Annotated in this window: 194 protein-coding genes, 1 tRNA gene and 2 pseudogenes (1 of these 197 running past the window's edge); 69 read left to right on the top strand and 128 right to left on the bottom strand. The window is 71.2% G+C overall.

Translation table 11 applies throughout. The annotated features are described in order from the left end of the window. Positions 1-647 carry the 5' portion of a hypothetical protein gene (locus tag M2283_RS21430; protein WP_280877929.1) on the bottom strand. It extends 70 nt beyond the left edge of the window, so only the first 647 of its 717 coding nucleotides appear in the window; its start codon is at positions 645-647; the stop codon falls past the left edge of the window. Between the two features lie 1348 nt (positions 648-1995). Here M2283_RS21430 and M2283_RS21425 point away from each other — a divergent pair. Both M2283_RS21425 and M2283_RS21420 read left to right on the top strand, forming a co-directional pair. After that, complete coding sequence (locus tag M2283_RS21425) at positions 1996-2295, top strand: hypothetical protein (protein WP_280877928.1); 300 nt, start codon at positions 1996-1998, stop codon at positions 2293-2295. A gap of 1243 nt (positions 2296-3538) precedes the next feature. Then, positions 3539-4741 carry an amino acid deaminase/aldolase gene (locus M2283_RS21420; protein WP_280877927.1) on the top strand — a complete coding sequence of 401 codons (1203 nt, stop codon included), beginning with the start codon at positions 3539-3541 and terminating at the stop codon, positions 4739-4741. A 1-nt stretch (position 4742) separates the two neighbouring features. On the opposite strand, the gene M2283_RS21415 is transcribed toward M2283_RS21420, so the two are convergent. The 4 genes from M2283_RS21415 to M2283_RS21400 are packed head-to-tail and all read right to left on the bottom strand — an operon-like array spanning position 4743 to position 9225. After that, complete coding sequence (locus M2283_RS21415; protein WP_432423108.1) at positions 4743-5645, bottom strand: DUF2510 domain-containing protein; 903 nt, start codon at positions 5643-5645, stop codon at positions 4743-4745. Positions 5646-5702: 57 nt separating this feature from the next. After that, complete coding sequence (locus M2283_RS21410) at positions 5703-6485, bottom strand: 3-oxoacyl-ACP reductase (protein ID WP_280877926.1); 783 nt, start codon at positions 6483-6485, stop codon at positions 5703-5705. Then, a complete protein-coding gene (locus tag M2283_RS21405; RefSeq protein ID WP_280877925.1) occupies positions 6482-7855 on the bottom strand; it encodes an aldehyde dehydrogenase family protein in 1374 nt (457 codons plus the stop codon). The genes M2283_RS21410 and M2283_RS21405 overlap by 4 nt, the downstream gene beginning before the upstream one ends. An 11-nt stretch (positions 7856-7866) precedes the next feature. After that, complete coding sequence (locus M2283_RS21400; protein WP_280877924.1) at positions 7867-9225, bottom strand: glutamine synthetase family protein; 1359 nt, start codon at positions 9223-9225, stop codon at positions 7867-7869. 94 nt (positions 9226-9319) lie between these two features. Between M2283_RS21400 and M2283_RS21395 the strand changes: the two genes are divergently transcribed. Next, positions 9320-10054, top strand: coding sequence for a FadR/GntR family transcriptional regulator (locus tag M2283_RS21395; protein ID WP_280877923.1), 735 nt, complete (start codon positions 9320-9322; stop codon positions 10052-10054). Between the two features lie 63 nt (positions 10055-10117). Further along, a complete protein-coding gene (locus M2283_RS21390; RefSeq protein ID WP_280877922.1) occupies positions 10118-10807 on the top strand; it encodes a gamma-glutamyl-gamma-aminobutyrate hydrolase family protein in 690 nt (229 codons plus the stop codon). A gap of 142 nt (positions 10808-10949) precedes the next feature. Here the strand turns inward: M2283_RS21390 and M2283_RS21385 are convergent, their stop codons facing one another. Further along, positions 10950-11891 carry a LysR family transcriptional regulator gene (locus M2283_RS21385; RefSeq protein WP_280877921.1) on the bottom strand — a complete coding sequence of 314 codons (942 nt, stop codon included), beginning with the start codon at positions 11889-11891 and terminating at the stop codon, positions 10950-10952. Positions 11892-11973: 82 nt separating this feature from the next. Here M2283_RS21385 and M2283_RS21380 point away from each other — a divergent pair, with 82 nt between their 5' ends. Continuing rightward, positions 11974-13131, top strand: coding sequence for a TDT family transporter (locus tag M2283_RS21380; RefSeq protein ID WP_280877920.1), 1158 nt, complete (start codon positions 11974-11976; stop codon positions 13129-13131). Here the strand turns inward: M2283_RS21380 and M2283_RS21375 are convergent. The 5 genes from M2283_RS21375 to M2283_RS21355 all read right to left on the bottom strand — a co-directional run bounded on the left by M2283_RS21375 (position 13058) and on the right by M2283_RS21355 (position 19359). Then, positions 13058-13783 carry a helical backbone metal receptor gene (locus M2283_RS21375; RefSeq protein WP_280877919.1) on the bottom strand — a complete coding sequence of 242 codons (726 nt, stop codon included), beginning with the start codon at positions 13781-13783 and terminating at the stop codon, positions 13058-13060. The two genes, M2283_RS21380 and M2283_RS21375, sit on opposite strands and share 74 nt — an antisense overlap. Further along, on the bottom strand, positions 13780-14361 hold the full coding sequence (locus M2283_RS21370) for a helix-turn-helix domain-containing protein (protein ID WP_280877918.1): 582 nt from the start codon (positions 14359-14361) through the stop codon (positions 13780-13782). The genes M2283_RS21375 and M2283_RS21370 overlap by 4 nt, the downstream gene beginning before the upstream one ends. A gap of 167 nt (positions 14362-14528) precedes the next feature. Beyond that, the gene (locus M2283_RS21365; protein WP_280877917.1) at positions 14529-15518 is read right to left on the bottom strand and encodes a hypothetical protein; all 990 of its coding nucleotides are present in this window, start codon (positions 15516-15518) and stop codon (positions 14529-14531) included. 144 nt (positions 15519-15662) lie between these two features. Continuing rightward, the gene (locus M2283_RS21360) at positions 15663-18284 is read right to left on the bottom strand and encodes an ABC transporter permease/substrate binding protein (protein ID WP_280877916.1); all 2622 of its coding nucleotides are present in this window, start codon (positions 18282-18284) and stop codon (positions 15663-15665) included. Then, positions 18277-19359 carry a quaternary amine ABC transporter ATP-binding protein gene (locus M2283_RS21355; protein WP_280877915.1) on the bottom strand — a complete coding sequence of 361 codons (1083 nt, stop codon included), beginning with the start codon at positions 19357-19359 and terminating at the stop codon, positions 18277-18279. Before M2283_RS21355 ends, M2283_RS21360 begins: the two co-directional genes overlap by 8 nt. A gap of 204 nt (positions 19360-19563) precedes the next feature. On the opposite strand from M2283_RS21355, the gene M2283_RS21350 reads away from it, so the two are divergent. Together M2283_RS21350 and M2283_RS21345 are read left to right on the top strand one after the other, a co-directional pair. Beyond that, on the top strand, positions 19564-20484 hold the full coding sequence (locus tag M2283_RS21350) for a 5'-3' exonuclease (RefSeq protein WP_432423107.1): 921 nt from the start codon (positions 19564-19566) through the stop codon (positions 20482-20484). Between the two features lie 169 nt (positions 20485-20653). After that, the gene (locus M2283_RS21345; protein WP_280877914.1) at positions 20654-21499 is read left to right on the top strand and encodes a siderophore-interacting protein; all 846 of its coding nucleotides are present in this window, start codon (positions 20654-20656) and stop codon (positions 21497-21499) included. Between the two features lie 90 nt (positions 21500-21589). On the opposite strand, the gene M2283_RS21340 is transcribed toward M2283_RS21345, so the two are convergent. The 3 genes from M2283_RS21340 to M2283_RS21330 all read right to left on the bottom strand — a co-directional run bounded on the left by M2283_RS21340 (position 21590) and on the right by M2283_RS21330 (position 24226). Continuing rightward, complete coding sequence (locus M2283_RS21340) at positions 21590-22366, bottom strand: ABC transporter permease (RefSeq protein WP_280877913.1); 777 nt, start codon at positions 22364-22366, stop codon at positions 21590-21592. Continuing rightward, complete coding sequence (locus M2283_RS21335; protein WP_280877912.1) at positions 22363-23409, bottom strand: ATP-binding cassette domain-containing protein; 1047 nt, start codon at positions 23407-23409, stop codon at positions 22363-22365. Before M2283_RS21335 ends, M2283_RS21340 begins: the two co-directional genes overlap by 4 nt. 196 nt (positions 23410-23605) lie before the next feature. After that, positions 23606-24226 (bottom strand): PadR family transcriptional regulator, encoded by a 621-nt coding sequence (locus M2283_RS21330; RefSeq protein ID WP_280877911.1) that lies wholly within the window; start codon positions 24224-24226, stop codon positions 23606-23608. Between the two features lie 263 nt (positions 24227-24489). Here M2283_RS21330 and M2283_RS21325 point away from each other — a divergent pair, with 263 nt between their 5' ends. After that, positions 24490-26052: an amino acid permease gene (locus M2283_RS21325; RefSeq protein WP_280877910.1), complete on the top strand. Its 1563-nt coding sequence runs from the start codon at positions 24490-24492 to the stop codon at positions 26050-26052. Positions 26053-26119: 67 nt separating this feature from the next. Here M2283_RS21325 and M2283_RS21320 read toward each other — a convergent pair whose 3' ends face one another. From M2283_RS21320 to M2283_RS21310, 3 genes are all read right to left on the bottom strand, one after another. Beyond that, positions 26120-26809 (bottom strand): PASTA domain-containing protein, encoded by a 690-nt coding sequence (locus M2283_RS21320; protein WP_280877909.1) that lies wholly within the window; start codon positions 26807-26809, stop codon positions 26120-26122. A gap of 120 nt (positions 26810-26929) precedes the next feature. Then, positions 26930-27496, bottom strand: a complete 567-nt coding sequence (locus M2283_RS21315; RefSeq protein ID WP_280877908.1) for a hypothetical protein — start codon at positions 27494-27496, stop codon at positions 26930-26932. Between the two features lie 176 nt (positions 27497-27672). Then, the gene (locus tag M2283_RS21310; protein ID WP_280877907.1) at positions 27673-28197 is read right to left on the bottom strand and encodes a hypothetical protein; all 525 of its coding nucleotides are present in this window, start codon (positions 28195-28197) and stop codon (positions 27673-27675) included. Positions 28198-28552: 355 nt separating this feature from the next. Between M2283_RS21310 and M2283_RS21305 the strand changes: the two genes are divergently transcribed. After that, complete coding sequence (locus M2283_RS21305) at positions 28553-29506, top strand: RluA family pseudouridine synthase (protein WP_280877906.1); 954 nt, start codon at positions 28553-28555, stop codon at positions 29504-29506. On the opposite strand, the gene M2283_RS21300 is transcribed toward M2283_RS21305, so the two are convergent. The 6 genes from M2283_RS21300 to M2283_RS21275 form a co-directional block, all read right to left on the bottom strand. Continuing rightward, positions 29500-31002, bottom strand: coding sequence for a cytochrome P450 (locus tag M2283_RS21300; RefSeq protein ID WP_280877905.1), 1503 nt, complete (start codon positions 31000-31002; stop codon positions 29500-29502). The genes M2283_RS21305 and M2283_RS21300 overlap by 7 nt on opposite strands. A gap of 53 nt (positions 31003-31055) precedes the next feature. Beyond that, positions 31056-31676 (bottom strand): GTP-binding protein, encoded by a 621-nt coding sequence (locus M2283_RS21295; protein ID WP_280877904.1) that lies wholly within the window; start codon positions 31674-31676, stop codon positions 31056-31058. Next, positions 31657-32085, bottom strand: a complete 429-nt coding sequence (locus M2283_RS21290) for a DUF742 domain-containing protein (protein WP_280877903.1) — start codon at positions 32083-32085, stop codon at positions 31657-31659. Before M2283_RS21290 ends, M2283_RS21295 begins: the two co-directional genes overlap by 20 nt. Further along, positions 32082-32489 carry a roadblock/LC7 domain-containing protein gene (locus M2283_RS21285; RefSeq protein WP_280877902.1) on the bottom strand — a complete coding sequence of 136 codons (408 nt, stop codon included), beginning with the start codon at positions 32487-32489 and terminating at the stop codon, positions 32082-32084. The genes M2283_RS21290 and M2283_RS21285 overlap by 4 nt, the downstream gene beginning before the upstream one ends. Beyond that, positions 32486-34075, bottom strand: coding sequence for an ATP-binding protein (locus tag M2283_RS21280; RefSeq protein ID WP_280877901.1), 1590 nt, complete (start codon positions 34073-34075; stop codon positions 32486-32488). Before M2283_RS21280 ends, M2283_RS21285 begins: the two co-directional genes overlap by 4 nt. A 252-nt stretch (positions 34076-34327) precedes the next feature. Continuing rightward, a complete protein-coding gene (locus tag M2283_RS21275) occupies positions 34328-34954 on the bottom strand; it encodes a TetR/AcrR family transcriptional regulator (RefSeq protein WP_280877900.1) in 627 nt (208 codons plus the stop codon). 187 nt (positions 34955-35141) lie between these two features. Between M2283_RS21275 and M2283_RS21270 the strand changes: the two genes are divergently transcribed. The 4 genes from M2283_RS21270 to atzF are packed head-to-tail and all read left to right on the top strand — an operon-like array spanning position 35142 to position 41758. Next, positions 35142-35966 carry an urea amidolyase associated protein UAAP1 gene (locus M2283_RS21270; RefSeq protein ID WP_280877899.1) on the top strand — a complete coding sequence of 275 codons (825 nt, stop codon included), beginning with the start codon at positions 35142-35144 and terminating at the stop codon, positions 35964-35966. Further along, entirely contained in the window at positions 35963-36562 is a 600-nt protein-coding gene (locus tag M2283_RS21265; protein ID WP_280877898.1) for an urea amidolyase associated protein UAAP2, read from the top strand. The genes M2283_RS21270 and M2283_RS21265 overlap by 4 nt, the downstream gene beginning before the upstream one ends. After that, entirely contained in the window at positions 36559-40089 is a 3531-nt protein-coding gene (locus M2283_RS21260) for a 5-oxoprolinase/urea amidolyase family protein (protein ID WP_280877897.1), read from the top strand. Before M2283_RS21265 ends, M2283_RS21260 begins: the two co-directional genes overlap by 4 nt. 13 nt (positions 40090-40102) lie before the next feature. After that, positions 40103-41758, top strand: coding sequence for an allophanate hydrolase (atzF, locus tag M2283_RS21255; RefSeq protein ID WP_280877896.1), 1656 nt, complete (start codon positions 40103-40105; stop codon positions 41756-41758). A gap of 95 nt (positions 41759-41853) precedes the next feature. Here the strand turns inward: atzF and M2283_RS21250 are convergent, their stop codons facing one another. From M2283_RS21250 to M2283_RS21200, 11 genes are all read right to left on the bottom strand, one after another. Continuing rightward, positions 41854-44706, bottom strand: a complete 2853-nt coding sequence (locus tag M2283_RS21250) for a DEAD/DEAH box helicase (RefSeq protein ID WP_280877895.1) — start codon at positions 44704-44706, stop codon at positions 41854-41856. A gap of 161 nt (positions 44707-44867) precedes the next feature. Beyond that, on the bottom strand, positions 44868-45818 hold the full coding sequence (gene tatC / locus M2283_RS21245; RefSeq protein WP_280877894.1) for a twin-arginine translocase subunit TatC: 951 nt from the start codon (positions 45816-45818) through the stop codon (positions 44868-44870). A 47-nt stretch (positions 45819-45865) separates the two neighbouring features. Next, complete coding sequence (tatA, locus tag M2283_RS21240) at positions 45866-46153, bottom strand: Sec-independent protein translocase subunit TatA (protein WP_280877893.1); 288 nt, start codon at positions 46151-46153, stop codon at positions 45866-45868. A 261-nt stretch (positions 46154-46414) separates the two neighbouring features. Beyond that, complete coding sequence (locus M2283_RS21235; protein WP_280877892.1) at positions 46415-46609, bottom strand: hypothetical protein; 195 nt, start codon at positions 46607-46609, stop codon at positions 46415-46417. A 19-nt stretch (positions 46610-46628) separates the two neighbouring features. Further along, on the bottom strand, positions 46629-46922 hold the full coding sequence (locus tag M2283_RS21230; protein ID WP_280877891.1) for a hypothetical protein: 294 nt from the start codon (positions 46920-46922) through the stop codon (positions 46629-46631). Then, the gene (locus M2283_RS21225) at positions 46919-47983 is read right to left on the bottom strand and encodes a helix-turn-helix transcriptional regulator (protein WP_280877890.1); all 1065 of its coding nucleotides are present in this window, start codon (positions 47981-47983) and stop codon (positions 46919-46921) included. The genes M2283_RS21230 and M2283_RS21225 overlap by 4 nt, the downstream gene beginning before the upstream one ends. Before the next feature lie 18 nt (positions 47984-48001). Beyond that, complete coding sequence (locus tag M2283_RS21220) at positions 48002-48955, bottom strand: helix-turn-helix transcriptional regulator (protein ID WP_280877889.1); 954 nt, start codon at positions 48953-48955, stop codon at positions 48002-48004. 130 nt (positions 48956-49085) lie between these two features. Then, positions 49086-49457: an FKBP-type peptidyl-prolyl cis-trans isomerase gene (locus M2283_RS21215; protein ID WP_124002700.1), complete on the bottom strand. Its 372-nt coding sequence runs from the start codon at positions 49455-49457 to the stop codon at positions 49086-49088. Positions 49458-49517: 60 nt separating this feature from the next. Further along, complete coding sequence (locus M2283_RS21210; protein WP_280877888.1) at positions 49518-50528, bottom strand: FKBP-type peptidyl-prolyl cis-trans isomerase; 1011 nt, start codon at positions 50526-50528, stop codon at positions 49518-49520. A gap of 135 nt (positions 50529-50663) precedes the next feature. After that, positions 50664-52025 carry a Pup--protein ligase gene (pafA, locus tag M2283_RS21205; protein WP_124002698.1) on the bottom strand — a complete coding sequence of 454 codons (1362 nt, stop codon included), beginning with the start codon at positions 52023-52025 and terminating at the stop codon, positions 50664-50666. Between the two features lie 9 nt (positions 52026-52034). Continuing rightward, positions 52035-53294 (bottom strand): MFS transporter, encoded by a 1260-nt coding sequence (locus tag M2283_RS21200; RefSeq protein ID WP_280877887.1) that lies wholly within the window; start codon positions 53292-53294, stop codon positions 52035-52037. Between the two features lie 105 nt (positions 53295-53399). Here M2283_RS21200 and M2283_RS21195 point away from each other — a divergent pair, with 105 nt between their 5' ends. Then, a complete protein-coding gene (locus tag M2283_RS21195) occupies positions 53400-54416 on the top strand; it encodes a LacI family DNA-binding transcriptional regulator (protein ID WP_280877886.1) in 1017 nt (338 codons plus the stop codon). 61 nt (positions 54417-54477) lie between these two features. On the opposite strand, the gene prcA is transcribed toward M2283_RS21195, so the two are convergent. The 6 genes from prcA to arc all read right to left on the bottom strand — a co-directional run bounded on the left by prcA (position 54478) and on the right by arc (position 60690). After that, positions 54478-55236 carry a proteasome subunit alpha gene (gene prcA / locus M2283_RS21190; RefSeq protein WP_280877885.1) on the bottom strand — a complete coding sequence of 253 codons (759 nt, stop codon included), beginning with the start codon at positions 55234-55236 and terminating at the stop codon, positions 54478-54480. A 71-nt stretch (positions 55237-55307) separates the two neighbouring features. Then, on the bottom strand, positions 55308-56153 hold the full coding sequence (gene prcB / locus M2283_RS21185) for a proteasome subunit beta (RefSeq protein WP_280877884.1): 846 nt from the start codon (positions 56151-56153) through the stop codon (positions 55308-55310). Beyond that, a complete protein-coding gene (locus M2283_RS21180; RefSeq protein ID WP_280877883.1) occupies positions 56105-56710 on the bottom strand; it encodes an endonuclease VII domain-containing protein in 606 nt (201 codons plus the stop codon). Before M2283_RS21180 ends, prcB begins: the two co-directional genes overlap by 49 nt. Before the next feature lie 49 nt (positions 56711-56759). Next, positions 56760-56978 (bottom strand): ubiquitin-like protein Pup, encoded by a 219-nt coding sequence (locus M2283_RS21175; protein ID WP_011027899.1) that lies wholly within the window; start codon positions 56976-56978, stop codon positions 56760-56762. Positions 56979-57167: 189 nt separating this feature from the next. Further along, positions 57168-58679, bottom strand: coding sequence for a depupylase/deamidase Dop (dop, locus tag M2283_RS21170; protein WP_280877882.1), 1512 nt, complete (start codon positions 58677-58679; stop codon positions 57168-57170). Between the two features lie 244 nt (positions 58680-58923). Continuing rightward, positions 58924-60690, bottom strand: a complete 1767-nt coding sequence (gene arc, locus M2283_RS21165) for a proteasome ATPase (RefSeq protein ID WP_280877881.1) — start codon at positions 60688-60690, stop codon at positions 58924-58926. 243 nt (positions 60691-60933) lie between these two features. Here arc and M2283_RS21160 point away from each other — a divergent pair, with 243 nt between their 5' ends. Further along, positions 60934-61239, top strand: a complete 306-nt coding sequence (locus tag M2283_RS21160) for a ferredoxin (protein ID WP_280877880.1) — start codon at positions 60934-60936, stop codon at positions 61237-61239. A 58-nt stretch (positions 61240-61297) separates the two neighbouring features. Here the strand turns inward: M2283_RS21160 and M2283_RS21155 are convergent, their stop codons facing one another. The 3 genes from M2283_RS21155 to M2283_RS21145 all read right to left on the bottom strand — a co-directional run bounded on the left by M2283_RS21155 (position 61298) and on the right by M2283_RS21145 (position 64776). Further along, positions 61298-61870, bottom strand: a complete 573-nt coding sequence (locus M2283_RS21155; RefSeq protein ID WP_280877879.1) for a hypothetical protein — start codon at positions 61868-61870, stop codon at positions 61298-61300. 235 nt (positions 61871-62105) lie between these two features. Continuing rightward, positions 62106-63008 carry a tRNA (adenine-N1)-methyltransferase gene (locus tag M2283_RS21150; protein ID WP_280877878.1) on the bottom strand — a complete coding sequence of 301 codons (903 nt, stop codon included), beginning with the start codon at positions 63006-63008 and terminating at the stop codon, positions 62106-62108. Positions 63009-63078: 70 nt separating this feature from the next. After that, positions 63079-64776, bottom strand: a complete 1698-nt coding sequence (locus M2283_RS21145; RefSeq protein ID WP_280877877.1) for a site-2 protease family protein — start codon at positions 64774-64776, stop codon at positions 63079-63081. A 175-nt stretch (positions 64777-64951) separates the two neighbouring features. Here M2283_RS21145 and M2283_RS21140 point away from each other — a divergent pair, with 175 nt between their 5' ends. Then, positions 64952-65983 carry a RecB family exonuclease gene (locus M2283_RS21140; protein WP_280877876.1) on the top strand — a complete coding sequence of 344 codons (1032 nt, stop codon included), beginning with the start codon at positions 64952-64954 and terminating at the stop codon, positions 65981-65983. Positions 65984-65997: 14 nt separating this feature from the next. Continuing rightward, positions 65998-66669, top strand: coding sequence for a response regulator (locus M2283_RS21135; protein ID WP_058926326.1), 672 nt, complete (start codon positions 65998-66000; stop codon positions 66667-66669). An 83-nt stretch (positions 66670-66752) separates the two neighbouring features. Here the strand turns inward: M2283_RS21135 and M2283_RS21130 are convergent, their stop codons facing one another. The 3 genes from M2283_RS21130 to metH form a co-directional block, all read right to left on the bottom strand. Next, a complete protein-coding gene (locus M2283_RS21130; RefSeq protein ID WP_280877875.1) occupies positions 66753-68357 on the bottom strand; it encodes an ABC transporter substrate-binding protein in 1605 nt (534 codons plus the stop codon). 435 nt (positions 68358-68792) lie between these two features. Further along, positions 68793-69491, bottom strand: coding sequence for an HAD family hydrolase (locus M2283_RS21125; protein WP_280877874.1), 699 nt, complete (start codon positions 69489-69491; stop codon positions 68793-68795). Between the two features lie 147 nt (positions 69492-69638). Beyond that, positions 69639-73154, bottom strand: a complete 3516-nt coding sequence (gene metH / locus M2283_RS21120) for a methionine synthase (RefSeq protein WP_280877873.1) — start codon at positions 73152-73154, stop codon at positions 69639-69641. Positions 73155-73459: 305 nt separating this feature from the next. On the opposite strand from metH, the gene M2283_RS21115 reads away from it, so the two are divergent. The 8 genes from M2283_RS21115 to M2283_RS21080 all read left to right on the top strand — a co-directional run bounded on the left by M2283_RS21115 (position 73460) and on the right by M2283_RS21080 (position 83336). Then, positions 73460-74224: an IclR family transcriptional regulator gene (locus M2283_RS21115; protein ID WP_280877872.1), complete on the top strand. Its 765-nt coding sequence runs from the start codon at positions 73460-73462 to the stop codon at positions 74222-74224. 338 nt (positions 74225-74562) lie between these two features. Further along, entirely contained in the window at positions 74563-75357 is a 795-nt protein-coding gene (locus M2283_RS21110; RefSeq protein WP_280877871.1) for an MIP/aquaporin family protein, read from the top strand. 78 nt (positions 75358-75435) lie between these two features. Next, positions 75436-76974 (top strand): glycerol kinase GlpK, encoded by a 1539-nt coding sequence (gene glpK, locus M2283_RS21105; RefSeq protein ID WP_280877870.1) that lies wholly within the window; start codon positions 75436-75438, stop codon positions 76972-76974. A 54-nt stretch (positions 76975-77028) separates the two neighbouring features. Further along, positions 77029-78645, top strand: a complete 1617-nt coding sequence (locus tag M2283_RS21100) for a glycerol-3-phosphate dehydrogenase/oxidase (RefSeq protein WP_280877869.1) — start codon at positions 77029-77031, stop codon at positions 78643-78645. A 180-nt stretch (positions 78646-78825) separates the two neighbouring features. Then, the gene (locus tag M2283_RS21095) at positions 78826-79578 is read left to right on the top strand and encodes a nucleoside phosphorylase (RefSeq protein WP_280877868.1); all 753 of its coding nucleotides are present in this window, start codon (positions 78826-78828) and stop codon (positions 79576-79578) included. Between the two features lie 121 nt (positions 79579-79699). Beyond that, positions 79700-80371, top strand: a complete 672-nt coding sequence (locus tag M2283_RS21090) for a FadR/GntR family transcriptional regulator (RefSeq protein ID WP_280877867.1) — start codon at positions 79700-79702, stop codon at positions 80369-80371. Between the two features lie 172 nt (positions 80372-80543). Continuing rightward, positions 80544-81533: a PAC2 family protein gene (locus M2283_RS21085; RefSeq protein ID WP_280877866.1), complete on the top strand. Its 990-nt coding sequence runs from the start codon at positions 80544-80546 to the stop codon at positions 81531-81533. 87 nt (positions 81534-81620) lie between these two features. Next, the gene (locus M2283_RS21080) at positions 81621-83336 is read left to right on the top strand and encodes a S8 family peptidase (protein ID WP_280877865.1); all 1716 of its coding nucleotides are present in this window, start codon (positions 81621-81623) and stop codon (positions 83334-83336) included. 69 nt (positions 83337-83405) lie between these two features. On the opposite strand, the gene mshC is transcribed toward M2283_RS21080, so the two are convergent. The 4 genes from mshC to M2283_RS21060 form a co-directional block, all read right to left on the bottom strand. Beyond that, positions 83406-84635 (bottom strand): cysteine--1-D-myo-inosityl 2-amino-2-deoxy-alpha-D-glucopyranoside ligase, encoded by a 1230-nt coding sequence (mshC, locus tag M2283_RS21075; protein WP_280877864.1) that lies wholly within the window; start codon positions 84633-84635, stop codon positions 83406-83408. A 119-nt stretch (positions 84636-84754) separates the two neighbouring features. Further along, positions 84755-85573 (bottom strand): SCO1664 family protein, encoded by an 819-nt coding sequence (locus tag M2283_RS21070; protein WP_280877863.1) that lies wholly within the window; start codon positions 85571-85573, stop codon positions 84755-84757. After that, positions 85537-86127, bottom strand: coding sequence for a DUF3090 domain-containing protein (locus tag M2283_RS21065; protein WP_280877862.1), 591 nt, complete (start codon positions 86125-86127; stop codon positions 85537-85539). The genes M2283_RS21070 and M2283_RS21065 overlap by 37 nt, the downstream gene beginning before the upstream one ends. A gap of 76 nt (positions 86128-86203) precedes the next feature. Then, entirely contained in the window at positions 86204-86890 is a 687-nt protein-coding gene (locus M2283_RS21060) for a histidine phosphatase family protein (protein WP_280877861.1), read from the bottom strand. A gap of 62 nt (positions 86891-86952) precedes the next feature. Here M2283_RS21060 and corA point away from each other — a divergent pair, with 62 nt between their 5' ends. Next, a complete protein-coding gene (gene corA / locus M2283_RS21055; protein ID WP_280877860.1) occupies positions 86953-87948 on the top strand; it encodes a magnesium/cobalt transporter CorA in 996 nt (331 codons plus the stop codon). Positions 87949-87978: 30 nt separating this feature from the next. Here corA and M2283_RS21050 read toward each other — a convergent pair whose 3' ends face one another. Beyond that, positions 87979-88767, bottom strand: coding sequence for a ferritin-like domain-containing protein (locus M2283_RS21050; RefSeq protein WP_280877859.1), 789 nt, complete (start codon positions 88765-88767; stop codon positions 87979-87981). Between the two features lie 254 nt (positions 88768-89021). Next, a complete protein-coding gene (locus M2283_RS21045; RefSeq protein WP_280877858.1) occupies positions 89022-90077 on the bottom strand; it encodes an LLM class F420-dependent oxidoreductase in 1056 nt (351 codons plus the stop codon). Positions 90078-90473: 396 nt separating this feature from the next. On the opposite strand from M2283_RS21045, the gene M2283_RS21040 reads away from it, so the two are divergent. After that, entirely contained in the window at positions 90474-91460 is a 987-nt protein-coding gene (locus tag M2283_RS21040) for an aldo/keto reductase (RefSeq protein ID WP_280877857.1), read from the top strand. After that, positions 91457-93829, top strand: coding sequence for a helix-hairpin-helix domain-containing protein (locus tag M2283_RS21035; RefSeq protein WP_280877856.1), 2373 nt, complete (start codon positions 91457-91459; stop codon positions 93827-93829). The genes M2283_RS21040 and M2283_RS21035 overlap by 4 nt, the downstream gene beginning before the upstream one ends. 81 nt (positions 93830-93910) lie before the next feature. On the opposite strand, the gene M2283_RS21030 is transcribed toward M2283_RS21035, so the two are convergent. Continuing rightward, a complete protein-coding gene (locus M2283_RS21030) occupies positions 93911-94630 on the bottom strand; it encodes a hypothetical protein (protein ID WP_280877855.1) in 720 nt (239 codons plus the stop codon). Between the two features lie 47 nt (positions 94631-94677). On the opposite strand from M2283_RS21030, the gene M2283_RS21025 reads away from it, so the two are divergent. Next, on the top strand, positions 94678-94866 hold the full coding sequence (locus M2283_RS21025; RefSeq protein ID WP_005485166.1) for a DUF5703 family protein: 189 nt from the start codon (positions 94678-94680) through the stop codon (positions 94864-94866). A gap of 74 nt (positions 94867-94940) precedes the next feature. Here M2283_RS21025 and M2283_RS21020 read toward each other — a convergent pair whose 3' ends face one another. The 3 genes from M2283_RS21020 to M2283_RS21010 all read right to left on the bottom strand — a co-directional run bounded on the left by M2283_RS21020 (position 94941) and on the right by M2283_RS21010 (position 97763). Beyond that, positions 94941-95888: a chaplin gene (locus tag M2283_RS21020; RefSeq protein WP_280877854.1), complete on the bottom strand. Its 948-nt coding sequence runs from the start codon at positions 95886-95888 to the stop codon at positions 94941-94943. A gap of 167 nt (positions 95889-96055) precedes the next feature. After that, positions 96056-96289 carry a chaplin ChpH gene (gene chpH / locus M2283_RS21015; RefSeq protein ID WP_046256631.1) on the bottom strand — a complete coding sequence of 78 codons (234 nt, stop codon included), beginning with the start codon at positions 96287-96289 and terminating at the stop codon, positions 96056-96058. Between the two features lie 148 nt (positions 96290-96437). After that, on the bottom strand, positions 96438-97763 hold the full coding sequence (locus M2283_RS21010; RefSeq protein ID WP_280877853.1) for a M20/M25/M40 family metallo-hydrolase: 1326 nt from the start codon (positions 97761-97763) through the stop codon (positions 96438-96440). 218 nt (positions 97764-97981) lie between these two features. Here M2283_RS21010 and M2283_RS21005 point away from each other — a divergent pair. The 4 genes from M2283_RS21005 (at position 97982) to M2283_RS20990 (ending at position 103870) form a co-directional block, all read left to right on the top strand. Further along, a tRNA-Leu gene (locus tag M2283_RS21005) sits at positions 97982-98069 on the top strand. A gap of 291 nt (positions 98070-98360) precedes the next feature. Further along, positions 98361-100472 carry a glycogen debranching protein GlgX gene (gene glgX / locus M2283_RS21000; protein ID WP_280877852.1) on the top strand — a complete coding sequence of 704 codons (2112 nt, stop codon included), beginning with the start codon at positions 98361-98363 and terminating at the stop codon, positions 100470-100472. A 2-nt stretch (positions 100473-100474) separates the two neighbouring features. Further along, positions 100475-102622: an AGE family epimerase/isomerase gene (locus tag M2283_RS20995; protein WP_280877851.1), complete on the top strand. Its 2148-nt coding sequence runs from the start codon at positions 100475-100477 to the stop codon at positions 102620-102622. Between the two features lie 39 nt (positions 102623-102661). Then, positions 102662-103870 carry an IS701 family transposase gene (locus M2283_RS20990; RefSeq protein ID WP_432423111.1) on the top strand — a complete coding sequence of 403 codons (1209 nt, stop codon included), beginning with the start codon at positions 102662-102664 and terminating at the stop codon, positions 103868-103870. Between the two features lie 85 nt (positions 103871-103955). Here the strand turns inward: M2283_RS20990 and M2283_RS20985 are convergent, their stop codons facing one another. After that, a complete protein-coding gene (locus M2283_RS20985; protein WP_280877849.1) occupies positions 103956-105674 on the bottom strand; it encodes an ABC transporter family substrate-binding protein in 1719 nt (572 codons plus the stop codon). 88 nt (positions 105675-105762) lie between these two features. Between M2283_RS20985 and M2283_RS20980 the strand changes: the two genes are divergently transcribed. Genes M2283_RS20980 through M2283_RS20970 form a run of 3 tightly spaced genes read left to right on the top strand, consistent with a single transcriptional unit; the run spans position 105763 to position 109744 of the window. Beyond that, positions 105763-106737: an ABC transporter permease gene (locus M2283_RS20980; protein WP_432423106.1), complete on the top strand. Its 975-nt coding sequence runs from the start codon at positions 105763-105765 to the stop codon at positions 106735-106737. Next, entirely contained in the window at positions 106734-107633 is a 900-nt protein-coding gene (locus tag M2283_RS20975) for an ABC transporter permease (protein ID WP_280877847.1), read from the top strand. The genes M2283_RS20980 and M2283_RS20975 overlap by 4 nt, the downstream gene beginning before the upstream one ends. Beyond that, positions 107630-109744, top strand: a complete 2115-nt coding sequence (locus M2283_RS20970) for an ABC transporter ATP-binding protein (RefSeq protein WP_280877846.1) — start codon at positions 107630-107632, stop codon at positions 109742-109744. The genes M2283_RS20975 and M2283_RS20970 overlap by 4 nt, the downstream gene beginning before the upstream one ends. Positions 109745-109804: 60 nt before the next feature. On the opposite strand, the gene M2283_RS20965 is transcribed toward M2283_RS20970, so the two are convergent. Then, a complete protein-coding gene (locus tag M2283_RS20965) occupies positions 109805-109948 on the bottom strand; it encodes a hypothetical protein (protein ID WP_280877845.1) in 144 nt (47 codons plus the stop codon). A 294-nt stretch (positions 109949-110242) separates the two neighbouring features. On the opposite strand from M2283_RS20965, the gene M2283_RS20960 reads away from it, so the two are divergent. Then, on the top strand, positions 110243-111565 hold the full coding sequence (locus M2283_RS20960) for a helix-turn-helix domain-containing protein (RefSeq protein ID WP_280877844.1): 1323 nt from the start codon (positions 110243-110245) through the stop codon (positions 111563-111565). Between the two features lie 406 nt (positions 111566-111971). Here the strand turns inward: M2283_RS20960 and M2283_RS20955 are convergent, their stop codons facing one another. The 16 genes and pseudogenes from M2283_RS20955 to M2283_RS20880 all read right to left on the bottom strand — a co-directional run bounded on the left by M2283_RS20955 (position 111972) and on the right by M2283_RS20880 (position 126039). Next, entirely contained in the window at positions 111972-112613 is a 642-nt protein-coding gene (locus M2283_RS20955) for a DJ-1/PfpI family protein (protein WP_280877843.1), read from the bottom strand. A 2-nt stretch (positions 112614-112615) separates the two neighbouring features. Then, positions 112616-114295, bottom strand: a complete 1680-nt coding sequence (locus tag M2283_RS20950; protein ID WP_280877842.1) for a thiamine pyrophosphate-binding protein — start codon at positions 114293-114295, stop codon at positions 112616-112618. 58 nt (positions 114296-114353) lie between these two features. Next, positions 114354-115190 (bottom strand): type 1 glutamine amidotransferase domain-containing protein, encoded by an 837-nt coding sequence (locus M2283_RS20945; RefSeq protein WP_280878196.1) that lies wholly within the window; start codon positions 115188-115190, stop codon positions 114354-114356. Between the two features lie 288 nt (positions 115191-115478). After that, positions 115479-116612, bottom strand: a pseudogene (locus tag M2283_RS20940) (MFS transporter); the annotation flags it as partial. 125 nt (positions 116613-116737) lie between these two features. After that, a complete protein-coding gene (gene mdlC / locus M2283_RS20935) occupies positions 116738-118390 on the bottom strand; it encodes a benzoylformate decarboxylase (RefSeq protein WP_280877841.1) in 1653 nt (550 codons plus the stop codon). Positions 118391-118395: 5 nt separating this feature from the next. Then, complete coding sequence (locus M2283_RS20930; protein WP_280877840.1) at positions 118396-119778, bottom strand: FAD-binding oxidoreductase; 1383 nt, start codon at positions 119776-119778, stop codon at positions 118396-118398. 46 nt (positions 119779-119824) lie between these two features. After that, positions 119825-120121 (bottom strand): antibiotic biosynthesis monooxygenase family protein, encoded by a 297-nt coding sequence (locus M2283_RS20925; RefSeq protein ID WP_280877839.1) that lies wholly within the window; start codon positions 120119-120121, stop codon positions 119825-119827. Positions 120122-120152: 31 nt separating this feature from the next. Then, complete coding sequence (locus M2283_RS20920) at positions 120153-120779, bottom strand: NADPH-dependent F420 reductase (RefSeq protein WP_432423105.1); 627 nt, start codon at positions 120777-120779, stop codon at positions 120153-120155. Between the two features lie 60 nt (positions 120780-120839). Beyond that, positions 120840-121625 (bottom strand): SDR family oxidoreductase, encoded by a 786-nt coding sequence (locus M2283_RS20915; protein ID WP_280877838.1) that lies wholly within the window; start codon positions 121623-121625, stop codon positions 120840-120842. A gap of 45 nt (positions 121626-121670) precedes the next feature. Next, the gene (locus tag M2283_RS20910; RefSeq protein WP_280877837.1) at positions 121671-122072 is read right to left on the bottom strand and encodes a cupin domain-containing protein; all 402 of its coding nucleotides are present in this window, start codon (positions 122070-122072) and stop codon (positions 121671-121673) included. Between the two features lie 20 nt (positions 122073-122092). Next, complete coding sequence (locus M2283_RS20905) at positions 122093-122785, bottom strand: EthD domain-containing protein (RefSeq protein ID WP_280877836.1); 693 nt, start codon at positions 122783-122785, stop codon at positions 122093-122095. Positions 122786-122810: 25 nt separating this feature from the next. After that, positions 122811-123119, bottom strand: coding sequence for a muconolactone Delta-isomerase family protein (locus M2283_RS20900; protein ID WP_124002651.1), 309 nt, complete (start codon positions 123117-123119; stop codon positions 122811-122813). A gap of 26 nt (positions 123120-123145) precedes the next feature. After that, a complete protein-coding gene (locus M2283_RS20895) occupies positions 123146-124180 on the bottom strand; it encodes an ankyrin repeat domain-containing protein (protein ID WP_280877835.1) in 1035 nt (344 codons plus the stop codon). Continuing rightward, positions 124177-124632, bottom strand: a complete 456-nt coding sequence (locus M2283_RS20890; RefSeq protein ID WP_280877834.1) for a nuclear transport factor 2 family protein — start codon at positions 124630-124632, stop codon at positions 124177-124179. The genes M2283_RS20895 and M2283_RS20890 overlap by 4 nt, the downstream gene beginning before the upstream one ends. Then, positions 124629-125114, bottom strand: coding sequence for a nuclear transport factor 2 family protein (locus M2283_RS20885; protein ID WP_280877833.1), 486 nt, complete (start codon positions 125112-125114; stop codon positions 124629-124631). Before M2283_RS20885 ends, M2283_RS20890 begins: the two co-directional genes overlap by 4 nt. Before the next feature lie 145 nt (positions 125115-125259). Continuing rightward, complete coding sequence (locus M2283_RS20880; protein ID WP_280877832.1) at positions 125260-126039, bottom strand: SDR family NAD(P)-dependent oxidoreductase; 780 nt, start codon at positions 126037-126039, stop codon at positions 125260-125262. A gap of 393 nt (positions 126040-126432) precedes the next feature. On the opposite strand from M2283_RS20880, the gene M2283_RS20875 reads away from it, so the two are divergent. Next, positions 126433-127326, top strand: a complete 894-nt coding sequence (locus tag M2283_RS20875; RefSeq protein WP_280877831.1) for an LLM class F420-dependent oxidoreductase — start codon at positions 126433-126435, stop codon at positions 127324-127326. A gap of 47 nt (positions 127327-127373) precedes the next feature. Here M2283_RS20875 and M2283_RS20870 read toward each other — a convergent pair whose 3' ends face one another. From M2283_RS20870 to M2283_RS20755, 24 genes are all read right to left on the bottom strand, one after another. Further along, positions 127374-128270 carry a LysR family transcriptional regulator gene (locus tag M2283_RS20870; protein ID WP_124002647.1) on the bottom strand — a complete coding sequence of 299 codons (897 nt, stop codon included), beginning with the start codon at positions 128268-128270 and terminating at the stop codon, positions 127374-127376. Between the two features lie 148 nt (positions 128271-128418). Beyond that, positions 128419-129459, bottom strand: coding sequence for a LuxR C-terminal-related transcriptional regulator (locus M2283_RS20865; protein WP_280877830.1), 1041 nt, complete (start codon positions 129457-129459; stop codon positions 128419-128421). A gap of 131 nt (positions 129460-129590) precedes the next feature. Beyond that, positions 129591-130580, bottom strand: coding sequence for a TauD/TfdA family dioxygenase (locus M2283_RS20860; protein ID WP_280877829.1), 990 nt, complete (start codon positions 130578-130580; stop codon positions 129591-129593). A gap of 4 nt (positions 130581-130584) precedes the next feature. Beyond that, a complete protein-coding gene (locus M2283_RS20855) occupies positions 130585-131691 on the bottom strand; it encodes an aspartate kinase (RefSeq protein ID WP_280877828.1) in 1107 nt (368 codons plus the stop codon). Continuing rightward, positions 131688-132734, bottom strand: a complete 1047-nt coding sequence (locus M2283_RS20850) for an aspartate-semialdehyde dehydrogenase (protein WP_280877827.1) — start codon at positions 132732-132734, stop codon at positions 131688-131690. The genes M2283_RS20855 and M2283_RS20850 overlap by 4 nt, the downstream gene beginning before the upstream one ends. Beyond that, the gene (locus tag M2283_RS20845) at positions 132731-133687 is read right to left on the bottom strand and encodes a DMT family transporter (RefSeq protein WP_280877826.1); all 957 of its coding nucleotides are present in this window, start codon (positions 133685-133687) and stop codon (positions 132731-132733) included. Before M2283_RS20845 ends, M2283_RS20850 begins: the two co-directional genes overlap by 4 nt. Positions 133688-133720: 33 nt before the next feature. Next, the gene (locus M2283_RS20840) at positions 133721-134713 is read right to left on the bottom strand and encodes a transporter substrate-binding domain-containing protein (protein ID WP_280877825.1); all 993 of its coding nucleotides are present in this window, start codon (positions 134711-134713) and stop codon (positions 133721-133723) included. Then, on the bottom strand, positions 134710-135987 hold the full coding sequence (locus tag M2283_RS20835; RefSeq protein ID WP_280877824.1) for a methylaspartate mutase: 1278 nt from the start codon (positions 135985-135987) through the stop codon (positions 134710-134712). The genes M2283_RS20840 and M2283_RS20835 overlap by 4 nt, the downstream gene beginning before the upstream one ends. Then, complete coding sequence (locus tag M2283_RS20830; protein ID WP_280877823.1) at positions 135987-136460, bottom strand: cobalamin B12-binding domain-containing protein; 474 nt, start codon at positions 136458-136460, stop codon at positions 135987-135989. The genes M2283_RS20835 and M2283_RS20830 overlap by 1 nt, the downstream gene beginning before the upstream one ends. Positions 136461-136592: 132 nt before the next feature. After that, entirely contained in the window at positions 136593-137954 is a 1362-nt protein-coding gene (gene accC / locus M2283_RS20825; RefSeq protein ID WP_280877822.1) for an acetyl-CoA carboxylase biotin carboxylase subunit, read from the bottom strand. 11 nt (positions 137955-137965) lie between these two features. Continuing rightward, positions 137966-138472, bottom strand: coding sequence for an acetyl-CoA carboxylase biotin carboxyl carrier protein (gene accB, locus M2283_RS20820; RefSeq protein ID WP_280877821.1), 507 nt, complete (start codon positions 138470-138472; stop codon positions 137966-137968). Next, on the bottom strand, positions 138462-140234 hold the full coding sequence (locus M2283_RS20815) for an acetyl-CoA carboxylase carboxyltransferase subunit alpha (RefSeq protein ID WP_280877820.1): 1773 nt from the start codon (positions 140232-140234) through the stop codon (positions 138462-138464). Before M2283_RS20815 ends, accB begins: the two co-directional genes overlap by 11 nt. Before the next feature lie 16 nt (positions 140235-140250). Then, on the bottom strand, positions 140251-140718 hold the full coding sequence (locus M2283_RS20810) for a DUF4188 domain-containing protein (protein WP_280877819.1): 468 nt from the start codon (positions 140716-140718) through the stop codon (positions 140251-140253). Between the two features lie 9 nt (positions 140719-140727). Further along, the gene (locus M2283_RS20805) at positions 140728-142143 is read right to left on the bottom strand and encodes an aldehyde dehydrogenase family protein (RefSeq protein ID WP_280877818.1); all 1416 of its coding nucleotides are present in this window, start codon (positions 142141-142143) and stop codon (positions 140728-140730) included. Continuing rightward, positions 142140-142799 (bottom strand): RNA polymerase sigma factor, encoded by a 660-nt coding sequence (locus M2283_RS20800; protein ID WP_280877817.1) that lies wholly within the window; start codon positions 142797-142799, stop codon positions 142140-142142. Before M2283_RS20800 ends, M2283_RS20805 begins: the two co-directional genes overlap by 4 nt. A gap of 131 nt (positions 142800-142930) precedes the next feature. Continuing rightward, entirely contained in the window at positions 142931-143734 is an 804-nt protein-coding gene (locus M2283_RS20795; protein WP_280877816.1) for a 4'-phosphopantetheinyl transferase family protein, read from the bottom strand. 7 nt (positions 143735-143741) lie between these two features. Continuing rightward, a complete protein-coding gene (locus M2283_RS20790) occupies positions 143742-145499 on the bottom strand; it encodes an acyl-CoA dehydrogenase family protein (RefSeq protein WP_280877815.1) in 1758 nt (585 codons plus the stop codon). Further along, positions 145496-147271 (bottom strand): acyl-CoA dehydrogenase family protein, encoded by a 1776-nt coding sequence (locus M2283_RS20785; protein ID WP_280877814.1) that lies wholly within the window; start codon positions 147269-147271, stop codon positions 145496-145498. The genes M2283_RS20790 and M2283_RS20785 overlap by 4 nt, the downstream gene beginning before the upstream one ends. Positions 147272-147315: 44 nt before the next feature. Further along, a complete protein-coding gene (locus tag M2283_RS20780; protein ID WP_280877813.1) occupies positions 147316-148926 on the bottom strand; it encodes a PfaD family polyunsaturated fatty acid/polyketide biosynthesis protein in 1611 nt (536 codons plus the stop codon). Positions 148927-148950: 24 nt separating this feature from the next. After that, positions 148951-156447: a beta-ketoacyl synthase N-terminal-like domain-containing protein gene (locus tag M2283_RS20775; RefSeq protein WP_280877812.1), complete on the bottom strand. Its 7497-nt coding sequence runs from the start codon at positions 156445-156447 to the stop codon at positions 148951-148953. Positions 156448-156470: 23 nt separating this feature from the next. After that, on the bottom strand, positions 156471-163193 hold the full coding sequence (locus tag M2283_RS20770) for a type I polyketide synthase (protein WP_280877811.1): 6723 nt from the start codon (positions 163191-163193) through the stop codon (positions 156471-156473). 52 nt (positions 163194-163245) lie between these two features. After that, positions 163246-164154 (bottom strand): thioesterase domain-containing protein, encoded by a 909-nt coding sequence (locus tag M2283_RS20765; protein ID WP_280877810.1) that lies wholly within the window; start codon positions 164152-164154, stop codon positions 163246-163248. Further along, positions 164138-164404, bottom strand: a complete 267-nt coding sequence (locus tag M2283_RS20760; protein ID WP_280877809.1) for an acyl carrier protein — start codon at positions 164402-164404, stop codon at positions 164138-164140. The genes M2283_RS20765 and M2283_RS20760 overlap by 17 nt, the downstream gene beginning before the upstream one ends. A gap of 11 nt (positions 164405-164415) precedes the next feature. Further along, positions 164416-165723, bottom strand: a complete 1308-nt coding sequence (locus M2283_RS20755) for an NAD(P)/FAD-dependent oxidoreductase (RefSeq protein WP_280877808.1) — start codon at positions 165721-165723, stop codon at positions 164416-164418. A 418-nt stretch (positions 165724-166141) separates the two neighbouring features. Between M2283_RS20755 and M2283_RS20750 the strand changes: the two genes are divergently transcribed. The 4 genes from M2283_RS20750 to M2283_RS20735 all read left to right on the top strand — a co-directional run bounded on the left by M2283_RS20750 (position 166142) and on the right by M2283_RS20735 (position 173750). Next, positions 166142-166570, top strand: coding sequence for a DUF3291 domain-containing protein (locus M2283_RS20750; protein WP_280877807.1), 429 nt, complete (start codon positions 166142-166144; stop codon positions 166568-166570). Further along, on the top strand, positions 166567-168177 hold the full coding sequence (locus tag M2283_RS20745) for an MFS transporter (RefSeq protein ID WP_280877806.1): 1611 nt from the start codon (positions 166567-166569) through the stop codon (positions 168175-168177). The genes M2283_RS20750 and M2283_RS20745 overlap by 4 nt, the downstream gene beginning before the upstream one ends. A 261-nt stretch (positions 168178-168438) precedes the next feature. After that, positions 168439-172293 carry a Pls/PosA family non-ribosomal peptide synthetase gene (locus tag M2283_RS20740; RefSeq protein WP_280877805.1) on the top strand — a complete coding sequence of 1285 codons (3855 nt, stop codon included), beginning with the start codon at positions 168439-168441 and terminating at the stop codon, positions 172291-172293. 77 nt (positions 172294-172370) lie between these two features. Then, on the top strand, positions 172371-173750 hold the full coding sequence (locus tag M2283_RS20735; RefSeq protein ID WP_280877804.1) for a M1 family metallopeptidase: 1380 nt from the start codon (positions 172371-172373) through the stop codon (positions 173748-173750). Positions 173751-173769: 19 nt separating this feature from the next. Here the strand turns inward: M2283_RS20735 and M2283_RS20730 are convergent. Next, positions 173770-174030 (bottom strand): annotated as a pseudogene (locus M2283_RS20730) (peptidoglycan-binding protein); the annotation flags it as partial. A gap of 130 nt (positions 174031-174160) precedes the next feature. On the opposite strand from M2283_RS20730, the gene M2283_RS20725 reads away from it, so the two are divergent. After that, entirely contained in the window at positions 174161-174583 is a 423-nt protein-coding gene (locus M2283_RS20725) for a YchJ family protein (RefSeq protein ID WP_280877803.1), read from the top strand. A gap of 27 nt (positions 174584-174610) precedes the next feature. Here M2283_RS20725 and M2283_RS20720 read toward each other — a convergent pair whose 3' ends face one another. Then, complete coding sequence (locus M2283_RS20720; protein WP_280877802.1) at positions 174611-175312, bottom strand: FadR/GntR family transcriptional regulator; 702 nt, start codon at positions 175310-175312, stop codon at positions 174611-174613. A 141-nt stretch (positions 175313-175453) separates the two neighbouring features. Here M2283_RS20720 and M2283_RS20715 point away from each other — a divergent pair, with 141 nt between their 5' ends. The 5 genes from M2283_RS20715 to M2283_RS20695 all read left to right on the top strand — a co-directional run bounded on the left by M2283_RS20715 (position 175454) and on the right by M2283_RS20695 (position 180436). Continuing rightward, a complete protein-coding gene (locus tag M2283_RS20715; protein WP_280877801.1) occupies positions 175454-175972 on the top strand; it encodes a gluconokinase in 519 nt (172 codons plus the stop codon). 69 nt (positions 175973-176041) lie between these two features. Then, positions 176042-177439, top strand: a complete 1398-nt coding sequence (locus tag M2283_RS20710; RefSeq protein ID WP_280877800.1) for a GntP family permease — start codon at positions 176042-176044, stop codon at positions 177437-177439. Between the two features lie 24 nt (positions 177440-177463). Further along, complete coding sequence (locus M2283_RS20705; RefSeq protein ID WP_280877799.1) at positions 177464-178222, top strand: SDR family oxidoreductase; 759 nt, start codon at positions 177464-177466, stop codon at positions 178220-178222. Positions 178223-178236: 14 nt separating this feature from the next. Next, positions 178237-179265: an L-idonate 5-dehydrogenase gene (locus M2283_RS20700; protein ID WP_280877798.1), complete on the top strand. Its 1029-nt coding sequence runs from the start codon at positions 178237-178239 to the stop codon at positions 179263-179265. Positions 179266-179347: 82 nt separating this feature from the next. Further along, the gene (locus M2283_RS20695) at positions 179348-180436 is read left to right on the top strand and encodes a hypothetical protein (RefSeq protein ID WP_280877797.1); all 1089 of its coding nucleotides are present in this window, start codon (positions 179348-179350) and stop codon (positions 180434-180436) included. Here M2283_RS20695 and M2283_RS20690 read toward each other — a convergent pair. The 4 genes from M2283_RS20690 to M2283_RS20675 all read right to left on the bottom strand — a co-directional run bounded on the left by M2283_RS20690 (position 180374) and on the right by M2283_RS20675 (position 184378). Then, positions 180374-181000, bottom strand: coding sequence for a cytochrome b/b6 domain-containing protein (locus M2283_RS20690; RefSeq protein WP_280877796.1), 627 nt, complete (start codon positions 180998-181000; stop codon positions 180374-180376). The two genes, M2283_RS20695 and M2283_RS20690, sit on opposite strands and share 63 nt — an antisense overlap. Next, on the bottom strand, positions 180984-181736 hold the full coding sequence (locus M2283_RS20685; RefSeq protein WP_280877795.1) for a molybdopterin-dependent oxidoreductase: 753 nt from the start codon (positions 181734-181736) through the stop codon (positions 180984-180986). Before M2283_RS20685 ends, M2283_RS20690 begins: the two co-directional genes overlap by 17 nt. A 116-nt stretch (positions 181737-181852) precedes the next feature. After that, positions 181853-183394, bottom strand: coding sequence for an APC family permease (locus M2283_RS20680; RefSeq protein ID WP_280877794.1), 1542 nt, complete (start codon positions 183392-183394; stop codon positions 181853-181855). 33 nt (positions 183395-183427) lie between these two features. Then, the gene (locus M2283_RS20675) at positions 183428-184378 is read right to left on the bottom strand and encodes a hypothetical protein (protein ID WP_280877793.1); all 951 of its coding nucleotides are present in this window, start codon (positions 184376-184378) and stop codon (positions 183428-183430) included. A 401-nt stretch (positions 184379-184779) separates the two neighbouring features. Here M2283_RS20675 and M2283_RS20670 point away from each other — a divergent pair, with 401 nt between their 5' ends. The 4 genes from M2283_RS20670 to M2283_RS20655 are packed head-to-tail and all read left to right on the top strand — an operon-like array spanning position 184780 to position 186999. After that, the gene (locus tag M2283_RS20670; protein WP_280877792.1) at positions 184780-185673 is read left to right on the top strand and encodes a DMT family transporter; all 894 of its coding nucleotides are present in this window, start codon (positions 184780-184782) and stop codon (positions 185671-185673) included. A gap of 48 nt (positions 185674-185721) precedes the next feature. Next, positions 185722-186237: an NUDIX hydrolase gene (locus M2283_RS20665; RefSeq protein WP_280877791.1), complete on the top strand. Its 516-nt coding sequence runs from the start codon at positions 185722-185724 to the stop codon at positions 186235-186237. Positions 186238-186280: 43 nt separating this feature from the next. Beyond that, complete coding sequence (locus tag M2283_RS20660; protein ID WP_280877790.1) at positions 186281-186673, top strand: YidH family protein; 393 nt, start codon at positions 186281-186283, stop codon at positions 186671-186673. After that, the gene (locus tag M2283_RS20655) at positions 186670-186999 is read left to right on the top strand and encodes a DUF202 domain-containing protein (protein WP_280877789.1); all 330 of its coding nucleotides are present in this window, start codon (positions 186670-186672) and stop codon (positions 186997-186999) included. The genes M2283_RS20660 and M2283_RS20655 overlap by 4 nt, the downstream gene beginning before the upstream one ends. On the opposite strand, the gene M2283_RS20650 is transcribed toward M2283_RS20655, so the two are convergent. Continuing rightward, a complete protein-coding gene (locus tag M2283_RS20650) occupies positions 186996-187973 on the bottom strand; it encodes an NADP-dependent oxidoreductase (RefSeq protein ID WP_280877788.1) in 978 nt (325 codons plus the stop codon). The two genes, M2283_RS20655 and M2283_RS20650, sit on opposite strands and share 4 nt — an antisense overlap. Before the next feature lie 139 nt (positions 187974-188112). On the opposite strand from M2283_RS20650, the gene M2283_RS20645 reads away from it, so the two are divergent. From M2283_RS20645 to M2283_RS20635, 3 genes are all read left to right on the top strand, one after another. Then, on the top strand, positions 188113-188409 hold the full coding sequence (locus tag M2283_RS20645; RefSeq protein ID WP_280877787.1) for a hypothetical protein: 297 nt from the start codon (positions 188113-188115) through the stop codon (positions 188407-188409). Between the two features lie 196 nt (positions 188410-188605). Further along, positions 188606-189637 carry a phosphotransferase family protein gene (locus M2283_RS20640; protein WP_280877786.1) on the top strand — a complete coding sequence of 344 codons (1032 nt, stop codon included), beginning with the start codon at positions 188606-188608 and terminating at the stop codon, positions 189635-189637. 6 nt (positions 189638-189643) lie between these two features. Continuing rightward, complete coding sequence (locus M2283_RS20635) at positions 189644-190858, top strand: acyl-CoA dehydrogenase family protein (protein ID WP_280877785.1); 1215 nt, start codon at positions 189644-189646, stop codon at positions 190856-190858. 87 nt (positions 190859-190945) lie between these two features. Here the strand turns inward: M2283_RS20635 and M2283_RS20630 are convergent, their stop codons facing one another. Genes M2283_RS20630 through M2283_RS20620 form a run of 3 tightly spaced genes read right to left on the bottom strand, consistent with a single transcriptional unit; the run spans position 190946 to position 194024 of the window. Then, positions 190946-191539 carry a TetR/AcrR family transcriptional regulator gene (locus tag M2283_RS20630; protein ID WP_124002608.1) on the bottom strand — a complete coding sequence of 198 codons (594 nt, stop codon included), beginning with the start codon at positions 191537-191539 and terminating at the stop codon, positions 190946-190948. 38 nt (positions 191540-191577) lie between these two features. Beyond that, on the bottom strand, positions 191578-193254 hold the full coding sequence (locus M2283_RS20625) for a class I adenylate-forming enzyme family protein (RefSeq protein ID WP_280877784.1): 1677 nt from the start codon (positions 193252-193254) through the stop codon (positions 191578-191580). Next, positions 193251-194024, bottom strand: a complete 774-nt coding sequence (locus M2283_RS20620) for an SDR family oxidoreductase (protein ID WP_280877783.1) — start codon at positions 194022-194024, stop codon at positions 193251-193253. The genes M2283_RS20625 and M2283_RS20620 overlap by 4 nt, the downstream gene beginning before the upstream one ends. A 275-nt stretch (positions 194025-194299) precedes the next feature. Between M2283_RS20620 and M2283_RS20615 the strand changes: the two genes are divergently transcribed. The 3 genes from M2283_RS20615 to M2283_RS20605 all read left to right on the top strand — a co-directional run bounded on the left by M2283_RS20615 (position 194300) and on the right by M2283_RS20605 (position 199125). Next, on the top strand, positions 194300-196372 hold the full coding sequence (locus M2283_RS20615) for an eCIS core domain-containing protein (protein WP_280877782.1): 2073 nt from the start codon (positions 194300-194302) through the stop codon (positions 196370-196372). A gap of 86 nt (positions 196373-196458) precedes the next feature. Next, entirely contained in the window at positions 196459-197709 is a 1251-nt protein-coding gene (locus M2283_RS20610; RefSeq protein ID WP_280877781.1) for an exo-beta-N-acetylmuramidase NamZ family protein, read from the top strand. A gap of 81 nt (positions 197710-197790) precedes the next feature. Continuing rightward, positions 197791-199125, top strand: coding sequence for a serine-threonine protein kinase (locus tag M2283_RS20605; protein ID WP_280877780.1), 1335 nt, complete (start codon positions 197791-197793; stop codon positions 199123-199125). An 18-nt stretch (positions 199126-199143) separates the two neighbouring features. On the opposite strand, the gene M2283_RS20600 is transcribed toward M2283_RS20605, so the two are convergent. Next, positions 199144-201942, bottom strand: coding sequence for a penicillin acylase family protein (locus tag M2283_RS20600; RefSeq protein ID WP_280877779.1), 2799 nt, complete (start codon positions 201940-201942; stop codon positions 199144-199146). 221 nt (positions 201943-202163) lie between these two features. On the opposite strand from M2283_RS20600, the gene M2283_RS20595 reads away from it, so the two are divergent. Continuing rightward, on the top strand, positions 202164-202769 hold the full coding sequence (locus M2283_RS20595) for a hypothetical protein (RefSeq protein WP_280877778.1): 606 nt from the start codon (positions 202164-202166) through the stop codon (positions 202767-202769). A 125-nt stretch (positions 202770-202894) separates the two neighbouring features. Further along, positions 202895-203626, top strand: a complete 732-nt coding sequence (locus M2283_RS20590; RefSeq protein WP_280877777.1) for a 3-keto-5-aminohexanoate cleavage protein — start codon at positions 202895-202897, stop codon at positions 203624-203626. A 102-nt stretch (positions 203627-203728) separates the two neighbouring features. Here M2283_RS20590 and soxR read toward each other — a convergent pair whose 3' ends face one another. Continuing rightward, positions 203729-204277: a redox-sensitive transcriptional activator SoxR gene (gene soxR, locus M2283_RS20585; protein WP_280877776.1), complete on the bottom strand. Its 549-nt coding sequence runs from the start codon at positions 204275-204277 to the stop codon at positions 203729-203731. 120 nt (positions 204278-204397) lie between these two features. On the opposite strand from soxR, the gene M2283_RS20580 reads away from it, so the two are divergent. Next, positions 204398-204859: a MaoC family dehydratase gene (locus M2283_RS20580; RefSeq protein WP_280877775.1), complete on the top strand. Its 462-nt coding sequence runs from the start codon at positions 204398-204400 to the stop codon at positions 204857-204859. Between the two features lie 27 nt (positions 204860-204886). Here the strand turns inward: M2283_RS20580 and M2283_RS20575 are convergent, their stop codons facing one another. The 3 genes from M2283_RS20575 to M2283_RS20565 all read right to left on the bottom strand — a co-directional run bounded on the left by M2283_RS20575 (position 204887) and on the right by M2283_RS20565 (position 207045). Beyond that, complete coding sequence (locus M2283_RS20575) at positions 204887-205513, bottom strand: TetR/AcrR family transcriptional regulator (RefSeq protein ID WP_280877774.1); 627 nt, start codon at positions 205511-205513, stop codon at positions 204887-204889. Between the two features lie 73 nt (positions 205514-205586). Next, entirely contained in the window at positions 205587-205832 is a 246-nt protein-coding gene (locus M2283_RS20570) for a YiaA/YiaB family inner membrane protein (RefSeq protein WP_124002598.1), read from the bottom strand. Between the two features lie 61 nt (positions 205833-205893). Then, positions 205894-207045: an acyl-CoA dehydrogenase family protein gene (locus M2283_RS20565; protein WP_280877773.1), complete on the bottom strand. Its 1152-nt coding sequence runs from the start codon at positions 207043-207045 to the stop codon at positions 205894-205896. Positions 207046-207141: 96 nt separating this feature from the next. On the opposite strand from M2283_RS20565, the gene M2283_RS20560 reads away from it, so the two are divergent. Both M2283_RS20560 and M2283_RS20555 read left to right on the top strand, forming a co-directional pair. Beyond that, positions 207142-207783: a TetR/AcrR family transcriptional regulator gene (locus tag M2283_RS20560; RefSeq protein ID WP_280877772.1), complete on the top strand. Its 642-nt coding sequence runs from the start codon at positions 207142-207144 to the stop codon at positions 207781-207783. A gap of 61 nt (positions 207784-207844) precedes the next feature. Next, positions 207845-208636, top strand: coding sequence for a transglutaminase domain-containing protein (locus M2283_RS20555; RefSeq protein ID WP_280877771.1), 792 nt, complete (start codon positions 207845-207847; stop codon positions 208634-208636). Between the two features lie 16 nt (positions 208637-208652). On the opposite strand, the gene M2283_RS20550 is transcribed toward M2283_RS20555, so the two are convergent. Further along, positions 208653-209585 (bottom strand): acetamidase/formamidase family protein, encoded by a 933-nt coding sequence (locus M2283_RS20550; protein WP_280877770.1) that lies wholly within the window; start codon positions 209583-209585, stop codon positions 208653-208655. 169 nt (positions 209586-209754) lie between these two features. Between M2283_RS20550 and M2283_RS20545 the strand changes: the two genes are divergently transcribed. Then, positions 209755-210756, top strand: coding sequence for a DMT family transporter (locus M2283_RS20545; protein ID WP_280877769.1), 1002 nt, complete (start codon positions 209755-209757; stop codon positions 210754-210756). Between the two features lie 46 nt (positions 210757-210802). Here M2283_RS20545 and M2283_RS20540 read toward each other — a convergent pair whose 3' ends face one another. The 10 genes from M2283_RS20540 to M2283_RS20495 all read right to left on the bottom strand — a co-directional run bounded on the left by M2283_RS20540 (position 210803) and on the right by M2283_RS20495 (position 222788). Further along, complete coding sequence (locus M2283_RS20540) at positions 210803-211885, bottom strand: Zn-dependent alcohol dehydrogenase (RefSeq protein ID WP_280877768.1); 1083 nt, start codon at positions 211883-211885, stop codon at positions 210803-210805. 11 nt (positions 211886-211896) lie between these two features. Beyond that, entirely contained in the window at positions 211897-213285 is a 1389-nt protein-coding gene (locus M2283_RS20535) for an aldehyde dehydrogenase family protein (protein ID WP_280877767.1), read from the bottom strand. A 113-nt stretch (positions 213286-213398) separates the two neighbouring features. Continuing rightward, entirely contained in the window at positions 213399-214736 is a 1338-nt protein-coding gene (locus M2283_RS20530; RefSeq protein ID WP_280877766.1) for an ABC transporter ATP-binding protein, read from the bottom strand. Between the two features lie 163 nt (positions 214737-214899). Further along, positions 214900-215670 (bottom strand): class F sortase, encoded by a 771-nt coding sequence (locus M2283_RS20525; protein ID WP_280877765.1) that lies wholly within the window; start codon positions 215668-215670, stop codon positions 214900-214902. Beyond that, positions 215657-216301, bottom strand: a complete 645-nt coding sequence (locus tag M2283_RS20520; RefSeq protein WP_280877764.1) for a hypothetical protein — start codon at positions 216299-216301, stop codon at positions 215657-215659. The genes M2283_RS20525 and M2283_RS20520 overlap by 14 nt, the downstream gene beginning before the upstream one ends. 56 nt (positions 216302-216357) lie before the next feature. Further along, positions 216358-217593 (bottom strand): MFS transporter, encoded by a 1236-nt coding sequence (locus tag M2283_RS20515; RefSeq protein ID WP_280878195.1) that lies wholly within the window; start codon positions 217591-217593, stop codon positions 216358-216360. Positions 217594-217616: 23 nt separating this feature from the next. Beyond that, positions 217617-219062 (bottom strand): CitMHS family transporter, encoded by a 1446-nt coding sequence (locus tag M2283_RS20510; protein WP_280877763.1) that lies wholly within the window; start codon positions 219060-219062, stop codon positions 217617-217619. Positions 219063-219200: 138 nt separating this feature from the next. After that, a complete protein-coding gene (locus tag M2283_RS20505; RefSeq protein WP_280877762.1) occupies positions 219201-221438 on the bottom strand; it encodes a molybdopterin oxidoreductase family protein in 2238 nt (745 codons plus the stop codon). A gap of 118 nt (positions 221439-221556) precedes the next feature. After that, positions 221557-222174 carry a TetR/AcrR family transcriptional regulator gene (locus M2283_RS20500; RefSeq protein ID WP_280878194.1) on the bottom strand — a complete coding sequence of 206 codons (618 nt, stop codon included), beginning with the start codon at positions 222172-222174 and terminating at the stop codon, positions 221557-221559. Next, positions 222174-222788: a hypothetical protein gene (locus M2283_RS20495; protein ID WP_280877761.1), complete on the bottom strand. Its 615-nt coding sequence runs from the start codon at positions 222786-222788 to the stop codon at positions 222174-222176. The genes M2283_RS20500 and M2283_RS20495 overlap by 1 nt, the downstream gene beginning before the upstream one ends. A gap of 171 nt (positions 222789-222959) precedes the next feature. Between M2283_RS20495 and hmgA the strand changes: the two genes are divergently transcribed. Genes hmgA through M2283_RS20480 form a run of 3 tightly spaced genes read left to right on the top strand, consistent with a single transcriptional unit; the run spans position 222960 to position 226235 of the window. Continuing rightward, positions 222960-224276: a homogentisate 1,2-dioxygenase gene (hmgA, locus tag M2283_RS20490; protein WP_280877760.1), complete on the top strand. Its 1317-nt coding sequence runs from the start codon at positions 222960-222962 to the stop codon at positions 224274-224276. 26 nt (positions 224277-224302) lie between these two features. Next, positions 224303-225052, top strand: a complete 750-nt coding sequence (locus M2283_RS20485) for a GntR family transcriptional regulator (protein WP_280877759.1) — start codon at positions 224303-224305, stop codon at positions 225050-225052. Positions 225053-225092: 40 nt separating this feature from the next. Continuing rightward, the gene (locus tag M2283_RS20480) at positions 225093-226235 is read left to right on the top strand and encodes a type ISP restriction/modification enzyme (protein ID WP_280877758.1); all 1143 of its coding nucleotides are present in this window, start codon (positions 225093-225095) and stop codon (positions 226233-226235) included. Between the two features lie 17 nt (positions 226236-226252). Here the strand turns inward: M2283_RS20480 and M2283_RS20475 are convergent, their stop codons facing one another. Further along, positions 226253-226969 (bottom strand): TetR/AcrR family transcriptional regulator, encoded by a 717-nt coding sequence (locus M2283_RS20475; protein ID WP_280877757.1) that lies wholly within the window; start codon positions 226967-226969, stop codon positions 226253-226255. A 63-nt stretch (positions 226970-227032) separates the two neighbouring features. On the opposite strand from M2283_RS20475, the gene M2283_RS20470 reads away from it, so the two are divergent. Together M2283_RS20470 and M2283_RS20465 are read left to right on the top strand one after the other, a co-directional pair. Next, positions 227033-227980, top strand: coding sequence for an ATP-binding cassette domain-containing protein (locus M2283_RS20470; protein WP_280877756.1), 948 nt, complete (start codon positions 227033-227035; stop codon positions 227978-227980). Beyond that, positions 227977-228759, top strand: coding sequence for an ABC transporter permease (locus M2283_RS20465; RefSeq protein ID WP_280877755.1), 783 nt, complete (start codon positions 227977-227979; stop codon positions 228757-228759). The genes M2283_RS20470 and M2283_RS20465 overlap by 4 nt, the downstream gene beginning before the upstream one ends. A gap of 131 nt (positions 228760-228890) precedes the next feature. Here M2283_RS20465 and M2283_RS20460 read toward each other — a convergent pair whose 3' ends face one another. The 3 genes from M2283_RS20460 to M2283_RS20450 all read right to left on the bottom strand — a co-directional run bounded on the left by M2283_RS20460 (position 228891) and on the right by M2283_RS20450 (position 230641). Further along, entirely contained in the window at positions 228891-229160 is a 270-nt protein-coding gene (locus tag M2283_RS20460) for a hypothetical protein (protein ID WP_280877754.1), read from the bottom strand. A gap of 126 nt (positions 229161-229286) precedes the next feature. Further along, positions 229287-230102, bottom strand: a complete 816-nt coding sequence (locus M2283_RS20455) for an anti-sigma factor (RefSeq protein ID WP_280877753.1) — start codon at positions 230100-230102, stop codon at positions 229287-229289. Further along, a complete protein-coding gene (locus M2283_RS20450; RefSeq protein ID WP_280877752.1) occupies positions 230099-230641 on the bottom strand; it encodes a sigma-70 family RNA polymerase sigma factor in 543 nt (180 codons plus the stop codon). The genes M2283_RS20455 and M2283_RS20450 overlap by 4 nt, the downstream gene beginning before the upstream one ends. Between the last annotated feature and the right edge of the window lie 45 nt (positions 230642-230686).

Genomic DNA, 230686 nt, shown 5'->3' with positions numbered 1-230686 from the left:
CCCTGGGCCTCGTTGCCGAGCCCGGCCTGGGCGGGGGGTGCGGTGGCGCCGGACTTCATGGCTTCCTCGGCGGGCTGTGGGGTGTCGACGGTACGGCCGTCGGACCAGCCGGACACTGCGTAGGCGACGACGGGGGCGTCGGTGAGGACGGACACGGTCCAGGAGGCACGCTGCTTGCTGCCGAACTCCGCGGCGACGGTGCCCTTCGCGGCGTACGGGAGGGGCATCAGGTCGGTACGACGCCCCAGGCCCTCGCGCTGGAATCGGGAGGCGAGGGACTTCATGCCGACGGCATCGGCCTTGGTGAACAGAAGTCCCACGGTGGTGACGAAGCTCTGGGTGGCGTCGGTGTAGGTGGCGCGCAGCAGCCGCTGACACCCCACGGGCGCGAGCACCTTCTTCAGCAACGGGTCGAAGGCACTCTGACAACCGCTGTCCGGCGCGACGGCGATCCGCGTCCAGGTCCGGTCGGCACCGCCGGGACCGGCCCCCTGCCCCTGCACGGTGGTCGGGAACAGCCGGTCGACGGGCACGCTGTGCCACAACCCGGCCGCCGCGCTGAAGGTATCCCGCGTACCCCCGTCCCCCGAGTCCCCGACCAGCCAACTCCCGGTCACAGCCCCACCGATGAGCCCGAGTCCCAGCACGATACAAACGGCGACGGCAGCGACCCGCGGAGGTATCCGCACCCCCAGCCGCCGACCCCGTACCCGCTCGTCATACCCCTCGGGCTCCCCGAACGACACGACGGGCCTACCGGCCCCGGGCACGACCGGCGCACTCCAGTTCAGTGCGGGGTCGGGCGCAACTCCAACGGGGCTGTCGGATCGCGGGGGGTCCATTGGGGCGGGGGGCATGGGTGAGGGAGGGATGCTGTGGGTGTCGGTGATCGGCGTCCGACGCGGGGCGTGTGCGGGGTCGTCGGAGACGGGGGCGGGTGCTGGGCGGGCGCCCGGACCTGAACGCGGCGCCTGGACGGCGTTGGCGGACCCGGAAACCGGGTGGGCGATCGGCGCCGAAGGCGTGGGCGAGTCGGGGGTACGGGAAGGGGCGGAGCCTGGGCGGGGAGGCGCGGGCGGGTACGGGGCGTCGCTGGACGCGGAACCCGGGCGGCCGTCCGGTCGCGGAGGCACGGCCGGGCCTGGGGTGCGGGTGGAGTCAACGGGGGCTGAGCCTTGGCGGGAAGGCGGAGCCGAATACGGGGCACGGGTGGGATCCACCGGCGCGGAACCCGAACGGCCACCCGAACCCGAGGGACGGCCGGTGTCAGCGGGCGCGGAACCCTGACGAGAAGTGGGGGGCGAGTGCGGGGCACGGGCGGTGTCACCAGACGCCGAACCCGGACGCCCCTCCGGCCGCGGAGGCGCAGTCGAGCCCGACGCGCGGTCGGCGTCAGCCGGGGCAGAACCCTGCCGGGGAGCCGAGGCCGAATACGGGCCACGAGCGGGGTCCACTGGCGCCGAGCCGGAACGGCCACCCGGCCCCGAGGGCACCGCCGAGCCCGGGGCGCGGGCAGTGTCAACGGGCGCGGAGCCGGAACGGCCACCCGGCCCCGAGGGCACCGCCGAGCCCGGGGCGCGGGCAGTGTCAACGGGCGCGGAGCCCGGACGCCCCTCCGGCCGCGGAGGCGCAGTCGAGCCCGACGCGCGGTCGGCGTCAGCGGGGGCTGAACCCTGCCGGGGAGCCGGGGACGAATACGGGGCACGAGCAGGATCCACCGGCGCAGAACCCGAGCGGCCGCCGGAGCCCGGAGCACGGCCGGAGTCAACGGGGGCGGAACCCTGGCGGGAAGCCGGGGGCGAGTACGGGGCGCCGGCCTCGTCGGCGGACGCGGAGCTCGGGCGGGCGGTACGTGCCGGAGGCGCCGTCGGACCAGGAGTACGGGTTGGATCAGCCGACGGGGAAGCCGAACGGGCACCCGGGCCCGAGGGCACGGGCCAGCCTGGGGGGCGAGCGGGCGGCGGGGAATCCGGACGGGTGTCCGGAGCCGGTGGCGTGGCCGACGGTCTGGGGCCGGACGTGGGGCGGGAGCCCGGCGCGGGCGGCTCGGACGGGCCGGGGCGGCGGGGCTGGTCGGAGGCGGCGGCGTCCCAACGGGTGGCCGATTCGTCCGACGACTCCCCGGGGACCGGGCGCTGGCGCCTCGTGGTCTCCTGGCCTGTTTCGGCCGGCGTGGGGTGCATCAGGCGGAAGGGTGCCGTGGGGCGGTGGCTCGGACGCGGCGGCACGGCGGGGGCCGGCGGCGGCGTGCCCGGCACCGGCGGCGCCGTCCTGCCCTGGGCGCCCCCGCCCTGAGCCGTGCTGCCCGGCATCGACGTACCCGGCACGGTCGTACCCCTGGCGTCGGCACCGCGCGGAGACGTACCTGGGAACGACGTACCTCTCGCGTCACCCCGTGACGGCACACCCGCGTCCCTCACGCCCCGCGCGTCGACGCCCTGGGCGGTGCCATCCGGCACAGCGGATCCCCTGCCATCGACAGCCCGCGGCGGCGTGCCCGGGGTCGACCCACCTCGACCGTCACCCCGCGACGGTGTGGCGGTCTCGTCCCGGTGCGTCTCGCCGGCGGGCGGTGGTGGGATGTCCGGGAAGCGGGCGGAAGCCTGGGGTGGGGGTAGGGGCGCGGAGCCCACGTCTTGAGGGGAGCGCAGATTCGGGAAGTGAGGGTGGGCAGGTGAAGGACCAGACGTAGGTCGGTCCGCGTCGGACTGCTCGGTGCCGTTGACCCGCCGAGGCACCGACGTACGGCCGGCGTCGGGCTCGTCCGGCGATTCGCCCCCGGTCCCGTTCCCCGTTCCCGTCCGCGCACGCGCGTCCCGAGGACCCGGACGTTCCGCGAAGGCGTCGAACGGCTGGCTTCCACGCCAGGGCGACCAGACGCCACCAGAGCCACCCGCAGCCGCGCCCGCCGACGCACCCGGAACATGTCCCCGTGATCCCCGCGATCCACCGGCGTCCGTGGCCGAGGAGGTCCCGTCCATCGCTCCCCACTCGTTCCCCGAAGCCCCGCCCGCAGCGCTCCACGCACTCCCGACTACCGGCCCCGAGTCACTCCACGAGCCCCCCGCTCCCGGCATGGAAGCCCTGTCCGGCGCGCCAGTCCCTGTCACCGCCGTACCGTTCGCGTGATCCGGAGACGGCGTGGTGCCGTTCTCGTGGGGCGGCGGCGCCGAGGGATCCTCGCAGGCGCCGGGCGTCGGCGGTTGGGGCGAGGGCGTGCGGCGCGGAGGGTTGGAGGCGTGTCGCGCTTCCGTGCTCATGCACCCCCCGTTTCCTCGCGCCCGGGCCGACTACTCTTACGCACCCCGTCGCCGTCGTGCTCAACGCCCGGTCATGGCGTCGGCAAGTCCGTCTCGGACACACATACCCGCACGGAAGGACCGACATCCCGGCGCAGCTGTGGCCCGGTGCGTTCCGCCATGCGTGCGCGTCACTCTACGGGTTGACCCGCGCGGAACGGGAACCAGTCGCCGACCACGGGGCATCTGCCCGGAACGTCCCTCTACCCTGCGGTAATCCTGTCTGGCAGGCTTCGTTCATGACTGCGCGCGCCGCCGACAGGGCCCGTTACGACCGGGCCACCGCCCATCTCGACGCCCCTCTCGCCATCGTGGACCTGGACGCCTTCGACGCCAACGCGGACGACCTCGTCCGCCGCGCCGGCGGCAAGCCGGTCCGCGTCGCCAGCAAGTCCGTCCGCTGCCGGACCCTGTTGGAACGCGTCCTGGCGAAGGACGGCTTCGCGGGCATCATGTCCTTCACCCTGGCCGAGTCCCTGTGGCTGGCGCGCTCCGGATTCGACGACATCCTGCTCGCCTATCCCTCCGCCGACCGCGCCGGTTTCGCCGAACTGGCCTCCGACCCCAAGCTCGCCGCCGCCGTGACCGTCATGATCGATGACCCGGCCCAGCTCCGGCTCATCGACGAGGCACGCGGCGGCGGACACGAAGTCATCCGGGTCTGCCTGGAGTTGGACACCTCGCTGAAGCTGCTCGGCGGCCGGGTGCGGGTCGGCGCCCGCCGCTCCCCGCTGCACTCCCCCGCCCAAGTCGCCGACGTGGCGCGGGCGGTGACGCGGCGGCCGGGGTTCAAGGTCGTCGGGATCATGGCGTACGAGGGTCATATCGCGGGCGTCGGGGACGCCGTCGCGGGACGGCCGATGCGCTCGCGTGCCGTCCGGCTGATGCAGGCCACGGCCCGCCGGGAGCTGGTCGAGCGGCGCGCGGAGGTCGTGCGCGCGGTCCGGGCCGTCGTGCCCGACCTGGAGTTCGTCAACGGCGGCGGCACCGGCAGCGTGCAGCACACCGCCGCCGAGGACGCCGTGACCGAGATCGCGGCCGGCTCTGGGCTCTACGTCCCCCGGCTGTTCGACAACTACACGTCCTTCACCGGCCGTCCGGCCGCCCTGTTCGCCATGCCCGTCGTCCGCCGGCCCGGCGTCGGCGTCGTGACGGTGCTCGGCGGCGGCTACCCGGCCTCCGGCGCGGCCGGCGCCGACCGGCTCCCGGTGCCGTACCTGCCGGAGGGGCTGCGCTACGACCCCCAGGAAGGGCCCGGCGAGGTCCAGACCCCGCTGCTCGGCTCGCCCGCCGACGACCTGCTGCTCGGCGACAAGGTGTGGTTCCGGCACGCCAAGGCCGGCGAGTTGTGCGAGCGGTTCGACGTGCTGCGGCTCATCGAGGGGGACGCCGTGACGGCGACCGTCCCGACGTATCGCGGCGAGGGCCACACCTTCCTGTAGGTCAGTCCGTCGGGCCGATGCTGCTGCCCACCCCGCCGCCCGTGGCCGCGTCGTCGATGGACCGGATGCCTTTGGTGATCCGGTCCATGTCGGCGAGCGGCGGCCCGTCCGCGCCCGCGTCGAAGACGAAGCGGACGAGGACGGGTGACTCGGTGCCGACGCTGGCGGGGAAGGCGAGGGACTCGACGTAGCCGCCGGGGCCCTTGGCCGTCTTCACGCGCCAGCGCACGAAGTAACCGGCGCGTCCGGCCACCGCGACCTGGCCCGACTTCACCAACTGGTGGGATTCCAGGCCGCCGTAGGGGCGCCGGCCGATCTCGTCACGGTCGTACGCGTCGTCGGCCGCCTTCGAGATGTCCTGCTCGGCAAGGGTCTTGGGGGACGTCTCGGCGTTGGCGGTCACCGTGCGGGAGATGACCTCGCCGTGCCGGCACAGGCCCGCGTCGCCCGGGCAGTCGTAGGTGCCGGGTGTGGTCATGACGACGTCGTCCTGGGAGACGTACTGCGGCCTGACCCAGCCGTCGGGCAACGGCAGGGTGATGCCGTTGAGTTGGTCCTCCACTACGGACGGGTCTGCGGCGGACGGCGACGGGGACTGCGGTTGGGACGGGCCCTCGCTCGTCGGCGCCGAGGGGACGGTGGTCGGCGCGGTCTGGGCCTCCGTGCCGCCTCCGTCGTCGTCCTGCCCCAGGAAGAACGCGCCTGTGACGATCGCCGCGACGAGCACGGCCCCGGCCGTGGTGATCGCGACGACCTTCGCCCGGCCGGTGCCCGCGACGGGTCCCGGCACGGGGGCCTCGGGCGCGTGCCAGTGTTCGGTCCAGGCCGTGCCGTCCCACCAGCGTTGCAGGTGGGGGGCCGACGGGTCGGGGTACCAGCCGGGCGGGGGCGGCGTCATGCTCATTCCAGCACTCTAGGACGGGCCCCCGCGGGCCGGTACACGGTGTCCGGCCTGCCGGGGCTACAGGGGCGTGACGTACGCGCCCGAGATGCCGCCGTCCACCAGGAAGTCGGTGGCGTTCACGAAGGACGAGTCGTCGCTGGCCAGGAAGGCGACCGCGGCGGCGATCTCGTCGGCCTCGGCGAACCGGCCGACCGGGATGTGGACGAGGCGGCGGGCGGCCCGCTCGGGGTCCTTGGCGAACAGCTCCTGGAGGAGAGGGGTGTTCACCGGTCCCGGGCAGAGGGCGTTCACGCGGATGCCCTCCCGCGCGAACTGCACGCCCAGTTCACGGGACATGGCCAGGACGCCGCCCTTGGAGGCGGTGTAGGAGATCTGGGAGGTCGCCGCGCCCATCCGCGCCACGAAGGACGCCGTGTTGATGATGGAACCCCTGCCCTGCTGCCGCATGTACGGAATGGCGGCCTTGCAACACAGGTACACGGAGGTGAGGTTGACCTCCTGGACGCGCTTCCAGGCCTCCAGGCCTGTCTCCAGGATGGAGTCGTCGTCGGGCGGCGAGATGCCGGCGTTGTTGAAGGCGATGTCGATGCTGCCGTAGGTGTCGAAGGCCGTCTTGAAGAGGGCCTCGACCTGCTCCGGGTCGGTCACGTCGACCTTCACGAAGAGGCCGCCGACCGCATCGGCGGCCGCCTTGCCGCTGACCTCGTCGACGTCTCCGCAGACGACGTTCGCGCCCTCGGAGGAGAGCCTGCGGGCGGTGGCGAGGCCGATGCCACTGCCGGCTCCGGTGATGACGGCGGTACGGCCGACGAGTCGACGGCAGACAGTCTGTTCGGTCACTGTGCGGGACCCTCCGTGCTGATGAAGACGTTCTTGGTCTCGGTGAAGGCGGTCAGGGCGTCCGGACCCAGCTCGCGGCCGATGCCGGACTGCTTGTAGCCGCCGAAGGGGGTCCAATAGCGGACGCTGGAGTGGGAGTTGACGGACAGGTTGCCGGCCCGCACGGACTGCGAGACGCGCAGGGCGCGGCCGATGTCGCGGGTCCAGATGGAGCCGGCGAGGCCGTAGGGGGTGTCGTTGGCGAGGCGGACCGCGTCGGCCTCGTCGGTGAAGGGCAGCAGGACGGCGACCGGGCCGAAGATCTCCTCGCGGGCCGCCGCGGAGTCGGGCGCCTCGCCGGTGAGGACGGTCGGCGCGAACCAGAAGCCGGGTCCGTCGGGCGCGCCGCCGCGCAGGGCCTGGGCGTCGTCCGGCACGAACGACCGCACGCGGTCCAGTTGTTGACGGGAGATCAGCGGGCCCATCTGGGTCTTCTCGTCGGCCGGGTCGCCCACCACCACGCCGGCCAGCGCGTCGGCGAGCAGTTCGCGGACCTCGTCGTACACGGACTCCTGGACCAGGATCCGGGTGCGGGCGCAGCAGTCCTGGCCGGAGTTGTCCAGGAAGGAGAAGGGGTCGACGGCGGCAGACAGATCGGCGTCGGCGAAGACGACGTTGGGGCTCTTGCCGCCGAGTTCGAGGGTGACCGGCTTGACCAGGCGGGCGCAGCGCTCCATGACCTCGCGGCCGGTGCGGGTGGAGCCGGTGAACACGATCTTCGCCACGTCGGGGTGGTCGACGAGGGCGCGTCCGGCGGTGTGGCCGTGCCCGGGCAGGACCTGGAACAGGCCCTCCGGCAGCCCCGCTTCCAAGGCGAGTTCGGCCAGCCGCAGGGCGGTGAGCGGGGTCGTCTCGGCGGGCTTCAGGATGACCGCGTTGCCGGCGGCGAGCGCGGGGGCCGTGCCCCAGGCCGCGATCGGCAGGGGGAAGTTCCAGGGCGCGATGACACCGACGACACCGAGCGGTTCGAGGACGGTGACGTCGAGGCCTCCGGGCACCGGGATCTGACGCCCGGTCAGCCGCTCCACTCCCCCGGCCGCGTAGGCGAGCAGATCGCGGACGTTGCCGGCCTCCCAACGGGCGTTGCCCAGCAGGTGGCCCGCCTCGCGCACCTCCAACCGGGCCAGTTCCTCGACATGTTGGTCCACGACGTCGGCGAACCGGCGCAGTTGGCGGGCCCGGTCGGCGGGCGGGAGCGCGGCCCACTTCGCCTGTGCCCGTGTGGCCCGGACGACGGCCGTGTCCACGTCGGCCGCGGTGGCGGCGGGGACGGTCGCGACGACCTCTTCCGTCGCCGGGTTGAGGACCGTCAGCTCATGCTCGTAGGACAACTCGGGACCTCTCACAGACGTTCGAAGGAGCGGCGCAGCTCCCAGTCGGTGACCGCGGCGTCGAAGGCGTCCAGCTCGACGCGGGCCATGTTGCGGTAGTGGGCGACGACCTCGTCGCCGAAGGCGGTCCGGGCGATCGGGCTGTTCTCCCAGAGCTCGGCCGCCTCGCGGAGGTTGGTGGGGACGTGTGCGTAGTCGGCGCTGTAGGCGTTGCCCGCACAGGGCTCCGGCAGTTCCAGTTTCTGCTCGATGCCGTACAGGCCGGCCGCCACCAGCCCGGCCACCGCGAGATACGGATTGACGTCTCCGCCGGGCAGCCGGTTCTCGAACCGCATGGAGCGGCCGTGGCCGACGACCCGCAGCGCGCAGGTGCGGTTGTCGTGGCCCCAGGCGACGGCGGTCGGGGCGAAGGAGCCCGGCTGGAACCGCTTGTAGGAGTTGATGTTGGGGGCGTAGAGCAGCGAGAAGTCGCGCAGCGCGGCCAACTGCCCGGCGAGGAAGTACCGCATGACCTCGGACATCCCGTCGGGTCCGGCCATGGCGTTGTTGCCGGCCGCGTCCGCGAGCGAGAGGTGGATGTGGCAGGAGTTGCCCTCGCGCTCGTTGTACTTGGCCATGAAGGTGATCGACACTCCCTCCTGGGAGGCGATCTCCTTGGTGCCGGTCTTGTAGATCGCGTGCTGGTCGCAGGTGACCACGGCCTCGTCGTAGCGGAAGGCGATCTCGTGCTGCCCGGGATTGCACTCGCCCTTGGCGGACTCGACGGTCAGCCCGGCGGAGGCCATCTCATTGCGGATCCGACGCAGCAGCGGCTCGATCCGCCCGGTCCCAAGCACCGAATAATCGATGTTGTACTGATTGGCGGGCGTCAGCCCCCGGTAATTCGCGTCCCACGCCTGCTCGTAGGTGTCCTTGAAGACGATGAACTCCAGCTCCGTGCCGACCTGCGCGGTGAAGCCGTGTTCGGCGAGGCGCTCCAGCTGGCGGCGGAGGATCTGGCGCGGGGCGGCGACCACCGGGGAGCCGTCGTTCCAGGCGAGGTCGGCGATGAGCATGGCCGTGCCGTCGTTCCAGGGCACCCGGCGCAGGGTGGACAGGTCGGGGTGCATGGCGAAGTCGCCGTAGCCGCGGTCCCAGGAGGACATGGCGTAGCCCTCGACGGTGTTCATCTCGGTGTCGACGGCGAGGAGGTAGTTGCAGCCCTCGGTGCCGTGGTGGAGGACCTCGTCGAGGAAGAAGCGGGCGGCGAACCGCTTGCCCTGGAGCCGCCCTTGCATGTCGGGGAAGGCCAGGACGACAGTGTCGATCTCACCGTCGGCGACGAGGGCGTGCAGCTCCTCGACGCCGAGCGGGGGTGTGCGGTCTGCCACGGAAAGCTCCTTCGGCTTCTTCGCGCTTCTTCGGCCGGGCCGGAAGCCATAAGGTATTGCCGAGAACCATTGCTTGGGAAGGGGGTGCGGTGGGATGTCGGTGGATCCGGAGGGCGACCTGGAGGACCGGTTGACGCCGGTGCTGCGACCGGTGCGGGCGGGGAACGGTTTCGAGGAGGCGCTGGAACAGATCCTGCAGGTCGTACGGCTGGGCCTGGTGCCCGGGGGCGAGCGGCTGCCGGCCGAGCGGGAACTGGCGGAGCGGCTGGGGATCAGCCGGGTGACCCTGCGCGAGGTGCTGAAGGTGCTCCAGGACCAGGGTCTTGTGGAGTCGCGGCGGGGGCGGTACGGCGGGACGTTCGTACTGCCGAAGTCGGACGCGGGGGGCGAGGACGAACTGCGCCGGCGGATCACCGAGGTCGACATAGAGGACGTGCTGCGCTTCCGGGAGGTGCTGGAGGTGGGGGCGGCGGGCCTGTGCGCGTCGCACGGTCTGACGACGGACCAGTCGGACCGCCTCCGCGACGCACTGGCCCGCACGCACGACGCTCCGCTGGCCGACTACCGCCGCCTGGACACGATGCTGCATCTCACCCTCGCCGAGCTGTGCGGCTCGCCGACGCTGACCGCGCAGTACGCGGCCGTACGGGCCACGGTGAACGACCTCCTCGACTGCATCCCCCTGCTCGTCCGCAACCTCGAACACTCCCAGCGGCAGCACAGCGCGTTGGTCGAGGCGGTGCTGGACGGGGACGCGGACGGGGCACGGGAGATGATGCGGGAGCACTGCGGGGGCACTGCGGCGCTGCTCAGGGGGTTCTTGGCGTAGCCACTTGCGGCGATCGCCTGACACCCGTTAAAGGTACTGTCGTACACCTTTGAGGGAGGGTTCGTGACCGGACGACCGCTGATCGGCGTGAGTACGTATCTGGAGTCCGGCGCGCGCTGGGGCCTGTGGGAGCTGGAGGCGGCGCTGCTGCCGGCCGGGTACCCGCGACTGGTGCAGCAGGCGGGCGGCCTGGCGGCCATGCTCCCGCCCGACGCACCCGAGCACGCGGCGGCGGCCGTGGCTCGCCTCGACGGGCTGGTGATCGCCGGGGGCCCGGATGTCGAGCCGACGCGCTACGGCGCGGAGCGGGACGCCCGTACGGGGCCGGCGGCGCAGGCGCGGGATACGTGGGAGCTGGCGCTGGTGGAGGCGGCGCTCGCCTCGCGGGTGCCGCTGCTGGGTATCTGCCGGGGGATGCAGGTGCTGAACGTCGCGCTCGGCGGGACCCTGATCCAGCACATCGACGGACACGCGGAGACCCCCGGGGTCTTCGGTCGGCACCCTGTAAAACCGGTACCGGGCACGCTGTACGCGGATGCCGTCCCGGAGGAGACGTCCGTACCGACCTTCCATCACCAGGCGGTGGATCGGCTGGGCGAAGGGCTTGTGCCGTCGGCTTACGCGGCTGACGGGACGGTGGAGGCGGTTGAGCTGCCGCCGGCCTCCGGGTGGGTTCTGGGGGTTCAGTGGCATCCGGAGATGGGGGAGGACTTGCGGGTGATGCGGGCGCTGGTGACAGCGGCGAAGTCCTAGCCTTCTTTCGCCCCCGCCGCCCCTACCCGTCCCATCACTGGGGGCTGCCGCCCCCAGACCCCCGCTTCGGCCTGGACGGCCTCGTCCTCAAACGCCGGACGGGCTGAAAGATCAAGCGCTGGCCGGCGGGGGCGAGGAAAAGCTACGTCCGCGTCAGTGACAGAAGTTCCCTCGCCGGCCCCACCGGCAGGTGACCCGTCGGCCACACCGCCCGCAGAGACCTGGCCAGAGCGACGCCGTCGACAGGTACACGCACCAACCTCCGCACAGCCAGCTCCTCCCCCACCGCCAGTTCACTCAACACCGCCGGCCCCGCCCCACTGACCGCCGCCGCCTTCACCGCAGTCGTCGAGGACAACTCGATCAACGGACGCGCCAGACCACCCAACGCCGCGTCCAGGACCTGACGGGTCCCCGACCCCTCCTCCCGCAGGATCAACGGCGTGGCCGCCAACTCCCCCGCCTCCAAAGGCCGTCGGCGCCGAGCCCACGGATGCCCCGGCGCCGTCACCACGATCAGATGGTCGTGAGCGATGACCGTCGAGTCCAGGCCCGCAGGGACGCTCACCCCCTCCACAAAACCCAGGTCGGCTTCCCCGGACAGCAACCGCTCCGCCACCACCGTCGAGTTCCCCGCAAGCAACGACACCGCGGTGTCCGGCCGCTGCGCACGCAACGCGAGCAACCAGCCCGGCAGCAAGTACTCCGCGATCGTCATGCTCGCCGCCACCCGCAACCGCGAATCCCGCCGCACCCGCAACGCCTGCGCCCCCGCGTCAAAGGCCGCCGCCGCCTCCACCACCCGCCGAGCCCAGTCCGTGACCAACGCCCCCGCGTCCGTCAGCCGAGACCCCCGTGGCGAACGGTCCACCAGCGCAACCCCCAACTGCCGCTCCATGGACCGGATCCGACTGCTGGCCGCCGGCTGCGTGATCCCCATCTCGCGCGCCGCCCCGCCCAGACTCCCGAGCCGAGCCACCGCCAGCAACAACTCCAGCGCACCGAGATCCGGCACCCGATGCGCGAGCGGCCCGGCGGACGCCGGCCCTTCGTCCCTGCTGCCTGCGCCTGCACTCTCACCCATGCCCTTGCTCATAAACCCAGCTTATGCCCCCATAGACACATCCTCCCTGGTTCCGCCCGCCGCCCGGCGAGACCGTGGAGGCATGGTCACCGCAGCCCACCCCCTCACGCGTGCCACCGCACGCCCGCCGCGCGCCACGGCCGTCCGTCACCTCGGACCCAACTGGTACGCATCCGTCATGGGCACCGCCATCGTCGCCACCGCGGGATCGGCCCTGCCGCTCGACGTCCCCGGCCTGCGCACCGCCTGCGCGGCCGTCTGGGCCCTCTCGCTCGCCCTCCTGCTGGCCCTGCTCGCGGCCCGCGCCCTGCACTGGACCCACCATCCCGACCAGGCCCGCGCCCATCTCCTCGACCCGGCCATGGCGCCTTTCTACGGCTGCCTGGCGATGGCCCTGCTCGCCGTCGGCGGCGGTGCCGTCACCGTCGGGCGGGACTGGATCGGGCCGCACAACGCGGTCGTGCTCGACGCCGTGCTGTTCAGCGCAGGGACGGCCATCGGGCTCGCGTCCGCCGTCGCCGTCCCGTACCTCATGGCCGTACGACAGAAAGTCGATGCGGCCGACGCCTCGCCCGTGTGGCTGCTGCCGCTCGTCGCGCCCATGGTGTCCGCCGCGCTCGGGCCGCTGCTCGTGCCGCACCTGCCGGCCGGGCAGGCTCGGGAGACGTTGCTGCTGGCTTGTTTCGCCATGTTCGGGGTCAGTCTTCTGGCCACCCTGATGATGCTGCCGGTGGTCTTCGGCCGGCTGATCACCGGCGGGCCGCTGCCGCTCGCCCTCACCCCGACCCTGTTCCTCGTGCTGGGGCCGCTCGGGCAGTCCACCACCGCCGTGGGGAAGTTCGCGGACGTGGCGCCCGGGGTCGTACCGGCGCCGTACAGCGAGGGGTTCGAGGTGTTCGCCGTGTTGTACGGCGTGCCCGTGATGGGGTTCGCGCTGCTCTGGTTCGGGCTCGCGACCGCGCATGTGGTGCGGGCGCGCCGGCACGGGATGCGGTTCGCGATGACCTGGTGGGCCTTCACCTTTCCGGTGGGCACCTGCGTCACGGGAGCCGAAGCACTGGCCCGGCACACGGGGTTGCTCGTATACGACTGGCTGGCGGTCGGTCTCTACGTCGTTCTCGTCGCCGCCTGGGGCACCGCCGCCGTGCACACGGCACGAGGTCTGGTCAGCGGCGAACTGCTCGCAGGGCCGCGCCCAGCACCTCTGGCGCCTCGGTCAACGACGGCCCGTACCAGGTGAGATGGCGTCCGCTGACGAGAGCGCAGGGCAGGCCGGGGAACGCCTCCGGGCCGTCGTCGCGCGTGAAGCGGTAGGGCTCGTCGGGGAGTACGACGACATCCGGGACGGCCGCCCGCAACTCCCCTATGGGGATGCTCGGGTAGCGCTCGGGGTGGGCCGCGTAGAGGGAGTCCACGCCCAGGCGGGTCAGGACGTCGCCGGCGAAGGTGTCCCGGCCCAGCACCATCCAGGGGCGGCGCCAGATCGGTACGACGGCCCTGGTGCGGCTCTGCGGCGCGGGGAGGGCGGCCCAGGTGGCCTGCGCCTCGTCCAGCCAGCGGGGGCGGGCCGTGGCGCCGCACGCCGCCAGCACGCGGGTCAGTTCGCGGAAGGCCTGCGGCACGTCCCGCACCTCGGTCACCAGGACCTCGACGCCCGCCGCGCGCAGGGCCGCGAGGTCGGGCGCGCGGTTCTCCTCCTCGTTGGCGACCACCAGGTCGGGGCGCAGGGCGAGGATCGCGTCGACCTTCGGGTTCTTGGTGCCGCCGATGCGGGTGACGGCGAGGCCTGCGGGGTGTGTGCACCAGTCCGTCGCGCCGACCAGGGCGCCCGGCACGGAGTGTGCCACCGCCTCGGTGAGCGACGGGACCAGGGAGACGACGCGGGGTGTCACTGACGCGACCGGTCCTGGACCGCCTCGATGTGCTCGGCCACCGCGACGACGACCACGCGCGTGTCCGACACGGTCGCCCGCCAGCGGTGGCGCACCCCGCCGGTCAGGTACAGCGTGTCGCCGCGGCCGAGCCGGTAGGCGCGGCCCTCCGCCTCGATCTCCACGGCGCCGTCGGCGACGTACATCAACTGGTCGTTGCGGTACTGGAATTCACGGCCCGCGTCGTGGTCGCCGGTGAACTCCGAGGCGTGCATCTGGTGGTGACCCCGCACCAGGGAACGCATCCGCGGTTCGCCCGCCGAGCCGGCCGGTTCGACGCGGACGACGTCGACGCTGCACGCCGGGTCGGCAGCGGCGAGGAGTTCGACGGCGGTGGTGCGCAGGGCGTCGGCGACCTTCTCCAGGGACGTGGTGCTGGGCCGCGCGCGCTCGTTCTCGATCTGGCTCAGGAAGGGGACGGACAGGCCGCTGCGTTCGGCCACGACGGCGAGGGTGAGTTCCAGCGCACGGCGCCGCCGCCGCACGGCCGCGCCCACTCGCAGGGGCTGGCCCTTGTGGTCGTCTTTGTGGTCGCCCATCGCTCCGGCTCCCTCCTTCACTCGTCGGTCCGCATGTCCGGTCGCGGTGAACCGCATTCCGTGCACCGGCGTCCGGGTGCGGTACTCCTGATGAGTTCTCTGCACCTTACGCAGGTTCGGCAAACTGTTTCATGTGCCCGTCACATACCCGTAAACACTTCGTGCGGTCAACGCGCCAACTCTCGCCAGTAGATGAGTTCCCCGGACTCGCCGGGCGCGGCTCCCTCCTTCGGGACGAAGAGGCTGACCAGCAGGGCCGGACGGCCGTTCGGAGCGGTGATGAGCGCTGCGGAGGGGTTGGCGAAGGCGCGGCTGCCTCCGGGGGTGCGGATCGCCAGCCGATCGGCCCGTCCGGTGACGGGGTCGTAGGCGTACGTCCGCCAGCTCCCGAAGTCCCCGCGCCACCGCTGTCCCTCGATGAGCACGAGACTTCCGCCGTTCAGTTCAATGCCCGAACGGTCCCCTATGTTCCCACCCGTGCCCCACGTCAGCAGGGCCCGGTCGAGCCTGTGATCAGGGCGTGCCCGCCAGTGGGTGAAGTCGGTGAGGACGGCGCGGAGTTGGCGGTCGGTGTCGCAGCCGGCCCGGTAGTGGCCGGTCAGTTCCACGGTGTCGCCGTGCACCGAAGTGAGGTCCGGGGTGCCCTCCGCGCAGCGCGAAAGAGTGCGGGGCGCGTCGAAGGCGCGGTCGGCGTTTCCGGCCAGCAGGGCGGCGAGGTCTGGGTAGTGATGTAGCGCTATGTGGTTGGCTGGATCCTTTTCGTAGCCGAGCACATATCCGCCGCTGCCGTCGGAGGCGAGCGAGGGTTGACTGGAGCCCACGCCGAAGTCGTGCCGGCCGGTCCAGGTGCGCAGGTCGGCGGAGGTCGCGACGGCCGCGTGGAAGCGGCCGTCGGGCAGCGTGGTGTGGTAGACGGCGAGGTAGCCGCCGCCCGGGCCCTGCACGATCTGCGCGGTGTCCATCGTGCGCCCGGTGTCGTCCCGCGCGTCGAGGACCGAGCCGTCCGCCGCGCGCACGTCGCCCGCCAGCTCGGCCAGCCGTGCGGTGGCCGCGGAGGCGTGCTCGGGGGCCGCCCACGACAGCTGCGGCACCACCAGCGCGGCCGCCGTGAGGAGCGCGGCGGACAGGGGCGCGGCGAGCGGGAGCGGACGTATCACGGCGTTCTCACGGGGACGGGTTGCAGGGGGGAATCGAGCGTACGGAGCCGGGGGGTTCCCCGGACATGGCCCGAGGGGTGGGCTTCACCACACGCTGTCAGGACGCGCGGGGAGGCCCACCCCTCGGGGGTGTCGGTGCAGCGGCTACTGCGGGGTCATCCGGTCGACCATGTCCGGGTGATCCTTGAGCCAGGCGGTGACCGCCTCCTGCTCGTGGCCCTGGCCGTGCTCGTTTATCTCGCTCTCCAGGCTGCCCAGTTCGGCCTCACTCATGTGGAAGTTCTTGATCCACTTGGTGAGCTGGGGGTATTCGTCCGGGAACTTCTCGTTGGAGATGGTCCGGATCGTGTTCCCCTCGCCGAAGAGCTTCTTGTCGTCCTTCAGCTTGGTGAGGTCGTACTGGCTGTACGCCCAGTGCGGGGACCACAGGACGACGGCGACGGGCTGCTTCTTGGCGTAGGCGCGCTTGAGCTCGGCCAGCATCGCCGGCGTGGAGCCGTCGACGACCTCGTACTCCTTGTCCAGGCCGTAGCCCGGCAGCACCTTCGTCTTGAGCAGGTTCATCTCGCCGGTGCCCGGTTCGATGCCGATGATCTTCCCGTCGAAGAGGTCGGCCTTGCCCTTGAGGTCCTCGTAGGACTTGATGCCCTTGACGTACGAGGGCACCGCGACCTCCAGGGAGGTCGGCTGGTACCAGGTGCCGAGATCCTTGAGTCTGTCCTTGCTCTTGTCCCAGTAGTTCTGCTGCGCGTACGGCAGCCAGGCGTCGAAGTTGAGGTCGAGGTCACCGGAGGCGAGCCCTGTGTAGACCGGGCCGACGTCCATCTGCTTGAGGTTGAGCTTGTAGCCGCGCTTCTCCAGGACGTTCTTCCAGAGGTAGGTGACGGCGATGTCCTCGTCCCAGGGGAACCAGGCCACGTCGATCGCGCGCTTGGTCTCGGCGGCGGCCTTGGTCTTCTGGACCGGGGCCAGCTTGTCGACGAGCCCGGGGTAGTCCTTCAGCCAGGTGCGCACCGCGTCCTGCTGCTTGCCCTTGCCCGCCTTGTTGATCTCGGCTTCGAGGCTGGTGAGCTGCTTCTCGGTGAGCTTGAAGTCCTTCAGCCACTTGCCGACGGTCGGGTTCTCGTCCGCGAACCCCTTGCGGGAGAGGGTGTGCACACCGTCGCCCTTGCCCCAGGCGTCCTTGGGGTCCTTGGGGTCCTTGAGCTTCTTCAGCTTGTAGTCGTTGTACGCCCAGTGCGGCGACCAGAGCGTGACGACGATCGGCTCCTGCTTGCTGTACGCCCGCTTGAGCTCGGCCAGCATGGCGGGCGTGGAGCTGTCGACGACCTTGTACTCCTTGTCGAGGCCGTACTCCTTGAGGACCTTGCTCTTCAGCAGGGCCATCTCACCGGCGCTGGACTCGATGCCGGTGATCTTCCCGCCGAAGGTCGAGGCCTTGCCCTTGAGGTCGTCGAGGGAGTTGATGTCCTTCATGTACGCCGGAACGCTCAGCTCCAGAGAGGTCTGGTCGTACCAGGCCCCCAGGTCGTCGAGCTTGCTGCCGTACTTCTTCCAGTACTGCGCGTGGGTCGTCGGCAGCCAGGAGTCGGTCTCGAAGTCGACGCTGCCCTGCGCGAGGGAGGTGTAGAGCGGGCCGGCGTCGAACTGCTTGGCGTCGACCTGGTAGCCGCGCTGCTCCAGGATCTCCTTCCACAGGAAGGTGGAGGCGACGCCCTCGTCCCAGGGGATGTAGCCGATGCTGAGCTTCTTGCCCTGACCGACATCGTTGCCGTCGGCGACCGTGGCGCCGTCCGACTTGCCGCCGAAGACGCCCATGCCGCCCGCCACCAGGGCGAGGACGACGACACCGACCACGGCGATCTGGGGGGTGGGCCGGTAGGACCAGATCTTGAGGCCGCTCTGCGCGGCACGTGCCTTGGCGGCGGCGCGCCGGCCCAGTGGGGAGACCTGGGTGCCCAGGGCGCTGGTCATGCGGTCCAGGTAGATCGCGAGGATCACGATGGCCACGCCCGCCTCGGAGCCGAGGCCGACGTTGAGCTGACCGATGGCCTCGTTGACGTCGCCGCCGAGGCCGCCGGTGCCGACCATGCCGGCGATCGCGGCCATGGACAGGCCGAGCATGATGACCTGGTTGACGCCGGCCATGACGGTCGGCAGCGCGAGGGGCAGTTGGACGCGCAGGAGGATGTCGCGGGGTGTGGTGCCGAACGCGTCGGCCGCCTCGACCAGTTCCTTGTCGACCTGCCGGATGCCCAGCTCCGTCATGCGCACACCGGGGGCGAGCGCGAAGATCAGGGTCGCGACGATGCCCGCGGAGGCGCCGGTGCCGAAGAACAGGATCGCCGGAATGAGGTAGATCATCGCCGGCAGCGTCTGCATGAAGTCCAGGACGGGCCGGACGATTCCGCTGACCCGGTTGGAGCGCGCCGCCCAGATGCCCACGGGCACCGAGACGACCAGCGCGATGATCGTGGCGACGAGGACGAGCGACAGGGTCACCATCGCGTCGTCCCACAGTTCGAGGGAGTCGATGAAGGCGAATCCCACGAAGGTGAGCAGACCGGCGGTCGTGCCCCGCAGCCAGAACGCGAGCACGGCGAAGATGCCTGCCAGCAACAGGGGTTCGGGGGCCTGGAGGACGGCGTTGATGCCGTCGTAGGTGCCCGTGAAGACGGTCTTGAGGAAGTCGAAGAGCCAGGAGACGTGGTTGAGCAGCCAGTCGACCGCGTCGTTGACCCAGTCGCCGAGGGGGATCCTAGGCACGGGCCACCGCCTTGTCGCCGCCCGCGTCACGCGGGGAGTCGCAGGAGACGGGGGTGCCCTGCTCGTCGCCGAGGAAGCCGACCAGGCGCTGCCTGGGGACCACGCCGACGAGTTTGTGTTTCGCGTCGAGGACGGCGACCGGGTGCGTCAACCGGGCGCTGATCGCGCAGAGTTCACCGAACGACGTGTCCGGCGTCGCGGTCTCGCAGGCGCAGTCGGCCTCGTCGCCGCGCAGGTCCGTGTCCATCACGGCCGAGGCGGTGAGCACGCGGGAGCGGTCGACGTCCTTGGTGAAGGAGGCGACGTAGTCGTCGGCGGGCCGCACGAGGATGTCCTCCGCGGTGCCGGTCTGGACTATGCGTCCGTCGCGCATGACGGCGATGCGGTCGCCCAGGCGCATGGCCTCGTTGAGGTCGTGCGTGATGAAGACGATCGTCTTCTTCAAGGACTGCTGGAGCTGGAGGAGTTGGTCCTGCATGTCACGGCGGATGAGCGGGTCCAGTGCGCTGAACGACTCGTCCATCAGCAGCAGGTCGGTGGCGAGCGCGCGGGCCAGGCCCACGCGCTGCTGCATGCCGCCGGACAGCTCGTCGGGCCACGACTTCTCCCAGCCGGCCAGTCCGCACAGGGCCAGCGCCTCGCCGGCGCGACGCTCGCGCTCGGCGCGGGGCACGCCCTGCACGGCCAGACCGTAGGCGGCGTTCTCGATGACGCTGCGGTGCGGGAAGAGCGCGAAGTGCTGGAAGACCATGCTGATCTTCCGGGCCCGGACGGCGCGCAGGTCGCGGTCGGAGAGTCCGGTGAGGTCCTGTCCGTCGAAGCGGACGTGGCCCGCGGTCGGCTCCAGGAGACCGTTGAGCATCCTGAGCAGGGTGGACTTGCCGGATCCGGACAGACCCATCACTACGAAGATCTGGCCGGGTGCCACCGTGAAGGAGGCGTCGATGACGGCGGCGGTGGTGCCGTCCGCGCGCAGTTCCTCCCGGTCGACTCCGTCCTCCAGCCTCCGTACCGCCTCGTCCGGTCGTCTGCCGAACACCTTGTAGAGATGCTCTGCCTCAAGCGTGGCTTCCACGCGTACCTCTCGTCTCTCGGGGCAAGGGAACAGGAGACGACGGGCCGCAAACAGCCGTATGTGCACTTGGCATCGCTCCGAGGCGGCGCCTGCCCTGGTGAGGTCGGGTCAAACTCCCTGGTGGGCCAGTTCACAAGTCGTTTACAACTGCCATGCGGGTCCCGGTGACGGGTGAGTGTCGGTCCGGTGCGGCATGATGCGAGCGTGACCGGACGACTGATGCTCCTCGACACCGCCTCGCTCTACTTCCGCGCCTACTTCGGCGTCCCGGAGTCCGTGAAGGCCCCGGACGGCACGCCGGTGAACGCCGTGCGCGGGCTCCTCGAATTCATCGACCGCCTGGTCAAGGACCATCGCCCCGATCAGCTGGTGGCGTGCATGGACGCGGACTGGCGCCCCCAGTGGCGGGTCGACCTCATCCCCTCCTACAAGGCGCACCGCGTCGCCGAGGAGCACGAGGCGGGACCGGACGCGGAGGAGATCCCGGACACGCTCTCGCCGCAGGTCCCGGTCATCGAGGACGTCCTGGACGCGCTCGGCATCGCGCGCGTGGGCGTCGCCCGGTACGAGGCGGACGACGTGATCGGCACGTTCACCGCGCTGGCGAAGGGCCCGGTCGACATCGTCACCGGCGACCGCGACCTCTACCAACTGGTCGACGACGAGCGGGGGGTGCGCGTGCTCTACCCCCTCAAGGGCGTCGGCATGCTCCAGCTCACCGACGAGGCGGTGCTGCGCGAGAAGTACGGGGTGGACGGCCGCGGTTACGCGGATCTGGCGACGCTGCGCGGTGACCCGAGCGACGGTCTGCCGGGCGTGCCGGGCATCGGCGAGAAGACGGCCGCGAAGCTGCTCGCCGAGTTCGGGGACCTGGCCGGGATCATGGCCGCGGTGGACGACCCGAAGGCGAAGCTCACGCCGTCGCAGCGCAAGCGCCTGGACGAGTCCCGCCCGTACATGGCGGTGGCTCCGACGGTGGTCAAGGTCGCCGACGACGTGCCGCTTCCCGAGGTCGACACGGCCCTGCCGCACACGCCGCGCGATCCGGCGGCGCTGGACGCGCTGGCGGCGCGCTGGGGGCTGGGCGGCTCGCTGCACCGGCTGCTCGTCACCCTCGGAGCATGATCAGGACACCAAGCGACGTAAACCCAGTTCCCATATCAGCAACTCACCCTCTCATGACGGGAGAGCAAAGCTCTGCGTGTCGGTCTCAGTAACCTCTCATGCGGGGGGTGTTAAGTAGGAGAGAGATGCTAACTTAGGTATGCCTTAGCAAGGGAACAGGGAGGCCGCCATGGCAGAACGCCCGGCTCGGAAGCCGCGGAAGCCCCACACCGCGCAGGTCGTCCGCACCGAACGGCTCACCCCGCACATGCAGCGTGTGGTGCTCGGCGGTGAGGAACTGGCCGTGTTCTCGGCCGACACCTGCACCGACCATTACGTGAAGCTCCTGTTCCCCACCGGTGGCGCCACTTATCCCGAGCCCTTCGACCTTGAGCGGATCCGCGCGGAGTTCCCCCGCGAGCAGTGGCCGGTGACCCGGACCTACACCGTCCGCGCCTGGGACCCCGAACTGCTCGAACTGACACTGGACTTCGTGGTGCACGGCGACGAGGGCCTGGCCGGCCCGTGGGCGGCGAACGTCCAGCCGGGCGAGACCGTGCGCTTCATGGGCCCCGGCGGCGCCTACGCGCCCGACCCGAACGCGGACTGGCATCTGCTCGTCGGCGACGAGAGCGCGTTGCCCGCGATCGCCCGCGCCCTGGAGGCGCTGCCCGCGGGCACGGTCGCCCACGCCTTCGTGGAGATCTCAGGCCCCGAGGAGGAGCAGAAGATCGACTCCGACGTGGAGGTCGTCTGGCTGCACCGCGGCGACCGGCCGGTCGGCGAGCCCCTCCTCGACGCGGTACAGGCGCTGACGTTCCCGGAGGGCCGGGTGCATGCCTTCGTCCACGGCGAGGCCCACTTCGTCAAAGAGCTGCGTCAGCTGCTCCGTGTCGACCTCAGCATCCCCCGCGAGGACCTGTCGATCTCCGGCTACTGGCGGCTCGGCCACAACGAGGACGGCTGGCAGGCCTCCAAGCGGGAGTGGAACGCGCGCATCGAGGCGGAGCAGGAGGGCACGACGTCCGCGGCGTGACGCGCCCCTTGCCCGGCATCTTCGAAGCGGCGGCACCTCTCGGGGTGCCGCCGCTTCGTCATGCGTCCATGTCGACCGCCGTCAACTCGCCTACACCGACCGCTGGTACGACCTGAACGTCCGGATCGACAGCCACACCGCCACCACCGCGAGCGCCAGCAGCGCACCCCCGCGGCTGAGCACGTCACCCCAGTCGGGATCCTCGGACAGCGCCGAACGGCCCGCGACCATCGCCCAGTTGAGCGGATTGAAATCGGCGACGTGCCGCATCCAGCCCGGCATCTGGGACGGCGCCATGAAAGCGCTCGACAGGAACGTCAGCGGCAGCAGCAGGAAGGTGTTGATCCCGATGATCGACTCCCGCTCCCGCACCAGCATGCCCAGCGCGTTGGACAGCGCCCCGAACACCGTGCCGAGCAGCACCGAGGCGACCACCAGGATCGCTACGCCGCCGACGCCGCCCGGGTAGTCGGCGCCGCCGAGCAGACCGAGCAGCACGATGACGACCGACTGGAACGCGGTCACCAGGCCGTTGTTGACGACGTTGCCGTTCATCAGGGCGGCCCGGCTGACGGGTGTGGTCAGGAAGCGGTTGAGGGTGCCCCGCTGGATCTCCTCCAACGTGCCCATGCCGGCCCACATGTTGGAGCTGAGCGCGCTCATCACCACCACGCCCGGGACCAGGTAGTCGAGGTAGGAGGTGGTGCCGAAGCCGCCCAGCTCGACGACCTTCTTGAAGAGGCCGCCGAACAGGAACAGCCAGATCACCGGCTGGATCAGGGTGATGATCGCGTACGCGGGCTGCCTCGCGAACACCATGAGTTGACGCTGCGTCATGTACCAGGTCTGGGAGACGGCCGTGCTCATCGCGCACCTCCGGCCAGGACGAGGGGCTCGCCGGCTCCGGCGTCGGCCTCGGAGTAACGGCGGCCGGCGTAACGGAGGTAGACGTCGTCGAGGGAGGGGCGGGCGACGGTCGCGGCGGCGACGCCGACCCCGGCCCGCTCCAGGGCCGCGAGCAGGGCGGGTACGGCGGCCGCTCCGTCGTCGGCGCGGACGCTGATACGGCGCCCGTCGACCAACACCTCGTGCACGCCGGGCAGTTGACGCAGGGCGCCGGTGAGGAGCGTACGACCGGCTTCGCCGACCGCCTCTCGCACCTCCAAGTGGACGGCGTCGCCGCGGAGTTCGCCCTTGAGGGAGTCCGGGGTGCCCTCGACGACGACCCGGCCGCGGTCGACGATGGCGACGCGCTCGGCGAGCCGGTCGGCCTCCTCCAGATAGTGCGTGGTGAGCAGGATGGTCAGCCCCTCCTCGCCGGCGAGGCGGTCGATCTCGTCCCACATCGCGGTGCGGGCCTCGGGATCCAGACCGGTGGTGGGCTCGTCGAGGAACAGCACCTCGGGCCGGTGCACCAGGCCGAGGGCCACGTCGAGCCGGCGCCGCATGCCGCCGGAGTAGCCCTTGACGGGACGCCGGGCGGCGTCGACGAGGCTGAACCGGTCGAGCAGCTCGTCGACTCGCCTGCCGAGATCGGCCCCCCTCAACCCGTAGAGCCTGCCCTGCAGTTGGAGGTTCTCGCGGCCCGTGGCGACCGGGTCGGCGCCGGAGCTCTGGGCGACCACCCCGATCGCGCGACGCACCCGGTCCGGGTGGCGCAGCACGTCGTGGCCGGCGACGGTGGCGGTGCCCGAGTCGGGGCGGGCCAGGGTGGTGAGGATCTTGACGGTGGTGGACTTGCCGGCGCCGTTCGGGCCGAGCAGCCCGAGGACGGTGCCGGGTTCGACGGTGACGTCCATGCCGTTGAGGGCGGTGACGTCACCGGGATAGGTCTTGATCAGCTGACGCGCCTCGACCGCGGGCGCACGGGTGGGACTCAAACCGGTGGGACTCATACGGGTGGAACTCATGACGACAGCTCTCCTGAGTGAGCGGATGAGGACCGATCCGTCCGTCCACGCGTGCGAAGAGCGCCGGGCTATCCTGGGTGTGCCGCACCTCGATCAGCCTGGCCCGCCGCACGGTGGAGTCGGTTCGGGGTTCGAGACCCCGGCTGAGCTGCTCCAACAGCTCGGTCGGGGTTCTTCTGCGTGACGTGAAATCCGGTTACGTGAACTCCGGTGGCGTATCCCCCGTTTCGTGGAAGTGGCGCCACCCGTCGACGCCCGACAGGGAGCCCTTCTCGATCTCCTCCAGGAGACCGCGGACCCACTCCGCCTGCGCCTCGACCATGTGCAGTTGATATTCGACCTCGACCAGAAAGAGCCGCGGCAGCGTCTCGCAGAGCTTCGCCAGCGCCGCCCGCCCGCTCGCCACCTCCACGTCGAGGCCGCGCAGCCGCTCTTCGAGCAGCCGGATCGCCTCGTCGGGCGGCAGCGCCCCGATCAGCGACAGCGCCGTCTCGAAGATCGGGTACTCCTTGACCGGTACGGCCACCAGGTCGGAGAGCCACTCGGTCATCTCCGCGCGCCCGGCCTCGGTGAGCCCGTAGACCGTGCGCTCGGGCCGGTTGCCCTGCCGCTCCACGTCGGTGACCTCGACGAAGCCGTGCTTCTCCAGACTCTGCACGACCGTGTAGAGCGAGCCGTAGTTGATCTTCGTGCTGGTGTCCTTGCCCTGGCGGCGCAGGGTCTGGGCGATCTCGTACGGATGCATCGGCTTCTGCCAGAGGGTCACCAACACGGCGAGCGCGAGCGGGTTGTTGAGCTTGCGACGCTTCACCGCCATGACGGTCCCCTCGATCCACTCTCCGGCCTCAAATATCCGTAGCCGAACATATCGCGAGTCACCCAGACCGTCAATACACGATGTATCGCGATTCGGGCGGCAGCGCAAGGGCGTGAGGACTTGGGCCCGCCCCGGACACGGCGGCGTGACGCGCATGAAACAGCCCCTCCCTAATTTCTGTCGCCTGACAGGAACTCCGCACGCCCTGTCGCCGACAGGAACTCCGCGCACTCTCCGCTCCCGCGCCGAAGGCAGGTGCCGCCGTGACGACAACCGCCCCCTCCGACGTACGCCCCGACCCGCCGCACTCCCCCGACGACCACTCCCTCGCCGAGTTCGGCTACCGCCAGGAGCTGCACCGCAGCCTCGGCCGGTATGCCTCCTTCGCGGCCGGCTTCTCCTTCATCTCGGTCCTGACGACCGTCTTCCAGTTCTTCGCCTTCGGGTACGCGTTCGGCGGCCCCGCCTTCTTCTGGGCCTGGCCGGTGGTCCTGGTCGGCCAACTCCTGGTGGCCGCCTGCTTCGCCGAACTGGCCGCGCGCTACCCCATCTCCGGCGCCATTTACCAGTGGTCGTCGCGCCTGTCGAACCTCACCTTCGGCTGGTTCGCCGGCTGGATCATGGTGATCGGGCAGATCGTGGTGGTCGCCGCGGCCGCGCTGGCGCTGCAGATGGTGCTGCCGGCGATCTGGTCGGGCTTCCAGCTGATCGGCACCGACCCCGCCCCGACCTCGGCGGACGGCGCGGCCAACGCGGCCGTGCTCGGCGTGATCCTGCTGGTCCTCACCACGCTGGTGAACATCCTCGACAACCGTGTGATGTCCCTGATCAACCGGGTCGGGGTGACCGCCGAGATCATCGGCGCGATCCTCATCGTCGTCCTGCTGCTCACCCACTCCGAGCGCACCCCGAGCATCACCTTCCACACCACCGGCGCGGCCCAGTCCGGCCTGTTCGGGGCGCTGGCGGTGGGCTCGTTCACCGCGGCGTACGTGATGATCGGCTTCGACAGCGCGGGCGAGATGAGCGAGGAGACGCGCGACCCCCGCCGCACGGCACCCCGCACGATCCTCACCGCACTCGGCGCCGCGGGCCTCCTGGGTGGCCTGATCGTCCTCGGCGGCCTGCTCGCCGCCCCCAGCCTCACGGACGGCCACCTGTCGGTGGACGGCCTGAGCTACGTCCTCACCAGCAGCCTCGGCGACGGCTTCGGCAAGGTCCTCCTCGCCGACGTGGTCGTGGCGATCGCCGTGGCCACCCTCGCCATCCAGACGGCGGCCTGCCGCATGCTGTTCTCCATGGCCCGCGACGGCCAACTCCCCTTCGCCGCCCGCCTGTCCCGAGTCAACCCACGCACGGGCATGCCCAGCGCGCCGGCCTTGGTGGTAGGCGTCCTGGCAGCAGCGCTGCTCCTGCTCAACTTCTCCTCCCCGGAGGCCTTCCTGGCCATCGGCACCACCTGCATCGTGATGCTGTACCTGGCCTACGCGATGGTCACGGGCCCGCTCCTGCTCCGCCGCCTACGCGGCGAGTTCACCACCGACGGCACCGACGAAACGGGCGCGAAGCTCTTCTCCCTGGGCCGCTGGGGCATCCCGGTCAACGCCCTCGCCCTCGTCTACGGCCTCCTGATGACGATCAACCTGGCGTGGCCTCGGGCGGCGGTGTACGACCCGGCGGGCGGGCATTGGTACTTCCAGTGGTTCACGGCCATATTCCTGCTGGTCACGCTGGTACTTGGGTTCCTGTATCAGGGCGTGAGGGCACGGCGAGGGGCCTCTGTTGCGGAGGGGGCGCCATCGGGGGCGCCCGCCGAATCCGCCTAACCACCCTCCCCTGCCGTGACGATGCCCCGCCCATTGCGCTGTCCATCGGGCGGGGCATCCCACGCTGCTACGGACAGGCCTCGCCGAACTTCACCGCGCCGAACACGACCGGCTGCCCGCTCAACTTCGCCCCGGCGGCCGGCTTCTGGGTGCACACCTGCCAGTTCGAGCCGATGAGCACGATCCTGCCGTCGCCGGACGCGTCGTTGACGGTGATCGACGTGCTGGAGTCGAGCGCGTCGCGGGCGGCCTGGACCGACTTCCCCTTGAAGTCCGGCATCGCCCCGCCGGCCGCCGAAGGCGCGGCCTGGTCCTTGCCGGGGCAGGTCTCGTCGAGCTTGACGGCACCGAAGTCGAGTTGGGTGTCGGTCGGCGCGCTGCTGCCTGCCTTCACGTTCTGGGAGCAGACCTTCCAGTCCCGGTCGAGAATCTGGTGGCGGTCGCGGCCCAGGGAGTCGTGGCTCTTCAGGTCGTAGAACCCGGCTTCCTGCGCGGTGTCTTGAGCGGATTGCAGACCCATGCCGACGAAGTCGGGGACGGTCTTGGTCTCGTCGGCGGTCTCGGCGCTGCTGCCGGCGGTTGTGGTGGTCGGGCTGCCACTTCCGCCGGTCTTGTTGCCGCAAGCAGAACCGATGCCGCCGATGACGAGGATGCCCGCGGTGACACCGCCGATGAGCTTCCAGTTCCGCCGCTTCCCCGGTGGTGGACCGGCGGCCCATGTCGGCTGACCGGGCGGCGGAAATGCGGAGTTGGACACGATGCGACCCCTGATGCGTAGTTGAGGGGACACCGTGTCAGATCCGCCTCCCCGCTCGTACGGTGCGTGACGAACCCGTGACAGATACGGAATGCTGCGGGCCCGGCCCGCGACGTCTCATTACCCCTGGGTCGCGATGGCGGTGATCTCCACGGATACGTTCGTACCCGCCGAGGCTGTGCTGATCAGAGACGGCGTGTAGTTCAGGCTTGTCCGGTCCGACAGTTCGGCCGTCTCGATGACCGGGCCCGACTCGTCGCCGTGGATCTCGTAGGTGATCCTGTACGCGGCGTCCGGGTCGATGTCCTGACTGTCGCCCAGGTACGTCAGGTCCGGCTCGACCGTCACATTGCAGCCTGCCGACCCGAAGCACTGCCGCGCGGTGGTGCGCAGTTCGATCGTGAAGTCGTCGGCGTCGACCTCGTCGTACACCGGCGAGGGGTCCGGCTCCTCCGCGGCGGCGGTCACGGTGTCGTCGTCCGGGGCGCTCGACGTTGATCCGGCCGCGGCCGACTTGCTGTCGTCGTCTCCGGACTGCACGACCACGATCCCTGTGCCGATGACAGCGGCGATCACCGCGGCGGCCGAGGCGATGACGATCAGGTGGGTGCGCGACTTCTTCGGAGCCGGCGGCTCGGGCGCGGGCGGTGGGAAGTCGGGCATGGGTGGCGGCACAGTGTCAGTCATGGTCCCCCCAAGGACGTGATGAGCAGGGGGGCATCATGCGTCCTCATGTGTGACGCATGGAGGTGGTGTGCCCATGTTGACCACAGATGAGTGAGAACTCCGGATCCTGCTGGACGAGCGCGGCAGACCGTCCCAATCGCACAGGGAGATGCCGTCGGCCGGCCGTGCCCTGCGGGTCACGGGGTATCCGGGTCGCCCTCCCAAGCGGGGCGCTGCGTCTTGAACTGCGAAAAGATCTTTTCAAACACCTCTTCGTCCCGGCCCCTCGTCTCCGCCTCGGCCTGCTCCGGGCTGGTGTGAATCTCGGGCACCCCGTCCTCGGTCCACCGAATCACAGGATTGGGCGGCCGCTCGGATCCTGTCCGACCCACCCGCCACCCCCATACCGCTGCGTCGCGCATGATCCCCTCAATCGCTCCTCGCCTGAGCCGGGTGACCTCCGAAGTGGTCGCCAACGTGCGCACCCCTGACTCCTCCTCCAGCCTCATCAGGTGCTCATCCGGCTGAGCGGCGAGAGCCACGGCAGCCTCTGCGTGTGTGAACTCGAGTTCCTGTCCGCCGACCACCGCGCGGACGTTCCGCGTGGCCAGGAACTGTTTCAGCTCGACCTTCAAACCCTGATTCCGTTTGACCGTCCAGTAGGCACCCACGGCAAGGATCAGGACCGTGATGGGCCACTTCAGAGAGGAGATGAACTCCAATGAGCCCACGGGCACCTCCAGTTGACGGAGTCGGCTCGAAGGCCTGGATTGTCCCAGCGCGGGTGACTGGTCGTCGCAGCTTTTCGTGCAGGAGCGAGTCAGGCCGGGAGCGGCTCGATCCACGCGCGGCGAACGCGGCGGAGTCATACAGCTCCACGGCGACAGCCTTGCGGCCGAACCCGCAGCCCCCAGTGGGCGAGCGGACTCCTCGTGGCGCTCGCCCTGCCGATCGCGTACCGCGCGCCGGCTCCCCGCGTCCCGACCGGTCTCCGGCCGCTTGATTCCGATGCGCCCCGACCGGCCCCCGTACGCCTGATCCCGCCTCCGCCCACCTCGCCCGTACGCTGACCCCCTGATGAAACGCAAACCCCGCATCCCACCCTCCCCCCTCCCCCAACGCCAGGGCATCGACCCCGTGCGCGTGAAGCTGCCCCCCGAAGGACCCTGGACAACCGTTCGGGAGCACCTCGTGGAGCGGCTCAGTGGGGCGGGCGTCGGGATCGTGGACGGGATGTTCGACGCGGGGGAGGTCGTCGGGGTCGACGGGCGGGCCGTGGCGCCGGACGCGGCGTACGTGCCGGGCATGTTCGTGTGGTTCCACCGGGAGTTGGCCGCCGAGGTGCCCGTGCCGTTCGCGCTGGACGTCGTGTACCGGGACGAGCACCTCGTCGTCGCCGACAAGCCGCACTTCCTGGCCACCACCCCGCGCGGCAGCCACGTCACCGAGACCGCGCTGGCGCGGCTGCGCCGGGAGTTGGGCATTCCCGCGCTCGGCGCCGCGCACCGGCTGGACCGGCTCACCGCCGGGCTGGTGCTGTTCACGGTGCGGCCCGAGGACCGGGGCGCGTACCAGTCGCTGTTCCGCGACAAGCGAGTGCGCAAGGAGTACGAGGCGGTGGCGCCGTATGCCTCCGGGCTCGAACTGCCCCAAACGGTACGCAGTCGGATCGTGAAGGAGCGGGGCGTGCTGGCCGCCTACGAGGTCGAGGGCGAGCCGAACGCCGTGAGCCGTGTCGAGTTGGTGGAGCGGCGGGCTGAGCGCGGGATCGCGCGGTACCGGCTGTTGCCCGCCACGGGGCAGACGCATCAGCTGCGCGTGCACATGAACCGGCTCGGCGTACCCATCCTCGGTGACCCGCTCTACCCCGAGGTGGCCGACCCCGTGCCGGCCGGCGACTTCCGGCGCCCGCTCCAACTGCTGGCGCGGGCACTGGAGTTCACCGATCCGGTCACGGGGGTCGAGCACCGGCTACGGAGCACGCGCACCCTCGAAGCCTGGTCCTCCTACGGTGACTGGGACGGTCAGTAGCCGCGCCACCAGCGCAGGAAGCGCTGCCAGGCGCTCAACCCGCGGACGGGTTCCGGCGCCGGCACGTACGGCTGCTGCGGCGGCGGGGCGACCGGCTGCGGTTCCACGACGGGCGCCACGGCCACCGGGGGCGACGACTCGGTCTGTACGGAGCCGACCTGCCAGGTGGCCCGCTGCGGCGGGACGGGGGCGTGGCCCGGCTTCTGCATGATGTCCTGCGGAGGCTTCGGTTCGAAGTAGACCGGCAGCTCCACCAGGTGCCGTGAGGCGATCGAGTGCGTCCAGGTCAAGTCCTCCTCGTCGCAGTCGAGTTGGACGTCCGGCAGTCGCATCAGCAGCGCGTCCACACCGGTGTCGGCGATGCCACGGGCGATGTCCTGGCCTGGGCACTCGTGCGGGCCGCCGCCGAAGGCGAGGTGGGACCGGTTGCCCTGCATGTTGGCGGCGAGGTCGGGACGGACGCGCGGGTCGACGTTGCCCGGCGCGATACCGAACAGCAGTCCGTCGCCCTTGCGGATGCGCTGGCCGCCCAACTCCGTGTCGTGCTTGGCGTAGTAGGCGAAGACGGTGCTGAACGGCGGCTCGTCCCACAGGGACTGCTCGACCGCCTCGGGCACCGTCATCTGGCCGCCGCTGAGTTGGGCCCGGAAGCGCGGGTCGGTCAGGACCATGCGCAGCACGTTGGCGATGAGGTTGACGGTGGCCTCGTACGCGGCCATGAGGACGACCCAGAGGTGCTTGGTGACCTCGTCGTCGGTGAGCCGGGCGGGGTGGCCGATGAGCTGGCTGGCGAAGTCCTCCTCGGGCTGCTGGCGCCGGCGCGCGGTCAGCCGTTGCAGCGCGCCGAGGACGTAGCCGTGGCTGGCGATCGCGGTCTCGGTGCCCCTGAGCATGTCGCGGGTGGCCTGCACCATCCGGTCGTTGTACTCCTCGGGCATGCCGAGGATCTCGCACATCACGGCCATCGGCAGGTGCTCGGCGAAGTCGCTGACGAGGTCGGCGCGGCCGCTCTCGCAGAACTGGTTGACCAGCCGCTGGGTGGCGCGGTTGATGTGCCGGCGGGTGCCGCGGTGGTCGATGGTCGAGATCGCGCCGGTGACCGCGCCGCGCAGCCGCAGGTGTTCGTCGCCCTCCGCGTAGGAGCAGATGGGCTCCCAGGCGATGTGCGGCATCAGCGGGTGGTCGGGCTTGACCATGCCCTCCTGGAGCGGGGACCAGATGCGGCTGTCCCGGCAGTACTGCGAGGGCGTACGCACCACATGCAGGTTCTCGGTGTGCCCGAGCACCACCCACATCGGTACGTCGTCGTGGAGCAGTACGGGCGCCACCGGGCCGTGTTCCTCGCGCAGCGTCTCGTACAGGGAGGCCAGGTCCTCCGCCTCGGGACCGTAGAGCCGGTGCAGTCCCCCGGGGCCGCGGTTGTGGGCGGGACAGCCGGGCGGCGGGCCGAGCGCGGGGTCGTCCGTACCGGTGAGGGAGTGGGGTTCAGGCGTCACGGTGGTCGCTCCGAAAGGGATCCGTTGTCTGGGGGTGGGACGGAATCGGGGGGTCAGGTGAGCGCGCCCGTCATGGCGAGCGAGTGCAGGAAGCGCATGAGGGTCATCAGGACGTCCCGGCTGGAGGCCCGACGGCGCACGTCGCACTCGATGATCGGGATGTCCTCCGCCAGGTCGAGCGCGGTGCGCAGATCCTCGACGGGGTAACGGGGGCCGTCCGGAAAGGAGTTGACGGCGACGACGAACGGCACACCACGTTCCTCCAGGCGCCCTATCACGTCGAAGCTGACCTCCAGCCGACGGGTGTCGATCAGCACGACCGCGCCCAACGCGCCCTCGAACAGGCCGTTCCACAGAAACCAGAAGCGTTCCTGGCCCGGGGTGCCGAAGAGGTACAGCACCAGTTGGTCGGTGATGCTGATGCGGCCGAAGTCCATGGCGACGGTGGTGGCCGTCTTGGACTCGGAGCCGTAGTTGTCGTCGACCCCGACGCCGGCCTGCGTCATGGTCTCCTCGGTGGTCAGCGGCCTGATCTCGCTGACCGAGCCGACCATGGTCGTCTTGCCGACTCCGAAGCCGCCCACGATCACGATCTTCGCCGCGGCCTGGGCCGTGTGCGGCAGGTGGTCCTCGGTGCGTGGGCCGGGGACGGTGTCAGAGCCTTTGAAGTCCATGCATCACCGCTTCGAGAAGGGAACGGTCGGGGAGCGCCTGCCGGACGATCGAGGCGCGCGCCACCACCAGCTCGGCCGTCAGCATCTCGGTGAGCAGCACGGTCACCACGCTGAACGGCAGGCTGAGATACGCCGAGAGCTCGGCCACCGAGAGCGGGGCGGAACAGAGCCGGAGCATCGTCGTCTGCTCGGGCGTGGAGGAGGGAGACGGATCGGAGTGCGCCACGATGAGGGTGACCAGGTCGAGGTCGGCGCGCTCGCCGTCCCGTCCGGCGACCACGTACAGGCGTTCCGGCGCCTTCTCGTCGCCCTGCTTGCCCTCTTTGCGCTCGTTGCCCTCATTGCCCTCTTTGGGTTTGAGGGGCGGTTCTTCCTTGGGGTATCGCCGTTGGCGTTTCGGAGGAGTCATACGGTCTGCCCGTTGCGCCTCGGCGGACTGGTGAGGTGGGCTCCGATGCGCACGACGAGGTCGCGCATGCGGTTGCTCATCAGTCCGGGTTCGGCGACCACGTCGGAGAGGACCGCGAGGTAGGCGTTGGCGCCCGCGGCCATCAGGTAGAAGTAGCCGCCGTTGATCTCGATGATGACCAGCTTCATCCGGCCGTCGCTGTCCGGGATCTCGTGGGCCACCGCACCCGCCAGGCTCTGCAGCCCCGCACAGGCCGCGGCGACGCGGTCGGCCGCGTCGGGATCACCTCCGTAGCGAGCGATGCGCAGGCCGTCGGCGGAGAGCACCACGATCATCTCGATGCCCGGTACTCCGTCGGCGAGATCCTTGAGCATCCAGTCGAAGTTGGCTCGCTGCTGGATCACTTGTGGTCCCTCTCGTCGTCGGCCTCAACACGGGCCGGCTCGTTGGTCGGCTGGGGGATGTCGAACGGGTCCGGCGTGCCCTTGAGTCCGTCCCAGAACGCCTCGACCCACAGGCCGGGTTCGGGTTCGTCCTTCTTCTCCGGCTCGGGCTCCGCCTTGGGCGTGGACCAGACGGTCGGGGTGCCGTCCCGCTCGGCCCGTTCGATGGCGGCCTGTTCGGCGAGCCGGACGTGCAGCGGGGTCTTGACCCGACTGCGCCGCTGCGGCAGGCCGTTGGCGGTCCATTCGGTGACCTCGGGGACCTCGTCCTCCATGGACACGCCTGCCGGGATGCGCGGACTGGTGGGGCGCCGCTTCTTCGGCGCGCGCTTGGGACCTTCGAGCGCGCCGAGTTCGGGCTTGGGTGAGGCGCTGGCGCCCACGCCGTGGGCGAGGCCGGGCGCGGGGTCGGTGGTCATCATCACGCGCGGCACCACGAGGACGGCGCGGACACCGCCGTACGCCGAGGAGCGCAGCGAGATCTGCATGTCGTACGCCTTGCACAGGCGGCCCACGACGGCGAGGCCCAGGCGCGGGGACTCGCCGAGGTCCTGGAGGTCGACGCCGGCCTTGGCGCGCTCCAGCATGGACTCGGTCTTGGCGCGGGCCTCCTCGCTGAGGCTGACACCGGCGTCCTCGATCTCGATGGCGATGCCGGTCTGCACCTCGGTGGCGGTGACGTGCACCTTGGTCTGCGGCGGCGAGTAGCGCGTGGCGTTGTCGAGGAGTTCGGCGCAGGCGTGGATGACCGGCTCTACGGAGACGCCGCGGATGTTGACGTGGGCGATGGAGTCCAGCGAGATGCGCCGGTACTCCAGGATGCGGGACATGGCACCGCGCAGCGTGCTGTAGAGGGTCACCGGCGCCGGCCACTGACGGCCCGGGCGGCCGCCGCCGAGCACGGCGACGGAGTCGGCGAGACGGCCGATCAGCGCGGTGCCGTGGTCGATGCGCAGGAGGTCGTCGAAGACCTCCGGGTTGCGGCCGTGGTCCTCCTCCATCTCCCGGAGTTCCTTTGCCTGTTGGTGGACGATCGCCTGGACGCGGCGGGCGACGTCGACGAAGGAGCGCTGCGAGGAGTCCCGCATGGCCTCCTCGTGGTCGATGATGTCGAGCACCGTCTTCAGCAGCCGCACCTGCGCTTCGGGGAGTTCGCCGAAGGAGGGGTCGATCTCGCCGAGTTGGCGAATCACCTCTCCGGGGGAATTCCCGGCCCGCATCCGGTGGAGCGCGGCGGGCGCGATCTCGTAAGCGAAGCGGAGCATCTCCTGTTCGTGCAGGGAGATCCGCCGTTCCAGATACGCAGTGTGACGGCCGCTCTCGACCCGCAGGTTCCGCAGGGCTCGGCCGCGTCGTACCGCTTCGGCCGCCGTCGCGATCACCAGGAGTGTGGCGACGGCGCCGCACCAGCCGACGGCCGTGCGGGCCGGCTCGGTCACCACGGCGACGGCTGCTCCGGTCGCCGCGGCCATCACTATGGCAGGCAGCAACAGCACGCGCGCGTATGGAAGTTCACGGCGCCCGGGAGGGGATTGAACACTCACCATGTAGGCCCTCTGAAACGAATCGACGGGGGGAGTCGCACATATGGGGAACAAGCGCACGAATACATCTCAACTCGGTGCGCTGCGGGCGAGCTTAGTCCGACCGGATCATCGCCGTGTCATATTCAGCAAGCACCTGAAATCGCCCACGCAACAGGAGTACTCTCGGCCACATTTACACGCAGAGCCGCGATTCGCACACGTTCGGTTACGCGGTACAGGCGTACGAGAACCACTCACCGTGACGAGTGAAGGTCAGATTCCGGCGATGCGCAGGGCCGCGTCGGCGGTCGCTTCGGCAAAGGCCGACACCGGCCGCTCCGGGTCCGAGCGGTGCACGAGGATGACGCCCTCGATCAACCCGAACAACAGGTCCGTACGCAGATCCAGCTCGCTCTTGGCGAGCGCGCCGCCGGCCTCGGTCGCGGCGAGCAACTGCCGGTAGGCGTCCTTGAGTTCGGCGCGCACGGCGTGGAAGCCGGCGAACCGCTCGGCGCGCACCTCGGGCAGCAGATAGAGGCCGCCGAGGTTGTGCGGGCCGCCGCACAGCAGCTCCACGTCGGTCCGGCACAGCTCCCACAGCCGGCCCCCCGCCGGGGCCACGTCGTCGGCCAGCAGCTCGCGGGCGTAGGTCAGCGAGGGCGTGACCGTGGACTCCAGGAGCTCGGCGAGCAGCTCCTCCTTGCCGGAGACGTAGTGGTACATGGACGCCTGCCGCATCCCGGCGCGCTCGGCGACCGCGCGGGTGGTGGTGGCGGCGTAACCGCGGGTGGTGAACAACTCGGCGGCGGCGGTGAGCAGTTCGTCGCGCGGCTGGAGGCCGCTGTCCGGCCGCTGCGCGGCGCGCGGCCGACCGACCCGGCGTCCACCTGTCGCTCCCATGGTTTCGATCCTCGCACACGGCACCCCGCGGCGACCTCGGGGCGATCTTGGTGAGGGCTCGGTAACCGAGCGGCAACGCGCGGGCAATCCCGGCGACCCGCCCGCCTCCTAATTTCTGTCGAGCGACAGAAATAGCCCGGAACAGCGACACCCCCAAAGAGCCAACCCCGGAGTCGGAGGTCCCGCGATGGCGACAGCGACCACTTACGGAGCCCGCGCGCACGCCCGCGCCCAGGAGGGCACCCGCGCCGAGACCATGCCCGTCGTGCCGGCCGCCGACTGGCCCAACCCGCCCTGCGCGGCCGGTCACCTGGTGTGGGCCGAGACGGTCGCGGGCGGCAACTACACCCACCGCGTGCTGGCCCGCGGCACCGAGCTGCGCCTGACCGACCTGCACGGGGACGCCTGCGCGCACCTGCTCCTGTACGCGGCCGACCGGCCCTGGGAGCGGCTCAACGTCGCCGACACGGTGAAGGTCCAGTGGAACGCCTACCTGGGCGAGGGGCAGTTGCTCCTGTCCGACCAGGGCCGCGTCCTCGCGAGCGTCGTCACCGACACCTCCGGCCGCCACGACGCGCTGTGCGGCACCTCCACCCTGGTCCGCAACAGCGAGCGGTACGGCGACGGCACCCCGCAGTCCGACTCCCCCGCAGGACGCGAGCTGTTCAAGCTGGCCGCCGCGAAGAACGGCCTCGAACCCCGCGATCTGCCACCCTCGCTCTCCTTCTTCCAGGGCGTGCGGATCGGCGAGGACGGCTCCCTCGACTTCACCGGCTCCACCGGCCCCGGCGGCAGCGTCACCCTGCGCGCCGAGCAGGACGTCACCGTGCTGATCGCCAACGTGCCGCACCCGGCCGACCCGCGCCCCGACTACGTCAGCACCCCGCTGGAGGCCCTCGCCTGGCGCGCCGCGCCGACCACGCCGGGCGACCCGCTGTGGGACGCCTCCCCCGAGGGCCGCCGCGCCTTCCTCAACACCGCCGAATTCCTCGCCGCGAGGGGGCTCGCATGAAGACCGCTGAAGTACCGGCCCGGGCCGCCTGGTCCTCGATCGTCCGCGCGGGCGAGACACTCACCGTCACCGACCTGCACGGCAACCAGGCCGTCGACTTCCTCGTCTACGACGCCCACGACCCGGCGGTCCGCTACAGCGCCCCCGACACCATCCAGGCGCAGGGCAACCTCTTCCTGACCACCGGCAGCGTGCTGATGTCCAACGAGCACACGCCGTTGATGACCGTGACCGACGACGAGGTGGGCCGACACGACACGGTCGGCGGCGCCTGCTCCAAGGAGTCCAACAGCCTGCGCTACGGCCACCACACCTGGTCGCAGCACGCGTGCGTGGACAACTTCCTGGCCGAGGGCGCCAAGTACGGCCTGGGCAAACGGGACTTGGTCTCCAACATCAACTGGTACATGAACGTGCCGGTCGAACAGGACGGCACCCTCGGCATCGTCGATGGCCTCTCCGCACCGGGCCTGAAACTGACCCTGCGCGCCGAACGCGACGTCCTGGTCCTGGTCTCCAACTGCCCCCAGATCAACAACCCTTGCAACGGCTTCGACCCGACGGCGGTAGAGATGACGATCGGGGTTGCTGAATGACCTTCGACACCCTCCTGGTCGCCAACCGGGGCGAGATAGCGGTGCGCATCATCCGCACCGCCCGCGAGCTCGGCCTGCGCACGGTCGCCGTGTACTCCGACCCCGACCGCTCCGCCCCGCACGTCCGGCTCGCCGACGAGGCGGTCCGGCTCGGCCCGGCACCCGCGAAGGAGTCGTACCTCGACGCCGACCTGGTACTGAAGGCCGCCAAGGACACGGGCGCCGGCGCCATCCACCCGGGCTACGGCTTCCTGTCCGAGGACGCGGCCTTCGCCCGGCGCTGCGAGGACGCCGGGATCGTGTTCGTGGGACCGACGCCGGAGCAGCTGGAGCTGTTCGGCGCCAAGCACACGGCACGGGCGGCGGCCGAGGCGGCGGGGGTGCAACTGGCTCCGGGAACAGGACTGTTGGCGGACCTGGACGAGGCACTCGCCCAAGCCGCGCTGATCGGCTACCCCGTCATGCTGAAGGCGACCGGCGGCGGTGGCGGTATCGGCATGTCGGCATGTCGCTCGGCCGATGAACTGGCCGACGCCTGGGAGCGGGTGCAGCGCGTCGCCGCCGCCTCCTTCTCCTCCGCCGGTGTCTTCCTGGAGCGCCTGGTGGAGCACGCCCGCCATGTCGAGGTGCAGGTCTTCGGCGACGGCACGGGCGAGGTCGTCACCTTCGGCGACCGCGACTGCTCCCTGCAGCGCCGCAACCAGAAGGTCGTGGAGGAAGCCCCTGCCCCGGGCCTCCCCGACCACGTCCGCACCCGACTCGCCGCTTCTGCCCGCGACTTGTGCGCCTCCGTCGACTACCGCTCGGCCGGCACCGTCGAGTTCGTCTACGACGCCGCCCGCGAGGCGGCCTACTTCCTGGAGGTCAACACCCGTCTCCAGGTGGAACATCCGGTCACCGAGGAGATCTACGGCGTCGACCTGGTCGCCTGGATGCTGCGCCTGGCCCGCGGCGAGAGCGACGTCGTACGCGAACCGGGCCCACCCCACGGCCACGCCGTCGAGGCCCGCCTCTACGCCGAGGACCCCTCCCGCGAACACCGGCCCAGCGCGGGCCTGTTGACGCGGGTGGAGTTCCCGACCGGCGTCCGCGTGGACGGCTGGGCGGAGACCGGCACCGAGGTGACGACGTCGTACGACCCGATGCTCGCGAAGGTCATCGCATACGGCCCCGACCGCGCCCACGCCCTGCGCCGTCTGGACGAGGCGCTGGCCCGCACCCGTGTCGACGGCATCGAGACCAACCTGGGCCTGGTCCGGGCGGCGCTGGCCGACCGGGACTTCGGCGCGGCCACGCACTCCACGGCCACGCTGGCCGCGGTGACCGATCCGACTCCGCGCGTCGAGGTGGTGACCGGCGGCACGCTCACCACGGTCCAGGACTGGCCGGGCCGCACCGGCTACTGGCAGGTCGGCGTGCCCCCGTGCGGCCCGATGGACGACCGCTCCTTCCGGCTCGGCAACCGGGCCCTGGGCAACCCCGAGGGCGCCCCCGGCCTCGAATGCACGCTCCAGGGACCGTCGTTGAGGTTCACGCACCCGACGACCGTGTGTGTGACGGGCGCCCCGGCACCGGTGACGGTCGACGGCACGCCGGTCGCGCAGTGGGAGCCGGTGACGGTCCCGGCCGGAGCCGTCCTGGAGATCGGCACTCCCTCCGAGCACGGTCTGCGCACGTACGTCCTGTTCGCGGGCGGCGGCCTGGACGTCCCCGCCTTCCTCGGCAGCGCGAGCACCTTCACGCTGGGCCGGTTCGGCGGCCACGGCGGCCGGGCGCTGCGCACGGGTGACGTCCTGCACGGCGGAACCGTCATCGAGGGCGACCCGGTGACCGAGGGCGACCAAGTGGCCGAACGCCCGGACTTCACCGCCGTCTGGCACGTCGGTGCCGTCGAAGGCCCGCACGCGGCACCGGAGTTCTTCACCGAGGACGACATCCGGGACTTCTACGCCGCCGACTGGAAGGTCCACTTCAACTCGGCCCGCACGGGCGTCCGGCTGGTCGGCCCCAAGCCGCGCTGGGCGCGCACCGACGGCGGTGAGGCGGGCCTGCACCCCTCCAACATCCACGACACCCCCTACTCCGTCGGCGCGGTCGACTACACCGGCGACATGCCGGTCCTGCTCGGCCCGGACGGCCCCTCGCTCGGCGGGTTCGTGTGCCCGGCGACGGTGGCGAGTTGGGAGCGCTGGAAGCTGGGCCAGCTGCGCCCGGGCGACACGGTGCGCTTCGTGCCGGTGGACGTGGACGGTTCGACGCGCGCGGCGATCGTGGACGGCGGGGTGCTGGCCCGCGACGGCGATGTGACCTACCGCCGCAGCGGCGACGACAACCTGCTGGTCGAGTTCGGGCCCATGCAACTGGACCTGGCCCTGCGGATGCGCGTGCACGCCCTGATGGAGGCGGTGACCGAGGCGGACCTGGCCGGCGTCACGGACCTCACCCCGGGCATCCGCTCCCTCCAGATCCACACGGACCCGAGCCACCTCCCCCAGCCCCAACTCCTGGCCGCGATACGGGAGATCGTCACCTCCCTCCCGCCCACCGACCAACTCGTCGTCCCCTCCCGCACGGTCCACCTCCCCCTCTCCTGGGACGACCCGGCCACCCGCGAGGCCATCGCCCGCTACATGGCGGGCGTCCGCGACGACGCCCCCTGGTGCCCCTGGAACATCGAGTTCATCCGCCGCGTCAACGGCCTGGATTCGGTCGACGACGTCTACCGCACGGTCTTCGACGCCGAATACCTCGTACTGGGCCTGGGAGACGTCTACTTGGGCGCCCCGGTCGCCACCCCCCTCGACCCGCGCCACCGCCTGGTGACCACCAAGTACAACCCGGCCCGCACCTGGACGGCCGAGAACTCGGTCGGCATCGGCGGCGCCTACCTGTGCATCTACGGCATGGAGGGCCCCGGCGGCTACCAGTTCGTGGGCCGTACGACCCAGGTGTGGTCGGGCTGGCAGCAACGCGGCGCCTTCGAACCGGGCTCACCCTGGCTGCTGCGGTTCTTCGACCGCATCCAGTGGTATCCGGTGGACGCGGACGAACTCCTCGACCTACGGGCCGACATCACCTCCGGCCGCTTCGTACCGCGCATCGAGCAGGGCACCTTCTCCCTCGCCGAGTACGAGGACTTCCTCGCCGAACACGCCGATTCCATAGCGGAGTTCAGGTCACGACAACAGGCGGCCTTCTCCACGGAACGGGACGCCTGGGAGGCGGCAGGCGAGTTCGCCCGCGCCGAGGCGGCCTCCGCACCGGCCGCACCCCAGGCCGAGGTGACCGTCCCGCCGGGCGGCCGGCTGATCGAGGCCGAATTCGCAGCCTCCGTATGGCAGTTGAACGTAGAACCCGGCGACGAGGTGACGGCGGGCCAGCCGCTGCTCGCGCTGGAGGCGATGAAGATGGAGTCCAGGGTGCACGCGCCGGTCGACGGCGTGGTGGCGGAGATCCTGGCCAGGCCGGGCGACCAGGTGGAGGCGGGGACGGCACTGGTCGTCCTCGCGCCGGCCACGAACCGATAGTCGAGGAGCACCTATGTCCAGCACAGTGTCCCGGGTCGGCGCCGCGTACGACCACATCGAGTCCGTGGACCGCCCGGAGATCTGGATCGACCTGCGCCCCCGCGCGGAGGTCGAGGCCGAAGCCCGGACGATCGACGAACGCGTGGCGGCCGGCGAACAACTCCCCCTCGCCGGCCACCTGTTCGCAGCCAAGGGAAACATCGACGTACACGGCCTCCCGACGACCGCAGGCTGCCCGGCATACGCGTACACCCCAGAGGCGGACGCACCGGTCGTAGCCCGCCTCCGAGCGGCAGGCGCCCTCGTCCTCGGCACCACCAACCTCGACCAGTTCGCGACCGGCCTGGTCGGCACCCGCTCACCGCACGGCGCCGTCCGCAACGCCGTCGACCCGACCCGGATCAGCGGCGGCTCCAGTTCCGGCTCGGCGGTCGCCGTGGCCCTGGGCATCGTCGACTTCGCCCTCGGCACGGACACGGCGGGCTCGGGCCGCGTCCCGGCCGCCTTCAACGGCATCGTCGGCATCAAGCCGACCCGAGGCCTGGTCCCGACGACAGGCGTCGTCCCGGCCTGCGCCTCCCTCGACTGCGTGACGGTGTTCGCCCGCACACTCCCGGAGGCCGAACAGGCCCTGTCGTTCATGGCGTCCCCACCGGCCCGAGACCTCCCCGCGCTCCCCCAGCGCGCCCCGGGCCCGTGGCGCGTGGCGATCCCCTCCCCCGGCCAGCTGGGCGAACTGGACGAGGGCTGGTCGGAGGCCTACGAGACGGCCGTGACCCAACTGAGGGCGGCGGGCGCGGACATACGCACCCTCGACCTGAGCGCCTTCACGGAGGCGGCCGCGATGCTGTACGAGGGCGCGTTCGTGGCCGAGCGCTATACGGCGGTGGGCGCCTTTATCGACAAAGCAATGGCAGACGGCACACCGGGCCTGGACCCCACGGTCGCCGGCATCATCACCCGAGCCCGAGACCTCCCCGCCCACCGCCTCTTCGCGGACTACGACCACCTGGCCACGCTCCGGACCCGCGCCCTGACCGAACTGGCCGACGCGGACGCCCTGTTGCTCCCCACCACCCCGGGCCACCCGACCCTGGCGGAAGTCGCCGCCGACCCCCTGGCCACCAACGCCCGCCTGGGCCGCTTCACCAACTCCACCAACCTCTTCGACCTGGCGGCGATCTCCGTCCCGTCCGGCAAGGTCAACGGCCTCCCCTTCGGCGTCATGCTGATCGGCCCGGCGTTCACGGAGGACCGACTGGGAAGAATCGCCCGGGAGTTGGAGCCGGATACGCACATCGCGGTGGTGGGCGCACACCTGACGGGCCAGCCCCTGAACCCCCAACTCCTGTCCCTGGGCGCCCGCTTCGAGCGCGCAACGACAACAGCCCCGGTCTACCGCCTGCACGCCCTCTCGACGACTCCGCCAAAGCCGGGCCTGGTGCACGTCGGAGAGGGCGGAGCGGAGATCGAGGCCGAGGTCTGGCGCCTCCCGGCAGAGGGCCTGGGCCGCCTCTTGGCCGCCCTCCCCCGCCCGATGACGCTGGGCAGCGTGGAACTGGCAGACGGCACAAGCACCCCCGGCTTTCTCTGCGAACCGACGGCACTGACGAACGCCGAGGACATCACGCAGTACAGAGGCTGGCGCTCATATCTGAACAGGGGTTAGGCCAACGCCCCTGGGGGCGCGGGGCTGTATCGATTTGCGGCTCCGCCGCGTGGGCGCGACCAGCCACAACTCACCCGCACCCGCCCCACAACCCGTCACCCCACAGACGAGTAGGCCACCACCCCCCGCAGCAACTGATCAACCGCCTTGCGCGCAGCCTTCGCCACAGTCGACCCCTCCGCCGCGGAAGCCGCAGAAACCTGCCCGAGCACGTCAATCACCTGCTTGCACCACCGCACAAAGTCCCCCGCCGGCATCTCCGCCTCCCGCAGAACCTCGTCCAGCCCCTTCCCGGAAGCCCACATATACGCAGGCCAGGCAAACCCGAGATCCGGCTCCCGCTGCCCGACCCCCTCGGTCTGACTGATCCGGAAGTCCTCCTCAAGGGCATCGAGCCGCCCCCAGATCCGCACCATCTCCCCCAGTGCGGCCTTGGCCTTGCCGGAAGGCAGCTTCGGAGCCATCGCATCGTCCCCGGTCCGCGCCTCGTACACCAACGCCGAGACGCACGCGGCAAGTTCGGCGGGTCCGAGCCCTTCCCACACACCGGCCCGCAGACACTCACTGGCCAGCAGATCCAACTCGCCGTACAGCCGGGCGAGCCGCTTGCCGTGCTCGGTGACCTCGTCACCGCGCAGATAGTCCAGCTCGGTCAACAGCGCCACGATCCGGTCAAAGGTCCGCGCGATCGTGTTCGTCCGACCCTCGATCCGGCGCTCCAGCTGCGAGGTGTCCCGCATCAGCCGGTGATACCGCTCGGCCCAACGCGCGTGATCCTCACGGTCGTTGCACCCATGGCACGGATGCGCCCGGATCGCCGTACGCAGCCGAGCGATCTCCCGGTCGTCCGCCGCCTGGGCCCGCTTCTTGCGTGCCCGCTCCGGCGGGATGTGCCCGGCCTTGGTGCGCAGCGCGGACGCGAGGTCCCGACGGGACTGCGGTGAGCGCGGGTTGAACGACTTCGGGATCCGCATCCGCTCCAGCGCCTCGACCGGCACCGGGAAGTCGATCGACGCGAGCCGCTTGACCTGCCGCTCGGCGGTCAGGACCAGCGGGCGCGGCCCGTCGTGGTGCTCGAAGCCGCGGTGGCCGTTGGACCGGCCGGCCGGCAGCCCCGGGTCGAGGACCAGCGCCAGGCCCGCGTACTTGCCGGTCGGGACATGGATGACGTCGCCCGGCTTCAGCTTCTCCAGCGCCACCGCCGCCTCGGCCCGCCGCTCGACGGCGCCCTGCTTGGCCAACTCGTTCTCGCGGTCCTTGAGCTCGCGGCGCAGGCGCATGTACTCGTCGAAGTCGCCGAGGTGGCAGGTCATGGAGTCCTTGTAGCCCTCCAGTCCCTCCTCGTTGCGCTGCACCTGCCGCGAGATCCCGACGACGGACTTGTCGGCCTGGAACTGCGCGAAGGACGTCTCCAGGAGTTCGCGCGAGCGGTGCCGCCCGAACTGCTCGACCAGGTTGACCGCCATGTTGTACGACGGCTTGAAGCTGGAGCGCAGCGGGTACGTGCGCGTGCCGGCCAGGCCCGCGAGGTGGTCGGGGCTGATGCCGCGCTGCCACAGCACGACCGCGTGGCCCTCGATGTCGATGCCGCGCCGGCCCGCACGCCCCGTCAACTGCGTGTACTCGCCGGGGGTGATGTCGGCGTGCTCCTGCCCGTTCCACTTGACGAGCTTCTCCAACACCACCGAGCGCGCGGGCATGTTGATGCCGAGCGCGAGGGTCTCGGTGGCGAAGACCGCCTTGACCAGGCCGCGTACGAAGAGTTCCTCGACGACCTCCTTGAACGTCGGCAGCATGCCCGCGTGGTGGGCCGCGATGCCACGCTCAAGGCCTTCCAACCACTCGTAGTACCCGAGGACATGCAGGTCCTCGTTCGGGATGGACGCCGTGCGCTCCTCGACGAGGGCACGGACCCTCTCCCGCGCCTCGTCGTCGTTGAGCCGCAGACCGGCGTACAGGCACTGCTGTACGGCCGCCTCGCAGGCGGCGCGGCTGAAGATGAACGTGATGGCGGGCAGCAGGCCCTCGTTGTCCAGCCGCTCGATGACCTCGGGGCGTCCCGGGGTCCACACCCGCGAGCGCTGTCTGCGCTCCCGCTCACGATCGGCCTCGCGCATGGCACGGCCGCGTCTGCGGTCCTGGTAGGAGGGGCGCTGGGCCTCCATGCGGGCGAGCCGCGTGAGGTCGGGGTTGACGGCCTTCTTGCTGCCCTCGCCCTCCTCGAAGAGGTCGTACATGCGCCGTCCGGCGAGCACGTGCTGGAACAGCGGCACGGGCCGGTGCTCGGAGACGATCACCTCGGTGTGACCGCGGACGGTGTCGAGCCAGTCGCCGAACTCCTCGGCGTTGGACACGGTCGCCGACAGGGACACCAGGGTCACGGACTCCGGCAGGTGGATGATCACCTCTTCCCATACGGCGCCGCGGAAGCGGTCGGAGAGGTAGTGCACCTCGTCCATGACCACGTAGCCGAGGCCCAGGAGGGTCTGCGAGCCGGCGTACAGCATGTTCCGCAGCACCTCGGTGGTCATCACGACCACCGGCGCCTCGGAGTTGACGCTGTTGTCGCCGGTGAGCAGGCCCACCTTGTCCGCGCCGTAGCGGCGGCACAGGTCGGCGTACTTCTGGTTCGACAGCGCCTTGATGGGTGTCGTGTAGAAGCATTTCTTGCCCAGTTGGAGGGCGAGGTGGACGGCGAACTCGCCCACGATCGTCTTGCCCGATCCGGTGGGAGCCGCGACCAGCACGCCCTTGCCCGCTTCGAGCGCCTTGCAGGCCTCGATCTGGAAGGGGTCGAGGCCGAAGTCGTACATCTCGCGGAAGTCGGCGAGCGCGGTGGCCTGCTCGGCAGCGCGACTGCGGGCAGCCGCGTACCGCTCGGCCGGTGAGAGGTCCTCTGTCATCGTGCTTTCGAGCGTACCGGGCCCCACTGACAACAGGACGATCATTATCCGTATCCACCCCTGCCAAACCCCGGATCCCCGCAGCTCAGCGCCCGGAACGGGAACAGCTCAGAGCGACCGGCGTGCCCGTCCGCAACGCAGCAGCGGCCGGGTGCGCCCGGTGGGCGCCCCGGCCGCTGTGCGCGGTGAGGGTGGCTGAGAGGCCGTCAGGTCACGTCGTCATAGCCGTTGACCCGGTCCGTGGTCGCCTGCTCGGGCAACGCGCGGGTGGCCGAGACGGTCTCGATCTCGCCGACGTCCTCAGGGGTGAGGTCCAGCTCGGAGGCCTCGTCGTCGTCCGGGCCCTCGGCCTCGCGACGGCGCTTGCGCCGGTCGTTCACCAGCGAGAAGACGACCGCGGCGAAGTACAGGACCCAGATCGGCCCGGCCAGCGCCAGCATGGTCAGCGGGTCCGTGCTCGGTGTCGCGACGGCCGCGAACACGGTGATGCCCATGATCATCGCGCGCCACCAGCCGAGCATCCGCCGGCCGGTCAGCACCCCGGTGAGGTTGAGCATGATCAGCAGCAGCGGCAGCTCGAAGGAGAGGCCGAAGACGAGCACCATGCGGGTGACCAGGTCGAGCAGGTCGTCCAGCGGCAGCAGGTTGTTGACGTCCTTCGGCGTGAAGCCGATCAGCACCTTCGCCGTGGTGGGCAGCACCCGGTAGGCGAAGTAGGCGCCGCCGAGGAACAGCGGTACGCCGGTGCCGACGAACGCGTAGGCGTACTTGCGCTCGTGGCGGTGCAGGCCGGGGGCGACGAAGGCCCACAGCTGGTAGAGCCACACCGGGGAGGCCAGCACGACGCCGGCCATCAGCGACACCTTGAGCGCCAGTGTGAACGGCGTCAGCAGACCGTTGATCGTGATCTGCGCACACTGGTGGGACTTGTCGCTGGTTTTCGCCAACTGTTCGAAGGTCTGGCCGCAGCCGACCGAGTCGAGCACCGGTTTGGTGATGATGTTGACGATGTCGTTGTAGAAGAAGGCAGCCACGGCCGTGACGACAACGATGGCCAGCATCGCCTTCGCGAGCCGGTTGCGGAGCTCACGAAGGTGTTCCGCGAGGGGCATCCGCCCCTCGGGATCCCTCTCCTTATTGCGGGCAGGCTTCAGCAACCCACGTTCCCATCTCGTGCGGCGGGCCGGAGGTCACCGGCCCGGCATCAGGCCTTGGTGGTGTCCGTCGGCTCGGTGACCGGGCGCGAGCTGGTCACGTCTCCGGGGGAGGCCTGGATGGTGCGCGGCGCCTGCGTCTGCTCGCCGGTGGTGGGCGCCTGGGCGGCGGAGGAGCTGTTGTTGCCCTCGTCCTTCATCGCCTTGGCCTCGCTCTTGAGGATGCGCGCGGACTTGCCGAGCGAGCGGGCCATGTCCGGAAGCTTCTTCGCGCCGAACAGCAGGATGATGACGACGAGGATGAGAATGATCTCGGGGGCTCCGAGCCTTCCGAACATAAGTCTTTACCTTCTCACCGAGGCGGCTGGGTTGGGGTGCTGTCCGATCGGTCGGACATCTGTCCGATCGACCGTGCTGGCAGCGATCGTAACGCTCAGGGGTAAACGTCAGGCAATCCCCGTGCGTACTCCCGGTCCGCGGTCCGCGCCTCGTTCGCCGGGCCGCGACCAGCAGCGTACCTGCCACAGTGGCAAGGGTGACAGGCCGAAGTGACCCAAAACGCCTCCGGCGCAGGACTCACACGCCCCGCACAGCGGGACTCACAGAGAGTCGACAGTACGCGCGGTGCTCACCGCAGCCTTCTCGAGGTCCTCGGCGGCCCGGTTGATCCGGCGTGCGGCGTCCGTCACCTGCAGTCCGAGGCGCCGCGCCTCCAGGAAGACCCGTACGGCCAGCACCCCGAGGACCGCCAAGCCCAAAAAACCCACAGCTACCGCGAACATCGGCCAGAACATGGAGGCGAGCCTAGAGGGTCTAGAGGGCGGAGTGCAGACGCAGGGTCTTGACCCCGCCGCCCGTCAGCAGCTCGACGATCCGCTCCCCCGCCGGCTTGCGCACCAGACTGTCGCAGTCGGGGCAGGTGAAGGAGTAGAAGGTGGTGCGGCTCGTGGCGCCGATGGCCAGGCGCAGGGCGCTCGCGGTGAGCTCGAAACTGCCCCGGCACTCCGGGCAGCCGGCCCGGAACGTCACCGGGGAGATGCTTCTCATCCCGGCGAAGGCCGACGCCACCGACATGTCCTGCACACCGGACATCGACGACTCGCTCAAAGCCCCTGCTCCTGCCTGTCATGGTGCTTGTCGAAGGTCCCGTCGTGAACCGTGCCGACGCCCTGCGGGCCCTGCGCCTCGACGCCGTCGTACGCCGCCAGCGCCTCGCGGGCCGCCTGGCGGGCGCTGTCGGCGAGGTCGTGCGGCGAGACGATGCGGCCATCGCGCCCGAGCCGCAGCGCCAGGCGCCGCAGCGAGGTCGGGTCGGGGGTGCGCAGGGTAATACGCAACCCGCCGTCGGGAAGCTCATCCGCACTGTCGTGCGGGTAGTACTCGGCGACCCAGCGACCGCCCGGGCCCACCTCCACGACGACCTCCGGGTCCTCGGCGGCGGGCTGCACCAGCGCCTCCGACAGGTCACGGAGCTCCATCTCGGGCGGCGCGGACGCCTCGTCCAGGATGCGGATCTCGGCGACCCGGTCGAGCCGGAAGGTGCGGCGCGCCTCGGAGCGGCGGCACCAGGCCTCGACGTACGTGTGCCCGACGCTGACCAGGCGGATGGGGTCGATCTCGCGCTCGGTGAGTTCGTCGCGGGCCGGCGAGTAGTAGCGGATCCACAGCCGGCGGCGCTCGGAGATGGCCCGGTCGACGTCCGCGAAGACGCCGCCCTCGGCCTCGAAGGTCACCGAGAGGCGGGAGCTGGCGCCCGCGGCCTCGCCTGCCGCGGTCTCCACCTTGGCGGTGGCCCGCAGCAGCGCCTGCCGGTCGCTCTCGCGCAGCCCCGGCAGGGTGGACACGGCCCGGCCCGCCACCAGCAGCGCGGTCGCCTCGTCGGCGGCCAGCCGCAGCGGCTCGGCCGCCTCCTCGCCGAGGGCGGCGGGGTTGTGCCACCAGATGCGGTCGCCGTCGGTGTCGATGTCCAGGAGGTCGCCGCCCCGGAAGCTGGTGCCGCACATGGGCAGCACGTCGAGGTCGGAGACGAGCTCGTCCTCGGTGATCCCGAACGCCCGGGCGACGTCCTCCACGCGCGCGCCCGGCCGCTCCCTCAGATACGTCACCAGCGAAAGCATCCGCCGGGTCTGGTCGATGGCGCTCGTTGGCCTGACCGGTTTGCCTGCCACTGTGTTGTCCGCTCCCCCTCAGCCCTTGGCCACGGCTCGCAGCCGGTCCACCACGTCCGCGCGCAGCTCGGCCGGCTCCAGGACCACCACGTCCGGCCCGAACTCCACCAGCCAGGCGTCCAGCCCGTGCCCGTACGGAATCTCCAACTCGTCCCAGCCGTCGCCGAGTTCCCGCACCGCGGAGGCCTTCGCCCGAAGGGGGTAACCGGCGCCCGCCCGCAGCCTGATCAGCGCGGACCGGTCGGCGTTCTCCCCTGCCCAACTCGCCACGGTCTCCCGGACGGTGACGACATCGGGGATCTCGGCGGTGAACTTCCCGGTGCGGCTGCGCACTCGGCCGGTGATCCGGGAGAGCCGGAAGACCCGCTCGGCACTGCGGTCGCGGTCCCAGCCGGCCAGGTACCAGTGTCCGCGCCAGCACTCCAGCGCCCACGGCTCCACATGGCGGGGCTCGGGGTGGGCGGCGGTGGCCTTGCGGTAGTCGAAGACGACCGGGCGACGGTCGCGGCAGGCCAGCATCAGCGGCTCGAACGCCACCTCGTGCACCGGGATTCGGGGCTCCAGGGCGCCGTGCGCCTCGTACGGGTCGACGTCTTCGGGCAGTCCGGCCGCGCGCAGTTTCTGCAGGGCGCCGCTGGCCGCGCCGGCGAGCCGGGCCTGTTGCCAGACCTTGGCGGCGAGGCCGAGGGCGGCGGCCTCCTCGGCGTCCAGGGTGATGGGCGGGAGGCGGTTGCTGTCGCGGCGGGCCAGGTAGCCCATCTCGCCGTCCAGGTTCTCCACCGTCTCGATGACCAGGCCGAGTTCGCGCAGATCGTCCTTGTCCCGCTCGAACATCCGGTTGAAGGAGTCGTCACTGCCCGCTTCGAGATAGGCCTCGATGGACTCGCGCAGCTCACGCTTGCTGAGCGGCCGCCGCGTCCCGAGCAGACACAGCGCCAGGTTCATCAGCCGCTCGGCCTTGGCAATGGCCATCGACGCCCTTCGCCTCCCTATGGTGCTTACGGACGTTGACCGTACCGCCCCGCGGTGGCGCGGCAAAAGCCGAGGCCCATGCCCGGACAGGCATGGGCCCCGGCTGATCGGGTCCGGTCGGATCCGTGGATCAGACGCCGACCAGGTCGACCACGAAGATCAGGGTCTCGCCGGGCTTGATCGCCGGGGTCGGGCTCTGGTTGCCGTAGGCGAGGTGGGCCGGGATGGTCAGCTGGCGACGGCCGCCGACCTTCATGCCCTGGACGCCCTGGTCCCAGCCCTTGATGACACGGCCGCCGCCGAGCGGGAAGCGGAACGGGGTGCCGCGGTTCCAGCTGGCGTCGAACTCCTCGCCGGTGCTGAAGGCCACGCCGACGTAGTGGACGGTGACGGTCTGGCCCGCCTGGGCCACCGCGCCGTCGCCCTCCCAGATGTCCTTGATCTCCAGGTCCGCCGGGGGCTCGCCGCCCGGGAAGTCGATCTCGGGCTTCTCGATGCTCACGTCTCTAGCTCCTGCTTGTCTGCGGAAAGGCAACACACACAGTCTTACACCTCGCCGGTGCTACATCTTCGCCAGGATGTCGACCGAGAAGACCAGCACGGAGTCCTTCTTGATGCCGCTGCCGGCCGGCGGGCTGTCGCCGTAGCCCAGGCTCGGCGGGATGACGATGAGGACGCGGCTGCCGACCTTCTTGCCGGTCAGGCCCTGCGCCCAGCCCTTGACGACCTGCTCCAGGGAGAACGACGTGAGCGCGCTGCGGCTGTACGTCGAGTCGAACTCCTTGCCCGTGTCCCACAGGACGCCCTTGTACTGGACGAGCACGCTGGAGTCGGCGGCGACCTCGTCGCCGTCGCCCTCGATGACGTACTCCGCCACGAGTTTGGTGGGCGCCTTCCCCTTGGGGATGTCGATGGAGGGCGCCTTGCCGTCGGTGTTGGTGCCGACCTTCGGCAGCGCCGCGTCACTCTGGGCGGCGTCGGTGCCCTTGGCGGAGCTCTTGGAGTTGAACGTGTCCTGGATGTCGACCACGAACACCAGGGTGTCGGTGCCCTTGATGCCCGCCTGTGCGTTGCCCTTCGTGCCGTAGCCCCAGGTGGGCGGTACGGAGAACTCGACGCGGCTGCCGGACTTCTTGCCCGTCAGGGCGTAGCGCCAGCCGTCGATGATGCCGCCCTCGGCGAGCTGGATGACCAACGGGGTCTTGCGGTCGTAGGAGTTGTCGAAGACCTTCGCCGTGGACCAGACCTGGCCGAGGTAGTGGGCCTGGATGAAGTCGTTCTCCGCGACGGTCTTGCCGCCTCCCGCGATGACCGTCTTGACCGCGAGCTGCTTCGACGGGTCGCCGGTGCCCTTGGCGACGGTCGGCTTCGTACCGAGCTTCGTACCCGCCGTGATGGCCGGCAGCGGGCCGTCGACGATCTTCGGTGGCGGCGGGGCCGACGTGGCCGAGCCCGAGGGGGTCGGCGACGGGCTGTCGCTGGCCTTGCTCGAGTCGGACTTGTCGTCGTCACCGCATCCGGCGAGCGTGACCAGTCCTGCGGGTACGGCAATCAGTAGGGAGCGTCGGCGCACGGTTAAGGCCTCGTATCGGTCGATCTTGATGATGGCGTGCGCGCAACTCTACGGCGTGAGAAGGGCGCCGCACTGGAAACGTGCGGCGCCCGTGTTGCGTTCCGGTCCGTCACCGGAACGCGTTGTTCACATCACTCACATTCCCGCGATCAGCTTCTCCACCCGGTCGTCGACGGAACGGAACGGGTCCTTGCACAACACGGTGCGCTGCGCCTGGTCGTTGAGCTTGAGGTGGACCCAGTCGACGGTGAAGTCCCGGCGCTGCTCCTGGGCGCGGCGGATGAAGTCGCCGCGCAGTCGGGCCCGAGTGGTCTGCGGGGGCACGGACTTGCCCTCGAAGATCTTCAAGTCGTTGCAGATCCTGGCCGCTTGGCCCTTGCGCTCCAGGAGGTAGTACAGGCCGCGCCGACGGTGGATGTCGTGGTAGGCGAGGTCGATCTGCGCGACGCGCGGGTGGGACATGGTCATGTTGTGCTTGGCCCGGTACCGCTCGATGAGCTTGTACTTCATGACCCAGTCGATCTCGGTGCCGATCCGGTCGAGGTCCTCGGCCTCGATCGAGTCCAGCGTGCGGCCCCACAGCTCCAGGACCTGGTCCACGACGCCGGTGCGGATGCCACGCCGCTCGACGAAGTCCACGGCCTTCTCGTAGTACTCGCGCTGCACCTCGAGGGCGGAGGCCTCGCGGCCGCTGGCCAGGCGCACCTTGCGCCGGCCGGTGATGTCGTGGCTGACCTCGCGGATCGCCCGGATCGGGTTCTCCAGGGTCAGGTCGCGCATCACGGTGCCCGCCTCGATCATGCGCAGCACCAGGTCGGTGGCGCCGACCTTGAGCAGCATGGTCGTCTCGGACATGTTCGAGTCGCCGACGATGACGTGCAGACGGCGGTAGCGCTCGGCGTCCGCGTGCGGTTCGTCGCGCGTGTTGATGATGGGCCGGGAGCGGGTCGTCGCCGAGGAGACGCCCTCCCAGATGTGCTCGGCCCGCTGGCTCACGCAGTACACCGCACCGCGCGGGGTCTGCAGCACCTTGCCCGCCCCGCACAGAAGCTGACGCGTGACCAGGAACGGAATGAGGATGTCCGCGAGCCGGGAGAACTCCCCGTGCCGGGCGACGAGATAGTTCTCGTGGCACCCGTAGGAGTTGCCCGCCGAGTCGGTGTTGTTCTTGAAGAGGTAGACGTCGCCCGCGATTCCTTCCTCGTGCAGGCGTCGTTCCGCGTCCACCAGGAGTCCTTCGAGAATGCGCTCGCCGGCCTTGTCGTGGGTGACCAGTTCGGTCACGTTGTCACATTCCGGTGTCGCGTATTCCGGATGTGATCCCACGTCGAGATAGAGGCGGGCGCCGTTCCGCAGAAAGACATTGCTGCTTCGGCCCCATGACACGACACGGCGGAAGAGGTACCGCGCCACCTCGTCGGGAGACAGGCGTCGCTGTCCCCTGAACGTACATGTGACGCCGTACTCGTTCTCCAGCCCGAAAATGCGGCGGTCCATGACTGAACATTACGCCCGATCCCCTGAGCTGAAACGGGGTTCGACCACACGGTTTGGATCATTTTCCGATGAAGCCGCAACGACCGCGCCCCCTGCGGGAGCTGCGAGGACCCGTCCGGTGGCCAGCAGAACCAGCAGCGATACGGCCCCCGCGGCACCCGGCACGGCGAAGCCCCACACCGCCCCGCCCCACTCGACGACCGGGCCCGCGAGGCCCGTTCCGACCGAGGAACCCACCGTGAACGTGGTCACGATCCAGGAGAACGCCTCGGTGACCGTGCCGCGCGGCGCGTGCCGGTCGACGAGGACGAACGCGCAGGCGAGACAGGGCGCGAGGAAGAGCCCGGCGACGGCCGTGAGCGCCGTCATGGCGACCGGGCCCGGCGTCAGCGCGAGCGGCAGGTAACACACCGCCAGAAGGGCGACCAGCACCCGCAGTCGACGCTCCGGCGGCCCGCTCCACTGCCGCGCGCCGTACGCCGTGCCGCCGACGAGCGCGCCGAGGCCGATGCCGGCCATCAGCCAGCCGTACACCGCGTCCCCGCCGTGGTCGTCGGCGTAGGACATGGCGGCGACCGTGATCGAGCCGAGCGCGATGCCCACGGCGAGGAACGCGCCGAGCAGGACGAGCAGTCCGGGCGAGCGCAGCGCGCCGAGCCAGTGCGCCTCGCGCGGCGCCGAGCGCCACGCGCGCGAGGGCGGCGAGACGACCACCGAGAGGGCGCCCAGTAAGCCGACGACGTTGATGAGCACGAGCGCCGCCTGCGCCGACCACAGCGACACGCACAGGGTCACCAGCAACGGGCCGGCGGTGAACATGACTTCCTGGGCGACGGCGTCCATCGCGTACGCCGTCTGCACCTGACCCTCGCCGGGCAGGACCGACGACCACAGCGCCCGCAGACCGCCCTCCAGAGGAGGCGTGAAGAGTCCGGAGAGCGCCACGCACACGTAGGCGAGCGCCAGCGGGTCGGTACCGGTGAAGGCGAAGGCGGACATGGCGAGCGCGGAGAGCAGCGCGGCGGGCAGCTGGACGCGCGGCTGCCCGTACAGGTCCACGAACCGGCCGAGGAGCGGCTGCCCCACGGCGTTGGCGACGCCGTACGCGGCGGCGAGCCCGCCCGCGAGGCTGTAGGTGCCGCCCTCGGAGCGGACGAACAGCACGATGGCGATCGCGGCGACCGCGCACGGCAGCCGGCCCACGAGCGTGCCGGCGAGCAGGCGTGCGGCGTGCCGAGCCCTGAGGATCTCCACGTATCCCGCAGCCATGTCCGCTTCCTCTCACCCGCAACGCCGGAAGTTTTACGTATAACGTCCGCTCTCATACGTACCATGTGCGCTGTTCACGAGTCCAGACGAAGGAGCAGGCCGACGGTGGCACGAGGCAGCACCCGCCCCACGAGCCGTGACGTCGCCCAGGCCGCCGGGGTATCCCAGGCGGCGGTCTCCCTCGTGCTCGGCGACAAGTGGCGGGGCCGGGTCTCGGAGACGACCGCCGAGCGGGTCCGGGAGGCCGCGCGCGACCTGGGCTACCGGCCCAACCTCGCCGCGCGCAACCTGCGCCTGGGCCGCACCCGGACCGTGCTCCTGGTCGTGCCCGCGCTGACCACCGAGTTCTTCGCCGGCGTCTACACGGGCGCGGCCCGGGTGGCCGCGGACCACGGCTTCGGCGTGGTGCTCTACCCCTCCCCCGAGGGCATCGGCCCGGCAAGAGACCCCTTCGCGTCCGCCCAGGCGGCCCTGGACGGCGTCATCGCCTCCTCCATGGCCGCCGACGCCCTCACGGCGATCCGGGGCGACCAACTGCCCCTGGTGATGCTCGACAGCGACCCCGAGGGCAGCCTGGGCGCGGCCACGGTGAACCTGGACATCACCGACGGCGTCCGCCAGGTCGCCGAGCACCTGTTGGACCTCGGCCACCGGCGCTTCCTGCATCTCGCGGCCGACGTGCCGTCCTGGACCTTCGAGGTACGCGCGCGTGAACTGGCCGCCCGGGTCGGCGCGGTGCCCGGCACGTCCGTGCGCACCGTCCGCGCGCCGATCTCCATCGACGACGCCCTGGCCGCCGCCTCGGCCGCCCTCTCGGCGCCCGGGCCCCGGCCCACGGCGCTGGTGTGCGACGACGACAAGCTGGCGGCCGGCGCCTACAAGGCGGCCAGGCGCCTGGGCCTGCGCGTCCCCGACGACCTCTCCGTCACCGGCCTGGACGACCTCGCCCTGGCCACGGCCCTCGACCCCGAGCTGACGACCGTACGGCTGGACGCCGAGCTGTTCGGCGAACACGGCATGCGGGCGCTGCTGGCCGTCCTGGAGGGCCGCACGCCCGAGGCGGGCGACATCCCGGTCGAACTCGTCGTACGGGGCTCCACAGCACCCCCCAGCGCCTCCTGAACGCCCTGTGCCCCGGCCGTGTCGACGGCCGGGGCACACAGTGGGCGGGGTGAAGCGGGTGTCACTCCTCCTCGGAGGGCTCCTCGTCGGAGGCGTCGTCCGTGGTGGCGGTCGCCGAGCCGTCCGCGTCCAGCAGACGCGAGAGCTGACGGCCGACGATGCGCTTGAACTTGCGCTGCTGCGGGCGCGTACGGTCCAGGACCGCGACCTCCAGGCGCTCGGCGGGGATGTCCCGCTGCGTGCCGTTGGACTCGCGGGACAGGGCCTGCACGGCCAGCTTCAGAGCCTCCGCGAGGGTCATGCCCTCCTGGTGACGCTGGTCCAGGTAGTTGCTGATCAACTCGGCGTTGCCACCGACCGCGACCGAGCCGTGCTCGTCCACGATCGAACCGTCGTGCGGCAGCCGGTAGATCTGGTCGCCCTCAGGCGTGTCGCCGACCTCGGCGACCACCAGCTCCACCTCGTACGGCTTCTCGGCCGCGCTGGAGAAGATCGTGCCCAGCGTCTGGGCGTAGACGTTGGCGAGACCGCGGGCGGTCACATCGTCCCGGTCATAGGTGTAACCCCGCAGGTCGGCATAGCGCACGCCGCCGATGCGGAGGTTCTCGTACTCGTTGTACTTGCCCGCGGCCGCGAAGCCGATCCGGTCGTAGATCTCGCTGAACTTGTGCAGCGCACGGGAGGGGTTCTCGCCGACGAAGACGATGCCGTCGGCGTACTGGATCACGACCAGGCTGCGGCCGCGCGCGATGCCCTTGCGGGCGTACTCGGCCCGGTCGGCCATGGCCTGCTGGGGTGAGACATAGAACGGCGTCGACACCGGCTATCCGTCCCTTTCTTCGGAGGGTTCCGTCGAGTTCACTGGATCACCTTGCTAGCACCGGGTGCCGACTACAGCAGCGCGGCCCGGGGGCCGTCCGGCTGCTCCAGGCGCCGCGCCAGGATCGAGCGGGCGATCTCGGAGGACTCCTCGTCGGTGAGCCGGCGGAAGCCGTCGTCGGTGATCACGGTGACGATCGGATAGATCCGGCGGGCGACATCGGGACCGCCGGTCGCCGAGTCGTCGTCTGCCGCGTCGTAGAGGGCCTGGACCACGAGAGTCGTGGCCTCCGCCTCGTTCAGGTCGTCACGGTAGAGCTTCTTCATGGCGCCGCGCGCGAAGATCGAGCCGGAGCCCGTGGCCGCGAAGCCGTGCTCCTCGGAGCGGCCGCCCGTCACGTCGTAGGAGAAGATGCGGCCCCGGTCGCGGTCCACGTCGAAGCCCGCGAAGAGGGGGACCACGGCCAGGCCCTGCATGGCCATGCCGAGGTTGGAACGGATCATGGTCGACAGGCGGTTCGCCTTGCCCTCCAGGGAGAGCTGGGCCCCCTCGACCTTCTCGAAGTGCTCCAGCTCCAGCTGGAACAGCTTGACCATCTCGACGGCCAGGCCCGCCGTACCAGCGATGCCGACGGCCGAGTACTCGTCCGCCGGGAACACCTTCTCGATGTCGCGCTGGGCGATCACGTTCCCCATCGTGGCCCGTCGGTCACCGGCGAGCACGACACCGCCCGGGAAGGTCACGGCCACGATGGTCGTGCCGTGGGGCGCCTCGATCACACCCTGGACGGCGGGCAGTTGACGCTTGCCCGGCAGCATGTCGGGCTGATGGTCGGACAGGAAGTCCATGAAGGACGAGGATCCCGGCGTCAGGAAGGCAGCTGGTAGACGCCCGGTGCTACGAGTGTTGGCTTCCACGCGATTCCTTCCACGTAAGCAGCAGCCCGCCTTATGGGATCGGGCCGATCCTTGAACTGCCCCAGTGCGGCATTGCAGCTGAAGCACAGTACGCCTCGGACCCTACCCGTCTGATGGCAGTGATCCACATGCTCGGGCACAGCCGCCAAACATATGCAGCAGACGCCCCCTTGAGAGACGATCAGCTCGTCCCGTACAGCTTCGGTGATGCCGTACTGGCGCTTCAGATGGTCCCGCCTGCTCTGGACCGCCCGGCACGCCTTGCAGCGCGTCGACAGGCCGTCGGACGCAGTTGCATTGCGATGCCACTCGCCGTGCGGCTTGACCTCGCCGCACGTCCGGCACAGCTTGTGTCCGGCCGGGACATCCGTCTTCTCCCGGACAGTCCTACCCGCGGCCTCCTGGCGCCTCCGGTAGTGCGCGGCGCTGTACTCCGCCACGCACTCCCGGCAGTGCACCTGGAGGCCGTCACGCCGGTTCTTGTCCCTCGCGAATACAGCAAGAGGCAGGCCTCGGCCACACTTCCTGCATTGCTTCGCGTTTGCGTCGTCAGCCATCTCCACCCCCCGCTCTCTTCAATTCGAAGGCGAGGTGGCCAAGCAGCCTTTACTCTCCGCCTTTTTGCACGAATGACCGCACGAAATCCTCTGCGTTTTCCTCGAGTACATCGTCGATCTCGTCCAGCACAGAGTCGACGTCGTCGCTCAGCTTCTCCTGGCGCTCCTTGAGGTCCTCCGAAGCCTGCGCGTCCTGCGCCTGCTCCTCGACCTCTTCCGTGGAGCGTGTCGCCTTCTGCTGGCCGCCGCCGGTGTCCTTGGTTGCCATAACCCTCACCCCGCTCAGTTCGCCCGACATGGTCGACAGGTCGGCATTCCTGCCGATCGGTGATGATCAGACCCTACAAGCCGGGTCCGACATCGGCCCCGCTGTTTCCTCAACGTACGGGGGCCACCTCGATGATTCCCGGACGGCGGACTTTCCACCCTGTCCGGCGGACACCGTCCGGGTACCCGCTCAGCCGCCCGAAAGCACCCTGACCAGGTCTTCCGCGGTGCGACAGCGGTCCAGGAGCTCCTTGACGTGATTTCGCGTTCCGCGTAGCGGTTCCAGGGTTGGCACCCGCTGCAGGGAGTCACGGCCCGGCAGGTCGAAGATCACCGAGTCCCAGGAGGCCGCCGCCACGTCGTCCGCGTACTGCTCCAGACAGCGCCCGCGGAAGTACGCGCGCGTGTCCTCCGGAGGCTTCGTACGGGCCCGCTCGACGTCCTCCTCGCCCAGCAGCCGCTTGATCCGGCCGCGGGCGGCCAGACGGTTGTAAAGGCCCTTCTCGGCCCGTACGTCGGCGTACTGCAGGTCGACCAGTTGCAGCCGGGCGGCGTCCCAGTCGAGGCCGTCGCGGCGCCGGTAGCCCTCCATGAGCTCCCGCTTGGCGACCCAGTCCAGCTCGCCGGCCAGGCTCATCGGGTCGTTCTCCAGGCGGTTGAGGGTGTCCTCCCAGCGGGCCAGGACGTCCTTCGTCTGATCGTCCGCGTCCGCGCCGTAACGCTCCTCCACGTATTTGCGCGACAGCTCGAAGTACTCCATCTGGAGCTGGACCGCGGTCAGCGTGCGGCCGCTGCGGAGCGTGACCAGGCGCTTGAGCGTCGGGTCGTGGGAGACCTGGTGGAGCGTGCGGACCGGCTGGTCCACGGCCAGGTCCACCGCGATGAAGCCGTCCTCGATCATGGAGAGCACGAGGGCGGTGGTGCCGAGCTTCAGGTACGTCGAGATCTCGGAGAGGTTCGCGTCGCCGATGATCACGTGCAGGCGGCGGTACTTCTCGGCGTCCGCGTGCGGCTCGTCGCGCGTGTTGATGATCGGTCGCTTGAGGGTGGTCTCCAGGCCGACCTCGACCTCGAAGTAGTCGGCGCGCTGGCTGAGCTGGAAGCCGTGCTCGTGCCCGTCCTGGCCGATGCCGACGCGGCCCGCTCCGGTGACGACCTGACGGGAGACGAAGAAGGGCGTGAGGTGGCGCACGATGTCCGAGAAGGGGGTTTCCCGCTTCATCAGATAGTTCTCGTGCGTGCCGTAGGAGGCGCCCTTGTTGTCGGTGTTGTTCTTGTAGAGGTGGATCGGCTGCGCGCCCGGGAGTTGGGCCGCGCGCTCGGCGGCCTCCGCCATGATGCGCTCGCCGGCCTTGTCCCACAGGACGGCGTCCATGGGGTTGGTGACTTCGGGAGAGCTGTACTCCGGGTGTGCGTGGTCGACGTAGAGCCGTGCGCCGTTGGTGAGGATGACATTGGCCAGGCCGATGTCCTCGTCGGTGAGCTGGCTCGAGTCGGCGGCCTCCCGGGCGAGGTCGAAGCCTCGCGCGTCGCGCAGCGGGTTCTCCTCCTCGAAGTCCCAGCGGGCCCGTCGGGCCCGGTGCATCGCCGCCGCGTAGGCGTTGACGATCTGGGACGAGGTGAGCATGGCATTGGCGTTGGGGTGACCGGGAACGGAGATGCCGTACTCCGTCTCGATGCCCATTACTCGCCGTACGGTCATGCGGCCCTCCTTGCCCGGCGGCGTCCTCGGTCGGGGACGTCGCTCAAGTACCGCTGGCGCTCCGGTGCGTGTGCGGTGCCCGTCCCCGCACTGCGCGACTCGGCGGTACCGAAGAGCCTAGAACGGCTTTGCACTGGTGGGGAGATCATTTGCGTCATTGCCTTGCTCGCCTTTGTTCCGGTCGTGGCCTGAAAAACAGTCGGCTGCGGGTACCCACTGAGGGCACCCGCAGCCGCCCTGTCTTCTACAGGTACTGACCGGTGTTCGCCACCGTGTCGATGGAGCGTCCGGTGTCCGCCCCCTGCTTTCCGGTGATGAGGGTACGGATGTAGACGATCCGCTCGCCCTTCTTTCCGGAGATCCGGGCCCAGTCGTCCGGGTTGGTGGTGTTGGGCAGGTCCTCGTTCTCCTTGAACTCGTCCACGCAGGCCTGGAGGAGGTGCGAGACGCGGATGCCCTTCTGCTTGTTGTCGAGGAAGTCCTTGATGGCCATCTTCTTGGCGCGGCCCACGATGTTCTCGATCATGGCGCCGGAGTTGAAGTCCTTGAAGTAGAGGACTTCCTTGTCACCGTTGGCGTAGGTGACCTCCAGGAAGCGGTTCTCCTCGGATTCCGTGTACATGTGCTCGACGGCCGTCTGGATCATGCTCTCGACGGTGGTCGTCTTGCTGCCGCCGTGCTCGCCGAGGTCCTCGGGGTGCAACGGGAGGCGCTCGGTGAGGTACTTGCCGAAGATGTCCTTCGCGGCCTCGGCGTCCGGACGCTCGATCTTGATCTTCACGTCCAGGCGGCCGGGGCGCAGGATGGCGGGGTCGATCATGTCCTCACGGTTGGAGGCACCGATCACGACCACGTTCTGCAGGCCCTCGACACCGTCGATCTCGGCGAGCAGCTGCGGGACGATGGTGTTCTCCACGTCCGAGCTGACACCGGAACCACGGGTGCGGAACAGGGACTCCATCTCGTCGAAGAAGACGATGACGGGCGTGCCCTCGCTGGCCTTCTCACGTGCACGCTGGAAGACGAGGCGGATCTGACGCTCGGTCTCACCGACGTACTTGTTGAGGAGTTCGGGACCCTTGATGTTGAGGAAGAAGCTCTTGCCGGCGGCCTGGCCGGTCACCTCGGCGACCTTCTTGGCCAGCGAGTTGGCGACGGCCTTGGCGATGAGCGTCTTGCCGCATCCGGGGGGCCCGTACAGCAGAACGCCCTTGGGCGGCCGCAGTTCGTGCTCCTTGAAGAGGTCCGGGTAGAGGTACGGGAGCTCGACCGCGTCGCGGATCATCTCGATCTGGCCGCCCAGACCGCCGATCTGCTCGTAGCCGATGTCGGGCACCTCTTCGAGGACGAGTTCCTCGACCTCGCTCTTGGGGACGACCTCGTAGACGTAGCCGGAGCGGGGTTCGAGCAGAAGGGCGTCGCCGGGGCGGATGACGACGTCGAGGAGCGGCTCGGCGAGCCGGACCACCCTCTCCTCGTCGGTGTGTCCCTGCACCAGGGCACGTACGCCGTCCTCGAGGATCTCCTTGAGGGTGACGATGTCTCCGACGCTCTCGTACTCCATGGCCTCGACCACGTTGAGCGCTTCGTTGAGCATCACTTCCTGGCCGCGCCTGAGCTCGTCGAGCTCGACACTGGGGCTGACGTTCACCCGCAGCTTGCGCCCGCCGGTGAAGATGTCGGCCGTACCGTCCTCGTTGGCCTCGAGGAAGACACCGAAGCCGGCCGGGGGCTGTGCGAGCCGGTCGACCTCCTCCTTGAGGGCCACGATCTGGTCGCGGGCCTCACGGAGGGTGTTGGCGAGTCGCTCGTTCTGGGCGGACACGCCGGCCAAGTTGGTCTGCAGCTCGACGATCCGCTCTTCGAGAATCCTCGTGTGTCGCGGAGAGTCGGCGAGCTTGCGTCGCAGGACGGCGATCTCCTGCTCAAGGTAGGCAATCTGCCCGGCCGGGTCGTCGGACCCTCGTCCCGGGCGGATGCCGCGGTTCATGTCGTCGTCGTGGGCTGCCACGGTCCTCACCTCCTCCAAGGGGAGCTGGACGCTTCCAGACCCTACCTGGGTGGGTGTCGATTGAAACCCCTAGATCACAAAGACTGTCGAGGTGTGTCCGATCTTCACCCTTGCGCTCTCCCTCACGCCAGGGGAATACCCACCGAACATGATTGGGAAGCCGCCGGAGGTAGGGTCGAAGTGTTCAACACCCGTCAGAGCTGGCCTGATTCCCGTCCGCTCGACATCTAAACGGCAGGAGACATGAGCGTGCAGCAGGAGGCCGGAAGCGGCGGTGAGGCTCTGGAAGTCTGGATCGACCAGGACCTGTGTACCGGCGACGGCATCTGCGTCCAGTACGCGCCCGAGGTCTTCGAGCTGGACATCGACGGCCTGGCTTATGTGCGGGGCACCGGCGAGGAACTGCTGCAGGCCCCGGGTGCCACAACGCCCGTTCCGCTGCCGCTTCTCACGGATGTGGTGGACTCCGCCAAGGAGTGTCCGGGCGAGTGCATCCACGTACGGCGAGTTTCGGACAGGGTCGAGGTCTTCGGTCCGGACGCGGAGTGATCGTTCGCGCGCACCGCGTCACGCCTGTCTGATTTCTCACAGGCCTTAGTGACGTGGGTCACACGCTCTGGGCACCGGCGGGTGTCGAGCGGACGAACGCGCCGTTCTTCCACTGCCACTTCACGCTGTCCTTGACGTCCGGGCAGCAGCGGGGCGTGTCCTTCGACGAGTAGCCGAACAGGGTGGCGAGGACGGCTCCGTCCTTCACCGAGAAGTCACTCACCGTGTTGCCGTCCTTGGGGTCCACCAGGGTGGCCACCAGACGGGGCTTGCCGCCGGCCGCGGCGTGCGTGAGGACGTAGACACCGTCGGGCGGGGTGCCCATCGCGGAGTCGCAGTGGACCACGGCCACCGTCTCCGGACTGCCGTCGCCGTCGAGATCTCCGGTGGCCTTCTCCCGCACCACGGCCTTCACCGGACCGCAGGTTATCGGGAAGTGCACGCCCGCTGGATCCGGCGCGGTGGCGTGCGTGGACTTCGTCTCCGGACCGGCCGTCTGGGCCGCCGTCGCGGAGTTGGGCTGCAGGACCGAGGACAGGGCTATCACGCCGGCGACTGCCGTGGCGGTGGCGACCCAGTGGATCGGACGGGTGTGCGTGTGTGCCAGTTCCGGGACGGCGGATTGCTGCACTAGGAGTGTCTCCTGTGAGGGCTGTGCCGGTGGGGGTGGCCTGCATCGTGCCACACGTCACAGTGCGGGGGAACGGCGGGGTCAGGGGTTGTGCGCCGGGGTCCGCCGGGGGCGTGCGAAGGGTGGCGCCGCATCAGTACGGAGGCGCCAATACGAAGGCGCCGCGCCCCAGTTCCCGGGTCGGTCCGGGAACTGGGGCGCGGCGCCCGTTCGTTGACTGCGGCACGGGGCCGCCTCAGCGGCCGGCGCCGCCGTCGGCATTGGGTCCCGAGTAGTCCTCGCCGTAGGCGCCCTTGGCGGGGCGGCGGCGGCGCATGGGCGGCTCGACGCCGTCCGCGAGACGGCGGGCGGTGAGCAGGAAGCCGGTGTGGCCGATCATCCGGTGGTCCGGGCGGACGGCCAGGCCCTCGACGTGCCAGTTGCGGATCATCGACTCCCACGCGCTCGGCTCGTTGAAGCTGCCGATCTCGCGGATGGACTCGACGGTCCGGGCGAGCTGGGTGGTGGTGGCGACGTAGCAGCAGAGGATGCCGCCGGGGACCAGCGCCTTGGAAACGGCCTCCAGGCACTCCCAGGGGGCGAGCATGTCGAGGATGACGCGGTCGACCTCGGTGTCGGACAGGTTGTCCTGGAGGTCGCCGACGGTGAGCTGCCAGGCGGGGTGCGGGCCGCCGAAGTAGCGCTCCACGTTCTGCTGGGCGATCTCGGCGAAGTCCTCGCGGCGCTCGTAGCTGTGCAGCATGCCCTGATCGCCGATGGCGCGCAGCAGGAAGCTGCTGAGCGAGCCGGAGCCGACGCCGGCCTCCACGACGCGCGCGCCGGGGAAGATGTCGGCGAAGGCGAGGATCTGCCCCGCGTCCTTCGGGTAGACGACGGCTGCCCCGCGGGGCATGGACAGGACGTAGTCGGGGAGCAGGGGGCGCAGCGCGAGGTAGGCGACGTTACCGGTGGTGCGGACAACGCTGCCCTCGGGAGCGCCGATCAGCTCGTCGTGCGGGAAAGAACCCTTGTGGGTATGGAAGTTCTTTCCGGCCTCGAGCGTGAACGTGTAGTGGCGGCCCTTGGGGTCGGTCAGCTGAACCTGGTCCCCGACCTTGAAGGGCCCGCGCCTGCGGGCGGCACCGGTCGGTTCGGACATGTGAACAGCCTACCGGCGTTTGTGACAGCGGCCGACCACCGGATGGAGCACCGCTTCAGGAGAGCGGTGCTCAACTGGGCCGGGCCATCGCCTTCACGAACGCGCGCTCCACGTCCGCCGCCGACAGGACTCCGTAGATCTCGCCGGTCTCCTCGACCACCAGGTACTCGGTGGCCGGGGTGGCGCGCAGGGCGTCCAGGAGGTCCTCCCCCGCCAGTTCCACCGAGACGCGCATGCCGTCGGTGAGGTCCTGGGCCAGGCCACTGACGGCGACCCAGGGGCGGCGGTGTTCCGGTACGCCGACGATGGCGGCCTCGCGGACGAGGGAGAGGGGCGTGCCCTCGGGGTCGACGATGACCAGGGCGCGGGCGCCGGCGGAGTTGGCGCGGCGCAGGGCCTCGGAGAGCGGGGTGTTCGTCTCGACCGGGACGGCGCGGCGGGTGAGGTTGCGGGCGCGCAGTTCCGGCAGGTGTTCGCGCAGTCGGGCCATCCGGAGGCTGTTGCCTGCGCCGGTCCAGATGATCGCGGCGAGGATCGCGGCGAGCAGGGCGTCGGTGACGGTGTCCATGCCGACGTTGTCCTCGGCGGTGGAGCCGAGCGCGCCGGACTGGGTGAGCAGCGGGAGGCCGATCAGGACGGAGACGGCGAGGGCGCGGCCGACCCAGGCGGCGGCGATGGTGCCGCTCATCGGGCGGCCGGTGATCTTCCAGACGACCGCGCGGAGCATGCGTCCGCCGTCGAGGGGCAGGCCGGGCAGGAGGTTGAAGGCGGCCACGATGAGGTTGGAGACCATCAGGCCGGCCAGCAGGACGCCGGGGACGGTGCCGGGCTCCACGGGCTGCATCGCGAGGTAGAAGATGCCGGACAGGACGAGGGAGAGCAGCGGGCCGACGAAGGCCAGCACGAACTCCCTGCCGGGGGTCTCGGCCTCCTTCTCGATCTCGGAGACGCCGCCGAAGAACTGGAGCTGGATGCGGCGGACGGGGAGCTTGAAGCGCAGTGCGGCGACCGTGTGGGCCAGTTCGTGGATGAGGACCGAGGCGTAGAAGGCGACCGCGAAGAAGAGGGAGACCAGGTAGCGGGCGGCGCCGAGTTCGGGCAGCACGCGGTCGAGCTGGCCGCCGAACACCCAGGTGATCAGGGCGGCGACGAGGAACCAGCTGGGCGCCACGTAGACCGGCACACCGAAGGGCCTTCCCATCAACAGACCGCCACGGGGCTCGGGGCGCTGCGGCGGGGGCTGCTTGGCGGCACCGGAGCGAGCGAGCCTGCGGTTGCCGTCGGCGAGGGGCGTGGGGGTGGTGGGGTGGTCGTCGTCCTGGGGGTAGGCGGGGATGGCCCTCGGGATGTCGGCGGGGGCCTCGGGGTGATCGCCGGAGGCGGGGGCGCCGCCGGGCGCGGGCACACGGTCGTCGGGCGCCGCGGCCGACTCGTCGGGCACGGGCGCGTGGCCGTCGGACGCGGAGGGGCTGCCGTCGGACGCCGGCACAGGCTCGTCCGACGACCCTGCGGGCTCGGCGGAGACAGGGGCACGGTCGTCGGCAGCGCTGCCGTCCGAACTGTCGCCCGACGCGGGGACACCAGCGGCGGACGCCGATTCGCTCGGGGTGTCCGCGTCCGTCTCGGCTTCGTCGTGGGACGGGGCGGGGCGGCGTACGCCCGTGGGGCGGTCGTCGACCGGGCCGGCCGGGACCTCAGGGCTCGCGTGGTGGTCGGCCGACTCGTCGGTGCCGGACCTCGGCTGCCCGCTCCCGCCGCTCTCGTCCACGATGTCCCCTCGTTCGAAGCATCTCCCGTGCCTGCCGGCCGGAAGGGTCTCGGGTCGATGGTATGCGGCCGTCGCGACGCGTTCCGCCCCGGCACCCCCTGAGTTTCCCCACCTGTCGCAGCCGTTGCGGCCTTGGCCGGGTCACTGTCAGTGGCGGGCCGTAAGGTCTGGGGGCATGGAGACGAGCACGGAGGACGCGGCGCAGGCCGCCGGCGGCGGTGCCCCGCAGGGGGATTCACCGGTCGCGGCCGAGTCGGCGGGCACGGTACCGGGCCAGAGCGAGACCGGGAGCGGGAGCGGGGCGACCGTCGAGGTGATCGGCGCCGCCGGCCCGGACGTCGTCGTGGCCCCCGTCGCCATAGCGCCCGCCAGCCTCTCCCCCTCGCGTGCCGGCGACTTCATGCAGTGCCCTCTGCTCTACCGGTTCCGTGTCATCGACCGGCTGCCCGAGAAGCCGAGCGAGGCGGCGACCAGGGGCACCTTGGTGCACGCGGTTCTGGAGCGGCTCTTCGACGCCCCGGCGACGGAGCGGACCGCGCCGCGGGCCAAGTCCCTCGTCCCCGGGCAGTGGGACCGGCTGCGCGAGAGCAGGCCGGAGGTGGTGGAGCTGTTCGAGGACGACCCGGACGGGGAGCGGCTCGCGCGCTGGCTGGGCGAGGCGGAGCGGCTGGTCGAGCGCTGGTTCACGCTGGAGGACCCGACCCGCCTGGAGCCCGCCGAGCGGGAGCTGTTCGTCGAGGCGGAGCTGGACTCGGGGCTGAAGCTGCGCGGGATCATCGACCGGGTCGACGTGGCACCCACGGGCGAGGTGCGGATCGTCGACTACAAGACGGGCAAGGCGCCCCGCCCCGAGTACGCGGAGGGCGCGCTGTTCCAGATGAAGTTCTACGCCCTGGTGGTGTGGCGGCTGAAGCAGGTCGTCCCGCGCCGGCTCCAGCTGGTGTACCTCGGCAGCGGGGACGTCCTTACCTACGACCCCGTCCCGGCCGATCTGGAGCGTGTGGAGCGCAAGCTGCTCGCGCTGTGGGAGGCGATCCGGCTGGCGACGGAGACGGGCGAGTGGCGACCGCGTCCGACGAAGCTGTGCGGCTGGTGCGATCATCAGGCGCACTGTCCGGAATTCGGCGGGACTCCCCCGCCCTATCCGCTGCCGGTGAGGGCGCCCGAGTCCGGTGCCGTCCAACAGGGCAGAATGGGGCCGGACTAGCGAAGGAGACTTACGTGGCCATCCGCGTCCTACTCGTCGACGACCAGCCGCTGCTGCGTACCGGCTTCCGGATGATTCTGGAAGCGGAGCAGGACCTCGCGGTCGTCGGCGAGGCCGGAGACGGCCTCCAGGCCCTCGACCAGGTCCGGGCCCTGCAGCCCGACGTGGTCCTGATGGACATCCGGATGCCCCGGATGGACGGCGTGGAGGCGACCCGGCAGATCACCGGACCGGGGCGGGACGGCCCGGCGAAGGTCCTGGTCCTGACCACCTTCGACCTCGACGAGTACGTGGTGGAGGCCCTCCGGGCAGGCGCCAGCGGCTTCCTGCTCAAGGACGCCCCGGCCAACGAACTGGTGCAGGCGATCCGGGTGGTGGCCGCGGGCGAGGCCATGCTCGCGCCGAGCATCACCCGACGGTTGCTCGACAAGTACGCCACCCACCTGCCCTCCGGCGACGAGCCCGTGCCGGACACCCTGCACACGCTCACCGAGCGCGAGGTGGAGGTGCTGAAGCTGGTGGCGCGCGGCCTGTCCAACGCGGAGATCGCCGCCGACCTGTTCGTCAGCGAGACCACCGTCAAGACACACGTCGGGCATGTGCTGACCAAGCTGGGGCTGCGCGACCGGGTGCAGGCCGCGGTGTACGCGTACGAGAGCGGGCTGGTGCGTCCCGGCGCGCAGTAGGGCGCCGTACCCGTCGTCGTAGGAAACAGAGGGGCCGCTTCCTTTCGGAAGCGGCCCCTCTTGTCGTCGGTCGAGCGGAGGCGTCAGCCGCTCACGCCGCGGCTGAGCTCCCAGAGCTGCAGGGTCGCGGAGGAGTTGAGCACGTACGCCGTGCCCGTGACGTCGTCGCGGGCGGCGACGTACTGCTTGCCCTGCCACAGCGGGAGGATCGGGACGTCGTCGGCGACGATGTCCTGGATCTCCGTCAGGCTGGTGCCGGCGGCGAGCCGGTCGGCCTCGCGGCGGGACTCCGGGATCAGGTTGTCGATGATCTTGGGGTTCGCGTACGGCGAGTTGAGGAAGTTGTCCTTGTCGAGGAACGGCGCGATGAAGCTGTCCGCGTCCGGGAAGTCCGGGAACCAGCCCATACCCCAGACGTCGTAGGAGCCCTTGCGCTCGGCCGGGACGAAGGTGTCCCAGGCCGCGCCCTTGATGGTGACGTCGAACAGGCCGCTGGTGTTGAGCTGGGTCTGGAGCTGCTCGAACTCCTTCTTGGTGGCCGAGCCGTAGTGGTCGGTCGTGTAGTGCAGGGTCAGCTTGACCGGGGTGGTGATGTTGGCGTCGGTCAGCAAGGTCTTGGCCTTGGAGACGCTCGGGTCGCCGTACTTGTTGAGGAACGAGTTGGAGTGGCCGGTGACGCTGGCCGGGACCAGCGAGTACAGCGGCTCGGCCTGGGAGCCGTAGACCTTGGAGACCAGCTCGGCGCGGTTGATGAGCTGGGCCATCGCCTCGCGGACGGCCTTGGTCTTCACCGTCGGGGCGTTGGTGTTGAAGGCGAGGTAGCGGATCTCCAGGCCGGCCATCTCGACCAGGTCGACGTCGCCGTCGGTCTTCTCGGACAGCTTGTCGATCTGCTCCGGCGTCATGGTGCGGGTCATGACCTGGATGTCGCCCTTGTCGAGGGCGGTGCCCATGGTGGCGGCGTCCTTGAAGGACACCATGTCGACCTTGGAGTTGTTGACCTTCAACGACCCCTTGTAGTTGGGGTTCTTGGTGAAGGTGGCCTTGACGACCTCGTCGTTCTTCACCTCGGTCGACAGGGTGTACGGGCCGGAGCCGTCCACCTCGAAGCCCTCGCGCAGCTTGTTCTTCTCGTAGTCGTCGGGGTTGACGATGCCCGCGACCGGGGTCGACAGCTTGTACGGGAAGGTGGCGTCGGCGGTCTTGAGGTGGAAGATGACTTCGTTGTCGCCCTGCGTCTCGACGGTGTCGATGGTGGACAGCAGGGCGAAGACGCCGGAGTCGGCCTTGATGGCGCGGGCGCGGTCGATGGAGTACTTCACATCGGCCGCGGTGACCTTGTCGCCGTTGGCGAACTTCAGTCCGTCGCGCAGGGTGCAGGCGTAGCGCTCGTTGCCGCTGTCGGTGAAGTCGCAGCTCTGGGCAGCCTCGGGGACCGGGTCGCCGTCGCCCTTCGGCTGCATCATCAGCGTCTGCACGGTCTGGCGCAGCACGTTCCAGCTGCCGACGTCGTAGGCGTAGGCGGGGTCGAACGGTGCCGGCGCGTCCTTCGTGGCGATGAACCGGTCCGTAGTGCCCACGGCGATCGCGTCGCCGCCACCGCTCCCGCTGTCGGACCCACCACAGGCGGCGAGCACGGGCGCGAGCAGACCGACCACGGCCGGCAGCACCAAAGTCTTGCGGTTCATGCTCGAGTTTCTCCAGGCTGTCGAGTCCGTGTACCCGGCATGCAGGGGTGTTGCGGGCGGATCACGGGGTAAGGGCGATGTTCTCGCGATGAGATTAGTCCGCACCAGTATGCGGGTTCACTGTCACCGGAGTTGAGCCCCCATCACGCAGCGAAACCGGTTGTGGACAGACCGAAAACCCGACGAGGGAAGGATTCGTGCAGCGTTCCATCAATCGGGACACAAGGGCACGCCGACGACGCCCGAAACGGGGTGAACAGCACACGGCACCCCTACTGTCGACCCTCGGGAAAGTGGGGAACCTCACATTCCAAATGACCTTGGTCAGTACCGGAATTCGGCCATCCGCCGCGATTCAAATTCCCCCGCACTCCGGCTCGGGAAATTACCGCCGTATCGATGTTGCACGCTGGGTGAACGTCCGTCGCATTTCCGTCATCGAGCGGTGATCAGTCCGCGCAGAAATGTCAGGTCGACGTCTTCCAGGGACGACACCACGGTGCGCCCCGCGGCCGGGCCGATGGGGGCCACCGAGGGCACCACGACCACGTGACAGCCCGCCGCCTCGGCCGCGGCGACGCCGGTCGCCGTGTCCTCGACGACGGCGCATCTGGCCGGGTCCACGCCCAGTCCGGCCGCGGCGGCCAGATACGGGTCGGGGTAGGGCTTGGTGCGCGGCACCTCGTCGCCGGCCACCGTCAGCGCGAAGTGGTGGGAGCCGAGCGAGGCGATCACGCGGTCGATGATGCGCCGGTGCGAGGCCGAGACGAGCGCCGTGGGGATCTCGTACTCGGAGAGCTCGGCGAGCAGTCGGGCGGCGCCCGGCATCAGCGGCAGGCTGCGTCCGATGCGGTCCTCGAACCCGTCGTTGAGCAGGACGGACAGCTCGGCGAGGGTGATGTCGGCGCCGGTGGCCTCGATCAGGAAGCCCGCGCTGCGGGTCATCGGACCGCCGACCACTACATGGCGCCAGGAGTCGTCGAGCGGGTGGCCGAGGCGGGCGAAGATCTCCACCTCGACGTCCCACCAGAAGCCCTCGGTGTCCACCAGAGTGCCGTCCATGTCGAGGAGCACGGCCTGCAGGGCAGAGCCTTCGGCCGTACGGGTTCCGAGCGCGGGGACCGTACTGGTCATCCTGGCGCACCTCCTTGAGGGACGACCAGGCCGGCTCCCGCTGGGGGAACCGGCCTGCAATGGACCGACCAGTGTATGACTTATCCGATCAGTGTGCTCGGTGGAGCCGACTCACGTGGCGCACTGTTCACCGTGCGTCGATGTACTTCACCGTGCGTTGAAGTACTTCGCCTCCGGGTGGTGGATCACGATCGCGTCCGTGGACTGCTCGGGGTGGAGCTGGAACTCCTCGGAGAGCTGCACGCCGATGCGCTCCGGCTGGAGCAGGTCGGCGATCTTGGCCCGGTCCTCCAGGTTCGGACAGGCGCCGTAGCCGAGCGAGAAGCGGGCGCCCCGGTACTTGAGGGCGAACATGTCCTCGACTTCGGTGGGGTCCTCGCCGGCGAAGCCCAGCTCCGAACGCACGCGCGCGTGCCAGTACTCGGCAAGCGCCTCGGCCAACTGGACGGACAGGCCGTGCAGTTCGAGGTAGTCGCGGTAGGCGTTGGCCTCGAACATCCGGGCCGTCTCCTCGCCGATGCGGGAGCCGACGGTGACGACCTGGAGTCCGACGACGTCGGGCTCCCCCGCCTCCTCGGGCCGGAAGAAGTCGGCCAGGCAGAGCCGGCGGCCGCGGCGCTGGCGCGGGAAGGTGAAGCGGGTGCGCTCGTTGCCGCGCTCGTCCAGGAGGATCAGGTCGTCGTCCTTGGAGACGCACGGGAAGTAGCCGTAGACGACGGCCGCTTCGAGGAGGTTGTCCGTCTGGAGCCGGTCCAGCAGACCGCGCAGCCGGGGCCGCCCCTCGGTCTCGACGAGTTCCTCGTACGTCGGCCCGTCGCCGGTCCGCGCCTCCTTGAGGCCCCACTGGCCCTTGAACAGCGCGCCCTCGTCCAGCCAGCTCGCGTACTCCTTGAGCTGGATGCCCTTGATGACGCGGGTGCCCCAGAAGGGCGGCTCGGGGATCGGGTTGTCGACGGCGACGTCGGAGCGGACGTGGCCCTCCTGCGGCCGCTCCTCGACCTGCGCGGTCGCGGCCGGGCGCACCCGGCGCTGCTTCAGCTCGGGCAGCTTCACCCCGGGCACACCGCGCTTGACGCCGATCAGCGCGTCCATGAGGCGCAGGCCCTCGAACGCGTCGCGGGCGTACCGGACTTCGCCCTCGTAGATCTCGTGCAGGTCCTGCTCGACGTAGGCCCGGGTGAGAGCGGCGCCGCCGAGGATGACGGGGAAGTCGGCCGCCATGCCCCGCTGGTTGAGCTCCTCCAGGTTCTCCTTCATGATCACCGTGGACTTGACCAGGAGCCCGGACATCCCGATGACGTCGGCCCGGTGCTCCGCGGCCGCCTCCAGGATCGCGGAGACCGGCTGCTTGATGCCGAGGTTGACGACGTTGTAGCCGTTGTTGGACAGGATGATGTCGACGAGGTTCTTGCCGATGTCGTGCACGTCTCCGCGCACGGTGGCGAGCACGATGGTGCCCTTGCCCTCGGTGTCCGACTTCTCCATGTGCGGCTCCAGATAGGCCACCGCGGTCTTCATGACCTCGGCGGACTGGAGCACGAACGGCAGCTGCATCTGGCCGGAACCGAACAGTTCGCCGACGACCTTCATGCCGTCCAGGAGCGTCGCGTTGACGATGTCCAGGGCGGGGCGGGTCTCCAACGCCTCGGCGAGGTCGGCCTCCAGGCCGTTCTTCTCGCCGTCGATGATCCGGCGCTTGAGCCGCTCGTCCAGCGGGAGGGCGGCCAACTCCTCGGCGCGGCCCGCCTTCAGGGACTTGGTGGTGGCGCCCTCGAAGAGGGCCATCAGCTTCTGGAGCGGGTCGTAGCCCTCGGCCCGGCGGTCGTGGATGAGGTCGAGGGCGGTCTGCACCTCCTCCTCGGTGAACCGGGCGATCGGCAGGATCTTCGACGCGTGCACGATCGCGGAGTCCAGGCCCGCCTTGACGCACTCGTCGAGGAAGACCGAGTTGAGCAGGATGCGGGCGGCCGGGTTGAGGCCGAAGGAGATGTTCGACAGGCCCAGCGTGGTCTGCACGTCCGGGTGGCGGCGCTTGAGTTCGCGAATCGCCCCGATGGTGGCGATGCCGTCCTTGCGGGACTCCTCCTGACCGGTGCAGATGGTGAAGGTCAGGGTGTCGATGAGGATGTCCGACTCGTGGATGCCCCAGTTGGTCGTCAGGTCCTCGATGAGGCGCTCGGCGATGGCGACCTTGTGCTCGACGGTCCGCGCCTGGCCCTCCTCGTCGATGGTCAGCGCGATGAGCGCGGCGCCGTGCTCCTGGGCGAGCTTGGTGACCTTCGCGAAGCGGGACTCCGGGCCGTCGCCGTCCTCGTAGTTGACGGAGTTGATGACCGCGCGGCCGCCCAGCTTCTCCAGGCCGGCCCGGATGACCGGGACCTCGGTGGAGTCCAGGACGATCGGCAGCGTGGAGGCGGTGGCGAAGCGGCCGGCCAGCTCCTCCATGTCGGCGACGCCGTCCCGGCCGACGTAGTCCACGCAGAGGTCCAGCATGTGGGCGCCCTCGCGGATCTGGTCGCGGGCCATCTCCACACAGTCGTCCCAGCGGCCCTCCAGCATGGCCTCGCGGAACTTCTTCGAGCCGTTGGCGTTGGTGCGCTCGCCGATCGCCATGTAGGCGGTGTCCTGGCGGAACGGGACCGTCTGGTAGAGGGAGGCGGCGCCGGGCTCGGGGCGGGGGTGGCGCTCGGCCGGCGCGAGACCCCGGACGCGCTCGACGACCTGGCGCAGGTGCTCCGGGGTCGTACCGCAGCAGCCGCCGATCAGGGAGAGGCCGTACTCGCGTACGAAGGTCTCCTGGGCGTCGGCGAGTTCCGGGGGCGTCAGCGGGTAGTGGGCGCCGTCCTTGCCGAGGACCGGGAGGCCCGCGTTCGGCATGCAGGACAGCGGGATGCGGGAGTGGCGGGCGAGATAGCGCAGGTGCTCGCTCATCTCGGCCGGGCCCGTCGCGCAGTTCAGGCCGATCATGTCGATGCCGAGCGGCTCCAGCGCGGTGAGCGCGGCGCCGATCTCGGAGCCCAGCAGCATGGTGCCGGTGGTCTCGACGGTCACCGAGACGACGAGCGGGACACTGATGCCGAGCGCGTCCAGGGCCCGACGGGCGCCCAGGACCGAGGCCTTGGTCTGCAGCAGGTCCTGGGTGGTCTCGACGAGCAGCGCGTCGGCGCCGCCGGCGATCATGCCCTCGGCGTTCCGCTGGTAGGCGTCGCGCAGCAGGGTGTAGGGGGCGTGGCCCAGTGTGGGCAGCTTGGTGCCGGGGCCCATGGAGCCGAGGACCCAGCGCTGCTGTCCGGTGTCGGCGGTGAACTCGTCGGCGACCTCGCGGGCGATGCGGGCACCGGCCTCGGACAGCTCGTACACGCGCTCGGGGATGTCGTACTCGCCGAGCGCGGAGTGGTTGGCGCCGAAGGTGTTCGTCTCGACGCAGTCCACGCCCGCGGCGAAGTACTCCTGGTGGACCGAGCGGACGATGTCGGGCCGGGTGATGTTCAGAATCTCGTTGCAGCCCTCGAGGTTCTCGAAGTCCTCGAGTGTGGGGTCCTGGGCCTGCAGCATGGTGCCCATCGCTCCGTCGGCGACCACCACTCGGGTGGCCAGCGCCTCACGGAGCGCGGACACACGGGTCCGGCTGTCGGCGGAAGGGGTCAGTGGCGACGAGGCCATGAAGGGGCTCCCTCTAGTGCGACGGCTGTCGGCTTTGCGCGGTCCGTGGAACTCTCCGCGGTGGGCGCACCTCGCCAGGGTAACCGGGTCCGCGGGCCGGTGGTCGGCAAGTCCAGGGGACGGACGAGGATGACGGGCGGCGCGCTCGCGGGATACGAGTGACGCGCGAGTGACATACGAGTGACACGACCGGAACCGACCGACCGTTGGCGGGAGGTCGGCATGGACCGGTAGTGTTCGGCATTGCCGAACGGCGGCAGTGAGGAAGCACGCCCGACGGTCGAGGGGACGGAGGCAGGACGGCGATGGCACGGAACATCCAGTCGCTCGAACGGGCGGCCGCCATGCTGCGCCTGCTCGCGGGCGGCGAGCGACGGCTCGGCCTCTCGGACATCGCCTCGTCGCTGGGCCTCGCCAAGGGGACCGCGCACGGGATTCTGCGCACCCTCCAGCAGGAGGGCTTCGTCGAGCAGGACGACGCCTCGGGGCGGTACCAGCTCGGCGCCGAACTGCTGCGCCTGGGGACGACCTATCTCGACGTGCACGAACTGCGGGCGCGGGCGCTGGTGTGGACGGACGACCTGGCCCGCTCCAGCGGCGAGAGCGTCTACCTCGGCGTCCTGCACCAGCACGGCGTGCTGATCGTGCACCACGTCTTCCGGCCCGACGACAGCCGGCAGGTGCTGGAGATCGGCGCCATGCAGCCGCTGCACTCCACGGCCCTGGGCAAGGTGCTGTCGGCGTACGACCCGGTGGCGCACAGCGAGGCCCTGGAGGCCGACCGCAAACCCTTCACGGACCGCACGGTGTCGGAGGCGGCGGACTTCGAGCACGTCCTCGACCTCACCCGCGCGCGCGGGTACGCGGCCGACGTCGAGGAGACCTGGGAGGGCGTGGCCTCGGTCGCCGCCCCCATCCACGACCGGCGGCGCATGCCGGTGGGCGCCGTCGGTATCGCCGGCGCGGTGGAGCGGGTGTGCAGGGACGGCGAGTTGCGGCCCGAGCTGATCGCCGCGGTGCGGGACTGTGCCCGCTCGGTGTCACGGGACCTCGGCGGCGGCCGGTTCTGAGAAGTCGGTGTGAGCTGCCGGAACGCCATTTCGGTGTTCCGGTCCTAGCCATACCCTGAAGTGGACATATGGGGCGACACTTGACGGACGCCCCAGGCCAAGATCGACGACTCACAGCAATCAGTAACGATCGTGGTTTGGACAACACAACCCTTGACGCACGCGTAACGCCGGGGCGAGACTCCCGTCCATCGGTCGACATTGTCGAACACCTACCGGCAATACGCGTTAGAGTGTGACAACGCCAAGGGCCGGTAACGCTCTCATCCCGAGGGCAGCTCGAACTCCCGGAGGGACCCGGGGTTCGGTCCCCTGGACGAAGGACAAAGGAGTCGCGGGTGTCCAGCTCCGACATCTTCATCGGCGAGACCATAGGTACCGCCGTACTCATCCTGCTGGGCGGTGGCGTCTGCGCCGCCGTCACGCTGAAGGCCTCCAAGGCACGTAACGCCGGCTGGCTCGCCATCGCCTTCGGGTGGGGTTTCGCCGTCATGACGGCCGTATACATCTCGGCACCGCTCTCCGGTGCCCACCTCAACCCGGCCGTGACGCTCGCACTCGCCATCAAGGACGGCGGCTGGGACAACGTGCCGATCTACTGGGGCGGACAGATGCTCGGCGCCCTGATCGGCGCGACCCTGGTCTGGGTGGCCTACTACGGCCAGTTCCAGGCGCACCTCACCGACAGGGAGATCGTCGGCGGTCCGGGTGCGCAGGCCACCTCCGCCAAGGCCGTCGAGGCCCAGGAGAAGGGCGCGGGACCGGTCCTGGGCATCTTCTCCACCGGCCCCGAGGTCCGCCACGTGGTGCAGAACCTCGCCACGGAGATCATCGGTACGGTCGTCCTGATCCTCGCCATCCTCACGCAGGGCCTGAACGCCAACGGCGACGGCCTGGGCAACCTGGGCGCCCTCATCACCGCGTTCGTGGTGGTCTCCATCGGTCTGTCGCTCGGTGGCCCGACCGGCTACGCGATCAACCCGGCCCGTGACCTGGGTCCGCGCATCGTGCACGCTCTCCTGCCGCTGCCCAACAAGGGCGGCTCCGACTGGAGCTACGCCTGGATCCCGGTGGTCGGTCCGCTGATCGGCGGCGCGATCGCTGCAGGCATCTACAACGTCGCCTTTGCTTAAGAGCATCGAGTTCCACACGCTCACCAGCACCGCGCCGTACAGACAGCCCTCCGCCCACGGAACCCCCAGGAGCACACAGTGACCGACGCGCACACCGCCGGACCGTTCATCGCCGCCATCGACCAGGGCACCACCTCCAGCCGCTGCATCGTCTTCGACCGGGACGGCCGTATCGTCTCCGTCGACCAGAAGGAGCACGAGCAGATCTTCCCGAAGCCGGGCTGGGTCGAGCACAACGCCACCGAGATCTGGACCAACGTCGAGGAGGTCGTCGCCGGAGCCATCCAGAAGGCCGGCATCACCCGCGACGACATCAAGGCCATCGGCATCACCAACCAGCGTGAGACCACGCTGCTGTGGGACAGGAACACCGGTGAGCCCGTCCACAACGCCATCGTCTGGCAGGACACCCGCACCGACGCGCTCTGCAAGGAGCTGGGCCGCAACGTCGGCCAGGACCGCTTCCGCCGCGAGACGGGCCTCCCGCTCGCGTCGTACTTCGCCGGCCCCAAGGCCCGCTGGCTGCTCGACAACGTCGAGGGCCTGCGCGAGCGCGCCGAGGCGGGCGACATCCTCTTCGGCACCATGGACAGCTGGGTCATCTGGAACCTGACGGGCGGGGTGAACGGCGGCCGGCACGTCACCGACGTCACCAACGCCTCCCGCACCATGCTGATGAACCTGCACTCCATGGAGTGGGACGAGAAGATCGCCGAGTCCATCGGCGTCCCGATGAACATGCTTCCGGAGATCCGCTCCTCCGCCGAGGTCTACGGCGAGGTCACCGGCGGCAAGCTGGGCGACCTGCTCGGCGGCATCCCGGTCGCCTCCGCGCTCGGCGACCAGCAGGCGGCCCTGTTCGGCCAGACCTGTTTCGCCGAGGGCGAGGCCAAGTCGACGTACGGCACCGGCACCTTCCTGCTGATGAACACCGGTGAGAAGCCGGTCAACTCGTACAACGGCCTGCTCACCACGGTCGGTTACCGCATCGGCGACCAGAAGGCGGTCTACGCCCTGGAGGGCTCCATCGCCGTCACCGGTTCGCTGGTGCAGTGGATGCGCGACCAGATGGGCCTGATCTCCACCGCCGCCGAGATCGAGACCCTCGCGCTCTCGGTCGAGGACAACGGCGGCGCGTACTTCGTGCCGGCCTTCTCCGGCCTGTTCGCCCCGTACTGGCGCTCCGACGCCCGCGGTGTGATCGCCGGTCTGACCCGGTACGTCACCAAGGCGCACCTCGCGCGCGCCGTCCTGGAGGCCACCGCCTGGCAGACCCGTGAGATCACCGACGCCATGACCAAGGACTCCGGCGTCGAGCTCGCGGCGATCAAGGTCGACGGCGGCATGACCTCCAACAACCTGCTGATGCAGACCCTCTCGAACTTCGTGGACGCCCCCGTGGTGCGCCCGATGGTCGCCGAGACCACCTGCCTCGGTGCCGCCTACGCCGCCGGTCTCGCCGTCGGCTTCTGGACCAGCACCGACGACCTGCGCGCCAACTGGCGCCGGGCCGCCGAGTGGACCCCCAACATGGACGCGGCCGCCCGCGACCGTGAGTACAAGAGCTGGCTCAAGGCCGTCGAGCGGACCATGGGCTGGCTCGACGACGAGAGCTGAACCGGCTCTGAAACGAGCTCCGATCAGAGCTCTGACGAGGAGTAAGAACCCGAAATGACCAGTCAGTCCACCCTGCAGTCCGTGCCTGCCCTGGGCACGCGCCCGGCCTCCGGCTCGAACCCGAGCCGCGCCGAGACCCGGGAGCAGCTCGCCAAGGCGTCGTACGACCTTCTCGTCATCGGCGGCGGCATCCTGGGCATCTCCACCGCCTGGCACGCCGCGCAGTCCGGCCTGCGGGTGGCACTGGTCGACGCCGGCGACTTCGCCGGCGCCACCTCGTCCGCCTCCTCCAAGCTGCTCCACGGCGGTCTGCGCTATCTGCAGACCGGCGCGGTGAAGCTGGTGGCGGAGAACCACTTCGAGCGCCGTGCGGTCTCCCGCCAGGTGGCCCCCCACCTGGCGAACCCGCTCACCTTCTACCTCCCCGTGTACAAGGGCGGGCCGCACGGCGCCGCGAAGCTCGGGGCGGGCGTCTTCGCCTACTCCGCGCTCTCCGCGTTCGGTGACGGCGTGGGCCACCTCCTGTCCCCCGCCAAGGCGGCGCAGGACGTGCCCGAGCTGCGTACCGACAACCTCAAGGCCGTGGCCGTGTACGGCGACGACCAGATGAACGACGCGCGCATGGCGCTGATGACGGTCCGCGCGGCCGTCGAGGCGGGCGCCGTCGTCCTCAACCACGCCGAGGTCACCGGCCTGCGCTTCACCCGGGGCCGGGTCACCGGCGCCGAGCTGCGCGACCGCACCTCCGGCGACGAGTTCGGCGTGAACGCCCGCCTGGTGCTCAACGCCACCGGCCCGTGGGTCGACCACCTGCGCAGGCTGGAGGACCCGAACGCGGCCCCCTCCATCCGTCTCTCCAAGGGCGCGCACCTGGTCCTGAAGCGGACGGCGCCCTGGAAGGCCGCGCTGGCGACCCCGATCGACAAGTACCGCATCACCTTCGCGCTGCCCTGGGAGGACATGCTCCTGCTCGGCACCACCGACGAGGAGTTCGAGGGCGACCCCGCGGACGTCTCGGTCAACGAGAAGGACATATCCCAGATCCTGGACGAGGCCGCGTTCTCGGTCCGGGACCAGCAGCTCTCCCGCGACCTGATCACGTACTCGTTCGCGGGTCTGCGCGTGCTCCCGGGCGGCCCGGGCAGCACGGCGAAGGCCAAGCGGGAGACCGTCGTCACGGAGGGCCGGGGCGGGATGCTGTCCGTCGCGGGCGGCAAGTGGACGACCTTCCGGCACATCGGCCGTACGGTCATGAAGAAGCTGGAGGCGCTGCCGGGCCACCCGCTGGGCGACGACTTCGAGCCGATCGCCTCGCTGCCCAAGAAGCTGCCGCTGCCCGGCGTCGCCAACCCGCGCGCGGTCGCCCACCGCCTGCTGGTCGACAACCCGGCACCCGGCCCGCGCATGGCCGCCGACACGGCCAGGCATCTCGCCACGCACTACGGCTCGCTGGCCTTCGACATCGCCCGGCTGGCGAACGAGAGCCCCGAACTGGCCGAGCGCGTCCACCCGGACGCCCCCGAGATCTGGGCGCAGGTCGTCTACGCCCGGGACAACGAGTGGGCCGAGACCCAGGACGACGTGCTGCGCCGCCGCACGACCCTGACGATCCGCGGCCTGGCCACGGACGAGGTCCGCGCCAAGGTGCAGGACCTGCTCGACAAGAAGTGAAGTAGCGAGAAGCGGGTCATACGACGAAGGGGCGGCTCCACGCCGATGGAGCCGCCCCTTTCGCGTACCGGGCCGTCGGTGCGGGGTGCCTGCGCGCGCGTGCCGGTGCCTTGTCCAAGTACGGTCTTCGTCTCGACGGTCCGCCGCCGTCGCCGCACCCCCTTCTCCCGGAGTCGCCGCATGCCGCAGGACCTGTCGCCCATCGCCCGCATCCCGCGCACCGGCCTGCCGCCGTACGCGCTCGTGGTCGGCGACCCGGCGCGGGCCGCGGTCGTCGCCGGGCTGCTGGACGGGGCCGAGGAGGTGTCGTACCACCGCGAGTACCGCGTGTTCAGCGGGAGTTGGAAGGGGCTGCCGGTGACCGTGGCCTCGCACGGGGTGGGGGCGCCGGGGGCGATCCTGCTGTTCCAGGAGCTGGCCGACGCGGGGGTGCGGACCTTTCTGCGGTTCGGTACGGCGGGTGCGATGAAGCCCGGGATCGGCGACGGCGACCTGGTGATCGCCGAGGCGGCCGTGCGGGACGACGGGGTTACGCAGCAGCTGCTGCCGCCCGAGTATCCGGCGTACGCCTCCCCCGAGGCCGTGTTGGCCCTCCAGCGGGCCGCGCGCGAGGCGGGCGCCCCGCACCACCGGGGGATCGTGTGGACGCGGGCGGCCTTCCAGCCGGGGCTGCTTCCGCTGTTCTCCTACCAGGGCGCCGGGCTGGCGGCGATCGAGATGGAGCTGTCCGCGCTGCTGGTGACGGCGTCGCTGCGTGGTCTTGTGGCCGGCGGGGTCGTCGTCATCGACGGAGCCAACGCCGACGAGTTGGTCGACGAGGACGCCACCGGTGGGTACGACCCGCACCGGGGCGTCGTCGCGGCGGGCGTCGAGCGCGGTGCGGTGGTGTCCCTGGAGGCGCTGCGGCTGCTGGCGGAGTCGAACGAGGCCTGAACGTCGACCCGATCGTGGGCGACCTGCGCATTCGGCGCCCCGTTCAGCCCACTGAACCGCCATAATGGCGTGAGACATCGGATGTCTTCACGGGCATGCGGGAACGACTTGGAGGCCGGGCATGGCAGTCACCGACGAGGCGATCGAAAAGATCAAGGGCATGATCGTCTCCGGCGCGCTGCGCCCCGGGGACCGGCTGCCCAAGGAGAGCGAACTCGCCGCCGAACTGGGCCTGTCCCGCAACTCACTTCGGGAGGCCGTGCGCGCCCTGTCGCTGATCCGGATCCTGGACGTGCGTCAGGGCGACGGCACGTACGTGACCAGCCTGGATCCGCAACTCCTGCTGGAGGCGCTGAGCTTCGTCGTCGACTTCCACCGCGACGACACCGTCCTGGAGTTCCTGGCCGTGCGCCGGATCCTGGAGCCGGCCGCCACCGCGATGGCCGCCTCCCGGATCAGCGAGCAGCAACTGGACGCGCTCTCCGCCCAGTTGGACAAGCTGGGCGAGGCGCCGTCGGTGGAGGAGCTGGTCGCCTGCGACCTCGACTTCCACCGGGGCATCGTGCAGAGCTCCGGCAACTCCGTGCTCTGCTCCCTGCTCGACGGACTGTCGGGGCCCACCACCCGGGCCCGCATCTGGCGCGGCCTCACCCAGGAGGACGCGGTCAGCCGCACCCTGCGCGAGCACCGGGCGATCCTGGCCGCCCTGCACGACCGGGACGCGGAGGCGGCGCGGTCCTGGGCGACGGTGCACATCGCGAGCGTGGAGCAGTGGCTGCGCGCCTCGCTCTGAGCGCCCGCCGGGCGACGGCGCCGGGGCGGCCCCGGGTGGCGATCTTGGGTGTTCGAGCGGCTCGGACGGGGCAGTGATCCGTTCACTCCCCCGTGCAAGGGGGCTGCGGGCGCCCCCGCCGCACGCCGTAAGGTTGGGTGGTCAAGCGAGGGCACGTCGGAAGGAGGCCTGGGTGATCGAGCTCGAGGGGGTACCCGAGCTGATCGACCCGGTCATGGTGGCCGCGTTCGAGGGCTGGAACGATGCCGGCGACGCCGCCTCCACCGCGGTCGCGCATCTGGACAGGGAGTGGAAGGGCGAGGTGTTCGCGGCGCTGGACGCCGAGGACTACTACGACTTCCAGGTGAACCGCCCCACGGTGTGGATGGACGCCGGCGTCCGCAAGATCACATGGCCGACGACCCGCCTCTCGGTGGTCCGGATCGGCGGCGAGAAGCCGCGCGATCTGGTGCTCGTGCGCGGGATCGAACCGTCGATGCGGTGGCGTTCGTTCTGCAACGAGCTGCTCGGCTTCGCTCACGAGCTGGGCGTGGAGCTGGTGGTCATCCTCGGCGCGCTGCTCGGTGACACCCCGCACACACGTCCGGTCCCGATCAGCGGCACCACGTCCGACGCGGACCTGGCGCAGCGGATGGACCTGGAGGAGACCAAGTACGAGGGACCCACGGGCATCGTCGGTGTCCTCCAGGAGGCCTGCACGCACGCGGGCGTACCGGCGGTGAGCCTGTGGGCCGCCGTACCGCACTACGTGTCGCAGCCGCCGAACCCGAAGGCGACGCTGGCGCTGCTCAACCGCCTGGAGGACCTCATCGACGTGCGCATCCCGCTGGGCGAGCTGCCCGAGGACGCGCGCGCCTGGCAGGTCGGTGTGGACCAGCTGGCCGCCGAGGACAGCGAGGTCGCCGAGTACGTCCAGACGCTGGAGGAGGCCCGGGACACCGCGGAGCTGCCGGAGGCGTCGGGCGAGGCGATCGCCCGTGAGTTCGAGCGGTATCTGCGGCGCCGGGACGGCTCGGGTCCGGGCGGTGTCGGCGGTCACGCCACGGAGGGTGGGGACGGCCCGGGGCCGGGCACGTACCGGCGGGACAACCCTGGCGGGCGCACCCGGCCACCGAAACCACCCAAACCGGATACCGAGGACGACGATTCCTCGGAGGAATGAACGAGAGGGCGGTGCGCGATGCGCACCGCCCTTCTTCATGTGTCCGCGGCGACGGCGCGTCCCCACGGGGGAAGGGAGCGGTATCCGATGAGCGAGCAGGTACAGCGGGCGGAGGATCCGGGTGGCTCGGGGCCGGGACCCGACGGAGCGGGGTTCGCGTATCGGGGCGCCGAGCCGGAACTGATCGTCGTCGCCCGACCGGAGGCCGCTCTGCGGGCCGGTGCCGAGGGCGTCCGCTCGGCCGTCGACGTCGACGTGTCGGCCCTCGACCTGTTCCTCGCCGACGAACGGCTCGTGCTGGAGCCGCTGTTCGGCAGCGAGATACGCCTCAGGATGACGGACGCGGCGGACGACGGGCCCGATCTCGCGCTGTTCTACCGGCTGCGCGGCGGCGAGGGGCGCGCGCAGGAGCTGCGCTCGCGGATCGCCGCGCTGCCGGGGATAGCGACGGCCTACGTGAAGCCCGGTGCCGTGCCCGCCACGGTGGCCGACGACGACCGCAGGCTGGCGGAAAGCGCCCCGGTTTCGCCCGACTTCAGCGGCCGGCAGGGCTATCTGCGCGCCGCGCCGGAGGGGACGGATGCCCACTGGGCCTGGCAGCGGCCCGGTGGGTCCGGTCAGGGGGTGACGGTCATCGACGTCGAGGGCGCCTGGCAGTTGGGGCACGAGGACCTGGCCGGGCGGCTGGCCGGTGTCGTGGTGGGCACCCCGGTGAGCGACCTCGCGTGGCGCAACCACGGCACCGCCGTGATCGGTATGATCGGCGGCGACCGGGGCGAGTCCGGTGTCACCGGGATCGTGCCGGAGGCGGTCACCGCCACCGCGTCGTTCCAGGGCATCGGCACGGCGGCCGCGATCCACGCGGCGGCCGACCGGCTCGGCCCGGGAGACCTCGTACTCCTCGAACTCCACCGCCCCGGACCACGCTTCGAGTACGCCGAACGCGAGGACCAGCGCGGCTACTTGGCGATCGAGTGGTGGCCGGACGACTACGCGGCCGTCCGGTACGCGACCGCCAGGGGCGTCCTGGTGGTGGCAGCGGCGGGCAACGGCGCCGAGTCGCTCGACGACGCGCTGTACGAGCGCCGGCCCGACGAGTTCCCCGCGTGGTGGCGCAACCCGTTCGACCCCGCCAACCCGTCCTCCGGCGCCGTCCTGGTCGGCGCGGGCGCACCGCCGCCCGGCACGCACGGCCGCGACCACGGCCCGGACCGTTCACGGCTGGCGTTCTCCAACTACGGCGCCCGCGTGGACGCGCAGGGCTGGGGACGCGAGGTCACGACCACCGGAGGCAGCTGGGACCGGCCCGGCGATCTGCAGGGCGGGCCCGAGGAGATCGCCTGGTACACGGACACGTTCTCCGGGACCTCCGCCGCCTCCCCGGTGGTGGCCGGCGCGCTGGCCGCCCTTCAGGGCATGCTCAAGGCGGCCGCCCGGCCGCCGATCACCCCGGAACGGGCCCGCGCGGTCCTACGGGCCTCGGGTTCCCCGCAGCAGGACGCGCCGGGCCGGCCCGCCTCGCAGCGGATCGGCAACCGACCCGACATCAGGGCGGCGGTCACCCAACTGCTGCCGCACGCGGTCGGCTCGGGCCGGGCCGAGCGGTACTGGGACGAGTTGCTCCCGTATCCACCCGAACTCCCGCCCCGGCTGCGGCTGTTCGTGGCCGGCGCCTGGCGCGACCTGAACCACCCGTCCCCCGAGATCCGCCAGGCGGTGCACTCCGCCTTCGCGACCGGACGGCCCGACGTCCGGGTGTGGTTCTCGGACGACGAGATCGTCGGCCTGGTCGTCACGGGCTGACGAGCACGGGTGCTTGAGACAGGGGCGGTTCCCCGTCGGGAGGAACCGCCCCCACCTGCCGACCTGTTGCTAGAGCGCCACGCCCAACAGGGCGTCCACCGCACGCGATACGACGCCGGGGGCGCCCTCGTCGCTGCCGCCGCGGTCCCTCTGCAGGGCCGCCCAGCGGTCGACCGCGGCGAGCGCGGCCGGGGCGTCCAGGTCGTTCGCCAGGGCCTCGCGGAGCTCCTGGACGAGCGTCTCGGCGGACGGGCCGTCGGGGCGGGAGACGGCGGCACGCCAGCGGGCGAGCCGGGCCTCGGCGTCCGGGAGGACCTGGTCGGTCCACTCCCAGTCGGAGCGGTAGTGGTGGGCGAGCAGCGCGAGCCGGATGGCTGCGGGGTCGACGCCTGCGCGGCGCAGCGCGGAGACGAAGACCAGGTTGCCCTTGGACTTGGACATCTTCTCGCCGTCGAGGCCGACCATGCCGGCGTGCACGTAGGCCTTGGCCATCGGGAACTCGCCGGTCAGCACCTGGGCGTGCGAGGCGCCCATCTCGTGGTGCGGGAAGGCGAGGTCGGAGCCGCCGCCCTGCACGTCGAAGCCCATGCCCAGGTGGTCGAGGGCGATGGCGACGCACTCGATGTGCCAGCCGGGCCGGCCGCGGCCGAGCGAACCGCCGTCCCAGCTGGGCTCGCCCTCGCGGGCGGCCATCCACAGCATCGGGTCGAGCGGGTTCTTCTTGCCGGGGCGCTCGGGGTCGCCACCGCGCTCTGCGGACAGCAGCCGCATGGCGGCGGCGTCGAGGCCGGAGACCTTGCCGAAGTTGGGGTCGGACTCGACGGAGAAGTAGACGTCCCCTTCGAGTTCGTAGGCCGCGCCGGCGTCCCTCAGCCGCTCGACGAGCGGGACGATGCCGGGTATCGCCTCGACCGCGCCGATGTAGTGCTTCGGGGGCAGCATCCGCAGGGCGGTCATGTCCTCGCGGAAGAGGGCCGTCTCCTGCTCGGCGAGGTCGACCCAGTCGACGTCGTCCCGCTGGGCCCGCTCCAGGAGCGGGTCGTCGACGTCGGTCACGTTCTGGACGTAGTGAACCTGGCGCTTGGTGTCGAGCCACACGCGCTGCACGAGGTCGAACGCGTTGTAGGTCGCCGCGTGCCCCATGTGGGTGGCGTCGTAGGGCGTGATGCCGCAGACGTAGATACGGGCGACGGGACCGGGGTCGAGGGTGACCAGACCGCCGGTCGCGGTGTCGTGGATCCTCAGGTCGCGGCCCTGACCAGGCAGGGCGGGGACCTCGGAAGCGGGCCAGGCATGCATGTCATGAGCCTAACCGGACGGATGTTCCGTATACGAACCGGACCGGGCCCGGATGGCCGGTAGGGCCTTCTTGCGCGGTACGGCCCGGTGTGCGGCTCGCCCCTGTGTGCAGGGCGCCGCTAGACCGGCGGCCAGGGAATGGCCGGCCACTCGCCGCTGGGCTCGGGATGCTTCCCGGAGGTCAGCAGAGCGTCCACACGCGCGCGTGTGGCGTCGAGTTCGGCGGCGGTGATCAGTCCGGTCAGCCGCTCGGTGAGCGCCCCCGACGCCCCCAGCGCCTCCTGGAGGCCCTTGAGGACGTCGACCGCCTCGGCGGTCAGCGGCTCTCCGGCCCAGCCCCACAGCAGGGTGCGCAGCTTGTTCTCGGTGTTGAAGGTCACGCCGTGATCGATGCCGTAGAGCCGGCCGCCGGCCGTGGGCAGCAGGTGTCCGCCCTTGCGGTCGGCGTTGTTGATGACCGCGTCGAGGACCGCGAGCCGGCGCAGCCGCTCGTCGTCGGCGTGCACGAGCAGCGCGGTCTCGCCCTCCCCGACCTCCGCGAGGCCGATCGCCTTCCAGCCCGGCGCCGGCTCCTCGGTGTCCACCAGGCCCAGCAGCTCGGAGCCCGCCTCGCCCTCGATCCACAGCTGGCACATGCCCTCGCCGAAGGGCCCGTCGCGCAGCACGGTGAGGGGCACCAGACCCCAGCCGGTGGCCTCGGAGACCTCGTACGCGGCGACCTCGCGCTCGGCGAGGGTGCCGTCGGGGAAGTCCCACAGGGGACGCTCACCGCGGACCGGCTTGTAGACGCAGAAGGCCTCCTCCCCCGCGTGGGAGACGGAGCAGTACAGCACCGCGTTGGACGCTTCCCTGATCTGCCCGCGGACCGTCAACTCGCCCCGGGTCAGCAGCTCTGCCGTGCTCACGCTCCGCGGCGGTATCCGTTCTGGCGCGGACATACGTGTCCTTCCGGATCGAGCGGGAGACTGCACAGCGGACACGGCGGCCGCCCGGCGTTGACGACGTCGAGGGCGCGCTTGGTGAAGGCCCTGGCCTGCGCGCCGGTCAGCCGGACCCGCAGCATCGGGGGGCCGTTCTCCTCGTCCTGGAGCAGGCGCTCCTCGGCCTCGGCGAGGTCCTCGTCGGAGTCGGCGTCCAACTCCACCAGTGCCTGCGCCTCGACGATCATGCGCTCCCCGTCGCCGTCCCAGGCCAGCGCCATGGTGCCGACCCGGAACTCCTCCTCGATGGGGGTGTCCAGGGGGGCGGAGTCGGAGATCTCGGTGGGTACCACGGCCGGAACCGGGGCGTTGCCGCCAGTACGCCGTACGACCTCGTCGAGCAGCTCTTCCATGCGCTCGGCGAGGGCGGCGACCTGGGTCTTCTCCAGGGCCACGCTGGTCACCCGGGGGCCCGCGGTGGCCTGGAGGAAGAACGTACGGCGTCCGGGCAGTCCGACCGTACCGGCCACGAAGCGGTCCGGGGGGTCGTAGAGGAACACCTGACGGGACACGTCCTGTCTCCTGGAATCGGGGATCGACAAAGGGACCGGCGCTACTGCGACCGCTTCACCCTACTGCGCCCGACGATCACGGTGCGCCCGCACCACCCCCGACCGGGGCGTCGTCGGCCGGCGGCTCCTCGCGCGGCACCAGGGAGGTGAAATCACCGGTGTCACCGAGGCGGACGAGAAACGGCCTCAGGCGTGTGTAACGGATCGCGGTGATGGAACACGGTTCAACAGAGATCCTCTGGAAGAGGTCGAGATGAAGTCCGAGTGCGTCTGCCACAAGAGACTTGATGATGTCGCCGTGCGAGCACATCAGGTACACGGCGTCGGGGCCGTGATCGCGCTCCACGCGCGCGTTCCATTCACGTACGGCCTCGGCGGCGCGGGTCTGCATCGCCCGCATCGACTCACCGCCGGGGAACGCGGCGGCCGTCGGGTGCGCCTGCACCACCTGCATCAGGGGCTCGTCCATGAGCTCGGCGAGCTTGCGGCCGGACCAGTCGCCGTAGTGGCACTCGCCGATCCGCTCCTCGGTGTGCGCGGTGAGTTCCGGGCGGGCCGCCAGCAGCGGGGCGAGCGTCTCCTGGCAGCGCTGCAGCGGGCTGGTGACGACCTCGGAGAGCGGCAGCTCGGCGAGGCGTCCAGGCAGTTCGGCGGCCTGCGCGGCCCCGCGCTCGTCGAGCGCGACGCCGGGCGTCCAGCCGGCGAGCACGCCTTCGGTGTTGGCGGTGGAACGTCCGTGCCGGACCAGGATCAACGTGGGCATGCGGCCCAGGGTAGGCACACCATCGGATGCGGTGGAGTGCGGGCGGCGGGAGAATACGCTCCGTGATCGTCGACTGTGGCATCTACCGCGACGGACAGCGTACGGACGGCCCCGCGGACTTCTCCGACGCCCTGGCCGAGGCTCGGGCCAGGGGCGGCTTCGTGTGGATCGGGCTGCATGAGCCCTCGGAGCAGGAATTCGAGCTCGTCACCCAGGAGTTCGGCCTGCACCCCCTCGCCGTCGAGGACGCCCTGACGGCACATCAGCGACCCAAGCTGGAGGTCTACGACGACTCACTGTTCCTCGTGCTCAAGCCGGTCGTCTACGAGCAGGAGAGCGACCGGGTCTCCAGCGGCGAGGTCATGGTCTTCCTCGGCGACTCGTTCGTGGTGACCGTCCGGCACGGCGAGGGCTCCCCTCTCAAGGCCGTACGGCAGCGCCTCGAACGCGAGCCCGAGATGCTCCACAAGGGACCCACCGCGGTGCTGTACGCGATCGCCGACGACGTCGTCGACCACTACCTGGACGTCGCGACCGAGCTGCAGACCGACCTGGAGGAGCTGGAGGCGGAGGTGTTCTCGCCGGACCGCGGGGGCTCGCGCAACACGGCGTCCCGGATCTACACGTTCAAGCGGCAGGTGCTGGAGTTCCGCCGGGCGACCGGGCCGCTGGCGCTGCCGCTGACCCGGCTGGCGGGCTTCGGGCAGTCCGGTCTTTCGGTGCCCTTCGTCAACGAGAAGGCGCGGCCGTTCTTCCGTGACGTCAACGACCACCTCACGCGCGTGAACGAGTCCGTGGAGGGCCTGGACCGGCTGGTCTCGGACGTCCTGTCGGCGCATCTCGCGCAGATGAGCGTCCGGCAGAACGACGACATGCGGAAGATCTCCTCGTGGGCGGCCATGGCCGCGGTCCCCACGATGATCGCGGGGATCTACGGCATGAACTTCGACCACATGCCGGAGCTGCACTGGATGTGGGGGTATCCGGGCGTCATCGCGCTCATGGCCGCCCTGGAGGTGGTCCTGTACCGGCAGTTCAAGAAACAGGGCTGGTTGTAGGGCGGGAGTGGCCGCAGGGTGGGTCCGGGGTCAGGCGAACTCGGGGGCCGCGGTGGCGGGGCCGCCGAGCGCGTCGCGCCGTTGGGGCATCCGCAGGCTCACCATCCGGCGCCAGCCCGCGGTCCGCTCGTAGGCGTACACGGCGTGGATGCCGGCCGCGAGCACCGCCGACCTGGGCCGGGGCCAGCCGAGGACGCGTCCCATGTGGGCCATCACGGCGAGGCTGACGTCCCGGTAGACGCGGATCTCGGCCAGCGCGCACTCCCGCAGCGTGCGCTGGATCGCCCGGCCGTGTCCGGCGTGCGCGAAGCGCAGGAGTTCCTCGTGGCAGTAGGCGAGGTGGTTGTCCTCGTCGTTCGAGATCATCCTGACGGCGCGGCCGAGTTCGGGGTGGTCGGCGAAGTGCCTGCGCAGCAGCTCCATCTGCTCGGCGGCGCGCTGCTCAGTGACCCGGCTGTGGGCGAGGTAGGTGACGATGTCCTGGACGGTGAGCGGCTCGTCGCTCTTGAGCTTGTCGTGGGCGAGACCGATGCCGTGCCTCTCCAGGAGCATCGTGTAGTCGGTGTCGGGCGGCACGGGAACCGGCTTGAGGCCGCGCTTCTTCATGAGGGCGTTGAAGATCCGCCCGTGCTTGTCCTCGTCCGCGCCGTGCCGGGCGATCTTGGGGGCGAGCGCGCGCTCGTCGGGCGGTACCAGCGCGGCGATGCGCGCGTTCTCCCAGCCGCCCTGCGACTCACCGCTGGCCGCGATGGAGCAGAACAGGGCGAAGGACTCGTCGTCGTCGAGGATCTCCTGGAACAGACTCTTGGCCGAAAGCATCGTGGGCACCTCTCTGCGGGCTCGCGTGCCGCCGCGGAAATCGCGGGAATCCGCAAAGAACGAGTCAAATGCGGCGTCAGAGGTGCTGCAACAGCTGTGTCGGACAACTCCGCCAAAAGGAGGACTCCCGGGGTCACCTCCGGGGCGTAACCGCACGGGCCCCCGCGCGTTGTTCCCCGTGACGGCCGTGGCGGGGAGACCCCCGAGCCCCCACCACGGCCGCAGAACTTCCTCGTGGTGCCGGTGCGCGTGTGCTACGCCAGCCCGGCGAGCTCCAGGGCCTCGGTACCGGCCCGGAGCGCGGCGATCCGCTCGTCGAGCGTGAAGCCCGCAGGCGACAGCGTCAGGGTGGTCACGCCGGCCGCCGCGTACTCCTTCATCCGGTCCGCGATGCGCTCCACGGACCCGAGCAGCGTGATCTTGTCGATCAGATCGAGCGGGAGGGCCGCCTCGGCGCCCCGCTTGTCCCCGGACAGGTACTTGTCCTGGATCTCGGCGGCGGCCTCCTCGTAACCCATGCGCTGCGCGAGCTGGTTGTAGAAGTTCTGCTTGCGGCTGCCCATGCCGCCGACGTACAGCGCGGTGTAGGGGCGGAAGAAGTCGGCGAGCGCGGCGACGTCCTTGTCCTCGCCCAGGGCGAGCGGCAGCGTCGGACACACGTCGAACCCCTCCAGGGTCAGACCGGCCTTCTCACGGCCCGCGCGCAGGTGCCGGATCGCGGTCTCCTCCAGGTGCTCGGCGGAGGGGAGGATCAGCAGGGCGCCGTCGGCGATCTCGCCGGTCTGCTCAAGGTTCTTGGGGCCGATCGCGGCGATGTACAGCGGGATGTGCTCGCGCTCCGGATGCACGGTCAGCTTGAGCGGCTTGCCCGGGCCGTCGGGCAGCGGCAGCGTCCAGTGCTCACCGTCGTACGACAGCCGCTCGCGGGTCATCGCCTTGCGTACGATCTCGACGTACTCACGCGTGCGTGCCAGCGGCTTGTCGAACTTGACGCCGTACCAGCCCTCGGAGACCTGCGGGCCCGAGACACCGAGGCCGAGCCGGAAGCGGCCGCCGGAGAGCGAGTCCAGGGTCGCGGCGGTCATCGCGGTCATCGCCGGCTGGCGGGCCGGGATCTGGAAGATGGCCGAGCCGATGTCGATCCGCTCGGTCTGCGCGGCGACCCAGGTGAGCACGGTGGCCGCGTCCGACCCGTAGGCCTCGGCGGCCCAGCACACGGCGTACCCGAGCCGGTCGGCCTCCTGCGCGACCGCGAGGTTGTCCCCGTCCATTCCGGCACCCCAGTAGCCGAGGTTGATCCCGAGCTGCATGGCCGATTCCCCTTACCGATCAGTAACGTCCCTTGCCGGCTGACCTTAGCGCGCGGGTGCGGATCGGGGCAGGTGGCGGTCGTGTCGGTCGGCCCACACCGGTGCCGGTGCCCAGGGGCTGCCGTTTGGATCAGGTCGGCTGTGAGGCTCGGTGCGCCTTGGCCGAGTCGAGCGGGGTCTGGTGCGTGCAGCCGCAAGGCGGAGGAGGGCGGCGACGCGATGGGGGTCCCCCGCGCGAGCGCAGCCGAGCGTGGGGGAGCCGGCGACCGACGACAACGCGGCAGATGAGCGTGCCGGACCCCGCGACACCGGGATGATCCAAACGACAGCCCCTAGCGCCAATCCGTTGTCCACAGGCACCCACAGCTCGATCCATGGCCAGTAATGTCGGCGTTCATGGAGCAGAGGCATCTCGGCCGTACCGGCCTTCGCGTGTCCCGCATCGGACTCGGCACACTCACCTGGGGCAGGGACACCGACGAGCACGACGCCGCGGACGTCCTGAAGACCTTCTGGGAAGCGGGCGGGACACTCGTCGACACGGCGGATGTGTACGGCGACGGGGAGGCCGAGTACCTGCTCGGACGCCTCATAGAAGGGCTGGTCCCCCGGCGGGACCTGGTCATCTCCACCAAGGCGGGCAGCGTGCCGGACCCGGACCGGCGCTTCGACGGCTCGCGCGGACATCTGCTGGCCGCGCTGGACGCCTCTTTGGCCCGGCTGGGCACGGACTATGTCGACGTCTGGCACATCCACGCCTTCGACCCGTACACGCCGTTGGAGGAGACCCTCCACGCGCTCGACCTGGCCGTGAGCAGCGGCCGTGCCCGTTACGCCGGGGTCTCCAACTTCTGTGGCTGGCAGCTGGCGAAGGCGGCCACCTGGCAGTTGGCCGCGCCGGGCAACCGCACCCGGCTGTCGAGCACGCAGATGGAGTACTCGCTGCTGCAGCGCGGTGTCGAGCGCGAGGTGCTGCCGGCCGCGCTGGACCTGGGCATCGGCCTGCTGCCGTCCTCGCCGCTGGGGCGCGGGGTGCTCACCGGCAAGTACCGAGGCGACGCCGTTCCGCCGGACTCGCGCGGCGCCTCCGAGCATCTGGGCCTGTTCGTCGAGCCGTACCTCGACGACACGGCGAGCCGCATCGTGGACGCCGTGCAGACCGCGGCGGACGGGCTCGCGGTGACGCCCCTTCAGGTCGCCCTGGCCTGGATCCGCGACCGGCCCGGAGTGACCGCGCCCGTCGTCGGCGCGCGCAACGCGCAGCAGCTCACGGCGGCATTGTCAGTGGAGGCCCTTAGTCTTCCTGACGAGATCTGCCGGGCGCTCGACGATGTGTCGGCGCCCGTGCACCGCTATCCCGATCACGACTGGAGCACGCTGTGAGCACGGAACCGGAGACCACGGAGGAAACGGAGCCGGGGACACCGGGGGGCGTCGAGCCGGGGGGCGCGGTGGAGGAGGCCTCGGAGGAAGAGGCGTCCGTCGAGGAGGCCGAATCCGCGGGCGCTGACGGCGAGGCCGCCGGTGAGGACGAGGCCGCCGGTGAAGGTGACGCTGAGGCCAAGAGCGAAGCCGACGCCGAAGGTGAAGCCGCCCGTCAGAAGTCCGAGGCCGAGGCCGAGTTGACGGCGCAGCGGATCGAGCGGGAGCGGATCGAGCGGCGGAAGGCCAAGAAGCAGGGGCCCATCGCGGCCGGCACCAAGCTGAGCGGGACGGCCGCCGATCTGCTGGCCGCCGTGCGGGCCGTGGAGAGCGGCGAGAAGCCGGTCGCCGTGACCGTCGCCGAACCGCCGGCCCCGCGCCGCCCCGACTCCGAGCCGGTACGGCGTCCGCAGCCCACGCCGGCCGCCGTCGCGCCCGCGCCCGCGTCCCCGTCCCCGGGCGCCGAGTCCGTCGATGCCGTGCGCCGCGTGCTGACCGACGGCGGTGCCCCGGACACGCTCGCCCCGCAGGTCGCCGCCGCGCTCGGTGAAGGTGCGGAGGAGCAGCTGCGGGCCGACCCCTGGCTGCTGCTGCGCGTCGGCGCGGTGCGCCCCGAGCAGGCGGACGGCTTCGCGCGGGCGTTGCTCGGCGCGGAGTGCGGTCCGGACGACGAGCGGCGCGGCCGGGCGCTCACCGGCTGGCTCCTGGAGCAGGCGGCGCTGGCCGGGCACACGGCGCTGGAGATGCCGGCGCTCACCGCCGCGCTGACCCAGCGGGGCGTGCCGGATCCCGACGCGGCCGTGCAGAGCACCGTCGCGGAGGGCGAGGCGCTGGTCTTCGAGGACGCCCTCGACCCGACCGCGCCGGTACCGGCACCGGCGGAGCACCACGAGAGCGAAGAGGGCGCCGAAGACGACGAAGACGAGGGGGACGGTGAGGGTGCGGAGCGCCCGGTACGGGTCCTGATCGGACTGGAGCGGTACGCGCTCGCGGAGGAGAGCCTCGCCGACGGTCTGGCCCGGGTGATCAACTCGGTGCCGAAGGAGGACGGCTCGGCCGAGGAGTGGGAGCGGGCCGCAGGTGCGGCGAAGGGCTCGACCGCCGAACTCCTCCGCGCGGTCGCGGGCCACGGCCTGGTGCTCCACACCGGCGGCGAGGCGTCCCTCGTCGAACCGGCGGCGCTGCTCCGCGCGGCGGCCGGCCTCGGTCTGCGTGTCTGGGCCGCCGCGCACTCGGTGATCGGGCGGGACCGTTTCGCGGGACGCCTGACCGGCGACGGAAGTCCCAACGGCACTGCCTCGGACGGCAGTTCGCCGACCGCGCCCGCAACAGGCGACTCAGCGGCGGCCGAAGACGCGGCCGGCTCCGCCCCCGTCACCACCGTCGCCGGTCTGCTCTCCGGTGCCGAGGGTCCCGGCCGGGACGGCGAGGGTGCGCTGGACCTCGATCTCCTCGTCGTGCTCGACGCGCCCCAACTGGACGTGGAGAGCGCCGCGTTGCTCGTAGAGTCGCTGCCTGACGGGGCCCGGCTGGTGCTGGCCGGTGACCCGGCGGGGCTGTGGTCGGCGGGGCCCGGGCGGGTGTTCGCCGATCTGCTGGCCGCGCGGGTCTGTCCGTCGGTCGCCTCGCGGGTGCCGGATCCCGGTCCGCTCGGCGAGCTGGTCTCCGGTGTCGGCATCGGCGAGCTGAACCAGGTCGAGGCGCCCGGCAAGGAGGTCGTGATCGTGCCGGTGCGGGACGCGGGCGAGGCCGTGCACCGGACCGTGCAGCTCGTCGCCGACTCGGTGCCGCGGGCGATCGGTATCCCGGCCGAGCAGACGCAGGTGATCACGCCGGGGCACGGCGGCGCGGCGGGCACACGCGCGCTCAACGTGGCGCTGAAGGAACGGCTCAACCCCGGCCCCGGTCGCTTCGGCGGGTTCGACCCCGGTGACCGGATCGCCTACTCCCCCGCGCCGGGGCGCTCGGTGCCGGGTCACGTGGTGACGGCCGACGCCGACGGGCTGCACCTGTCCGTCTCGGGCGCCGCCGTCGTCGTACCGAAGGAGCGGGTGGAGCAGTCCGTGCGGCACGGCTGGGCGTTGACCGCGCACCAGGCGGTGGGGGCGCACTGGCCCGCGGTCGTCGTGGTGCTGCCCGGGGACGCGGCGCAGTCCCTCAGCCGTCCGTGGGTCTACACCGCGTTCGGGCGGGCGGACCGCCATCTGTCCGTGGTCCACGGTGTGGAGCAGGCGCTCGCCCGGGCCGTGTCCGAGGTCCCGCCGAAGCCGCGCACGACCCGGCTGCCGGTCCTGCTGGCCCCGCAGGTGCCGGTGGCCGCCGCCGGCTGAGGCAGGCGACGACAACGGCGGCGGTCCCGGAGCACCTCGCGCCCCGGGACCGCCGCCGCCACCTCACGACCAGCCGTGACGTCAGCGTCTTACGTCGGGCTCCACGTCCAGCGGTTCCAGGTCCTCGTCGGGTTCCAGCTCGGCGTCCAGCTCGTCCAGGTCCTCGTCGTCCACGCCGTGCGCGCCGATCCCGTCGATCTCGTCGTCGAAGACCGCGCTGACGTCGAAGCGGCAGACCACCCGCTGCGGATCCAGTTGCTCGAAGGGCGACTCCAGCCACTCACCGGGCTCGGGTGCCTCGTCCGCCGCCGTCACCCAGAGCGTGGAGTCGCCCTCCTCCAGCCCGAACTCCTTGTGCCGGGAGGCGATCTCGTCCGGCTCGAACTCGCCGAACAGGATGCCCAGCGCCCCGTGCACGGTGCCGGAAGCCTCCACTCCGATGCTGTCCTCGTCCGCCGCCTCGACCCGCTGTGCCTGCGCCAGCAGCCGCTGCGGCTCCACCACGGCGTAGTCGCGGCGGATCAGCACACTGAGGGCATTGGGCTCCTCGGGGCCCGTGTACGGCGGCAGCGCGTCCTCCGCGCCGGGGATCTCGAACGGTGTGACCTCGTCATAACGGTCGTAGAGCAGCTCGTCGTACGCCTCGGCGGCCGTCGCCAGCTGATTGAACGCCTCGTAGACGGCCGGGTCGTCCTCCCCGGACCGGCGTTCGACCGCGGCCAGGTGGCGGTCGAGCGCGGTCTTGACCGCCTCGGCGGCGGCTCGTACCTCGGCAGCGGTGGGCTGCGCAGCATCAGACATAGGGCAGACGCTATCCGTACCGGGCCCCAGCCCGCACAATAGATGCGATGCCGGAATACGAATTTGTCGACGTGTACGTACCGCGCGGGGTTTCCCGCAAGGACGCCACTCGCCTGCTGACGGACCATGCCGAGTACGGACACTGGGAGTTGGACCGCCTGAGTCTGCTGCGCGACGGCAGCCGCAGGGTGCGGTTGCGCCGGCGGATCATCCGCCAGGTACGCGCCACGTGGTGAGCTGAGACGAAGACGAGACGGAGCGGGCCCCGTGACGACGGGGCCCGCTCCGTAGTGCGTTCATGAGGGCGGTGCTACGCCGACGCACGCGCCTTGCGGTACAGGACCGCGCCGGCGAGCAGTGCTCCGGCGCCCACCGGGAGCGCCAGGCCCAGCGGCAGTTCACTGCCGGTGTGCGCGAGCTGCGCGGTACCCGTCGGCTGCGTGACCGACTCGGCGCCCGGCTGGTTGACGTACGAGGAGCCGCCCGGTGTCCCGTGGCCCGCGACCGGCGGGGTGCCGGTGCCGGGGTGACCGGGAGTGCCGGGGTGACCCGGAGTCCCAGGAGTGCCGGGGTTCCCGGGCTGCCCGGGTGTTCCGGGCGGAGGCGTGTGGTGGCCGCCGCCGTGGTGTCCCCCACCGTGGTGACCGCCGCCGTGGTGGCCCCCACCATGGTGACCGCCGCCTTGGTGGCCCCCGCCGTGATGACCCCCCGGAGGCGTGCCGTGGTGGCCGCCGCCGCCATAACCGTCGTTGTCGCAGTCGTTGCCGACGGTCGGGTTGCCGACGCCGACGATGTCGACGCTGTTCCCGCAGACGTTCACGGGCACGTCCACCGGCGCCTGGACCGTGTTGCCGGAACCCACGCCGGGCGAGCCCCCGGTGTGTCCGCCGGCGTGCGAGCCCCCTGAGCCACCGTGTCCGCCGGAGCCGCCATGACCGCCGTGACCGCCCGAACCTCCGTGGCCGCCGTGGCTGCCCGAGTCGCCGTAACCGCCCGAAGAGCCGCTGCCGCCGCTCCGGTTGGCGCACTTGTTGCCCACCGCCGGGTTCAGGACCCCGACGACGTTGACCGTGTTGCCGCAGGCGTTGACCGGCACATGCACCGGTGCCTGCACCGTGTTGCCCGACAGCACGCCGGGCGAGTCCGAACTCGAGCCGGTGGCACCGGAGTCCGCGTGGGCGTACCCACTGCCGGCGGCGGCGATCACGCCGGTCGCGGCCGCCACGGTCATCAGGCCCTTGCGGGTGACCTGTCGCATTGCTGAATCCCTGCCTTCGAGCTTGCCGTCGACCTGGTTATCGAGGTGGTTATCGAGCTTCTCTTCGACATTGCCTTCGATCTTGTCCTGAAAAGACCCGTCGGCTCCGGAGCGCATGGCGCGCGCTCCGGAGCCGACGGGCGTGCACGACCCTCAGGGGGTCGACGTCACTTGTTGATGCAGGTGTTGCCGAAGGCGGGGTTCAGCAGCCCGATCACGGAGACCGTGTTGCCGCAGACGTTCACCGGGATGTGCACCGGAACCTGAACGACGTTGCCGGACAGAACGCCCGGGGAGTGCACGGCAGCACCCTGGGCACCCGAGTCGGCGACGGCCAGGCCCGCACCCGCGAGAACCAGACCACCAGTGGCAGCCGCAGCGGCGACGACCTTCTTGATCATTATTCCTCCTTGTTGGCAATGCGATCCCAAGTAGCGGATCGCATCACCAGTAACGAGGAGGGAGTAATGGAGCTACGAGCTTATGAGCACATTCACCCGTCTCAGTCATCTCCGTACGCGCTGGCGAATTCCGGCGTCAACCGGCGTTTTACGACGCGTCGATGAACCGGTCGAGCACGCGCACGCCGAACTTGAGCCCCTCCACCGGCACCCGCTCGTCCACGCCGTGGAACATCCCGGCGAAGTCCAGCTCCGGGGGCAGCTTGAGCGGGGCGAAGCCGAAGCCGCGGATGCCCAGGTCGTCGAAGGACTTGGCGTCCGTGCCGCCCGAGAGCATGTACGGGACCGCCTTCGCCGTGGGGTCCTCGGCGAGCAGTGAGGACTGCATCGCGGCGACGAGGGCGCCGTCGAAATCGGTCTCCAGCGCCTTGTCCGAATGCACGTCCTCGCGCCGTACGTTCGGTCCGAGCAGCTTGTCGAGATCCGCGAGGAATTCGTCCTCGAATCCGGGCAGGAAACGCCCGTCGACATGCGCGGTGGCCTCGCCCGGAATGACGTTCACCTTGTAACCGGCGTTCAGCTGCGTGGGGTTGGCGGTGTTGCTCAGGGTCGCGCCGATGAGCTTGGCGATGCCGCCGAGCCGGGCGAGCGTCGACTCCATGTCCTCCGGGTCCAGTTGGGTGCCGAGCGCGTCGCCCAGTTCGTCGAGGAAGGCCCGGGTGGTCTTGGTGACCCGTACCGGGAACTTGTGCCGGCCGACCCGCGCGACGGCCTCGGACAGCTCGGTGATCGCGTTGTCCCGGTGGATCATCGAACCGTGCCCGGCGGTGCCGGCCACGGTCAGCTTCAGCCAGTGCATGCCCTTCTCGGCCGTCTGGATCAGATAGAGCCGCCGCTCCTCGCTGACGGTGAAGGAGAAGCCGCCCACCTCGCTGATGCCCTCGGTGACGCCCTCGAAGAGGTGGGGGTGCTTGTCGACGAGGTGCCGCGCCCCGTACGTACCGCCCGCCTCCTCGTCCGCGAGGAACGCGAGCACGATGTCGCGCGGGGGCTTGCGTCCGCTGCGCAGCCGGTCGCGGACGACCGCGAGGGTCATCGCGTCCATGTCCTTCATGTCGACGGCGCCGCGTCCCCACACGCACCCGTCGGCGACCTCGCCGGCGAAGGGGTGGTGGGTCCAGTCGGCCGCGTTGGCCGGCACGACGTCGAGGTGGCCGTGGATCAGCAGGGCGGGCCTGGACGGGTCCGCGCCCTCGATCCGGGCCACGGTGGACGCCCGCCCCGGGTGCGACTCGAAGATCTGCGGGTCGAGACCGACCTCGGCGAGCTTCTCGGCGACGTACTCGGCCGCCTTGCGCTCACCCGGCCCCGAGTGGTCGCCGTAGTTGCTGGTGTCGATCTGGATCAGCTCGCGGCAGAGGTCCACGACCTCGTCCTCGCCGGTGACGACCCTGGCCGTGTCCGTCTCGCTCACGCTGCTTCCTCCCGCTGTCACTGCTGGTGGTTCCCCTCATCCTCCCTCTCCCCGGGGCCGCGCCCCAAGGGCGGGCCCTGCCCGTCACACGCGGTTCACACACCGGCGGGAGGGGCCGGGGGCCGGTCAGGGGCTGGTCAGGGGGGTGATCGGGCGCCCTCGAAAGCCTGGTAATGTTTCCTTCGTCGCTGCGGCCAGTCCCGCGCGACAGACACCTTGTCCGGGTGGCGGAATGGCAGACGCGCTAGCTTGAGGTGCTAGTGCCCTTTAACGGGCGTGGGGGTTCAAGTCCCCCCTCGGACACCAGCAGATCCCCTCGGTCGCTCAGCGGCCGGGGGGATCTTGTCGTTCCCGGCGCCGTCGGCGCCCCTGGGAGCACCGCCCCCCTTCCCCCGCCCTGCGCCTGTCGAGTTGTGCGGGTACGCATCCAGTTTTACAAGCCACTTGACTCAACCTTACAAGGCTTGTTGACTGGCTTGGGTGCAGCCAGCCATGTCACGGAACCACCGTCAGACGGATTCACAAGGGACCTGACTGACGCTCGACTACTCAGGTGACAAGAGGTGAAGCTCTGTGAAGGTCCAGGGAAGCCTGACGATGGAGCCACGAGCGGAGGCGACGTCGAGAGTGTCACCCGGGCGCCCGCAGCCACTGGGCGCCAGCGTCGACGCGGACGGGGTGAACTTCTCGATTTTCTCCGAATACGCGACCCGGGTCGATCTGCTGCTGTTCGACCGCTGTGACGCCCCGCGCCCCGCGCGGGTGATCCGGCTCCACCCCGAGCAGCACCGCAGCTTCCATTTCTGGCACTGTCACGTGGCGGGCCTCGGCCCCGGCCAGGTGTACGCGTACCGGATCGACGGCCCCCGCAACACCCCGCACTCCGGCGGCCGTTTCAACCATCGCAAGGTGCTGCTCGACCCGTACTCGCGGGCCAACATCAACACCTGCTGGGACCGCGGCCGCGCGGTCGGCGTGAGCGACAACGTCGAGCACTCCATGCGCAGCCTGGTCGTCGACCTCGACGACTACGACTGGGAGGGCGACCGGCCGCTGAACACGCCCATGGCGGACACGGTGATCTACGAGGCGCACGTGCGCGGCCTGACCGCGTCACCCACCTCGCACACCACCCACCCGGGCACCTTCTCGGCGGTCGTCGAGCGGATCCCCGACCTGCAGCGGCTGGGTGTCACGGCCGTCGAGCTGTTACCGGTCTTCGACTTCGACGAGACGCAGACCCTGCGCATCGGCCCGGACGGCACCCCGCTGCGCAACTACTGGGGCTACGACCCCTACGGCTTCTTCGCCCCGCACACCGGGTACTGCGCCCAGCCCCATCTCGCCGGACACATCACCGAGTTCCGGGACATGGTCAAGGCGCTGCACAAGGCCGGCATCGAGGTCATCCTCGACGTGGTCTTCAACCACACCAGCGAGGGCAACGAGTTCGGGCCGACGATCAGCTTCCGCGGCGCGGCCAACGAGGCGTACTACCACCTGTGGCCGCAGGACCGCAGCCGGTACATGGACTTCACGGGCTGCGGCAACGCTGTCAACGCCAACCACCCGATGGTCACCAAGTTCATCCTGGAGTGCCTGGAGTACTGGGTCACCGAGCACCACGTCGACGGTTTCCGCTTCGACCTGGCCTCGGAGATGTCCCGGGGTCCGATGGGCTACGAGATGGCGGTGCCGCCCGCGCTGTGGGCCATCGAGCTGTCGCAGGTGCTCGCCGAGACGAAGATCATCGCGGAGCCGTGGGACGGCGGCGGCCTGTACCAGGTGGGCCGGTTCCCGGGGAAGCGCTGGGCGCAGTGGAACGGCCCGTTCCGGGACGACGTACGGCGCTTCGTGCGCGGGGACGCGGGTCTGGTCGGGGAGATCGCCTCCCGGCTCGGCGGCAGCGCGGACCTGTTCTTCCCGCAGCAGGTGCTGCCGACCAACAGCATCAACTTCGTGACCTGTCACGACGGGTTCACGCTCAACGACCTGGTCTCGTACGACCACAAGCACAACCACGCCAACGGCGAGGCGAGTGCCGACGGGGCGCACGAGAACTTCAGCTGGAACTGCGGGGTCGAGGGCCCGACGGACGACGAGGAGGTCGAGCGGCTGCGGGTGCAGCAGATCAAGAACCTGCTGTCGATCCTGATGCTCAGCCGGGGCGTGCCGATGCTGCTGGCCGGCGACGAGTTCCGCAACAGCCAGCAGGGCAACAACAACGCCTACTGCCAGGACAACGAAGTCTCCTGGCTGAACTGGGACCAGGCCGAGAAGGAGACGGAGATACGTTCCTTCACGGAACGGGTCATCGCGCTGCGCAAACGGTTCGCGACCTTCCGCGAACCGCGCTTCTTCACCGAGCGGCGCAACGACCGGGACGTGGCCGACGTCACCTGGCACGGCACCCAGTTGTACTGCCCCGGCTGGGAGGACGCCGACGCGCGCGTCCTGGCCGTGACGCTAGGCGGCTTCGGGGGCGACCCGGACCTGCACATGATCCTCAACATGTACCACCTGGGCCTGGACTTCGAGCTGCCGGCCGTCGCGGGCCACAGCTGGCACCGGATCCTCGACACGGCCTGCACCGGGTCGCGCGATCTGCTCGCGCCCGGTCAGGAGGAGCCCGTCGAGGCGGACGTCATCCACGCCCACGGCCGCAGCGTCGTCCTGCTGGTCGCCTTACCCAACGAGAAGGACGCCTGACGATGACCGACACCGCCAACCACCGCATCCTCTCCGACACCGTCGCCGGCTACGTCACCTACTTCAGCCCCACGGAGTACCGTTTCGGGCTGCGCACCTCCGACGGCCGCGAGTTCACCGTGCACCTGGCCCGCAACGTCGTCTCCCGCATCGTCCGCAACCTCGGCGACCCCTACCACGACACCACCGCGCAGACCCAGGACATGCTCAGCACCGGGCGCTTCCTGTTCGCGTACGGCGTCTTCTACGAGTGGGAGGGCGGCTCGCGCTTCGAGGTGAAGGAGATCACCTTCGCCGAGGAGAGCCGCGGCCACTACGTCTTCGAGCACCCCCGCTGGTGGGTGCAGCAGGCCGCCGAGATCGCCGACTTCTACCTGCGCGGCCAGTTCCCCGACGGGGAGTACGACTGGCGCCACTACCGCACCCAGCTCACGCTCGACGGCGCCCAGCTGCCCGAGCACGCGGGCGCCAACGTGCGGCAGGAGACCGACACCATCTCCCGCCTGGTGTACGGCCTGTCGACCGCGTACCTGCTGACCGGCGAGGACCGGTTCCTGGACGCGGCCGAGAGCGGCACGGAGTACCTGCGCCAGTACATGCGCGTGGACGACAAGCACGACGGGATCGTCTACTGGTACCACGGCATGGACATCACCCCGACCGGGCGGCGCAAGGTCTACGCCTCGGAGTTCGGCGACGACTACGACGCCATCCCGATGTACGAGCAGATCTACGCGCTGGCCGGCCCCACCCAGACCTACCGGGTGACCGGCGACCCGCGGATCCTGCAGGACATCGACCGTACGGTGGCGCTCTTCCAGCGCTACTTCCGGGACGACGAGCGCGGTGGCTTCTTCTCGCACATCGACCCGATCAACCTCAGCCCGTGCGACGACGCCCTGGGCCGCAACCGCTCCCGCAAGAACTGGAACTCGGTCGGCGACCACGCCCCCGCGTACCTGATCAACGCCTATCTGGCCACCGGGCGCACGGACTTCGCCGAGCTCCTGGAGGAGACCGCGGACACCATCGTGGCCCGCTTCCCGGACGAGTCGGAGAGCCCCTTCGTACAGGAGCGCTTCCACGAGGACTGGAGCGCGGACCGCACCTGGGGCTGGCAGCAGGACCGCGCGGTGGTCGGGCACAACCTCAAGATCGCCTGGAACCTGACCCGGATCCGGGCGCTGCACGACAAGCCGGAGTACGCCGAGGCGGCCCGCCGGATCGGCGAGATCATGCCACCGGTCGGCAGCGACCAGCAGCGCGGCGGCTGGTACGACGTCGTCGAGCGGCGGCCCGACGCGGACAGCGGCATCCACCGCATGGTCTGGCACAACCGCAAAGCCTGGTGGCAGCAGGAGCAGGCGATACTCGCCTATCTGATCCTGGCCGGCACCGGCGACGACCCCGAGTCGCTGCGGCTGGCCCGGGAGGCGTCCGCCTTCTACAACGCCTTCTTCCTGGACCACCAGGACGGCGGCGTGTACTTCAACGTGCTGGCCGACGGCATCCCGTATCTGGTGGGCACCGAGCGGTTCAAGGGCTCGCACGCCATGGCCGGCTACCACGCGCTCGAACTGTGTTACCTCTCGGCGGCCTACACCGGCCTGCTGATCAGCCACGAGCCGCTGACCCTGCACTTCCGGCCGCGCCCGTCCGATCTTCCGCAGCGGGAGCTGCGGGTGGCGCCGGATCTGCTGCCCACCGGTTCGGTGGAGCTGACCCGGGTGTGGGTCGACGGCCAGGAGCACCACAACTTCGACGCCAAGCTGCTGACCGTGAAGCTGCCGGAGGGCGACGAGCCGGTGCGGGTGCGGGTCGAGATGGAGCCCGCCCGGATGCGGCTGCGGGTGCGCAGCGAGGTGGCCGGCGGCACCGCGCACGTGCGCTGCTCCGGGGCCGTCGACGCGGTCGAGCTGGACCGCTTCCGGCACGTCCTGGGCGAGGTGATGGCGGCCGGACCGCGCCGGGTCGAACTGCACCTGGGCGAACTCACCGAGATGTGCCGGCCCGCGGTCAACGAGCTGCTCGTGCAGCGCACCAAGGCGGGCCTCGAAGTCGACTTCGTGGTCGTGGGTTCCGTACTGCCCGAGGTACGCGAAGCCCTGCTGGCCACCGACGCCTTCCTGTTCGAGGGCGAGGAGGACTGAGCCGACATGACCACGACCCTGCTCCCCCCCAGGTACGTCATGGACCGGCCGGCGGAGACCGCTCCGCCGCCCGAGCCGGTGGACTTCTCCGCCTACTGCCAGGACCTCTTCGGCGCGCTGTCCCGCTCCGACCAGCGCCGCTGGGGCGAGGTGTACGTCCAGGGCCTGCTCGACGTGCCCGGGCGCAAGACGCCGGCCCGGATCACCGAAGAGGTGCTGGGTCGTCGTGCGGTCCAGCAGATCCAGCAGTTCGTCAACCAGAGCCCGTGGCCGTGCCGGCCGGTGCGTGAACGGCTCGCCCACCGGATCAGTCGGGCACTGCAGGCGGAGGCCTGGTGCTTCGACGAGGTCGTCTTCGCCAAGAACGGCGACCGTTCGGTGGGCGTGGCCCGGCAGTACGCGCCCTCGCTGGAGCGGACCGTCAACTGCCAGCTGGCGCTGTCCACTTCGCTGGCCGGACGGTACGGCGGGGTGCCGGTGAGCTGGCAGTTGCTGCTGCCGCAGCGCTGGGACCGGGACGAGGCGCTGCGCACACAGGCGCACGTACCGCCGGACGAGCGCGCCAAGCCGCGTTGGCGGTATGTGTTGGAAGCGATCGACGAGATGCTCGAGGAGTGGTACCTGGAGCCGCTGCCGGTCCTGGTGGACTGGCGCTGCGACGGCGATGTGACGCCGTTGCTGCACGGTCTCGAAGCACGCGGTCTCGCCTATCTGGTGGAGGTCGCGCCCACCGTGGCGGTCACACTGCCGCGGCCGTGCGCCGGTTCGGCGCCCGGCCGCGGCACTCTGTCGGAGCTGGCCCGGCATGCCGTCCAGCACCGCCAGCGGATGCCGATCGCCTGGCAGGACCGGGTGACCTCCCGGATGCGGCAGTCCCAGGTGCTGTCGATGCCCGCGCTGCTGCTCGCGGAGGCGCGGCTCGGTACGGCGGCCGGGCGCCCGCTGCCCGAACGCCCGCCGCAGCGCCCCCGGCACCTGGTCGCCGACTGGCCCTACGGCAGGCCCGCCCCGCGCACCTACTGGCTGACGAACCTGCCCGCGCGCAGGATCGCCGACGTGCTGCCGCTCGCGCAGCTGCGGGCGCTGTGCGGCAACAGCCTGGCGCGGCTCCAACAGGACTTCGGCCTCGGCGACTTCGAGGGCCGCTCGTTCCGGGGCTGGCACCACCACGTCACGCTGGCCTCGGTCGCGCTGGGCTACGACACGCTGCGCCGGCCCCGGACGATCCCGCCGGGCTCGGCCGGATAGGCGGGAGGCGGGTCGGCGGCATTCGCCGTAACACCTTTGGGGCGCCGCATTTCGCGGCGCCCCCCTCCTTTGCCGGAATACCTCGCTACCCCGTTTTCTCCCAGCCGACCTGGGTGAAGTCGATGTCGCCCAGGCCGGGCACGCCGTAGTTGGCGAGGTCCTCGCGGACGGCGAGCATCTGGGGGCGCTGGTAGAGCAGGAGGTCGTGGGCCGCCTCCCAGATCTCGGTGTCGGCCTGGCGGTAGAGGCGGGCGCGGCGCGCGGTGTCCAGGGTGTGCACCGCCTCCCGCAGCAGGGCGTCGATGTCGGGACTGGAAATCCTGCCGTAGTTCTCATAGGCCTGGCCGTCGGTCGGCTGCCGGTAGATCGAGTACAGCGAGCTGGGATAGGTCTGGCCGATGAATCGGAAGATCGCCATGTCGAAATTCCCGCGGTTGAGGTACTTCGACAAGTAGTCGTCGGCGGGCACCTTCTGGATCTCCACGGCGATGCCGACCCGGGCCAGCATTTGCTGGATCAGCTGGGAGAGGTCGAGACCGAGGCGGTTGGTCGACTGGCTGAGCACGAAACGCAGCCTCAACTCCTGCCCGTCCTTGACGCGTGTTCCGCTTCCGTTCTTCCGGCGCCAGCCCCGCGCATCGAGAATTCGCTCGGCCTCCTTCACGTCGTAGCGGCCAAGAGTCCCCGAATTGTCTGTGTAGCCGGGCTGGTTGGTCATGAAGAAGTGATTGCCGAGCAACGGCACTCCGATCGGCAGCCCCTCACCGGCGACCTGTGCCAGGGCATTCCGGTCGACGGCCCGCAGCACGGCGCGGCGCACCTGGACATCGGCGAGCGGGCCGTTCGCGCCGTTGAAGGCGACCAGTACCTCGTCCCAGGCGGAGCCGGTGCGGATGTCGGTGTCGGAGGCGCCCTTGAGCCGGTCGTACACGTCCCCGGAGGCCGCGTTGACGGCGCTGATCTCGCCGTTGAGGTAGGCCTGGACGGCGGTCGTGGGGTCGAGGGTGCGGAAGACGACCTGGTCCAGGAGCGGCCGGGTGCCCCACCATTTCGGATCGCGTACGGCGGTCAGGGTCTTGCCGGTGGTGTCCAGCGAGCCGATCCTGAACGGGCCCGCGGTGATGGGCAGTCCGGACCGCCAGCCCTCGTTGAACTCCTCGGGGGTGCTGAACGCGGCGGCGGGATACAGCGGGGTGAACAGGCGCTGCCAGTCGGCGAACGGCGTCTTGAAGGTGACCTTCACCTCGTGCGCGTCGGCGCCCTCGGTGACCGACGCGATGTCCTCGTATCCGCTCGGGTCGGCGATCTGGTAGCGCTGGTCGCCGCGGCCGAGGGCGTGCCACTGGGCGGCGAAGTCCTGCCAGCCCAGGGCCGTGCCGTCGGACCAGCGGGCCTCGGGGTTGAGCCGGTAGGTGACCGTCTGGGGAGAGGTCGAGGTCACCTTCGCGGAGCGCAGATAGTCGGGGTCCGGATGCGGCACGCCCTTCGAGTCGCGGGTGAACAGCCGTGGCTCGAAGAGTCCCACCACGGTGAGTGTGTCGTCGAGGGCGCCGTCCAACTGGAAGTAGTTGAACTGGGTGAGCCACTGGACGATGGAGAGGGTGAGGGTGCCGCCTTCACGGAGTTCGCTGCGGGGTCGGGCGTTGACGTCCGCGTGGTCGTACGCGGGAAGAACGCCGCCCGATTCCCGGTCGTCACCTCTGTTCGATCCGCCGGACGACGTACAACCGGCCAGCAGCGCGACGAGCGCGATCCACACCGGCGCGGCCCATAAGAATCTGCGTCGTTCCGGGTATCTAGTCATTTCGATGCCCCTCCCGAGCGGTTCGGAAGTTTAACATTGGCTCATGTCAAGGCTGTGAAGCCCGGCAGGGGGAGTCGCATTGTGCGCGATGCTGTCAAAACGTCTGGCGAACTACTGTCTATTACTCATCACGTCAACTTTCCTTTGCTATTTGCTTTCCTCGGCCGCTCTTGACCCTCGCGCGTACTACGAGGAGCGGACACCGCCGCCGCCCGGGCGGGTGGTCGACCAGCGGCTGGCCGAGCTCGGACTCGACCGGCGCACGCCGGTCGTCGAGCGGTTCGGGCACTGGTCGTGGCGTGCCCTGCACGGAGACCTGGGCCGCACGCTCGACGGAACATCGGTGTCCGCCGAGTTCGGCCGCCGGGTCGGGGTGACCGCGCGGTTGTTGCTGGTGGGCACGGTGACGGGTACGGCGCTGGGAGTGGTCGCCGGGGTGTGGGCGGCCGTGCGACGCGGCCGGCTGCCGGACCGGGGGCTGACGCTGCTGTCGTTCACGGTGCTGTCGGTGCCGCCCTTCGTGCTCGGGCTGCTGTTGCAGACCGGCGCGATCGCGGTCAACGACGCCTCGGGCCGCAGCGTGATCCGCTACACCGGCGAGCGGACCCCCGGTCTCCACGGCGGCGCCCTGATCCAACTCCGTGACACGGCCGCCCATTTGGTGCTGCCCACGCTGTCCGTCGCCCTGGGCGCCGTCGCCCTCTACAGCCGCTATCAGCGCGGGGCGACCCTCGACGTGCTCGCCGCGGAACATCTGCGGACCGCCCAGGCCAAGGGACTCACGCCGGGACGCGCCCTGCTCCGGCACGGTCTGCGCACCTCGCTGATCCCCCTGACCTCCGTGTTCGCCTTCGGGTTCGTGACGATGTTCACCGGCGCGGTGTTCACGGAGAAGATCTACGGCTGGCACGGCATGGGGAGTTGGTTCCTCGACTCGGTCCAGAAGGGCGATGTCAACGCCGTCGTCGCGATCGAGGTGTTCGGCGCCGCGCTCGTCCTGCTGGCCGGCCTGTGCGCGGACCTGCTGCACGCCGCCCTCGACCCCAGAGTCCGGTTCGCATGAGCTACCCGAGACGCGGACGGACGCTGCGTCGGCTGGTCCGCTCGCCCTCGGCGGTCACCGGCACCGCGCTGCTGTGCGCGCTGCTCGTGCTGGCCTTCGCCGGCCCCGCGCTGGCCGGCTGGTCGTACACCGCCGTCGACTACACGGCGCTGCGCGTGCCGCCCGGGTCGGAACACTGGTTCGGCACCAACCGGATCGGCCAGGACGTCTTCGCCCAGTGCCTTCGAGGGTTGCAGAAGTCGCTGCTCATCGGGTTCCTGGTGGCCGTCGTCTCGACGGCGGGCGGGACGGTCGTCGGCGTGTGCGCCGGTTATCTGGGCGGCTGGCCGGACCGGCTGCTGATGTTCCTGGTCGACCTGATGCTGGTGGTGCCGGCGTTCCTGGTCCTGGTGGTCGCCGCGCCCCGGCTGCGCGAGGTGGGCTGGATCGGCTACGGCGGGCTGCTCGCGGCGTTCGGCTGGATGATCACCGCCCGCGCTGTGCGCGCCATGACCCGGTCGCTGAAGGAGCGTCAGTTCGTGGTGGCCGCACGGTACATGGGGCTCGGGCCGATCGCGGTGGTGCGCCGCCACATCCTGCCGCACCTGGTCTCCTTCCTCACCACCGATGCCACGGTCGCGGTGGCGGGCGCGGTGATCAGCGAGACGGGACTGTCGTACGTCGGTTTCGGCGTGCAGCCCCCGGACGTCTCGCTGGGCACGCTGATCGCCGACTCCTCGGACGTGCCGACGACGTATCCGTGGATGTTCTACTTCCCGGTCGGGCTGCTGGTGCTGCTGGTCCTCGCCTGTCATCTGGTCGGCGAGGGGCTGCGGGACGCGTTCGACCCGGTGGGGGCGGCCGGTGCGGCCGGTGCGGTGCCCGTGGAGAACGGTCCGGCGGTGGGCCGGGTATGACGGCACCGGGTGCCGGGACACCCTCGCGGGAGGTACTGCTGGAGGCGCGCGGGCTGCGGGTCGGACGGCCCTCCTCCCGGCGCTCCCCCGCCCTGCCCCTGGTGCGGGGCGTCGATCTGCGGCTGCGCCGGGGCGAGGTGCTGGGCCTTGCGGGCGAGTCGGGGGCGGGCAAGACCCTCACCGCCCTGGCCCTGCTGGGGTTGTGCCCGCCGGGGCTCGAAGTGGCCGGGTCGGTACGGCTGTTGGACCGCGAGCTGGTCGGGCTGCCGGTGCGTGACCTGGCCCGGCTGCGCGGCCGGCACATCGCCATGGTCTTCCAGGACGCGCTGGCCGCCTTCACCCCGGTGCAGCGGATAGGCGACCAGATAGGCGAGGCGCTGCGCATCCACCAACGCCCGCGCCCCGGACGGGAGTCGGCCCGCCGCGCGGCGGCCGAGCTGCTGGACGCGGTCGGGGTGCCGGAGCCCGGCCGGGTCGCCGGCGCCTATCCGCACCAGCTGTCCGGCGGCACCCGCCAGCGGGCGATGATCGCGATGGCGATGGCGAACCGCCCGGACGTCATCGTGGCCGACGAGCCCACCAGCGCCCTGGACGTCACCGTCCAGGCGCAGGTGCTCCAGGCGCTGGTCACCGCGCGCCGCGAGACCGGCGCCGCGCTGCTGCTGATCAGCCACGACCTGGGGGTGCTGGCCGGTGCCGCGGACCGGGTGGCGGTGATGTACGGCGGGCGGATCGTGGAGTACGGCGGCACCCGGGAGCTGTTCGCCCGGCCCCGGATGCCGTACACCGCGGGGCTGATCGGCTCCGTGCCGCGACTCGACCGCGACACCCCGCCGACCCCGATGCCGGGCGCTCCGCCGGTGGCGGGAACCCCGGACACCGGCTGCGCCTTCGCCCCACGCTGCCCGCTCGCCGAACCGGAGTGCCGGACACGGGTGCCGGAACTGGTCGGTGACCAGGAGCGGTCGGCGGGGGGCGAGGGACAGGCGGGCGGCGGTGAGCCGCATCTTGTCGCCTGTCGGCGTGGTGAGGAGGCCGTGCGGATCGGGGCCGCGACCTTGTTTCCGCCGTCGGTGCCGCGGCGGGCGGCGGGTGTGCGGGGCGTGGTGGAGCCGGTGTTGCGGATCAGGGGGCTTGCCAAGTCGTTCCCGGCGAGCGGCGGTTCGGGGCGGTGGCGGCGGGGCGGGCGCGAGGTGTGGGCGCTGGAGGGGGTCGACCTGGAGGTGGGCCGGGGCGAGACGCTCGGGCTGGTGGGCGAGTCCGGCTGCGGGAAGTCCACCACGCTGCTGGAGGTGATCGCCCTCAGGGCGCCGCGGCACGGCACCATCGAGGTGCTCGGGCAGGACACCGGCACGCTCTCCCGGGCCGCCGAGCGGCGGTTGCGGGGCGCGCTGCAGATCGTGTTCCAGGATCCGATGGCGAGCCTGGATCCGCGGATGACGGTGGGTGACATCGTCGCCGAGCCGTTGCTGGTGCAGCGGGCTCCGGCGGAACGGGTCGCCGCCCGGGTGTCCGAGGTGCTGCGACTGGTCGGGCTGAGCCCGGACGACGCGGCCGCCCTGCCGCACCGGTACTCCGGTGGTCAGCGGCAACGCATCGCCATCGCCCGCGCGTTGGCCGTGGAGCCGCGACTGCTGCTGCTCGACGAGCCGGTGTCGGCGCTGGACGTGTCGGTGCGGGCCGGGATCCTCGATCTGCTGCGCCGGCTGAAGGAGGATCCTGGCCCTTCGTGCTTGTTCGTCTCCCACGACCTGGCAATGGTCCGGCAGATCGCCGACCGGGTCGCGGTGATGTACGCCGGTCGCGTCGTCGAGACCGGCACGGTGGACGAAGTGTTCGGACGGCCCTGCCATCCGTACACCAAAGCCTTGCTGGACGCGGTTCCGGTACCGGATCCCGCGGTGGCGCGCTCGCGTTCCTCGATGGTGCTGCGCGGTGACCCACCATCAGGTGGTGACGATGGGCGGGGATGTCGGTTCAGGCCACGTTGCCCGGTGTTCGAGTCATTGGAGCCCGGTCAACGATCGCGCTGTGAAAGGGAATTCCCAGGAGCGGTACAGGCACCCGTCGACCTCGGCCGTTCGGTCGTCTGCCATTTCCCGCTCACGTGACGCCGACTCGGAACGGCACGTGAATGTCACGAACGGTCGAACCGCCGGTGACCTGCGGGCTCAGCAGCAGCCGTTCGGACCGTTCTGCATGGACTGCTTGACCGGTTCCTTCGACGGCCCACCTGCCGTGACATAGAGACCGGAGGCGGCGAGGCCGGCAACCAGCAGCATTGCCACAAGCAATATGACGTGTTTCGGAATCACTTTTCTCTCCTCTCCCGCATTCTTTGCTTTACAACCTCAGTCAATCGCTAATTACAGATCAAGTCAAGAGCGCTTTTACAAAAATCAGATCAGCGGAAACGGAATTTCCCTTTCCTGTGCGCGCGCTAAAGATCAGCCCCTGGAACACCGCATTTCGGGCCATCAGCGGGAGTTGGGCCGCCACACCCATTGGCGTGCCCCAGTCATGCTGGTATTGTGATCTATGACATCTCAAGTCATGTGCTCACCCTGGGAAGCCAAATGGATCATGTGGAAGGTGTATCTCCGGTCCAGGTGGGCAGGCGCATCCGAGACCTACGAGCCAAGCTCGGTCTGAAGCAGCAGGATCTGGCCTCCACGGATATTTCCGCGAGCTACATCTCGCTCATCGAATCAGGCAAAAGGGCTCCCTCGGATGCCGTGCTCACCACATTGGCCCGGAAACTCGGCTGCTCGCCGGAGCATCTCCGGACCGGCCGCGACGACCACGCCACCGAAGACGCAAGACTGAGGCTCTCTTTCGCCGAAATGGCCCTGCGCAACGGCGACAACGGGGAAGCTCTCCAGGCGTTCGGCGAACTCCTGTCGAAGGGCGCACTCCTCGACCTGTCGATGCGGTTGCGTGCCCGCATCGGGCAGGCGACCGCGCTGGAGAAGCTGGACCGGGTCGAGGCCGCCATCCCCGTACTGGAAGACCTCGTCAAGGACCCGTCCCTCGCGGCCGGTTCGGACGAGTGGTGCCGCGTCTCGGTCGCTCTCGGCCGCTGCTACCGCACGATGGGCGACGTCACCCTCAGCATCGAGATCTGCGAACGGGCGCTCGCCACACTGGACTCTCTCGGACTCGACGTCACGGTGGACCACATCCAGGTCGGCTCGACCCTCATCGCGTCCTACCTGATGCGCGGCGACATCACCCGGGCGCATCTGCTCGCCCAGAAGCTGATCCCGGTGGCGGAGGAGCACGGCGGCCGGACCGGCCGGGGCGCCGTGTACTGGAACGCCGGACTGGTCGCCGTCTCCCGCCGGCAGCTGCCCGAGGCGCTGGCGCTCACCGAGCGGGCGCTGGCGATGATGGCCGACGACGACAACCTGCGCCATGTGGCGATGCTCAAGGTCAACGTCGCCTGGCTGGAGCTCCAGTCCGGCAACCCCGACCCCGCGCGGGCCAGGGAACTGCTGGAGGACGCCGGCGAGACCCTCGCGCAGTTCGGCACCGCCGTCGAGCAGGGCCGGTGCGAGATCTGCCTGGTGGACGCCAACATGCAGCTCGGGCGCTGGGACGAGGCGGCCGACCACGCCCGGCGCGCGCTCGGTCTGATGAGCTCGGGTCCCCGGGTCGAGGCGGTCGGGGCACGCGTCCGGCTCGCCGAGATACATCTGCTGCGCGGTGACGCCGACCAGGGCCTGCAGGCGCTGCACGCGGCGACGCGTCAGCTGCGGCACTTCACCGCGTCGTACGAGACGGCCCAGGAATGGCGTCACATCGGTGACGTATGGAAGCGCCAGGGCCGCTCGAAGGAGGCGCTGGACGCCTACGACCACGCGCTGCAGGCCTCGGGGATGCCCATGACCTACGACCCTGCGCAGGCCCTGACCCAGGAGAGCCGGCGCTGACCCGGTCCACGGGGGCGCCGTCACCGCGGCCCCCCGTGTTCCCCCACCTGACGTCATCGGCGTACTCCCCCCGTCGGTCTCTCAGGCGTGACCGCCGCACCGCTCAACCGCGGTGCGGCGGACGTGCGTTCCACACGAATGCGCCGCGCACGAAAGCCCGCGTCGCCGTGGCGGTGCACGGCGCCGGCAAGAGCCGGGACGGGAGTCGGGACGGGTGGGCTCGGTGGTGGGGGGTCCTCCCCCGCCGGCAATGCGGGGTGATCGGGCGGTGTGGTCACGGTCTGCTCCGGTGGGCCGCCCGCGAGGTGGGGGGTCTGCGGCGGGCCGGGCACCGCGGCGGGGGGAGGAACCGCCTGGGTGCGGTGCCCGGCCGCCACTTCGCAGGCGGCCTCGGACGGCGGCGCGGTCACGGGAGCGCCGCCGCGGGAGGCTGCCCGGTCAGCCGCGGCGTCGACCAGGACGTGGCCGGCAGCCCCCGCGGATGGCTGGCGAGCAGCTCGATGATCGTGCGGGCGAACAGGTGGCAGTGCTCGCCGGTGCGCGCGGTGACCAGGTCGTCGTCGACGACCACGTCCTGGTCGACGTAGACGCCGTCCATGTTGCGCAGGTCGCCGAGCAGGTTGTTGTGGACCACCGCGCGCCGGCCGCGGACCAGTCCGGGCACCGGGGCGGCCAGCCACATGCCGTGGCAGATGATCCCCTTGATGATGACCGGGTCGGCGAACGCCCGGCGCAGGAACTGCGAGGCGGGCGGCAGTTGCTTGGGGTCCTCGGTGTAGCGGAGCCGGTCGGCCACGATGCCGGAGGGCACGATGACGGCGCTGAAGTCCCGCAGGGCGAACTCGTCGATGTCCTCGAACGATTCGGAGACCGTGAACGGCATCCGGTGCTCGTGCCCCTGGAAGGTGATCCGGTCCGCGCCCCACAGCCGGGTCAGGAAGTGGACCTCCGCGCCCTCCTCGGGGAACCGGCGCTGGTAGTAGAGGATCTCGGGCTCGTAGAAGTCGCTCTCCATCAGTACGGCGATCTTGTGCCCCGACAAGCGCACGGCTACTGCCCCTTCCCGCGTCCGGTGACCAGATCGATCAGGAACGGGCCGGGGTGCGCCAGCGCCTCGGCCACCGCCCCCTGGACCTGGCTCGGCTTCTCCACCCGCACCGCGGGCACGCCCAGCGACCTCGACAGCGCGCTGAAGTCGATGGCGGGCCGGGAGAGGTCGAAGATCTCCGGCTGCGCGTGGGCGGGGATGTCCTGCTCCCGCCAGTACTGCTCGATGTTGTCCTCCAGCAGCTTGTAGCTGCTGTTGTTGCAGATCACGAGCTTCGCGCCGATGCCGTGCCGGGCCGCCGTCCACAGCGCCTGGAAGGTGTACATGCTGCCGCCGTCGCCGGTGAACCCGACCACCGTCCGTTCGGGATGGGCCAGTTGGGCGCCCAGCGCACCCGGGATGCCGACCCCGAGGGAACCGCCGCGGGTCTGGTGCCAGTGACCGGGCACGGCCGCCCGCAACGGACCGAAGAGCGCGGGCCCGGCGGTCAGCGACTCGTCGAACAGCACGGCGTCCTCGGGCAGTCGGGCCGCGAGCTCCTCGGCGAAGGCGAGGTGCGGCAGGTCCTGCGCGGCGGCGTTCTCGCGGACGTGCTCCGCCGCCTCCGCCCGGTCCCGGGCGCGTTCGGCGGCTCCCAGGCGAAGCCGTTCGGCCGCCGCCTCGCGCTCCTCGTCGCTCATCCGCTCGTCGAGGGCGCCGGCGAGCAGCGCCAGGGTGCGCTTGGGGTCGGCCGCCAGACCGAGGTCGACGGGGTGGTTCTTGGCGATGGCATCGGTGTCGAGGTCGATGTGGACGACCGGCACCCCCTTGCCGAACACCCCGTCCAGGGCCGGGAAGACCTCGGGCAGCGCGTACGTCCCGCACAGCAGGACGGCGTCCGCGGCGCCCGTGACCCGGCGGCTGCTCTCGCCGAACATGTGACCCAGCTGGCCGGCATACGCAGGGTGTTCCACGGACAGGTTCACCTCTGCCCAGTCCGCGCCCCACACCTCCGCGCCCCACACCTCGGCCAGCCGGGCCAGCTCCTGCTGGGCCCCGGCGAAGTGGACCCCGTCCCCGGCGACGACGATCGGGCGCCGGGCGCCGGACAGCAGCACGGCGGCGTGGGCGATCTGTTCGGGACGTGGTGCGGAAGCGGTGTCGGGATACACCACCGGCACCGCTTCCTCGCTGGTGTGCCGGTCCATCACATCGGCGGGCAGGACCACCAGGACCGGGCCGTACGGCGGGGTGCCGGCGACCTTGAAGGCCCGCCGCAGCACCCGCAGCGTGGAGTCCGGGTCGACCACGCGGGTCGCCCACTTGGTCACGGGCCTGGCCATGCCGACCAGGTCCGCGGCCATCTGCGCCTCCATGGCCTCGTAGCGCAGGCCCGCCTCGCCGACCACGACGACCAGCGGGGCGTGGCCCCGCATGGCCTGGTACAGCATGCCGATGCCGTTGCCGAGGCCCACTCCGGAGTGGAGCTGGACGACGGTCGGCCGGCGGGTGGCCCGGGCGTGGCCGTCGGCCATGCCCACGGCCACGGTCTCGTGCAGGGTGAGGATGTACTCGAGGTCGGGGAAGTGCCGGAGTTCGTCCAGGAAACCCTGCTCCACGGTGCCGGGGTTGCCGAACATGTACGGCACCCCGTCCGCCGTCAGTTGCTCCAGGAACGCGGCCCGGGCCGGCCTGCTGTCCATGGTCTGTCCACCTCTCGTCCGGTAGCGGGACCGCCCGTGCTCGGGAGCGGCCGCGGGCTCAGGCGTGGAACCCCCACTGGCGCAGACCCTCTTCGAGCACCTCGACGGTCTTCTGGCCGGTGAGGTAGGAGTCGGGGGTGGAGCGCCCGGTGATGAACGGGTAGTCCACGATCACGGAGGTGACCTTGCCGAAGTTGCCGTGGTAGGCGCCGTCGGGAGCGGTGGCGTCGCTCAGGATGTACTCCAGCGGATAGGCCGGCGGGCCCATGTTGAAGTCGGGGACGCCGACGAACCCGGTGCCGTCCAGGTAGTCGTACTCGATGCAGTGGCCGGTGACGTGCTTGCCGCGGATGATGCTCTTGCGGTCGCCCTCGTCGCGGGCGAAGGCCAGGCAGGTCACGCCGTAGCACTCGGCGGCGATCGGCCGGTCGAGCTCGTAGAAGGCGAGGATCAGGTCGTGCACGCGCCAGTTGTTGGCGAGGTCGACGATCGGTCCGCTGCCGCCGACGATGAGCATGGCGTCGTAGCGGTCGGCGATCTGCTCGCGGATCCTCTCCAGCCGGGTGTGGTAGCCCTCCCAGTCGCGCAGGAAGTACGGCTTGGCGCGGTAGGGCTTCTCCGGGAGCCAGGAGGAGAGGTCGAGGGGGTTGTCGAGGCGGTCGGACGCCTCGACCGCCTTGACCTTGGCGGCCATCTCGGGGGTGGTGACGGACCGCCCGAGCGGCGGGTCGATGTAGTCGGGGTCCATGCTCGGCGGCAGGGCCAGGGGCTTCTTGCCGGTCGGTGTGGCGAAGGTGACGTGGTAGCCGGCCTTGTCGAAGGTCTCCAGGGGGCCGATGAGTTCCTCGCCCCAGTAGCCGTACTCGGACAGGATGACGAGGATGCGCCTGCTCATGGGGGTTCCTCTCGTTCGGCGGGCGGTTCGGACACGCGAACTGCCGAACTCATGTCTAGTTTTTGGTGGTCGGTCCCTACCAGGCAGGGCAGGGGTCGGCGCCGCACATCGGGAAGTGGCAGGCGGCACTACGGCAAATCGCTGGACGACGAGGCCTGTTGTCCACCGGCGGGCGGCCGGCGCCACCGAGCACGTCATGACGGCGCACAGCACGGCCGCGGCCAGGAAGACCGCGGGCGCCCGGCCCGCCTGCAACTCGGGGGCCACGACGGTCACGGCCACTCCGCCGGCCAGCACACCCGCCGTCGCGAACAGCGAGGCGGCGGTGGCCCGTCGGCTGGTCGGCAGCAGCCGGGGCAGCCAGGTCTGCAGCGTGGTCTGGGTGAGCGTCCAGGACAGACCGAGCAGCACGGCGCACCCGGTGAGCGCCGTGGGCGTCTGCCGCACGGCCGCGCCGAGGGTCGCGAGGACACCGATGGTGCCGCCGGCCGCGACCAGCAGCGCGGGCGACCGGCGCCCCAGCCAGCGCCGTACCAGCACGCTCCCGACGAGCACGCTCGCCCCGTAGGCGACGGCCACCTCGGTGCCTCCCGGATCGCCCCGGGCGGCGAGCGCGGGCGCCAGCAGGGCGGGCGTCCCGAGCAGCACGGCGCCTTCGACGGTGCCGATGAGGAGGATGACGGCGAGGGTGCGGCGAACTGCGCGGGCGTCGGCGGGGGGCGCGGTGTTGTCCGCAGGCGCGGTGCCATCCGCGGGTGCGCCGGGGGTGGGCCGGACCGGGACCGGCGGGGCGGGGAGGGTGCGGGCCCGCAGAGCAAGGGCGGCCGAGGCCAGGGCGAGGGTGGCGAAGGTCAGGCGCCAGGTGGTCAGACGGTCGGTGGCGTCGGCATAAAGGGGGGCCGCGATCGCGGTCACGGCGGAGACGGCCAGGATGTCGGCGAAGCGGCGCTGACGGGCCAGGGCGGTACCGGCCGTCTCGTGGCAGTACAGCGCCACGGCGGGGGTCACGGCGGCGAACGCCGCCCCCGTGGCGGTGCGCAGGACCAGCCAGTCGGTGCCGGAGGAGCACAGGGCGGCGGCGGCCGACAGGACGGCGGCCAGGGCCAGTCCGCAGCGCAGGATGCGGCGGGGTCCGCAGCGGTCCGCGACACGGCCCCACAGGGGCAGGGCCAGGCCGTGGCCGAGGGAGTACGCGCCGACGGCCGCGGTCACCGTGTCGATCCCGGTGCCGAGGGCCGCGGCCAGCGACACCAGCAGGGGCGCGGTGACGTGCCAGTCCGCGTTGGCCACCGCCGCCGCCCAGCGGACGACGCCGGGACATCGGTCGGTGCCGTCGGCGGCGTCCGCGCCCGGCCGTCCGGGGCCGCGGCCCGCTCCGGGTCTCGGGGCGCGGCCGGCCGACGGTTGTGGGGTGCGGGGCATGGTGGGGGTTCCTGAGGGTGGGAGGGGGGCCTCCGTCTCTGCCGCGGGCGCGGGCCCGCCGCCCTACGACAGGACGCCCCCCGCTCGGCGGAGGGCGTCCCAAGTGGCGGTACGGGCGCGCCTGTTCAGAGCCGGAACAGCCCCGGGTCGGCGACGACGACGTCGAGGAGGACCGGGCCGTCGGCGGTCAGGGCGTCCTTGAGCGCCGCGCGAAGCCCCTCGGGCTTCTCGATGCGTTCGCCGCGCACGCCGAAGCCGCGGGCGAGCTGGGCCATGTCGACGCCGCTCAGGTCGTAGCCCTTCTGCCAGGACTTCTGGTCCTGGAGGTAGTACTTCAGGGACAGGTAACCGGCGTTGTCCGGGATGACGAAGGTGACCGGCAGGTTGTGCCGCGCGGCCGTCCACAGCGAGTGCAGCGTGTACTGGGCCGACCCCTCGCCCACCACGACGACGGTACGGACGTCGGGGCGGGCCAGCGCGTAGCCCACCGCGCCGGCGAACGGGAAGCCGAGCGCGCCGCTGGCCGTGGCGAAGTAGCCGTTGTCGGCGCCCAGCGGGATCTGCTCGTGGAAGTCGGCCCGGGCGATGGGCAGTTCCTCGAACAGGACCGCGTCCTCCGGCAGTTCCTGGGAGAGCAGGTGGAACAGATAAGCCTGGCTGAGGGGTTCGGAGGCCTCGGGCACCGGGACGGGTTCGCGCACCGGCGTCAGGGCGACCCGCTCGTGCTGGGTCACCAGCGGCACCAGGCCCTCCACCACGGCTCCCGGCGGCGCCACGAAGCTCTGTCCGGCCAGGGTCGCGGCCGCCGCCTCCGGGTTGTCGGTCACGTGCAGGAAGCGGACCGACTCCGGCAGCGCGGGCCGGGCGCTCTGGTCCGGATCGGCCGGGTTGGTGGAGAACAGGTCCCAGGCGGTGAACAGGGTGAAGGCGGGCGCGCCGAGGACGACGACCACGTCGTGCTGGGCGGCCAGCCGCTCGTTGATCAGCTCCGGGATGGGCGGCAGCACACCGGCGAACAGCGGGTGGTTCTCAGGGAAGCTGCTGCGCGGCCAGACGGGGCTGCCCCACACCCGCGCGTTGAGCTTCTCGGCCAGGGCGACCAGCGCGCCGCGGGCGCCCTGCGCGTCCACGGTCGGGCCGGCGATCAGCCCCGGCCGCTCGGCGCCGTTCAGCGCCTCGGCGATCCTGGCGAGGACGGCGGGGTCGGGCACGACGGCGCTCTCCACGCTGGCGACCCGCACCGGCTCCGGGCCGGCCGGACGGATCCAGTCGTCCTCGGGAACGGCCACGAACACCGGTCCCTGCGGAGCCTGTCGGGCGATGTGGTAGGCCTGCGCGATCATCCCCGGGATGTCCTGCGGCCGGGCCGGCTCACCGGCCCACTTGATGTACGGCTTGGGCAGCTGGGTGGCGTCCTTGGCGACCAGGAACGGTTCGCCCAGCAGCATCTTGCGGGCCTGTTGCCCGCCGAGTATCACCATCGGGGTGTGCGCGGAGGCCGCGGTGTAGACGCTGCCCATCGCGTTGCCCAGTCCCGGCCCGCCGTTGATGAGGACGAGCGAGGGCTCGCCGGTGGCCTGGGCGTAGCCGTCGGCCATGCCGACGACGCTGGCCTCCTGGAGGCCCATGACGAAACGGAACTCGTCCTCGGGCCAGTACTCGAACAGCTTCATCTCGGTGTGGCTGGGGTTGCTGAAGACGGTGGTCAGGCCCAGCTCGCGCAGCACGTCGAGCGTGGCCTCACGCACGGTGCGGGAGGCGCTTGCCTCTTCGGTCACGGTGATCAGTCTCCTGGGTCGGTTGTGGTCGGGTCGAGCGACGCCACCGCGCTGAAGACGTGGTCCGGGTCGTATCGGTCCTTCGTCTTCAGCAGTCGGTCGGCGTTCGGGCCGAAGTGGGCCACGGTGCGCGGGAGTTCGTCCGCGCCGAGCAGATTGGGGTAGCCGCCGGGCAGTGCGTGCTCGGAGAGCCGCTGCGACACCTCGCGCGCCCAGCGCCGGTGCTTCTCCCCGTCGTCGGCGGGCTCCCAGCAGGCGGCGATCTCGATCTGCAGGTGGTCCCGGCGGGTCGCGAAGGGCGTGTCCGTCTCCGGCACCCGGCTCGCGGCGCCGTGGAAGTGGTGCACGTAGAGCCCGGACAGGGGCGAGGTGGCCTCGTGCGCGGCGCCGGCGAGGATGTCGATCACCTCGTCGGTCGGCTCGGCCACCGAGCGGGTGCCCATCTCGGTGGGCCGCCCGTCGACGACCGCCTGGTCGAACATGCCGAGGACGTTGGCGTAGTCCATCGGGCAGACCCGGCCGGCCAGCGGTTTGCCGATCGCGTCGAACCGGTCGGCGAGGTCGCGGCCCTGTTCCAGCTCCCCGCACCACACCGGCAGCAGGAAGATCAGCGGGCGGCCGTCGGGGCCGCCGAAGAAGCCGGTCAGGACGGTGAGTTCGTCGGGCGCGTCGGCGATGATGTCGCGGTGGCCGCGCAGTACGTCGACGGCCCGCTCGGCCGGGTGCAGGATCATCCCGGACAGCACGGTGCCGATCGGGTGCACCCGGCAGCGCATGGAGGTGACGACGCCGAAGTTGCCGCCGCCGCCCCGCAACGCCCAGTACAGATCGGGGTTCTCGGCCGCGTTCGCGGTGACGGCGCGGCCGTCGGCCAGGACGACCCGGGCCTCGATCAGGTTGTCCACGGCGAGGCCGTGCCGGCCGGCCAGCAGTCCGTAGCCGCCGCCGAGCAGGAGCCCGGTGACGCCGACGGCCTTGACGGTGCCGGTGACGGGCGCGAGCCCGAAGGGGCTGGTCGCCCCGAGGACGTCACCGGCCCGGGCGCCGCCCTGGAACTGGACGGTGCGGCCGGCCGGGTCGACGGTGACCGCGCGCATCTCGGAGAGGTCCAGGACCAGGCCGCCCTCGCGCACCGCGCGGCCGGCCCAGTCGTGGCCGCCGCCGCGTACGGACAGCGGCAGGCCGTGGTGCCGGGCGACGCGCACGGCGTGCACGACGTCCGACTCGTCCGCGCAGCGGACCACGGCCGCCGGGCGCCGGTCTATCGCGCCGTTCCAGACCTGGCGCGCGCTTTCGTACGCCGAGTCCCCGGCGACCAGCACGCTGCCGCGCAACGCGGTGCGCAGGGCGCGTGCGGCGGCTGCCGTCGCGGCGGATGGGTGTGACATAGCCATGGGTCCACCACTGTTCTTCGCGATTGGTCTTCGCGATCGGCTAGGACTCGACGAGGGCGTAGCGTCCCGGCTGGACCGTCCGGACATCGACGGCGGCCAGGAAATCCTGGGTCTCGGGGGCGGCGAAGAAGACGCCGATGGTGGCCTCGGCCTCCTCGGGGGAGCGCCACTCCACGACGACGAGATACTCTCCCTCGCCGCTCAACGCGGTGCGCCGGCTGAGGAAGCCGGGGCGCGGTTGCATGTACTCCTTCTCCATCGTGCGGTTGATCTGCTGGAACTCGGCGTCGTCGACGCCTTCGCGCAGCTTGAACCTGATGGTCTCCACGACGGTCATCTCGGTGCCTCTCCGCTGGGTGGGGTCGTGTTCAGTCGGCGAGCCGCAACTGCCCGTACTTCAGCGGCCGGTTGAAGACGGGACTGTCCATCTGCTGGCGACGGCCTCCTTCGGCGAGCGACCCGGTCTCCACGGGCGCGAAGCCGATCTCGTCGATGAGGCCGGCGACGATCCGGACCGCCTCCCGGTCGTCCCCGGCGACGAACAGCGCGGTCCTGTCCTTCCGGGCCGCGCCGGGCCGCCCGCGGTCGAGCAGGTAGGTGTAGTTGAGGGTGTTGACGGCCTTCACCACCCGCGCGCTCTTGGCGTGTTCGGCGATCCGCTCGGACGAGGTGAGCGCCCCGGACTGCAGTGCCTCGTCGGCTCCGTCGCGGCCCGGTACGTAGTTGGTGGTGTCGACGAGGACCTTGCCGGTCAGGAGGTCGGCCGGCAGGGTGCGGTACCCGTTGAACGGGATGGCCAGCACCACCACCGGGTCGCCGAAGGCGACGGCGTCCTCGACGGTGGCCGCGCGGGCCCGGGGGCCCAGCTCGGAGACGAGTGCGGCGAGCGACGCGGGGCCGCGTGTGTTGGAGACGGCGACCTCGTGCCCCGCGCGGACGAACAACCCGGCCACGGTGGCGCCGATCTCGCCGCTGCCCACAATCCCGATCCTCACGTGCGTGTCCCTCTCCTCGGTCGTGCGCTGGTCCCCCGGTTGCGGTCGTGCTCGGCGGCCTCAGACGTAGGCCGCGCCTCCGTCCACGTCGAGGACGACTCCGGTGACGAAGGTGGCGGTCATCAGATAGGTGGCGGCGGTCCCGAAGTCCTCGGGGCTGCCGACCCGCCGCACGGGGGCGGTCCGGGCGAACTCCCCGAAGATCTGCTCCCGTTGGGCCTGGGGCACCGACGACCACATGTCGCTGTCGGTCAGGCCCGGCCGGATGGCGTTGACCCGCAGCGGCGCCAGCTCGACCGCCAGCGCCCGGGCCAGCGCCTCCACGGCCGCGAACGCGACGGTGACGGCGGCGCGTCCCGGCGCGGGCTTGACCGCCAGGCCGCCGGTGCCGAACAGGATGGAGCCGGCGGAGGTGTCGCGTTTCATCCGCAGCGCGGCCTCGCGGGCCGCCGTCCACGAACCCCACAGCTTCCCGTCGGCGAGCCCGCGGGCCTGCGCCGCCGGGGTGTCGAGGAAGGCGCCCCCGGCGGAACCGGGGGACGCCGTGATCACCAGGTGGTCGAGCCGGCCGACCCGGTCGAAGAGCCCGCGTACGGAGTCCTCGTCCGCCAGGTCGCACGGCTGCGCCGTGACGGAGCCGGGCGCGGTGACGCCGGCCGCGGCGAGTTCGCCGGTGATCCGGTCGCGGGTGACCTCCAGCCGGGCCGCGTCACGGGAGGCGATGACGACGTCGGCGCCCTGTGCGGCGGCCGACCGTGCCACCCCCATCCCCATGCCGCTGCTGCCGCCGATGACGACGACCGTGGTGCCGCGCAGCGTCGACGTCTCCTGGAATCCAGTGCTCATGTGTGCTGTCCTCGTGTGTCGCGGTGTGGTTCGCAGTTACGTTGATCAGTGCTGGTCGACCGGGCGGTTGTACGCGTACGAGGAGTTCGCCGCCTCGTCGGGTACGAACTCGGTGACGACGTCCTGGGCCGCGTGGATGTTGACCATGCGGGCCCGGCCCGGGCCGAGGTTGGTGAACTTGTGGGGTACGCCCGCCGGGACGACGCATATGTCGTCCGGGGTCGCGTCGATCTCCTTGCCGTCCGACTCAAGCCGCACGGTCCCCTCGACGATGATGAAGATCTCCTCGTAGGGGTGGAGATGGCGCGGCGGGCCGGCCGCGGCCGCGACGTCGACGATGAACGCGGAGACGGTGGCGTCCGGGTACTTGCTCGCGTTGAAGATGTAGGCGGCCACCTCGCCGTTGATCTGGACGGTGGGCAGGGTGTGCCTCTTGACGATCTGCATGGCCGTGTCCCTCCGGGGGTTCAGCTGTTCTCCGAGCCGACGATCCAGTGCTCTTGGACCGCCATCTGATGGAGGTAGCGGGGCTGGACGAAGGTGACGAGGTTGGACTGCGCCTTGATGTACTCGGCGGAGGAGGTGGCCTCCTCCAGCGCGGCGAGGCTGTCGAAGGACAGCAGGTACGCCGCGTCCAGGACGGCCTCGCCTATCGCGTAGGCGCCGTCCCGCATGAAGCACTGCAGGTAGCGGCGCAGGCCGGGTACCTGGAGCGTCAGTTCGGCCTGTTCGCCGAGGCTGGTGCGGCGGAACTCCTCGACGGTGGCGCCCTCGGCGCGCTTGACCAGGAGGACCAGCTTCACGCCCTCCTCGGGTGCCGGGTGGTCGCCGGCGCGCAGGACGTGGGCGTCGGTGTCGAGCACGACGGTGCGCCAGAAGGCGGCCCACTTCGGTTCGTCCAGGCGGGCTCCGTCGAGGAACTCCGGGGTCTGCAGGGAGGCCAGCTGGTCCTCGTCGTTCTCCAGCCAGATCTCCGCGATGCCGCTCCACAGCGGGTCCTCGGGCTCGGGGCCGAAGGGGATGCGGGTGTCGACCGCGTACTTCTTGATCTGGGGGATCTTGCTGGCGTACTGCACGGCGTGGACGTCGACCCAGTAGTCCTGGAACTCCTGCTCGGTCATGCCGGGTTTGGGGTGCGCGAAGATCAACTGGTGGATCATGGCGGTCTCCTGAGGGGCGCGGTGGTCAGACCTTGTAGGCCTTCTTGACGTCTTCGGCGAAGCCGAGGTAGTCGCGCAGCGGCCAGACCTCCTCGAACTCCAGGTACTCGCGCATCGGCAGCCTGCCGAGCGCGGTCCGGTCGAGTTCCTCGGCGTTCGGGGCGTCGATGATCCCGATCACCATCTTCTTGGCGGCGACCTTCCACAGGCCGACGGCGAACCCGGAGTCGAGGGTTTCCTGGGCGTGTTCGGCCTCTTCGCGCTCGACCTCCCACAGTTCGTCCAGGGTGATCCGTCCCTCGTGCTTCCAGCGCATCTGGACGTAGAACAACATGGCGGTTCCTTAGGGGGATGTGGCGGTCAGGCCGCGGCGAGTGCCGCGATCCGCCGGGTGGTGGGGTCTTCCTCGCCGAAGACCTCGACGGCCAGGTCGAGCGGGGTCTTGCCGTCGTGGCCGACCAGGTCGAGCCGGGCGCCGGCGTCGAGGAGCGCGGCCACGCAGTCGGCGTAGCCGTGCCACAGGGCGTCGTGCAGGGGGCTGTAACCGTTCGTCGCGCCTTGGAAGTTGAGATCGATACCGTCGTGGGCGACCAGGTCGGCGGTGATGCCGGCGTGGCCGTTGTAGACGGCCTTGTGCAGCGGTACGGCGCCGAAGCAGGGCTCGACGGCGTTGATGTCGGCGCCCGCGGCCAGCAGCAGCCGGACGATCTCGGCGTGACCGTCGCGGGAGGCGACGAGCAGCGGGGTGTGGGCGTCGTTGAAGCCGTTGAGCATGGGGGCGCGGGCGTCCACCTCGGCGCCGGCGGCGATCAGTTCGCGCGCCTTGTCGGTGTCCCCGGCGGCGACGGCGGCCATCAGGGGCTGTGCCTCGACGGCCGATGCGTCGTGCTCGCGGCGCTCCTTGAGCAGTTGCTCGGCGCGCAGGAGCTTGTCCTTGCCAAAGGTGTTGACGTTCAGCTCGTACGCGAAGTGCTCCTCCATGGAGAAGCCGTAGTGCGTGTGGAGCTTGAGTCCGGCGCCGCGCTCCAGCAGGTACTCGACGAGGTCGGGGTACTTGTACCAGAGGGCGTCCATCAGCGCGGTGTGCCCGGTCGTCGGGGACACGGCGTCCACGAACGCCCCTGCCTCGACGAGCAGTTGGGCCACCTTGAGGTCGCCGCCCTGGCAGGCCTTGTGCAGCGCGGTGGCGCCGGCCCGGGTGTCGGTGGTGTGCACGTCGGCGCCGGCGTCGATCAGCACACCGGTGGTGACGGGGTCTGCCTGGCCGGCGGCGATCATCAGCACCGTGAGCCCGGAGGCGCTGTCCCGGGTGGACGGGTCGGCGCCGGCCGCGAGGAGCCGCCGTACCTCCTCGGTCCGGCGATCGCGTACGGCGGCGATCAGTTCGGTGCTCATGAGCCGTCGTCCTCGGGGGCGTCGCCGCGCAGGGCGCGGATGATCGTCGAGGGGTCGGTGTGCGACTCCCAGCGGACGATCCGGCCGTCGCGGACGGTGAGCCAGTGGGTGAAGGTGATCTCGAAGACCTGGCCGGTCTCCTTGACCCGCGAGACCTCGTAGATGACGCCGGCGGCCTTGTCGCCGTCGACGGCGAGGTCGAGCAACTCCTCGGAGATCACGTCGCACTGGCCGGCGAAGACGCCCACGCTGGCGGCGACGTCGTCGCGGGTGTGGAAGGTGCCGATCCACTTCATGTCGTCGTTGTAGCCGGGCACCACGCGGTAGTTGATCCACTCCACGTCGTCGGCGAGGACCCCGAGCGCGGTGGGGAAATCGCCGCCGGTGAGGGCGGTGAACCACTGCTTGGCCACGTCCCGGGTCTGCTCGGTGAGCTCGCTGTGCTCGCTCATGTCGTCTCCTTGTGGCTGTCCCCGGAGCTGTCGGTGCCGTCCGAGGAGGTCATGATCTGCTGGTTGCCGTCCGCCCACAGGGTCGTCATCACCACGCCGGCGATCCGCCAGCCGGCCGTGGCGCGGGTCAGGTCGAAGCGGTAACGGCCGCCCAGCGTCCAGGTGGGGGCGCCGTAGGGGTTGGGCAGCAGATGGGTGGCCTGGAAGTGCGCCGTCAGCACCGCGGTGTCGCCGTCGACCTCGGCGATCTGGTTGCCGATCAGGTGCTGGGTGGCCCGGAGGTGCCCGAGCCCGGCCGCCCAGTCGGCGATGATCCGGTCCGCGGGGAGCGTGACGGGGGTGCCGCCGTTGAGGCTGGTGTAGTCCAGCGTCACCTTCTCGGCGAGGACGGCCGGCAGGGCGTCCCAGCGCCGCAGATCGACGTACCACAGCATCCTGGTGCAGGTCTCGATCACGTCGAGACGGTCTTCCGCGGAACTCATGGGGCAACTCCGTCGGGTAGTGCGGGGTATGTCCGTCACGACGCTAACGACGCACCTCAGCGGGGTTGTCGGAGGCGCGGGGGCGCTCGCCCGACTGTGCGAGGTCCGATCAGGCACTACGTCAGTTCACGGACCGGGCGGTGGTTCAGATGCTCTTCAGGAACCCGCCGTCGACGATCCACTCGGCGCCGTTGGCGTTGGGGGCCTTGCGCGACACGAGGAAGGTCACGACCGCGGCGATCTCCTGCGCCGTCGTGTTCTGTCCGGTCGAGCTGCCGAGCATGTCCGGCACCTGTCCCAGCACCTCGTCCTTGGGGAGCCCGGACTGCTCGGCCATGGTGTCGGCGATGCCGCCGGGACCGGTCCAGGCGTCGGTCATCACCGGGCCCGCCGCGACCGTGTTGACGCGCACGCCGCGCGGTCCGAACTCCTCCGCGAGCGCCTTGCCGAGGTTCAGCAGCGCCGCCTTGGCCGCGGAGTAGTCGACCACCACGCCGACCGGTGTGTGGGCGTTGGTGGAGCCCAGGCTCACGATCGAGCCCTGGCGCTCGATGATGCTGGGCAGCGCGGCCCTGGTGGTGCGGACCGCGGTCATCAGGTTCAGGTTCAGCGCCTCCTCCCAGCCCTTGTCGTCGACGGACAGGAAGCCCTGCGGCCGGGTGTACGGGAAGCCCAGGTTGTTCACCAGGATGTCGATGCCGCCCAGGTCGGACAGGGCGAGGTCGACCAGTTCCGCGGGCCCGCCCTCGGTCGCCAGGTCCACGGAGTGGACGTACGGCGTCACCGCCCGCAGCTCCTCGCTGACGTTGCGGGCTCCGCCGACCACCTGGGCGCCCTCGGCGACCAGGCTCCTGGCGATCTCCAGGCCGATCCCCCGGCTGGCTCCGGTGATCAGCGCGGTCTTGCCCTCGAGATCCAGCTTCATGCCGTGTTCCTCTTTCCTCTCGTGCCGCTCGTGCCGCCGGTGCGTGCCGAGATCAGGGCGAGACGCCCTGCGGGTCCGGTTTCCTGGCAACGTAGCCACGGCGGGCGGGGGTGGAACGCGGTCATGCGGCCGTGGTCCGTACTGCGTCACAAGGGCGCTCCGGCCCCGTGATCTGGCTTCTCACTTGACGCAGTGTCATGCGGTGTCTGACTGAATCCGCCGGCCGCCCGCGGGTCCGGCCACGGAGCGACGCACCTGGTCGGGAGGGTGGGATCGCTTCTGCAGCGACCCGAGAGGAGGTCCCCATGGTGAACGTCACCGGCGGGTACTACAGGTGGACGACGTCCGGCGAGGACGACGGCTGGGGTCTGGTCGGTATCGGATAACGCGGCGATGGAGAATCCCAAGAGCATGCGTATGGGTGCGGTGTTCCCGCATCTGGAGATCGGCGCGGACCCCGGCGCGGTGCGCGCCTGGGCCGAGGCCGTGGAGGAGATCGGCTTCCGGCACGTGGTCGCCTTCGACCATGTGCTGGGGGCCGGCACCGATACCCGGCCGGGGTGGTACGGCTACACCCACGAGGACCTCTTCCACGAGGTGTTCGTGCTGTTCGGCTATCTGGCCGGGATCACCACCACTCTCGAACTCGCCACCGGCGTCCTGGTGCTGCCGCAGCGGCAGACCGCGCTGGTGGCCAAGCAGGCCGCCGAGGTCGACGTCCTCAGCGGCGGCCGGCTACGGCTCGGTGTCGGCATCGGCTGGAACAAGGTCGAGTACGACGCCCTGGGCATGCCGTTCGCGCACCGGGGCGCCCGCAGTGCCGAGCAGGTCGAGCTGATGCGGGCGCTGTGGGCGGAGCCCACCGTCACCTTCCGCGGGCGCTGGGACCGGGTGGACAACGCCGGGATCCTGCCCCGGCCGGTGCGCGGCACGATTCCGGTGTGGTTCGGCGGGAACGCCGAGCCGGTGCTGCGCCGGGCCGGCGAGATCGGCGACGGCTGGCTGCCGCAGCGCCCGCCGGACGAGACGGCCCGGGCCATGGTGGGCCGGGTGCGCTCCTACGCCCTGGCCGCCGGGCGCGATCCGGCCGAGCTCAGCTTCGAGGCCCGGCTGGTGCTGGCCGAGGTGCCGGAGCCCAAGTGGCCGGACTTCGTGGCGGGTTGGCGCGACCTGGGGGCCACCCACCTGTGCGTGAGCACGATGGGCCTGGGCCTGGCCACCGCCGACGACCACATCCGGATGCTGCACAGCACCCTGCGCGATCTGGGGCCCGTGGCGGGGAGATGAGCGCTGCGGCGACGCCGCCGCCGGCCGCTCCCCCGCCGACCGTGCCCCTATCGCCCGTACTCCTCGGCGAGGAACCGGATCGTCTGGTCGACGAAGACCCGCATCTCGCGGGTGAGGTTCTTGCCGCGCCGCCAGGCGAGCTGGGTGAAGACCTCGAAGGGGATCTCCCAGTCGAGTTTGACCAGCAGGCCCGCGTCCAGGGCGTCCTGGACGGTGGCGGTGGGCAGCAGGCTGATGCCCAGGCCCGCGGCCACCCCGCGCTTGATGGACTCGCTGGTGCCGAACTCCAGGAACGGCAGCGCCTCTCCGGTGCCGTCGTTCAACTCGGCCTCGAACAGCTCGCGGTAGGCGCAGCCGGCCTCGGCGGAGATGACCTGGGTGCGGCGCAGCTCCTCCGTGGTCACCTTGGGCAGCCGGGTGAGCGGGTGGTCGGGGGCGGCGACGACGCTGAGCGGTTCGGAGCCGAGGACCTCGGTCTGCACGCCGGGATGGCTCGTCTCGGCCTCCATGAGGAAGCCCATGTCGAACATGCCCTGGCGCAGCGCGTGACAGGTCTCGGCGCACAGGCTGGGCCGCAGCACGATGTGCAGGGCCGGATAGCGGTGGTGGAAGAACTCCAGCAGGGGCGGCATGCGATAGGAGGTGATGGACTCCATCGAGCCGACGGTGAGCACGCCGGCGGGGTCGCCGGTGCCGACGGTGGCGCCGCGCGCCTCGCCGGCCAGGGCGAGCATCTGCTCGGCGTAGGGCAGGAGCCGCTGGCCCGCCTCGGTCAGTTGTATGCGGCCGCCGAGGCGGTCGAAGAGGTCCACGCCGAGCGACATCTCCAGCCCTTTGATCTGGCTGGTGACGCTGGATTGTGCGTACTTCAGCTCGGTGGCCGCCTTCGAGAAGCTCAGCAGCGTGGCCACTTTGTGGAACGCCGCCAGCTGCCTGATATCCATGGTCCACTCCCTTTATGGGTCGACACCGGATGGATTTCTCGTGCCAGTTCTCTGGTACCGGTCCTACGGTGCCGTTTCTCTTTCCAGGAGAACACCGGGCCGTACGGGAACGCCATGTCCCCGGGATGTCACATTGCGGCCAACGGCGTCATTTAGCGGCCAAGTCGGTGAGGTCGGCGTCGAATTCGGCGTCGGAAAGCAGGCCCTGACGGCCAATCATGAGGCCGGCCTGGAATCGGCTCACGGCGCCCATTTCCTCCATGATCGCGGAGATGTGGCGGCGGCAGGTCCGGGTCGCCATGCCGAGCCGGCGGGCGATCACCTCGTCCTTCAGGCCGAGCGCCATGAGGCGGATGATGGACATCCGTACCTCCTCCGCGAGCTGGTGGTACTCGTCGGGCCTGACGTCGGCCGCCCAGGGGCGGCCGACCTGCCACACGGCCTCGAAGGACCGGCAGAGGTAGGCGACGAGGGTGGGTTCGGTGACGACGGCGGCGCCGGGGGGCCGGCTGTCCGGTCGCTCCTTGGGGATGAAGGCGACCTTGCGGTCGTAGACGATGAGCCGCTCGGAGAGGTCCTCGACGGTGCGGACCTCGGCGCCGCGGCGGGTGATCTCCTGCACGTAGGTGCGGGTGGCGAGGCTGGTGCGGGCGGTGTGCTGGTACAGGATGCGTACCCGCACACCGCGGCGCAGCAGTTCGAGGGTGTGCTCCCGGTCGGCCTCCAGGAGTTCGGGGGGCCGGCCGCCGCCGGACTGCAGGCTCATGCGCTCCTCGCCGCAGCCGTAGCGGGCGCGGTCGATCTCGCGCCGCACCTCCTCGAAGTCGTCGAGGACGGTGATGGGCACCTCGTCGGCGGTGCCGTCGCGCCGGGTGCGGTAGGTGGCGGCCAGCGAGCGCAACTCCTGCTGGATCCGGGCGATCTCCCGGCGGCGCCGGGCGACCGCGACCTCCAGCGGGGTGACGAGTTCGGCCTCCGCGACCTCGGGGTCGAGCGGGACGACGGGCCGGCCGGGCAGGTCCGGGCTCAACAGGCGCAGTTCCTGAAGGGCCTTGCGGATCCGGGTGACCGCGCCCGGCTCGGCGCCGAGTTCGGCGGCGATCTCCTCGTCCTCGAACCGCCCGTGGTCCAGGGCGATTTCGTACGCCCGGACCGCGAGGTCGCCCAGAAGAGGAATGCCGTCGGACAACTCATCACCCTTCCCCGTCACTTCGCCCGGCCGCGGCGGGCGCGTGGGTGTGCCTTTTCCACCCTAGGACACCGGGGCCGTCCCGAAGTCCTGCCACCCGTCCGCGCATTCGACAACGTCATCTCGGGGGCTCAGTAGTGCACGCGCCGGTCCTCCGGGGTCGCGCGGTAGCGCACGCTCCACAGGTTGCGCCGTATGTAGGTGCGCTGCAGCCACCGGTCCCGCCCGTCGTAACGGGTCTGGAACACGGAACGGGCGTGCACGCCCTTGCGGTTGTTGATGAGCAGGGCCTGGCCCGGGCTCAGCCGGACCTCGTCGGCGGCCACCCGGCAGGCCTGCCGCAGCGCCTCCAGGGCCGCCGTCGCGCCGCGGGTCAGCGGACGCGTGCCGTTGGCGGAGACGGCGATCTCCGGGAACCGGGCCGCGCCGCTGAGGATCGGCACCGGTTCGGAGAGCACCTCGTCGCCCTCGGCGATGTCCCGGGTGTAACTGCCGGGCGCGTTCAGCCGGAACAGCGGGCTGCGCAGGGTGTCGACGACGCTGTCGGGCAGCGCCGCGCAGATCGCGCGGGCGTCCGCGTAGTACGTGACGGCGTCGTCGTCGGGTGCGCCGCGCAGACAGTTGAGCACCAGGAAGTCGGGGTTGGCGAGGTCGTAGCGGCCGATGGCGTCGTAGGTGATGTCGCTGTGGAAGTTGAGGAAGACCGCGGAGCCCTGGTTGGTCTGGGCGTGCGCTCCCTCCGGCATCGGGACGACGTCGTGGACGATCCGGCCGTCCTTCTCCGTCAGGACGCCGATCGGTTCGCCGAGCAGTCCGGTGAGGCCGAGCAGCACCCCCTCGGCGACGAAGCTGGTGCGGCCTGTCGCCGGTCCGCCGTCGGCCGGGGTCGGCGGCAGCTCCGCGTCCCGCGGCAGATTGCGGACGAGCATCAGACCGGGCGCGTCGTTGTGCCGGCCGAAGTCGATGATCTGTTGCAGCAGGGGGGTGGGCAGGTCCGCGAAGGCCTGGTGGTAGCGGGTCAGCGCGCGGTCGACGTCGGCCGCCGGGTCGGGCAGCGGGCGCAGCCGGGCGCCGAGGGCGTCGCGGACGTGATCGGGCAGCGCGAGGTCGGCGAAGGTCAAGGCGTCACACTCCGGCGAGTTGCGGCTGCGGGGCCGCGGGGCCCGCGCTCGGCAGGTCGATGGTGTCGTGCAGTCGCTGGGCCAGGTGCAGGGCGTCCTCACCGTCCCCTGCGATGTGGGTGACGACCTTGGAGCCGCGGATCTCGGCCACCGGAACCCCCACGTACGTACCGGGTTTGAGGTTCTGGCGGCGCTGCACCTCCTCCAGGTCGACGAACCCGCCCACCACCGCGACCCAGGGCTTCTCGGTGAGCCGCACGGTGTCGATGCCGGCCGCGTGGAAGAGGCCGTGCGCGATGTCGGCGGCGTCGTCGGAGTCGTAACCGAGCACCACGGAGCGCTGGTTGAAGACGATGGCGGTGAGCTGGTTGCCCTCACGGCTGATCGTCGTGCCCTGCGTGAACGGGGCACGGTTGTAGCGGCAGACGATCTCGATGTTGTGCCGCAGGGCGAGTTGGACCGCGCGCCGGTGCAGCACCTTGGCGCCGTACAGGGACATCAGCGCGGCCATGTTGAAGGAGACGTGCGGCAGCATCCGCGCCCCGCGCACCAGGTGCGGGTCGGAGGTGTAGATGCCGTCGACGTCGGAGTGGATCTCGCAGGCGCTGCCGCCGGAGGCGCGCGCGACGGCGATCGCGGACAGGTCGGAGCTGTTCTTGCCCAGCCAGGTGGGCCGCCGCTGGGCGTCCACGGCCTGTCCGCCGGGCACGACCACGACCTCGTACTCCTGGAGCGTGCGGCTGAGCGGTCCCGGGTCGGTCTCGATCACCCGGGCCCACAGGAACGCGGAGTTGGTGATCAGCCCGACCTGGTGGCCGGCCAGCACGGTGGCACTGCGGCCCCTGCGGTGCAGGGCGGTGGCCAGCAGATGGGCGCTGATCAGGTCGGCGGTGGCGAGCATGCCGGCCGAAGTGGCGTCCTCGGGGTGCACGTTGACGTCGTGCAGCCGGCCGCGCAGTTGCTCGGTCTCCCCCTGCATGGCGCTGACCACGACGGCCAGCCGGCGTCCCTCGGTGTCCAGCCGGCGTTCCAGACCGGCCGCGAGGTCGTCGTAGGAGGAGTGGGAACGGAAGGTGGAGCCGCCGAACTTGAGAATGGCGGTGTCGCTCACAGCAACCCCCGGTCGAGGACGTACTCGGCGATCTGAACGGCGTTGAGGGCGGCCCCGATCCGCACGTTGTCGGCGACCAGCCAGAGCCAGAAGCCGCGCGGATTGTGCGGGGCGACCCGGATGCGGCCGACGTGGACGTGGTCGGGCTCGCCCGCGGTGCGCGGGGTCGGGAAGCCGCCCGGCGTGTCCTTGTCGTGCACGGTGACCTCGGGCAACGCGGCCAGCCGCCCGACGAGTTCGGCGCGGTCCACGGGTTCCGTGGCCTCGATCCAGACGGCCTCGGAGTGGGAGTTGACCACGGGCACGCGGACGCAGGTGGTGGTGACGTCGAGGTGCGGCAGGCCGAGGATCTTGCGGGACTCCTGGAGCATCTTCTGCTCCTCCATGGTGAACCCGGTGTCCAGCAGCTTGTCGATGAAGGGGACGACGTTGAAGGCGAGCGCCGGCTTGAAGCGGTCGGCGGGGAGTTCGGCGTCGGGGTCGCTGAGCGCGAGGGCGCTGCCCTCGCGCAGTTCCGCGATGCCGTGCTGGCCCTGTCCCGAGGCCGCCTGGTAGGTGCTGACGACGACCTGGCGGATGCCCCAGCGCTGTTCGACGGTCTGCAGCAGCCGCACCAGCGGGATGGTCGAGCAGTTCGGGTTGGCGATGATCCCGCTCGCCGGGCGCCCCGCCAGCAGGACGTCGGCGTTGACCTGGGGCACGACCAGCGGGGTGTCGGGGTCCATGCGGAAGGCGTTGGTGTTGTCGATGACCAGGGCGCCCTGCGCGGCGGCGGGCCGGGCCCACTTCTCGCTGACGGAGGTGCCCGCGGAGAAGAACGCCAGGTCCACGTCGGTGAAGTCGAACCCGTCCAGGTCCTCTACGACCTGGGCGCGGCCGTCGACCTCGACGGTGCGGCCGGCCGAGCGGGCGGAGGCGGCGAGCCGGACGCCGCGATGGCGCAGTCCGCGTGAACTGATCAGCTCTATCAGGGTGTTGCCCACGGCGCCGGTGGCGCCGGCGATCGCGATCCGCGGGGCCGCGGGGTCGCTGACGTAAGTCATCGGGGTTCTCCGATCCGGGTGAGCGCGGCAGGCGATGTGTCGTCCCGAGAGGGGCGGCGCCCGAAGGCCGGCAGCAGGTGCCAGCCGAGGTTCACGCCGAGGCCCGCCAGGACGATCAGCGGGATGCCCAGGGCCTGGAGCAGTGAGATGTGGTGGCCGTAGACCGTGAAGTCGACGAGGATCGCCACGGCCGGGTAGACGAAGGACAGCACCGCGATCCTCGCGGTGGGCAGCTTCTGGTACGAGGCGTAGAGCAGGATGTACAGCAGGCACGTGTGGATCACGCCGAGCCCGACCAGCCAGCCCCAGTCGGCGCCGAGTCCGGCGGTGCGGCCCAGCGCGGTGAACGGCAGCAGCAGCGGGATGCCGACAGATGCCTGGGTGAACGCGGTGATCTCGGGGCGGATGGACGTCAGGTGCTTGGCGATGACGGTGGCGAAGGCGTACAGCAGCGCGGCGAGCAGGGCCTGCCCGACGCCCAGGAGGTAGGTGCCGCCCTTGTCGCCGGTGGCCGAGCCGAGGTCGGCGACCAGGACCACGCCCGCGAAGGCGAGCAGGATCCAGCCGGCCTGGTGGCGGTCGAGGCGCTCCTTGAACAGGATCAGGCCCAGCAGCACGACGTAGAACGGCTGGGTGTGGTAGACGACGGTGGCCACCGAGATCGACGTCTTGCTGTACGCGCTGAACAGCAGCACCCAGTTGAAGACGATGCACACGCCGCCGAGCACCGCGAGCCCGAAGGTGCGGCGGGTGAAGTTGTGCGTTTTGAACAGGCCGCGGGCCAGGCAGTACGCGCCGAGGGCCAGGGCGCCGAAGACGCAGCGGAAGAAGACCACGTTGAAGCTCGGCTGGCCCGACTCCAGGACGAAGACGCCCAAGGTGCCCGACAGGACCATGGCGGCGGTTAACTCCAACGCCCCTCTGGTCTGCTGTCGGTTGGCGGGAGTGGTCACGGTCGGTACCTCGTCTCCGGTCGCGTGTGGGGGTCAGTGCAGGGGCACGGCGTAGTGCAGACCGCCTCTGGTCCACAGCTCGTTGGGGCCGCGGGGCACGTCGAGCCCCGAGGTGTGGCCGAGGTTGCGCTCGTACAGCTCGGCGTAGCTGCCGACGGCGTCCAGGACCCGGGCCGCCCAGGCCTCGTCGAGGCCGGCCGCGGGACCGTGCCGGCCGGCCTGGCGGGCGACGGCGGCGCGGCCGGGGCGGCCGTCACGGTGGGTCTCGTACTCGGCGGCGAACAGGAGTTGCAGGACCCAGCGGCAGACGCGGAACCAGCGCGGGTCGTCGTCGCGCACGACGGCGGCCATGGGTTCGCGGGAGATCTCCGCGGGCAGGATGCGGTGCGCCCCGGGGTCGGGCAGGGTGCGGCGGGCGCCGGCCAGGGCGACCTTGTCGAGGACGTACGCCGCGCAGTCGCCGGCCGCGTAGGCGTGCAGGGCCTCCTGCGGGTCGCCGAAGACGACCGGGGTGACCGAGAGGCCGCGCGGCCGGTACCAGGCGGTGAGGTTGATCGGGGTGGTGGAGCCGGCGTGCACGGCCAGGCGCTGTCCGGCGAGGTCGGCCGGGTCCTCGACACCGGAGCCGGCCGGCACCAGGAAGCCCTCGCCGTCGTAGCAGGTGACGCCGGCGAACAGCAGCCCGTGCGCGGCCTCGCGGCCCATGGTCCAACTGACGTTGCACACCGTCACGTCGGCCTCTCCGGCGGCGAGCCGGGTCAGCCGGGCGGCGGAGTCGGCGGGCCGCCAGTCGACGGCCTCGGCGTCGTCGAGCACGGCGGCGGCGAGCGCCCTGGCCACGTCGGCGTCCAGGCCGGTCCAGCGGCCCTCGGCGGTGCACAGCGACAGCCCCGGCTGACCGCGCGAGACCAGCGCCCGTACGGCGCCGCGGGCGCGGACCTCGGCGAGGGTGTCGACGAACGGGAGCACGGGCGGCACGACCGGACTCGTCGGCGTCAGCGGCGACATGGGCGTCGGGCCGTTCATGCCGCGCTCCGCAGCAGGGAGCCCGCGATGTCCTCGCGGTCGTAGCGGCGTTCGTTGTGGGAGAGCATCCGCGTCAGGCGGGCCGCCGTGAGGGGGGCCGCGGCCATGGCGTCGGTGCGGGGCACCCGGACGGGCATGCCGCCGGCGCGGGACCAGGCCAGCATGCCGCGTTCGTCGATGACGGCCCTGGACTCGCCCGCGTTGTCCCGGTGCAGACAGTAGGGGACGTCCAGGACGCCCCGGGCGAAGGCCGCGACGAGGGCGGAGCCGACGGTGCGGCCCAGTTCGAGGGTGGCCGCGAGCAGCGTCCTGGTCTCCTCCAGGAGACCGGTCTCGGCGGGCGGCGGGCAGTGCGCGGTCGCGCAGTCGGCGGCCTCCTTGGCGCCGACTGCGGCGGCGAACTCCAGTGCCTCCACGTTCTCCTCGACCGCGGGGATGCGCCGCGCCTCGGCGGGCGTCTTGACGATGAGCCGCTCGGTGCCGCTGTGCACGGCGAGCCGCACGCTGTCCTCCAGGAGTCGGAAGGAGCCGACGGGGGTGCGCGGGAAGACGCCCATGTACGTGTAGAGCGTCACGTGCCAGTCGATGTCGGCGAGGTGCTCGGCGGCCAGCGAGCGCAGGGCCGCGAGGGCCTCCAAGTCCTGGCCGAGGTGGACCTGTTGGGCGTAGCTGAGGGAGACCGAGGGCAGTCCGTGCTCGCGGAAGAACATCCCCTCCAGGACGCTGAGCGCCACCAGCAGGGAGGGCGGGCAGAGTTGGCCGAGCATGCAGCCGCCGAAGGTCTCCAGGTGCATGGGATCGGGCGCGGCGGCGGCGAGTTCGCAGCAGCGGGCCCAGTTGTCGGTGGCCTCCGGCAGGGGTACACGGCCGTAGGGCAGGCAGTAGGAGACGGGGCCGCCCTCGGTGGCGTCGACGCCGGCCGCGACCATGATGCGGAACAGGCCCAGCGGCAGCGGGGAGCCGTGGCGGACCTGGACCGGGAAGTTCCGGGAACTCACCTCGTCCAGCAACTCCCGTACGGCGCCCACCCCGTGGGCCGCCAGCGGGAAGCCGTTGAGCTCGTCACCGGCGCGCAGGGCGCGGCGCGCGGAGTCGAAGTCCCCGACGCGGGTGTAGCTGTCGAGGGTCACGGTGCCGACGGTGGAGGCCCGGCAGTCGCGTACGGCGGTGAGGCCTGCGCGCATGCGGTCGAGCGGGCCGAAGCCCATCCGGGGCTGGACGACGAGCACGCCCGCCCCCGCCGCGGTGCGCACGAAGTCGGCGAACCGTGACATCAGCGTGCCCCGGCCGCGACCGCGGGCTCCCTGGGCGCGAGATTCCCGGCCAACGTCCGCAGGAAGGCGCCGAAGTCGGCGAGCATCCGGGCGACCGGCGCCTCCGACTCGTTGAACACCGCGTTGAAGCCGGCGTCGAGCAGGCGCTCGCCGAACCCGTCGTCGCCCCCGCGCACGCCGAGCTTGCCGCCGATCACGACGGGCAGCAGGGCGAGTTCGGGATCCCGCCGGATCGCCCGGATCAGCCGGAGTCCGTCGAGGTGGCCGTGCCCGTTCACGGTGCTGAGGACGACGAGGTCGGGCCGGTCGGCACCGCGGCAGGCGTCCATCACGGTCGCGTCCGGGGGGCACACGCCGAGATTGGTGACCTCGTGCCCCGCCTCTTCGAGGAGCAGCTGGAGAAACACCAGGTTCCACATGTGCGCGTCGGACGAGACGCTGGAGACCACGACGCGCAGGGAGCCTACGGGCATCGGGGTCCTAATCGGGTATTCAGACATACCCCTCACTCTTCGAATCACCCGGGGATATGTACAGGCTTATCCGAGCGGAAATACAGAAAGGGCCGATCAATAATTTCCATGTGGGCCACTTCCGGCGCCCTTTTAAAGGGCGAAATTCCGCTCCAGAAAATCAGTGGTCACACCCGTGCGGGTGAATTCGGGATGACTGAGAATCTCCTGGTGCAACGGAATGGTCGTGTGGACTCCGGGACCGGACACGTCGAACTCGGCGAGCGCGCGTCGGGCGCGGTCCAGGGCGGTGGCCCGGTCGGGGCCCCAGACGATCAGCTTGCCGATCATCGAGTCGTAGTAGGGGCTGACGCGGGAGCCGGGCACGTAGTCGGTGTCGACGCGGACCCAGGGGCCGCCGGGGACCCGGTAGTTCTCCAGCAGGCCGGGGGTGGGCGCGAAGTCGCGGTCGGGGTCCTCGGCGTTGATGCGGCACTCGATGGCGTGGCCGCGCACCACGACGTCCTCCTGTTTGACGGAGAGCGGGGCGCCGGAGGCCACCCGTAACTGCTCGCTCACGATGTCGACGCCGGTGACGAGTTCGGTGACGGGATGCTCCACCTGGATGCGGGCGTTCATCTCCATGAACCAGAAGGTGTCGGCGGCGGCCGGGTCGGTCTCCAGCAGGAACTCCACGGTGCCGGCGCCCCGGTAGCCGACGGCCCTGGCCCCGGCGACGGCGGCGGCGCCGAGCCGTTCGCGCAGTTCGGGCGAGATGTTCGGGCCCGGCGACTCCTCGACCAGCTTCTGGTGCCGGCGCTGCACCGAGCAGTCGCGCTCGCCCAGGTGGATCGCGCCGCCGAAGTCGTCGCACAGCACCTGGATCTCGATGTGCCGGGTGCGGGTGAGGTAGCGCTCGATGTAGACGGCGCTGTTCTTGAACACGGCCTGGGCGCCGGCCCGGGTGCGGGCGTAGGCGTCGCGCAGGTCCTCGGCTCGGTGGACGACGGTGATGCCGCGTCCGCCGCCGCCCGCCGCCGCCTTGATGATCACCGGGTAGCCGATCTCGCGGGCGATCTGTTCGGCGCTGTCGGCGGAGTCGACGGGTTCGGTGGTGCCGGGCAGCAGCGGCAGTCCGGCCTCCGTCATCAGCCGGCGGGCCGTGGCCTTGTCGCCGACGTTCTCCATGACGTCGGGCGGCGGGCCGATGAAGGTGACGCCGGCGTCGGCGCAGATCTCGGCGAAGTACGGGTCCTCGGAGAGGAATCCGTAGCCGGGGTGGACGGCGTCGGCGCCCGTCCTGAGTGCGGCGCCGATGATGTTGGGGATGTTGAGGTAGCTGCGGCTGGGCGCGCCGGGCCCGATGTGCACGGACTCGTCGGCGGCCCGCACGAACCGGGCCTCGGCGTCCGGGGTGGAGTACACGGCGACCGTGGGCACGCCCAGGTCGCGGCAGGTCCGGATGATCCGCAGCGCGATCTCGCCGCGGTTGGCGATGAGCACCTTCTCGAACATGGCGGTCCGCCTCAGCCGGCCGGGACGAGGTCGATCAGGGGCTGGTCGTACTCGACGACCTCGCCGTCCTGGACGTGGACGGCGTGCACGACGCCCCGGACCTCGGCGGTGATGGAGTTGAGCAGCTTCATGGCCTCGATGACGGCGAGTTGCTGTCCCGCCTCGACGGTGTCGCCGACCTGGACGAAGGGGTCGGCGCCCGGGGAGGGGGCCTGGTAGTAGGTGCCGACGAGGGGGGCGGTGACCTGGACGACGCCGGCGGGCGGCTGCTGCGCCTCGGCGGGGGCGGCCTGCGCGGGCGGGGCCGCCGACGCGACCGGCGCGGCGGGCGCGACCGCGGCGGCCGGCGCCGCGGGGGCGTTGTCCCACTCCACGTCCACGCTCAGGGAACCGGCCCGCAGCGTGATCCGCCGCAGGGTGCCAGGGAGTTCACCGGCGAGCAGGCGGGTCTGGGCCCGCAGCTGCTCCACCGTCAGGTCTGCGCCGTCCTCGGCCGTGGTGTTCAGCTCAGTGCTCATCGTGCGTCTCCCAGTCCACTACGGGCTGCAGTTGCGGATCCCCGAAGCGGTCGTACCGCCTCCGTCGGGCTGCGACGAGTTGCTCGCCGTCGAGGTCGAGCAGCGGGGCCAGGGCGTGCGCCAGGGCGTTCTTCACCGTCAGGGCGGTGGTGTGGGGGGCGGTGTGGGCGCCGTCGGGCGGTTCGGGCACGACGCCGTCGACCACGCCGAGGCGGAGCAGTTCGGAGGCGGTCAGCCGCAGCGCGTCGGCGGCGCGGTCCGCGTGTTCGGCCGTGCCGAAGAGGATCGTGGAGCAGCCTTCGGGGCTGATCACCGAGTAGTAGGCGTTCTCCAGGATCAGCACCGTGTCGGCGACGCCGAGCGCGAGGGCGCCGCCGCTGCCGCCCTCTCCGGTGACCACGGAGACCACGGGGACGCGCAGCCGGGACAGTTCGAGGATGCAGTCGGCGATGGCGAGGCTCTGGCCGCGCTGTTCGGCCTCGATGCCCGGGAAGGCGCCCGGCGTGTCGATGAAGTTGACCACCGGCAGCCCGAACCGGTCGGCGAAGCGCATCAGCCGCAGCGCTTTGCGGTAGCCCTCGGGATTGGGCATGCCGAAGTTGCTGCGCACCAACTCGGCGGTGTCGTGGCCCTTCTGGTGCCCGAGGACGACCAGGCTCTGGCCGCCGAACCGGGCGATGCCGCCGACCAGCGCGTGGTCGTCGCCGAAGACCCGGTCGCCGTGCAGGGCCACGAAGTCGTCGAAGACGTGGCCGAAGTACTCCAGGGTGGTGGGCCGCCCGATGTCCCGGGCCAGCGCGACGGTCTGGCGGGTGGTGCGGGTGCTCGCGACCGGCGTGGTGCGCACCGCCTCGGGGCCGGTGGCGTCCGGGAGTTCGGGCAGCGACGGGCCCAACAGGGCTAGCAGCCGCGCCAGTTGCTCGCGCTGGTTCTCGCGCGGTACGACGGCGTCGATCATCCCGTGCTCCAGCAGGAACTCGGCGCTCTGGAAGCCGGCCGGCAGTTCCTGGCGGATGGTGTTGCGGATGACCTGGGGTCCGGCGAAGCCGATGAGGGCGCCGGGTTCGGCGAGGATGACGTCGCCGAGCATCGCGAAGGAGGCGCTGACGCCGCCGAAGGTCGGGTCGGTGTTGAGGTTGATGACGGGCACGCGGGCCTCGCGCAGTGCGGCGATCCACTGGGCGGTCTTGGCCATCTGCATCAGCGACAGCGCGCCCTCCTGCATGCGGGCCCCGCCGGAGGCGGCGATCAGCAGCAGCGGCAGGCGCTGGGCCAGCGCCTGCCGGGCCGCGGCGGCGACGGCCTCGCCGACCACCGTGCCCATGCTGCCGCCCATGAACGTGAAGTCGAGGACGGCCACCACGACCGCCCGGCCGCGCACGGTCATCCGGCCGGTGAGGATCGCGTCCTGCCGGCCGGTGCGGGCCTGTGCGTCCCGCAGCCGGTCCGGGTAGGGCTTGCTGTCGCTGAAGCCGAGCAGGTCGCGCGGCGCGTAGGTGTCGGGGAACGCCTCGAAGCTGCCCGGGTCGGCGAGTTGGCCGATCCGGACGTCCGGCGGGATGCGGAAGTGGAAGCCGCACTCGGGGCACACCTTGAGGTTGCGGTCCAGGCGTTTGCCGTAGACGAACGAACCGCAGGAGGCGCACCTGCGCCACTGCACGTCCTGCTGCGCGGCCCGTACGGGCGATGGGCTCGGCGGGCTCTGTGACACCTGCGGGCTCATCGGCGGCTGCGGAATCTGTGGCATCTGTGGGGTCGACACGAGGGCTCCCTCCCTCTCAACTGCCGTCGCCGGACGGCACCGGAGCGGACCGCTGCGGCCGGTGCGCGGTGGCCGCGCCGAGGCCGAACGGCGGCATGTTGCGGTAGACGGTGTGCGTGCGCGCCGGGTCCACGACGTACGCCTCGTGGTAGATGCCGACCGCTCCGTTGTCGCCGACGGCCCGGTTGAAGCGGGCCCAGGCGGGCCGGTGTTCGGCGTCGAGGTCGTGCGCGTACGCCATCAGCTCGTCCATCGAGCGCCAGTACTGGACGACGACGACCGTGCGGGCGAGCCAGGTCCGGGCGGCGAGGAAGCCGTACTCCCGCTGCCGGTGCAGCTCGGTCAGCATGCGGATCATCGCCAGGAAGGAGGGCACCCAACGGTGCACCTTCCAGAGGCTGTTGACGCGCATGCCGATCAGGAAGACGACGGTGCCCGCGGGCGGATCGGCCACCTGGGGCACGCGCTGGACCTCGACTGCCACGGGGACTCCTCAGAAGGGGTACGTGCGGGGCGGCGTGCTGGTCGTGCGGGTCCGCCAGCGGGTGAACGCCTCCAGGGCGGCCCGGCCGCCGAAGCCGGAACCGTTGCCGGAGGCGCCGACGCCGGCGAAGGGCAGGGCGGCGTCCTGGACGACGGGCTGGTCGCCGACGTGCACGACACCGGTGTGCAGCCGGTCGGCGATCGCCTCGCCGCGCGTGGTGTCGCCGGTGTAGACGGCGGCGGTCAGTCCGTAGTCGGAGGTGTTGGCGAGGCGGACGGCGTCGTTGTCGTCGGCGAAGGGGGTGACGGTGGCGACCGGTCCGAAGACCTCGGTGTGGAAGACGTCCAACTGCTCGGTGACGTCGGCCAGTACGGTCGGCGGGTAGTACGGGGGCAGCGGCCGTCCGCCGGTGACGAGCCGGGCGCCCTGGGCGACGGCCTGCTCGACGGCGTTGGCGACGGTGGTGAGTTGACGCCGGTCGATCATCGGGCCGATCTGGGCGTCGGAGCGGTGCGGGTCGCCGATGCGCAGGGCGTCGGCGTGCCGGGCGAGCGCCTCCGTATAGGCGTCGGCGATCGAGTGGTGGACGAGGTGGCGCCGGGCGGACATGCAGATCTGGCCCTGGTGCAGGAAGGAACCCCAGGCGCCGGCCGCCGCGGCCTCCTCCACGTCCACGTCGTCGAGGACCACGAAGGCGTTCTGGCCGCCGAGTTCGAGCACGACCCGCTTGAGCAGCCGGCCGCAGGCGGCGCCGACCTCGCGGCCCACCTCGGTCGAGCCGGTGAAGGACACCATCACCACGTCGGGCGCCTGGACGAGCGCCGCGCCGGTCTCCGCGTCGCCGTGCACGACCTCCAGGACGTCCGGCGGCAGGCCCGCGTCGGCGAACACCTCGGCGAGGAGCCGACCGCCGCTGAGCGGGGTGTGCGGGTCGGGCTTGAGCAGGACGGCGTTGCCGAGGGCGAGCGCCGGGCCGACCGAGCGGGCGGCGAGCAGCAGCGGGAAGTTCCAGGGCACGATCACCCCGACCACGCCCAGCGGGACGCGGGTCACCTCGGAGGCGCGCGACGGGTCGTCGGCGGGCGGGTGCGGGAAGCCGGGGTGACGGGCGAGGGCGGCGCCGTGGCGCAGCTCCTGGGCTGACTGGTAGACCTCGAAGAACGCCTTGCCGGGAATCGCGCCGCCCTCCCGGACCAGCAACTCCTGTGCCTGCGGCGCCCGTTCGACCAGCAGCTCGGCGGCCCGCTCGACGATCGCGGCCCGCTCCTCGGCGGGCGTGGCGGCCCACGCGGGCGCGGCGGCCCCGGCCCGCCGGCCGGCCGACGACACGTGCTCGGGCGTGCACAGCTCGACGGTCCCGAGCGGCTCACCGGTGACGATCTCCCGGCTGACCAACTGGGTCTCGGTTTCGGCGAGGGTGGTCACCTGGGTACCTCGGTTCCGTCGGAGGTGCGTACGGAGGCTGGGGGGTGGGACGCGCCCGCCGTGCGGGCCGGGCAGCCGGTGCAATCGGCCTCCACGGCCGCCGGGGTACCGTCCCGGTCCAGCGCGCGGCGCAGTCTGCGCAGGCAGCGGGTGCGGATGGGGCCGACCGAGCCGAGCGGCATGGACAGGGCGGCGGCGATCTCCTGGTAGGAGGCCGGCGGATCCTGCAGGGCCCGTAACAACAGCTCACGGCACTGGTCGGAGAGGCTGTCGATGGCGCGCAGCACCTCCTGGCCGCGGTCGGCGCGCAGGGTGATCTGCTCGGGGCTCTCGTGGTGGTCCAGGAAGTGCTCAAGCGTCGCGCTGTCCCCGACCATCACCAGGCGCCGGTCGCGGGTGGCCGCCTTGATGGCCTCGCGGCGGGCCACGGTGGCCAGCCAGTCCCCCAGCCGGTCCGGGTCACGGATGCGGTCGGCGTTCTGCATCAGCCGGAACCAGGTGACCTGCCGCACGTCCTCGGCGTCGACCCGGCTGACCCGGTGGCTTCGCGCCACCGACCAGACCAGCCGGCCGAACCGGTCGACCGTCTCGTCCCACGCCTCCGCCTCCCCGCGGGCACAGCCCGCGAGCAGCTCCGCGTTCCCCTTCGCCGGCATCGCTCGTCCTCCGTCTGCGACCGCCCGCGCTGTGGCGGGATCCGGCTTCCATGCAACACACCGGACACGGTGGCCGGATACGGATGACGGCGTCAGGTAGCGGTCATGCCAGGAGTGGACAGCGCGGCGGTTCATCGCACGCCGCTCCGGGAGACGCCCGGCAGCAGCTCGGCCATGGCCGACCGCAGCCGTACGGGGATCGGCCCGGCGTCGTCCTCGCTGGCCCGGATGGCGATGCCGAGCGCGAACCGGTCCCACACCTGGAGCACCTGGATCTGCCACAACGGCCGCTCGGGCTCGGGGATCTCCTCGTCCACGACGGCCAGCCCGCCGCCCCGCAGCCGGTGCACGGAGAAGGCGTCGAAGCCGCGCGCCATGCCCATGCCGGTGGCCTTGGTGTACGCCTCCTTCGCCACCCAGGAGTCCGCGAAGGCGTGCCCCCGCTGGTCCTCGCGGTCGCGGCGCAGCACCTCCTGCTCCAGCGGCGTGAAGACCTTCGGCGCGAACCGGACGGCCTCGGGGCGGGCCGGGGTGTTCTCGGCGTCGACGCCCGCGGTACGGCCGCGGACGACGATCGCGGCGATCAGCCCGTTGGTGTGGGTGAGGTTGAAGTCGAGCCCCCAGTCGGCGCCGTGGACGCTGGGCCGGCCGAACCTGCCCTTGTCGAAGCGCCATTCCTCCGGCGCCACGTCGGCGTACTGCGACAGCACCTCGCGGGAGAGCAGCCGGGCGCCCAGGAAGCGGGTGCGGGCGGCGGGGAAGAGCAGCCGGTCGTGCCGGGCGCGTTCCTCCTCGGTGAGCAGTTCGAGGCCGCCGGTCGCGGCGGCGAACTCCTCCACGTCCTCCTCGGCGAGCAGCCAGACGTCCGCTCCGCCGGCCAACGGGTCGTCGGCCGGCTCGCGCGCGGTGTCGGGGGCCTCGGCGGTCACGGGCATCTGCGGGTCACCAACTCACCTGGAACGGACGGAAGGAGAACAGCCGGCCCGCGCGGTGGGCGTCCGCCATGACCTCGGCGACGGCCTCGATGTCCGCGGGTCCGGTCGTCCACCGCGTGGGGTGGAAGCGCCGCAGCAGCCGCTCAAGACAGAGCAGCAGCACGGCGGGCGAGCGCAGCGCGGGCGCGAAGCTGTCGCGTCCCCGCAGGTAGAGATGGACGCAGGCGGCCGCCGCCGACACCGCCGCGTACTGCTTGGCGAGGTCGTACAGCTCCGCCGACTGCCCGGCCCGGCGCCCCTGTTCGGCCACGAGCTTGGCGTGTTCGTCGGCGAGCCGGTGCACCTCGTCGGCGAGCAGCCCCGCGGTCTCGGCACAGCCGGCCAGCCAGCCGGCCTCGCGCCCCTCGGCGGAATCGGCGGCCCGGCGCAGTTCGGCGACGGCCGAGCGCAGGGCGAGCACCGAGTCGTCACCACCACGGCTGAACAGCTGCTGCGCGGCGGGCTCGTACGGATTCATCGGATGCGCGGGGTCGAAGAGCCGCCCGGTGGCAGCGACCGCTTCCGTCACCGGACCCGGCTCCTGCGCGACCGCGTTGGCGAGCAGGGCGGGCAGTTGGAGCGCGATGTTCTTGAGGTTCACCACGGTGTTGCCGTCGGCGAAGTTGGAGATGGCGAAGTCCCGCAGCACCTTCTGGAAGATGCCGTGGCGGGGATGGGCGCGCAGGTAGTAACGGGCGCCGAGAACGGTGGTCAGCCGGGCCAGGGTCTCCTCAAGCAGCGTCGGCACGAAGTACTTCACGACCGAGGACCAGATGCTGGCCTGGGCGGGCGCGAGCTGGAGCGACCGCACGGCACCGGTCGTCAGCGCGTCGGCGATCAGCAGCTCGGCGAAACTCTCCGCCAACTGCCTTTGGGAGTACGGCACTTCGAGCACGGTCCCGCCGAAGATGACGCGTCCGGAGGCGAAGTCGAGGGTGGAGCGCAGCGCGGTGTCGACACAGCTCATGGCGATGCTGGAGATGGCGATCCGCGCCAACTGGCTGCTCTTCAGCGCGACTTCGAGCCCCTGCCCGACCCGTCCGACGAGCGCGGAGTCCGGCACGAAGCAGTCGGTGAGGCGTACGCCGCTCATGTCGAGCCCGCGCAGTCCGTGCAGGGGCTCGTCGCGCAGGTGCGCCAACTGCTCTTCCGGAATCCCGTCCTTCTCCACGGCGAAGATGGAGTAACCCCCGGGCCCGGCCTTCTCCGAGGTCCGGGCGAAGACCATGACGGCGGCGGCGACGGTGGCGTTGCCGATGGTCCACTTCTCACCGTTCAGCAGCCAGCCGCCCTCGGTCCGGCGCGCGGTCGTCTCGTTGGCGAGGATGTCGCTGCCGTGCCCGCGCTCGGACAGCCCCCAGGCCAGCTTCCGTCCGGCCCGGATGGCGTCGGCGAAGTGCTGACGCTGGTCGGGACTGCCGGCGATCCACACCGGCATGTAGCTGAGGCTGGTCAACACCATGGCGGTCGCGGAGGTGGGGTCGCGGCGCCCGACGAGACGGTAGAGATTGAACCCGTCCTCGACGTGCACGGCCTTGCCTCCGTTGGCGGCCGGCACGATCCAGTCGTACAGCCCCCAGCCCGCCAGCACGTCCACGAACTCGTGCGGGTACTCCTGGCGTTCGTCGAGATCGAGGATGCGTGGGTACGGCATGGGGCCGGTGGGATCCCAGGGGTCGCCGAGGTACGCCTCCAAGTCCCCCATGAGCGCGATGAGATCGGTCATGACGTCGCGTCCCCCTCCTCGGACTCCGGTCGTCCGTCGGACAGTTGGACCGGGAGCGCGGTGAACAGGAGCCCGGCCGCGTCGAGCCGGGTGAGCGCGCGCACGGCGGGCGGCAGTTCGGGCGCGGCCTGCCGCGGGTCGCGTCCGTCGGCGAGGGCGAGCAGCACGGCCAGTACGGCGGTGAGCCATCCGCTGCCGCCGGGCTCCTCCCCGTACAACCCCCGGTCGGGATACGCCCGCCACGCGAGGACGGCCGCCGCACCGGCGTACAACAGGCAACACCGCTCGGCGAGATCAAGCAGCTCGGCCGACGCTCCGAGCCCTCGGGCCCGGTCCCGCTGGGCCTCGGCGGCGGTGGCGAAGGTGTCGGCCAGCGCGGCTCGCAGCTCACGCACGAGCTCCGCGCCACGCTCGTCCCCACCGGCCGCAACCTGCCGGGCCGCGCCCTCTGCCTGCTCGACGAACCCGAGCAGCACGAGGTCCTTGGGCCGGGCGGAGAGGTCGAGGGCGGCGGGGTCGAGGTCGGGGAGTTGCTCGCCGAAGGCGAAGAGGGAAGCGACGTCAACGGGTGCCGCAGAGGTCTGAACGGTGCCCGGATCGACGGGTAACGACGGTGCGTAACCCGGGAGTTGGACGGCTATCGCCCGCAGAACCCCGAAGGGACTCGTGTCGATGGTCTCGACGATCTCGTTGTCCCGTCGGGCCTTGTCGACGACGGCGCCGGGGCCGTGGGCCAGGACGGCCCGCGCGCCGAGGAGGGTGCGGGAGCGGGTGATGGAGGAGGAGGTCAGGCGGGTGGCGACGCGTTTGACGACCGAGGAGCACAGGCCGAATGTGGCCGGTGAGAGGTGGACATAGCGGGCCGCCGTCAGGGAGAGGAGATCGGCCGCGAACAACTCCGCGGCGGCCACGGCCAGTTCGCGCGAGCCGTATCCCGTGTCGGCGACGCGGACGCCGCCGACCCGCCTGTCACGGGTGAACCGCAGAGCGGTACGCAGGGCCGTGTCGGCGGTGGCCAGGCAGGCCCCGGTGCTGAGCAGACGCACCACCTGTTGGGCCCGCATCGCTCCCGCGAGGCCACCGCCCACGGCCCCGATCACCGCCGCCCGCGGCACCGGGGTCCCTTCGAAGACCAGGTCGGCGAAGTCGATCCCGCGCATCCCGGTGACGGTCTGCGCGGGCTGCCGCCGTACCCGGTGGGCCAACTCGCGCGGCCCGAGCAGCACGGCCGTGAACGCGGCCGGTCCGCGTTCCGCCGTACGGGCCACCACGACCACCGCGTCGGCGGTGGCGCCCCGCCCGACGAGCCATTTGCGGCCCCAGAGCCGGTAGCCGTCGCCCGTCGGGTCGAGCTTGGCCTCACCGGCGAGGACATCGCTGCCGGCCTGTTCCTCGGAGAGCGCGAACGCGATCGTCCGCCCCTCCTGGACCCAGTCGGCGACGGTCTTCGCCTGCTCGTCCGAGCCGGCCGCGAGCACCGTCAGCACGGCGGAGCAGGACAGCAATGTGGCCGGCATCAGCGCGGCGTCGCGCCGGGCCGCCACCCGGACCAGGAGCAACGTCTCGTCGAGTCCGCGCAGCGTGCCGCCCAGCGACGGCGGCAGATAGGCGAGCGGGAAGTCGACGGAGTCGAGTCGGGCGGCGAAGGCGTGCGGGAAGTCCCCACGGGCGTCCCGGGCCGCGCCGGCGGCGAACCCGTAGACGTTCTCGGCCCGCCAGGGATCGCCGAGCAGATCGTCGAGCCGCGCGACGGCGGCGAACTCGGCGCTCACGGCCGTATCTCCGGAACTGCTCACAGCCGTACCTCCAGATCCGCTCATGGCCGTACCTCCAGGGCCTGGTCGGGCTGTGGTACCGGGTAGTCGGCGATCGCCGGGGAGAGGGCGAGGCCGGCCGCGCGCAGCATCGACAGACGTTGGTGGAAGGCGGCGCCGGCCATGATGTGGCGGGCGACGTCGGCGACATGACGGTTGCGCGGGGCGGCCAAGTAGGTGCCGCGCACCCAGGAGTTGAAGCTGCCCATCGACGGGCCGCACCAGATCTGGTAGTCCACGGCGCGGTCCGCCTCGCCCGTCTTCGCCCAGCGCGAGGCCATGCCCAGGTACCAGCGGAAGACCAGCGCGGCCCGCCGCTTGGGACTGGCGGCGGCGCGGGCGAGCTGGTCGGGGTCGCGGCGCTCGAAGTAGCTGACGGTCTCCGCCCAGACGTCCTCCAGGGGGCGCCGGAAGATCTGCGTCTCGATCCGCCTGCGGGCCGCCGCCGGGAGGTCGTCGATGCCGTCGTGGTTGCGGTAGAGCTCGTAGAGGAGTCGGGCCCGCATCGGGAAGAGCGTGCCGCGCTTGAGGACTTGGAGCTCTACGCCCATCTCGAACATGTCGGCCGCGGGCGCCATCTCGAAGTCGGCGAGGTCGGCCTGCGCGAGCATCTCCTTGACCTGGGTGGAGGTACCGGCCTCGACGCAGGACTGGTTGACCGACCCGGTCACCACGTAGTCGGCGCCCATCGCGAAGGCCGCCCAGGCCGCCTCGGGGGTGCCGATGCCGCCGGCCGCGCCGACCCGGATGCGCGTCGGGTACCCCAACTCCTTCATCAGGGCGTCCCGTTGACGCATGATCACGGGCAGCTGCGCGGGCAGCGGGCGCCGGTCGGTGTGGCCGCCGGAGTCCGCCTCGACAGTGATGTCGTCGGCGAGCGGCATGTGTTCGGCCAGCCGCGCCTGCTCCGCGGTGATCGCGCCCTCCTCCAGCAGCGCCCGCACCATCGCCTCGGGCGCGGGCCGGATGAACTGCTCCGCGATCTCCGTGCGCGAGATCTTGGCGATCACCTTGTTCTCCGCCACGACCCCGTGCGGCCCGCCCGCGCGCAGCCCGGCGAGCCGGTAGCGCACGATGTGCGGGGTGAGCCCGAGGAAGGCGGACGCCTCGACGCACGGCACCTTGTGGTGCAGGTAGAGGTCGATGGCGGTGCGCTCCAGGCGTTCCTCGCTCGGGCTGTGGATCAGGTTGCAGGCGTACGGCAGTCCGGGGATCTCGGCGGCGAACCGGCCCAGCGCCTTCTCCACCGTCTCGGGCAGCAGCCCGGCCGCCCCGTACGAGGCGAGGTAGCCGGCCCGCGCCATGGCGATCACCAGGTCGGCGGAGGCGATGCCGTTCGCCATCGCGCCGCTCATGTACGCCTCGCGCACGCCGTACGCCGCCAGGAAGGCGCCGCTGCCCAGGCGTTCGGGCCCCATCGGCGGTACGGCGGCGACGACCTCGTGCTCCCCGCCCGCTCGCACGCTCCCGCCGACGGCCGCGCCGAGGCCGTAGCGTCCGCGCAGGATGTAGACGGCTTCGTCGAGACGCGCGAGCGCGTCCTGGATCCCGGTCTCGCCGACCGCCGGTTCCCCCGGTCCGCTCCACCGCGGCCGCGGCTTTTCGGTGCTCATGGATGTGTCTCCTAGGTGTGGCCGCTAGTCGTGGTGGATCTCGATGCCGACGTCGTCGAGGCGGTAGATCCGCAGGGTCGACTTCCAGACGTGGGCGGTGCCGAGGAGGATGATCCGGCCGGGTTCGCGGCGGATCTCCTTGACGTGGACGTCGAACTCCATGTCGGGGTCGGTGCGCAGGATCTGGCCGCGGTAGCTCCACTTCGTCTCGGTGCCGGTGCTGAGCGCGAAGCGCGGGTTGCGCAGTCCGTCGGTCAGGCCGCTCTCGACGGCATACACCTGAAGCCCCTGCAGCAGCGCCTCGACGCCGAGCGAGCCGGGCATGACCGGGTCGCGGTGGAAGTGGCAGGAGAAGTACCACTCGTCGGGCCGGATGGAGCGGTGCCCGCGCAGATACCCCTGGCCGTGCTCGCCGCCGCCGGGCAGGATGTCCAGCCACTCGACGAGGTCCAGGTGTCCGCCGGCCAGGCGCGGTCCGTGCCGGGCGGGCTCGGCGGACCGGTAGGCGCGCAGGTCGACCCGGCGGGTTCCCGGCGGCCTCGCGGGCTGGGTGTCCAGCCAGGGCAGCACGTGCTGTCCCTTGTCGAGGCCGACCTGGTGGGCGAGCGCCTTCTCGTTGAAGTAGCCGAAGAGGGACTCGCCGGTGTAGAACACCTCGCCTTCGCAGGAGAGTTCGTAGGAGAAGTTCTGCAGGATCGAGCCCGGCATCCGGTCGCTGGACAGCAGGGTCGAGCGGTGCTGGATCGTCTTTCCGCGCAGGTCGACGTCCTTGACGAGGGTGGCGTGGCCGTCCAGGTTGCGGATGCTGAACTGCTCCTCCGGCAGGGCCAGGGTGGCGCCGAGGTAGTAGCCGAGGAGGATGGCCGCCTGGAGGCTGGACTCCATGTAGATGCAGTTCGGCATGTACGGGTGGCCGTTGTCGGTGTAGTACCAGGCGTCCTTGGGCGCGTCGTACTCCGTCACCATCACCGCCCCGCGCTTGAGCGTGCCGCGGGTGCCCTCCAGCTTCATCACCCGGTCGACGAACAGGAAGTCGCCGTTGGGGATGTACGGGGCCCGGCTGTCGGCGTAGACCTCGAACTCCGGGCCCATCGCGATCGCCAGGTCGCCCTTGGCCGCGTGCGCCATGTGGAACTCGTTGAGCAGGGCGGGTTCTCCGGTGGCCGGGGAGAGCCGGCCGAGGAAGTGCGGGACCGTGCCGGCGGTCTCCGGGCGGTACGGCGTGCCGGGCTTCTCGCGCAGCCGGATGCCGAGGCCGGTGACGCCGATGGACGGGGTGCCGTCGCGCAGGACGACCACGTCGGCGACGAGCGAGGGGCGGGGCAGCAGGGTCAACTCGGTGATGTCGATGCGGTATTCGATCCGGCTGTTGCGCGGGGTGATCTGGCCGCGCACCTTCACCTCGGTACGCAGGTCCGGCACGGGCTGGAAGCGGGCGTCGGGGAGCGTGAGGTGCAGGCCGAGCGAGAGGGCGTACAACTCCAGGAGCTGGACGGCGCCTTCGGCGACGAGGGAGCCCGCGAGTACGGGGTCGTCCGGGAAGTGACTGGTGAAGTACCAGGCATCCGGCTGGAGTTCCTTGACGGCCTCGATCCTCCCCAACCCGTGCGGGCCGCCCTTCCGATCGAGGACGGTGACCTCGTCCGCCATCAGCAGCGGGCGGTTGGGCAGTCGCAGGGAGGTGTTGCAGCCGGGTGGCTGGCGGTGGCCGGGTCCGAAGACGTCGGCGATGCGGCCCTCGGAGAGGGCGTCGAGGTCGGCGGCGGTGAGGGCGGTGCGATGGGTGGTGGCGAGCGGCTTGAACGCCGAACGCCCGGGATCCGAACGGACCTTGAGCCCGGGAGCCACCCGCCCCTGCACCAGCCCCGGCGAACTCTCCAGCTCCTCGTCCGTGAAGAAGCCCGCGCAGGCGTTGTTGAGCTTGAGGATCAGCTCACCGTCGGCGTAGCAGTCGTAGTGGAAGAAGAAGAGCAGCGTGTCGCCCTGCCGCACGAACTGGTCGATCCAGATGTCGTAGCGCAGGGTCTGCCCGGTGCGGGGCAGGTCACCGACGAAGCTGAGGCTGCTGTCGAGGAGGCGGTAGACGCGGTTGCCGCGGTTGGTGAAGTCGGCGCCGAGATAGCTGATCAGCAGCAGGTCGCACTGCCCGGCCTCGATCGTGACGGCGGGCGGCACCTGCCCGTCCACCGCGTACCAGGCGTCCTCCGGGACGTCGTACTCGGTCCGGATGAAGGACGGCTTGAACTCCCCCGGCTCCGCGTCCAGTTGCGTGACGCGGGTGGCGAAGAGGTAGGGCGGGGCGGGGAGTCGTACGCGGCGCTGATAGCCGTCGATACGGGCGAAACGGGGGCCGAAGACGTTGCCGACCTTGCCGGTCGCGAATTCGAGGAGGTCCTCCTCGTCCCAGACGACACCTTCGGGCTTGGGCCGGTTCGAGCGGGTTGCCGGGGACTCGGGGACCGGAGGTACCACGGGAGCGAGGACCGCTTCGGCGGTGGGTGCGGGCGCGGGTGCGGCAACCGGTTCAACGACTGCCGCGACTGTGGCTGCGGCTGTGTCGACCGGTGCGGCTGTCGCCGCCGACAGCACGGCGACCAGTTCCTCGCGCAACTCCCGCTGGGCTTCGAGGACTTCCTGATGCGCCTCCAGGATCTCGGCACGCAGGCTGCGCACCAGGGCGAGGGTGGAGGCCTGGTCGCTGCCGGCCCGCGCCGACGGTTCCGGCTCCGGCCTCGGCTTCGGCTGCACCGCCGGCGGCACGGGCAGGGGCGCGCCGAAGATCGCCGGGCGCTGGGGTACGTCGGGGCGTGGAGCCGGTGGCGGTACGGCGTCCAGGGGCCGTGCCGGGACCGCGTCGGCGGGCACCATCGTGATCGGTTCCCGCTCCAGCGTCAGCGCGGGTACGGGCGGACCGTCGGGGCGGATCGGCATCGCGGAGTCCCATTCCGTGGGGTGGAGTTCCGGGTCGGGGAACTCCGGGGCAGACAAGTCCGGGGCGGGGGGCGGGGTCGGTTCGGGTGCCAACTCCCCGAACGGCACCGCAGGTTCGGACGCGGGCTCGATGAGCGGGACGTCGACCACGGGACGCGGCTCGGACAGCACCGCCGCGGTCACCGGCACCTGCGCCAGCACGGGCACCGGGACCGGCTCGGAAGCCGGCGTGGTCAGGACCGGCGTCGGCACCCGGACCGCCACCCGCTCCCCCACCGGAACCCTCCGAATCGCCCCGACGATCTCCCCCGCCTCCCGCGCAACCAGCGGCGCCACCGGCTCGCCGCCCACCGGGAACGTGCGCAGACCCAAGGGGCGTCGAGCGGCGGTCGTGCGCGGACGGAACGGAGTCAGGTCCACCGGGACGCCGTGCGCGGCGAGGCGCGCGACCAGGCGGGCGATGTCCGTCGCGCCGCGGGCGCCCCGGCGGTCGACGGGGACCGAGATGTGGGGGGCGTCGGCGAGGGTCTCGTGGATCCAGCGGGTGCAGGTGCTGGAGGGGCCGACCTCGATGAAAGCGCGGAAGCCGTCGTCGTAGGCGCGGTGGATGAGGCGGGGGAAGTCGACGGTCTCGCGGAGGGTGACGGCGATGTTGTGGGCGACGGTGTCCTGGTCGAGGTCGCCGACGGGGGCGTAGTGCCGGCTGCTGTAGAGGACGAGGTCGCCGACGTCGCCGGTGGGATAGCGGTTGAGGTCGGCGAGTTCGGAGAGGTCGCCGTCCACGACGGGGCAGTGCATGACGTGGTTGGCGGGTGAGCGCGCGCTGCGGCAGCCCAACGCGTCGATCAGGTCGCGGCATTGGGCGGGGTCACCCGCGACCACGACCTCGTCGGGGGTGTTGACGTGGGTGATGAAGACCCGGTCGTAGCGGGCGGCGGCCTCGCGGACGGTGTCCGCCGGGGCGAGCAGCACATGCGTCGCCCACACCGCCGCGTCGGGCACGTCGTCGCCGAGATGCCACAGCGCGCGGACCGTCTTCTTCGGCCCCCGCAGCCGGTCCACGAACAACGGTGACGCGTCGATCTTCGCCGTCCCGCGGGCCTCCTTGACCCAGCCGCCGGTCGCGAACAGCATGCTGCTCTCACCGAGGCTGTAGCCGAACGCCCCGTGCACCGGCACCCCGAGCACCTCGCGCACCAGGTCCGTCGACAGCAGCGCGTAACTCGTGCCCACGGCCAGCATCAAGGGGATGTCCTCGATCAACTCGGCCTCGCGGCGCATCAGTTCACGCCGGTCGAGCGGCCCGAGGGCACGCGGGTACAGCGCGGCCGAGCGGAGCATCTCGGCGGGCAGTTCGGCCTGCGCCTCAAAGCGCGGCAGCAGTCCGGGGAAGGCCCGGAAGAGGGCACGGCCCAGGCCGAGATACGAGTTGAAGGCCCCGGGGTACACCAGCGCCGTCTTCGTGCCGGGCCCGCCCGCCGGTCGCGCCGCGAAGCTGCTCCCGGACGGGGAGGTCCACTCGCCCCCGGCCCGGTACACGCCCGGCAGATCTTTGGCCGCCTGCTCCAACTGCCGTACCAGGCCTGCCGGATCGTCGGCGACCAGTACGGCCTTGAGCGCGGCCGGCCGGTCCTCCGCGAGGGCCGCCCAGTCGCCGCCGGCCTCGACGGCCGCGCGGACCTCGCCGAGCCGTCGTACCAGCGTGTCGATGTCGTCGGCACCGACGGGCACCACGAGGCTGCCGCCGGAGCGCACCCAGTCGGTCGCGGCGACCTCGCCCCGCGTCTGCGCGCCGCCGAGCACCACGTGGGCGTGGCTGCCCGCGGTCCCGGTGACGCTGACGGAGGCGGTACGCCGGCCCTCGCGGCGTTCGCGCAGCCAGGGCCGCGAGTCGGTGGCGAGGAAGAACGAGGACCCGGCGAGCCGCGCGCCGTCCACCCCGCCGGGGGCGATCGGCTGGTAGGCGTAGTGCAGGCACAGCGCGGCCCGGATGACGGAGGCCAGCGCGGAGGCGCAACCGGTGTCCCCCACCTGGGAGTTGACACCGCCGAGCGAGGTCCGCAGCAGTCCGCCGACCCGTACGCCCGTCCAGACGCGGGCGAGTCCTTCGACCACCTCTTCCCGTACCGCCCCGGCCTCCACCAGTTCGACGTCGGCCGGCGTCAACCCGGCTGCCGCCAGGGCGTCTTCGGCCGCGGCGGCGACGAGTTCCGGTGCGGGCCGCGGGTCGAGTGTCGGCGCGTGGTGGACGGCGAGGGCGTCGACGGTGGCGTACACGGTCCGTTCGGGCGGGATGGAGCCGGGCCGGGTGACGACCACCGCGCCGGCGCCGTCGCCCAGTACGGTGCCGGGCTCCAGGACCGAGCGGGCGAGCTGCGACTCGGGCCCCGCCGCGAGGTCGACGGCGCCGACCAGCACGGCCTCGACGCTCGGGTCGAGCAGCAGCAGCCGGGCGGTGTCGAGGGCGTCGACGCCGACCGCGCTGTCGGAGGAGACGGTGAAGGACGGCCCGGTGAGGTTCCACAGGGAGGAGATCCGGGCGGCCATGATGTTGCCGATGTAGCTGAGGACCTCGTTGGCCTCGATGGAGTCGTGGATGCCGTCCCGGGCGGCCTTGGTGAGGGCGGCCAACTGCTCGTCCGTGGGGTCGAGTCCGGCCGCCGCGCACCAGGCGGCGAGCTTGCGGCCCAGCGCGTACCGGGCGCCGTGCCCCTCCGCGCTGGGCTCCATCTCCATGCCGAGGACGACGGCGACCCGCCGCCCCTTGACGCCGGGCCCGGGACGCTCGTATCCGGCGTCCTTCAGGGCCTCCTCGGCGACCCGCATCATCAGCAGGTGCTGCTGGTTGAAGTGATCGAGGTCCTTGGGCGGGATGCGGTAGGAGGTGGCGTCGGCCTCGAACCCGTCGAGGTACGCCGCCTTCGGCACCCGGTCGTGGGCCAGCCCGGCCCGCTCCAGCGGCCCGCCCGGCGCCGACTCGAAGCCGCGCCACCGGTTCGGCGGCAACTCCCTTACTCCACTGAGGCCTTCGTACCCGGCCCGCTCGAACGCGTCGAGCGTGCTGAAGGAACCGAAGTGGGCGCCCATGCCGATGATCGCCAGGGTCGGCGGCTGCGGCCGCTCGGTGTAGTCGTCGGCGGGCTGCGCGGCCTGCTCAGGTCCGGACAGGACGACGTGCGCGTTGGTGCCGCCGAAGCCGAACGCCGAGACGGCGGCCCGGCGTACGCCGTCGGTGGCCGGCCAGGGCGTGGGTTCGCGTACCACCCGGTCCGCCACCGTGCCGGGCAGCGGTACGGCCACGCCGGTGGTCGGCGGGATGACGCCCCGGCCCAGCGCGAGGACCACCTTGACCAGGCTGCTCATGCCGGCCGCGGTCAGCAGGTGCCCGATGTTGCCCTTGACCGAGCCGAGCAGCGGGCCGCGCCCGAAGTACCGTTCCACGCCGTCGAGTTCGGTGCGGTCGCCGAGCGGGGTGCCGGTGGCGTGGCACTCGACGTACTGGACGTCCCGCGGCTCGATGCCCGCGTCGCGGTAGGCGAGTTCGTAGGCGGCGAGCTGGCCGGTGACGTTCGGGGCGAGCAGGTGCTTGCCGGGGCCGTCGTTGCCGAGCGAGACCGCGTCGATCACTGCGTACACCCGGTCCCCGTCGCGCCGGGCGTCGGCGAGCCGCTTCAGGGCGACCATGGCCGCGCCCTGCCCGGTGATGATGCCCTTGGAACGGGCGTCGAAGGGCTGGCTGAAGCCGTCCGGCGGATAGGCGTGCAGGTCGGAGAAGGAGAGGTGGATGACGGTCGGGTCGGGTGCGCAGACCCCGCCCGCCAGCATCAGGTCGGCGCCTCCGGTGGCCAGTTGGGCGCAGGCGAGCTGGATCGCGTAGAGCGCCGACGAGCAGGCCGCGTCCAGGGTGTGGCGGGGGCCGTCGAGGCCGAGGGCGGCGGCCACGACGTGGGCGGGCAGGCCGCCGGGCCAGAGGTTGTGCGCGTCGGCCGGGTTGCGGGGATCGCCTGAACTGTCGGCGCCGGCCGGACCGTTGGAGCCGACCGGACCGAAGGCCGAGGCGTCCCCCTCTCCCCCGGCCCTGGCCGGGTTGCCGTCCTCCGCACAGGACGGCAACCCGGCCGCGGGGAAGCCGGCCGCCGCGAGGCCCTCGAAGACCGCGGCGTCCCACAGCTTCCCCGCTGTGCGGCCGGAGGACGGCGTGGGGAACGGGTAGTTCCCGAACACCACGCCGGTCCTCCGGTCGCCTCCCCGGCCGTCCGCGGCAGCGGGGGATACACCCGCGTCGGCCAGGGCGTTGTCGGCCACCCGGAGCGCCCAGTGGAACGAGCGGTCCAGGCCTGCCAGGTAGTCGGCGGGCAGTGCGTACGCGGACGGGTCGATGACCTCCCCGGCCTCGACGAACCCACCGCGCGTGCAGTAGATGCGGTGCCGGTCCCCGCTCTCGTCCTCGGTGAGCGGTTCGTGCCCGAAGATCCGCTCGCCGCCCTCGGTACGCGAATCGACCGCGTCCATCAGGTTGTTCCAGTAGGTGTCCGGCGTGGCCGCCCCCGGGAAGAGGCACGACAGTCCGACGATCGCGTACTTGCCCATGACCGATCAGCCTCCGAGCGTCGTCAGACCGAGACCGCGGCCCGGCCCGGCTGCCGGAACCGGCTCTCCAGTTCCGCGTCCTCGACCGCGACCACGTCCCGCAGGACCGCCAGCACGCGGCCGCGCGGATCGAACGCGGTCACCGTGCAGGTCACGCCGGTCCGACCGGGCCTGATGTCCTCGACGGCGATCAGGAAGTCCCCGTCGGAGGGAAGCGGTTCGAACAGGCTCAGCCGCCCGATCTCCATGGGCAGGCAGGCCCGCCCGCGCCGCTCGCGCACCCAGACCAGCACTGACTGGAGCAACAGGTCGGCGAGGACCGGGCTGTGCAGCCGCCCGTGGTAACCGCCGTGCGCGGGGCGGGAGTCGGCCAACCGGGCCCGTACCAGCAGCCGTTGCTCGTCGACGGCCAGCACCGAGCGCAGTCCGCGCAGGGAGGGCCCGTGGAAGAGCGTGCCGTCGCGGTACAGCGGTGCCGCGTCCCGGCCGGCCGAGCTCCCGGCCAGGGCCGCCAGATCGGTGCGGTCCGCGGGCCGCGGCCCGGCGGCGCCGGTGCTCAACCGGACGCTGTACGCGGGCCGGCTGCGTCCGCCGCTGTCCACGGAGGAGGCGAGTACGTCGACTCCCACCCCGCCCGCGGCGGGCTCGACGGCCAGCCGCAGCCGCTGGGGCTGCTGCCCGTCGGGCTCGTCCCAGGAGACGCCCTTGAACACCTTGAAGCCGCTCGCCCCGGTGACGGCCTCACCGGTCGCCGTCTCGATCGCGTTGGCCAGCAGGCCGAGGGCCGCCGTGGCGGGCAGTACCCGTCGGTCGCCGATGGTGTGGTCGGTGAGCAGCGGTTCGCCGGCCAGGTCGGCCAGGGTCCGGTCGACCACCAGCGGGGCGAGCCCGGCACCCTGTGCCTCGGGCGGCGCGGACAGCGGGGTGAGCGGGCCGGTGACGATCACCGTGTCGTGCGCGTGGTCGGCCGTGAACTGCTCGGCGAACATGCCCGCGCCGGTCGTGAGCGGCACCAGCGCGATGCCGCGCTGAGCGAACATCGCCCGCAGGTCGTCGGAGACCATCCCGCCGTCCCAGGCGCCCCAGTTCATCGCGGTGACGCGCGCGTTGGGCAGTTCCCGCTTCAGGCGTACGGCGATCCGGTTCAACGCCTCGTTCGCCATGGCGTAGTCGGACTGTCCGCGGTTGCCGAAGAACCCGGCGACGGAGGAGAACAGCACCAGATGCCGCAACTCGGCGATACCGCGCAGGACATCGAGCACATTGCCGAGGCCGAGCAGCTTCGTGGCCAGCACCCGGCGGATCTCCTCGGCGGACTTCTGCGCGACGAGCCGGTCGGCCAGTACGCCGGCCCCGTGCACGACACCGGTGACCCGACCGGCGTACGGCGTCAGCACGCGGCGCGTCTCGGCGGCGTCGGTGATGTCGACGGTGAGGTACTCGACGCGGGCGCCGGTGGCGGTGAGCCGGGCGAGGTTCGCGGCGATCTCGCGGGAGGCGGTGATCTCCCTGAACTCGGCTTCCACGGCACGGGGGTTGGGCTTCTGCCCACCCTGCGCCGCACGCCGCGCGATCAGCCCCCGCAGCGCCGGGCCCTCGGTGCCGACGGCCCAGTCGGGCTCGGGAGCGGGTCGGCTGCGGCCCAGCAGCAGCAGCCCGGCGGGCCGCGCCGAGACGAGCGCGTGCAGGCAGTCGGCGGTGATGCCGCGGGCTCCCCCGGTCACCACGAACAGGTCGGCCGAGGACACCTCCGGAACGGCCGCCGCGCGCGCCTGATGCGGTTCGGCGGCGAGGGCGACGGTACGGCGTCCGGCGGGGTCGTGCGCCACGTCGGCGTACGCGCGGGACAGGTCGTCGATCTCGGCGAGGAACCGGGCACCGACCGTGGTCAGCGCCAGCTCCGGCGCGAAGTCGACGGTACGGACGAAGAGTTCGGGCACCTCGATGGCAAGAGTCTTCACCAGCCCGGCGACCCCGCCGAGCAGCGGGGAGGCGTCTCCGGCACCGCGATACCCACTCGCCCCGTCCAGCCGCGTGACCGCGACGAACCCGGCCCGGGTGCCCTGCGCCGCGACCGCCTTCAACGCGGCCAGGCTGTTCTTCGCGACCAACAGGCAGTGCTCCAGCCGCCGCGTCCCCTCGGCCCACTCCGGCCCGGCCGCGGCCGCCATCTGCACGACGAGATCGACCCGCCCGCTCGCCAGATTCGCGGCGAGCTCCCCCTCGTCCCAACTCACCAGCCGCCGCACGGCATCCGCCTCCGGCACGACGCTGTCCACCCCGGGAAGCGACACGACCTCGACCCGCCAACCGTCTCCACGCAGCGCGCCCGCGAGCGGCCGGGTCAACAACGACCCGTCGTCCACGACGACCGCGGTACGGGACTCCGCGTAGGCACCGACGAGGGTGTGGGGCGAGGCGATCTCCGTGACGTCGGCGTAGGTGCGGCCGATTCCGGGGGTGGGGGGGTAGGTGATGGTGAGAGGGGTGGTGGGGGCGGATGCGGGTGCGGGACTTGAGGTGGGGGTGGGGGTGCTGTCGGTGGACACCGTGGAGGCCAGGAAGCCGGCGATGTCGTCCAACGTCCGCAGCTCCGCGAGCACTTCGGGGTCGACGTCTTCGGAGACCGGATACGACTCCTGCAACGCGCCGAGAATCTGCACCCGCTTGATCGAGTCGATGCCCAGATCGGCCTCGACATCCATCCCCGGCTCCAGCATCTCCACCGGGTAACCCGTCTTCTCCGCCACCGCACCGAGCAGCGCGTCCATCACGCCCGCGGCTACAGCGGAGTTGGAGACGGAGGCGGGGGCAGGCTCGGGTTCAGGAGTGGACGCGGGGGCTGGAGCGGAAACGGGCGCGGGCGCGGGAGTCGCTTCGGTGGACACCGTGGAGGCCAAGAAGCCGGCGATGTCGTCCAACGTCCGCAGCTCCGCCAGAACCTCCGGGTCGACGTCCTCGGAGACCGGATACGACTCCTGCAACGCGCCGAGAATCTGCACCCGCTTGATCGAGTCGATGCCCAGATCGGCCTCGACATCCATCCCCGGCTCCAACATCTCCACCGGATAGCCGGTCTTCTCCGCCACCGCGCCCAACAGCGCGTCCATCACACCGGCGGCGACAGCCGCGTCGGCGACAGAGACAGGGGCGGGCTGGGGTTCAGGTTCGGTTACTGGAGTTGGCTCAGGAGCCGCTTCAGCAGGCAGGGTGGAAGCGAGGAATCCTGCGATGTCGTCCAGCGTCCGCAGCTCTGCGAGCACTTCGGGGTCGACGTCCTCGGAGACCGGGTACGACTCCTGCAACGCGCCGAGAATCTGCACCCGCTTGATCGAGTCGATGCCCAGATCGGCCTCGACATCCATCCCCGGCTCCAGCATCTCCACCGGATAGCCGGTCTTCTCCGCCACCGCACCGAGCAGCGCGTCCATCACACCGGCGGGTATGGCCGAGCCGGCGACAGGGGCAGGTTCAGGCTCAGGAATGGGCGCAGGCTCGGGCTCGGGTAGGTACACAGGTTCCGGCTCGACAACCCGATCGTCGACAACCCGATCGTCGACGACCTCTGTCTCAACGATCTCCGCTTCAACGACTTCCGCCTCGACGACCTCCTCCGCGACGGTCTCCTTCTCGACCGCCGCCCCCCGCAACGCCTCCAACAGCAGCCGCGTGGACCGCTCGTGCGCCGCGCCGATCGTCGCGCCCTGCTCCCGGATGAGCCGCAGCGCGGCCTCCGTGTCGGGATGTCCCCCGGCCCGTACGGACTGTTCGAGCGAGCGCACCGACGCGTGGACCGTGTCGACGTGGGCGGTGAGGATCTCCGCCTGGAGGCCGAGCCCCTCGCGTACGACGGACTCGATGCCGTCGTCGGCGGAACCGGAACCGGAACCGTTCACGGGCGCGGGTGCCGCCGCCGTCAGGGCCAGCGGCTCCGACAGCGCGTCCCGATAGGCCGAACGCCGTTCCTCGGTCACGTAGTTGATGCCGCGCAGCGGGATGGTCATGCCCTTGCGGGCGGCCTGTTCGCGGCGGGGCTCGACGCGGTCGTCGAAGCCGACCAGGGGCAGTCCGAGGACGGCCAGTTCGATCGCCGCGCGCTTGAGGGAGACCTCGCTGTCCTTGGAGGGGCCACCGTCCACCGCGAGGGTCACGACGTCGGTGCGGCCTTCGAGGATGCGGTCGACGAGGTCGGTCAGCACGCGCTTGGGGCCGAACTCGACGAAGACGCGGAATCCGTCGGCGTACATCTTCTCGATGCCGGAGACGAAGTCCACGGGCTGGAGCAACTGGTCCACGAGGGTGCGGCGGTTGGCCGCGGTGTCCGTGCCGTAGGCGGAGCCGGGCGTGTTGGCGTAGACGGGGATCGCGGGCGTTTCCAGTCCGGTGGACTCCACGGCCTGGCGGAACGCGTCGGCCGCGTGGGCGACGAACCCGGTGTGGAAGGCGGCGGAGACCGGCAGCCGCTTCGCGGGGATGCGGCGGCCCGAGACGTCGGCGACCAGGCGGTCGATCTCGTCGGTGGGGCCGCCGACGACGATCTGGCCGGGGGCGTTGATGTTGCAGATGGCCACGTTGCGGTAGGTGGCGACGAGGGCCTGGACGTCGGAGAGCGAGGCCCGGATGGCGGCCATCGCGCCGGGGTCGAAGTCGGCGGGGGCATGCTCGGGCGGGGCCATCGAGGTGCCGCGGGCGCGGGCGAGCCGGGCGAACTGCTCGTCGTCGAGGGCGCCGGCCGCCCACAGCGCGGTGAGTTCGCCGAAGCTGTGGCCGATGACGCCGTCGGCGCGGAAGCCGAGTTCGCGCAGCCAGGTGTACTGGCCGGCGGAGAGCGCGCCGATGGCGGGCTGGGCGAAGTCGGTGCGGCGCAGGGCGGTTTCCTGCTCGCGGCGGACCGTGTCGGTGAAGGCGGGCGGCGGGAAGACCGTGCGGGCGAGGGTGTCGGGGCCCTCGGTCAGCCGGTTGGCCCGGTCGAACGCGGCACGCAGGGGCGGCAGTGCGATGGCGGCCCGGCGGCCCATGCCGACGTACTGGCTGCCCTGTCCGGCGAAGACGGCGGCCGTCTTCACCGAGGTGGGCAGGGCCGCGCGGCGGTAGGTGATGCCCTTGGGGTGCTGCCAGGAGGGGGCGTCGGGGCGGGCGCGCAGCAACTCGACTGCGGTGTCGCGCAGTTCGGCGAACTCGACGTCGCTGCGGGCGACGATGCCGATGCGGGCGTCGGAGGCGGGGATCGCGCCGGTCTCGTCGGTGGCGGCGCCGTTCTCGATGCGCAGGGCGAGCGCCTCGGGTCCTGCCGCGTGCCACAGGCCCCAACGCACCACGGGGCCAAGGGTCTTGGCGTCGGTGCCGTCGTGCTCCTCCAGCACCATGTGGAAGTTGGTGCCGCCGAAGCCGAAGGAGGAGACGGCGGCCCGGCGTTTGTCGCGCTCCGGGTCCAACACCCAGGGGCGTGCCTCGGTGTTGACGTAGAACGGGGTGCTGGCGGGATCGAGGGCGTCGCTGGGGGTCTCGACGTTGATGGTGGGCGGCAGGACCTTCTGGTGCAGGGCGAGGGAGAGCTTGATGAGGCTCGCGGCGCCCGCGGCGGCCTTGGTGTGCCCGATCTGGGACTTGACGCTGCCGATGGCGGCGTAGCCGTGGTCGTCGTTGCCGGCCGACACCACCGAGGACAGGGCGGCGAGTTCGGTGTGGTCGCCGACCGCCGTGCCGGTGCCGTGCGCCTCGAAGAGTTCGATGGCGGAGACCGGGACGTCGGCGTCCGCGTAGGCGCGGCGCAGGGCGAGTTGCTGGCCCTCGGCGCGCGGCGCGTAGATGCTCTTGAAGCGGCCGTCGCTGGAGGTGCCGATGCCGCGCAGCACGGAGTAGATGCGGTCGCCGTCGCGTTCGGCGTCGGCGAGGCGCTTGAGCGCCAGCATGCCGATGCCCTCGCCGATCAGCGTGCCGTCGGCGGACTCGTCGAAGGGGCGGATCTGCTGGGTCCTGGAGAAGGCCGGGGTCTTGCTGAAGCACATGTACATGAGGATCGTGTTCTCGGCGTCGCAGCCGCCGGTGATCATCATGTCGGCGCGGCCCTCGATGAGTTCGCTCACCGCGAGCTTGACGGCGGCCAGCGAACTGGCGCAGGCGGCGTCGACGGTGCAGTTGGTCCCGCCGAGGTCGAAGCGGTTGGCTATGCGGCCGGCGACGACGTTGCCGAGCATGCCGGGGAAGGAGTTCTCCTCCCAGGGGATGTACGCCTTCTTGAACCGCTGCGCGATCTCCTCCGCGTCCGCCTCGCTCAGGCCGACACTGCGCACGACCTCTTTGAGGACCGGGGTCTGCAGGCGGGCGGAGAGGGGCTGGGTAAGGGAGTTGGCCCCGGTGATGCCGAGGATGACGCCGGTGCGGGAGGCGTCGTACCAGTTGCTCTGGTCCGCGCCCGAGTCGCGCAGCACGTCCCGTGCCACGGTCAGGGAGAGCAGCTGGAGGATGTCGGTGACCTCAAGGGTGTTGGGCGGGAGCCCGAACTCCATCGGGTTGAAGGGGATTTCGGGCAGGAAGCCGCCGCGCCGGACGTAGGTCTTGTCCTCGGCCGCCGGGTCCGGGTCGTAGTAGTCCTCGGTGTTCCAGTGGCTCTCGGGAACGTCCTCGATGCAGTCCTCGGCGTCCACGATGTTGTGCCAGAACTCGCGCAGGTCGCGCGACTTGGGGAAGAGGCCCGCCAACCCGACGATCGCGATCGGTGTCTCGGCCAGACGTGAGTGCTGCACGGTGTTCCTCCGCTGGTGCTCTGTGTCTGCGGGTCGGGTGGGGCGGACGCGTTCAGTCCGCCTGGCGCGTGCCAGTGGGCGGTGCGGCGAGCAGGGCGGCCAGCGCGGCGACGGTCTCCGGTTCGCCGAGCAGCGTGTAGTGGTCCCCGGGGACGGTCAGCTTGTGCAGGGGCCGGCCGCTCAGCCCGGCCCAGCCGAGGTCGGGGCTGGCGGGCAGCAGGGAGCCCGCGGGTTTGACGAGCGTGATGGTGCGGTCGAGCGGGTCGGGCAGATAACCGGCGGTGCAGCGGTTGTTGCGGACCAACCCGGCGTGGAAAGCGGTGAACAGCTTGCGCAGGCCCGCCTCTTCGGTGTCCGCGGGGAGCAGGCCCTGGGCGGTCGCGGCGTCGAGCAGTGTGCCGAGGTCGTCCTCGTCGGTGGGGACGAAGTCGAACCGGCGGCCCCGCTTGGCGCCCAGGTACATCGCGAACCAGTCGAGCAGCAGGGTCGGTCGCAGGGCGTCGTCGGCGGGCTGGAAGGCGGCGACGGGCGCGATGGAGTCGAGGACGACCAGCGCGTCCACGACATCCCCCCGCCCCTCCGCCGCCAGCTGGGCGGCGATCTCGTAGGCGACGACACCACCGAACGACCAGCCGATCAGGGTGAGTTGACGCTCCGTCAGCCCGGCCGCGGTGAGCTCGGCCAGGCACTGCGCGGCGAGTTCGCGGACGCCGGGCACGGGCGCGGTCGGGTCGAGGGCGGCCATGGCGTACGCGGGGACGTTGCCGAGGTCGCACAGGTGCGGTGCGCTGTCCTCGGGCAGCCTCGCGACGAGGTCCTGCCAGATGGTCGGCGGCAGCGCGCCCGGGTGGACGGCGCAGACCGTGCGGGCGGTCGGGCCCGCGGCGGTCCCCAGCGCCGTCAGCAACGGGCGCCGCAGGGACCGCCGGGCCGCGACGGCCGTGTCAGGCCGGGGCGACATGGCGGTCGCTCTCCTCGGCGATGTGCTCGGACAGGGCGGCGATGGTCGGGTGGTACCAGAGGGCGGTGGCCTCCAGTTCGAAGCCGAGCCACTTCTCCAGTTCGCCCGCGAGGATCAGCGCCTCCGTGGAGTCGAGGTCGAACTCGTCGAAGTACCGCTCCGCGTCGATCTGTTCCTTGTCGACGCCGAGCCGGACCGCGAGCTTCTCGACCAGCCAGAGCCGGGCTTCGTCGGCGGTGACACGCTGCATGGAGATTCCCCTCACTTCGCTGTGCGATTGGCTTGGTGGTGCAGCTCGCGGGTGACGGCCTCGGCCGCCAGCCGCCCGGAGACGAATCCGGCCTCGTGTGAGCCGATGAGGTCGACGCCGATGCGCGGCGCGTGGAAGTAGGAGCCGGCCAGCTTGATCCGGCCGCCCGGCGCGTTGACGTCGTAGATCGTGCGCTGCATGGCGCGCACCTCCAGGTCGATGACCGGGTGCGTGAACGGCAGTTCGCGGACGACGAGTTCGTCGCGCGGGGCGATCGGCGAGTCGAGGGTGACGAAGTAGTCGCGCTCGGCCGTGAAGCCCTGCAGGGAGTTCATGTAGTAGGCGACCCAGGTGCGGGGGCGGCCGTCGACCGTCTTCACGCCGTAGTTCCAGCTCTGCCAGCGCGAGCGGTCCGGCGGCATGCTCGACGGGTCGGTGTGCAGGATCGCGGTGATCTCGCTGTAGCGGACCTTGCGCAGGATCTCCGCCTGGAGCTGGGTGGGGTGTTCCAGGACCGCGAGGGTCTGGTCGGCGTGCGCGGCGAGCACCGCGAGGTCGTAGCGCTCCTCGCCGGCGGCGGTGGCGACGACGACACCGTCCCCGTCCTCGCGGACGCGGGTGACCTCGGCGCCGGTGCGGACCTTGCCGTTGACGCCGGCGACGACCCGGCGGACGTACTCGATGCTGCCGCCCGACACGGTCTTCCACGCCACCGAACGGCCGCCGAGGCCGCCGGGGTCGTGGGACATGAAGAAGGCGATCACCGTGGTCGCGGGCATCTCCCAGATCAGCTCGGCGGGCACCGACCAGACGGCGGTGGCGAGCAGTACGACGTAGCCGTACTTGAAGGTGTCGGTGTAGCCGCCGCGGTCCAGGTAGTCGCCGAGGGAGAGGTCGGTGCGCTTGCGCAGGAAGTCGCGGGGCGCCTCGCGGTGGAAGCGTTCGGCGTCCCGCCACAGGGGGAGGAAGTCGTCCGGGTAGCGGGCGGCGATCTCGTCCTCGGAGAGCTCGAACTCCCGGGTGCCGTAGTCGAGTCCGCGGTCCAGGTCGAAGAAGTCGAACCCGCCGGTGTGGTCCAGCGCGGTCACGCCGAGCTTCTCGAAGAAGGCGGTCAGCTCCGGGTACGTACGGGCGTTGAAGACCACGAAGGCCGTGTCGACGCCGATCGTCCGGCCGTTCTCGTCGACCTCCACGGTGCGGGCGTGACCGCCGGCACGGTTCTGGCTCTCGTACACGGTGACTTCGACGTCGTCCGGCAGATGATGGGCGGCGGAGAGTCCGGATATTCCGGCTCCGACGACAGCGACACGGGTGGTCATGGCAGGGCTGCACCTCGGCTCGAGCGGTTCTCGGGAACGGTCACGTGGCGGGATGGGACACGTGGAGCGACGGCCGATGCGCAGAGGGCTGATACCTCTGAAGTGGGGTGGCAGTCCGCTCAGTTGCTCTGCGGACGGCGCAGAAGGAACCGTAGGCCTGGCCGGAAAACGGGGTCAATCGGCCCATCGGCGGGCGGAATTGCCCTATCGAGGCATCCGATGGGGGCCGGAGCGGAGTGTCCTGATCCGGTCGATCCGGCGCTCCGCGGGAGCGAACGGGCGCCGCGGCACGCCCCCGCGACAACTCCGCACGCCCCCGCGGGAACGACGGGAATTCACCCCTCCGGGGGTGTACGGAAACACCGGCCTGCGGACTCTTATGAATGACCGCCGCAGAACCGCCGAGGGGAGAGACTTCATGCCGACGATTCCGTGGATGCCCGGCACCGCGAAGGACGGGGCCGACGGTGGTGAGCCCGTCGGCCCGCCGCTGGTCATGGCATCCCGGCTGGAGCTGCGCTCGCTGCTCGGCGTGCCCCGGTTCTTCCTGCTGTCCTTGGTCATCTTCCAGCAGGTCCGCAGGTCGCCCGGGCTGCTCGGGGCCTCGCTGCGCGCGGAGCCGCTGAAGAAGACGTTCTGGACGCTGTCGGCCTGGCGTGACCAGGAGGCCCTGAACACCTTCAACCGGACCGACCCGCACGCCAAGAGCGTGCGCGGGCTGCGGCCGGGGATGAAGGGTTCGGTGTTCGTGTTCTGGAACGCCGAGCGCGACCAACTGCCGATCACCTGGGACGAGGCACAGCGCCGCCTGGCCGACCAGGCCGAGAAGGAGACCCGGTCGGCATGAACACGGTCTCGGCGGAGTCGGACGGCACGGAGTCCGGGGCGGACGGGCCTTCGACGGGCGAGGCGGCCACCGCAACGCCCGCATCCGCACCCGCGGCTCCCCCGCCCGCCCCGGTGATCCCGCACGCCCGTCTCGTCCTGCTCGCCGCCTGTCTCGGCCTCTTCATGTCGTTCATCGAGGTGACCGCGGCCATCTCCACGCTGCGGGCGCTCCAGGTCGACATGGAGGTGGCGCCGGCCGACCTCAGCTGGGTGTCGAGCACGTACACCCTGGTGGTCGCGGCCTGTGTGCTGTCGGGCGGGGCGCTGGGCGAACGGCTGGGGCGGCGCCGGGTGTTCCTCGCCGGCGTGGTGCTCATAGCCGCGGGCTCGCTCGTGGTGGCGTCGGCCCAGGGCTATCCGCAGGTGCTGATCGGCCGCGGGATCAGCGGTCTGGGCGGGGCCCTGGTGCTGCCCACCTCGCTGGCCCTGATCACGACGACGTTCTTCGTCGATCTGCCGCGCATGCTGCGGTACATATCCATCTGGGTGTCGGTCTCCGGCGTCGGCCTGGCCGTCGGCCCACTGCTCGGCGGTGTGCTGCTGCAGTCCTTCGACTGGCGGGCGGTGTACCTGGTCAACACGCCGCTCGCGGTGCTCACCGTCCTCGTCACCCTGCGCGCGGTCACGGACTCCCGCGTACCGGACCGACCGCTGGACCTGCCGGGCCAGTTCTGGGCCGTGCTCGGCCTGTCCACGCTGGTCTACGGCATCGCGGTGGGCGGCCGGGCGGGATACGACGACCCGGTCGTCGTCACCGTGCTCGCGGTGGCCGCCGTCGCCCTGACCGCGCTGGTACGCACGGAGCGGCGGCGGGCGGTCCCGATGCTGGACGTCCGCATGATGGCCAACTCCCGCTACACGGCGGCTCTGTGCGTCGCGGCGGCGGCCCTGTTCGTGTTCGTCGGTGTCGTCTTCCTGGAGGTCCTCTTCCTGCAACGTGTCCGCGGCTTCGGCCCCTTGGGCACCGGTATACGACTGCTGCCCGCGATGCTCGCCTTCGTGGCGGCCACGGCGTCGGCGCAGCGTCTCGCCGGGCGGATACACGCGGGCCGGCTGCTGGCGGCGGGTTCGCTGCTGACCACGGTCGCGGCGCTGGTGCTGCTGCGTCAGGAGCCGGACGGGAGTTATGCGGTGACCGCACTGGGGCTGGTGCTGGCCGGGTTGGGCAGCGGTCTGGTGGTCGCACCGTCCACGGCGGCGGCGTTCGAGGTGGTGGAGGGTCCGCAGATGGGTGCGGCCTCGTCGGCGGTGACGGCGTTCCGGCAGGTCGGTTCGGTGCTGGCGACGGCGGTGCTCGGGGCGGTGCTCGCGGTCCGTTTCCTCGGTGTGCTGCCCCAGCGGCTGGCCGAACACCGGCTGCCGGGACCGGTGATCGACCAGGTGGTGACGGTCGCCCGGGACGGCGGCAGCGCGTCCGGGCGGTCGACTCCCCAGATCACGGACGCCGTCGCGGAGGCGTTCACCGCGGGTGTGCACAGCGCGCTGTGGGTGGTCGCGGGGGTGGCGTTCGGCGCCGCCGTGCTCGCCTCGGTGCTGTTGGCCCGGCGTGCCCCGCAACAGCGGTAAGTACCCTTTTCCGTACCGGAAACGGCCCTTCACGCACAGTGTGGGCCATCTCTCCCGGGAGTGAAGAAGCCCAGGTCATCGGAGCCGGGGTGATCCCCGGACGCCCCCTGATCAGGTGTCCCGAGTGGCCGGTCACCGTGCCCGGACCTAGCGTCGTACTAAAATTTCCTGCTTGTTAACCGAGCTGGAACCGGACAACCCCAGGCAACCCTGCGGACCCGCCAGCGCCCCGGAGGTCCGGGAACCAGACGCGAGGACCCGATGGCAGCCACACACGAGAGCAGTGCTCTCGGCCTGCTCGACGATGAGATCCGCGAGCAGCTCGGCAATACGGCACGTTTCTCGGGAGGCCAGGCGGCCTCTCCGCGCACTCTGGTCGACATCTTCGACGCGTCCGTCCGCTCCTACCCGGACGAGCTCGCCCTCGACGACGGTACGACCCGGCTCACCTACCGTGCGCTGGCCATAGAGGTCGAGCAGCTGCGCCGCAGCCTCGGCGCGGCCGGGGTCGGCCTCGGTGACCGTGTGGGTGTCCGTGTTCCGTCCGGTACCAACGACCTTTACGTCGCGATCCTCGCCGTTCTCGCCGCCGGTGCCGCCTATGTCCCGGTGGATGCCGAGGACCCGGACGAGCGGGCCGAGCTGGTGTTCGGTGAGGCCGAGGTGCGGGCCGTGGTCGGCGCCGGGCACGAGCTGACCGTCAACGGCCGCAGCGAGGTCCCGGCCCGGCGCCCCGGTGTCGAGCACGACGCGTGGATCATCTTCACCTCCGGTTCCACCGGCAAGCCCAAGGGCGTCGCGGTCAGCCACCGCAGCGCCGCCGCGTTCGTGGACGCGGAGGCCGCGCTGTTCCTGGCCGACGACCCGATCGGTCCCGGTGACAGGGTCATGGCGGGCCTGTCGGTCGCCTTCGACGCGTCCTGCGAGGAGATGTGGCTCGCGTGGCGCTACGGCGCCTGTCTGGTGCCGGTGCCCCGCTCCCAGGTCCGCAGCGGGGCCGACCTCGGCCCCTGGCTGGTCGAGCAGGAGATCACCGTGGTCTCCACGGTCCCGACGCTGGCCTCCCTCTGGGAGCCCGAGGCCCTCAACGAAGTACGCCTGCTGATCTTCGGCGGCGAGGCCTGCCCGCCCGAGCTGGTGCAGCGGCTGGTGACGGAGGGGCGCGAGGTCTGGAACACGTACGGACCCACCGAGGCGACCGTCGTCGCCTGCGCCTCGCTGATGACCGGCGACGAGCCGATCCGCATCGGGCTGCCGCTGAACGGCTGGGAGCTGGCCGTGGTGGACGAGGCCGGCGAGCCCGTCCCCATGGGCGGCACCGGACAGCTGGTGATCGGCGGGGTCGGCCTTGCCCGGTACCTCGACGCCGAGAAGGACGCGGAGAAGTACGCGCCCCTGGACTCGCTGGGCTGGGAGCGGGCGTACCGCAGTGGTGACCTGGTCAAGGCGGAGCCGGAGGGGCTGATCTTCCTCGGCCGCGCCGACGAGCAGATCAAGCTCGGCGGGCGCCGGATCGAGCTGGGCGAGGTCGACGCGGCCCTGCAGGCGCTGCCCGGCGTCGCGGGCGCGGCGGCGGCCGTGCGCACCGCGCGCAGCGGCAACCAGCTCCTGGTCGGCTATGTCGTCACCCAGGAGGGCTGGGACCACGCCACCGCCGTGGAGAAGCTGCGGGCCGAGCTGCCCGCCGCGCTGGTCCCGCTGATCGCGGCGGTCGGGGACCTGCCGACCCGCACCTCCGGCAAGGTCGACCGCAACGCTCTCCCGTGGCCCCTGGAGGGCCTGGAGACCGGTGGCCCGGCCGAGCAGCTCTACGGCACCGAGGCCTGGCTCGCGGAGCAGTGGACGGAGGTCCTCGGCATCCCCGTGGGCAGCGCCCGTGACGACTTCTTCGCGATCGGCGGCTCCAGCCTGGCCGCCGCCCTGCTGACCACCCGGCTGCGCACCCGCTACCCGAGCGCGGCCGTCCTCGACATCTACCAGCAGCCCACCCTGCGCAAGCTGGCCCGCCACCTGGAGGAGTCCTCCCAGGACGACGGCGCCCGGCGCACCGTCGCCCCGGTGCCGACCCGCGCCAAGGTGATCCAGACGCTGCTGCTCCTGCCGCTGTACACGCTGCTCGGGCTGCGCTGGACGGTGGCGCTCGCCGCCGCCGGGAACCTGCTGCCGGCCTACTCCTGGCTGCCGACCGCCCCCTGGTGGCTGATCGCCGCCGGTGCCGTGGCGCTGTTCAGCCCGCCCGGCCGGCTCGCGATCGCCGCGGGCGGCGCGCGGCTGCTGCTGCGGGGCGTGCAGCCCGGCCGGTACGAGCGCGGCGGCAGTGTGCATCTGCGGCTGTGGACGGCCGAGCGGCTGGCCGAGTTCAGCGGGGCGACCTCGCTGACCGGGTCCTGGCTTGAGCGGTACGCGCGGGCGCTGGGCGGCAGGATCGGCCAGGACGTCGACCTGCACTCGCTGCCGCCGGTCACCGGCATGCTCAAGCTGGGCCGGGGCGCGGCCGTGGAGTCCGAGGTCGACCTGTCCGGCTGGTGGCTGGACGGCGACCGGCTGGAGATCGGCCCGGTCAAGGTCGGCGCGCACGCCGTCGTCGGCACCCGCAGCATGCTCTTCCCGGGCGCCCGCGTGGGCAAGCGGGCCGAGGTGGCCCCGGGCTCGGCGGTCACCGGTCAGATCCCCACCAGCCAGCGCTGGGCCGGCGCGCCCGCCGTCAAGCTCGGCAAGGCCAAGCGGAACTGGCCCAAGGAGCGGCCGCAGAAGGGCACGTACTGGCGTGTGATGTACGGCCTGACCGGCCTCGTGCTGACCGCGCTGCCGCTGCTGGCGGGCGGGGCCGCGTTCCTCGTGGCGCAGGCTCTCGTCGACGCGGACGCGCCCGTGAAGGGTGCCGCGCTCGCTCTCGTCCCGGCCACGCTGGCCTTCGGTCTGGCGTACGCGCTGCTGATCCTGGTCGGCGTGCGGCTGCTGAGCCTGGGCCTGCGGGAGGGCACGCATCCGACGCACAGCCGGATCGGCTGGCAGGCCTGGACGGTCACGCAGCTGATGGACCGCTCCCGCGAGACGCTGTTCCCGCTGTACGCCGGGCTGGTCACGCCGGTGTGGCTGCGGCTGCTCGGCATGCGCATCGGACGCGGCGCCGAGGTCTCCACGGTGCTCGCGCTGCCGAGTCTGACCACGGTCGGCGAGGGCGCGTTCCTGGCCGACGACACCCTGACCGCGCCGTACGAGCTGGGTGGCGGCTGGATGCGGATCGGGCGCGCGGAGATCGGGCGGCGGGCGTTCCTCGGGAACTCCGGGATGACCGCGCCGGGCCGCAGCGTGCCGGACGGCGGTCTGGTGGGTGTGCTGTCGGCGACGCCGAAGAAGGCGAAGAAGGGCAGCTCGTACCTGGGCCTGCCGCCGGTGAAGCTGCCGCGCAGCGCCTCCACGAGCGACCAGAGCCGCACGTACGACCCGCCGGCCCGGCTGCTGTGGGCGCGCGGTCTGGTGGAGCTGTGCCGGATCGTGCCGGTGTTCTGCTCGGCCGCGCTGGCGGCCGGCACGGTGGCGCTGCTGTGCCTGCTCGGACCCTGGGCCCCGCTGCTGTCCGGTCTCGTCCTGCTCGCCGCCGGTGCGGCGGCCGGGCTCCTGTCGATCGTCGCCAAGTGGCTGCTCGTCGGCCGCCACCACACCGGTGAGCACCCGCTGTGGAGCGGCTACGTGTGGCGCAACGAGCTCGCGGACACCTTCGTCGAGGTCGTGGCCGTGCCCTGGCTCGCCGGTTCCGTGCCGGGTACGCCGGTGCTGACGGCGTGGCTGCGCGGTCTCGGCGCCCGGATCGGCAAGGGCGTCTGGGTGGAGAGCTACTGGCTGCCCGAGACCGACCTGGTGACCCTGGAGGACGCGGCCACCGTGAACCGTGGCTGCGTGCTGCAGACTCACCTCTTCCACGACCGGATCTTGCGGACGGATACTGTTGTTCTCCGTGAGGGCGCCACCCTGGGCCCTGGCGGGATCGTGCTGCCCGGCAGCACGATCGGGGCCCGCACCACGCTGGGTCCCGCGTCGCTCGTCATGGCCTCGGAGTCCGTCCCGGACGACACCCGTTGGCTGGGCAACCCGATCGAGGCATGGCGCCCCTGAGCGCGGGTCACTCGGAGTCGGTGAGCGAGGCACCGACGGCACCGAGTGGCAGCGCAGCGCAGGGAGCAGAAACGGCAGTGGCAGTTCAGCACTCAGTGGGTCCGGACCCGTATTTCCCGGCCAACGGCGATGCCCGTTACCGGGTGCACCGCTACGAACTCACGCTGGACTACCGGCCCGGCCCCAACCGCCTGGCGGGGGCGGCCCGGATCAACGCCATAGCGGGCCGTTCGCCGCTGGCCGAGTTCCAGCTGAACCTGGCCGACTTCAAGATCGGCCGGGTGCGGGTGGACGGCCGGCAGGCGCACTACACGCACCGCGGCGGCCGGCTGCGGGTGCGCCCGGCCAAGCCGGTGCGGCCGGGCGCGGCCTTCACCGTCGAGGTGCACTGGGCGGGCAACCCCAAGCCGGTGAACAGCCCCTGGGGCGGCCTGGGCTGGGAGGAGCTGGAGGACGGGGCGCTGGTGGCGAGCCAGCCGATCGGTGCGCCGTCCTGGTACCCGTGCAACGACCGGCCCGCCGACAAGGCCTCCTACCAGATCTCCATCACCACGCCGTCCGCGTACGCGGTGGTGGCGGGCGGGCGGCTGCTGACCCGGACGACGAAGGCGTCGACGACCACCTGGGTCTACGAGCAGGCAGCCCCGACCTCCAGCTATCTGGTGGGCCTGGCGATCGGCAAGTACGAGACGGTGCTGCTGGGCGACCCGGGTCCGGGCGGGGTGGCGCAGCACGGGCACATCCCGGCGCACCTGCTGCCGCAGTTCTCGCGGGACTTCGCACGGCAGCCGCAGATGATGGAGCTTTTCCAGGAGCTGTTCGGGCCCTACCCGTTCGACGAGTACGCGGTGGTGGTGACGGACGAGGAGCTCGATGTCCCCGTCGAGGCACAGGGGTTGTCGCTGTTCGGCGCCAACCACGTGGACGGGGCCCGGGGTTCGGAGCGGCTGGTCGCGCACGAGCTGGCCCACCAGTGGTTCGGCAACAGCGTGTCCATCGCGGACTGGCGGCACATCTGGCTCAACGAGGGCTTCGCCAAGTACGCCGAGTGGCTGTGGTCGGAGCGCTCGGGCGGCCCCGGCGCACAGCAACTGGCCGCCGCCGCACACCGCTTGGTGGCCTCGATGCCGAAGGACCTGCGGCTGGCCGACCCGGGCCGCAAGTCGATGTTCGACGACCGGCTCTACGAGCGCGGCGGCCTGACCCTGCACGCGCTGCGCTGCGCGCTGGGCGACGACGCGTTCTTCCGCATGCTGCGCGGCTGGGTCGCCCTGCACCGGGGCGGCTCGGTGACGACGGCGACGTTCGCGGCCCACGCGGCGCGCTACGCGAGCGAACCGCTGGACGACGTGTTCAACGCCTGGGTGCACGGCACCCGGCTGCCCCCGCTGCCCCGGCAGGAGAGCCGGATACCCGAGCGGCCGACCCACCCGCCCACCAACGCCGGACCGGCATAGGCGGGCGGGCCCGCGGGAGTCAGGACGCCGGCACCTTCAGCTTGTCCCAACTGACCTTGCCCGGACTGCCGTCGGCGTCCTTGCCCTTGAAGCCGAGCTTGTACTGCCAGGCCCGGTACGAGGTCCGGTCGGCCTCGGTCCACTCAGGGCCGGGCCCCTCCTCGTGGTGTCCGCAGCCCATGGTGAAGCCGCGCGGGTCCTGTTTGCCGGGCTGCCACTCCTTGTGGCCGATGACGGACCGCTCGCTCCAGCCGTGGTGCCGACGGATCACGGCGGAGACGGCGCGGGTGCTGCTGGGAAGCTCTTCGACGTAGACGCCCGGACAAGACGGCCTCGCGGCGCTCACGGCATCCGTCGGCATTCCCCCTCCTGTCAACCTCCTCAGGCGATGGTGCAGCAGAATGGGGGGCATGTCCCGACGCACCTCGCATTCGAGGCGGCAGCACGGTTCCGCCCCTGTTCACAACCCCTCGTGCCCTTGCGGTCGTGCGGAGACGTACGAAGACTGCTGTGGCCGATTCCATCGGGGTGCGGCCGCGGCACCGACCGCCGAGACCCTGATGCGGTCGCGCTACAGCGCTTTCGCGAAGCGCAACGAGCAGTACCTGCTGCGCACTTGGCACCCGACGACCCGCCCGGCCCAGATCGAGTTCGACCCCGGGATGCGCTGGACCGGTCTGGAGATCCTCGCCACGACCGACGGCACGGCCTTCCACACCACGGGCACGGTGACGTTCCGGGCGTCGTTCAGGGGCGGTTCGCTGCACGAGCGCAGCCGCTTCGAGCGGGTGGAGGGGGCGTGGGTGTACGTGGACGGCGAGTTCCTGGACTGATCCCCGGCCTGGGCGGCCGACGTCCGGCTAGGGCGCCAGGATGTCCAGTTCCTGCAGCGCGCCCACCGTGATCTCGCGGGTCAGCGCTTCCGCGCGGACGGCGTCTCCCTCGCGGACGGCCTCGGCGACCTGGACGTGGAGGGTGACGGCGGCGGGGTCGGGGTCCTCGAACATGACCTCGTGGTGGGTGCGGCCGGCCAGGACCTCGGCGACGACGTCACCGAGGCGGGCGAACATCTCGTTGCCGGACGCGGCGAGGATCACCCGGTGGAAGGCCACGTCGTGGACGAGGTAGTCCTCCAGCTTGTGGCCGCGCGAGTTGGCGACCATGCCGATCGCGCACTCGGTGAGTTCCGCGCACTGCTCGGCGGAGGCGAACTTCGCGGCCAGGCCCGCCGCGACCGGCTCGATCGCCGAGCGCAGGACGGTCAGTGAGCGCAACTGGTGGGGGCGGTCGGCGCCGGCCAGCCGCCAGCGGATGACCTGTGGGTCGTAGACGTTCCACTCGGCCTTGGGGCGCACCGTGACGCCCACCCGCCGGCGCGACGCGACCAGGTGCATGGATTCCAGCACCCGGACCGCCTCCCGCATCACGGACCGCGAGACGTCGAACCGCTGGGCCAGCTCGTCCGTGCGCAGAACGCTGCCCGGCGGGTACTCGCCGGCGGTGATGGCGGGACCGAGGGTGTCCAGTACTCGGCCGTGCAGGCCCCGGCCCGTGGTGCTCATGCACTCAGCGTACGGGCCGCATCACGGAACCAAAAAGTCAGACTTATTTGTCACAGACTCTTGAATTCGTCGTACCTAATCGGTTTCAGTGTGGTCGACGCCGGTTGGCGTCCAGATGTCGAAGAAGACAGCGAGGTAGCGATGAGCGCCCCCCACGTCGTCGTGGTCATGGGTGTCGCGGGCACCGGAAAGACGACCATCGGCCCCCTGCTCGCGGCACGCCTCGGCGTCCCGTACGCCGAGGGCGACGACTTCCACCCGCCGGCCAACATCACCAAGATGTCGGCCGGCGTCCCGCTCGACGACGCCGACCGGTGGCCGTGGCTGGACGCCATCGGCTCCTGGGCGCACGGCCGGGCCGGGCTCGGCGGGGTGGTCAGCAGCTCGGCGCTGAAGCGGTCCTACCGCGACCGGCTGCGCGCCGCCGCCCCCGATGTCGTCTTCGTCCACCTCACGGGCGACCGCGCCCTCATCGAGGACCGGATGTCGCACCGGCAGGGACACTTCATGCCGACCGCGCTGCTCGACTCCCAGTTCGCCACGCTCCAGCCCCTCCAGGCGGACGAGGCGGGCGTCGAGGTGGACGTCTCCGGCAGCCCCGAGGAGATCACCGAACGGGCCGTACGGACCCTGTCGGCCCTCCCCGAACCGACCCCGTAACCCCCCGCACCGCACCACCCCGCACCTCCGCACCCCCTCCCCCATCCCCGTATCCCAAGGGAATCCACCGTGACCAGACTCAGCGTCGAGTTGCTGGCAGCGGACGCGCCCGAGCCGATCACCTCGGCCGGGCACGCTCAGCTCGGCATCGCCGTCCTGGTGGGCATCGCCGTCATCGTCGTGCTCATCACCGTGTTCAAACTGCACGCCTTCCTGTCCCTGACCATCGGCTCGCTGGTGCTCGGCGCCGTCGCGGGCGCCCCGCTGGACAAGGTCATCACCAGCTTCACCACCGGGCTCGGCTCCACGGTCGCGAGCGTGGGCGTGCTGATCGCGCTGGGCGCGATCCTCGGCAAGCTACTGGCCGACTCGGGCGGCGCGGACCAGATCGTCGACACGATCCTCGCGAAGGCGAGCGGGCGGGCGATGCCGTGGGCGATGGTGCTGATCGCCTCGGTGATCGGGCTGCCGCTCTTCTTCGAGGTCGGCATCGTGCTGCTGATCCCGGTCGTGCTGATCGTCGCCAAGCGCGGCAACTACTCGCTGATGCGCATCGGCATCCCGGCGCTGGCCGGCCTGTCCGTGATGCACGGCCTGATCCCGCCGCACCCCGGCCCGCTGGTCGCGATCGACGCGGTCCACGCCAACCTCGGTGTGACGCTGGCGCTCGGCATCCTGGTCGCCATCCCGACGGTGATCATCGCCGGTCCGCTGTTCTCGAAGGTCGCGGCCCGCTGGGTGGACGTCCCGGTGCCGGACCGGATGCTGCCGCCGCGCGCCTCCGAGGAGCTGAAGGGACGCCCGAGCTTCGGCGCCACCCTGGGCACCGTGCTGCTGCCGGTCGTGCTGATGCTGTCCAAGGCGCTGGTCGACATCGTCGTGGACGACCCTGACAACCGCACCCAGCGCGTCTTCGACGTGGTCGGCTCCCCGCTGATCGCCCTGCTCGCCGCCGTGATCGTCGCCATCTTCACGCTGGGCCAGCCCGCCGGGTTCACCAAGGAGCGGATCACCGAAACCGTCGACAAGGGCCTCATGCCCATCGCGGGCATCCTGCTGATCGTCGCCGCGGGCGGCGGCTTCAAGCAGACCCTGATCGACTCGGGCGTCGGCCAGATGATCCTGGACATCTCCAAGGACTGGTCGATCCCCGCGCTGCTGCTGGCCTGGCTGATCGCGGTGGGCATCCGCCTGGCGACCGGTTCGGCGACGGTGGCGACGGTCTCGGCGGCCGGCCTGGTCGCCCCGCTGGCGGCCGACATGTCGACCGCCCACACCGCCCTGCTGGTCCTGGCCATCGGCGCCGGCTCGCTCTTCTTCAGCCATGTCAACGACGCCGGGTTCTGGCTGGTGAAGGAGTACTTCGGCCTGAGCGTCGGCCAGACGCTCAAGACCTGGTCCGTCATGGAGACGATCATCTCGGTGGTCGCCGGCGGCCTGGTCCTGCTGCTCTCGCTGATCATCTAGCGGTACGGAAACAGGAGTACGGAAATGAGTCACCCCCTGTTCGACATCAGCGGCCGTACGGCCCTGGTCACCGGCTCCAGCCGGGGCATCGGCCTCGCCCTCGCCCGGGGTCTGGCGGAGGCGGGCTGCACGGTGGTCCTCAACGGACGGGACGCCGACCGGCTCACCAAGGCGGCGGCCGACCTGCCCGGCGACGTCCACACCGCCGTCTTCGACGTGACCGACGGCCCGTCGGTGGCCGCCGGCATCGCGGACGTCGAGGAGCGGGTGGGCCCGCTGGACATCCTGGTGAACAACGCGGGCATGCAACTGCGCGCCCCGCTCCTGGAGTTCACCGACTCCGACTGGCACCGCATCATCGACACCAACCTCACCAGCGCGTTCCTGGTCGGCCGCGAGGCGGCCCGACGGATGACGGAACGCGGCCACGGGAAGATCGTCAACATCTGCTCGCTGCAGAGCGAGGTGGTCCGCCCCGGCATCGCGCCCTACGCGGCCACCAAGGGCGCGCTGAAGATGCTCACCAAGGGCATGTGCGCCGACTGGGGCCCCTCCGGCGTGCAGGTCAACGGCCTGGGCCCCGGCTACATCGAGACGGAGCTGACCCAACCCCTGGTCCAGGACGAGGAGTTCAGCGCCTGGGTGCGCCGCCGCACCCCGGCCGGCCGCTGGGGCCGTACCGAGGACTTGGTCGGCGGGGTGCTCTTCCTCGCCTCGCCCGCCGCGGACTTCGTCAGCGGCCAGATCCTGTATGTCGACGGCGGCATGACGAGCGTGCTGTGAAGGGATCCCGAGAGATGTTCGGTTGTGTGATCCACGGTCAGGACGACCTGCGCGTCGAGGAGTTGCCGGTCCCCGAGCCCGGCCCCGGACAGGCGCTGGTCGCCGTCCGCTACGGCGGGGTCTGCGGCTCCGACCTGCACTACTGGCTGCACGGCGGGGTCGGCGACTTCCGCCTGAAGGAACCGATGCTGCTCGGCCACGAGGTGGTGGGCACGGTCGTCGCGTACGGCTCCCCCGACGCGTCAAGTCCCGCTGTCGGTACGGCCGTCGCCGTGCACCCGGCGACCCCGTGCGGGGTGTGCCCGGAGTGCGCGGAGGGCCGCCGGAACGTCTGCCGGGACACCCGCTACCTCGGCAGCGCGGCCCGCTTCCCGCACGTACAGGGCGGCTTCGCGGCCCAAGTGGTCGTCCCCGCCGAGCAGTTGAGGCCGCTCCCGGAGAACCTGGACCTGCTCCGGGCCGCCCTGGCCGAACCGCTGTCGGTCGCCCTGCACGCCGTGCGCCGGGCCGGTGACGTCGCGGGCAGGCACGTCCTCGTCACCGGCGCCGGTCCCATCGGCTGCCTGGTCGTCGCGGCGGCGAAGGCGGCCGGAGCGGAACGGGTGACGGTCACCGACCTCCTCCCGGCGGCTCTGGAGTACGCCCGTCGTGCCGGCGCCGACACCCTCGTACGGGCCGACGATCCGGACGACCCGGGGTGGCCGGCCGAGGCCGACGTGGCGGTCGAGGCGTCCGGGGTGGCCGCCGGTCTGGACACCTGTCTGCGTCTGGTGCGGCGCGGCGGAGTCGTCGTGCAGCTCGGGATGCTGCCGCCCGGGCCGAGTCCGTTCGCCGGGAACCTGGTCGTGAGCCGGGAGATCGAGCTGCGCGGGGCGTTCCGCTTCGACGGCGAGTTCGACGAGGCGCTGCGCCTGCTGGCCGCCGAGCCGGCGTTCGACGCGCTGGTCAGCGCAGTGGTCCCGGTCCAGGAGGCCGAGTCGGCCTTCAGGCTGGCTGCCGACCGCGCCCGGTCCTGCAAGGTGCTGCTGGACTTCGGGGGCTGAGGCTGCCTTCCCCGGGAGCGCGTCGGGCCTCATGATGAGGGGACCCCCGGGGTGACTCTCGGGGGCGACCGTGTCGGGGGGCATGATGGCGGTTTCCCTCGGGGTGCGTATCTCGGGGCTGCTCCTGGTCGGAGCCGTGGCGGTGGCCGTGGCGGCCGTGACCAGTGACGGAAGTGGCTTCGCGGACAGTGGGGGCGGCGACTCCACGACCGTCTCCGCCGACCCGTCGGCCGGCGGTCCGGGCGACCGCACCCGGGCGCCGTGCGGCTCCGGCACCCCCGTACGGCCCTCGCCCGCCGGAGCGGCGAGCGCCACCGCGATCCCGGGGCCCACCGCCACCCACCTCAGCAGGACGCCCACGCCGTCGACGAGCCCCGCTCCCTCGCCCCCGCGCAAGGTGGTCCTCCAGGCCCCCGCGTGGCTCCCGCCCGGCCCCCGCTCGCCCGACGAGGACGCCGTCGCCGACCCCTCCGGCGTCTATGACCGGCTCACCGCGCCCGACAAGTGCCGGGCCGCCCTCGGCCTGATCCCGCAGGCGACGGACCCGCAGTGGCGGCTGCTGCGCGGGCTCGCCTCCGCCTGTCTGGCCGTGCAGGGCGGCCGGGGCGGCAGCTGGGAGAGGGCCGCGCAGGACCACGCCGCCCTGGCGGGCCGGGCCGACACCTGCAAGGGGCGGGCCGCCTACGCCGTACTCGGCGGGCTGCTGGACTTCCATCGGCGGCACCCGGCCGCCACCGTGCGGCTGAAGGCGTCGGCGGGCGCGGCGCCCGCGTGCTCGTACGGGGTCTCCGGGACGGACACCGGCGGTGACGGCGAGGCGCTGCCGGGCGAGATGGTCGGGATCGAGCTGAGCCGGACGTACTTCGAACATGCCGAACTGCTGCGGTACGGCAGCCTGTTCATCGGCGGCGTGCAGGTGCCCGGGCCCCTCGTGATGGTGTCGGGGTCGGGCGACAAGCTGGTGCTGGCGGCCGTGGTCCCGGGTCTCGACGACTATCCGCGGCCGGTCGACGTGGTGGTGAAGTACGGCGCCACCGAGGCGCGGCTGGCGGACGCCTTCACCGTGGTCTCCCCCGGCGCGCTCCCGTCCGTCAGCCCGGACCCGGCGTCAAGGTCGCCACAGGGGATGTTCCCGGTCCGCCCACTCCCGGCTCACCGAGCCCGTCCGTAGCCCCCGGCGGGCCTCCGGGTCGCCCAGGGCCATGCCGATGTGGCCGCCCAGGACGATGCCGATGGTGAGGGCCAGCCAGTCGTGGACGAAGGTCGCGCTGGTGCGCCACTGGATCGGCGTGAGATGGGTGAACCACATCAGCAGTCCGGTGCCGAGCATCACCAGCGTCGCGCCGGCGATCCAGGCCGCGTAGACCTTCTGCCCGGCGTTGAACTTGGCGGCCGGCCGCAGCGCGCGCCGCTTGTCCCGGTGCAGGGCCGCGCGCAGCCAGATCCGGTCGTGCGAGCCGAAGCGGTTGAGGTGCCCCAGGTCGGCGCGGAACCGACGGGAGACGAGGCCCACCAACACCGGCACGGGCAGGGCGAGCCCGGCGCACTCGTGGACGCGCACCACCAGCTCGCGGCGGCCGACGAGTTCGGCGAACTGGGGGATGTAGAGACAGGCCGCCGTCACCACGCACACGCCCATCAGCGCGGCCGTCGTGCGGTGCACCCAGCGCTGCGCCGGGCCGAACCGGCGGACGTCGGCGGACGGCGGCGCCGCAGTGTCAGGTCGTAGGGTCATCGTCCCGTCCGTTCGAACGGCCGACCCAGGCGTCGACGTCGTATCCGCGTTCCTCCCAGTAGCCGGGCCGCACATCCTCGGTGACGGTGATGCCGGACAGCCACTTGGCGGACTTGTAGAAGTACATCGGCGCCACGTAGAGGCGGACCGGGCCGCCGTGGTTGTGGCCGATGTCCTTGTCCTGCATGCGCAGCGCGACCAGGATGTCGGAGCGACGGGCCTGGTCGAGGGTGAGGCTCTCGGAGTAGGCGCCGTCGAAGCAGGTGAAGCGCACCGCCCCCGACTTGGCGCGCACTCCGGCCGCGTCCAGCAGCCGGGACAGCCGCACCCCCTCGAACGGCGTGTCCGGCACCCGCCAGCCGGTGACGCACTGGACGTCCTTGACCATCCGGGTCTGCGGCAGCGCGCGCAGGTCGTCGAGCGTGTACGTCTTCGGGGTGTCCACGAGTCCGTCGACCGTCAGCCGGTAGTTCGCGGCGTTCTTGTGCGGCACGGACGAGGTGACCGAGTAGTAGCGGAAACCGCCGCCGTTGGGGAGCAGTCCGGTGAGGCCGGTGGGGTCCTTCTCGGCCGCGCTGCCGAGGAAGCCCTCCAGACCCCGCTGCAGGGTGGGCGCGGCGAGCACGCCGAGGGCGCCGAGACCGAGGGTGCCGAGCAGGACCCGGCGCCCGATCGGGGTACCGCGTTCCTCGGGAGGCTCCGACGCCTCGGGCTTCTCGGCTCGTTCGGGGTTCACCCATCCATTCGAACACCCGCGACCCCGGCGGGGCCAGGAATCGCGGGTGCTCGTCAGAGTTCCGTAATGAGTTCTTACCGGACTCTCAGAACGCGGGTCCGGACTGCCTGGAAAACCTACGACGTCTCCCGCGCCGCCTTGTCCAGCTGGAACGCCTCGTTGCCCAGGCCGATGCGGGCGTGTGCCTCGGGGGCGCGGGAGCGCAGGACCAGGCCCTGGACCAGGCCGACGACCAGGGCGAGGCCGATGATGCCGGGCAGCACCCAGCTCAGGGACGAGTCGGGGCCCGCGCCGACCAGGACGTCGAAGTCCTTGACCGTGTAACCGGCGATCACCAGCAGGGCGACGGCGGCGAGCGCGGAGGTGACCAGGCGCCAGGCCTGGGCGCCCAGCGCGCCGCGGCGGGCGAAGAAGACGATGACCGACACGGAGGCGGCGGCCATCAGCAGGATCACGCCGAGGGCGCCGATGTTGCCGAACCAGGTGAACAGGTGCAGGACCGGCGCGGTCGGGTCGCCGGTGGGCTTGTCGTCGGCGATCGCGAAGACGATCACGATGACGGCGGCCACGACCGTCTGCAGCAGGGAGCCGGTGCCGGGCGCGCCGCTGGTGCCGGTGGTGCGGCCGAAGGTGCGCGGCAGCAGGCCCTCGCGTCCCATGGCGAAGGTGTAGCGGGCGACGACGTTGTGGAAGCTGAGCATGGCCGCGAACATGCCGGTCACGAACAGAATGTGCAGCGCGTCGGTGAAGGTGCCGCCGAGCCGGGAGTCGGTCAGCGTGAAGAGCATCCCGGCGCTCTCCTTCTGGGCCACCCCGACCACCTGGGACGGTCCGGTGGCGACGGTCAGCGCCCAGCTGCTGACGGCGAAGAAGACGGCGACGCCGCCGACCGCGAAGAACATCACGCGCGGCACCAGGATGTGCGGCCTGCTGGTCTCCTCCGCGTACACCGGGGCCTGCTCGAAGCCGAGGAAGGCCGCGATGCAGAAGCAGAGCGCGGTGCCGACGCCCGCGCCGCTGAGCGTGTCCGGGTTGAAGGCGTGCAGCGACAGGCCCTCCTTGGCCGGGTCGCCGATCGCCGCGATGTCGAAGATCACCACGAGGGCCACCTCGACGACCAGCAGCACGCCCAGCACGCGCGCGTTGACGTCGATCTTCAGCCAGCCCAGCGCGCCGACCAGGACGATGGCCACCAGCGCCGGTATCCACCAGGCGACGGACAGGTCGGCGTAGGTGTCGAAGAGCCCGGAGACCTCGAAGCCGAAGATGCCGTAGATGCCGACCTGGAGGGCGTTGTAGGCGACCAGGGCCACCAGCGCGGCGCCCGCTCCGGCGGTGCCGCCGAGGCCTCGGGAGATGTAGGCGTAGAAGGCGCCGGCGTTGTGGACGTGCCGGCTCATCTCGGCGTAGCCGACGCTGAAGAGGATCAGCACCACGCCGAGGAGGACGAAGAGAAGCGGCTGTCCGACGATGCCCATCACCGCGAATGTGGTGGGCATGACACCGGCGACCACCATGAGGGGTGCGGTCGCGGCGAGCACGGAGAGCAGCAGGCCCCCCGTGCCGAGGCGGTCGGCGCGCAGGGCGCGTTCCTGCCCCTTGAACGTACTGATGCCGTCGGCGGCGGATCTGCTCGCGCTGGAACTGCCCGTGGTCATCGAGATTGCGTCCTTAGGTCGAAGTCGGAGATGTCACACCGAGCCGAGCGCCCGGTCGCGCGCGGCACGGAAGGCGGAGAGGGGATCGCGGTCGGGGTAGGACCACGGGGCCGTGGTGGGGTGCTCGCCGATGCGGTAGAACAGGGCGGTGGCCTCGGCCCCGCGGCCCTCGCAGACCTTGGCGTGGGCGAGGAAGTTGAGGTCGACCAGGCGGCGCGGGTGGCCCTCCTGCTCCCACTCCAGCCACCAGTCGAAGGCGGCCTTCATCACCTGCCGGGCCCGGCGTCCGCTCCAGTGGCCCGAGGCAACCGGATCGGCCGGCTCGTGTCCGGCGAGGGCCAGCACCCGGTAGCGCTCGGCGTGCGCGATCACCGGCAGGATCGCCAGCGGCGAGTCGGCTGGGGCCTGCTCGGCGGCCCAGTTGGCGAAGTCGTAGACCTCGTGCAGCGGGTCGGGGCCCGCCGTGGCGCGGCGCTCGGCGAGGCGGGCGACCATCAGGTGGTGGCCGTGGTGGTGGTCGGCGTGCCGGCTGCGGACCTCGTCGAAGAGCTGCTCGGTCTCCTCGTCGGTGCCCCCGACGCAGGCCAGCATGAGCAGGCCGAGCCACGGGGTGGGGTCGGCGGGGGCGAGGGCGATGGCGTCCCGGCAGGCCTTGTCGGCCTTGGCCACCTTCTCCTTGCCCAGCAGGGCGCGCTGCACCAGGGAGAGCGCGAGCAGGACGGCGGCGTCGGCGGAGTCCGGCTCGGCCAGCAGCCAGTCCCGGGACCAGGCGGCGCTGTAGGACTCCAGGGCGAGGACGGTGACGCGGTGACCGCGGCGGTCCCAGTCGTCGCCCGTCTGGACCAGCAGGGAGCGCGCGGCCTGCCAGCGCCCCTGGGCCAACGAGGCGCGCGTGGCGACGAGTTCGGCGTCGTCGAGGGCCGCGTCCAGTGCCTGGGCCGCACGTTTGCGGCCCCGGCCGAGGGGTGGCGGGGGTGGAGACACCGCGGGACTTCCTCACGCGACGCGCTCGTCGTCAAGGTTTCGGATTGCCGTCAACTGATCACGCACAGCAAACCGGGAGCCAACGCTTTCCGTCAAGTGCCGAGTTTTTGTAACTCCCGTCAACTACCGTCACAGATGGGGCACTTGTGGTTCACCTTTCCACCACATAAGCATGTCACCGCCTCCTCGCGGCTCACCCGTGTGGCGTACGCCATGGCGGTCCGCGCGTCCACCCCGCACCATGGCAAAACGGTCATGCCGCCACCTTCGCCCCCGACCGGGCACCGTGACCGAGTCAACTCCCGGTTTCCGGGTACTCCCAGGAGCACTCCGCTCGCGGGGACGCTACAGTCGGCGACTACGCAGCCCGTGGCCCGACCGAATCCATCGAGGTACGCAGCGTGTCGGTTCTGGTTCTGATTCTCGCCGTGAGTGCGGCCTGTTGCCTCGGCTTCGGGTTCGTACTCCAGCAGAACGCGGCCCAGCAGGCACCCCTGAGCGACTTCCTGTCGCCGCGGCTGCTCCTCGACCTGATGAAGGTGCCGCGCTGGCTGGGCGGCATAGGCCTGATGGTGGCCGGCATGGTCCTGGGCGCGATCGCCCTTGGCCAGGGCGAGGTCTCCCTGGTGGAGCCCCTGCTCGCCACGAACCTCCTGTTCGCCCTCACCCTCTCCCGCCGGCAGACCAGACAACCGCTGGGCCGTCAGGGCTGGGCGGGTCTCGCCCTGCTCGCGGGCGGTGTCACCGCCTTCATCGTGGCCGGCGAGCCGCGCGGCGGCTCCGCGGTCACCGACCCACTGCGGCACTGGCTGATCATCGGCGCGATGCTGGGCCTGGCCCTGCTGCTCACCACCTACGCCAAGCGTTCCCGCCTCAGCTCGGGCCCGGTCCTGCTGGCCCTGGCCGCGGGTCTCCTCTACGGCCTCCAGGACGCCCTCACCCGGGTGAGCGGTCAGCACTTCTCCGAGGACGGCATCGCCGAGACGCTGACCACCTGGCAGCCGTACGCCGTGCTCGCGCTCGGCGTCACCGGCCTGGTGCTGGTCCAGAGCGCCTTCGAGACGGCCCCTCTGCGCATGTCGCTGCCCGCCCTGACCGCGGCCCAGCCACTGGCCGGCATCATCTGCGGGGTCGGCTTCCTCGGCGACCGGCTGCGCACCGACACCGGGGCGCTGGCCTGGGAGGCGGCGGGACTCGCGGCGATCGTCGTGGGCATCGTCCTGCTCGGCCTGCACCCGGCGATGCCGAGCGGCGCGGGCAAGCCGGAGCGGGTACGGGACCTGCAGCCGAACTGACCACGAGGCCGACCGTACCGGCACGCGGGCGCCTGCTTGGATGGCCGTATGAACCCTGCTGACGAGATCCTCGACATCGTCGACGAGAACGACCGGGTCATCGGCCAATTCCCCCGCGGCAAGGTCTACGCCGAGGGCCTGCGTCACCGCTGCGCCTTCATCCAGGTGCGGGACGCCCGGGGCCGGCTCTTCGTCCACCGCCGCACCCCGGTCAAACTGGTCTTCCCCTCTCTCTACGACATGTTCGTCGGCGGTGTGGTCGGCGCGGGCGAGTCCTACGACTCCGCCGCCCTGCGCGAGGCGGAGGAGGAACTGGGCGTCTCCGGCCTGCCCGCCCCCGAGTTCCTCTTCAAGTTCCTCTATGACAACGGCGCCGGTCAGAGCTGGTGGTCCGCGGTCTACGAGGTCCGCTGCGAGCTGCCGGTCAGCCCGCAGGTGGAAGAGGTGGCCTGGCACGACTTCCTCCCGGACGAGGAGGTCGAGCGCCGGCTGACGGAGTGGGAGTGGGTGCCGGACGGGCTGGCGGCGTACGAGCGCCTGAAGGCGTACCGGTCCGCCCGATGACGCCGGACGCCCTGCCGGGAAGCCGCCCGATAAAGTCCACGCCGTGATCGAATTCGCACGGAACGTCCGGCTGTGGTTCGCCCCGCAAGAGGTCCGCGAGGAGGGCCACACCCCCGACTACCGGTTCTCGCTGGCGAACGAGCGGACCTTCCTGGCCTGGCTGCGCACCGCCCTGGCGCTGATCGGCGGCGGCTTCGCCGTGGACCAGTTCCTGCCGGACCTGCGCTGGGGCTGGCGCGTCGGCCTCGCGCTGGCGCTGCTCGCGGCCGGCGTGCTGTGCTCCCTGCGCGCGGTCAACCACTGGGTGCGCTGCGAGCGCGCCATGCGCCACGACCAGGACCTGCCGGTGTCCCGCTTCCCGGCCCTGCTTAGCGTGGTCGTCGCCGTCGTGGCCGTCGTGATGGTCGTGGTCGTCCTGGCCGGGTGGGAGGGATGAGCTCCACCGAGGGTCCCGCCGAAGGCCGTGACCCGGGGCTTCAGCCGGAGCGCACGCGGCTCGCCTGGCGTCGTACGACGTTGTCGGGCACCGTCGTCGCCGTGCTCGCCGTGAAGACCGCGCTGCACGGCGGCACCTCCCCGCTCGGCGTCATCGCCTGTGCCCTGTGCTGCGCCCTGTGGCTGGGCTTCCTGCTCGTCGCCCACCGGCGCATCGGCGTCCTCGCGACCGGCGCCGGCCACCCGGGGCTGGCCACTCGGCAGGCCACGATGGCGGTGCTGTGCACGGTGGCGATGGCGGCGTGCGGAGCGGTGCTGGTCTTCTAGGGCGCGTCCGGGGTTTCAGGCTCCCCTTCGCTTTCGGCCTCCGCCTCCCAGTCCACCGTCACCACGATCTTCCCCCGCGTCCGCCCCTCCTGGTTCAGCCGGTACGCGTCCGCCGCCCGCTCCAGCGGGAACGTCTGCGACACGTGCACGGACACCACGCCCTGTTCCGCCAGCTCGGTCAGCCGTCCCAGGTCCTCGGCGTCCGGGCGGACCCAGCAGTACATGCCGCCGTAGCCGACGACCTCCCCGTCGGCGATCGACGCCAGGCGGCCCTCGGGGGCCAGCAGGACGGCCGAGTCCTTGAGCGCCTCGCCGCCGACGGTGTCGAAGACCGCGTCCACGCCTTCCGGCGCGAGCCCGCGCACCCGCTCCACCAGCCCCTCGCCGTACGTCACCGGCTCGCCGCCCAGCGCGCGCACGAAGTCGTGGTTCCCCTCGCTCGCCGTGCCGATCACCCGCGCGCCGAGGTGCCGGGCGAGCTGGACGGCGATCGAGCCGACCCCGCCGGCCGCCGCGTGGATCAGGACGGTCTCGCCGCGCCTGACCTTGAGCGCCTTGAAGAGCACCTGGTAGGCGGTGAGCCCGACCAGCGGCAGCCCGGCCGCCTCCGCGAAGGAGAGGTTGCGGGGCTTGCGGGCGAGCGTGCGCACCGGCGCGGCGACGTACTCGGCGAAGGTGCCCCGGGAGAGGAAGTCCTCACGGACGTAGCCGATGACCTCGTCACCGACCGCGAACTCCGTGACGGACACGCCGGGTTGAACGACGACACCCGATACGTCCCACCCGATGACGACCGGGAAGACCGCGTCGAGCATGCCGTCGAGGTACCCCTCGCGGCACTTCCAGTCGACCGGGTTGACGGCCGCCGCGCACACCTTGACCAGCACCGCGTCCGGGCCGATCTTCGGGTCGCGGACCTCTCCGTACTCCAGGACCTCGGGTCCGCCGTACCGGCTGTAGCTGATGCCCTTCATGCCACCGACCCTCCGGGGTACCCGGACGCCACGCAAGCGGGATGCGCCGGATGCCCCGAAATAGGGGGTTCGCATGGCAGCCTGTCCGTCGGCATCACCCCGTACGTCCGAATCACCCCGTACCCCGAAGGTGAGCACCATGACCACCCAGCACCTGGAACACACCTCCCACGCACACGCCCACGGCCCGGGCTGCGGGCACGCCGAGGTGCCGCACGGGGACCATGTCGACTACGCGCACGACGGCCACCTGCACCGCGAGCACGGCGGCCACTGGGACGAGTGCGAGGCCGACGGTCACGCGGCGCACGAGACGCACGAGCACCGGCACGGCGAGGACTGCGGGCACGAGAGCGTCCTGCACGGCGACCACGTCGACTACCTCCACGACGGCCACCGGCACGCCGCGCACGACGGGCACTGGGACGACCACTGAGACCTGGCACCGACGCCTGCCGTCCGGTACCTGCCACCTGGCCTGGATTCACCCACCGACAGCTCCCTGCCGCACCCGGCGGGGAGCTGTCGGCCTATCGTGGCCCCGATCACGTTGGCGTACCGCACTGGACGACATACCGACCGGTCGGCATCATAGGACGGGCACAATTCACGCGCCCGCATAAGGAGCTCCGATGAGTCCCGACCACCCGCCAGGTCTCGATCCCGACCGGCTGCGCGGACTGCTCGACCGTGAGCGGCCCGGCCTGGTGCACGGCCCGTTGACCGGCCGGCTGATCGAGGGCGGACGGTCGAACCTCACGTACGCGGTCTCGGACGGTACCTCGAAGTGGGTCGTACGCCGGCCCCCGCTCGGCCATGTCCTGGCCACCGCGCACGACATGAAGCGCGAGCACCGGGTGATCAGCGCGCTGTACCCGACGGACGTGCCGGTGCCGCGTCCGGTGCTGCTGTGCGAGGACACCGAGAACGAGGCGGTGCCCGGGGCGCCGTTCTACGTCATGGAGTTCGTGGCGGGCACCCCGTACCGCACGGCGGACCAGCTCGCCCCGCTCGGTCCGGAGCGCACCCGGGGCGCGGTGCTGTCCCTGGTTGACACGCTCGTCGAGCTGCACGCGGTGGACCCCGCCGAGGTGGGTCTCGGGGACTTCGGCCGCCCGGAGGGCTTCCTGGACCGGCAGCTGCGCCGCTGGGGCAAGCAGCTGGACGCCTCCCGCAACCGCGAGCTGGCCGGCATCGACGAGCTGCACGCGACGCTCGGCCGCCGGCTGCCCGTCTCCCCCGCGCCGACCGTCGTGCACGGCGACTACCGCCTCGACAACGTCCTGATCGACGACGGCGACCGCATCACGGCGATCCTCGACTGGGAGATGTCGACGCTCGGCGACCCGCTCACCGACCTCGGCCTGCTGGTGATGTACAGCCTGCCGCTCGGCATGCCGGACTCGCCCGTCTCCACCACCGCCGAGGCCCCCGGGCACCCGGCCCCGGCCGAGCTGATCGAGCGGTACGCCGAGCGCTCCGGGCGGGACGTGTCGGCCGTCTCCTGGTACACGGCGTTCGCCTGGTTCAAGCTCGCCGTGATCCTGGAGGGCATCCACTTCCGCTACACCCAGGGCCAGACGGTCGGCCGCGGCTTCGACCGCATCGGCGACCTGGTCCCCGTCTTCATCGAGCACGGCCTGACCACCCTTCAGGAAGGCTGATCCGCCATGGACTTCGCGTTCGACGCGCGCACCGAGGAACTGCGCGCCAAGCTGCTCGCCTTCATGGACGAGTACGTCTACCCGGCCGAGGCGGTGGCCGAGGAGCAGCGCGCCGCGCTCGCCTCCCCGTGGGACACCCCGGTCGTGGTCGAGGAGTTGAAGGCCGAGGCCCGTCGCCAGGGCCTGTGGAACCTCTTCCTGCCCGACGCCGAGTACGGCGCGGGCCTCACCAACCTCCAGTACGCCCCGCTCGCCGAAATCACCGGCCGCTCCCCGCACTTGGCGCCCACCGCGCTGAACTGCGCGGCGCCCGACACCGGCAACATGGAGGTGCTCGCGCAGTTCGCCGACGAGCGGCAGAAGAAGCAGTGGCTGGAGCCGCTGCTCGCCGGTGAGATCCGCTCGGCGTTCGCGATGACCGAGCCGGAGGTCGCCTCCTCCGACGCCACGAACATCACCACGCTGATCGAGCGGGACGGCGACGACTACGTCATCACGGGCCGCAAGTGGTACATCTCCGGGGCGATGAACCCGGACTGCAAGATCTTCATCGTGATGGGCAAGACCGACCCGGACGGCGCCGACCCGCGCCGCCAGCAGTCCATGGTCCTGGTCCCGCGCGACACCCCGGGCGTGACCGTCAAGCGCGCCATGCAGGTCTTCGGCTACGAGGACCACTCCCACGGCGGCCACGCCGAGGTGGTCTTCGACCACGCGCGCGTGCCGGTGTCCAACCTGATCGGCGAGGAGGGCGGCGGCTTCGCCATCGCCCAGGCCCGGCTCGGCCCCGGCCGCATCCACCACTGCATGCGGCTGATCGGCATGGCCGAGCGGGCGATCGAGCTGATGTGCCGCCGGGCCGTCTCCCGCACGGCGTTCGGCAAGGCGCTGGCCCAGCAGGGCGTGGTCCAGAACTGGATCGCCGACGCGCGCGTGGCCGTCGAACAGCTCCGGCTGCTGGTCCTGAAGACCGCCTGGATGATGGACACCGTCGGCAACAGGGGCGCCCACACCGAGATCCAGGCCATCAAGATCGCCACCCCCCGCACGGTCGTCGAGATCCTCGACCGCGCGATCCAGCTGCACGGCGCGGGCGGCGTCAGCCAGGACTTCCCCCTCGCCGAGCTGTACGCGAGCGCCCGCACCCTGATGCTGGCCGACGGCCCGGACGAGGTGCACCAACGGTCGCTGGCACGGCGGGAGTTGAAGAAGTACCTGTAGGCACTCGATGGTCGGTACGGGCACCCCTCACCCGTACCGACCCAGCGCCCACGGTCAGTACGCGTAGCCCGCCCGACCCGCCGCAGGCTACGGCCGCAGCGCCCGCAGCAGCAGGTCCGCCAAGTGGTCGGCGACCTCCTGCGCACCCATCGGGCCGTCGGGGCGGTACCAGGTGGAGAGGTGGTGGACGGAGCCGAAGTGGTAGTCGACCACCAGGTCGGCCGGGGTGGCCGTGGAGAAGACGCCCGCCACCTGGCCCTCCTCCACCAGCGCGCGGAAGCGCTCGTGGTAGCGCCGGCGCTCGGCCCGTACCTGCTTGTTCTTCTCGGGGCTGAGGTGGTGCATGGAGCGGAAGAAGATCATCGCGTCGTCGAGGTTCTCGATGGTCGTGACGACGACGTCGGCCGCCGCGCCCCGCAGCCGCTTCTCGATCGGCTCGTCCGCGTCCGCGAAGGCGTCCAGCCGCTCCTGCTGAACGCGCAGCACGCGCGCGTAGACCTCGTGCAGGAGGTCGTCCTTGGAGCCGAAGTAGTGGTAGAGCGCTCCCTTGGTGACGCCGGCCGCCTCGACGATCTCCTGCACGGAGGTGCGGTCGTAGCCCTGCTCGGCGAAGAGCCGCGTGGCGGCGGCCAGCAGCCGCTGCGGGACGGGCGTACCGTCGCCGTCCGTGGTCCTGGGCACTGTGCCGCCACCTGCCTTCCGGGCTTTGTGCTGGTGTTTCAGTCTGCCTGTTCGGTGTCCCGCGCGCGGGAACGCAGTTCCCGACGGAGGATCTTCCCACTCGCCGTCTTCGGCAACTCGGGCAGGATCTCCACCTGGCGCGGGTACTTGTAGGCGGCCAGTCTCTCCTTGCAGTACACCGCGAGTTCGTCCGGGTCCGGATCGGCGCCCGGACGGAGGCTGATGTACGCCTTCACGGTCTCGCCCCGGTACCCGTCGGGCACCCCGACGACGGCCGCCTCACGCACCGCCGGGTGCGTGTACAGGACGTCCTCGACCTCGCGCGGCCACACCTTGAAGCCCGACGCGTTGATCATGTCCTTCTTGCGGTCGACGACGTAGAGCCAGCCCTGCGGATCCATGAAGCCGATGTCGCCGGTGCGCAGTTCGCCGTCCGGGAAGGTCTCGGCGGTCGCGTCCGGGCGGCGCCAGTAGCCGGGCACGACCTGCGGCCCGCGTACGAGGATCTCGCCCTGCTCGCCGAAGGGCACCTCGGCGCCCTGCTCGTCGACGATCCGTACGAGCGTCTCAGGACCCGGCACCCCCACGGCCAGCGTCCCGGAGACCGGGTCGACGGGCGCCTCCAGCTGCGGCGGCACGGAGGCGCAGGGGGCGGTGCACTCGGTGAGCCCGTAGCCGTTGCGGATGTAGGGCCCGAAGCCGGCCCGGAACTTCTCCACCAGGGCCGGCGGCACCGGGGCCCCGCCGCTGGAGATGTTCACGAAGGAGGCGAAGTGGTCCGGGGTGGCGGCCGGGTGGGCGCCCAGCGCCATGAAGGCGGTCGAGGGGCCGACCGTGTAGTGCGGCCGGTGCTCGGCGAACGCGTCCAGCACGACCCCCGCCTCGAAGCGGTACGTCAGCACCAGCGTGCCCACGCTGTCGAGACAGGCGCCGAGCTGGCAGACCATGCCGGTGATGTGGAACAGCGGCGCCAGCGCGTAGTAGACGGGCACGCCCGGCAGAGCGAGCCCGGTCCGCTGCCGCTCGGCGTTGTACATGATGTTGCCGTGTGTGTTGGTGGCGCCCTTGGGTGCACCGCTGGTGCCCGAGGTGTAGCTGATCAGCGCGATGTCGGCGGGCGCGAGGTCCCGCCCGCCCGGCGCCGGGTGCCCGGCCCGCGCCACGGTGACGAGGCCGTCGGCGTCGGCGGCCTGCGGCAGCCGCTCGAAGGTCAGCACGCGCGCGTCGTCACGCGTCTGGAAGTCCTTCTCGCACGCGGTCAGCGCGATCCGCACCGGCGAGTCGGCGACGGTCTCGCGCAGATACGACTCCCAGGCCCGGTCGGTGCAGATCAGCGCGGCCACCTCGCCGTCCCGCAGGACGTGGGCGACCTCCCCCGACTTGTACATCGGGTTGACCGGCACCACGACGGCCCCCGCCTTCCACGCGCCCAGCAGGGCGAGCACGAAGTGCGGGGAGTTCTGCAGCAGGACCGCCACCCGGTCGCCGCTCTCAAGACCGCGCCCCGCGAGGTACCCGGCGACCGAGTCGCTCAGCTCGTCGACCTCGCGGTAGGTGAGGTGCCCGTCGAAGTAGGCCAGGAAGTCACGGTCGGGCGCCTCGGTCACGGCCCGGCGCAGGGCGTGCACCAGGGTGTCGAGCGGGGTTATCGGGGCGCGCTGGACGTCGTTGAGCAGCGCCACCCAGGGCTTGGCCGCGTACGGGGAGTCGGTCACCGCGTGGCCTCCCACTTCTGCTGGAGGTGGTTCATGTTGCTCAGCCAGCGGTCCGGCTCGGTTGCCCTGACCTGGTAGTACTGGGCGACCTCGGGGTGCGGCAGGATCAGGAAGCGGTCCTCCTCCATGCCCTTGATCAGCGCCTCGGCCACGGCCTCCGGCTCGATCGCCGTCGGCTGCAGCACCAGGTCGCCCGCGCTGCCGGTGGCCGCGAGCATGTCGGTGCGCACCCCCTGCGGGCAGATCGCGTGGACCTTGATCCCGCGGTGCCGGTACGTCAGCGACAGGTACTCGGCGAAGGCGTACGCCCCGTGCTTGGTGACGCTGTAGGGCGCGGACCCGATCATGGTGAGCAGCCCGGCGGCCGACACGGTGGACACGAACCGTCCGCTCCCGCGCTCCAGCCACGCCGGCAGCAGCTCATGGGCGGCCCGGACATGGGCCATGACATTGACGTCCCAGGACGCGGCCCAGGCGTGCTCGTCGAGCCCCGTGCCGACGTTGCCGCCCTCGAAGCCGACGCCGGCGTTGGCGCAGTAGACGTCGACACTCCCGCCGAGCGCGTCCCGGGCCGCAGCGACGATCGCCGAGGCGTCCCCCGGCACCGCGATGCCACCGATCTCGTCGGCGACGGCCTTCGCCCGCTCGCCGTCCAGATCGTTGACGACGACCCGGGCCCCTTCGGCAGCGAACCGCCGTGCGAGCGCGGCCCCGATGCCACCCCCGGCCCCCGTCACAACCACACCGGCACCCTGAACGGCTTCCACCATCGGTCTCCTCATGACTGCGGCTCCGCTGCGCGGCCAGACTAGATGACCGCGACTCTGCTGCGAGCCCATACTAACCGGTTGGTATGTACGCGGAAGGGGGGGCGGAGGGTAGGCGCAATCGTCCGAATCGGAGGAGCTGTTCGCCCTCCGCACGCCACCCCGCCCCGCAAAGTGAACCCCTCATTTGCCCGAATTCCTGTCCGGGCGGCTCTCGGTTCCCTTCCGGGCAGCCTCGACCATGAAGTCCTCCCTTCTGGACAAGCACAGGAGAGCTGATGGCGGCGCAGCGTCCCTCGCACGAGCGGGATCAGGACAACGGCGGTGCCCGCCCGGGGCGGCACGCGCCCGCCTCCCCCGCCGGCCGCCTTCCCGCCCCCGGTCGCCTCGGGTCCGCGGACCCGACCGGCCTGCTCGCCCTGCAGCGGCTCGCCGGGAACGCCGCCGTCGGGCAGTCCCTCCAGCGGGAGCGCGCGGCGGACGACGGGGCGAAGGAGTCGGGCGAGCCTGCGGAGACGGCCGTGCAGCGGTCGGTGCACAGCGTGCTGCGCGGCCCCGGGCAGCCGCTCGACACCACGACCCGCACCGACATGGAGGCACGCTTCGGCACCGACTTCTCCGACGTGCGCCTGCACACCGACGGTGCGGCCCGGGAGTCCGCGGCCGGTCTCGGCGCCCGCGCCTACACCTCCGGCAGCCATGTCGTCCTCGGCGAGGGCGGCGCCGACCGGCACACACTCGCCCATGAGCTGCACCATGTCGTCCAGCAGCGCTCGGGCCCGGTCGCGGGCACCGACCGGGGCGACGGGCTGCGGGTCTCCGACCCGAGCGACCGCTTCGAGCGCGAGGCCGAGCAGCAGGCCACGCGCGTCCTGGGCGCCTCCCCGCCCGCGGCCGGGGAGCGCGCGCCCACCGAGCACGCCGGGCACAGTCACGCGGGCCACTCGCACGGGGGCCACGCCCACGCGGGCGGCCCGGGTACGGCGGTGCAGCGCATGCCGCCCAGGCGGCCCCCGGATCCGCTGGCCGCGACCGCGGCGGAACAGCTGGCACAGCGCGAGCAGATCGACGACATCGTGGCGCTGTGGGTGCCCGACGAGGAGTTCGACGCCGAGGGGCACCTCGTACGGACACCGGAGCGCGCCTACGCCGGTGAGCGCCAGGGATACGGGACGGACGCGGTGCGGGTCTCGCGCACCGCCTCGCTGCCCCGGGCGACGGCGAGCCGCCGGGGCGGCACCCTCCAGCGGAGTTGGGAGGTGGAGTACCAGACCTCGTTCTACGTCTACCGCGTGGAGATCATCAACACCGATGTCCGGCACAGTCCCACCCTGATCGACACCGCACGGCACTTCCGCATCGTCCGGATGACGCCCAAGGGGTCGGGCGGCCGGTCGATGGGACGGACCTATCGCCTCGGGGACTACTGGGCCACCAACCCGCAGTACACGGGACTCGAGGACCTCCAAGCCCTGGCCGCGGCGCGGGGCCTGGGGGAGGACAACCACGTCGCCGGGCCCACCCCGGGACTGGAGGAGCTGCCCACCGACCCGAGCGAGCCGTTCGTCTTCTACCGGCGCACGGCCGTCGACTCGAACTTCACGAAGGCGGACGGAACGGCCAAGGACGAGCGTCGGTTCCTGAGCCGGAGCGAGTTCGACACCCTCGGCGACGAGGCCGTGGAGCAGGGCAGATCGCGCCATCAGGTCGGGGTGTCCCGGCCGCCGTCGGTGGACCGGGCGACCGCCGGGCGCCACACCGCGACGGCCATGGGCGGTTTCGCCGCGCACCAGATGATGCCGGTGACCGGCCGGGGCGGCACGACCGGGCGGCTCGCCTCGCACGAGTGGTGCCATCTCATCGGTGACGGCGACAACGGCCCCACCGAGTTCCGGAACCTGGTGGTCGGCACCAACGCGGTCAACACGGAACAGCTCGCCATGGAGACGGCGTTGCGGGACTTCCGGCAGCGCTTCCTGGGTCTCGGCTACGCGATCCGGCTGAACGTCGAGGCGATCGTCGAGCGGACGGAGGCCGAGTCGCCGGGCATGCCGGGCGGCGCGTACAACAAGGCGGACTGGATCAGCTTCGCCATCGACGTCATCGAGAATCCGGCCCGGGGTGCCAGCGGCGGCGAGGTGAGCCGGGCACTCTCGGCCAGCGGCCCCGTGCACCGGCAGATCATGGACGCGCAGCGCGGCACCATCACCGAGTCGGAGTTCACCAGCCTCCACAACCAGGTGCGCAACAAGCTGCGCACCGTCCACACCGAACTACGGGAGGCCCGGGAGGCGGCGCAGCGCAGGCGCCCCTCGCGGCGCGGCTCCCCCATGTCCCTCGACTCGTACTGAACGACCTGTCCGTCGACTCCTGCTGAGCCGATCTGCCGCGGCGGGGAAGCTTCCCCGCCGCCCGCGACGGCCCTACGGTGCACCCCATGCGCCCCTCCAGACGAGCCCTTCTCGCGGCGACCACGGCTGCAGCACTCACCTCTTCGGCACCCCCGGCCTCGACGACCCCGGCCTCGGCGGCCCCGAGCCGTCGGCCACTGCGCACCGGTTTCGAGCGCCTGGCCGCGAGCGGCTACGCCCTGCTCGACGGCCGGCACGTCGGCGTCGTCACCAACCCCACCGGCGTCACCCGGGACGTCCGGCACATCGTCGACGTCATGCACGCCGACACCCGGGTGAACCTGGTCGCCGTCTTCGGCCCCGAACACGGCTTCCGCGGCACCGCCCAGGCCGGCGGCTCCGAGGGCCGCTACGACGACCCCGCGACCGGACTCCCCGTCTACGACACGTACCTGAAGAGCGGTCGGCCTCTCGCCGACGTCTTCACCGCGTCCGGCGTCGACACCATCGTCTTCGACATCCAGGACGTCGGCGCCCGCTTCTACACGTACATCTGGACGCTCTACGACTGCATGGAGGCCGCCCAGCTGGCCGGCAAGCGGTTCGTCGTGCTGGACCGGCCGAACCCGGTGTCCGGGCGGTCCGCCCAAGGGCCGGTGCTGCACAAGGAGTTCGCGACCTTCGTCGGGCGGCAGCCGATCTCGCAGGCGCACGGGATGACGGTGGCCGAGCTGGCGCGGCTGTTCAACGGGGAGTTCCTGACCGCCCCGGTGCCGCTGGAGACCGTCCTGATGACGGGGTGGAAGCGGTCGGAGTTCTACGACGCCGCGCTGCCCTGGGTGCCGCCGAGCCCGAACATGCCGACGCCCGACACCGCCCTGGTGTACTCGGGCACGTGTCTGTTCGAGGGCACCAACCTCTCCGAAGGACGCGGCACCACCCGTCCCTTCGAGCTGCTGGGCGCGGAGGGCGTCGACGGGCGCTGGGCCGCGGCGGTCGGTGAACTCGCCCTGCCCGGCGTGCACTTCAGGGAGGCGTACTTCGCGCCGACCTTCTCCAAGTTCCAGGGAAAGACCGTCGGGGGTGTGCAGATCCATGTGCACGACCGGGCCGCGTACGACCCCGTACGCACCGGGATCGCGCTGCTGGTGACCGCCAAGAAGGTGTGGAGCGGCTTCGGTTGGCGCTCGGACAACTGGATCGACAAGCTCACCGGCTCCGCCCAGGTGCGCACGGCGATCGACGCCGGCGCGGGCACCGACGAGGTGGTGGGCGGCTGGCGGCAGGAGCTCGCCACGTTCCGGCGGATGCGAAAGGAACACCTTCTCTACGGATAGGTCCCGGTCTATGGCCATCCCTCCCCGGTAGCAGGACTATGTGCCCACATAGCACCACCACGGGGGACGAAGGGAACAGTCATGGCACAACCGACAACTGCCGAAGCGGCGACGAGAGTGAGTCCGTACTGGGAGCTGACCTTCGACGCGAACGGGGACGTCGACACCTCCGAGCGCGACCGGCTGCTCACCGAGGTGGCCCGGCGGGGCGTGCGGGACCTGCTCGTCTTCGCGCACGGCTGGAACAACGACCGCTCCACCGCGACCGCTCTGTACCAGCAATTCCTCGCGCCCTGCCGGGAGTTCGCGCCCAAGGCGAAGATCGGGTACGTGGGCGTGGTGTGGCCGTCGATGCGGTTCTGCGACGAGCCGATCCCCGACTTCCCGAAGTCGGTGGTGGCCACGGAGGCGGAGGCGGCGCCGGGTCCGGCGCTCGACAAGGACACCCGGCACGCGCTGCTGGAGGCATTCCCGGGACGGGCCACGGTGGTCGACCGGATCGCGCGGATGCTGGACCAGCGGCCCGCGCGCGAACTGGACGAGTTCGGGCGGCTGGTGCGGCTGCTGGTCGAGGTCGTACCGGACGGCCCACAGGCGCTGTTCGCGGCGGACACCCTCGCGGAGGGCGTCCCGCGGAGCGAGCCCGCGCTGTTCGCCGAGGACCCGGCGACGCTCTGCGACGAGTTCGCGCAGGCACTGACCGACCTCCAAGCGGGCGGCGAGAGCACCGGGTTCGCGCTGCCCAACCCCTGGGAGGGGGCGAAGGAGCTGCTGCGGCAGGGGACGTACTACGCGATGAAGCGACGCGCGGGGACCGTCGGCGAACGTGGACTCGGGCCGGTGGTCGGGCAGTTGGCCAAGGCGGCGCCCAAGGTGCGGGTGCATCTGGTCGGGCACAGCTTCGGCGGCAGGCTGGTGTCCTTCGCGCTGCGCGGGCTGCCGGACGGGGTGCGCACGGTGAAGTCGGTGACGCTGCTCCAAGGGGCCTTCTCGCACTACGCGTTCGCCGCGCGGCTGCCCCAGGACCCGCACAAGGGCGGGGTGTTGCAGGGGCGGCAGAACCGGATCGACGGACCGCTGGTGTGCTGCTACTCCCGCTTCGACCAGGCACTGAGCACGATGTACCCGCTGGCCTCACGGATGGCGCGCGAGAACAACGCGTTCGCGGGCGTCGATCTGGGGCGGACGATCGGCGCCGAGTGGGGGGCGATGGGCCATGACGGGGTGCAGGGCGTGCCGGGCACCCAACTCCTGGATCTCGCCGGGGCGTTGCGCGGGCCGCTCGCCGCGTCGGGGTGCGTGAACGTCGACGCGGCGGCGGTCGTCAGGCGCGGTGGCCCGCCGGCCGGGGCGCACAGCGACATCGTGCACCCCGAACTGGTCCGGCTGGTACTGGCGGCGGGGCGCATTGCGTGACCCCGCCGCCATGGGGCATCAGCGGTGCGAGGTGTACTCCACGACCTGCTGGAAGGTGGGCCGGTTCTGCCAACTGATGTTGTAGTGCTTGATGCCGCCCAGGGTGCGCTGGACGATCGAGTCGGCGCACCACTGGTCGCCCGCCGAGCACAGGGAGTCGCCCGAGTAGACGGTGGACGCGCTGGTGCCGGCCGCCGTCTTCAGGGTGCCGATCAGGATGTCCCGGCAGGCGCTGAGGCTGCCGCCGCCGCAGTACTGCTGCGCCAGCGGCCCGGACACGCTCTGTCCGAGCACCGACCGGATGTCCTTGTCGACGTAGCTCCACCAGCCGTACTGGAAGGAGCTGCCGGCATGCGCCCCGGTCGGTCCGTGAGCGGCCGACGGGGTCTCGTCGATGTACAGGTTGTTGGTGAACGCGGTGTACAGGTCACTGCCGAGGCCGGGTTGGAACTCTGCCTTCACCAGCAGCGGCCACCAGGCGTCCAGGGTCCGGACGGCGTCGGCGTCGGCGTACGTCTTCGAGCCCGCCGAGGTCTCGGTGCGCTTGCCGCCCGCCGTGAGCCAGGTCTGGAGCTTGGCGACGGCCGCGGCGGCCGTGGTGTCGGTGACCGGACTGCTGTTGATGACCTTCAGCAGGTCCGGCAGTACGTCCTCGGCGCGCAGGTCGGTGAGGGCCGCGTCCGACATCGCCTTCACCAGCGACGTCCGGGTCACCCCGCCGGCCGCGACCAGCTTCTTCACCCGGTCGTCCAGCAGGTTGCCGCGGTGCACCGAGCCGTCGCCCCAGCTCGCGGTCGTGTAGTTGAGGGCCTGTTTGTTGTTCCAGGAGATGTAGTAGTCCTGGTCGATGGAGTTGGGGTGCTGGGAGGCGGGTGTGTAGTCCGAGGTGTTGGTGGTCGGGTTCCAGTTCCGCCAGTCGTAGGACGCCTGCGCCCAGACCGGGAACTCGGTGTCGACGCCGCTCGCCCGCACCGGGTTGTTGCCGCTGTTGTAGTACGCGGTGTGCTGGGAGTCGGCGTAGAACCAGTTGAAGGTGTAGTTGATGTGCTGCGTCGCGCTCTGGAAGGTCTGCGGACTCTTCACGTAGTCCGGGTCGTTGAGCATCTGGAAGCCGATGATCGAGTCGGCCTCGTGCATGTAGGAGGAGCGCAGAGTGGTGTAGGCGACCTTCTTGCCGCCGACGGTCGCTCTGTACTCCACCGGCCCGTACTTGGTTTTCCAGGCTCTCATCGTGTATGAGCCGGCCGCCGTGCCGTCGGCCGTGGTCGGCTTCCAGGCGTTCTTCTGCTCGATCTTGTCCATGGCCGTGCAGGTGCCGTGGAAGAGGTAGTGGTAGTCGTCCTGGCACAGTTCGACGGCGTAGGTGTCGATGATGTCCTGGCCGGAGGTGGTCGCGGACCACGAGTAGTCCTGGCCGCGGCCGAGTTCGACGTACATGCTCAGGCCCGCGAAGGAGGCGCCGCGGGCGCTGATGCCCGGGCCCTGGATCTCCTGGAGCATGAGCAGTTGGGGTGCGAAGTAGCCGGTCTGCGGGCCGAAGACGGCGACCGGATGTCCGCTGGCGGTGTGACTGCCGCTGACGACAAGGGCGTTGGACATCCCGCGTTTCGCCGAACTGAGGGCGGTCGCGGTCGCCGCGGCGGACGCGGCCGAGGCGCTCTGGCTGGCCCCGGTGCCCGTGGCGTCGTAGATCAGCGGTTCCGTGGAGACCGAGCCGGCGTCGGGCAGGGCCTGGCCCTGGGCGGTGGTGGGCTTGGTGCCGTACGGGAAGCTCGAACCGTCGTGGATGGTGAGGGCGGCCTCGGCGTCGTTGCGCTCGCGGAAGGACTCCCAGACCTTGGTGCCCTGCTCCACGCCGTACTGGGACTGGGCGGCGAGCAGCGAGAGCGCGTTGTTGACCTCGCCGCCACCGCCGGAGCCGAACAGCGTGCCGATGACGGAGGCCAGCGCGACCAGGTCGGTGAGCTTGAAGTGGTCGATGGTGCCGGCGTTGGTGATCGAGTCCTTGTGCCCGGTCAGCACGTACTCACCGGGGAAGTACCGGCCGCTGTCGGAGGCGTCGATGTAGGAGTTGATGCCGGCCAGATAGGCGTTGGCGTCGTCGAGGGCCTGCTGGCCGCGGGTCCCGTTGGTGGCGATGACGTTGTCGATCTGCGCCTGCAGATCGGCCTCGGAGTACGGGGCGTTGCGGTAGAACTCCTGCTCAAGGCCCTGATTGGAGGCCACACCGCCCGCGAAGGTGGTCAGCTGGCCGCGGCCCACGTGCCGGAAGACGTCCATCAGCCACAGCCGGTCCTCGGCCGCCGCATAGCCGGCACCGAACTCGGTGCCGTATCTGGTGGTACCGGTGATGTGCGGAACGCCCGCCTTCTTGTCGCGGACGATCTTCACGTCGGTGCGGCCCGCGGGACTCTCGGTGGAGGCGACTTGATCGGAAGCGACACCGAACGACGCGTCGTTGAAGAAGGTGTTGATCTTCGCGTCGGTGAGGGAGGAGTAGCCGGTGGCCAGGTTGGCGTACGGCCCGAGCTGGTCCTCGGCGTGGTCGGGCTGGATGCCGAAGGCCTGGTTGAGGAGGACCTGCGCGAGCGTGGCGTTGCCGTTCTCGCCCGGCGGCAGGATGTCGGAGCACTGGCCGCCGCAGTAGTCGTTGGCGGCGAGGGCGGTGGTCGTGTCTGCGGCCTCGGCCGCCACTTGGGAAAGGGGGGACAAAAGTCCGGCGATCAGGGCGCATACGGCAGCGGTCTTCAGGAACCCAGGGAATCTGCGGGGAGTTCTCAGTCTGTCGAGCACGTTCGGTGCGGTACGCCGTGGCATGGCAGCTCCTACCGACAGGGGGGTGAGCCGGGACGTTACCGCCGGTATCCCCGGGATAGAAGATGAACATGCGTCAAGTTTTGGTTGGTGAGCCTGCTTATGGAGGTCATCGGAAATCGGATGGAGCCAAATCGCGTGTCGATACGTCTATTCGGCGACGTCCCCACGACGACGCCGAAGTGACCGAAGTACAGGTGCAGGTGTGACGGAGGTGCAGGGCGATGGCAGGTTTCCGGAGTCTGGCGAGACAGGTCCGCGATCCGCGGAGCGATCTCGCACTGCGGCGCTACTCACTTCGCAAGTGCCTTGAGCGGTTCGCTCCGTACGGGCACAGGGCGACCTGGGACCATTTGTGCTCCCGGGCGGGGTTCGGCCCCGAGGACCGCTCCCCCGACCCGGTGCGGCTCGTGGCCGCACTGGACGAACTGGAAGAAGCGCGTTCGGTCTGGCTGGCCTACGAGGTCGACTTCGCCGAGCGACGTCGCAAGGAGAAGCACGACGGACTGCGCAGTCCCGGCAGTATCGACGACTGGCACCGACTGACCTGGGGAGGTTTCGGTGTCGCGTGGTGCGACGACCCGCGGGTCCACCCCCGTGAGCCGCTGGCCGAAGTACTGCGCCGGCTGATCTCCGCGCTGGAACACGACCCCGGCGCCGGCTGCCCGGCGTGCGGCGGAGCACGTCTGACCTGGAAGTACGACCTCGACCACGAACCCTCGACCGGTCCCGTCTGCACTCACTGCGGAATCCTCGTACCACGGCCCGTGCTCACAGCCGAGGCCCTGGCGGACGCAAGGCGCGGAAGGCTGCTGCTCGTCTCGGCCTGAGCTCGACGGGGGTGCGCCGGGGATGCCGCGCCCCCGAAACAGTCGATCACCGACGAGAACCGAACCGTCCCGCTACCGAGTGCCGCCACATGTCGGTTGTCACTGGCGGCTGGCACCATCGAGCCATGGTGCAGGTGTGTCTGAACGGGCCCCGGGGAGCCGCCGACGGGGCCGGTGTGCCGCTGTCGCCGGAAGCGATGGGCGAGGCCGCGGAGTCGGCCGTCGTGGTCGGAGCGACGGACGTCCACGTCCACCCCAAGACCCCGTGCGGCAGCGACTCCCTGTCGCCCAAGGTGCTCGCGCCCACGCTGGCGGCGATCCGCCGGCGCGTGTCGGTGCCGGTCGGCGTGACCACGGGCGCCTGGGCGGACCCGGACCCGGTGACTCGGCTTGCCCGCATACGGAGTTGGGCCGCCCTGCCCGCCCTCCCCGACCATGCCTCGGTGAACTGGCACGAGGAGGGCGCGGAGGAGATCGCCGCCGCCCTGCTCGACCTCGGCGTGGGCGTCGAGGCCGGCATCTGGTCCGGCACGGACGCGGCCGCCCGGTTCGCGGCCTCGCCGCTCGGCCCAAGGGTGTTGCGCGTGCTCGCCGAGGTGACGGACACCGACGCGGACACGGCCGAGGCCTCGGCGCGCGCTCTGCTGGCCGACCTCGGTTCCGCGCACGGCCGCCCGGTGCTGCTGCACGGCGAGGACGGCGGCGCCTGGCCGGTGCTGCGGCTGGCGGGCCGGCTGGGGCTCGCGACCCGGATCGGCCTGGAGGACACGCTGGTCCTGCCGGACGGGGAACGGGCGCGGTCCAACGCGGAGTTGGTGGCGGCGGGGCTGGTCGAGTACCACGCGGGGCGACGGTAGCGCCCGCAAAGGAGGTCGGCGGCGGCTCTTCGTTCGCGCGCAGGTCAGCGGCGGCTCTTCGTTCGCGCGCAGGTCAGCCGCGGCTCGCCGTACGAGCGGGGGTCAGCGGCAGCTCTTCGGCTCCTCGCTCCCTTCCCCTCTTCCCTCCTCTCTCGCCTCCTCTTCCCGGCGTCGGCCGCCCGTCGTCCGCGTCTGCCGGTGATCCACCATCAGGCGTGACCCGTTCCGGCGTTCGCCGACCACGTCGTCCGGGTTGGACAGGACACAGGTGTCGAGGGAGAGGCAGCCGCAGGCGATGCAGTCGGTGAGGTGGTCGCGCAGCCGGCCGAGCTGGCTGATGCGCTCGTCGAGTTCGGAGCGCCAGGCCTCGGAGAGGCGGGCCCAGTCCTCGCGGGTGGGCGTGCGCTCCTCCGGAAGTTCGGCGAGCGCCGCGCGGATCGTGGCGAGCGGGATGCCGACCCGCTGGGCGGCCCGCACGAAGGCGACCCGGCGCAGCGCGTCACGTTGGTAGCGGCGCTGGTTGCCCGTGGTGCGGCGGCTGGTGATCAGGCCCTTGGACTCGTAGAAGTGCAGGGCGGAGACGGCGGCCCCGCTGCGCGCGGCGAGTTGGCCGACCGTGAGCTCGTGGATCTTCTCGGGAATCTGAGGCACTCCTCGAACCCTACCCACCCCGGACGCGCCCCGGTCCGTTGACATTGCCTCCCGGCCCGACCATGCTAAGCAGTTGCTTAGACGTTGCGGTACAGCTTGAGGCACATGGGAGGCCGGGACATGGCAGAGCCGAGGATCTTCGCGTCCGTCGACGAGCTGAGGGCGGCGGTGGACGAGCAGTTGGGGTACACCGACTGGCTGGAGGTCGACCAGAAGCGGATCGATCTGTTCGCGGAAGCGACCGGCGACCACCAGTGGATCCACGTGGACCCGGAGAAGTCGGCGGCCGGGCCCTTCGGGACCACCATCGCGCACGGCTATCTGACCCTGTCCCTGCTGCCGCTCTTCGGCCCGCAGCTGATCAAGGTCGAGGGCGTCAAGATGGGCGTCAACTACGGCACCAACAAGGTCCGTTTCCCCGCCCCGGTCCCCGTCGGCTCCCGCGTGCGCGCCACCGCGCGGATCACCGGCGTCGACGACGTGGCGGGCGGTGTCCAGGTCAGCGTCGCCTTCACCGTGGAGCGCGAAGGCGGCGACAAGCCGGTGTGCGTGGCGGAGTCGGTGTCCCGGTACTACCTGTAGGCGCAGTTTCGCGACTACCTGCAGGCGCTACTTCGCGGCGCCGACCATCCGCAGTACGAGGTCGGCGTAGAGCGCGCCGATCTCGTCCGGCGTCCAGCGGCCTTCGAGGCTGAACCAGCGGGCCACGTCGATGCAGAGCGAGAGCACGGCGAGGGTGGTGCCCTTGACGTCCAGCACGTCGAACTCGCCGGAGGCGATGCCGTCCTCGATGATCCCGCGCACCTCGGCGTCGCACTGCCGGCGCAGCGCGAGGATCTCGGCGCGGGCGTCCGGGCCGAGCGAGTCGAGCTCGTACTGCACGACCCGCGCGGTGGTGCGTCCACCGGCGTGCCAGCGGACGAAGGAGCCGACGGCGTCGGCGAGCCGCTCGCTCGCGGTGCCCTCACGCCGGGACGCGGTCCGCAGAATCTCCAGTGCCTTCTCGTGGCCGATCCTGCTGATGCGGTGGAGCAGCTCTTCCTTGGTCTTGTAGTGGATGTAGAGCGCGGCCGGGCTCATCCCGGCGCGGCCCGCGATGTCGCGGGTCGTCGTGGCGTGATACCCGCGCTCGGCGAAGGCCTCCACAGCGGCGACCAGCAGCCGCCGGGCCGCGTCGGGCGTGACCTCGCCCCAGGCCTGCGTCTCGCCGCCGGCCGTCTCCTCCGCCGTACTCATCGCTCGTAAGCCCCTCTCGATGGCAAGGGCTCCACCATACCGCCGAAGCTGAGCGAGCGCTTAGGCTGCCCGCTCAGAGCTTTTCGAATGGGTTGTAGGCGCCGCGCGCCCCGTCCTGCCGGTCCCGGATCACCTTGGCGAGGGTGAAGGAGGAGGTGACCAGATACAGGACGGCGATCGCGAGGAAGGCCCGCACCCAGGCGTCGGCCTGCAGCTTGAAGATGCCGATGGCGGTCGCCGCGATGGCGACGGAGAAGGAGGCGACGGCCTGGCCGTAGAAGGCGGCCGTGTTCTGCGGTTTGCCCGATGCTTCGCTCATGGGGACAAGCGTCGGCCGACACGGCCGTCACCACATCCGTCCGCGTACTCAGCCGGAGTACTCAGAACGCCGAAATCCCCGTCAGCGCGCGCCCGATGAGCAGCTTCTGGATCTGGCTGGTGCCCTCGTAGAGGGTCATCACCCGGGCGTCCCTGAGCAGCTTGCCGACCGGGTACTCGTCGATGTAGCCGTAGCCGCCGAAGACCTGGAGGGCGTTGTTGGCGGCCCGGACCGCGGCCTCCGAGGCGAAGAGCTTGGCCTTGGAGGACTCGACGGCGAAGGGCTGCCCGCGGTCGATCAGATCGGCGACCCGCCAGGTCAGCAGCCGGGCCGCGTCCACGTCGAGGGCGATGTCGCTGATCAGCTCCTGCACCAACTGGTGCTGCGCGATGGGCTTTCCGAACTGCTCGCGTTCGCCCGCGTAGCGCAGGGCCGCGTCCAGCGCGGCCTGGGCGATGCCGACGCAGCCCGCCGCGACCGACATCCGCCCCTTGGCCAGCGCCGACATCGCCACCGAGAAGCCCTTGCCCTCGGGGGCGAGCATCGCGGAGGCGGGGACGCGTACGTCCTCAAGGACCAGTTCGGCGGTGGCCTGGCCGCGCAGGCCGAGCTTGCCGTGGATGGTACGGCGGGTCAGACCGGGGGTGTCGGTCGGTACGAGGAAGGCGGAGACGCCCTTGTGGCCGGGGGCGTCGGTGGAGCGGGCGAAGAGGAGGACGACGTCGGCCCAGGTCCCGTTCGTGATGAACATCTTGGTGCCGTTGATGACGTAGTCGTCGCCTTCCCGCACGGCCCGGGTGGTGAGGTTGCCGGCGTCGGAGCCGGTGCCCGGCTCGGTCAGGCCGAAGCAGCCGATGTGCTCGCCGGAGGTGAGCCCCGGCAGCCACCGCCGTTTCTGCTCCTCGCTCCCCCAGGCGGCGATCGACTTGGCGACCAGCCCGAGCGAGACGGACACGATCCCGCGCACGGACGAATCGCCGCGCCCCAGCTCCTCGGTGACCAGGCAGTACGCGAGGTGGTCGCCGCCGGAGCCGCCGTACTCCTCGTCAACGGTCAGGCCCAGGAAGCCGACCCCGCCGAGCTTCTTCACGATCGACCGGTCGACCTCCTCGGCCCGGTCCCAGTCGACGACGTGCGGGGCGATCTCGCGGGCCACGAAGTCCTTCGCGAGCTGCCGGACCGCCTCCTGCTCCTCGCTGAGCCCCAGGTTCATGACGCGTCACCCCAAGTCGAGAGCCGTACGGAGAGGTAGTGTGCGCATTTAAATTAGCACTGCTAGTTTCGGTCGCGCAGCCCTACTATGTGCGCCATGGCCCGACCGCGCAAGCCCCTGCTCAGCACCGACCGGATCGTCGAGACGGCACGTGTGCTGGTGGACGCGGAGGGCCTCGCGGCCGTCTCCACGCGCCGGCTCGCCGCCGAGCTCGGCGTGAGCGGACCCTCGCTCTACAACCACTTCCGCACCAAGGACGAGATTCTTGAGGCGGTCGCCGACTCGGTGAGCGCGCAGGTGGACCTGTCGATGTTCGAGGACGGGCGGGAGTGGCGGACCGCGCTGCACGACTGGGCGGTGTCGTACCGGGCCGCTCTGCGTGATCACCCGAACATCGTCCCCGTTCTCGCCACCGGGCCCGGGCGGCGGCCGGCCGGGCTGCGGCTCGCCGACGCGGTGTACGGGGGAATGGTGGCGGCGGGGTGGCCGGCGGCGCAGGCCACGTCGATCGGGGCGCTGATGCGGTACTTCATCATGGGGTCGGCGTTGGGGTCTTTCGCGGGGGGATTCGTGGATGACGCGAGTGCGTACGATCCCGCCGACTATCCGCACCTCGGGCAGGCGCATTTGCTTGCGGAGCAGCAGGAGAAGGTCGATCAGCGGGCCTTCGAGACAGGGCTTGCCGCGCTGCTCGACGGGTTGGCGGGGCAGTTCGAGGAGATGCGGCGAGCCGGCTAGCACTTGAACGTGTTCAAAAAAGTTGCGAGACTGGCCGCCTTCGGGGCGAGAGGGGCCGGTCATGGTGAGCACGCTGCTGACGCCGCGTGGGCGGACTCGACAGGACGTGGCCGGCGGCCATGGTGCCTGCGGAGGAACGGCGCCGACGCGGATTCTCGACCGGGGACATCCGCGGGTCCGGTCTGCCGTTCGGAGGATCGGCATCGCCACCCCGGAAGGGGAGGGACCCGCAGCGAAGGTGGCGGCCCTGCGCCGCGCACATCGGTGGATCTCCGCAGAGGTTCGCCCGGTGTACTCGGTGGAGGAGGCGCGACCGGTGTCTCAGATCCTGCGGCTCGGCCGCGGCTCCTGCAGTCAGCGGATGGCCGTACTGGAAGCGGTCGCGCGGGCGTGGGGAGTTCCCTCCCGGGTACGCGGGCTCGTCGTGGACGGCACGTTCTGGTACCCGCGCTTCCCCCGGCTGCGCCGGCTGGTTCCCGACCAAGTCGTGCTGGCCTGGCCGGAGTTCCTCGTCGACGAGCCGCCGGAGGCCGATCGCTCCGCCGCACGTCGGCTTCCGGTGTCCGAGCTCTTCGCCGGTGCCGGCGAGCGACGCGGCCGGGCCGACGGCGGCTTCACGAACGCCGGTCCGGAGACGCTCTTCGAGGCGCTGTCCAGGACGAGCGTCGACTGGGACGGGGCCACGGCCTGCCCGGCGTCGGACGGCTCGTGCGACCTCTCGGCGTACCTGCTCACCGACCTCGGTCACTTCGACTCCCGAGACGAGCTCTTCGCCCGGCACGGCCAGACCCTGTGCGGCCCGGCGAGATTCCTCGCCGAGCCCGTCCTGGGCCGACGAGCGGCCGGACTCTAGCGTGACATCCCGTGTCTCAAGGGGTGTTGAGGTACGCCTTCGGCAGGTAGGCCGAGACCACCCAGTTCGGGGCGTCGACCACCTCTGTGATTCTCAGGTCCACGGCGACGCTGCACAGGACGTAGGCGTCGACCGGGTCCAGGCCGTAGTGGGCGCCGAGGTGGTCGATCATTGCTCGGGTCGCACCCTGGGCGGCCTGCATGAGGTCGGGAGCGACGCCCATCGTGGCGTAGTGGCCGGCTCGGGCGTCGTCGGTGCGTAGGGGGCCCGCCGTCTCGAACTGGGGGGCCGTGATGCGGCGGCCCTTATGCAGGCGGATTCTTGCCGTGCCCGACATGGACGCCTCGATCGCGCTGACGCACAACTCGCCGTCGCCCTGGGCCGCGTGGGGGTCGCCGAGGCTCAGGCGGGCGCCGGGGACCTGGACCGGGAGGTAGAGCTTGGTGCCGACGACCAGGTCTTTGCAGTCGACGTTGCCGCCGAAGTGGCCCGGCGGCAGGACGCTTTGGGGTTCGGTGACGTCCGGGCAGACGCCGACCACCCCGCAGAAGGGACGGATCGGGATCTGGGCGACGCCGAGGAAGCCGGCCTTGTCTCCACGGCTCAGGTCCCACAGGTGCAGGTGCGCGTCGGGGAAGTCCTCGCTGAGCAGGCCGAGGCCCGGCAGTACGGCCGTCCAGCCCCAGTCCACCGAGCGCAGTTCCAGGAACTCCACCTCCAGGGCGTCTCCCGGCTCGGCGCCCTTGACCATGACGGGGCCGGCCAGTGGATAGACCCGGTCCCAGTCGAAGCCCGCGATCACCTCGGCGGTCGAGCCCGGGTCGAACTGTCCGTCCGTGGCCTCGGTGAGCTCGAAGGACACGGTGTCCCCGCCCTCGACCTCCAGCGCGGGCTCGTGCTCCAACGACCACAGGCGATGTACGCGCTTCGGTATGGAGTAGTGGCTCATCGGACCGTCCTCACCTGTCGGCACCTGTGCCGGACTTTGCCCTTCCGACCAAGCCGACGTCAAGCCTAGGAGGCAATAAATCTGACCCCCCAGGCATCATGCCCTTGCTCCGAGCCTGGCGTCCGATTTCCGCCAGCGGTGCCCCCTCGTCGCTGGCTAGCCTCGGTCCATGAAGAGAACCGTTCGTCGTACCGAGTGGGCCGCGACCGCCGCCGCTGTCGTCACCGTCGTGCTGTGGGCCTCCGCGTTCGTGTCCATCCGGAGCGCGGGGGACGCCTACTCGCCGGGGGCCTTGGCGTTGGGGCGGTTGGTGAGCGGAGTGGTGGCGCTGGGGGTCATCTGGGCCGTACGGCGGGAGGGGGTGCCGCCGCGGGCCGCGTGGCGGGGGATCGCGATATCGGGCGTGCTGTGGTTCGGGTTCTACATGGTCGTCCTGAACTGGGGTGAGCAGCAGGTCGACGCCGGTACCGCCGCGCTCGTCGTGAACATCGGGCCGATCCTCATCGCCCTGCTCGGCTCCCGGCTGCTCGGTGACGCGATGCCGCCGCGGCTGCTGGCGGGGATGGCGGTGTCGTTCGCCGGTGCGGTGACCGTGGGGTTGTCGATGTCGGGCCAGGGCGGTTCGTCCGTGCTCGGGGTGGTGCTGTGTCTGCTCGCGGCGGTCGCGTACGCGGGCGGGGTCGTCGCCCAGAAGCCGGCCCTCGCCAAGGCGAGCGCGCTCCAGGTGACGACGTTCGGGTGCCTCATCGGGGCGGTGGCCTGTCTGCCGTTCGCCGGGCAGCTCGTCCACGAGGCGGCCGACGCGCCCGTCTCCGCCACGCTCAACATGGTGTATCTGGGCGTCTTCCCGACCGCGCTCGCCTTCACGACGTGGGCGTACGCCCTGGCCCGGACGACCGCCAGCAAGATGGGCGCGACCACGTACGCGGTGCCCGCGCTGGTCGTCCTGATGTCGTGGCTGGCGCTCGGCGAGGTGCCGGGGCTGCTGACGCTGGCGGGCGGGGTGCTGTGTCTGGCGGGTGTGGCGGTGTCCCGGTCCCGGGCTCGGGTGAGGACAGTGGCGGAGGAAGCCGAGACGGCGGGGGCGACTCCGGTGGTCGTGACCGAGCCGGGGGCGACTTCGGCGGTCGTCGCCGAGCCGCCGCCCGAGGACGTGCCCGTCAGGAAGTGAGCGGCGTCCGGCCGCCCTCAGAAGGGCGACCGGCGCGCCGTCGGCCTCAGAACGTGACCAGCGCCCGGCCGCCCTTCCCCGCCAGCATGTTCTCGAAGGCCGCCGGGATGCCGTCCAGGGCGATCCGTTCCGTGACGAGCGCGCCCAGGTCGAGGCGGCCGGCGCGGACGTGGTCGGCCAGGACCGGGAGGTCCTTCGCCGGGTCGGAGTTGCCGTAGACGCAGCCGGCCAACGTCCGTCCCCAGTGGAAGAGTTCGAGGGCGTTGAAGGTGACCTGCTGGTCCTTGCCGCCGATGCCGACCACCGTGGTGCGGCCGCCGCGGCGGGTGGAGTCCCAGGCCGCGCGGATGGTCGTCGCGCGGCCCACGCACTCGATCGCCACGTCCACTCCCTGCTTGGCGGTGAGGGCGCGGATCTCGCGGGCGGTCGTGTCGGACGCCAGGACGTAGTCCGTGGCGCCCGCGGTCCGCGCCAACTCCTCCTTCTCCGGGGAGACATCGACCGCGACGATCCGCGAGGCGCCGGCGATACGGGCTCCCTGGAGCGCGGCCAGGCCCACTCCCCCGACGCCGTACACCGCGACCGTCTCGCCCGGCTGGACCCGCGCCGAGTGGTGGACGGCGCCGTAGCCGGTGAGGACGGCGCAGCCGAGGAGGGCCGCGTCCGTCAGCGGGATCCCGTCCGGGAGGGGCAGGACGCAGGCGGCCGATACGACCGTCTCCTCGGCGAACGCGGCCACGTTCAGGCCGGGGTGGAGGTCGGAGCCGTCGGCCGCGCGGTGGGCGTACACGTCGGCGGCGCCGTTCAGGGCGTTGGCGCACAGCCACACCTCGCCGAGCCCACAGGCGTGGCAACTGCCGCAGGACGGAGCCCAGTTGAGGACGACCTCGGCGCCGGGTGAGACGTGGGTGACGCCTTCGCCGACGGCCACGACCGTGCCGGCGCCCTCGTGGCCGAGCACGGCGGGGACCGGCACGCGCATGGTGCCGTCGGACAGGGACAGGTCGGAGTGACAGACGCCGGCGGCGGCGAGGCGGATGCGGACCTGGCCGGGGCCGGGGTCGGGCAGGTCGATGTCCGTGATCTCCAGAGGAGCGCCCACGGCGGGCAGGACGGCGGCGCGAACCACGGAAACGCTCCTCAGAACTGGAGGGACTTGGTCTGGAGGTACTCGGACAGCCCGTGCGTGCCGAGTTCACGGCCGACGCCCGACTGCTTGTAACCGCCGAAGGGGGCAAGGGGGTTGAAGCGGCCGCCGTTGATGTCGACCTGGCCGGTGTCCATGCGGCGCGCGAAGGCGACGGCCTCGGCCTCGCCGCCGGCCCAGACGGCGCCCGCGAGTCCGTAGACCGTGCCGTTGGCGATGCGCAGGGCGTCCTCCTCGTCCTCGTAGCGCAGGACGGACAGGACCGGGCCGAAGATCTCCTCCTGGGCGATGGTCATGTCGGGGGTGACGTCGGCGAAGACGGTCGGGCTGACGAAGTAGCCCTGCTCCCGGGGGGATTCGGGGCCGCCGGCAACCAGCCGGGCGCCCTCCGCGATCCCCTTCTCGATGTAACTCCGCACCCTCGCCCACTGCTTGGCGTTCACGACCGGGCCGATGCGCTCGCCGTACTTGGCGGCGGCCGTGGCGGCCAGCCGCACCGCCTCCTCGTACTGGTCCCGGTGCACCAGCATCCGGGTCCAGGCGCTGCACGTCTGGCCCGAGTTGGACATGACGTTGGCGACGCCGACGTTGACCGCCTTGGCGAGGTCGGCGCTCGGCAGGATGACGTTGGCGGACTTGCCGCCCAGCTCCAGGGCGACCTTCTTGATCGCGGCGCCCGCGATCGCGCCGATCTGCCGGCCGACGGCGGTGGAGCCGGTGAAGGAGACCAGGTCGACGCCGGGGTGTTCGGCGAGGGCCTGTCCGGCGACCGGGCCGAGGCCGGTGACCAGGTTGAAGACGCCCGCGGGGAGGCCGGCCTCGTGGACCGCCTCGGCGAAGAGCTGGGCGGTCAGCGGGGTGTCCTCGGCGGGCTTCAGGACGACCGTGCAGCCGGCCGCCAGCGCGGGGGCGACCTTGGCGACGATCTGGTGCAGGGGGTAGTTCCAGGGCGTGATCGCACCCACCACGCCGACCGGCTCCAGGTGCACGGTGGAGTTCCCGGCCTTCTCCTCGAAGGCAAAGGTCGCGGCGAGTTCGGCGTACGAGCCCGCGACCGCGATCGGCACGGACGCGTGGACGGCCTGCGAGAACGCGAGGGGTGAGCCCAGTTCGGCGGTGACCGTCTCGGCGACCTCGTCCTTGCGGGCGGTCAGCACGTCCCGGAGGGCGGCTAGGCGGGTGGCCCGCTCGGCGGGCGGGGTCGCGGCCCAGCCCGGGAGGGCGGCACGGGCGGCCCGTACGGCCGTGTCGACGTCGTAGGCCGTGCCCGCGGGGACCCGGCCGACGACCTCCTCGTCGACCGGGTTCACGACCTCGATCGTGTCCGGGCCGGCGGCGGGGCGCCAGGCACCGTCGATGTACATGCCGTCGTGTGCCTTCATCGTGCGTCCTCCCGGGCGGGCCGCTTCGTCGTCCGGCTCATAAACTAGCGGCGTTAGTTTTCAGACGCCAGACGCAGGCCGTCGGAAGGTTCGTACGCCCTCCCCGGCAGCAGTCATTCCTCCAGGTCGGGCAGGCGCGCCGGGGCCGGGCAGATGCGTTCGCCGTGCTGGTCGAAGACGAACAGGTGGGCGATGTCGACGAGGAGGGGGACCTGCATGCCGTACCGGAGGTCGATGTCGGGGGTGGTGCGGACGACCATGTCGCCGGGGAGGCGGCCCTCGGCGGGGACGGGGTCCTGGTCCGTCGGGTCGTCGTCCAGGACCACGACCCGTCCGGCGCGCAGGACTCCGGCCCGCTCCCGCAGGCGCCCCAGGACCGACCGGCCTTCTCTGCGGCGGCGTCTGGAGGGGCGGGCGGCCGGGCGCGGGGCCTCCAGGTCCGGTACGAAGGCGGGCCGGGAGCCGGTGTTGAAGTGGACGAGGACCTCGTGCCCCTGGAACTCCACGTGCTCCACGAGACCGGTGAGCACCACCTCGCCGGGCCGCGCGTCCTCCCGCTTGGCGATCCGTACGGCCTCCGAACGCAGCCCGACGATCACCTCGCGGCCCTGCTGCACCCGCAGCAACTGGTGGTCCAGGGACAGGGGTTCGGGCAGGCGCAGGAACTGTTTGCCGAGGCTGATGGTCATCGCGCCGTCGAGCGGGGCGCGGACGAGTCCGCGCAGCAGGTTGATGCGCGGGGTGCCGATGAAGGCGGCGACGAAGACGTTGCGGGGCAGGGCGTAGACCGAGCGCGGAGTGCCCACTTGCTGGAGCACCCCGCCGCGCAGGACGGCGACCCGGTCGCCGAGTGACATGGCCTCGGCCTGGTCGTGGGTGACGTAGACCGTGGTGACGCCCAACTCGCGGGTCAGGCGCGAGATTTCGGCGCGTAAGCGGTTGCGGAGCTTGGCGTCGAGGTTGGAGAGCGGTTCGTCCATCAGGAAGGCGGAGGGGTGGCGGGCGATGGCCCGGCCCATGGCGACGCGCTGGCGTTCGCCGCCGGAGAGCTGGCTGGGGAAGCGGTCGAGGAGGTCCTCGATGCCCAGCATGCGGGCGGTGGCGTCCACGCGGACGCTCGGGTCCTCGCCGCGGTTCTCCACCCGGAGGGGGAAGCCGATGTTGCCGCGGGTCGTCATGTTCGGGTAGAGGGCGAAGTTCTGGAACACCATCGCCATGTTCCGCTCGTACGGGAACAGGTCGTTGGAGTGCTGGCCGTCCAGCAGCAGCCGTCCCTCGGTGATCTCCTCCAGGCCGGCGATCATGCGGAGCACCGTGGACTTCCCGCAGCCGGAGGGCCCGAGCAGGACGAGGAACTCACCCGGCGCGATGTCCAACGTCAGCCGGTCCACCACGCGGACACCTCGGGTGTAGGACTTGCTCACGTCGTGCAAGGAGATGGCGCGTGTCATTTCGGGTGCCCCCGGGGGCTGCGTCAGGCGCTGGTGCTCCGCGGTCCAACGCCCCGAGCGGGTCGCGCGGGGCCTGTGAGTCACGGAAGCTAACGGAATGTGCGCGGCGGGGGGAAGAGTTCGGGCGGTCCGGTTCAGCCTGTGAGAAAGCGGACGATCCGATTCAGTGCGCGGCGTCCGGTCCGCGGGTCCCGGTGAGGTGAGCAAAGACGACGGTGTTGCCCGCGTAGCCGGTCCGGCGGTCGTAGGAGCCGCCGCAGGTGATCAGGCGGAGTTCGGGGCGGTCGCGGGTGCCGTAGACCTCCCCGTTGGGAAAGTGCGCCTTCTCGTACGTCCGCACGGCGTCGACGGTGTAGACGGCGGTACGGCCGTCCGCGCGCCGCAGTTCGACGCGGTGGCCGGTGTCGAGTTCACCGAGGCCGACGAAGACGGCGGGGCCGGCATGCGTGTCGAGGTGACCGACGAGGACGGCGGTGCCCCGCTCGCCGGGCGAGGGGCCGCCCACGTACCAGCCCACCTGGTCGGCGTCGCCCTCGGGCGGTGCCGTGAGCCGGTGTTCGCGGTCGAGCCCGAGGCCGATGACGGGGGCGTCGACGTCGATGTAGGGGATGGTGACGCGGATCGGGCGGGAACGGGGCAGGGGGCGCGGCGGGGCCGGGCGGGCGTCGGTCGTGCGGGGGCCGACGGCCCCGGAGGAGGAGGGGGCCGACGCATCGGTCGCCGTCGGCCGGGCGGGCTCCTTCTCCTGGGCCCACCAGACGCCGCCCACCACCAGCGCGACGGCCACGACGACCGTCCGCGTCAGACGGTAGGCGCGCGTCCGGCGCCGGTGCCCGGCGGGCAGTTCCCGTCGCCCGCCACCTGGACGGACGGTGACGGGCGGGACTGCGCCGCCGGGCCCCGAGGGCCTGCGCAGCTGACTACGCGGCGCCATGCGGGCGGCGACGGAGTCGGAACCAGACCGTCCCGACCACCGCGGCCAACCCCACGGCGGCGGCACCGGCGACCGGGCCGAGCGCGGCGTCACGGGCCAGCCCGCCACCGCCAGCCGGGGGGCCACCGTGCGGGCCGCCGGGACCGCCCGGCGGGTTTGTGGGGGGCGGAGTGGTGGGCGGCGGGCTGGTGGGCGGTGTGGTGCCGCAGTCGACCTTGAACACCTTCTGCTTGCCTGCGCCGTTGCCGCCGACGATGCTCCAGGTGAGCTTGTACTGCCCGTCGGGCAGCATCTGGTCCGTGGTGTGGCCCGCGCCCTGTGGGAGCACGATGGCGCCGCCGCTCGTCGCACCGCCCTGAACGAGGGGCTGCGTCTCGATGGACCAGGTGATGCTCTGGTTGGCGTCGAAGCCCGTGGCGTCGATGTAGAACCCGCAGACCTTGGGCTCGTCCCTCGGGTCGCCGACCGGCGTGCGCGGGTCCGATGAGTGGATCTTGACGGTGCCGTTGTCACCGGGCGCCATCGGAACGGCGCCGACGGCCGGGACCGTCAGAGCGCCGACGGCCAAGGTGAGCGCCGCCAGGGCGGCAGTACGCGCCCCGGGGCGGCACGGCAGGGACGTGGTGGGCATGCGAGTCCTCCGAGTCAGACGATTTTCATACAAATCGCAGTTCTTCGGACTCTCTTTCACATACGCCGTGCGAATCGTGGGAGCAGCGCCCGACGACCCGTCAGTTCTCCCCCGCCCGGCCTACCTCCGGTACCGGGCGACCGCACTGCGACCCCCGCCGACACCAGCAGCAACCCGCCCAGCATCACGAACGGCGCCGCCACCCCCGCCACCCCCGCGACCAGGCCGGCCGCCGCCGGTGCCGCGACCTGGCCGAGGCGGTTGCCGGTCAGGCGGAGGGCGAGGGCGGTGGAGCGGGCGTCGTCGGGGGCGGCCTGGACGACCGTCGTCATGGACAGGGGCTGACCCACGCCGAGGCAGAAGCCGAGGGCGGCGAGCATCAGGCCGATGGCCCACACCGGCACGGGCAGTGCGATGCCCGCACACAGGACGCCCGCCAGGAGACAGGTCGCGGTCAACAGCGCGGCTCTGCCGAGGAGTCGGAGCAGCGGGGTGAGGACGAGGCGGCAGGCGATGGTGGCCGCCGCGCGGATGCTGAGCAGGACACCGATCACGGAGGGCGCGATGCCCCGGTGCTCACCGACCACCGGGAGGTAGGCAGTGAGGATGTCGGTCGCGGACAGCACGGAGAGGCTGACGAAGATGCCCGCGGGTACGCCCCGGGCGCCCAGGATGCTCCACATGGGAACGCGGTCGCCTTGTTCCGTACGGGACTTGACGGCCGTACGGTCCTCGATGCGCCACAGCGACGTGAACGACACGGCGGCGCCCGCGCCCGCGACGAGCAGGGCGAGCGCACTGGTGGCGGCCATGTCGGAGCCGCCGATCAGTGCGCCCGCGGCGATCGGGCCGATGAGCTGTCCGAGGGAGGCGCCGATGGTGAAGTGGCCGAAGTTGCGGTCCTGTTCGTGCGGAGCGGACTGGCGGGCGACGAGCGACTGGGCGCCGATCACGAAGCAGAGGTGGCCCAGGCCCATCACACCGCTCCAGATCGCCATCGCCCAGAGGGAGCCGGCGAGGCCGCTCAGCGCGCAACCGCCGGCGATCAGGACCACGCCGACGGGCAGCAGGGGTGCGCAGCGGCCGTGGTCGGTGCGGCGGCCGAGCGGTACTGCGGCGAAGAGCGGGAGCAGCGCGTACACGCCCGCGATGACGCCGATCGCCCGCTCGTCGGCGCCGAGTGCGAGGGCCCGGTAGGACACCGCGGGGCGGGCCATCGACACCGCCGCCTGCGCGAAGCTGAACGCGATGACGAGGCGGAGCAGCCAGCCCCGGTTCGTGCCGGGCCCCATGGTCAAGTCCTCCGTCACGTGGGTCAGATGATGCCGAACAGGATCCCTGCCCCGAGCACCACCAGCGATGTCAGCGCCGCCCACTTCACCACGAACCTGGTGTGGTCGCCGAACTCGACCTTCGCCATGCCGACCAGGACGTACACGGCCGGGACCAGCGGGCTGGACATGTGCAGCGGCTGGCCGACCAGCGAGGCGCGGGCGATCTCCAGGGTCGAGACGCCGTGGGCGTTGCCGGCCTCGGCGAGCACCGGGACGATGCCGAAGTAGAAGCCGTCGTTCGACATGAAGTACGTGAGCGGGATGCTCAGGACGCCGGTGACGAAGGCCATGTGCGGGCCCATGCCGTCGGGGATGTTGTCGACCAGCCAGGTGGCCATGTGGTCGACCATGCCGGTGCCCTGGAGGACGCCGGTGAAGACGGCGGCGGCGAAGACCATGCCGGAGACGTTGAGTACGTTCTCCGCGTGCGCGCCGAGGCGGGCCTTCTGGTCGGGCATGTGGGGGAAGTTGACGGTCAGGGCGAGAGCGGCGCCCAGCAGGAACAGGACCGGGATCGGCAGCCACTCCATGATCATGGAGGTGAGCAGGGCGACCGTGAGCAGCGCGTTGAACCAGTAGAGCTTGGGACGCAGGGTGGCCCGGTCGGGGTCGAGGCCCCGGAAGCCGTCGTCCTCCTCCTCGGCCTCGTTCCGAGGCAGATCCGCCTCAGTGCCGGAACCTGAGCCTCCGGTGCTCTTGGCACCCTTCCCGGAGCCGGCACCGGCACCGGCACCGGCACCCGAGCCGGCGCCCACAAGGACCGTCTCGGTCTCCTCGGACTTCTCCTCGACCAGCACCTCGTCCAGCGTCAGCACCCCGAGCCGCTTGCGCTCGCGCCGCCCGAGGACGTACGAGAGCGCGATGACGAACACCAGGCCCACGGCGAGCGCCGGGATCATCGGTACGAAGATGTCGCTGGCGTCGACCTTCAGCGCGGTGGCGGCACGGGCCGTCGGGCCGCCCCAGGGCAGCGTGTTCATCACGCCGTTGGCCATCGCGGCGACACCGGTCATCACGACCAGGCTCATCTTCAGGCGCTTGTACAGCGGGTACATCGCCGAGACGGTGATCATGAAGGTGGTCGAGCCGTCGCCGTCGAGGGAGACGATCGCGGCGAGGACGGCCGTGCCGACGACGATCCGCAGCGGGTCGGCCTTGCAGAACTTCAGGATCCCGCGAACGATCGGGTCGAAGAGGCCGACGTCGATCATCACGCCGAAGTAGACGATCGCGAACATGAGCATCGCCGCGGTGGGGGCGAGGCTGGTGACGCCGTCAATGACGTAGTCGCCGAGGTGGGCGCCCTTGCCGACGAAGACGCAGAACAGCGCCGGGATCAGCACGAGCGCCGCGATCGGCGACATCTTCTTCAGCATGATCAGGACCAGGAAGGTCGCGATCATGGTGAAGCCGAGGATGGTCAGCATGAGTGGATACCTAACGTTCGCCCTTGAACTCCCACCGGAGACGGCGGTCCGACGACGTTAGGTCCGTTCAAATGCTGTTAACAAGACGTTGACGCGTGAGCAATAAGCGCAAAACTGCAGGTCACAGCTTTGCTCAGGTCACAGGGCCAGGACGGCGGCACATTCGACCGGCACTCCGTTGAGGACGGCGTTGCCCGAGAGCGGGTCCAGGAGGCTGCCGTCGAGGAGCTGGTTGACGTTGACTCCCGGGTCGACGGAGGCGTGGTTGAGGCGGGTGCCGGCGCGGCTGTGCCCCCAGCCGTGCGGCAGGCTCACCACGCCCCGGCGCACGCCGTCGGTGACCTCGGCGGGCGCGGTCACCTCTCCCCCGGCACCCTTCACCCGCACCGGCGCCCCGTCGCGCACGCCGAGCCGCTCGGCGTCCTCGGGGTGGATGTGCAGGGTGCAGCGGTTGGTGCCGCCGGTGAGGGCGGGGACGTTGTGCATCCAGCTGTTGTTGGAGCGCAGATGCCGGCGGCCGACCAGGACCAGCCCGTCCGGGCGCTCCCGCAGGGCCCGGCGCAGCCGCGGCAGATCGTCCACGATCGGCCCCGGCAGCAGCTCGACCTTGCCGCTCCTGGTCTTCAGGGGCTGCGGCAGCCGTGACCGCAGCGGTCCGAGGTCGATGCCGTGCGGATGCGTGAGCAGCTTCTCCAGGCTCAGCCCGTCCGGTCGTACGCCGAAGCCGTCGCCGTAGGGGCCCAGGCGCAGCATCATGTCGATCCGGCGCTCGGGACCGGTGTCGCCGGCGAGCAGGCCGGCCAACTCGCGCGGGTCGCGGCCGTGGACCGGCGAGTGGGGCTCGCGGACCGCCTTGCCGAGGGTCTGGTCGATCACCATCGCGTCGACGGCCCCGGGGTCCGCGCCGTGCATGCCGGTGGCCGCCAGGATCAGCCGGGCGAAGATCTCGGTCTCGGCCATGCGGCCGGGCTCCAGGGGGACGGCGGGGCGGGTGTAGCGGACCTGGTTGCGGACGGCGAGGGTGTTGAAGGCGAAGTCGTGGTGCGGGCTCTGTGCCGGCGGGGGCGGCGGCAGCACGACGTGGGCGTGGCGCGAGGTCTCGTTGAGGTACGGGTCGACGCTGACCATGAAGTCCAGCGAGTCCAGCGCCTTGTCGAGCCGGTCGCCGTCGGGCGCGGACAGCACGGGGTTGGCGGCGACGGCGATGAGCGCGCGGATCGGCTCGCCCTCCGGCGTCGTGGTGTCGATCTCCTCGCCGAGTGCGGAGAGCGGCAACTCGCCCTTGGCCTCGGGGTGTTCGCTCACCCGGGAGCGCCAGCGGCCGAGCTGGAAGCCGCGGCCGGGCCCGGCGGGGCGTGGTGTCCGGTCGGTGGCCGACAGCGGGAAGAGGGCGCCGCCGGGCCGGTCGAGGTTGCCGGTGAGGACGTTGAGGACGTCGACGAGCCAGCTGCCGAGGGTGCCGTACGGGACGGTGCAGCTGCCGATCCGGGCGTAGACGGCGGCAGTCGGTGCGGCGGCGAGTTCGCGGGCCAGGGTGCGGATCAGCGGGGCCTCGACGTCACAGGCCTCGGCGACGGCCTCGGGGGTGAAGTCCCGTACGGCGACCTGGAGTTCCTCGACGCCCAAGACGTGCGGCGCCAACTCCCCGAGTTCCACCAGGCCTTCCTCGAACAGGGTGTACGCCATCGCCGCGAGGAGCAGTGCGTCCGTGCCGGGCCGGATCGCGATGTGGCGGTCGGCGAGCTTGGCCGTGCGGGTGCGGCGCGGGTCGATGACGGTGAGGGTGCCACCGCGCGCCTTGAGGGCCTTGAGCTTGCCGGGGAAGTCGGGCGCGGTGCACAGACTCCCGTTGGACTCAAGGGGGTTGGCGCCGATGAGCAGCAGGTGGTCCGTGTGGTCGAGGTCCGGCACGGGGATGGCGTTGGCGTCGCCGAAGAGCAGTCCGCTGGAGACGTGCTTGGGCATCTGGTCGACCGTGGACGCGGTGAAGACGCTGCGGGTGCCGAGCCCGGCGAGCAGGACCGCCGGATAGAGGCCGCCGGCCACCGTGTGCACGTTGGGGTTGCCCAGGACGACACCGACGGAGTTCGCGCCGTACCGCTCGACGACCGGGCGCAGACCCGCGGCGACCGCGTCGAATGCCTCCGCCCAGGTGGCCTCGCGCAGCTCGCCGTCCCGCCGCATGAGCGGGGTGCGCAGTCGGTCGGGATCGGCGTCGACGGCACCGAAGGAGGCACCCTTGGGGCAGATGAACCCCTTGCTGAACACGTCGTCGCGATCGCCGCGGGCGCCGGTGACACGGGTGCCCTCGATGGTGAGGGTCAGCCCGCAGGTGGCCTCGCACAGGGGGCAGATTCGCAGGGCGGTGCGGGACACGGGTCCTCCCGGGGGCAGCAGTGCCTGTCCCGGTGAGCATACCGACCGGTATGCACAGAGGGGAGGCCTCTCGGGGGGTGAGGTCGGAAACCCGCGAGCAGCCCCTGCCGGACGGCCTCTAGTCGAGCACCCGGGACAGATACGCCCGCAGCAGCTCCCGCGCCTCCTCGATGATCTTCTCGTCGCCGTCGGGGGCCACCCGGAAGGCGAGGTGGACCAGGGTGTCGGCGGTCTCCACGGCGATCAGGAAGGTCCGGCGCAGATCCTCGTCGGGCTCCCGGTCGATGTAGCCGGAGAGCATCTCGGTGAGCCGGTCGGCGACCCGGTGGTTGGGTTCGGCGTGGCGGGAGCCGACCGGGATCTGGTTGCCGAAGTCGACGAGCGAGAAGCCGGGCGCGGTGCGCTTCATGGCCAGGTACTCGTCGAGGACGGCGTCCATCGCGGTGCGCCAGCCGCCGGCCCCGGCTGTCTTGAGCCGCTCGGTGACGCGCTCGGTGAAGCGCTCCAGGTTGCGTTGGGCGAGGGCGTCGGCCATCTGCCGCTTGTTGCCGAAGAAGCGGTAGACCGAGCCGATGGGCACGCCGGCGCGCTGGGCGACGGCGCGGGTGCTCAGGTCGTCGTAGCCGACCTCGTCGAGAAGGTCGGCACAGGCGTCGAGAATCCGGGTCAGGCGTTCCGCGCTGCGCCGCTGTACCGGCGCACGGCGTAGCGATGTGGCTTCGGGCACGGGCTTCATCATGCCTTTCCGACGCCGTGCGGTGAAGCTCGCCCCCCAGCATGGAGATCAGTGTTCGACATACCGAACGCGGCGGTGTTCGCGGTGGAGCCGGGCGTCACCTCCGACCCCGACTCCGACTCCGACGCGGTGATGTCGGCGGTGCTCTCCACGGCCTTGCCGTCGACGGCCCACACGGTGCCGTCGTCGGCGTACAGCCGGGCGGTGACGTGGTGGGTGCCGCGCGGGACGAGTTCGGCCGGGAGGCGGTACGACGGGCCGCGCAGCCGGGTCACGAGGTGGTGGTCGACGAAGAGGTAGGCGAAGCCGCGGCCGGCCACCGCCGGGGACTTCGTACCGGCCGGGGAGAAGCTGAAGTGGTGGACGGTCAGCCGGACGTCCCAGCTGTCGTCGGCGTCCGGCTGCACCTCGATGCCGACCTCGGGTGCGCCCTTGTCGTCCACCTCGCGCAGGTGCCGCCCCTGTTTGTCGGTGTCGTCGAGGAGCTTGCCCACCGGCGAGGGCGAGTCGCCGTTCTTCCGATCGTGGGCAGCACTGCTGTCGCAGCCCGCGGATCCGGTCAGCAGCAGGACACAGACCGCGAGCGCGGCAAAGAGACCCCGCGTCCACGACATGCCCGGGAGACTAGAACAACGGTCCGACACTCCGAATCCCCCTGGAGTCTGGTTCTCCTTCCTCCCTGGTGAGGAGGCCCGGCCCGGCCGGGATGACTCGACGGCCCCCTTGCGCCTGCGAAACCGCAATCCTACGGTGATACATAGGAATCAGACCGCAAGGGAGCGATCATGCCTGGGGACGCGCGAAAGACCGCCGAGGGGTTGACCTACCTCTCCGGCTTCGGCAACGAACACAGCTCCGAAGCCGTGCCCGGCGCCCTGCCGGACGGCCGCAACTCGCCCCAGCGCGCCCCCCTGGGCCTGTACGCGGAACAGCTCAGCGGTACGGCCTTCACCGAGCCCCGCGCCCACAACCGCCGCTCCTGGCTCTACCGCATCCGCCCCTCGGCCGCGCACCCGGCGTTCACACCCACGGACAACGGCTCGCTCCGTACGGCCCCCTTCACCGAGTCCGTGCCCGACCCGAACCGGCTGCGCTGGAACCCGGTGCCGGCACCCGCCGAGGGCACGGACTTCCTGGCCGGCCTGTGGACCCTGGGCGGCAACGGCGACGCCACCCAGCGCACCGGAATGGCCGTGCACCTCTACCACGCCAACGCCTCCATGGACCGCGTCTTCAGCGACGCCGACGGCGAGCTGCTGATCGTCCCTGAGCACGGCGGCCTGCTGCTGCACACGGAGTTCGGGCTGCTGCACGTGGAGCCCTCGCACGTGGCGCTGATCCCGCGCGGGGTCCGCTTCCGCGTCGAGCTGCTCGACGGGTCCGCCCGCGGCTATGTGTGCGAGAACTACGGCGCCCCCTTCCACCTCCCCGAGCTCGGCCCGATCGGTGCCAACGGCCTCGCCAACGCACGCGACTTCCACGCCCCGGTCGCCGCCTACGAGGACGTCGAGGGCCCGGTGGAGGTGGTCAACAAGTTCTGCGGCAACCTCTGGACGGCGACGTACGACCACTCGCCCCTCGATGTCGTCGCCTGGCACGGCAACCTGGTGCCGTACGTCTACGACCTGCGCCGCTTCAACGTCATCGGGACGATCTCGTACGACCATCCCGACCCGTCGATCTTCACCGTACTGACGTCCCCGTCGGACACCCCGGGCCTGGCCGGCGTGGACTTCGTGGTGTTCGCGCCGCGCTGGCTGGTGGGCGAGGACACCTTCCGGCCGCCGTACTTCCACCGCAACGTGATGAGCGAGTACATGGGCCTGATCGAGGGCGCCTACGACGCCAAGGCGGAGGGCTTCGTGCCGGGCGGCGGCTCGCTGCACAACATGATGTCGGCGCACGGTCCGGACCGGGAGACCTTCGACCGGGCGAGCGCGGCGGAGCTGAAGCCGCAGAAGGCGGACGACGGTCTTGCGTTCATGTTCGAGACGCGCTGGCCGGTGACGCTGACCCCGCACGCGGCCCGCGCGGAGCACCTCCAGCGGCACTACGACGACGTGTGGCAGGGCATGGAGCGGCACTTCCGCCCATTGCACTGATCGCGGACGACGGGTACGGATAGCCCGTGACCTCCTTCGCCCCGGACTCGATCGTCCTGAACCGCAAGCTGCCGCTCTGGTACCAGGTGTCGCAGTCGCTGCGCGCCTCGATCCTGGGCCGCTCGCCGCAGGACCCGCTGCGCCTGCCCACCGAGGAGCAGTTGGCGGGGCACTACGGGGTGAGCGTGCTGACCATGCGGCAGGCGCTGAAGGAGCTGGAGGAGGAGGGCCTGATCACGCGCCACCGCCGCCGGGGCACCTTCATCGAGCCGACCGCCCGCCGGGGCACGCCGGTTCGGCTGCTGGGCTCGGTCGACGCGATCGTGGCCCAGCAGTCCGGCATGACGACCGAGCTGCTGGACCACGGCAGTTCACCGGTGCCGACCGAACTCGCAGAGTTCTTCCCGGACATCGACGAGGTGGCGACGTACCACCGGCTGCGCGCGGACGAGAAGACCGGTGAGCCGACCAACCACGCGCGCAATCACGTCCGTGCCGAACTGGCCGCCCGCTTCGACCCGGATGAGCTGGTGCGGTGGCCGATGACGAAGGTGCTGCGGGACGTCGTCCGGGCGGACATCAGCCGTATCACGGACACCGTGGAGGCCCGGCTCGCGGACCCGGAGACGGCCCGCCTGCTCCAAGTCCCGCTGCTCAGCCCGATCCTGCACTACACGGGTGTCACCTACGACTCCGAGGGCCGGGTGCTGGACGTGGCGGTGATCCACTACCGGGGCGACCGCTTCTCCTTCACCGTGACGCTGGACGCCACATGAGCCCGGCGGCCCCGGCCGGCTGTCGGCGGCTCGTCGTACGATGCCCAGCGTGACGCACGACGACGCTCCGCCGCTGGCGGACCTGATGCCGTGGTCCGTCGCACCGCCGCGGCTCGGCCGGGGGTGGCCGACGGGCCCCGACCCGGCTTCCCTGAAGGCCCGTTGGGACACCCTGGTGAAGGCCGAGGGCCCGGACCGGGAGGCCCTGTTCGAGCCGACCCGCTCACGCACCCTGCACACGGCCGTGGGGCAGTTGCCCGGCCGGTCGGGCGGCACGGAGAAGCTGATCCGCGCCGCCGGCCCGTGTCCCGAGCCGGTCCGGGTGCTGGCCGCGGCGTTCGACGAGCAGTGGCTGATCCCCGACCACCGGCTGATCGACGCGGCCCGCCCCGAGCTGTGGCGGGTGGCCGACGAGCGGCAGGTGTTCGTGGTGGAGACGCCGGACTCACCCCCGCTGGCGACCCGGCTGATCCCGCTCCTGCGCCCCGGCCGGATCCGCCCGCTGTACCGGCGCCCCGGTGGCGCGGAGCCCAACCTGGCCCCCGGTCTGCTGGCGCACCTGGGTCACTCCCCCGATCCGGTGGACTTCCTGGCCTGGACGCTGACGGCGATCCGCCCCGACCTCACCGTCCCACTCCCCCGCGATCCCGAACTCTGGGCCCGGGGCGTGGAGTTGGGCCACCGCGCCCTGTGGCTCCTGCACCGCGACGGCGACCGCCCCAAGCTCCCCGGCGGCCGCCGCCCCTACGTCCGCGCACCGCTCCCGGCCCGTCCCCTCACCCTGCACTACGACCGCGACGAGGAGGCCCTCCATCTCGACGAGGGCCGCGTCTCACCGGTCCCGCCCGAGGCCTGGGACTTCGAGGCGGCACCCGGAGTCCGGGTCCTGGAGCACTGGTTCACCGCCCGCACGGCGGAGGACGCCGAGCGCGGCACCCTCGCCGCGATCCGCCCGCCGGGCTGGCAGCAGAGCTGGACCTCCGAACTCCTCGAGCTGATCACGGTGTTGACCCTGCTGGCCGACGTCCGGGCACAGCAGCGGGAGTTGACAGTGCCGGACGGCATCACGGCGAAGGAACTGCGCACGGCGGGCATCCTCCCGCCCCCGGAGTCGACCCGCCGACCGGCCACCGTGCTGGACCACCACGAGGAGGGTCCGGAAGGGCAGTTCGCCCTGATCTGACGGTCTCCGGGCTTACCTCACGGCCGTGGAGCGAACGCGTCCAGCACCCTCTCCAACGCCAGGTCGAACACGGCCTCCAGATCAATCGGCCCGGCGTCCTCCGAGAACGCCGCCGCCATCCGCGGATACGCCCCCGTGGCCACCTGACCGAAGAGGTACCCGATCCGCACCTCGTTCTCCTGCTCCGGCGACCAGGGCAGGGACCGGGTCCGCTCGGCGGTGGCCAGCTCGTTGGCGACGTACGTGGTCACCACGCCGTTGAGCAGGGCGACCAGCTGCATCTTCAGGCCGTAGGTCAGGTCCTCGCGCGAGTCCAGACAGGCCAGGCAGTGCTCCAGGTAGCGCAGGGCGTTGGGGCTGAAGCCGTACACCGGTGACATCAGCCGCGGCAGCCAGGGATGGCGGATCATCAGCGCGCGCGTCTGCTGGGCCACCCGCTTCATGTCGGCCCGCCAGTCCCCGGCCGGCTCCCACAACTCGTGCTCGCCGCTGATGGCGTCCACCATCAGCTCGTACAGGTCCTCCTTACGGGGGACGTAGTTGTACAGCGACATGGTCCCGCAGCCCAGTTCGGCCGCGACGTGCCGCATGGACACCCCGTCCAGCCCGTCCGCGTCGGCCACCCGCACCGCCGCCGCAGCGATGTCGGCACGGCTGTACGCGGGCTTCGGCCCCCGGCCCGTCCGCTCGGGACGGGCCCAGATCACTTCGGGTACGGCCGCTCGGCCCGCCATCGATCATCACCTCGTCCACCATCGTAGTTACGTACAGCGTACGTAGTGCGCTATGGTCAAGGCATGGATACTACGTACGCTGTACTTAGTGAAGGTCTGGAGAAGAGGTTCGGCGCGGTGCGCGCGGTGCGCGGCCTGGACCTCGCGGTGGCCCGGGGCACCGTCTGCGGCGTCCTCGGGCCGAACGGGGCGGGCAAGACCACGGCGGTACGGCTGCTGACGACCCTGCTGCGACCCGACGCGGGCTCGGCGCGGATAGCGGGGCACGACCTCGTCCGGGAGCCCGCGGCGGTACGGCGCAGCATCGGCGTCACCGGGCAGTACGCGTCGGTCGACGGCGACCTCACGGGGCGCGAGAACCTGCGCCTGTTCGCGCGGTTGCACCGGGTGCGGGGGCCGGCCGACCGGGCCGGCGAGCTGCTCGACCGGTTCGGCCTTGCCGAGGCCGCCGATCGGCCCGCGTCCACCTACTCGGGTGGGATGCGCCGTCGTCTCGACCTCGCGGCGAGCCTCGTCCGCCGGCCGGAGGTGCTGTTCCTGGACGAGCCGACGACCGGCCTGGACCCGGCCAGCCGCACGCTCGTCTGGGACGCCGTGCGCGAGCTCACGACGCACGGCACGACGGTGCTGCTCACCACGCAGTATCTGGAGGAGGCCGACCAACTCGCCGACGACATAGCCCTGGTGGACCGGGGACGGGTGGCGCACACGGGATCGCCGGCGCAGTTCAAGGCGCTCATCGGGGCGTACGTCGAGGTCGTCGTCGCCGATCCGGACGTACTGGTGAAGGCGGCCGGCGTGCTCGACCAACTCACCGGCGCCGAGCCGACGTTCGACCACGAGCGGGGCGCGGTCGGCGCGGTGACCCGGGACGCGACGCTCACCTTGCCGCGTCTGGTGCGCGAACTCGACGCGGCGGGCGTGCCGTTGCTCGACGCGAGCCTGCGCCCGCCGACGCTCGACGAGGTGTTCCTGCAACTGACCGCCGACTTCGAGGAGCGAGTGGCATGAGCGTGCTGGCGTACGAAGGAACGGCCCTGCTGGGCCGGCAGTTGCGGCGAATGCGGAACAATCCGGGGCTGCTGATCCTGACCCAGACGATGCCGATCAGCATGCTGCTGTTCTTCGGCTACGTCTTCGGCAGCGCGCTGGCCATGCCGGGCGGGGAGTACCGGTCCTTCCTGGTGCCGGGGCTGCTGGTGGCGACGGCCGCGAACGGGATCATGACCGGCATGTTCCAGGCGGCCCAGGATGTCCACCGGGGCGTCACGGACCGCTTCCGCACCCTGCCGATCAGCAGGGCGGCCGTTCCGCTCGGACAGGCCCTCGCGGACGTCGTCGTCACCGCCGTGGGGACCGTGCCGTTCCTGCTGGTCGGATATGCGGTGGGCTGGCGGATCGAGGGCGGTGCGCTCGAAGCGGTGGGCGCCGTGGGGCTGTTGATGCTGTTCCGGTTCGCGACGACCTGGGTCGGGATCTTCCTCGGGCTGCTCACCCGCAGCGAGGAGGCGGCGGGGCAGTTGGGCGGGGCGACCTTCATGCTGCCGCTGCTGTCCAACGCGTACATCCCCACCGACGGGCTGCCGGGCTGGCTGCGCACGGTGGCCGAGTGGAATCCGATCAGCGCGGTGACGACGGCCCTGCGGGATCTGTTCGGCAACGCGCCGGTGCCCGAGGGCGCCGCCTGGCCGGTCGCACATCCGGTCGCCGGGTCACTGGTGTGGTGCGCGGTGCTGATCGCGGTGTTCCTGCCGCTGGCGGTGCGGCGGTACGCGCACGGGAAGCGCTGACCTCAACAGGCAAGGAAATGCTGGGTGTTGTCTCTCGGTACCGAGTGGGTGGGAGGTACCGAGAGACGACCGGACGGATTGCCGAACCGGGCGCGGTCCCTCGATGACGGCTTCGGGGGACGCCGGTGAACTCAGCGGCCCCCGAACAGCGAACGCCGCAGCCTGCGCAGCGGAGCGAACAGCGAGACCCGGCGCACACGCGCACCCTGGTCGCTGCGTGTCTTGGTGGTGTCGCGAGCGGTGAGCTCAAGCATCAACGAGGTCGCCTCTGCCGTCTCCCGCTGTGGCACGGCAGGGCCTGCCAGCACCGAGAGATGGCGGTCGAGACGCGAACTGGTCGCGCTGCTCCCGCACGTGATCGCAGGGACCCTGGCCCTGCTGTGCATCGTTATCTGATCCATGTCACTCCCCACCCGTACGAGTCCACCCGGCCCGGGCAGGGTAACCCTATCGCCCCAACCGGGCACTCGTGTATCGCGGTCACAGGATTCACCTTCCCCGTAAGGAGGTTGACGACTCCTCTCTCGTCACTCTCCGAATCCAACCGATTTCAGGGCGAGTTGGACAATCGGCTGGCTGGTGGGCTGTGGTGAGCCCCCGTCGGGCTCGACGGTCACAGCGAGTGATGTCGCCGACGTGTCGAGACCGGACGCGACCAAGGGCGTGTCGCCCTTGAACAGGCCCAGGGAGCGCGGTTGCTCGTCGGGGCGCATGAGCCACAGCTGGTGCACGCGGTCGCTCGGCAGGTCGTCGTACCCGCTGAGCGTGACCACCGCGCCCCCCTCCTCGGCGGAGGCGACCACGCCGATACTTCGGCCCTGCGTGTCCTTCCCCGTGCTCGCGCGTGCGTCCGGGGCTGCGAGAACGTGGGCGATCTCACGCGACTGCGCCTGCGCCGCGTCCAACTTGTCCTGGGTCTGGTTCGCCTGCACCGCGAAGAGGGAGGCGACGACGAGGGCCGCGGCGGCCGTCGCCGTGGCGAACGGCACGAAGAACGGGCGGCGCTCGCGGGGCGCACGGGAGCGCCCCGGGGGCGGCTGTGCACCCCAGACATGCGGGGGCAGGTTCGGCGTGCGCTCCCGCGCGTGCTCCCGCGCCGGAGCGGGCACCTGCGGAGTCGCGCGTACGGCGGCCAGCACCCGGTCGCGCATCGCGGCCGGCGGCCGGGTGGCCGTGGACCAGGCCAGGCGGACCGCGTCCTCGGTCAGCGCCCGCACCTCGGCGTTGCAGGCCTCGCACGTGCGCAGGTGCTTCTCGAAGCGGACCCGCTCGGCGGGCTCCAGGGCGTCGAGCGCGTAGGGGGCGGCGAGCGAGTGCAGATCCTCGCGGCGGAACAGCCTCATGCGACACCTCCCAGGCACTTGCGCAGCTGGGTGAGTCCATCGCGCATCCGGGTCTTGACCGTGCCCAGCGGCAGCGAGAGCCGCTCGGCCACTTCACGGTACGTGTACCCGTCGTAGTAGGCGAGAGTGACGGACTGGCGCTGCAGGGCGGTGAGTCGGTCCAGGCAGCGGCGTACCCATTCGCGCTCCATGCCGGCCTCGACCTCCTCGGCCACGTGGTCGAAGGCGGGGCCGTGGGTGCGGCGGGCCTCGCGCTGCTCGCGTTCGCCGGCCGCGCGGGCGCTGCGGACCCGGTCGACGGCCCGGCGGTGGGCAAGGGTGAGCACCCAGGACAGCGCGCTGCCGCGGCCGGGGTCGAACCGGCCCGCGGAGCGCCAGAGTTCGAGCAGCACCTCCTGGGACACCTCCTCCGATTGCGCGGGATCCCGCACGACGCGTCGCACCAGTCCGAACACCGGACCGGACACGAGCCCGTACAGCTCCTCGAATGCCTTCTGGTCGCCGCCCGCCACGAGCACCAGAAGCTCGTCCGCCTCCACGCGATCCCCCTCTCCCCGCCCGCATGGGCCCCGTCCCGTCACACC

Source organism: Streptomyces pseudovenezuelae, from assembly GCF_029892565.1.
Classification (GTDB): Bacteria; Actinomycetota; Actinomycetes; order Streptomycetales; family Streptomycetaceae; genus Streptomyces; species Streptomyces pseudovenezuelae_A.
This window is presented reverse-complemented; position numbering and strand designations above follow the sequence as displayed.

What these genes read in the sequence shown, in the direction of transcription:
- M2283_RS21345 (WP_280877914.1), top strand. Translation starts at nt 20,654, where the DNA reads ATGGCAGAACGCCCGGCTCGGAAGCCGCGGAAGCCCCACACCGCGCAG.
- M2283_RS21200 (WP_280877887.1), bottom strand. Translation starts at nt 53,294, where the DNA reads ATGGCTGCGGGATACGTGGAGATCCTCAGGGCTCGGCACGCCGCACGC.
- M2283_RS21330 (WP_280877911.1), bottom strand. Translation starts at nt 24,226, where the DNA reads ATGGCGGTGAAGCGTCGCAAGCTCAACAACCCGCTCGCGCTCGCCGTG.
- M2283_RS20890 (WP_280877834.1), bottom strand. Translation starts at nt 124,632, where the DNA reads ATGAGCGAGCACAGCGAGCTCACCGAGCAGACCCGGGACGTGGCCAAG.
- M2283_RS21385 (WP_280877921.1), bottom strand. Translation starts at nt 11,891, where the DNA reads ATGGGTGAGAGTGCAGGCGCAGGCAGCAGGGACGAAGGGCCGGCGTCC.
- M2283_RS20580 (WP_280877775.1), top strand. Translation starts at nt 204,398, where the DNA reads ATGGCAGAGCCGAGGATCTTCGCGTCCGTCGACGAGCTGAGGGCGGCG.
- pafA (WP_124002698.1), bottom strand. Translation starts at nt 52,025, where the DNA reads ATGGACCGCCGCATTTTCGGGCTGGAGAACGAGTACGGCGTCACATGT.
- M2283_RS20645 (WP_280877787.1), top strand. Translation starts at nt 188,113, where the DNA reads ATGACCACCCAGCACCTGGAACACACCTCCCACGCACACGCCCACGGC.
- M2283_RS20985 (WP_280877849.1), bottom strand. Translation starts at nt 105,674, where the DNA reads ATGACTAGATACCCGGAACGACGCAGATTCTTATGGGCCGCGCCGGTG.
- M2283_RS20790 (WP_280877815.1), bottom strand. Translation starts at nt 145,499, where the DNA reads ATGACCGATCTCATCGCGCTCATGGGGGACTTGGAGGCGTACCTCGGC.
- M2283_RS21280 (WP_280877901.1), bottom strand. Translation starts at nt 34,075, where the DNA reads ATGGTGAGTGTTCAATCCCCTCCCGGGCGCCGTGAACTTCCATACGCG.
- M2283_RS20615 (WP_280877782.1), top strand. Translation starts at nt 194,300, where the DNA reads ATGGCGGCGCAGCGTCCCTCGCACGAGCGGGATCAGGACAACGGCGGT.
- M2283_RS20895 (WP_280877835.1), bottom strand. Translation starts at nt 124,180, where the DNA reads ATGAGCACCGAACTGATCGCCGCCGTACGCGATCGCCGGACCGAGGAG.
- M2283_RS20455 (WP_280877753.1), bottom strand. Translation starts at nt 230,102, where the DNA reads ATGAGGCTGTTCCGCCGCGAGGATCTGCACTCGCTCGCCGCCCCCTAC.
- M2283_RS21100 (WP_280877869.1), top strand. Translation starts at nt 77,029, where the DNA reads ATGACCAGTCAGTCCACCCTGCAGTCCGTGCCTGCCCTGGGCACGCGC.
- M2283_RS21060 (WP_280877861.1), bottom strand. Translation starts at nt 86,890, where the DNA reads ATGCCCACGTTGATCCTGGTCCGGCACGGACGTTCCACCGCCAACACC.
- M2283_RS20830 (WP_280877823.1), bottom strand. Translation starts at nt 136,460, where the DNA reads ATGCCCGTAGGCTCCCTGCGCGTCGTGGTCTCCAGCGTCTCGTCCGAC.
- M2283_RS21295 (WP_280877904.1), bottom strand. Translation starts at nt 31,676, where the DNA reads ATGGACTTCAAAGGCTCTGACACCGTCCCCGGCCCACGCACCGAGGAC.
- M2283_RS21420 (WP_280877927.1), top strand. Translation starts at nt 3,539, where the DNA reads ATGACTGCGCGCGCCGCCGACAGGGCCCGTTACGACCGGGCCACCGCC.
- M2283_RS20795 (WP_280877816.1), bottom strand. Translation starts at nt 143,734, where the DNA reads ATGCCCGTGACCGCCGAGGCCCCCGACACCGCGCGCGAGCCGGCCGAC.
- metH (WP_280877873.1), bottom strand. Translation starts at nt 73,154, where the DNA reads ATGGCCTCGTCGCCACTGACCCCTTCCGCCGACAGCCGGACCCGTGTG.
- M2283_RS20545 (WP_280877769.1), top strand. Translation starts at nt 209,755, where the DNA reads ATGAAGAGAACCGTTCGTCGTACCGAGTGGGCCGCGACCGCCGCCGCT.
- M2283_RS20800 (WP_280877817.1), bottom strand. Translation starts at nt 142,799, where the DNA reads ATGCCGGCGAAGGGGAACGCGGAGCTGCTCGCGGGCTGTGCCCGCGGG.
- M2283_RS20690 (WP_280877796.1), bottom strand. Translation starts at nt 181,000, where the DNA reads ATGACCCTACGACCTGACACTGCGGCGCCGCCGTCCGCCGACGTCCGC.
- M2283_RS20930 (WP_280877840.1), bottom strand. Translation starts at nt 119,778, where the DNA reads ATGTCACACCCATCCGCCGCGACGGCAGCCGCCGCACGCGCCCTGCGC.
- M2283_RS20550 (WP_280877770.1), bottom strand. Translation starts at nt 209,585, where the DNA reads ATGAGCCACTACTCCATACCGAAGCGCGTACATCGCCTGTGGTCGTTG.
- M2283_RS20465 (WP_280877755.1), top strand. Translation starts at nt 227,977, where the DNA reads ATGAGCGTGCTGGCGTACGAAGGAACGGCCCTGCTGGGCCGGCAGTTG.
- M2283_RS20850 (WP_280877827.1), bottom strand. Translation starts at nt 132,734, where the DNA reads ATGACTTACGTCAGCGACCCCGCGGCCCCGCGGATCGCGATCGCCGGC.
- M2283_RS21235 (WP_280877892.1), bottom strand. Translation starts at nt 46,609, where the DNA reads ATGTTCTGGCCGATGTTCGCGGTAGCTGTGGGTTTTTTGGGCTTGGCG.
- M2283_RS21340 (WP_280877913.1), bottom strand. Translation starts at nt 22,366, where the DNA reads ATGAGCACGGCCGTCTCCCAGACCTGGTACATGACGCAGCGTCAACTC.
- chpH (WP_046256631.1), bottom strand. Translation starts at nt 96,289, where the DNA reads ATGATCAAGAAGGTCGTCGCCGCTGCGGCTGCCACTGGTGGTCTGGTT.
- M2283_RS20495 (WP_280877761.1), bottom strand. Translation starts at nt 222,788, where the DNA reads ATGTCGTGGACGCGGGGTCTCTTTGCCGCGCTCGCGGTCTGTGTCCTG.
- M2283_RS21415 (WP_432423108.1), bottom strand. Translation starts at nt 5,645, where the DNA reads ATGAGCATGACGCCGCCCCCGCCCGGCTGGTACCCCGACCCGTCGGCC.
- M2283_RS20570 (WP_124002598.1), bottom strand. Translation starts at nt 205,832, where the DNA reads ATGAGCGAAGCATCGGGCAAACCGCAGAACACGGCCGCCTTCTACGGC.
- M2283_RS21125 (WP_280877874.1), bottom strand. Translation starts at nt 69,491, where the DNA reads ATGACCAGTACGGTCCCCGCGCTCGGAACCCGTACGGCCGAAGGCTCT.
- M2283_RS20530 (WP_280877766.1), bottom strand. Translation starts at nt 214,736, where the DNA reads ATGACACGCGCCATCTCCTTGCACGACGTGAGCAAGTCCTACACCCGA.
- M2283_RS20560 (WP_280877772.1), top strand. Translation starts at nt 207,142, where the DNA reads ATGGCCCGACCGCGCAAGCCCCTGCTCAGCACCGACCGGATCGTCGAG.
- M2283_RS20635 (WP_280877785.1), top strand. Translation starts at nt 189,644, where the DNA reads ATGGACTTCGCGTTCGACGCGCGCACCGAGGAACTGCGCGCCAAGCTG.
- M2283_RS20945 (WP_280878196.1), bottom strand. Translation starts at nt 115,190, where the DNA reads ATGAGCAGGCGCATCCTCGTCATCCTGTCCGAGTACGGCTACTGGGGC.
- M2283_RS21260 (WP_280877897.1), top strand. Translation starts at nt 36,559, where the DNA reads ATGACCTTCGACACCCTCCTGGTCGCCAACCGGGGCGAGATAGCGGTG.
- M2283_RS21265 (WP_280877898.1), top strand. Translation starts at nt 35,963, where the DNA reads ATGAAGACCGCTGAAGTACCGGCCCGGGCCGCCTGGTCCTCGATCGTC.
- M2283_RS20925 (WP_280877839.1), bottom strand. Translation starts at nt 120,121, where the DNA reads ATGACCGTCGTGGAGACCATCAGGTTCAAGCTGCGCGAAGGCGTCGAC.
- dop (WP_280877882.1), bottom strand. Translation starts at nt 58,679, where the DNA reads ATGACCGTACGGCGAGTAATGGGCATCGAGACGGAGTACGGCATCTCC.
- M2283_RS20650 (WP_280877788.1), bottom strand. Translation starts at nt 187,973, where the DNA reads ATGAAGGGCATCAGCTACAGCCGGTACGGCGGACCCGAGGTCCTGGAG.
- M2283_RS20775 (WP_280877812.1), bottom strand. Translation starts at nt 156,447, where the DNA reads ATGGGCAAGTACGCGATCGTCGGACTGTCGTGCCTCTTCCCGGGGGCG.
- M2283_RS20500 (WP_280878194.1), bottom strand. Translation starts at nt 222,174, where the DNA reads ATGAAGCCCGTGCCCGAAGCCACATCGCTACGCCGTGCGCCGGTACAG.
- M2283_RS21040 (WP_280877857.1), top strand. Translation starts at nt 90,474, where the DNA reads ATGGAGCAGAGGCATCTCGGCCGTACCGGCCTTCGCGTGTCCCGCATC.
- accB (WP_280877821.1), bottom strand. Translation starts at nt 138,472, where the DNA reads ATGAGCACTGAGCTGAACACCACGGCCGAGGACGGCGCAGACCTGACG.
- M2283_RS20600 (WP_280877779.1), bottom strand. Translation starts at nt 201,942, where the DNA reads ATGCCACGGCGTACCGCACCGAACGTGCTCGACAGACTGAGAACTCCC.
- M2283_RS21315 (WP_280877908.1), bottom strand. Translation starts at nt 27,496, where the DNA reads ATGACTGACACTGTGCCGCCACCCATGCCCGACTTCCCACCGCCCGCG.
- M2283_RS20740 (WP_280877805.1), top strand. Translation starts at nt 168,439, where the DNA reads ATGGCAGCCACACACGAGAGCAGTGCTCTCGGCCTGCTCGACGATGAG.
- M2283_RS20840 (WP_280877825.1), bottom strand. Translation starts at nt 134,713, where the DNA reads ATGAACGGCCCGACGCCCATGTCGCCGCTGACGCCGACGAGTCCGGTC.
- M2283_RS20725 (WP_280877803.1), top strand. Translation starts at nt 174,161, where the DNA reads ATGTCCCGACGCACCTCGCATTCGAGGCGGCAGCACGGTTCCGCCCCT.
- M2283_RS21305 (WP_280877906.1), top strand. Translation starts at nt 28,553, where the DNA reads ATGAAACGCAAACCCCGCATCCCACCCTCCCCCCTCCCCCAACGCCAG.
- M2283_RS20995 (WP_280877851.1), top strand. Translation starts at nt 100,475, where the DNA reads ATGACCGACACCGCCAACCACCGCATCCTCTCCGACACCGTCGCCGGC.
- M2283_RS20665 (WP_280877791.1), top strand. Translation starts at nt 185,722, where the DNA reads ATGAACCCTGCTGACGAGATCCTCGACATCGTCGACGAGAACGACCGG.
- M2283_RS20470 (WP_280877756.1), top strand. Translation starts at nt 227,033, where the DNA reads ATGGATACTACGTACGCTGTACTTAGTGAAGGTCTGGAGAAGAGGTTC.
- M2283_RS20460 (WP_280877754.1), bottom strand. Translation starts at nt 229,160, where the DNA reads ATGGATCAGATAACGATGCACAGCAGGGCCAGGGTCCCTGCGATCACG.
- M2283_RS20510 (WP_280877763.1), bottom strand. Translation starts at nt 219,062, where the DNA reads ATGCTGACCATCCTCGGCTTCACCATGATCGCGACCTTCCTGGTCCTG.
- M2283_RS20565 (WP_280877773.1), bottom strand. Translation starts at nt 207,045, where the DNA reads ATGAACCTGGGGCTCAGCGAGGAGCAGGAGGCGGTCCGGCAGCTCGCG.
- M2283_RS20950 (WP_280877842.1), bottom strand. Translation starts at nt 114,295, where the DNA reads ATGGACAGCAGGCCGGCCCGGGCCGCGTTCCTGGAGCAACTGACGGCG.
- M2283_RS20760 (WP_280877809.1), bottom strand. Translation starts at nt 164,404, where the DNA reads ATGCAGCGTGTCACCGCCGACGAAGCCCGGCTCTGGCTGGTCGAGAAG.
- M2283_RS20745 (WP_280877806.1), top strand. Translation starts at nt 166,567, where the DNA reads ATGAACACGGTCTCGGCGGAGTCGGACGGCACGGAGTCCGGGGCGGAC.
- M2283_RS21070 (WP_280877863.1), bottom strand. Translation starts at nt 85,573, where the DNA reads ATGTCCGCGCCAGAACGGATACCGCCGCGGAGCGTGAGCACGGCAGAG.
- M2283_RS20910 (WP_280877837.1), bottom strand. Translation starts at nt 122,072, where the DNA reads ATGCAGATCGTCAAGAGGCACACCCTGCCCACCGTCCAGATCAACGGC.
- M2283_RS20885 (WP_280877833.1), bottom strand. Translation starts at nt 125,114, where the DNA reads ATGAGTTCCGCGGAAGACCGTCTCGACGTGATCGAGACCTGCACCAGG.
- M2283_RS20750 (WP_280877807.1), top strand. Translation starts at nt 166,142, where the DNA reads ATGCCGACGATTCCGTGGATGCCCGGCACCGCGAAGGACGGGGCCGAC.
- M2283_RS20515 (WP_280878195.1), bottom strand. Translation starts at nt 217,593, where the DNA reads ATGGGGCCCGGCACGAACCGGGGCTGGCTGCTCCGCCTCGTCATCGCG.
- M2283_RS20655 (WP_280877789.1), top strand. Translation starts at nt 186,670, where the DNA reads ATGAGCTCCACCGAGGGTCCCGCCGAAGGCCGTGACCCGGGGCTTCAG.
- M2283_RS21335 (WP_280877912.1), bottom strand. Translation starts at nt 23,409, where the DNA reads ATGAGTTCCACCCGTATGAGTCCCACCGGTTTGAGTCCCACCCGTGCG.
- M2283_RS21030 (WP_280877855.1), bottom strand. Translation starts at nt 94,630, where the DNA reads ATGTCTGATGCTGCGCAGCCCACCGCTGCCGAGGTACGAGCCGCCGCC.
- tatA (WP_280877893.1), bottom strand. Translation starts at nt 46,153, where the DNA reads ATGTTCGGAAGGCTCGGAGCCCCCGAGATCATTCTCATCCTCGTCGTC.
- M2283_RS20905 (WP_280877836.1), bottom strand. Translation starts at nt 122,785, where the DNA reads ATGATCCACCAGTTGATCTTCGCGCACCCCAAACCCGGCATGACCGAG.
- M2283_RS21045 (WP_280877858.1), bottom strand. Translation starts at nt 90,077, where the DNA reads ATGCAGCTCGGGATCAACCTCGGCTACTGGGGTGCCGGAATGGACGGG.
- M2283_RS20475 (WP_280877757.1), bottom strand. Translation starts at nt 226,969, where the DNA reads ATGGCGGGCCGAGCGGCCGTACCCGAAGTGATCTGGGCCCGTCCCGAG.
- M2283_RS20640 (WP_280877786.1), top strand. Translation starts at nt 188,606, where the DNA reads ATGAGTCCCGACCACCCGCCAGGTCTCGATCCCGACCGGCTGCGCGGA.
- M2283_RS21180 (WP_280877883.1), bottom strand. Translation starts at nt 56,710, where the DNA reads ATGGCTGACGACGCAAACGCGAAGCAATGCAGGAAGTGTGGCCGAGGC.
- M2283_RS21140 (WP_280877876.1), top strand. Translation starts at nt 64,952, where the DNA reads ATGGAGACGAGCACGGAGGACGCGGCGCAGGCCGCCGGCGGCGGTGCC.
- M2283_RS20970 (WP_280877846.1), top strand. Translation starts at nt 107,630, where the DNA reads ATGACGGCACCGGGTGCCGGGACACCCTCGCGGGAGGTACTGCTGGAG.
- M2283_RS20695 (WP_280877797.1), top strand. Translation starts at nt 179,348, where the DNA reads ATGATGGCGGTTTCCCTCGGGGTGCGTATCTCGGGGCTGCTCCTGGTC.
- M2283_RS20595 (WP_280877778.1), top strand. Translation starts at nt 202,164, where the DNA reads ATGGCAGGTTTCCGGAGTCTGGCGAGACAGGTCCGCGATCCGCGGAGC.
- M2283_RS20975 (WP_280877847.1), top strand. Translation starts at nt 106,734, where the DNA reads ATGAGCTACCCGAGACGCGGACGGACGCTGCGTCGGCTGGTCCGCTCG.
- M2283_RS20780 (WP_280877813.1), bottom strand. Translation starts at nt 148,926, where the DNA reads ATGAGCACCGAAAAGCCGCGGCCGCGGTGGAGCGGACCGGGGGAACCG.
- M2283_RS21160 (WP_280877880.1), top strand. Translation starts at nt 60,934, where the DNA reads ATGAGCGTGCAGCAGGAGGCCGGAAGCGGCGGTGAGGCTCTGGAAGTC.
- M2283_RS20700 (WP_280877798.1), top strand. Translation starts at nt 178,237, where the DNA reads ATGTTCGGTTGTGTGATCCACGGTCAGGACGACCTGCGCGTCGAGGAG.
- M2283_RS20680 (WP_280877794.1), bottom strand. Translation starts at nt 183,394, where the DNA reads ATGACCACGGGCAGTTCCAGCGCGAGCAGATCCGCCGCCGACGGCATC.
- M2283_RS21275 (WP_280877900.1), bottom strand. Translation starts at nt 34,954, where the DNA reads ATGGGAGCGACAGGTGGACGCCGGGTCGGTCGGCCGCGCGCCGCGCAG.
- M2283_RS21080 (WP_280877865.1), top strand. Translation starts at nt 81,621, where the DNA reads ATGAGCGAGCAGGTACAGCGGGCGGAGGATCCGGGTGGCTCGGGGCCG.
- M2283_RS20870 (WP_124002647.1), bottom strand. Translation starts at nt 128,270, where the DNA reads ATGGATATCAGGCAGCTGGCGGCGTTCCACAAAGTGGCCACGCTGCTG.
- M2283_RS21090 (WP_280877867.1), top strand. Translation starts at nt 79,700, where the DNA reads ATGGCAGTCACCGACGAGGCGATCGAAAAGATCAAGGGCATGATCGTC.
- M2283_RS21020 (WP_280877854.1), bottom strand. Translation starts at nt 95,888, where the DNA reads ATGCGACAGGTCACCCGCAAGGGCCTGATGACCGTGGCGGCCGCGACC.
- M2283_RS21270 (WP_280877899.1), top strand. Translation starts at nt 35,142, where the DNA reads ATGGCGACAGCGACCACTTACGGAGCCCGCGCGCACGCCCGCGCCCAG.
- M2283_RS20755 (WP_280877808.1), bottom strand. Translation starts at nt 165,723, where the DNA reads ATGACCACCCGTGTCGCTGTCGTCGGAGCCGGAATATCCGGACTCTCC.
- atzF (WP_280877896.1), top strand. Translation starts at nt 40,103, where the DNA reads ATGTCCAGCACAGTGTCCCGGGTCGGCGCCGCGTACGACCACATCGAG.
- M2283_RS20605 (WP_280877780.1), top strand. Translation starts at nt 197,791, where the DNA reads ATGGCACAACCGACAACTGCCGAAGCGGCGACGAGAGTGAGTCCGTAC.
- M2283_RS20835 (WP_280877824.1), bottom strand. Translation starts at nt 135,987, where the DNA reads ATGTCACGGTTCGCCGACTTCGTGCGCACCGCGGCGGGGGCGGGCGTG.
- M2283_RS20720 (WP_280877802.1), bottom strand. Translation starts at nt 175,312, where the DNA reads ATGAGCACCACGGGCCGGGGCCTGCACGGCCGAGTACTGGACACCCTC.
- M2283_RS20990 (WP_432423111.1), top strand. Translation starts at nt 102,662, where the DNA reads ATGGACCGGCCGGCGGAGACCGCTCCGCCGCCCGAGCCGGTGGACTTC.
- hmgA (WP_280877760.1), top strand. Translation starts at nt 222,960, where the DNA reads ATGCCTGGGGACGCGCGAAAGACCGCCGAGGGGTTGACCTACCTCTCC.
- M2283_RS21150 (WP_280877878.1), bottom strand. Translation starts at nt 63,008, where the DNA reads ATGTCCGAACCGACCGGTGCCGCCCGCAGGCGCGGGCCCTTCAAGGTC.
- accC (WP_280877822.1), bottom strand. Translation starts at nt 137,954, where the DNA reads ATGTTCGAGAAGGTGCTCATCGCCAACCGCGGCGAGATCGCGCTGCGG.
- M2283_RS21250 (WP_280877895.1), bottom strand. Translation starts at nt 44,706, where the DNA reads ATGATCGTCCTGTTGTCAGTGGGGCCCGGTACGCTCGAAAGCACGATG.
- M2283_RS20880 (WP_280877832.1), bottom strand. Translation starts at nt 126,039, where the DNA reads ATGAAGCTGGATCTCGAGGGCAAGACCGCGCTGATCACCGGAGCCAGC.
- M2283_RS21130 (WP_280877875.1), bottom strand. Translation starts at nt 68,357, where the DNA reads ATGAACCGCAAGACTTTGGTGCTGCCGGCCGTGGTCGGTCTGCTCGCG.
- M2283_RS20575 (WP_280877774.1), bottom strand. Translation starts at nt 205,513, where the DNA reads ATGAGTACGGCGGAGGAGACGGCCGGCGGCGAGACGCAGGCCTGGGGC.
- M2283_RS20900 (WP_124002651.1), bottom strand. Translation starts at nt 123,119, where the DNA reads ATGTTGTTCTACGTCCAGATGCGCTGGAAGCACGAGGGACGGATCACC.
- glgX (WP_280877852.1), top strand. Translation starts at nt 98,361, where the DNA reads ATGGAGCCACGAGCGGAGGCGACGTCGAGAGTGTCACCCGGGCGCCCG.
- M2283_RS20480 (WP_280877758.1), top strand. Translation starts at nt 225,093, where the DNA reads ATGCCCAGCGTGACGCACGACGACGCTCCGCCGCTGGCGGACCTGATG.
- M2283_RS20520 (WP_280877764.1), bottom strand. Translation starts at nt 216,301, where the DNA reads ATGCCCACCACGTCCCTGCCGTGCCGCCCCGGGGCGCGTACTGCCGCC.
- M2283_RS20610 (WP_280877781.1), top strand. Translation starts at nt 196,459, where the DNA reads ATGCGCCCCTCCAGACGAGCCCTTCTCGCGGCGACCACGGCTGCAGCA.
- M2283_RS20620 (WP_280877783.1), bottom strand. Translation starts at nt 194,024, where the DNA reads ATGGTGGAAGCCGTTCAGGGTGCCGGTGTGGTTGTGACGGGGGCCGGG.
- M2283_RS21370 (WP_280877918.1), bottom strand. Translation starts at nt 14,361, where the DNA reads ATGGGCGACCACAAAGACGACCACAAGGGCCAGCCCCTGCGAGTGGGC.
- mshC (WP_280877864.1), bottom strand. Translation starts at nt 84,635, where the DNA reads ATGCATGCCTGGCCCGCTTCCGAGGTCCCCGCCCTGCCTGGTCAGGGC.
- M2283_RS20915 (WP_280877838.1), bottom strand. Translation starts at nt 121,625, where the DNA reads ATGAGCACTGGATTCCAGGAGACGTCGACGCTGCGCGGCACCACGGTC.
- M2283_RS20535 (WP_280877767.1), bottom strand. Translation starts at nt 213,285, where the DNA reads ATGAAGGCACACGACGGCATGTACATCGACGGTGCCTGGCGCCCCGCC.
- M2283_RS21095 (WP_280877868.1), top strand. Translation starts at nt 78,826, where the DNA reads ATGCCGCAGGACCTGTCGCCCATCGCCCGCATCCCGCGCACCGGCCTG.
- M2283_RS20525 (WP_280877765.1), bottom strand. Translation starts at nt 215,670, where the DNA reads ATGGCGCCGCGTAGTCAGCTGCGCAGGCCCTCGGGGCCCGGCGGCGCA.
- M2283_RS20555 (WP_280877771.1), top strand. Translation starts at nt 207,845, where the DNA reads ATGGTGAGCACGCTGCTGACGCCGCGTGGGCGGACTCGACAGGACGTG.
- M2283_RS21220 (WP_280877889.1), bottom strand. Translation starts at nt 48,955, where the DNA reads ATGGCCATTGCCAAGGCCGAGCGGCTGATGAACCTGGCGCTGTGTCTG.
- M2283_RS20590 (WP_280877777.1), top strand. Translation starts at nt 202,895, where the DNA reads ATGGTGCAGGTGTGTCTGAACGGGCCCCGGGGAGCCGCCGACGGGGCC.
- M2283_RS20765 (WP_280877810.1), bottom strand. Translation starts at nt 164,154, where the DNA reads ATGTCGCCCCGGCCTGACACGGCCGTCGCGGCCCGGCGGTCCCTGCGG.
- M2283_RS20705 (WP_280877799.1), top strand. Translation starts at nt 177,464, where the DNA reads ATGAGTCACCCCCTGTTCGACATCAGCGGCCGTACGGCCCTGGTCACC.
- M2283_RS20715 (WP_280877801.1), top strand. Translation starts at nt 175,454, where the DNA reads ATGAGCGCCCCCCACGTCGTCGTGGTCATGGGTGTCGCGGGCACCGGA.
- M2283_RS21050 (WP_280877859.1), bottom strand. Translation starts at nt 88,767, where the DNA reads ATGCTTTCGGCCAAGAGTCTGTTCCAGGAGATCCTCGACGACGACGAG.
- M2283_RS21395 (WP_280877923.1), top strand. Translation starts at nt 9,320, where the DNA reads ATGTCGGTGGATCCGGAGGGCGACCTGGAGGACCGGTTGACGCCGGTG.
- M2283_RS21380 (WP_280877920.1), top strand. Translation starts at nt 11,974, where the DNA reads ATGGTCACCGCAGCCCACCCCCTCACGCGTGCCACCGCACGCCCGCCG.
- M2283_RS21115 (WP_280877872.1), top strand. Translation starts at nt 73,460, where the DNA reads ATGGCACGGAACATCCAGTCGCTCGAACGGGCGGCCGCCATGCTGCGC.
- M2283_RS20875 (WP_280877831.1), top strand. Translation starts at nt 126,433, where the DNA reads ATGGAGAATCCCAAGAGCATGCGTATGGGTGCGGTGTTCCCGCATCTG.
- M2283_RS20980 (WP_432423106.1), top strand. Translation starts at nt 105,763, where the DNA reads ATGCTGTCAAAACGTCTGGCGAACTACTGTCTATTACTCATCACGTCA.
- M2283_RS21025 (WP_005485166.1), top strand. Translation starts at nt 94,678, where the DNA reads ATGCCGGAATACGAATTTGTCGACGTGTACGTACCGCGCGGGGTTTCC.
- M2283_RS21175 (WP_011027899.1), bottom strand. Translation starts at nt 56,978, where the DNA reads ATGGCAACCAAGGACACCGGCGGCGGCCAGCAGAAGGCGACACGCTCC.
- M2283_RS21290 (WP_280877903.1), bottom strand. Translation starts at nt 32,085, where the DNA reads ATGACTCCTCCGAAACGCCAACGGCGATACCCCAAGGAAGAACCGCCC.